This is a genomic window from Pseudomonas sp. LBUM1649 (assembly GCF_059716155.1).
Genome location: NZ_CP166807.1, coordinates 6472363 through 6665894, shown reverse-complemented (window position 1 = coordinate 6665894; position 193532 = coordinate 6472363). Strand labels below are relative to the sequence as shown.

At 58.0% G+C, this 193532-nt stretch carries 166 protein-coding genes and 7 pseudogenes (1 of these 173 running past the window's edge); 90 read left to right on the top strand and 83 right to left on the bottom strand.

Annotated features, from left to right (window positions below):
- Nucleotides 1–567 precede the first annotated feature (567 nt).
- The 21 genes from rpmH (at nt 568) to glmS (ending at nt 20839) form a co-directional block, all read left to right on the top strand.
- Complete coding sequence (gene rpmH / locus ACA058_RS30965; protein WP_003213577.1) at nt 568–702, top strand: 50S ribosomal protein L34; 135 nt, start codon at nt 568–570, stop codon at nt 700–702.
- 16 nt (nt 703–718) lie between these two features.
- Nucleotides 719–1120, top strand: a complete 402-nt coding sequence (gene rnpA / locus ACA058_RS30960; protein ID WP_497640030.1) for a ribonuclease P protein component — start codon at nt 719–721, stop codon at nt 1118–1120.
- Nucleotides 1113–1358 carry a membrane protein insertion efficiency factor YidD gene (yidD, locus tag ACA058_RS30955; RefSeq protein WP_010207715.1) on the top strand — a complete coding sequence of 82 codons (246 nt, stop codon included), beginning with the start codon at nt 1113–1115 and terminating at the stop codon, nt 1356–1358. The genes rnpA and yidD overlap by 8 nt, the downstream gene beginning before the upstream one ends.
- Nucleotides 1359–1360: 2 nt before the next feature.
- Complete coding sequence (yidC, locus tag ACA058_RS30950; RefSeq protein ID WP_497637281.1) at nt 1361–3040, top strand: membrane protein insertase YidC; 1680 nt, start codon at nt 1361–1363, stop codon at nt 3038–3040.
- Nucleotides 3041–3119: 79 nt separating this feature from the next.
- The gene (gene mnmE, locus ACA058_RS30945) at nt 3120–4490 is read left to right on the top strand and encodes a tRNA uridine-5-carboxymethylaminomethyl(34) synthesis GTPase MnmE (RefSeq protein ID WP_497637280.1); all 1371 of its coding nucleotides are present in this window, start codon (nt 3120–3122) and stop codon (nt 4488–4490) included.
- Between the two features lie 550 nt (nt 4491–5040).
- Nucleotides 5041–6939 (top strand): tRNA uridine-5-carboxymethylaminomethyl(34) synthesis enzyme MnmG, encoded by a 1899-nt coding sequence (mnmG, locus tag ACA058_RS30940; RefSeq protein ID WP_497637279.1) that lies wholly within the window; start codon nt 5041–5043, stop codon nt 6937–6939.
- Nucleotides 6936–7580 (top strand): 16S rRNA (guanine(527)-N(7))-methyltransferase RsmG, encoded by a 645-nt coding sequence (gene rsmG, locus ACA058_RS30935; RefSeq protein WP_497637278.1) that lies wholly within the window; start codon nt 6936–6938, stop codon nt 7578–7580. Before mnmG ends, rsmG begins: the two co-directional genes overlap by 4 nt.
- A gap of 18 nt (nt 7581–7598) precedes the next feature.
- The gene (locus ACA058_RS30930) at nt 7599–8396 is read left to right on the top strand and encodes a ParA family protein (RefSeq protein ID WP_008064610.1); all 798 of its coding nucleotides are present in this window, start codon (nt 7599–7601) and stop codon (nt 8394–8396) included.
- A gap of 9 nt (nt 8397–8405) precedes the next feature.
- Nucleotides 8406–9278 carry a ParB/RepB/Spo0J family partition protein gene (locus ACA058_RS30925; RefSeq protein WP_497637277.1) on the top strand — a complete coding sequence of 291 codons (873 nt, stop codon included), beginning with the start codon at nt 8406–8408 and terminating at the stop codon, nt 9276–9278.
- A gap of 148 nt (nt 9279–9426) precedes the next feature.
- Nucleotides 9427–9834 carry a F0F1 ATP synthase subunit I gene (locus tag ACA058_RS30920; RefSeq protein ID WP_497637276.1) on the top strand — a complete coding sequence of 136 codons (408 nt, stop codon included), beginning with the start codon at nt 9427–9429 and terminating at the stop codon, nt 9832–9834.
- 16 nt (nt 9835–9850) lie between these two features.
- A complete protein-coding gene (gene atpB, locus ACA058_RS30915) occupies nt 9851–10720 on the top strand; it encodes a F0F1 ATP synthase subunit A (RefSeq protein WP_034149396.1) in 870 nt (289 codons plus the stop codon).
- A 134-nt stretch (nt 10721–10854) separates the two neighbouring features.
- Entirely contained in the window at nt 10855–11112 is a 258-nt protein-coding gene (gene atpE, locus ACA058_RS30910) for a F0F1 ATP synthase subunit C (RefSeq protein ID WP_003097235.1), read from the top strand.
- A 58-nt stretch (nt 11113–11170) separates the two neighbouring features.
- The gene (locus ACA058_RS30905) at nt 11171–11641 is read left to right on the top strand and encodes a F0F1 ATP synthase subunit B (protein ID WP_008064601.1); all 471 of its coding nucleotides are present in this window, start codon (nt 11171–11173) and stop codon (nt 11639–11641) included.
- 12 nt (nt 11642–11653) lie between these two features.
- Nucleotides 11654–12190 (top strand): F0F1 ATP synthase subunit delta, encoded by a 537-nt coding sequence (locus tag ACA058_RS30900; RefSeq protein WP_497637275.1) that lies wholly within the window; start codon nt 11654–11656, stop codon nt 12188–12190.
- 21 nt (nt 12191–12211) lie between these two features.
- Entirely contained in the window at nt 12212–13756 is a 1545-nt protein-coding gene (atpA, locus tag ACA058_RS30895) for a F0F1 ATP synthase subunit alpha (RefSeq protein WP_497637274.1), read from the top strand.
- A gap of 50 nt (nt 13757–13806) precedes the next feature.
- Complete coding sequence (gene atpG / locus ACA058_RS30890) at nt 13807–14667, top strand: F0F1 ATP synthase subunit gamma (RefSeq protein ID WP_008064595.1); 861 nt, start codon at nt 13807–13809, stop codon at nt 14665–14667.
- 27 nt (nt 14668–14694) lie between these two features.
- Nucleotides 14695–16074 (top strand): F0F1 ATP synthase subunit beta, encoded by a 1380-nt coding sequence (gene atpD / locus ACA058_RS30885; RefSeq protein WP_075946956.1) that lies wholly within the window; start codon nt 14695–14697, stop codon nt 16072–16074.
- A 45-nt stretch (nt 16075–16119) separates the two neighbouring features.
- Nucleotides 16120–16545 (top strand): F0F1 ATP synthase subunit epsilon, encoded by a 426-nt coding sequence (locus tag ACA058_RS30880; RefSeq protein WP_007969909.1) that lies wholly within the window; start codon nt 16120–16122, stop codon nt 16543–16545.
- Between the two features lie 114 nt (nt 16546–16659).
- Nucleotides 16660–18027, top strand: coding sequence for a bifunctional UDP-N-acetylglucosamine diphosphorylase/glucosamine-1-phosphate N-acetyltransferase GlmU (gene glmU / locus ACA058_RS30875; protein ID WP_497637273.1), 1368 nt, complete (start codon nt 16660–16662; stop codon nt 18025–18027).
- A gap of 198 nt (nt 18028–18225) precedes the next feature.
- Entirely contained in the window at nt 18226–19005 is a 780-nt protein-coding gene (locus tag ACA058_RS30870) for a DeoR/GlpR family DNA-binding transcription regulator (protein ID WP_497640029.1), read from the top strand.
- 1 nt (nt 19006) lies between these two features.
- Nucleotides 19007–20839: a glutamine--fructose-6-phosphate transaminase (isomerizing) gene (gene glmS / locus ACA058_RS30865; protein ID WP_497637272.1), complete on the top strand. Its 1833-nt coding sequence runs from the start codon at nt 19007–19009 to the stop codon at nt 20837–20839.
- A gap of 54 nt (nt 20840–20893) precedes the next feature.
- Here glmS and ACA058_RS30860 read toward each other — a convergent pair whose 3' ends face one another.
- Nucleotides 20894–22114: a spermidine synthase gene (locus tag ACA058_RS30860; RefSeq protein ID WP_497637270.1), complete on the bottom strand. Its 1221-nt coding sequence runs from the start codon at nt 22112–22114 to the stop codon at nt 20894–20896.
- A 45-nt stretch (nt 22115–22159) separates the two neighbouring features.
- Nucleotides 22160–23464: an MFS transporter gene (locus ACA058_RS30855; protein ID WP_497637269.1), complete on the bottom strand. Its 1305-nt coding sequence runs from the start codon at nt 23462–23464 to the stop codon at nt 22160–22162.
- Nucleotides 23465–23782: 318 nt separating this feature from the next.
- On the opposite strand from ACA058_RS30855, the gene ACA058_RS30850 reads away from it, so the two are divergent.
- The 5 genes from ACA058_RS30850 to ACA058_RS30830 all read left to right on the top strand — a co-directional run bounded on the left by ACA058_RS30850 (nt 23783) and on the right by ACA058_RS30830 (nt 30962).
- Complete coding sequence (locus ACA058_RS30850; RefSeq protein ID WP_497637268.1) at nt 23783–24685, top strand: LysR family transcriptional regulator; 903 nt, start codon at nt 23783–23785, stop codon at nt 24683–24685.
- Between the two features lie 132 nt (nt 24686–24817).
- Nucleotides 24818–25444 (top strand): glutathione S-transferase family protein, encoded by a 627-nt coding sequence (locus ACA058_RS30845; RefSeq protein WP_497637267.1) that lies wholly within the window; start codon nt 24818–24820, stop codon nt 25442–25444.
- Between the two features lie 63 nt (nt 25445–25507).
- Nucleotides 25508–27538, top strand: a complete 2031-nt coding sequence (locus ACA058_RS30840; RefSeq protein WP_497637266.1) for a 2Fe-2S iron-sulfur cluster-binding protein — start codon at nt 25508–25510, stop codon at nt 27536–27538.
- A 111-nt stretch (nt 27539–27649) separates the two neighbouring features.
- The gene (locus ACA058_RS30835) at nt 27650–28846 is read left to right on the top strand and encodes a DUF3142 domain-containing protein (RefSeq protein ID WP_497637265.1); all 1197 of its coding nucleotides are present in this window, start codon (nt 27650–27652) and stop codon (nt 28844–28846) included.
- Nucleotides 28833–30962 (top strand): hypothetical protein, encoded by a 2130-nt coding sequence (locus ACA058_RS30830; RefSeq protein ID WP_497637264.1) that lies wholly within the window; start codon nt 28833–28835, stop codon nt 30960–30962. Before ACA058_RS30835 ends, ACA058_RS30830 begins: the two co-directional genes overlap by 14 nt.
- A 3-nt stretch (nt 30963–30965) precedes the next feature.
- On the opposite strand, the gene ACA058_RS30825 is transcribed toward ACA058_RS30830, so the two are convergent.
- The gene (locus ACA058_RS30825; protein WP_497637263.1) at nt 30966–31595 is read right to left on the bottom strand and encodes a LysE family translocator; all 630 of its coding nucleotides are present in this window, start codon (nt 31593–31595) and stop codon (nt 30966–30968) included.
- 146 nt (nt 31596–31741) lie between these two features.
- Here ACA058_RS30825 and ACA058_RS30820 point away from each other — a divergent pair, with 146 nt between their 5' ends.
- Nucleotides 31742–32215 carry an Lrp/AsnC family transcriptional regulator gene (locus ACA058_RS30820; RefSeq protein ID WP_497637262.1) on the top strand — a complete coding sequence of 158 codons (474 nt, stop codon included), beginning with the start codon at nt 31742–31744 and terminating at the stop codon, nt 32213–32215.
- Between the two features lie 109 nt (nt 32216–32324).
- Here ACA058_RS30820 and lpdA read toward each other — a convergent pair whose 3' ends face one another.
- Nucleotides 32325–33725, bottom strand: a complete 1401-nt coding sequence (gene lpdA / locus ACA058_RS30815; protein ID WP_497637261.1) for a dihydrolipoyl dehydrogenase — start codon at nt 33723–33725, stop codon at nt 32325–32327.
- Between the two features lie 220 nt (nt 33726–33945).
- Here lpdA and hflK (ACA058_RS30810) point away from each other — a divergent pair, with 220 nt between their 5' ends.
- The 5 genes from hflK (ACA058_RS30810) to cfaB all read left to right on the top strand — a co-directional run bounded on the left by hflK (ACA058_RS30810) (nt 33946) and on the right by cfaB (nt 41273).
- Nucleotides 33946–35910 (top strand): protease modulator HflK, encoded by a 1965-nt coding sequence (hflK, locus tag ACA058_RS30810; protein ID WP_497637260.1) that lies wholly within the window; start codon nt 33946–33948, stop codon nt 35908–35910.
- Entirely contained in the window at nt 35907–36947 is a 1041-nt protein-coding gene (gene hflC / locus ACA058_RS30805; RefSeq protein WP_497637259.1) for a protease modulator HflC, read from the top strand. The genes hflK (ACA058_RS30810) and hflC overlap by 4 nt, the downstream gene beginning before the upstream one ends.
- Nucleotides 36944–38002: a protease modulator HflK gene (hflK, locus tag ACA058_RS30800; RefSeq protein ID WP_497637258.1), complete on the top strand. Its 1059-nt coding sequence runs from the start codon at nt 36944–36946 to the stop codon at nt 38000–38002. The genes hflC and hflK (ACA058_RS30800) overlap by 4 nt, the downstream gene beginning before the upstream one ends.
- Nucleotides 37999–39909, top strand: a complete 1911-nt coding sequence (locus ACA058_RS30795; RefSeq protein WP_497637257.1) for a heavy metal translocating P-type ATPase — start codon at nt 37999–38001, stop codon at nt 39907–39909. Before hflK (ACA058_RS30800) ends, ACA058_RS30795 begins: the two co-directional genes overlap by 4 nt.
- A 179-nt stretch (nt 39910–40088) precedes the next feature.
- A complete protein-coding gene (gene cfaB / locus ACA058_RS30790; RefSeq protein WP_497637256.1) occupies nt 40089–41273 on the top strand; it encodes a C17 cyclopropane fatty acid synthase CfaB in 1185 nt (394 codons plus the stop codon).
- On the opposite strand, the gene cls is transcribed toward cfaB, so the two are convergent.
- Nucleotides 41270–42709 (bottom strand): cardiolipin synthase, encoded by a 1440-nt coding sequence (gene cls / locus ACA058_RS30785; RefSeq protein ID WP_497637255.1) that lies wholly within the window; start codon nt 42707–42709, stop codon nt 41270–41272. The two genes, cfaB and cls, sit on opposite strands and share 4 nt — an antisense overlap.
- 133 nt (nt 42710–42842) lie before the next feature.
- On the opposite strand from cls, the gene ACA058_RS30780 reads away from it, so the two are divergent.
- A complete protein-coding gene (locus ACA058_RS30780; RefSeq protein WP_497637254.1) occupies nt 42843–43364 on the top strand; it encodes a DUF3617 domain-containing protein in 522 nt (173 codons plus the stop codon).
- 46 nt (nt 43365–43410) lie between these two features.
- Here ACA058_RS30780 and ACA058_RS30775 read toward each other — a convergent pair whose 3' ends face one another.
- A complete protein-coding gene (locus ACA058_RS30775; RefSeq protein WP_497637253.1) occupies nt 43411–44307 on the bottom strand; it encodes a His/Gly/Thr/Pro-type tRNA ligase C-terminal domain-containing protein in 897 nt (298 codons plus the stop codon).
- Between the two features lie 194 nt (nt 44308–44501).
- Complete coding sequence (gene folE2, locus ACA058_RS30770; RefSeq protein WP_497637252.1) at nt 44502–45398, bottom strand: GTP cyclohydrolase FolE2; 897 nt, start codon at nt 45396–45398, stop codon at nt 44502–44504.
- A 94-nt stretch (nt 45399–45492) separates the two neighbouring features.
- On the opposite strand from folE2, the gene zigA reads away from it, so the two are divergent.
- Entirely contained in the window at nt 45493–46698 is a 1206-nt protein-coding gene (gene zigA, locus ACA058_RS30765) for a zinc metallochaperone GTPase ZigA (RefSeq protein WP_497637251.1), read from the top strand.
- A gap of 3 nt (nt 46699–46701) precedes the next feature.
- On the opposite strand, the gene ACA058_RS30760 is transcribed toward zigA, so the two are convergent.
- Entirely contained in the window at nt 46702–47058 is a 357-nt protein-coding gene (locus ACA058_RS30760; protein WP_497637250.1) for an NADH:ubiquinone oxidoreductase, read from the bottom strand.
- Between the two features lie 26 nt (nt 47059–47084).
- On the opposite strand from ACA058_RS30760, the gene ACA058_RS30755 reads away from it, so the two are divergent.
- The gene (locus tag ACA058_RS30755) at nt 47085–48050 is read left to right on the top strand and encodes a CobW family GTP-binding protein (RefSeq protein ID WP_497637249.1); all 966 of its coding nucleotides are present in this window, start codon (nt 47085–47087) and stop codon (nt 48048–48050) included.
- 41 nt (nt 48051–48091) lie between these two features.
- On the opposite strand, the gene ACA058_RS30750 is transcribed toward ACA058_RS30755, so the two are convergent.
- Nucleotides 48092–48505: a DUF3301 domain-containing protein gene (locus tag ACA058_RS30750; protein ID WP_497637248.1), complete on the bottom strand. Its 414-nt coding sequence runs from the start codon at nt 48503–48505 to the stop codon at nt 48092–48094.
- Between the two features lie 120 nt (nt 48506–48625).
- Here ACA058_RS30750 and pdxY point away from each other — a divergent pair, with 120 nt between their 5' ends.
- Nucleotides 48626–49498, top strand: coding sequence for a pyridoxal kinase PdxY (gene pdxY, locus ACA058_RS30745; protein ID WP_497637247.1), 873 nt, complete (start codon nt 48626–48628; stop codon nt 49496–49498).
- A 60-nt stretch (nt 49499–49558) separates the two neighbouring features.
- Here pdxY and ACA058_RS30740 read toward each other — a convergent pair whose 3' ends face one another.
- Entirely contained in the window at nt 49559–50041 is a 483-nt protein-coding gene (locus tag ACA058_RS30740; RefSeq protein ID WP_095194575.1) for an acyl-CoA thioesterase, read from the bottom strand.
- Nucleotides 50042–50328: 287 nt separating this feature from the next.
- On the opposite strand from ACA058_RS30740, the pseudogene ACA058_RS30735 reads away from it, so the two are divergent.
- Nucleotides 50329–52092 (top strand): annotated as a pseudogene (locus ACA058_RS30735) (cation:proton antiporter).
- 21 nt (nt 52093–52113) lie between these two features.
- On the opposite strand, the gene ACA058_RS30730 reads toward ACA058_RS30735, so the two are convergent.
- From ACA058_RS30730 to uvrD, 3 genes are all read right to left on the bottom strand, one after another.
- Nucleotides 52114–52521 (bottom strand): SMI1/KNR4 family protein, encoded by a 408-nt coding sequence (locus ACA058_RS30730; RefSeq protein ID WP_003187120.1) that lies wholly within the window; start codon nt 52519–52521, stop codon nt 52114–52116.
- A 138-nt stretch (nt 52522–52659) separates the two neighbouring features.
- A complete protein-coding gene (locus tag ACA058_RS30725) occupies nt 52660–53538 on the bottom strand; it encodes a Tim44 domain-containing protein (protein ID WP_497637246.1) in 879 nt (292 codons plus the stop codon).
- 336 nt (nt 53539–53874) lie between these two features.
- The gene (gene uvrD / locus ACA058_RS30720) at nt 53875–56058 is read right to left on the bottom strand and encodes a DNA helicase II (RefSeq protein WP_497637245.1); all 2184 of its coding nucleotides are present in this window, start codon (nt 56056–56058) and stop codon (nt 53875–53877) included.
- A 257-nt stretch (nt 56059–56315) separates the two neighbouring features.
- On the opposite strand from uvrD, the gene ACA058_RS30715 reads away from it, so the two are divergent.
- Nucleotides 56316–59186 carry an EAL domain-containing protein gene (locus ACA058_RS30715; RefSeq protein ID WP_497637244.1) on the top strand — a complete coding sequence of 957 codons (2871 nt, stop codon included), beginning with the start codon at nt 56316–56318 and terminating at the stop codon, nt 59184–59186.
- 63 nt (nt 59187–59249) lie between these two features.
- On the opposite strand, the gene ACA058_RS30710 is transcribed toward ACA058_RS30715, so the two are convergent.
- From ACA058_RS30710 to aspA, 4 genes are all read right to left on the bottom strand, one after another.
- Nucleotides 59250–59564, bottom strand: coding sequence for a hypothetical protein (locus ACA058_RS30710; RefSeq protein WP_497637243.1), 315 nt, complete (start codon nt 59562–59564; stop codon nt 59250–59252).
- A gap of 179 nt (nt 59565–59743) precedes the next feature.
- The gene (locus ACA058_RS30705; RefSeq protein WP_497637242.1) at nt 59744–60748 is read right to left on the bottom strand and encodes an asparaginase; all 1005 of its coding nucleotides are present in this window, start codon (nt 60746–60748) and stop codon (nt 59744–59746) included.
- 139 nt (nt 60749–60887) lie between these two features.
- Nucleotides 60888–62336 carry an alanine/glycine:cation symporter family protein gene (locus ACA058_RS30700; RefSeq protein WP_497637241.1) on the bottom strand — a complete coding sequence of 483 codons (1449 nt, stop codon included), beginning with the start codon at nt 62334–62336 and terminating at the stop codon, nt 60888–60890.
- Nucleotides 62337–62795: 459 nt separating this feature from the next.
- Complete coding sequence (aspA, locus tag ACA058_RS30695) at nt 62796–64220, bottom strand: aspartate ammonia-lyase (protein ID WP_497637240.1); 1425 nt, start codon at nt 64218–64220, stop codon at nt 62796–62798.
- A gap of 180 nt (nt 64221–64400) precedes the next feature.
- Between aspA and ACA058_RS30690 the strand changes: the two genes are divergently transcribed.
- The 5 genes from ACA058_RS30690 (at nt 64401) to ACA058_RS30670 (ending at nt 68182) form a co-directional block, all read left to right on the top strand.
- Entirely contained in the window at nt 64401–65315 is a 915-nt protein-coding gene (locus tag ACA058_RS30690; protein WP_497637239.1) for a LysR substrate-binding domain-containing protein, read from the top strand.
- A 308-nt stretch (nt 65316–65623) separates the two neighbouring features.
- Nucleotides 65624–66115, top strand: coding sequence for a 5-(carboxyamino)imidazole ribonucleotide mutase (gene purE, locus ACA058_RS30685; protein WP_007971731.1), 492 nt, complete (start codon nt 65624–65626; stop codon nt 66113–66115).
- An 11-nt stretch (nt 66116–66126) separates the two neighbouring features.
- Nucleotides 66127–67209, top strand: a complete 1083-nt coding sequence (locus ACA058_RS30680; RefSeq protein WP_497637238.1) for a 5-(carboxyamino)imidazole ribonucleotide synthase — start codon at nt 66127–66129, stop codon at nt 67207–67209.
- A gap of 106 nt (nt 67210–67315) precedes the next feature.
- On the top strand, nt 67316–67561 hold the full coding sequence (locus ACA058_RS30675) for a GlsB/YeaQ/YmgE family stress response membrane protein (RefSeq protein WP_497637237.1): 246 nt from the start codon (nt 67316–67318) through the stop codon (nt 67559–67561).
- An 84-nt stretch (nt 67562–67645) separates the two neighbouring features.
- Complete coding sequence (locus ACA058_RS30670) at nt 67646–68182, top strand: DUF3299 domain-containing protein (RefSeq protein WP_497637236.1); 537 nt, start codon at nt 67646–67648, stop codon at nt 68180–68182.
- A gap of 84 nt (nt 68183–68266) precedes the next feature.
- Here the strand turns inward: ACA058_RS30670 and ACA058_RS30665 are convergent, their stop codons facing one another.
- Together ACA058_RS30665 and ACA058_RS30660 are read right to left on the bottom strand one after the other, a co-directional pair.
- Nucleotides 68267–69166, bottom strand: a complete 900-nt coding sequence (locus ACA058_RS30665) for a D-hexose-6-phosphate mutarotase (protein ID WP_497637235.1) — start codon at nt 69164–69166, stop codon at nt 68267–68269.
- Between the two features lie 73 nt (nt 69167–69239).
- Nucleotides 69240–69644 (bottom strand): acyl-CoA thioesterase, encoded by a 405-nt coding sequence (locus tag ACA058_RS30660; RefSeq protein WP_007896491.1) that lies wholly within the window; start codon nt 69642–69644, stop codon nt 69240–69242.
- Nucleotides 69645–70004: 360 nt separating this feature from the next.
- Here ACA058_RS30660 and ACA058_RS30655 point away from each other — a divergent pair, with 360 nt between their 5' ends.
- The 8 genes from ACA058_RS30655 to ACA058_RS30620 all read left to right on the top strand — a co-directional run bounded on the left by ACA058_RS30655 (nt 70005) and on the right by ACA058_RS30620 (nt 80705).
- Nucleotides 70005–71303: an MFS transporter gene (locus ACA058_RS30655; protein ID WP_497637234.1), complete on the top strand. Its 1299-nt coding sequence runs from the start codon at nt 70005–70007 to the stop codon at nt 71301–71303.
- A 152-nt stretch (nt 71304–71455) separates the two neighbouring features.
- Nucleotides 71456–72457, top strand: coding sequence for a phosphate ABC transporter substrate-binding protein PstS family protein (locus ACA058_RS30650; RefSeq protein WP_497637233.1), 1002 nt, complete (start codon nt 71456–71458; stop codon nt 72455–72457).
- A 252-nt stretch (nt 72458–72709) separates the two neighbouring features.
- Nucleotides 72710–74992 carry an ABC transporter permease subunit gene (locus ACA058_RS30645; RefSeq protein WP_497637232.1) on the top strand — a complete coding sequence of 761 codons (2283 nt, stop codon included), beginning with the start codon at nt 72710–72712 and terminating at the stop codon, nt 74990–74992.
- Between the two features lie 15 nt (nt 74993–75007).
- On the top strand, nt 75008–76678 hold the full coding sequence (gene pstA, locus ACA058_RS30640) for a phosphate ABC transporter permease PstA (RefSeq protein ID WP_497637231.1): 1671 nt from the start codon (nt 75008–75010) through the stop codon (nt 76676–76678).
- A gap of 155 nt (nt 76679–76833) precedes the next feature.
- Nucleotides 76834–77667 carry a phosphate ABC transporter ATP-binding protein PstB gene (pstB, locus tag ACA058_RS30635; protein ID WP_497637230.1) on the top strand — a complete coding sequence of 278 codons (834 nt, stop codon included), beginning with the start codon at nt 76834–76836 and terminating at the stop codon, nt 77665–77667.
- Nucleotides 77668–77788: 121 nt separating this feature from the next.
- Nucleotides 77789–78550, top strand: coding sequence for a phosphate signaling complex protein PhoU (phoU, locus tag ACA058_RS30630; protein ID WP_497637229.1), 762 nt, complete (start codon nt 77789–77791; stop codon nt 78548–78550).
- Between the two features lie 169 nt (nt 78551–78719).
- Nucleotides 78720–79613, top strand: coding sequence for a response regulator (locus tag ACA058_RS30625; RefSeq protein ID WP_497637228.1), 894 nt, complete (start codon nt 78720–78722; stop codon nt 79611–79613).
- Between the two features lie 195 nt (nt 79614–79808).
- Complete coding sequence (locus tag ACA058_RS30620) at nt 79809–80705, top strand: peptidoglycan DD-metalloendopeptidase family protein (RefSeq protein WP_497637227.1); 897 nt, start codon at nt 79809–79811, stop codon at nt 80703–80705.
- Between the two features lie 42 nt (nt 80706–80747).
- Here ACA058_RS30620 and ACA058_RS30615 read toward each other — a convergent pair whose 3' ends face one another.
- The 3 genes from ACA058_RS30615 to phoB form a co-directional block, all read right to left on the bottom strand.
- Nucleotides 80748–82088 (bottom strand): hemolysin family protein, encoded by a 1341-nt coding sequence (locus tag ACA058_RS30615; RefSeq protein ID WP_274073736.1) that lies wholly within the window; start codon nt 82086–82088, stop codon nt 80748–80750.
- A gap of 123 nt (nt 82089–82211) precedes the next feature.
- The gene (phoR, locus tag ACA058_RS30610; RefSeq protein WP_497640028.1) at nt 82212–83498 is read right to left on the bottom strand and encodes a phosphate regulon sensor histidine kinase PhoR; all 1287 of its coding nucleotides are present in this window, start codon (nt 83496–83498) and stop codon (nt 82212–82214) included.
- An 81-nt stretch (nt 83499–83579) separates the two neighbouring features.
- Nucleotides 83580–84269, bottom strand: a complete 690-nt coding sequence (gene phoB, locus ACA058_RS30605) for a phosphate regulon transcriptional regulator PhoB (protein ID WP_008064504.1) — start codon at nt 84267–84269, stop codon at nt 83580–83582.
- A 152-nt stretch (nt 84270–84421) separates the two neighbouring features.
- Here phoB and ACA058_RS30600 point away from each other — a divergent pair, with 152 nt between their 5' ends.
- The gene (locus ACA058_RS30600) at nt 84422–84808 is read left to right on the top strand and encodes a COG4315 family predicted lipoprotein (protein ID WP_497637226.1); all 387 of its coding nucleotides are present in this window, start codon (nt 84422–84424) and stop codon (nt 84806–84808) included.
- 48 nt (nt 84809–84856) lie between these two features.
- Here the strand turns inward: ACA058_RS30600 and ubiA are convergent, their stop codons facing one another.
- Nucleotides 84857–85747 carry a 4-hydroxybenzoate octaprenyltransferase gene (gene ubiA, locus ACA058_RS30595; RefSeq protein ID WP_497637225.1) on the bottom strand — a complete coding sequence of 297 codons (891 nt, stop codon included), beginning with the start codon at nt 85745–85747 and terminating at the stop codon, nt 84857–84859.
- Nucleotides 85747–86298, bottom strand: coding sequence for a chorismate--pyruvate lyase family protein (locus ACA058_RS30590; protein WP_497637224.1), 552 nt, complete (start codon nt 86296–86298; stop codon nt 85747–85749). The genes ubiA and ACA058_RS30590 overlap by 1 nt, the downstream gene beginning before the upstream one ends.
- A 199-nt stretch (nt 86299–86497) precedes the next feature.
- Between ACA058_RS30590 and ACA058_RS30585 the strand changes: the two genes are divergently transcribed.
- The 5 genes from ACA058_RS30585 (at nt 86498) to ACA058_RS30565 (ending at nt 89654) form a co-directional block, all read left to right on the top strand.
- Nucleotides 86498–86668 (top strand): rubredoxin, encoded by a 171-nt coding sequence (locus tag ACA058_RS30585; protein WP_007995385.1) that lies wholly within the window; start codon nt 86498–86500, stop codon nt 86666–86668.
- 18 nt (nt 86669–86686) lie between these two features.
- Nucleotides 86687–87835, top strand: a complete 1149-nt coding sequence (locus ACA058_RS30580) for an NAD(P)/FAD-dependent oxidoreductase (RefSeq protein ID WP_497637223.1) — start codon at nt 86687–86689, stop codon at nt 87833–87835.
- A gap of 194 nt (nt 87836–88029) precedes the next feature.
- Nucleotides 88030–88305, top strand: coding sequence for an HU family DNA-binding protein (locus ACA058_RS30575; protein ID WP_003213368.1), 276 nt, complete (start codon nt 88030–88032; stop codon nt 88303–88305).
- Between the two features lie 448 nt (nt 88306–88753).
- Nucleotides 88754–89128 carry a DUF6124 family protein gene (locus tag ACA058_RS30570; protein ID WP_497637222.1) on the top strand — a complete coding sequence of 125 codons (375 nt, stop codon included), beginning with the start codon at nt 88754–88756 and terminating at the stop codon, nt 89126–89128.
- 148 nt (nt 89129–89276) lie between these two features.
- Nucleotides 89277–89654 carry a helicase gene (locus ACA058_RS30565; protein ID WP_497637221.1) on the top strand — a complete coding sequence of 126 codons (378 nt, stop codon included), beginning with the start codon at nt 89277–89279 and terminating at the stop codon, nt 89652–89654.
- 107 nt (nt 89655–89761) lie between these two features.
- On the opposite strand, the gene ACA058_RS30560 is transcribed toward ACA058_RS30565, so the two are convergent.
- From ACA058_RS30560 to exbB, 6 genes are all read right to left on the bottom strand, one after another.
- Nucleotides 89762–91162: an aminoacyl-tRNA deacylase and HDOD domain-containing protein gene (locus ACA058_RS30560; protein ID WP_497637220.1), complete on the bottom strand. Its 1401-nt coding sequence runs from the start codon at nt 91160–91162 to the stop codon at nt 89762–89764.
- Between the two features lie 78 nt (nt 91163–91240).
- Nucleotides 91241–93316: an ATP-dependent DNA helicase RecG gene (recG, locus tag ACA058_RS30555; RefSeq protein WP_497637219.1), complete on the bottom strand. Its 2076-nt coding sequence runs from the start codon at nt 93314–93316 to the stop codon at nt 91241–91243.
- A gap of 8 nt (nt 93317–93324) precedes the next feature.
- Nucleotides 93325–94254 carry a hydrogen peroxide-inducible genes activator gene (locus ACA058_RS30550; RefSeq protein WP_497637218.1) on the bottom strand — a complete coding sequence of 310 codons (930 nt, stop codon included), beginning with the start codon at nt 94252–94254 and terminating at the stop codon, nt 93325–93327.
- Between the two features lie 169 nt (nt 94255–94423).
- Nucleotides 94424–95173, bottom strand: coding sequence for an energy transducer TonB family protein (locus ACA058_RS30545; RefSeq protein WP_497637217.1), 750 nt, complete (start codon nt 95171–95173; stop codon nt 94424–94426).
- The gene (exbD, locus tag ACA058_RS30540; RefSeq protein ID WP_008064483.1) at nt 95170–95598 is read right to left on the bottom strand and encodes a TonB system transport protein ExbD; all 429 of its coding nucleotides are present in this window, start codon (nt 95596–95598) and stop codon (nt 95170–95172) included. Before exbD ends, ACA058_RS30545 begins: the two co-directional genes overlap by 4 nt.
- Nucleotides 95599–95604: 6 nt before the next feature.
- Entirely contained in the window at nt 95605–96579 is a 975-nt protein-coding gene (exbB, locus tag ACA058_RS30535) for a tonB-system energizer ExbB (RefSeq protein ID WP_497637216.1), read from the bottom strand.
- 189 nt (nt 96580–96768) lie between these two features.
- Between exbB and ACA058_RS30530 the strand changes: the two genes are divergently transcribed.
- Nucleotides 96769–97626, top strand: coding sequence for an SDR family oxidoreductase (locus ACA058_RS30530; RefSeq protein WP_497637215.1), 858 nt, complete (start codon nt 96769–96771; stop codon nt 97624–97626).
- 150 nt (nt 97627–97776) lie between these two features.
- Here the strand turns inward: ACA058_RS30530 and ACA058_RS30525 are convergent, their stop codons facing one another.
- The 6 genes from ACA058_RS30525 to ACA058_RS30500 form a co-directional block, all read right to left on the bottom strand.
- Nucleotides 97777–98517, bottom strand: coding sequence for a hypothetical protein (locus ACA058_RS30525; protein ID WP_497637214.1), 741 nt, complete (start codon nt 98515–98517; stop codon nt 97777–97779).
- A gap of 67 nt (nt 98518–98584) precedes the next feature.
- Nucleotides 98585–98965: a RidA family protein gene (locus tag ACA058_RS30520; protein WP_003229509.1), complete on the bottom strand. Its 381-nt coding sequence runs from the start codon at nt 98963–98965 to the stop codon at nt 98585–98587.
- 36 nt (nt 98966–99001) lie between these two features.
- The gene (spoT, locus tag ACA058_RS30515; protein ID WP_497637213.1) at nt 99002–101107 is read right to left on the bottom strand and encodes a bifunctional GTP diphosphokinase/guanosine-3',5'-bis pyrophosphate 3'-pyrophosphohydrolase; all 2106 of its coding nucleotides are present in this window, start codon (nt 101105–101107) and stop codon (nt 99002–99004) included.
- 57 nt (nt 101108–101164) lie between these two features.
- Nucleotides 101165–101428, bottom strand: a complete 264-nt coding sequence (gene rpoZ, locus ACA058_RS30510) for a DNA-directed RNA polymerase subunit omega (protein ID WP_007921129.1) — start codon at nt 101426–101428, stop codon at nt 101165–101167.
- A 167-nt stretch (nt 101429–101595) separates the two neighbouring features.
- Nucleotides 101596–102216, bottom strand: coding sequence for a guanylate kinase (gene gmk, locus ACA058_RS30505; protein ID WP_008062825.1), 621 nt, complete (start codon nt 102214–102216; stop codon nt 101596–101598).
- A 12-nt stretch (nt 102217–102228) separates the two neighbouring features.
- Nucleotides 102229–103092: a YicC/YloC family endoribonuclease gene (locus ACA058_RS30500; RefSeq protein WP_497637212.1), complete on the bottom strand. Its 864-nt coding sequence runs from the start codon at nt 103090–103092 to the stop codon at nt 102229–102231.
- A gap of 267 nt (nt 103093–103359) precedes the next feature.
- Here ACA058_RS30500 and rph point away from each other — a divergent pair, with 267 nt between their 5' ends.
- From rph to gltS, 3 genes are all read left to right on the top strand, one after another.
- Nucleotides 103360–104082, top strand: coding sequence for a ribonuclease PH (gene rph / locus ACA058_RS30495; protein ID WP_497637211.1), 723 nt, complete (start codon nt 103360–103362; stop codon nt 104080–104082).
- Nucleotides 104083–104110: 28 nt separating this feature from the next.
- Entirely contained in the window at nt 104111–104479 is a 369-nt protein-coding gene (locus ACA058_RS30490) for a DUF4870 domain-containing protein (protein WP_497637210.1), read from the top strand.
- A gap of 293 nt (nt 104480–104772) precedes the next feature.
- On the top strand, nt 104773–105978 hold the full coding sequence (gene gltS, locus ACA058_RS30485) for a sodium/glutamate symporter (protein ID WP_497637209.1): 1206 nt from the start codon (nt 104773–104775) through the stop codon (nt 105976–105978).
- 74 nt (nt 105979–106052) lie between these two features.
- On the opposite strand, the gene crc is transcribed toward gltS, so the two are convergent.
- Complete coding sequence (gene crc / locus ACA058_RS30480) at nt 106053–106832, bottom strand: catabolite repression control protein Crc (RefSeq protein WP_008062840.1); 780 nt, start codon at nt 106830–106832, stop codon at nt 106053–106055.
- Nucleotides 106833–106914: 82 nt separating this feature from the next.
- On the opposite strand from crc, the gene pyrE reads away from it, so the two are divergent.
- A complete protein-coding gene (gene pyrE, locus ACA058_RS30475; RefSeq protein ID WP_497637208.1) occupies nt 106915–107559 on the top strand; it encodes an orotate phosphoribosyltransferase in 645 nt (214 codons plus the stop codon).
- A gap of 167 nt (nt 107560–107726) precedes the next feature.
- Here the strand turns inward: pyrE and argB are convergent, their stop codons facing one another.
- From argB to coaBC, 4 genes and pseudogenes are all read right to left on the bottom strand, one after another.
- Nucleotides 107727–108632, bottom strand: coding sequence for an acetylglutamate kinase (gene argB, locus ACA058_RS30470; protein WP_008047078.1), 906 nt, complete (start codon nt 108630–108632; stop codon nt 107727–107729).
- A gap of 17 nt (nt 108633–108649) precedes the next feature.
- A pseudogene (locus ACA058_RS30465) lies at nt 108650–110053 on the bottom strand (phosphomannomutase/phosphoglucomutase); the annotation flags it as partial.
- A gap of 265 nt (nt 110054–110318) precedes the next feature.
- On the bottom strand, nt 110319–110774 hold the full coding sequence (gene dut / locus ACA058_RS30460; protein WP_497637207.1) for a dUTP diphosphatase: 456 nt from the start codon (nt 110772–110774) through the stop codon (nt 110319–110321).
- Between the two features lie 5 nt (nt 110775–110779).
- On the bottom strand, nt 110780–111988 hold the full coding sequence (gene coaBC / locus ACA058_RS30455) for a bifunctional phosphopantothenoylcysteine decarboxylase/phosphopantothenate--cysteine ligase CoaBC (protein ID WP_008054605.1): 1209 nt from the start codon (nt 111986–111988) through the stop codon (nt 110780–110782).
- 135 nt (nt 111989–112123) lie between these two features.
- Here coaBC and radC point away from each other — a divergent pair.
- Nucleotides 112124–112660: pseudogene (gene radC / locus ACA058_RS30450) on the top strand (RadC family protein); the annotation flags it as partial.
- Between the two features lie 470 nt (nt 112661–113130).
- On the opposite strand, the pseudogene ACA058_RS30445 reads toward radC, so the two are convergent.
- A pseudogene (locus ACA058_RS30445) lies at nt 113131–114077 on the bottom strand (IS1182 family transposase); the annotation flags it as partial.
- A 254-nt stretch (nt 114078–114331) separates the two neighbouring features.
- Between ACA058_RS30445 and ACA058_RS30440 the strand changes: the two are divergent.
- Nucleotides 114332–114928, top strand: a complete 597-nt coding sequence (locus ACA058_RS30440) for an RNA polymerase sigma factor (RefSeq protein WP_497637206.1) — start codon at nt 114332–114334, stop codon at nt 114926–114928.
- Nucleotides 114929–114943: 15 nt separating this feature from the next.
- Complete coding sequence (locus ACA058_RS30435) at nt 114944–116146, top strand: metallophosphoesterase family protein (RefSeq protein WP_497637205.1); 1203 nt, start codon at nt 114944–114946, stop codon at nt 116144–116146.
- Here the strand turns inward: ACA058_RS30435 and ACA058_RS30430 are convergent.
- Entirely contained in the window at nt 116143–116766 is a 624-nt protein-coding gene (locus ACA058_RS30430) for a hypothetical protein (RefSeq protein ID WP_497637204.1), read from the bottom strand. The genes ACA058_RS30435 and ACA058_RS30430 overlap by 4 nt on opposite strands.
- Before the next feature lie 336 nt (nt 116767–117102).
- Between ACA058_RS30430 and ACA058_RS30425 the strand changes: the two are divergent.
- A pseudogene (locus tag ACA058_RS30425) lies at nt 117103–118532 on the top strand (IS1182 family transposase).
- A gap of 498 nt (nt 118533–119030) precedes the next feature.
- Nucleotides 119031–119396, top strand: coding sequence for a histone-like nucleoid-structuring protein, MvaT/MvaU family (locus ACA058_RS30420; protein WP_497637203.1), 366 nt, complete (start codon nt 119031–119033; stop codon nt 119394–119396).
- A 101-nt stretch (nt 119397–119497) separates the two neighbouring features.
- On the opposite strand, the gene ACA058_RS30415 is transcribed toward ACA058_RS30420, so the two are convergent.
- The 6 genes and pseudogenes from ACA058_RS30415 to ACA058_RS30390 all read right to left on the bottom strand — a co-directional run bounded on the left by ACA058_RS30415 (nt 119498) and on the right by ACA058_RS30390 (nt 124368).
- On the bottom strand, nt 119498–119914 hold the full coding sequence (locus tag ACA058_RS30415; RefSeq protein ID WP_497637202.1) for a response regulator: 417 nt from the start codon (nt 119912–119914) through the stop codon (nt 119498–119500).
- 165 nt (nt 119915–120079) lie between these two features.
- Nucleotides 120080–120610: an inorganic diphosphatase gene (gene ppa, locus ACA058_RS30410; protein WP_497637201.1), complete on the bottom strand. Its 531-nt coding sequence runs from the start codon at nt 120608–120610 to the stop codon at nt 120080–120082.
- 26 nt (nt 120611–120636) lie between these two features.
- Nucleotides 120637–120942, bottom strand: a complete 306-nt coding sequence (locus tag ACA058_RS30405; RefSeq protein ID WP_497637200.1) for a DUF6388 family protein — start codon at nt 120940–120942, stop codon at nt 120637–120639.
- 57 nt (nt 120943–120999) lie between these two features.
- A pseudogene (locus ACA058_RS30400) lies at nt 121000–122198 on the bottom strand (D-alanyl-D-alanine carboxypeptidase family protein).
- 126 nt (nt 122199–122324) lie between these two features.
- Nucleotides 122325–123710, bottom strand: coding sequence for a sensor histidine kinase (locus tag ACA058_RS30395; protein WP_497637199.1), 1386 nt, complete (start codon nt 123708–123710; stop codon nt 122325–122327).
- Nucleotides 123688–124368: a response regulator transcription factor gene (locus tag ACA058_RS30390; protein WP_077185706.1), complete on the bottom strand. Its 681-nt coding sequence runs from the start codon at nt 124366–124368 to the stop codon at nt 123688–123690. The genes ACA058_RS30395 and ACA058_RS30390 overlap by 23 nt, the downstream gene beginning before the upstream one ends.
- A gap of 497 nt (nt 124369–124865) precedes the next feature.
- Here ACA058_RS30390 and ACA058_RS30385 point away from each other — a divergent pair, with 497 nt between their 5' ends.
- Entirely contained in the window at nt 124866–125069 is a 204-nt protein-coding gene (locus ACA058_RS30385; RefSeq protein ID WP_497637198.1) for a hypothetical protein, read from the top strand.
- A 94-nt stretch (nt 125070–125163) separates the two neighbouring features.
- Here the strand turns inward: ACA058_RS30385 and ACA058_RS30380 are convergent, their stop codons facing one another.
- The 3 genes from ACA058_RS30380 to ACA058_RS30370 all read right to left on the bottom strand — a co-directional run bounded on the left by ACA058_RS30380 (nt 125164) and on the right by ACA058_RS30370 (nt 128607).
- Nucleotides 125164–125550: a DUF1850 domain-containing protein gene (locus tag ACA058_RS30380; RefSeq protein WP_497637197.1), complete on the bottom strand. Its 387-nt coding sequence runs from the start codon at nt 125548–125550 to the stop codon at nt 125164–125166.
- Entirely contained in the window at nt 125547–127574 is a 2028-nt protein-coding gene (locus ACA058_RS30375; protein WP_497637196.1) for a TRAP transporter permease, read from the bottom strand. The genes ACA058_RS30380 and ACA058_RS30375 overlap by 4 nt, the downstream gene beginning before the upstream one ends.
- A 79-nt stretch (nt 127575–127653) precedes the next feature.
- A complete protein-coding gene (locus tag ACA058_RS30370; protein ID WP_497637195.1) occupies nt 127654–128607 on the bottom strand; it encodes a TAXI family TRAP transporter solute-binding subunit in 954 nt (317 codons plus the stop codon).
- Between the two features lie 224 nt (nt 128608–128831).
- On the opposite strand from ACA058_RS30370, the gene ACA058_RS30365 reads away from it, so the two are divergent.
- On the top strand, nt 128832–130151 hold the full coding sequence (locus ACA058_RS30365; RefSeq protein WP_497637194.1) for a chloride channel protein: 1320 nt from the start codon (nt 128832–128834) through the stop codon (nt 130149–130151).
- 1 nt (nt 130152) lies between these two features.
- On the opposite strand, the gene ACA058_RS30360 is transcribed toward ACA058_RS30365, so the two are convergent.
- A complete protein-coding gene (locus tag ACA058_RS30360; protein WP_497637193.1) occupies nt 130153–131430 on the bottom strand; it encodes a DUF2254 domain-containing protein in 1278 nt (425 codons plus the stop codon).
- A 239-nt stretch (nt 131431–131669) separates the two neighbouring features.
- On the opposite strand from ACA058_RS30360, the gene nhaA reads away from it, so the two are divergent.
- Nucleotides 131670–133007, top strand: a complete 1338-nt coding sequence (gene nhaA, locus ACA058_RS30355) for a Na+/H+ antiporter NhaA (protein WP_497637192.1) — start codon at nt 131670–131672, stop codon at nt 133005–133007.
- 130 nt (nt 133008–133137) lie between these two features.
- On the opposite strand, the gene ACA058_RS30350 is transcribed toward nhaA, so the two are convergent.
- Nucleotides 133138–136527, bottom strand: coding sequence for an Ig-like domain-containing protein (locus ACA058_RS30350; protein WP_497640027.1), 3390 nt, complete (start codon nt 136525–136527; stop codon nt 133138–133140).
- Between the two features lie 1067 nt (nt 136528–137594).
- Here ACA058_RS30350 and ACA058_RS30345 point away from each other — a divergent pair.
- Nucleotides 137595–139049, top strand: a complete 1455-nt coding sequence (locus ACA058_RS30345) for a TrkH family potassium uptake protein (protein ID WP_497637191.1) — start codon at nt 137595–137597, stop codon at nt 139047–139049.
- A 284-nt stretch (nt 139050–139333) separates the two neighbouring features.
- Here ACA058_RS30345 and dctM read toward each other — a convergent pair whose 3' ends face one another.
- From dctM to ACA058_RS30330, 3 genes are all read right to left on the bottom strand, one after another.
- Entirely contained in the window at nt 139334–140617 is a 1284-nt protein-coding gene (gene dctM, locus ACA058_RS30340; protein WP_497637190.1) for a C4-dicarboxylate TRAP transporter large permease protein DctM, read from the bottom strand.
- A complete protein-coding gene (locus ACA058_RS30335) occupies nt 140614–141246 on the bottom strand; it encodes a TRAP transporter small permease (protein WP_497637189.1) in 633 nt (210 codons plus the stop codon). The genes dctM and ACA058_RS30335 overlap by 4 nt, the downstream gene beginning before the upstream one ends.
- A 61-nt stretch (nt 141247–141307) precedes the next feature.
- Entirely contained in the window at nt 141308–142303 is a 996-nt protein-coding gene (locus tag ACA058_RS30330) for a TRAP transporter substrate-binding protein (RefSeq protein ID WP_497637188.1), read from the bottom strand.
- Nucleotides 142304–142926: 623 nt separating this feature from the next.
- Between ACA058_RS30330 and ACA058_RS30325 the strand changes: the two genes are divergently transcribed.
- The gene (locus tag ACA058_RS30325; protein WP_497637187.1) at nt 142927–143172 is read left to right on the top strand and encodes a hypothetical protein; all 246 of its coding nucleotides are present in this window, start codon (nt 142927–142929) and stop codon (nt 143170–143172) included.
- Between the two features lie 608 nt (nt 143173–143780).
- Here ACA058_RS30325 and ACA058_RS30320 read toward each other — a convergent pair.
- Both ACA058_RS30320 and ACA058_RS30315 read right to left on the bottom strand, forming a co-directional pair.
- A complete protein-coding gene (locus tag ACA058_RS30320) occupies nt 143781–145019 on the bottom strand; it encodes a thiolase family protein (RefSeq protein WP_497637186.1) in 1239 nt (412 codons plus the stop codon).
- 190 nt (nt 145020–145209) lie between these two features.
- Complete coding sequence (locus tag ACA058_RS30315; protein WP_497637185.1) at nt 145210–146343, bottom strand: saccharopine dehydrogenase family protein; 1134 nt, start codon at nt 146341–146343, stop codon at nt 145210–145212.
- Nucleotides 146344–146415: 72 nt separating this feature from the next.
- Here ACA058_RS30315 and ACA058_RS30310 point away from each other — a divergent pair, with 72 nt between their 5' ends.
- Entirely contained in the window at nt 146416–147468 is a 1053-nt protein-coding gene (locus ACA058_RS30310; RefSeq protein ID WP_497637184.1) for a helix-turn-helix domain-containing protein, read from the top strand.
- Between the two features lie 161 nt (nt 147469–147629).
- On the opposite strand, the gene ACA058_RS30305 is transcribed toward ACA058_RS30310, so the two are convergent.
- A complete protein-coding gene (locus tag ACA058_RS30305) occupies nt 147630–148250 on the bottom strand; it encodes a tyrosine-type recombinase/integrase (protein ID WP_497637183.1) in 621 nt (206 codons plus the stop codon).
- A 261-nt stretch (nt 148251–148511) separates the two neighbouring features.
- On the opposite strand from ACA058_RS30305, the gene ACA058_RS30300 reads away from it, so the two are divergent.
- Nucleotides 148512–149951 carry a DUF1254 domain-containing protein gene (locus ACA058_RS30300; protein ID WP_497637182.1) on the top strand — a complete coding sequence of 480 codons (1440 nt, stop codon included), beginning with the start codon at nt 148512–148514 and terminating at the stop codon, nt 149949–149951.
- Between the two features lie 470 nt (nt 149952–150421).
- Here ACA058_RS30300 and ACA058_RS30295 read toward each other — a convergent pair whose 3' ends face one another.
- Nucleotides 150422–150742, bottom strand: a complete 321-nt coding sequence (locus ACA058_RS30295; RefSeq protein WP_497637181.1) for a helix-turn-helix domain-containing protein — start codon at nt 150740–150742, stop codon at nt 150422–150424.
- An 86-nt stretch (nt 150743–150828) separates the two neighbouring features.
- On the opposite strand from ACA058_RS30295, the gene ACA058_RS30290 reads away from it, so the two are divergent.
- On the top strand, nt 150829–151254 hold the full coding sequence (locus ACA058_RS30290) for a hypothetical protein (RefSeq protein ID WP_497637180.1): 426 nt from the start codon (nt 150829–150831) through the stop codon (nt 151252–151254).
- Between the two features lie 97 nt (nt 151255–151351).
- On the opposite strand, the gene ACA058_RS30285 is transcribed toward ACA058_RS30290, so the two are convergent.
- From ACA058_RS30285 to ACA058_RS30270, 4 genes are read right to left on the bottom strand one after another with little or no spacing between them, the layout of a single operon-like run.
- Complete coding sequence (locus tag ACA058_RS30285) at nt 151352–151711, bottom strand: hypothetical protein (RefSeq protein WP_497637179.1); 360 nt, start codon at nt 151709–151711, stop codon at nt 151352–151354.
- A complete protein-coding gene (locus ACA058_RS30280) occupies nt 151708–154128 on the bottom strand; it encodes a hypothetical protein (RefSeq protein ID WP_497637178.1) in 2421 nt (806 codons plus the stop codon). The genes ACA058_RS30285 and ACA058_RS30280 overlap by 4 nt, the downstream gene beginning before the upstream one ends.
- Complete coding sequence (locus ACA058_RS30275; RefSeq protein ID WP_497637177.1) at nt 154125–155732, bottom strand: site-specific integrase; 1608 nt, start codon at nt 155730–155732, stop codon at nt 154125–154127. The genes ACA058_RS30280 and ACA058_RS30275 overlap by 4 nt, the downstream gene beginning before the upstream one ends.
- Entirely contained in the window at nt 155692–156924 is a 1233-nt protein-coding gene (locus ACA058_RS30270) for a tyrosine-type recombinase/integrase (protein WP_497637176.1), read from the bottom strand. The genes ACA058_RS30275 and ACA058_RS30270 overlap by 41 nt, the downstream gene beginning before the upstream one ends.
- A 47-nt stretch (nt 156925–156971) precedes the next feature.
- Between ACA058_RS30270 and ACA058_RS30265 the strand changes: the two are divergent.
- Nucleotides 156972–157130, top strand: a pseudogene (locus ACA058_RS30265) (JAB domain-containing protein); the annotation flags it as partial.
- A 101-nt stretch (nt 157131–157231) separates the two neighbouring features.
- Here ACA058_RS30265 and ACA058_RS30260 read toward each other — a convergent pair.
- On the bottom strand, nt 157232–158815 hold the full coding sequence (locus tag ACA058_RS30260) for an ABC transporter substrate-binding protein (RefSeq protein WP_497637175.1): 1584 nt from the start codon (nt 158813–158815) through the stop codon (nt 157232–157234).
- A 447-nt stretch (nt 158816–159262) separates the two neighbouring features.
- Between ACA058_RS30260 and rpmB the strand changes: the two genes are divergently transcribed.
- Together rpmB and rpmG are read left to right on the top strand one after the other, a co-directional pair.
- Nucleotides 159263–159496 (top strand): 50S ribosomal protein L28, encoded by a 234-nt coding sequence (gene rpmB / locus ACA058_RS30255; protein ID WP_003176907.1) that lies wholly within the window; start codon nt 159263–159265, stop codon nt 159494–159496.
- An 11-nt stretch (nt 159497–159507) separates the two neighbouring features.
- Nucleotides 159508–159663 carry a 50S ribosomal protein L33 gene (rpmG, locus tag ACA058_RS30250; RefSeq protein WP_007894709.1) on the top strand — a complete coding sequence of 52 codons (156 nt, stop codon included), beginning with the start codon at nt 159508–159510 and terminating at the stop codon, nt 159661–159663.
- A 97-nt stretch (nt 159664–159760) separates the two neighbouring features.
- On the opposite strand, the gene ACA058_RS30245 is transcribed toward rpmG, so the two are convergent.
- Nucleotides 159761–160123 (bottom strand): cupin domain-containing protein, encoded by a 363-nt coding sequence (locus ACA058_RS30245; protein WP_008054608.1) that lies wholly within the window; start codon nt 160121–160123, stop codon nt 159761–159763.
- Between the two features lie 234 nt (nt 160124–160357).
- Here ACA058_RS30245 and ACA058_RS30240 point away from each other — a divergent pair, with 234 nt between their 5' ends.
- Nucleotides 160358–161851 carry an aldehyde dehydrogenase gene (locus ACA058_RS30240; protein WP_497637174.1) on the top strand — a complete coding sequence of 498 codons (1494 nt, stop codon included), beginning with the start codon at nt 160358–160360 and terminating at the stop codon, nt 161849–161851.
- 280 nt (nt 161852–162131) lie between these two features.
- A complete protein-coding gene (locus ACA058_RS30235) occupies nt 162132–163274 on the top strand; it encodes an MFS transporter (RefSeq protein WP_497637173.1) in 1143 nt (380 codons plus the stop codon).
- A 6-nt stretch (nt 163275–163280) separates the two neighbouring features.
- On the opposite strand, the gene ACA058_RS30230 is transcribed toward ACA058_RS30235, so the two are convergent.
- Together ACA058_RS30230 and ACA058_RS30225 are read right to left on the bottom strand one after the other, a co-directional pair.
- The gene (locus ACA058_RS30230; protein WP_497637172.1) at nt 163281–164849 is read right to left on the bottom strand and encodes a phospholipase D family protein; all 1569 of its coding nucleotides are present in this window, start codon (nt 164847–164849) and stop codon (nt 163281–163283) included.
- 60 nt (nt 164850–164909) lie between these two features.
- Nucleotides 164910–166343, bottom strand: a complete 1434-nt coding sequence (locus ACA058_RS30225; RefSeq protein WP_497637171.1) for an aminotransferase-like domain-containing protein — start codon at nt 166341–166343, stop codon at nt 164910–164912.
- Between the two features lie 179 nt (nt 166344–166522).
- Between ACA058_RS30225 and ACA058_RS30220 the strand changes: the two genes are divergently transcribed.
- Entirely contained in the window at nt 166523–166768 is a 246-nt protein-coding gene (locus ACA058_RS30220) for a DUF1127 domain-containing protein (RefSeq protein ID WP_497637170.1), read from the top strand.
- A 47-nt stretch (nt 166769–166815) separates the two neighbouring features.
- Here ACA058_RS30220 and ACA058_RS30215 read toward each other — a convergent pair whose 3' ends face one another.
- Nucleotides 166816–168129 carry an NAD(P)/FAD-dependent oxidoreductase gene (locus ACA058_RS30215; protein ID WP_497637169.1) on the bottom strand — a complete coding sequence of 438 codons (1314 nt, stop codon included), beginning with the start codon at nt 168127–168129 and terminating at the stop codon, nt 166816–166818.
- A 146-nt stretch (nt 168130–168275) separates the two neighbouring features.
- Here ACA058_RS30215 and ACA058_RS30210 point away from each other — a divergent pair, with 146 nt between their 5' ends.
- Nucleotides 168276–168629: a YkgJ family cysteine cluster protein gene (locus ACA058_RS30210; RefSeq protein ID WP_497637168.1), complete on the top strand. Its 354-nt coding sequence runs from the start codon at nt 168276–168278 to the stop codon at nt 168627–168629.
- 7 nt (nt 168630–168636) lie between these two features.
- On the opposite strand, the gene ACA058_RS30205 is transcribed toward ACA058_RS30210, so the two are convergent.
- Nucleotides 168637–169125: an Lrp/AsnC ligand binding domain-containing protein gene (locus ACA058_RS30205; RefSeq protein WP_003177284.1), complete on the bottom strand. Its 489-nt coding sequence runs from the start codon at nt 169123–169125 to the stop codon at nt 168637–168639.
- Between the two features lie 157 nt (nt 169126–169282).
- On the opposite strand from ACA058_RS30205, the gene dadA reads away from it, so the two are divergent.
- The 6 genes from dadA to ACA058_RS30175 all read left to right on the top strand — a co-directional run bounded on the left by dadA (nt 169283) and on the right by ACA058_RS30175 (nt 175599).
- Entirely contained in the window at nt 169283–170587 is a 1305-nt protein-coding gene (gene dadA, locus ACA058_RS30200) for a D-amino acid dehydrogenase (protein WP_497637167.1), read from the top strand.
- Nucleotides 170559–170912: a RidA family protein gene (locus ACA058_RS30195; RefSeq protein WP_497637166.1), complete on the top strand. Its 354-nt coding sequence runs from the start codon at nt 170559–170561 to the stop codon at nt 170910–170912. The genes dadA and ACA058_RS30195 overlap by 29 nt, the downstream gene beginning before the upstream one ends.
- A gap of 119 nt (nt 170913–171031) precedes the next feature.
- Nucleotides 171032–172105: an alanine racemase gene (gene alr / locus ACA058_RS30190; RefSeq protein WP_497637165.1), complete on the top strand. Its 1074-nt coding sequence runs from the start codon at nt 171032–171034 to the stop codon at nt 172103–172105.
- A 128-nt stretch (nt 172106–172233) separates the two neighbouring features.
- Nucleotides 172234–172782 carry a cupin domain-containing protein gene (locus ACA058_RS30185; protein ID WP_008150195.1) on the top strand — a complete coding sequence of 183 codons (549 nt, stop codon included), beginning with the start codon at nt 172234–172236 and terminating at the stop codon, nt 172780–172782.
- A 182-nt stretch (nt 172783–172964) separates the two neighbouring features.
- The gene (locus ACA058_RS30180) at nt 172965–173378 is read left to right on the top strand and encodes a c-type cytochrome (RefSeq protein WP_095194409.1); all 414 of its coding nucleotides are present in this window, start codon (nt 172965–172967) and stop codon (nt 173376–173378) included.
- A gap of 298 nt (nt 173379–173676) precedes the next feature.
- Nucleotides 173677–175599, top strand: coding sequence for an acetyl-CoA hydrolase/transferase C-terminal domain-containing protein (locus ACA058_RS30175; RefSeq protein WP_497637164.1), 1923 nt, complete (start codon nt 173677–173679; stop codon nt 175597–175599).
- 127 nt (nt 175600–175726) lie between these two features.
- Here ACA058_RS30175 and ACA058_RS30170 read toward each other — a convergent pair whose 3' ends face one another.
- Both ACA058_RS30170 and rep read right to left on the bottom strand, forming a co-directional pair.
- Nucleotides 175727–176299 carry a xanthine phosphoribosyltransferase gene (locus tag ACA058_RS30170; protein WP_020799401.1) on the bottom strand — a complete coding sequence of 191 codons (573 nt, stop codon included), beginning with the start codon at nt 176297–176299 and terminating at the stop codon, nt 175727–175729.
- Between the two features lie 57 nt (nt 176300–176356).
- Nucleotides 176357–178366, bottom strand: coding sequence for a DNA helicase Rep (gene rep, locus ACA058_RS30165; protein ID WP_497637163.1), 2010 nt, complete (start codon nt 178364–178366; stop codon nt 176357–176359).
- A gap of 262 nt (nt 178367–178628) precedes the next feature.
- Between rep and ACA058_RS30160 the strand changes: the two genes are divergently transcribed.
- On the top strand, nt 178629–180302 hold the full coding sequence (locus ACA058_RS30160; protein WP_497637162.1) for a putative bifunctional diguanylate cyclase/phosphodiesterase: 1674 nt from the start codon (nt 178629–178631) through the stop codon (nt 180300–180302).
- Between the two features lie 111 nt (nt 180303–180413).
- On the opposite strand, the gene ACA058_RS30155 is transcribed toward ACA058_RS30160, so the two are convergent.
- Nucleotides 180414–181808, bottom strand: coding sequence for a NorM family multidrug efflux MATE transporter (locus ACA058_RS30155; RefSeq protein WP_497637161.1), 1395 nt, complete (start codon nt 181806–181808; stop codon nt 180414–180416).
- A gap of 157 nt (nt 181809–181965) precedes the next feature.
- On the opposite strand from ACA058_RS30155, the gene ACA058_RS30150 reads away from it, so the two are divergent.
- Nucleotides 181966–182886 (top strand): LysR substrate-binding domain-containing protein, encoded by a 921-nt coding sequence (locus tag ACA058_RS30150; RefSeq protein ID WP_497637160.1) that lies wholly within the window; start codon nt 181966–181968, stop codon nt 182884–182886.
- A 55-nt stretch (nt 182887–182941) separates the two neighbouring features.
- Here ACA058_RS30150 and ACA058_RS30145 read toward each other — a convergent pair whose 3' ends face one another.
- The 9 genes in view from ACA058_RS30145 to ACA058_RS30105 are tightly spaced (at most 57 nt apart) and all read right to left on the bottom strand, a layout consistent with a single transcriptional unit that may run on beyond the window.
- Complete coding sequence (locus ACA058_RS30145) at nt 182942–184426, bottom strand: vWA domain-containing protein (protein ID WP_497637159.1); 1485 nt, start codon at nt 184424–184426, stop codon at nt 182942–182944.
- Nucleotides 184427–184483: 57 nt separating this feature from the next.
- Entirely contained in the window at nt 184484–184990 is a 507-nt protein-coding gene (locus ACA058_RS30140) for a hypothetical protein (RefSeq protein ID WP_497637158.1), read from the bottom strand.
- Nucleotides 184991–184993: 3 nt separating this feature from the next.
- Nucleotides 184994–185725: a hypothetical protein gene (locus tag ACA058_RS30135; RefSeq protein ID WP_497637157.1), complete on the bottom strand. Its 732-nt coding sequence runs from the start codon at nt 185723–185725 to the stop codon at nt 184994–184996.
- A gap of 34 nt (nt 185726–185759) precedes the next feature.
- Nucleotides 185760–187304: an SUMF1/EgtB/PvdO family nonheme iron enzyme gene (locus ACA058_RS30130; RefSeq protein WP_497637156.1), complete on the bottom strand. Its 1545-nt coding sequence runs from the start codon at nt 187302–187304 to the stop codon at nt 185760–185762.
- Complete coding sequence (locus ACA058_RS30125) at nt 187294–188517, bottom strand: ABC transporter permease (protein ID WP_497637155.1); 1224 nt, start codon at nt 188515–188517, stop codon at nt 187294–187296. Before ACA058_RS30125 ends, ACA058_RS30130 begins: the two co-directional genes overlap by 11 nt.
- On the bottom strand, nt 188501–189202 hold the full coding sequence (locus tag ACA058_RS30120) for an ABC transporter ATP-binding protein (RefSeq protein WP_497637154.1): 702 nt from the start codon (nt 189200–189202) through the stop codon (nt 188501–188503). Before ACA058_RS30120 ends, ACA058_RS30125 begins: the two co-directional genes overlap by 17 nt.
- Nucleotides 189203–189212: 10 nt before the next feature.
- Nucleotides 189213–191192 (bottom strand): vWA domain-containing protein, encoded by a 1980-nt coding sequence (locus ACA058_RS30115; RefSeq protein WP_497637153.1) that lies wholly within the window; start codon nt 191190–191192, stop codon nt 189213–189215.
- An 11-nt stretch (nt 191193–191203) separates the two neighbouring features.
- Nucleotides 191204–192226 (bottom strand): hypothetical protein, encoded by a 1023-nt coding sequence (locus tag ACA058_RS30110; protein WP_497637152.1) that lies wholly within the window; start codon nt 192224–192226, stop codon nt 191204–191206.
- A gap of 3 nt (nt 192227–192229) precedes the next feature.
- A protein-coding gene (locus ACA058_RS30105) for a putative virulence factor (protein WP_497637151.1) crosses the window boundary here: on the bottom strand, nt 192230–193532 show its final stretch. It continues 1409 nt past the right edge of the window; 1303 of the gene's 2712 nt are visible here — the last part of the coding sequence; its start codon lies off the right edge, out of view; its stop codon occupies nt 192230–192232.

Here is a 193532-nt window from a genome sequence, read left to right as displayed (position 1 = left end):
GGATATCCCCTAAGTTGAAAGCCGGTGAGGCAAAAACAAGCGGCCATTGTAACGGCCAGACGCCGACTTATCCACACGTAGGTGGGTCATGCACCGAGAAGAAACAAGGATTTATACGACAAAAAGACGACCAATGGTCTGTGCATAAGCTCTGTGGATAACCACCTCTAAGCTCATTGTACAAGTGGGGGCGAAACTCAGTGGATAACCTGCCTGTGGATAACAGTGCTTTCCACACACAGGTTATCCGACAGCGCAGCACAGGCTGAACACGGTTTTCCACTGTAGTTGTCATTCGCTGTACATCAGGTGAAACAAGGGCTAAAGACACTTATCCACAGATACCTGCTGCCTAAGCTTTTATAAGCTTTACAGAAAAGCTTTAAATACTTTCCTTCTTTATTTTTATATTTGGCTGAGGATCCTGGTCAGGCAAAACCTCTGGAGATCTATTTATAGGGAAACGTTGGTTGGAAATTGACCTAGAGGCTTGCTTTCTCTAGAATCCCCGGTCTCTTAAAACGGGGGCCATTCCGGCCCGTTGTGGACGAACCAGGTAACACGACAATGAAACGTACTTTCCAACCAAGCACTATCAAACGCGCTCGTACCCACGGTTTCCGTGCTCGCATGGCTACCAAGAACGGCCGTGCCGTTCTGTCGCGTCGTCGCGCCAAAGGTCGTGCGCGTCTGGCAGTTTGATAAGCCGGCACTGGAGGTGAGTCAGGACTTCAGTCGGGAAAAGCGTCTGCTTACCCCCCGGCATTTCAAGGCAGTCTTTGACTCCCCTACCGGCAAGGTTCCGGGGAAAAATCTCCTGCTCCTTGCGCGCAACAACGATCTTGATCACCCCCGTCTCGGGCTGGTTATCGGGAAAAAGAGCGTAAAGCTCTCCGTCGAGCGCAATCGCCTCAAACGTCTGATGCGCGAATCGTTTCGCCTGAACCAGGATTCCCTGGCCGGCTGGGACATTGTTATCGTCGCGCGCAAAGGTTTGGGTGATGTAGGAAACCCCGAATTGATTCAGCATTTCGGCAAACTCTGGAAGCGTCTGGCACGCAGCACGCCGGTACCAGCAGTCAAAACCGAAACTGTAGGGGTAGACAGTCCAGATGCGTAAACTGGCACTCGTTCCGATCCAGTTTTATCGCTACGCCATTAGTCCCCTGATGGCCAGTCACTGTCGTTTCTATCCCAGTTGTTCCTGCTACGCGTTAGAAGCCATCGAAAATCATGGTCTTCTGCGCGGTGGCTGGCTGACCTTTCGTCGTTTAGGTCGCTGTCATCCGTGGAATCCCGGTGGTTATGACCCGGTTCCACCTATCCCTACCTCCCGTTCTTCTTCGATGGCCGAGTAATCATGGATATCAAACGCACGATCCTGATCGTCGCCCTGGCAATCGTGTCCTACGTTATGGTTCTTAAATGGAACCAGGACTATGGCCAGGCTGCCCTGCCGACTCAGAATGTTGCTTCCAGTACGACCGCACCGGGCCTCCCGGATACGGCCACTGGCAATAAAGCGTCCGTCAGTGACGACATTCCACACGCCGCAAACGATACCAGCGCACCTGCCGAAACTCCGGTTGCTGCAAGCACCGACCTCATCCAGATCAAAACGGATGTGCTCGATCTGGCCATCGATCCCCAAGGTGGTGATGTTGCCCAACTGAGATTGCCGCTGTATCCACGTCGTCAGGACCATCCGGAAATTCCATTCCAGCTGTTCGACAACGGCAACGAGCGGACTTATCTGGCTCAAAGTGGCCTGATTGGCAGCAACGGCCCGGATGCAAGTCCTGCCGGTCGTCCGATTTATTCGGCGGAGAAGAAGGTTTATCAACTGGCTGACGGTCAGGACCAATTGGTCGTGGACCTGAAGTTCAGCAAGGACGGCGTCAACTACATCAAGCGTTTCACCCTGAAACGCGGCCTGTATGACGTAACCGTTTCCTACCTGATCGACAACCAGAGCGCACAGCCCTGGTCCGGTGCAATGTTCGCGCAGTTGAAGCGTGACGCCAGCTCCGATCCGTCTTCCAGCACTGCCACCGGTACCGCGACTTACCTGGGCGCCGCCCTGTGGACAAGTAACGAGCCGTACAAGAAAGTGTCGATGAGCGACATGGATAAGGCTCAGCTGAAAGAAACCGTCACCGGTGGTTGGGTTGCCTGGTTGCAGCACTACTTCGTGACCGCGTGGATCCCGGTCAAGGGCGAAAACAATATCGTCCAGACCCGTAAAGACAGCAAAGGCAACTACATCATCGGCTACACCGCCCCGGCAATGACTGTTGCGCCAGGTGCGAAAGCCGAAACCAGCGCAGTTCTCTACGCGGGTCCGAAAAGTCAGGCTGTCTTGAAAGAGTTGTCCCCAGGTCTGGAACTGACCGTCGACTACGGCATTCTGTGGTTCATTGCCCAGCCAATCTTCTGGTTGCTGCAACATATCCACGCACTGGTCGGTAACTGGGGCTGGTCGATCATCTTCCTGACCATGCTGATCAAGGGGATCTTCTTCCCGCTGTCGGCTGCCAGCTACAAATCCATGGCGCGCATGCGTGCAGTGGCGCCGAAACTGGCTGCGCTGAAAGAGCAACATGGCGATGACCGGCAGAAAATGTCGCAGGCCATGATGGAGCTGTACAAGAAAGAGAAGATCAATCCGCTGGGTGGTTGCTTGCCAATCCTCGTGCAGATGCCGGTATTCCTTTCGCTGTATTGGGTTCTGCTGGAAAGCGTGGAAATGCGCCAAGCGCCGTTCATGCTGTGGATTACTGACCTGTCGATCAAGGATCCGTTCTTCATTCTGCCGATCATCATGGGCGCCACCATGTTCATCCAGCAGCAGTTGAACCCGACCCCTCCGGACCCGATGCAGGCGAAGGTCATGAAAATGATGCCAATCATCTTCACCTTCTTCTTCCTGTGGTTCCCGGCGGGTCTGGTCCTGTACTGGGTTGTGAACAACGTGCTGTCCATTGCACAACAGTGGTACATCACTCGTAAGATCGAAGCAGCTGCCAAAGCGACTGCCTGACTTACACTGTGGGTAACCACTCAAAACGCCCCCTAGTGGGGCGTTTTGCTATCTGTCACTTTTGTCTGGATACCGGTTTATGAGCGCTCCTCGTGAAACCATTGCCGCCGTCGCCACCGCTCAAGGTCGGGGCGGTGTCGGCATCGTTCGTATTTCCGGGCCGTTGGCCAGCGTTGCAGCCGAGGCCTTCAGCGGTCGCGAACTCAAGCCGCGGTTCGCTCACTATGGTCCGTTCCTCGGTGAAAACGACGAGGTGCTTGATCAAGGCATCGCACTGTATTTTCCCGGACCGAACTCATTCACTGGCGAAGATGTATTGGAATTACAGGGGCACGGTGGCCCGGTCGTTCTGGATATGCTGCTTCAGCGCTGCCTTGAATTGGGTTGCCGTCTGGCCCGGCCGGGGGAATTCAGTGAACGTGCATTCCTGAATGACAAGCTCGACCTGGCTCAGGCCGAAGCCATCGCCGACCTGATCGAAGCCAGTTCTGCACAGGCGGCTCGCAACGCATTGCGCTCCCTGCAAGGCGCCTTTTCGGCTCGTGTGCATAACCTCACGGAACAACTGATCGGCCTGCGGATTTATGTCGAAGCGGCGATCGATTTTCCGGAAGAGGAAATCGACTTCCTGGCCGATGGCCACGTTTTGAGCATGCTGGACAAAGTGCGCGATGAGTTATCCACCGTCATGCGAGAAGCCGGACAAGGCGCCTTGCTGCGCGACGGCATGACCGTGGTCATCGCCGGTCGTCCGAATGCTGGAAAATCCAGTCTACTCAATGCGCTTGCCGGCCGTGAAGCCGCCATCGTTACCGAGATTGCCGGCACCACGCGGGACGTCCTTCGCGAACATATCCACATCGATGGCATGCCGCTTCACGTGGTGGATACCGCCGGGCTGCGCGATACCGATGACCATGTGGAAAAAATTGGTGTGGAGCGGGCATTGAAAGCCATCGGCGAGGCCGATCGAGTACTGCTGGTCGTCGATGCAACCGCGCCAGAAGCGCTCGATCCTTTCGCGCTATGGCCCGAGTTCCTCGAAACCCGCCCCGATCCAGCGAAAGTCACGTTGATCCGTAACAAAGCCGACCTCACAGGCGAAGCCATGGCCCTGGAAGTCAGCGATGACGGGCATGTCACCATCAGCCTCAGCGCAAAGTCTGCAGGTGTTGGCCTGGAGTTGCTGCGCGACCACTTGAAAGCTTGCATGGGCTACGAACAGACCTCGGAGAGCAGCTTCAGTGCTCGCAGGCGCCACCTGGAAGCATTGCGTCATGCCAGCGCATCCCTTGAGCACGGCCGCGCGCAACTGACACTGGCGGGTGCCGGCGAATTACTGGCCGAAGATTTGCGCCAGGCTCAGCAGTCGCTGGGAGAAATCACCGGTGCATTCAGCTCCGATGACCTTTTGGGGCGAATCTTTTCCAGCTTCTGCATCGGAAAATAGTCCTTCTGCTATCCACAGACAGGCCGTTCGGGCCTGTCTGCTCCCTCCTTTTTTAAAACAATCCTCGAGTGCCGAGCAGATTTTTTCCGCTTGGGCGGTTTTTCCCTGCCCGAATTTCCTTCGATCGACGGTTTTCTGTGGATTAAGCCCTGTTAATAACCTTGGCTAAGGGCAGTTGATAACAGGGCCTAAAAACTGAAGATAACCGCCCCTGTGGATAAGCACCTCATTCATCCACAAGCTTAAACCGGTTATCCAAGGGCCTCATTGGCACATGACCACAGGGTTTTGAATCGCTGTACACATCGAATTTAAAGGCCTGTATGAATCTATCCACAGAAAGGTGGGTCAGTAGAAATAAACATAAAAACAAAGATTTAATAAATTTCTCTCTTTTTAATTTCTATAACCGCCACTTTTCCACAGCTGGTTAAATTTTGTGCAAAGGGTTCTTTAGGAAGGGCGAAGTCCCTATACTTGTCGACCAGGTCCGAAAACCTGAGCTCAAACTAATCCTGAATTACCTACTTAAGCAGGCACGAGGTGCGTGGTGGATTTCCCTTCCCGTTTTGAAGTGATCGTCATCGGCGGCGGTCATGCCGGTACCGAGGCAGCACTGGCCTCAGCACGAATGGGGGTCAAGACCCTGTTGCTGACGCATAACGTGGAAACCCTTGGTGCCATGAGTTGCAACCCTGCCATTGGCGGGATCGGCAAAAGCCATCTGGTCAAGGAAATCGACGCCCTCGGCGGTGCGATGGCCATTGCTACCGATAAAGGCGGTATCCAGTTTCGCGTCTTGAATAGCCGCAAAGGCCCGGCCGTGCGCGCAACCCGCGCTCAGGCGGATCGGGTTCTGTACAAGGCGGCCGTGCGCGAAATCCTGGAAAACCAGCCGAACCTGTGGATATTTCAACAGGCTGCAGACGACCTGATCGTCGAGCAGGAACAAGTGCGCGGTGTCGTCACCCAGATGGGTCTGCGTTTCCTCGCCGATTCCGTGGTGTTGACCACCGGTACGTTCCTCGGTGGACTTATCCACATCGGTTTGCAGAATTTTTCCGGCGGGCGCGCCGGTGATCCGCCATCGATCGCGCTGGCTCAACGCCTGCGTGAGTTGCCGCTGCGTGTAGGTCGCCTGAAAACCGGAACTCCGCCGCGTATCGACGCCCGGTCTGTGGATTTCTCGGTGATGACCGAGCAGGCAGGCGATACGCCGATTCCAGTGATGTCGTTCATGGGCTCCAAAGAGCAGCACCCACAACAGGTCAGCTGCTGGATTACCCACACAAATGCGCGCACCCACGAAATCATTGCCGCGAACCTCGACCGTTCGCCGATGTATTCCGCTGCTGGGGAAATCGAAGGTATCGGCCCGCGTTACTGCCCGTCGATCGAAGACAAGATCCATCGTTTTGCCGACAAGCAAAGCCATCAGGTCTTCATCGAACCGGAAGGCTTGACCACAAACGAGCTGTACCCGAACGGAATCTCCACCTCCCTGCCCTTCGATGTGCAATTGCAGATCGTGCAATCGATCCGCGGCATGGAGAACGCACACATCGTGCGTCCGGGCTACGCCATCGAATACGACTACTTCGACCCGCGTGACCTGAAGTACAGCCTGGAAACCAAAGTCATCGGCGGTCTGTTCTTTGCCGGGCAAATTAACGGCACCACCGGTTACGAAGAAGCCGGGGCCCAGGGTTTGCTGGCCGGGACCAACGCCGCACTGCGTGCCCAAGGAAAAGATGCCTGGTGCCCGCGCCGCGACGAAGCCTACATTGGTGTATTGGTCGATGACCTGATTACCCTGGGGACCCAAGAGCCGTACCGGATGTTCACATCCCGTGCCGAATACCGGCTGATCCTGCGCGAAGACAACGCTGACCTGCGCTTGACCGAAAAAGGCCGCGAATTGGGTCTTGTCGATGACGTGCGCTGGGCAGCGTTCTGCAAAAAACGCGAAAGCATCGAGCTTGAAGAGCAGCGTCTGAAAAGCACCTGGGTACGGCCGGGCACCGAACAGGGCGATGCGATTGCCGAAAAATTCGGCACGCCTCTGACTCACGAATACAACTTGCTCAATCTGCTGAGCCGTCCGGAAATCGACTACTCTGGTTTGATCGCCGTCACTGGTGGGGGCGCAGAAGATCCACAGGTTGCCGAGCAGGTCGAAATCAAGACCAAGTACGCTGGCTACATCGATCGCCAGCAGGATGAAATCGCGCGTCTACGGGCCAGCGAAGACACCAGACTGCCTGTGGATATCGATTACACGAACATTTCCGGTCTCTCCAAAGAGATCCAGAGCAAGCTCGGCGCGACCCGTCCAGAGACTTTGGGTCAGGCGACACGTATCCCGGGCGTGACGCCGGCAGCCATTTCCCTGTTGATGATTCATTTGAAAAAACGCGGCGCGGGCCGTCAGTTGGAGCAAAGCGCTTGAGTTCGTTGGTCACCCAGCAACACGCAGAAGAGTTATCCACAGGTGCTCGCCAGCTCGGTGTCGCTCTGACCGAAACCCAGCATGCACAACTGCTGGGTTATCTGGCCCTGTTGATAAAATGGAACAAGGCCTACAACCTCACGGCCGTCCGCGATCCCGATGAAATGGTGTCCCGTCATTTGCTCGATAGTCTGAGCGTGATGTCGTTCGTCGAAAACGGTCGCTGGCTCGATGTTGGTAGCGGCGGCGGCATGCCGGGCATTCCCTTGGCCATCCTGTTTCCTGAGTCGCAAGTGACCTGTTTGGACAGCAACGGCAAGAAAACCCGCTTCCTGACCCAGGTCAAACTCGAGCTGAAACTGGATAACCTGCAAGTTATCCACAGTCGCGTCGAAGCCTTCCAGCCTGCACAGGCCTTCAACGGGATCATCTCCCGGGCCTTCAGCAGCATGGAAAACTTCAGCAACTGGACGCGCCACCTCGGTGACACCGATACACGTTGGCTGGCAATGAAGGGCGTTCATCCCGCCGATGAGCTGGTAGCATTGCCGTCAGACTTCCACCTCGATAGCGAACACGCCCTGGCCGTTCCTGGTTGCCAAGGCCAACGCCATCTGCTGATACTGCGCCGCACGGCATGATTGGGAACACAAGCAAGAATGGCTAAGGTATTCGCGATAGCGAACCAAAAGGGTGGTGTGGGCAAGACCACCACCTGTATCAACCTCGCAGCATCCCTGGTCGCGACCAAGCGTCGGGTGTTGCTGATCGATCTCGATCCACAGGGTAACGCCACCATGGGTAGCGGTGTGGATAAACACGGCCTGGAAAACTCGGTCTATGACCTGCTGATCGGGGAATGTGATCTGGCCCAGGCCATGCATTTCTCCGAACACGGCGGTTACCAGCTGTTGCCGGCTAACCGGGACCTGACCGCGGCCGAAGTGGTTCTGCTGGAAATGCAGATGAAGGAAAGCCGCCTGCGCAGTGCGTTGGCGCCGATCCGTGAAAACTACGATTACATTTTGATCGACTGCCCGCCGTCACTGTCGATGCTGACCTTGAACGCACTGGTTGCCGCCGACGGGGTGATTATCCCCATGCAGTGCGAGTATTTCGCACTCGAAGGCTTGAGCGACCTTGTGGATAACATCAAGCGCATCGCCGAGCTGCTCAATCCGAACCTCAAGGTCGAAGGCCTGTTGCGTACGATGTACGACCCGCGCCTGAGCCTGATGAACGATGTATCGGCCCAGCTCAAGGAACACTTCGGCGATCAGCTGTACGACACGGTCATTCCGCGCAACATTCGCCTGGCCGAAGCGCCGAGCTACGGCATGCCGGCGCTGGCGTACGACAAATCATCGCGCGGTGCCGTGGCCTATCTGGCCCTGGCGGGCGAAATGGTCCGTCGCCAACGCAAAAACTCACGCATCGCCGCTGCTCAGGCAACTTAAGGAATCCCCATGGCCGTCAAGAAACGAGGTCTCGGACGTGGACTGGATGCACTGCTGAGTGGTCCGAGTGTCAGCGCGCTGGAAGAACAGGCAGTGCAAGCCGATCAGCGTGAGCTGCAGCACCTGCCGCTGGATCTGCTGCAGCGCGGCAAGTACCAGCCGCGTCGCGACATGGATCCCCAGGCGCTCGAAGAGCTGGCGCAATCGATCAAGGCACAGGGCGTGATGCAGCCGATCGTTGTGCGGCCAATCGGTAGCGGTCGCTACGAAATCATCGCCGGCGAACGCCGCTGGCGCGCCAGCCAGCAAGCTGGCCAGGAAACCATCCCGGCGATGGTGCGCGATGTACCGGATGAAACCGCGATCGCCATTGCGCTGATCGAGAACATCCAGCGCGAAGACCTCAATCCGATCGAAGAAGCGGTGGCCTTGCAGCGTCTGCAGACGGAATTCCAGCTGACCCAGCAACAAGTCGCCGAAGCCGTGGGCAAGTCCCGGGTGACCGTCGCCAACCTGCTGCGCCTGATTTCGCTGCCGGAAGTCATCAAAACCATGCTTTCCCACGGCGACCTGGAAATGGGTCATGCCCGTGCATTGCTCGGTTTGCCGGAAAATCAACAGGTTGAAGGGGCGCGACATGTTGTCGCACGCGGACTGACCGTACGCCAGACTGAAGCACTGGTTCGCCAGTGGTTGAGTGGTAAACCGGAGCCTGTGGAACCCTCGAAACCGGACCCGGATATTGCCCGCCTGGAACAGCGCCTGGCCGAGCGCCTAGGCTCTGCGGTGCAGATCCGCCACGGGAAGAAGGGTAAAGGGCAACTGGTCATTGGTTACAACTCCCTGGATGAACTTCAGGGCGTGCTCGCACACATTCGCTGAAACAATTCCTTATGTAGCGCGCAGTCGGAAATCACTACCTGACAGTTGAATAGGGGCAGAACCGCCCCTATACTCTGCGCGCATTTTGTCGGCACAAATTATGCCAAGTTATTGAATTCTGGCAGCCGACCATTGGAGAGCAATAGTGATGGAAACCCGCACGCCAAACCGCTTGCCCTTCCATCGCCTGGCAGTTTTTCCGGTGTTAATGGCTCAATTTGTCGTTTTGTTGGTTGCTGCTTTGGCGCTCTGGCAATGGCATGGAGTCGTTGCCGGGTACTCGGGACTTTGCGGAGGCCTGATAGCCTTGCTGCCCAATGTTTATTTTGCTCACAGGGCATTTCGGTTTTCCGGCGCCCGAGCAGCCCAGTCCATCGTCCGGTCTTTTTATGCCGGCGAGGCAGGCAAACTGATTTTGACGGCAGTGCTGTTTGCACTGGTGTTTGCAGGTGTGAAGCCATTGGCGCCGATTGCAGTATTCGGTGTCTTCGTGCTGACTCAGTCGGTCAGCTGGTTCGCTCCCCTGCTGATGAGAACAAGACTTTCGAGACCTTAGGGCGTTTGAGGCAACCATGGCAGAGACAACCGCTTCGGGCTATATCCAGCACCACTTGCAGAACCTGACCTTCGGTCAGCACCCTACCGGCGGCTGGGGCTTTGCCCACACCGCAGCAGAAGCCAAGGAAATGGGCTTCTGGGCTTTCCACGTCGATACCCTCGGCTGGTCAGTCGCGTTGGGTCTGATCTTCGTTCTTCTTTTCCGCATGGCGGCAAAGAAGGCGACTTCCGGTCAACCAGGTGCTTTGCAGAACTTCGTTGAAGTATTGGTCGAATTCGTCGATGGCAGCGTGAAAGACAGCTTCCATGGCCGTAGCCCGGTGATTGCACCGCTGGCACTGACCATCTTCGTCTGGGTGTTCCTGATGAACGCCGTCGACCTGATTCCGGTTGACTGGATTCCTCAACTGGCCATCCTGATCTCCGGCGATGCACACATCCCGTTCCGCGCCGTGTCGACTACCGACCCGAACGCGACCCTGGGCATGGCGCTCTCGGTTTTCGCACTGATCATTTTCTATAGCATCAAGGTCAAGGGTATCGGCGGCTTCATCGGCGAACTGACCCTGCACCCGTTCGGCAGCAAGAACATCTTCGTTCAGGCCCTGCTGATCCCGGTGAACTTCCTGCTGGAATTCGTGACCCTGATCGCCAAGCCGATCTCCCTGGCTCTGCGTCTGTTCGGCAACATGTATGCCGGCGAGCTGGTGTTCATTCTGATCGCTGTGATGTTCGGCAGCGGTCTGCTCTGGCTTAGTGGCCTGGGCGTTGTACTGCAGTGGGCGTGGGCTGTGTTCCACATCCTTATCATTACCCTGCAGGCGTTCATCTTCATGATGCTGACCATCGTCTACCTGTCGATGGCGCACGAAGAAAACCATTAAGACCAGTCTCGACTAGTCTGATGTCCCTCCCGGTCAAACGGGAGGGTGCTCCTCACGGGGCATCTGAAACGATTTGTTTTACCGCTTTAAATTAAAAAAACCTAAACCATACGACGTAAAAGTCGGGAGGAAAGATGGAAACTGTAGTTGGTCTAACCGCTATCGCTGTTGCACTGTTGATCGGCCTGGGCGCACTGGGTACTGCAATTGGTTTCGGCCTGTTGGGCGGCAAGTTCCTGGAAGGCGCAGCGCGTCAGCCAGAAATGGTTCCAATGCTGCAAGTCAAAATGTTCATCGTTGCCGGTCTGCTCGACGCCGTAACCATGATCGGTGTTGGTATCGCTCTGTTCTTCACCTTTGCGAACCCGTTCGTTGGTCAAATCGCTGGCTGATTACTCGGATTTTCCGGGTAATTTGGTGTGATGGACAACGTAACTGCGAGGTGTTGGCGTGAACATTAATGCGACCCTGATTGGCCAGTCCGTTGCGTTCCTGATTTTTGTACTGTTCTGCATGAAGTTCGTATGGCCTCCGGTCATCGCGGCTCTGCACGAACGTCAAAAGAAGATCGCTGATGGTCTGGACGCTGCCAGCCGTGCAGCTCGCGACCTGGAGTTGGCCCAAGAGAAAGCGGGTCAGCAACTGCGCGAAGCGAAAGCTCAGGCAGCTGAAATCATCGAGCAAGCCAAGAAACGCGGTAATCAGATTGTTGAAGAGGCTGTTGAAAAAGCCCGTATCGACGCTGACCGTGTGAAGGTTCAGGCTCAGGCCGAGATCGAACAGGAACTGAACAGTGTCAAAGACGCGCTGCGTGCCCAAGTGGGCTTGCTGGCAGTCGGCGGCGCCGAGAAGATCCTGGGTGCCACAATCGATCAAAACGCGCACGCAGAGCTGGTTAACCAACTGGCTGCTGAAATCTAAGCGAGGGCGATCATGGCAGAACTGACCACGTTGGCCCGACCTTACGCTAAGGCGGCCTTCGAGCACGCTCAGGCCCACCAGCAACTGGCCAATTGGTCAGCCATGCTCGGCCTGGCAGCAGCGGTGTCGCAAGACGACACCCTGCAGCGCGTGCTCAAGGCCCCGCGACTGACGAGCGCAGAAAAGGCCGCCACGTTCATTGACGTGTGCGGCGACAAGTTCGATGCCAAGGCACAGAATTTCATCAACGTCGTTGCCGAAAACGACCGTCTCCCGCTTTTGCCGGAGATCGCCGCTCTGTTCGACCTGTACAAGGCCGAGCAAGAGAAGTCGGTAGACGTTGAAGTGACCAGTGCATTTGCATTGAACCAAGAACAGCAAGACAAACTCGCCAAGGTTCTCAGTGCACGACTCAACCGGGAAGTGCGCCTGCAAGTTGCGGAGGATGCCGCCCTCATAGGTGGTGTCGTAATCCGCGCCGGCGACCTGGTTATCGATGGCTCGATTCGCGGCAAAATCGCGAAACTTGCCGAAGCATTGAAATCTTGAGTTTGAAGGGGCAGCAGAGCAATGCAGCAACTCAATCCTTCCGAAATAAGTGAAATTATCAAGGGCCGCATCGACAAGCTCGATGTGACCTCCCAAGCCCGTAACGAAGGCACTGTCGTCAGCGTATCTGACGGTATCGTGCGGATTCACGGTCTGGCCGACGTAATGTACGGCGAGATGATCGAGTTTCCGGGCGGCGTCTACGGTATGGCCCTCAACCTGGAGCAAGACTCCGTAGGTGCCGTTGTTTTGGGCGCATACCAGTCTCTGGCTGAAGGCATGAGCGCCAAGTGCACAGGCCGCATCCTCGAAGTTCCGGTTGGTAAGGAACTGCTGGGTCGCGTAGTCGACGCACTGGGTAACCCTGTTGACGGCAAAGGTCCACTGGGCAACACCGAGACCGACGCGGTCGAGAAAGTTGCTCCAGGCGTGATCTGGCGTAAGTCGGTAGACCAGCCTGTACAGACTGGCTACAAGGCTGTCGATGCCATGATCCCTGTCGGCCGTGGCCAGCGTGAGCTGATCATCGGTGACCGTCAGATCGGTAAAACCGCTCTGGCGATCGACGCGATCATCAACCAGAAGAACAGCGGCATCTACTGCGTCTACGTAGCGATCGGTCAGAAACAATCGACCATCGCCAACGTGGTTCGCAAGCTGGAAGAAAACGGCGCCCTGGCCAACACGATCATCGTGGCTGCCAGTGCTTCGGAATCTCCTGCGCTGCAATTCCTGGCACCGTACTCCGGTTGCACCATGGGTGAATTCTTCCGCGACCGCGGTGAAGACGCGCTGATCGTTTATGACGATCTGTCCAAGCAAGCAGTGGCTTACCGCCAGATTTCCCTGCTGCTGCGCCGTCCACCAGGCCGTGAAGCTTACCCAGGCGACGTGTTCTATCTCCACTCCCGTCTGCTGGAGCGCGCATCCCGCGTTTCGGAAGAGTACGTAGAGAAGTTCACCAACGGCGCAGTGACCGGCAAAACCGGTTCCCTGACCGCACTGCCGATCATCGAAACCCAGGCTGGCGACGTTTCCGCGTTCGTTCCGACCAACGTGATTTCCATCACCGACGGTCAGATCTTCCTGGAATCGGCCATGTTCAACTCGGGCATCCGTCCTGCAGTGAACGCCGGTGTTTCGGTATCCCGTGTGGGTGGTGCCGCTCAGACCAAGATCATCAAGAAGCTGTCCGGTGGTATCCGTACCGCTCTGGCTCAGTACCGTGAACTGGCGGCATTCGCCCAGTTCGCTTCTGACCTGGACGAGGCGACCCGTAAGCAACTTGAGCATGGTCAGCGCGTTACCGAGCTGATGAAGCAGAAGCAATACGCCCCAATGTCGATCGCTGACATGGCGTTGTCGCTGTATGCCGCTGAGCGTGGGTTCCTGACTGACGTCGAAATCACCAAGGTCGGCAGCTTTGAACAAGCGCTGATTGCTTACTTCAACCGCGATCACGCCGAATTGATGGCGAAGATCAACGTGAAGGGTGACTTCAATGACGATATCGACGCTGGCATGAAAGCCGGTATCGAGAAGTTCAAGGCCACCCAAACCTGGTAAGCCGCAGCGGGAGCCGCAAGGCTCCCGCTTGCTAACCTGATAGGTGTTACATGGCAGGCGCAAAAGAGATTCGCAGTAAGATTGCGAGCATCAAAAGCACGCAAAAAATTACCAGCGCCATGGAAAAAGTGGCGGTCAGCAAAATGCGCAAGGCACAAATGCGCATGGCTGCTAGCCGTCCTTATGCGGAGCGCATCCGCCAGGTTATTGGGCATCTGGCCAACGCCAACCCGGAATACCGCCACCCGTTCATGATCGACCGCGAAATCAAGCGTGTTGGTTATGTCGTAGTGAGCAGTGACCGTGGTCTGTGTGGTGGCTTGAACACCAACCTGTTCAAGGCCCTGGTCAAGGACATGGCGGTAAACCGCGAGAAAGGCGTCGAGATTGATCTGTGTGTAGTGGGTAGCAAGGGTGCGGCCTTTTTCCGCAACTTCGGCGGCAACGTCGTAGCAGCTATCAGCCACCTGGGTGAAGAGCCGTCGATCAACGACTTGATCGGTAGCGTCAAAGTGATGCTGGATGCCTACCTGGACGGCCGTATTGACCGCCTATCCGTGGTATCCAACAAGTTCATCAACACCATGACGCAACAGCCTACCGTGGAGCAATTGATTCCACTGGTGGCAACCCCGGATCAGGACCTCAAGCACCACTGGGACTATCTCTACGAACCGGATGCCAAAGAGCTGCTTGACGGCTTGATGGTCCGCTACGTTGAGTCGCAAGTCTACCAGGCGGTGGTCGAGAACAACGCGGCTGAACAAGCTGCGCGGATGATCGCGATGAAGAACGCTACCGACAACGCCGGTGATTTGATCAGCGATTTGCAGCTGGTCTACAACAAGGCGCGTCAGGCTGCGATCACCCAAGAGATCTCGGAAATCGTCGGCGGCGCTGCCGCGGTTTAACGGTTCAAATATTCAGAGGATCCAGCTATGAGTAGCGGACGTATCGTTCAAATCATCGGCGCCGTTATCGACGTGGAATTTCCACGCGACAGCGTACCGAGCATCTACAACGCGCTGAAAGTAGTGAGCGCGGCCGAAACCACCCTGGAAGTTCAGCAGCAGCTGGGCGACGGCGTGGTTCGTACCATTGCGATGGGTTCCACCGAGGGCTTGAAGCGCGGTCTGGAAGTTACCGACTCTGGCGCAGCCATTTCCGTACCGGTCGGTAAAGCGACCCTGGGCCGGATCATGGACGTACTGGGCAACCCGATCGACGAAGCTGGCCCAATCGCCACTGAAGAGCGTTGGGGCATTCACCGTCCAGCGCCTTCGTTCGCTGAACAAGCAGGCGGCAACGACCTGCTGGAAACCGGCATCAAGGTTATCGACCTGGTTTGCCCGTTTGCCAAAGGCGGTAAAGTCGGTCTGTTCGGTGGTGCCGGTGTAGGCAAAACCGTAAACATGATGGAACTGATCCGTAACATCGCCATCGAGCACAGCGGTTATTCCGTGTTCGCCGGTGTGGGTGAGCGTACTCGTGAGGGTAACGACTTCTACCACGAGATGAAGGACTCCAACGTTCTGGACAAAGTGGCACTGGTTTACGGTCAGATGAACGAGCCGCCGGGTAACCGTCTGCGCGTAGCACTGACTGGCCTGACCATGGCCGAGAAGTTCCGTGACGAAGGTAACGACGTTCTGCTGTTCGTCGACAACATCTATCGTTACACCCTGGCCGGTACTGAAGTATCCGCACTGCTGGGCCGTATGCCTTCGGCAGTAGGTTACCAGCCGACCCTGGCTGAAGAGATGGGCGTTCTGCAAGAACGTATCACTTCGACCAAGGAAGGTTCGATCACTTCGATCCAAGCGGTATACGTACCTGCGGATGACTTGACCGACCCGTCGCCAGCGACCACCTTCGCCCACTTGGACGCCACCGTCGTTCTGTCCCGTGACATCGCTTCCCTGGGTATCTACCCAGCGGTAGACCCACTGGACTCGACTTCGCGCCAGCTGGACCCGAACGTCATCGGCCAGGACCACTACGACACCGCTCGCGGCGTTCAGTACGTTCTGCAGCGTTACAAAGAACTGAAGGACATCATTGCGATCCTGGGTATGGACGAGCTGTCGGAAGCCGACAAGCAGTTGGTAAACCGTGCTCGTAAGATCCAGCGTTTCTTGTCGCAGCCGTTCTTCGTGGCTGAAGTCTTCACCGGTGCATCGGGTAAGTACGTTTCCCTGAAAGACACCATTGCTGGCTTCAAAGGCATCCTCAACGGTGACTACGACCACCTGCCAGAACAAGCGTTCTACATGGTTGGCGGCATCGAAGAAGCGATCGAGAAAGCCAAGAAACTGTAATCCCGGCGCCCGGTAACGGGCGCTAATTTAGGTTGAGGCAATCAGATGGCTATGACAGTCCATTGCGATATCGTCAGCGCGGAAGGGGAAATCTTTTCCGGTCTGGTCGAGATGGTGATTGCGCACGGTGCACTGGGTGATCTTGGTATCGCCCTGGGTCACGCGCCGCTGATCACTAATCTGAAGCCAGGTCCGATCCGCCTGGTCAAGCAGGGCGGGGAAGAGGAGGTGTATTACATCTCCGGTGGTTTCCTCGAGGTTCAGCCGAACATGGTCAAGGTTCTTGCCGACACCGTGCAACGTGCTGCCGACCTGGACGAAGCTTCCGCTCAGGAAGCCGTCAAGGCTGCCGAGAAGGCCTTGCATGAGCGGGGCGCGGAATTCGATTACGGTTCCGCTGCCGCACGTCTGGCCGAGGCCGCAGCCCAGCTGCGTACCGTCCAGCAGATCCGCAAGAAGTTCGGCCACTAAGGCAGCGCTTGTTGTGTGATTGATTAAAAAGGGTAGCCTCGGCTACCCTTTTTTCTTTTCCGATATTCATCACGTTGGTCGCAGCCGCTGACCACCCAGGATTGGTAGCCAGTCATGTCTCTTGAAATCGTTATCCTCGCAGCTGGCCAGGGCACCCGCATGCGTTCGGCCCTGCCGAAAGTCTTGCACCCGATTGCCGGCAATTCGATGCTCGGCCATGTTATCCACAGCGCCCGACAACTTGATCCACAGCGCATTCACGTGGTGATCGGCCATGGTGCCGATGTGGTGCGCGAGCGCCTGGCCGCTGACGATCTGAATTTTGTTCTCCAGGACAAACAACTGGGCACCGGTCATGCCGTGGCCCAGGCTGTTCCCTTCATCAAGTCCGACACCGTGCTGGTGCTTTACGGTGATGTGCCGTTGATTGAAGTTGAAACCCTGCAGCGTTTGCTCAAGCTTGTCGTGCCTGGGCAGATGGGTCTGCTCACCGTCGAGCTGGATGACGCAACCGGATACGGCCGCATCGTTCGCGGCACTGACGGCAAGGTCTCTGCCATCGTCGAGCACAAGGACGCCAACGAAGCCCAGCGCGCCATCAAAGAAGGCAACACCGGTATCCTCGCTGTGCCGGCCGATCGCTTGGCCGACTGGACAGGTCGCCTGTCGAACAACAACGCGCAGGGCGAGTACTACCTGACCGACGTGATCGAAATGGCAGTCAGTGACGGTCTTGTGGTGGCCACCGAACAACCTCACGACGCCATGGAAGTGCAGGGTGCCAACGACCGCAAGCAGCTTTCCGATCTTGAGCGTCATTATCAGTTGCGCGCCGGCCGCCGCTTGATGGCCCAAGGCGTGACCCTGCGCGACCCGGCCCGTTTCGATGTCCGGGGTGAGGTCAGTGTGGGTCGCGACGTGCTGATCGATATCAACGTGATCCTCGAAGGCAACGTCGTCATCGAAGATGACGTGGTCATCGGCCCGAACTGCGTGATCAAGGACAGCACCTTGCGTAAAGGCGTGGTGATCAAGGCCAACAGCCATATCGAAGGCGCGATTCTCGGTGAAGGCAGCGATGCCGGTCCGTTCGCACGTTTGCGTCCAGGTACTGTGCTCGAAGCGCGGGCGCATGTGGGTAACTTTGTCGAGTTGAAAAACGCTCACTTGGGCGAAGGTGCCAAGGCAGGACACCTGACTTATCTGGGCGATGCCGAAGTTGGGGCACGTACCAACATCGGTGCCGGCACCATCACCTGCAACTACGATGGCGCCAACAAGTGGAAAACCGTGCTGGGCGAGGATGTGTTCATCGGTTCCAACAACTCGTTGGTGGCACCTGTGGATATCTTGGACGGCGCAACTACTGCTGCTGGTTCGACAATTACCGCCACTGTGGATAAAACGCAGCTGGCAGTAGGCCGTGCTCGCCAAAAGAACATCGACGGTTGGAAACGACCGGAGAAGCTCAAGAAGAGCTAAATTATCCACACTTCAATGTCTGGCAGAAGTTATTCACAGGCTGCAGGCTGTTAACAATATTAACCGGCAAGCATCGCTCCCTTCAGCAGGCTTGCCGTTAATTTTTTGTCCACAGGGCTTTTGATCACTCCGCGCTTGACGAAATTGCACCGATAGGTTTTGATTGCTTCCGTTATCTTTCGAATCGAAACTTATCAAATCATGTCGAAACGCAACACACCGCAACGACGCCACAACATCCTGGCCTTGCTCAACGAGCAGGGCGAAGTCAGTGTGGATGAGTTGGCCAAGCGTTTCGAAACCTCTGAAGTTACGATTCGCAAGGACCTGGCGGCCCTTGAAAGCAATGGTCTGCTGCTGCGTCGTTATGGCGGCGCGATTACCCTGCCTCAGGAACTGGTGGCCGACCTGAGTCAACCAGTCTCCAGGTACAAGCAAGCCATCGCCCGTGCAGCCGTCACGCGGATTCGTGAACATGCACGCATCATCATCGACAGCGGCAGCACGACTGCATCGATGATTCCGGAACTGGCCCAGCAACCGGGCCTGGTGGTAATGACCAACTCCCTGCACGTCGCCAATGCTTTGAGCGAACTTGAGCATGAGCCGGTGCTGTTGATGACCGGTGGCACCTGGGACCCGCATTCCGAGTCCTTTCAGGGGCAGGTGGCCGAGCAGGTACTACGCTCCTACGATTTCGATCAATTGTTCATCGGCGCCGATGGTATTGATCTGGTCCGCGGTACAACCACCTTCAACGAATTGCTGGGACTTAGCCGGGTCATGGCCGAAGTCGCCCGTGAAGTGGTCGTGATGGTGGAGGCCGACAAGATCGGTCGCAAGATTCCCAACCTGGAACTGCCCTGGAGCAGCGTCCATACCCTCATTACCGATGATCGCCTGTCGCTCGAAGCGCGGGATCAGATTCAAGCCCGCGGTATCACTTTGATCTGCGCGGCTGTCAGTCAGGAGAAATAACATGTGTGGAATTGTCGGCGCAGTCGCAGAACGTAACATCACCGCCATCCTGGTCGAGGGTCTCAAACGCCTTGAATACCGTGGGTATGACAGCGCGGGCGTGGCGGTGTACACCAACGATCAGAAGCTCGAGCGCGTGCGTCGCCCGGGCAAGGTCAGCGAACTTGAGCAGGCCTTGGCCGAAGAAGCGCTGGTCGGCCGACTGGGCATTGCCCACACTCGCTGGGCTACTCACGGTGCCCCGTGCGAGCGCAACGCACATCCGCACTTCTCTGGCGATCTGGCAGTGGTGCACAACGGCATCATCGAAAACCATGAAGCCCTGCGTGAACAACTCAAGGCCTTGGGTTACGTTTTCACCTCGGACACTGACACTGAAGTCATCGCCCACCTGCTGAACCACAAACTCAAGGATCTTCCTGATCTGGCCGAGGCCCTCAAGGCAACGGTGAAGGAACTGCACGGTGCCTACGGTCTGGCAGTGATCAGCGCGCAGCAACCTGATCGCCTGGTGGCAGCCCGCAGTGGCAGCCCGCTGGTAATCGGCCTGGGCCTGGGCGAGAACTTCCTGGCGTCCGACCAATTGGCGCTGCGTCAGGTGACTGACCGTTTCATGTACCTGGAAGAGGGCGATATCGCCGAAATTCGCCGCGACAGCGTGCAGATCTGGGATGTCAGTGGCAAGGCTGTCGAGCGTGAGACCGTGCAGTATCGCGATGGCGCCGAAGCCGCTGAGAAAGGCGAGTTTCGCCATTTCATGCTCAAGGAAATCCACGAGCAACCGTCCGTAGTGCAGCGCACCCTGGAAGGTCGTTTGAGCCCGAACGGTGTGCTGGTACAGGCTTTCGGCCCACAGGCCGCCGAGCTGTTCGCCAAAGTGCGCAATGTGCAGATCGTAGCCTGCGGCACCAGCTATCACGCCGGCATGGTTGCCCGTTACTGGCTCGAAGAACTGGCCGGCATCCCGTGCCAGGTCGAAGTCGCCAGCGAGTTCCGCTACCGCAAAGTAGTGGTGCAGCCCGACACTCTGTTCGTGACCATCTCCCAGTCCGGCGAAACCGCCGACACCCTGGCTGCGCTGCGCAATGCCAAGGAACTGGGTTACCTCGCCAGCCTGGCAATCTGCAACGTCGGCATCAGCTCGCTGGTGCGTGAATCCGACCTGACCCTGCTGACCCAGGCCGGTCGCGAAATCGGCGTGGCGTCTACCAAAGCTTTCACCACGCAATTGGTTGGTTTGCTGTTACTGACCCTGTCCTTGGGCCAGGTACATGGCTCGTTGGCTAAAGGCGTTGAAGCAACGCTGGTAGAAGAGCTGCGTCGTTTGCCAACCCGTCTGGGTGAAGCGCTGGCGATGGACAGCACCGTGGAGAAAATCGCCGAACTGTTCGCCGAGAAGAATCACACCCTGTTCCTGGGGCGCGGCGCACAATTCCCGGTCGCGATGGAAGGGGCCCTCAAGCTCAAGGAAATTTCCTACATCCACGCCGAAGCCTACCCGGCTGGCGAGCTGAAGCACGGCCCGCTGGCGCTTGTGGATAACGACATGCCAGTTGTTACTGTGGCGCCGAACAACGAACTGCTGGAGAAGCTGAAGTCCAACCTTCAGGAAGTCCGCGCCCGGGGTGGCCAGCTGGTCGTTTTCGCTGACGAGAAAGCCGGCATGACCAATGGTGAAGGCACGCACGTTGTGCACATGCCGCACATCCACGACATCCTGTCGCCGATCCTCTACACCATCCCGCTGCAGTTGCTGTCGTACTACGTTGCCGTGCTGAAAGGCACCGACGTCGACCAACCGCGCAACCTGGCGAAATCGGTGACTGTGGAATAAGTTATCCACAAGCTGATCGAGTTGATGCTTTGGAAAATTTGTCCGGAGCAGTGACTACACGAGTGGGGGGTGGCGGTTTGGCGTCGCCCCCGACAAGTCGATATTTTCATGAAATTTTGTCGCTGTGGGTGTGAAGGTAGCACTAGGTGACAATCGTGCTAGCGCCCTTCGAAATCCTTCCACTTTAGATACGTCTACTTGAGCTCTGTGCGTAATGACGCCAAAGGCGTAGGGGAGTAAACCCTCCAGCCACTCTCGTGGGTGGATCTCTACACTGTTCTCAATTGTCGCTACGACCCAGTCTGGTAGCCACGATACATCTCGGTCCGAGAAGTTGACTTCGCCTGCGATCAGCAAGGCCAGGGTGGTGCGCAACGGTGACTTCTCCTTAAATAATCGCTCTTGAAGTGCTTGGCATGCATCCGGGTCATCCAGTAACTCGCGAAGATCGCTGGGCGCGCTCAGCTTTAGTGAGGCTGGAAGCAATGCAGATAAGGCCGGTAACGATTCCATCCAGCGTTTTCGCACTTCCAGATCGATTCCGACGAAGTCCAGTGCCGGGGGTACAAGCGACGCGTGACGGATAACCGCGGGTGTCAGATAGCGCAAGCGAAGGCTCATGATGTCCATAAAGAGCCGGTCACTGGGGCATAAAAACTCCGCTGAAGGAGTGGTATCCAGTTTAGTTGCTGGCGGTGGGCCGATAATGAAAGTCGCATTGCGGCGGTGAGGAAGGTAATGAATGTCGCCCCAACTGTCATTCAAACAGTGAGCGAGCCAAGCTTGGGGCGTTGGTCCATTGAGCGGGTCCAAATTCATAGGGACGCCAAAACCGTTGAACACCACATGACCGAGGGGTTGGAGTCGGCTTTTCAAAAGTTGGTGGAACCCGTGATCAAACACGATCGAGGCATAACCGCTCTGGGTATAGAGGTCGACAATAATGACGTCGTACCGGTCGGAGGTGACGACTAGCAAGTTCGCGGCATCCGCCACCACACTTTCAAAGTTGATATGCGCTGCAAGTCGGTTCCGGTTGTCCAGGCTGCGCACCAGTGCGGTCTCGTCTATATCAACGGCCAACAGACTGGCCACTCTGGTACTGGCGCTGATTGGCGCCAGCGCCACACCGTCCGAAAGTCCCAGCATCAGAACCGAGATACGATCCTTGGATGGATCCCCCAGGAAACCCGTGCAGCCCAAGTCGTCATAGTATTGGCCGCAGAAGATCTGTTTGTGTCGGACAGATTCAGGTCGATCCTTTAGGTCGGGCATCTGGAAGTCACTCCGTTTGTGAGATGCGAAGGGCGGCGAAGCGCTTCAGTGCGCAAACGCTTTAGGGTATCTATCGAGGTAGGCATCGTTGAGCTGCGTATCCTGGGAACGCATGAAAGTTTTGAAATCGGGTACCAGAAAGACGAGCAGAGACAACAACAGCACCATGACGCCCAGAAGCGTGATTGTCATTGCGACTCCCAAACAGGCAACTAGGGTATTCATCGCGAAACTGCCCAAGGGGCTGGCCGCTGCAGACAGAAATGACACGGTGGCAAAAATCCGGTTGCGGTGGAGCTTTGGCGTCGCCAGTAACCTCACAGCTGAAGTTGGGATGTTGATCAACATCAAGCCGACACCGCCGCAGAAGAAGGCGGCAGGTACGATTAATGACGATGAAACGGTGCCAACCACCACCAGATTGCATCCCAATAATGCAAAACCGGCAGACACACACATGTCTCGTGGGACGCGGTCGGATAGCCAGCCGATTATTTTGTAGCTGCCCGCTAAAATGCCCAGCCCGAAGCAAGAATCCAGAAGGCCGATATAAGTGACCGGGAACTGGATGACATCCTTTACGTATAGTGGGATCAGGATGGTGAAGAACGGAAACAGGGCAAAGTTGATCACCATTGCAATGATCGCCAGATAAAATTCGACTTTCACTCCGTAGATAACTTTGAATCCGGAATAGATCATTCTGACTCCACTGGCACCCGAGGCTTTTTCGCCTTGATCAGTGGCTCCCATTTGATTCGGGATGGTCGCGATTAGTGCTCCGGCGACAAGAATCGCAATAAAATCGGCGGCGAAGGCGAAGGTTGTACCGAATCCGTAAATCAACCCGCTGGCCAATACCGGGCCGAGCAGAATTGAAAATGACGACATCACGCTTTTGGTCCGAAAGGCGAGGGAAACTTTATCGTCATCTGCAAACAAAGGAATGATCGACGCTTGGAGAGGGTCGCGCACGCCGACAATTGCGCTGCTGATCATCATTAGCGCGCCCACCGTCCAGGGGTTGAACGACCCCATTGCTGACAGCATCACCATCAACAGCGCTGTCAGCAAGCTGATCGATGAGGCCAGCTTGATGATCAGGATTTTGCTGTATTTATCTCCCAGCCATCCCAGCAAGGGTTTGGCTAAGACCTCCGTCGCGATAGAACAAGCGACCATATTGGCAAAATAGAGCGCAGAGCCTGTTTCTTGCAAGGCCCACCAGGCCACGGCCAATTGATTGCAACGTCCCCCCAGAACCATCAGCAAAAAGCTGAATTGCACTTTTAACAGGCGCCGGTCGGTGCCGGTGAAGCCCCACGCATTACCTGAAAAATGTGCAGACATTGATATTCCTTTTGTACGGATAGGGCGACTGCGTAATCAGGGGCGTTCAATATACGACTGGTGATGCTCGTCAGGGTAAATCGCTAGATAGCGCTATATTTCACCCTCAAGACTATAGAGTTCTACTTACTAACTATTTAAGTGGAGCAGGGTTGAGTTTTATTTTTTAAGGATGTGACTTACATCGATTTTAGAATATTCTTACAGTAACTGGACTAGATAGCCGTGACTGTGGAATAAGTTATCCACAGCTGATCGAACATTAAAAAATCGCAGCCATTGGTTGCGATTTTTTTTATCTGAATCGAGGACACGCCCATGGACCGCTTCCAGGAAATGCAGGTCTTCGCTGCCGTCGCCCAGGACCAGGGCTTTTCCGCGGCGGCACGGCGTTTGGGCCTGTCCGCCGCCAGCGTTACCCGGGCGGTGGCGGCGTTGGAGAGGCGCATTGGCACGCAGTTGCTCACGCGCACTACGCGCAGTGTGTATTTAAGCGAGGCGGGTCTGCGTTATCTGGAGGACTGTCGGAGAATTCTGGCCGAGGTGCAGGAAGCCGAAGATTCGGCGGCAGGCAGTCACGCCCAGCCCCGTGGGCAATTGACGATCACGGCACCGGTTTTGTTCGGTGAGTTGTTCGTCACTCCGCTAATGGTGAGTTTTCTCACGCAATTTCCCGACGTGACGATCAATGCACTGTTGGTAGACCGGGTGGTGAGTGTTGTTGAGGAAGGTGTCGATGTGGCCATACGCATCGGTGAGCTTCCGGACAGCAACCAACATGCGATTCGGGTGGGCGAAGTGCGGCGGGTGATCTGTGCATCGCCGCAGTTTCTGGCCGCCCATGGGCGGCCAAAACATCCGCAAGAGCTGTCTCAGGCGCCGATTATTGCGACTTCCGCCATTGGACAGTTAAAACACTGGCCCTTCCTCGAGCGTGGCGAGCCATTGAGTGTCCGGGCGGAACCGCGTCTGACAGTGACGGCGAATCAGGCAGCGATCACCGCCGCCGCGCTTGGGCTGGGCTTCACCCGGGTTCTGTCCTATCAGTCGGCAAGCAAAGTGGCGGCGGGGGAGCTGGAAATCGTCCTGGCGGATTTCGAAATGCCGCCATTGCCCATCCATGTGCTCTATCAAGGCGGGCACAAGGCTGCGGCGCGAGTTCGCAGTTTTGTCGACTTTACGGTGAAGGCACTCCGCGAGCATCCGGCGCTGCAGGACTGATGGTTTTGTTTCACTGGGCGAAATAATGGATTGCATTTGCTGGTTATTCTGTTGTTTTGGTGACTGGTAGAAGATGGCTGCCATCGGTGCTGATCTCCCCCCCGACAGCGCCACTGACCTGCGGAGTCGACCATGCAAGCCATCAAACTCTACAACTTCCCACGCTCCGGCCACGCTCATCGTGTGGAGCTGATGCTCTCGCTGCTGCAACTGCCGACCGAGCTGATCTTCATCGACCTGGCCAAGGGCGAGCATAAAAAACCGGAGTACCTGGCCCTCAACGCTTTTGGCCAGGTGCCGGTGCTGGACGATCAAGGTGTAGTGCTGGCGGATTCCAATGCAATCCTGGTTTATCTGGCGCAAAAATACGGTAAAGGTCGCTGGCTGCCGGCCGATCCGGTCGGTGCCGCCAGAGTGCAGCGCTGGTTGTCGGTCGCTGCCGGGCCAATCGCCTTTGGCCCCGCCCGGGCAAGGCTGATCACGGTGTTTGGCGCGCCGTACAATCCTGATGAAGTGATTCCTTACGCCCATAGCGTGCTCAAGGTAATCGATAAGGAACTGGCCAACACGCCTTACCTGACTGGCAGCGAACCGACCATTGCCGACGTTGCTGCCTACAGTTACATCGCCCATGCACCGGAAGGCAATGTGTCGCTGGACGACTACGCCAACATCCGCGCCTGGCTGGCAAGGGTCGAAGCCTTACCCGGTTTTATCGGTATGCCGCGCACTGTCGCCGGCCTGCAAAAAACTGCCTGATGTTTTTCGCCCGACGTTGTCGGGCCCTTCACGCTGTGCCGATGGCGCAGGGGAGAAGCCGCAATGGACCATTCACCGTGGCATGCTGGCGAAAAAGAGTTGCAGGCTCATATTGGTGTCAGTGAGCGAATGGATGTACTCGGGCGTAGGGTGATTCGCGACCAGATGCCGGATCAACACCGCACCTTCTATCAGCAGCTTCCGTTCATGGTGTACGGCGCGGTCGATGCTGACGGGCGTCCCTGGGCCAGCGTGCTTGAAGGTGAACCGGGATTCGCCCATTCACCCGAACCAGGATTGTTGCAACTGAGCAGCTTGCCGGCGGCCGATGATCCTGCGCAGTTGAGCGCGGGTGCGGCGATCGGTCTGCTGGGCATTGAATTGCATACCCGGCGCCGCAATCGCATCAATGGCCATATCGGCGCAATGACTGCGGGCGGACTTGCAGTGACGGTGGATCAGTCCTTTGGCAATTGTCCGCAGTACATCCAATTGCGGCAGTTCCGTTCGGTGCCCCTGGCGGATGCGGCAACACGTCCCGCGCAGCGTTTCAATGAACTGGATGATGCGGCCAAAGCCACGGTCGCCGAGGCGGACACCTTCTTCGTCGCCAGTTATGTCGACGTCGATGGCGTGCGCTCGGTGGATGTTTCCCACCGTGGCGGCCAGTCGGGTTTCGTCCAGGTGGAAGGGAATCGCCTGACCATCCCGGACTTTGCCGGCAACCTGTTTTTTAATACCTTGGGCAATCTGCTGATCAATCCTCAGGCCGGTTTGCTGTTCATCGATTTCAATTCCGGTGACCTGCTGCATCTTAGCGGGCGCACCGAAATCATTCTTGAAGGTCCGCAGGTTGAGGCATTCCAAGGCGTCGAACGCTTGTGGATGTTCCACGTGGAACACGTTGTGCGTCGTCCCGCCGCCCTTGCTTTGTGTTGGCGCTTTGACGGTGTTTCACCCACCAGCTTGCTGACGGGGACATGGGAGCAGGCCAAGGCACGCCTGCAAGCCAAGACTTTGGGCGATCAATGGCGGCCGCTGCGGGTGGTGCGGATCGAAGCGGAAAGCCAGCACATTCGCTCGATCTATATGGAGCCGGCCGACGGCGCCGGGTTGCCGTTATTTCAGGCGGGGCAGCATTTACCGCTGCGCTTCAACATTGATGGCGAAGTGCATATCCGCACCTACAGCCTGTCGAGCGCACCGTCGGATGACTTTTTCCGTATCAGTGTGAAGCGTGACGGGCGGGTGTCTTCGCACCTGCATGAACAGGTTCGTGTCGGTGACCTGTTGGAGGCACGCGCACCCCAGGGGCATTTCACCGTGGCGCCCCATGAACGTCGGCCGCTGGTGCTGTTGGCTGCTGGCGTAGGTATTACGCCGTTGCTATCGATGCTGCGTGAGGTGGTCTATCAAGGCTTGCGCACTCGCCACATACGGCCGACCTGGTTCTTCCAGAGTTCGCGCACGTTGGCCGATCAGCCGTTTCGTCCCGAGGTGGATCACTTGCTCGAGCGTGCAGGCGAAGCGGTGAGGGTGATCCGCCTGCTCAGTCAACCGGAGCCGGAGGCACGGGAGGGCGAAGACTTCGATTTGACTGGGCGGATCGATGTCGCACGGCTCTCGGAACTGCTTGAGGTCGAGGACTACGATCAGCTGGATTTCGTCCTCTGCGGCCCCGGCAGTTTTACCCAGGCGTTGTACGACGCCCTGCGCGAACTGGATATTCGCGACGCGCGGATTCACGCCGAAACCTTCGGTCCCTCGACGTTGCGTCGTCGGCCCGACCCTGACGCCATCGTCATCGAACAACCGCCAGCGGCCACTACCTCAATGCCGGTGGTGTTCCAGCGCTCAGCCAAGGAGGCACGCTGGCAACCCGACGGCGGCAGTTTGCTGGAGCTGGCGGAAAGCCGCGGATTGCACCCGGAGTTCAGTTGCCGTGGCGGCTCTTGCGGGACCTGCAAGACTCGGCTGATCAGTGGCCAGGTCAATTATCCACAGCCGCCAGCAGAGGTTCCGGATGAAGGTCAGGTACTGATTTGTTGCGCAGTGCCGGCTCAGGGCACGCAGCCATTGGTCCTGGATCTCTGAGGGATTGTCGCAGGGCCATTGCCCGACGGTCGATGGCTGAGTAGGGTAGGGGGCAGAACGAAAAAGGGCCGAGAAAGGCCCTTTGTGCATTTCAGGGATAGGCGTTTGCTCATGTTTTTCCTCACTCGCGTGATCGTCTCGCTGATGACGCTGGTGCTGCTCAATGGTTGCGAACAGCACGACGCCCCGCCACTCGATCAGCAAATCTATGTCTGGCAACGACAATGGACCCCGGCGCATGACGCCGCTTTGCGGGATAGTCGCGCCGATTTTTCCACCTTGCGGGTGCTTGCATTGCAAGCCTTCCCTCAGGCGGGCTGGAGTCGCGCGCGGATTGATCCGGCGCTGCTCAAGCGGGATGGCCGGCCGGTGATTGCGGTGATTCGCCTTGATGGCCAGCTCAAGTCGCTGAATCAGGACGAGGTCACGGAGCAAATCCAGCAACTGATCAGCGATTGGCAGGGGCAGGGGCTGAAACCCGCCGGGGTGGAAATCGACCACGATGCGGGCAACGCTCGGCTACCCGCCTATCGTGAATTTCTCCAGCGCTTGCGTTCTGTGCTGCCGGCGTCCATGGCCTTGAGCATCACTGCATTGCCGGCGTGGCTCGACAGTCCAGAGTTGTCGGCGTTGTTATCCACTGTTGATAGCAGCGTGTTACAGGTACATGCCGTGAGTGATCCCCGACGCGGCTTGTTCGATCCCGACCTCGCTCGCCAATGGGCAATGGCCTGGAGCCGCATCACGTCGAAACCATTTTTCCTGGCCCTGCCGGCCTATGGAGTTGCGTTGTTGCCGAGTGTCAGTGGCGCACCCATCGTGGAAAGCGAAGTAGCCATTGAAAGTAACGGCAAGCGCCGAGAGTTATTGGCTGATCCACTGCAATTGAGCCGTCTTGCTGCCCGGTTGCGCGCGGATCCGCCGGTTCATCTGGCGGGTCTGATCTGGTTTCGCCTGCCTTTGGCCAACGACCGCCGATCCTGGAGCCTGTCGACCTTGCGCGCGGTGTCGCGTGGTGAGGTCCTTAGCAGTCGTCTCGCACTACAGCTCTCGGCGCACGAAGGCCTCTTTGCCATCGGTATCACCAATGAGGGCAATCTCGACAACACTTGGCCCGAGCGCGTGACGCTGGCGGTACAGGGCTGCGAGGGGGCCGATGCGCTGGCCGGTTATACGTTGCAACAAGACCCGAATCTGCTTACCTTCACCCGCCTGCGCGACGGTCGGATAGCGGCTGGCGGACAGCGCGCCATCGGTTGGGCACGCTGCGCAACAATTGATCAAGGAGCTTCAAATGTTCACCCGTAACTGGCCCCGTCACCTGCTCTGTCTGAGCCTTGGCCTGCCATTGGCGGCCATGGCGTGCGGGCCGGACTTCCCCATGCGGCTGCTGGACAATCGGGGTCAATCCCTGGCGGAGTTGCCGGAAGGAAATTTCAGTTTCGAGGTGAGCCGCCTCGGTCATGCGATTGCCGGTCTCAAGCCTGTCACGGCAGCCACCCTTGACCCTGGCGCAGCCTATGGTGAAACCTCCACTCATGCCCAGCAGCGGGATCAGGCCGAGCAGGCTGGTTTGACCAATGAGCAGCAGGCGCAGGTGAACCAGTTGCGTGGGCTCGCCGATGCCCGCCAGGTTGAAGCACAGGGCGCGGACCTGCCCGCCGAGCTCAAGTTGTATCTGGCGGGCGCGGTGGCTTTCAATGCCGGCGACCAAACGCTGGCCGCCGAGTACTTCAGTAAGGTGCTGGCGCTGCCCGCAGATCAACGGGCATTGCGCAGTACCTGGGCTGCCTACTCGCTGGGTCGGGCGTTGTTCGCCAGGAGTTCGCAGACTAATGAGGCTCCCGAGCTGCTGGAACAATCGCGCAAAGCCTTCGAGCAAACGCGCCAGCTGAGCATCGACGGCTTCAGCGACCCGCTGGAACTGGGCGTCGCCAGTCTCGGTGAAGAAGCCCGCGTGGCCCGGACGGCGGGTGACTGGAACCGCGCAATCGAACTCTATGCCACGCAAAACCTCCAGGGTTCGGCAGTGGGTTACACCTCGTTGAAGCTGTTGATGGCTGATCTGGCTTCGATGCCCGAGGATCAACTGGCCGGGTTGCTCAGGGGTAAACCTGTGCAGCAACTGGTGACCGCCTCCTTGATCAGTCGGCTGGGCTGGTCATTCGGTGATCAACCACCGAACGAGCTGAAATTGATCAAACTGTTGCAGAACAGCACCCGCGGCAGCCTCGACAATGCGGACCGTCTGGCCGCGATGAATTATCAACAGGGCGATTTCAGCAGCGCCAAAGCCTTTCTCGAACACGCCGGCGAGGGTGGTCTGGCTTGGTGGCTGCGGGCCAAACTGGCGGTGCGCGATGGCGATAAAACGGCGGCAGCTACTGCGTATGCAAAGGCAGCCAAGGCCTTCCCGCAGAATGAATCGTGGGGCGATCGGAGAACGCCGGACTTCGATTTCGAAACGCTGCAACCCAAATGCCGGGTCGAAGGCGAAAGCGCGATCCTGGCCCTGCAGCGCGGGGATTATCTGCAGGCGTTCGACCAGTTGTACCGCAGCCAAGGCATCTATTGGTTCGACGCCGCCACTGTTGCCGAGCGTGTACTGACACTGGACGAGCTCAAGCACTACGTCGACACCCAAGTAACGGCACCGCCACCACTCAGTCAGCAGGACCGGGACAACTACGTGCCCCTGCCGGCGGCGGCGAGCCTGCGCAATCTGCTTGGGCGGCGTTTGTTGCGCGAAGGGCACTACGAGCAAGCGCCGGCTTATTTCGATAACGATGGCTTGCGCCACAAAGCCAGGTTGTACGGCCAGCAACGTATGGCGGCCGATTCGGCGTGGTGGCCGACGCGACGTGCCGCGGCATTGTTCAACGCCGCCTGGACCGCACGCGAGTGGGGGATGGATATCCTCGGCTATGAAATGGCTCCGGACTACGCCACGTTCGGTGGCAACTTCAGCCTTGAGAATACTGAACTCAAGGTCGGGCCGCTGGTAGCTGAGGACGAATTGAAGCGTCAGCAAGCCAGCGCCGCCCGCCCCGATCAGCGCTATCACTATCGTTTCGTGGCGACCGCACTGGCCAGCCGTGCTGCCGACAATCTGCCCCACACCAGCCAGGCGTTTGCCGCTGTGCTGTGTGAAGCGGCTGGCTGGAACAGCAGCCTTGAAGAACAAAGTGCGCTCTACCAGCGATATGTCAAAGAGGGGCCATTCGTGGAGTGGGCGGCGGATTTTGGGCATCAATGCCCGTATCCCGACTTTGAGAACGCCGACAAACGCTACGTCACCCAGGTCACAGACGCTGCTCGCTCGGTCCTGCGGCCGTACAAGACCGCTCTACAGTTGGGTGGCTTGCTGGTGGTCATGGCGGTGGCGCTGGTGCAGGTCAAGCGCCGCCGCCGTAAGGTGCAATAAGGTTCAAGCCTGTTGAACAAAGGTCAGCCGCACGGCGAAACCGATCAACAGGCTACCGAACAGCCATTGTTGCAGACGCTGGGCGCCGGGGCTGCGTTGCAGCCAACGACCCAGCGCGGCGCCGGTCAAGGCGTAGGCGCTATCGAACAGTAAACCTACGCCGACCAACATCAGGCCCAGGACCGTAAACTGTGCGAGTACCGGTCCGTTGAGTGGATCGATGAACTGCGGCAGCAACACCGAGCAGAACAGCAGTGCCTTGGGGTTGAGCAGATTGGTCAGTAGACCGCGGCGAATCGCTTCGCCCCAGCGTGGTCTTTCGTCTGTCGCACCTGGGCCGTTCAGGTTTGGCAACATCGTCGTTCGCAGACATTGAATGCCGATCCACAGCAGATAAGCAGCACCGACCAGGCGCACTACGTCAAAGGTCCAGGGAGCCGCCTTGAACAATGCCGCCAACCCCAACGCCGCCAACACTACATGACAACCGCGGGCGATACCCAGGCCGACCGCCGTGGCCAATGCCGCGCCTTTGCCCTGACGGGCACCTGTTTGCAGCAGCAGGATCATGTCCGGGCCGGGTAACAGATAGACCACTGCCAGCGCCATGAAAAACAGCCCGAGACCCGCCATGTTGCACCCCTGTTCGTTGTCGATTCAGTAGGGCCAGTCTAGGGCCAGAGGTCAGGGCAAGTGCTTGCGTAGTTCGCTTCTAAAGCAGTCTGGTTTGGCATAACCTGCCAACAAATCACACTTCATCCAGCAGGATCTGCCAAACAATGAAACTGGACGCCTACGACCGCAAGATCCTCGCCGCTCTGCAACGGGATGGTCGCCTGAGTAATGTGCAATTGGCTGAAGAAATCGGGCTGTCTGCCTCGCCCTGCTTGCGTCGGGTACGGATGCTCGAAGACGCCGGTGTGATTCGTGGTTATCAGGCCAATCTGGATCGCGATGAAGTCGGGCTTGGATTGACCGTGTTTGTCGGGGTCAAGGTAGAGCGCCACAACGACGAGCAGGCAGAGTCTTTTCGTTTGGCCGTGACGGCGTTGCCCGAGGTGATTTCGGCGTTTCTGGTGTCAGGGGAATCGGATTTTCTGTTGCAAGTGGTGGTACCGGATTTGCGCGCCTACGACCGGTTTCTCACTGGGTGTTTGCTCAAGTTGCCGGGGGTGAGCGATATCCGCAGTAACTTCGCGATTCATACAGTGAAGACGCCGGGGGCTTTGCCATTGGGGCATTTACCGCTTTAGACCGAGGCGACTTCTTCGCGAGCAGGCTCGCTCCCACATTGGAATGCATTCCATGTGGGAGCGAGCCTGCTCGCGAAAGCGAAGGATCAGCCACAAAAAATCTGAAGGCTTACATCTGCGTCGCCATCCCCTCCACATTCATTGCCGCCTGGCGCAAGGCTTCGGAGCGGGTCGGGTGTGGATGACAGGTCAGGGCAATGTCTTCGGCGGACGCGCTGAACTCCATGGCCACGCAATATTCGCCAATCATTTCACTGACGCTTGGCCCCACGAGATGCACACCGAGGATTTCGTCGGTACGCTCATCGGCCAGTACTTTGGCGAAACCTTCGGTTTCGTGATTGATCTTCGCCCGGCTGTTGGCGGTAAACGGAAACTTGCCAACCTTGAAGGCACGGCCTTCGGCCTTCAGTTGTTCTTCGGTCTTGCCAACACTGGCCAGCTCCGGCCTGGTGTAGATCACGTTGGGGATCAGCTCGTAATTGACCTCGCCAGCTTTGCCAACGATCTGTTCGATGCAGGCCATGGCTTCGTCTTCAGCCTTGTGTGCGAGCATCGGGCCGGAGGTGACGTCGCCAATCACCCAGACGCCCGCGGCTTCGGTGCGGTGCCCCTTGTTGGCGAGCATGCCGCGTTTATCTGTGGCGAGGCCGACGTTCTCCAGCCCCAGACCTTGGGTATAAGGCCGGCGTCCGATCGCCACCAGTACGTAATCGGCCTCCAGCGACTCTGCGGTGCCCCCCGCAGCGGGCTCGACGCTGAGCTGCACACCGGTTGCGGACGCTGTGGCGCTGGTCACTTTTGAACTCAATTTGAAACTGATGCCCTGCTTGCTCAATGAGCGTTGCAGGGTTTTGCCTGCTTCGCCGTCCACACCCGGGCAGATCCGATCGAGGAATTCGACCACGGTCACTTGCGCCCCCAAACGCCGCCAGACGGAACCCAGCTCCAGCCCGATCACCCCGGCGCCGATCACCACCAGGTGTTTCGGCACTTCTGTCAATGACAGTGCGCCGGTGGAATCGAGGATGCGTTGGTTATCGATGTCCACGCCGGGCAGGGGAGTGGGTTCGGAACCGGTGGCGATGATGATGTCTTTGCCGCTCAGTTCGGTCTTGCTGCCGGCGTTATCCGTCACGGTGACTTTGCCCGGCCCGTCGATGTGCCCCCAACCCTTGATCCAGTCGACCTTGTTTTTGCGAAAAAGAAACTCGATGCCCTTGGTCAGCCCGGTCACGCTTTCATCTTTCTGTTTCATCATCTGGGCAAGGTTGAGCGTGGGTTTGACCTCGATCCCAAGGTTGGCGAATTCCGTTCCCATGGCTGCATCGTAAAGTTCGGAGGCGTGCAGCAGTGCCTTGGACGGCATGCAACCGACGTTCAGGCAGGTGCCGCCGAGCGTGGCGCGTCCTTCTACGCACGCCGCTTTCAAACCCAGTTGGCCGGCACGGATCGCTGCGTTGTAGCCACCGGGGCCACCGCCAAGTATCACGACGTCATAGGTGCTCATGGATGTACTCCTGGATTGAAAGCGGATCGGGAGGGGTAAAAGTAGTCTTTGAATAAAATTACGAACGTAATATGTGCGTTCCGATGCATTTCGGTCAAGGCTTCAGCTAAGCGACAGGTTGAGCGTCTTTTTAGATACGGCGATTAAGTACGGAAATTTCACCAATATCGTTATATCGTAACGAAATGCCGCGTGGGCAATGATAGACACTGGGGTGGTAATGCAAGTCGATCTCGAAGAGGGTGATGATGGAGCGCAGGTAGCCAGGCTGCCGCGCTTTCAGCAGGCAGTTATTCAAGGGCGACGATTGCGCCAGTTCGCCATCGGCCTCGGCGCGCTCGCGGCAATGGGCCTGGTGCTGGGTTTTTTTGTCGGGCTGTTTACGCCGCAATCCCTTTGGCCTGCTCTGTTGTTCAATCAGAGTGCCGCATTGTTGGTGTTGGTCGCTGGCTTGCAATCCGCCGGGTGGGTGGCGCAATGGCGTGCGCGGGCGATGAATCCCTTGGCGCCGGTGGTCGCCACTGAAGAAGTTGAAGTCCCGGTGGGCTGGTACGAACGGCTGCTAGAGTGCATCAGTCAGCGCTGGCTGAAGCTACTCAGGCAAATCGGTGCCCCGACGCTGTGGCTGGGTGGTTGGGCGCTGCTGGCGTTGTTGTGCGTTGAACAAGCATGGAACCTTGCTTTGCCGCCCGCCGCGCTGGGCATGTCGGCCACAATCGGCGCGGCCCTGGCGTTATTGCTGGCCTTTGGTTTGCTGGTTCTGGAGCGTCAGCTTGCTCAGGAAAACAGCGTTCAATGGCCTGAAGCAGGAGCCTTGGCGCAGCTGACGCGCGTGGCAATCATCAGCCTGATAATCGCAGCGGTATGCCTGTTGTTCGGCAATGAAACTTCGGTCTGGCCGGTGCGTCTGGCAGTACTGATCGGCCTGCTGCCGGGGTTCGTCGCATTCGAATTACTCCTGCGTGCCGCGCTGTCATTGTTCAGCCCGCGTCGCGAACAACTTGAGCCTGCATTGCTGGCGCGCAGTTTTGTCGCCGATATGCTGCGCTGGCCGCCGCAGCCATTGCAGGCGTTGCAGCACGAATTGCACAACCGCTTCGGCATCGACCTGCGGCAGATTTGGGCCTTCACTTACATGCGCCGGGCATTTTTACCTGTGCTGGGCGTTGTAGCCATCGTCGGTTGGTCACTGACCGGTATTCACGAAATACCGCTGCAAGGGCGGGGCGTCTACGAGCGCTTCGGTAAACCGGTGACGGTGTTTGGTCCCGGTCTGCATGCAGGTTTACCCTGGCCGTTGGGCCGGGTGCTAAGTGTCGAAAATGGAGTGGTTCACGAATTGGCCACCAGTGGCGGCGAAACGTCGGCACTCGTGCAGGCAGACCCCGCCGAAGGCCCGGCGCCGATGACCGCTAATCGGTTGTGGGACGCCAGCCATGTGAATGACAAATCCCAGGTGATTGCCAGCAGCCGTGCCGATAAGCAGAGCTTTCAGATCGTCAACATGGACGTGCGTTTTGTATATCGCATCGGTTTGAGCGATCAGGCAGCGTTGGCGGCGATCTATAACACCGCGGATGTGCCGACATTGATCCGCAGCACTGCCAGCCGCATTCTGGTCCACGACTTCGCGTCACGAACCCTTGACGGTTTGCTTGGTGAGGATCGGACAGGGCTCGCCGAGGAAATCGGCCGGGCCGTGCAGGCCGACCTGCAGAAACTCGACAGCGGCGTGGAAATTCTCGCCACGGTGGTCGAAGCGATTCATCCCCCGGCAGGGGCCGCCAATGCTTATCACGGTGTGCAAGCAGCACAGATCGGCGCGCAGGCTTTGATCGCCCGTGAACGTGGAGCTGCCGCCGAAGCCACCAATCAGGCGCAGTTGCAGGCGAGCATTGCCCGAGATCAGGCAATGGCGACTGCCCATGAAATCAACGTGACGGCCAAGGCCGCCGACCTCAAATTTACCGCCGAACAAAAGGCTTATGTGCGTGCCGGCCAAGCCTTCGTACTGGAGCAATACCTCAGTCAACTTTCCCAGGGCCTGGCCAATGCCAGGTTGCTGGTCCTCGATCATCGTCTGGGCGGCAGCAGCAATGCGCCGACCATCGATCTCCGTACGTTCACGTTGCCGGCTGACCCTGCGCCGTCGCGTAAAACTGCTCAGCCAGGAGCCGTCAATTGAGCCAGTTACATACCCACGATCACGCTGACCACAGTGGCCACGATCATGGCCATGGTGGACATCACCACGGCCATCACCATCACCACCACGGCGATCCGCAAGAAGCCGGCCCATTCCCTTGGCGACGCATGGGCTGGGCGGCGTTGTTGGTGGCGTTTGCCGTGGCGGCCGCGAGCCTGGTGCAAGTGCGTTCGGGCGAAGCCACGGTCATCACGCGTTTTGGCAACCCATCGCGAGTGTTGTTGGAACCGGGTCTTGGCTGGCGCTGGCCGGCACCGTTCGAAGCGGCGATCCCGGTGGATCTGCGACTGCGCACCACCTCCAGCGGTTTGCAGGATGTGGGAACACGCGATGGTTTGCGAATCATCATTCAGGCTTACGTGGCCTGGCAGGTGCAGGGTGATCCAGACAATGTGCAGCGCTTTATGCGTGCTGTACAAAATCAGCCGGACGAAGCGGCACGGCAGATCCGCACCTTTGTCGGCTCGGCCCTGGAAACCACCGCCAGTAGTTTCGATCTGGCCAACCTGGTGAACACCGACGCCAATCAGGTACATATCGCCGATTTCGAAGCGCAGTTGCGTAAGCAAATTGATCAGCAGTTGCTAACCACGTATGGCGTGCGAGTGCTGCAAGTCGGCATCGAGCGCCTGACCTTGCCGTCGGTCACGCTCACCGCAACGGTCGATCGCATGCGCGCCGAGCGTGAAACCATCGCTACCGAACGCACCGCCATCGGTAAGCGCGAAGCGGCGCAAATTCGCTCCGCGGCGGAACGTGATGCACGAATACTCCAGGCTGACGCCACGGTGAAAGCGGCTGACATTGAGGCGCAATCCCGGGTCGAAGCCGCGCAGATTTATGCTCGTGCCTACGCGAGCTCACCGCAGCTTTACAACCTGCTGCGCTCGCTCGACACCTTGGGCACGGTGATCACCCCGGGCACGAAACTGATTCTGCGTACCGATGCCGCGCCTTTCCGGGTGCTAGTTGACGGTCCGCCGACGCTCGATAATAAATCCGGATCGCAGCCATGAATTTGGTTCCACGTGGAACAAATGAGTTGAGCAGCCCGTGGATTCAGGCCGGGCGCTTGGCGTTTCTCGCCCTGTATGCAGTGACGGTGTTGGCCGCTTTGGTGTGGGCGTTCTCCAATGTGCGACAGATTGATCCACAAAATCGCGCGGTGGTTTTGCACTTCGGCGCGCTGGATCGTATCCAGAATGCCGGTTTGCTATTGGCTTGGCCGCGACCGTTTGAACAGGTGATTTTGCTGCCGGCGGCGGATCGGGTAATCGAGCGTCGGGTGGAAAACCTGCTGCGCACTGACGCCGCATTGCAGGCTGATCGCGTGGCTAGTTTTGCAACACCGATCAGTGACGCACTGGCAGGTTCCGGTTATTTGCTGACGGGTGATGCCGGTGTGGTGCAACTGGATGTGCGGGTTTTCTACAAGGTAACTGAGCCGTATGCCTTCGTGCTTCAAGGCGAGCATGTGCTGCCGGCACTGGATCGTCTGGTGACCCGCAGCGCCGTAGCACTCACTGCTGCACGAGATCTGGACACTATTCTGGTAGCACGACCGGAGTTAATCGGCGCTGATAAACAGGCAGCAGAAAGGCGTGAGCGTCTGCGAGGTGATTTGGTGCAAGGCATCAATCTACGCCTGGCGGAACTGGCCGCGACGGGGCAGGGGCTAGGGATCGAAGTGGCGCGGGTCGATGTGCAATCCAGTCTTCCGGGTCCTGCAGTCAACGCCTTCAACGCTGTACTGACCGCCAGCCAACAAGCGGACAAAGCCGTGGCCAACGCGCGCACTGAAGCCGAAAAGCTGACCCAGACCGCCAATGAACAAGCCGACCGCACGCTCCAAGTCGCCCACGCTCAGGCGAGTGAACGGCTGGCGAAAGCGTCGGCTGATACCGCCACGGTGATAAGTCTGGCCAACGCGCAACAACAGGCCGCGGACCCGCAAATGTTGCTGCGAATCTATCGCGAGCGGATGCCGAAAATTCTTGGTCAGGCCGGCTCAGTCACCGCGGTTGATCCGAAAGACGATTCCCGCCTGATCATTCAGGGAGCTGCACAATGACCGCTCAAACCGCCGCTGCACCGAGCATGTTGTCCTCGGCCGAACAACGCAGCGCCGCCCGTCAACTGACCTTGGCCATGCTCGCACTCGGCTTGCTCGCGCTGGGCCTCGTATGGCGCTGGTTGTCGCCGGAACAGACCGGAGTCAGCCAATTGCTTCTGGGTTTTGCATCTGTGCTGGTGGCCGTGCCAGTGATGCGTTCGGCCTGGTACAGCCTGCGGTATCCGAGCCTGCACGGCATCACCGATCAACTGATCGCCCTGGCCATGCTCGGTGCGTGGGCGACAGGTGATTTGCTGACTGCAGCATTGCTGCCGATCATCATGATCTTCGGCCACGTGCTGGAAGAGCGCAGCGTGATCGGTTCGCAGGAAGCCATTCACGCCCTCGGCAAACTGACCCGCAGCCACGCGCGCAAGGTTCAGGCTGACGGCTCCATCGTCGAGGTCGACAACGGTACGCTCAGGGCTGGCGATCTGGTGGAAGTCCGTGCCGGTGATCGGGTACCGGCGGATGGCCGGGTGTTGTCCGGCCAGGCGAGTCTGGACACCGCATCCATAACCGGCGAGTCCGTGCCAATGGAAGCGGGCGTCGGCATGGCGGTATTCGGTGGGGCGATTAATCTCGATGGCCTGCTGCGCATTGAAGTGACTCGAACCGGCGACGAATCGACCCTCGGCAAAGTGATCGCGCTGATGCAAAACGCCGAGCGTTCCAAGCCGCCGATCACCCGGTTGCTGGAGCGTTACGCCGGTAGCTACCTGGTGCTGGTGTTACTGCTCGCCGCAGTCACCTGGTTCATCACCAACGATGCCCAAGCGATGCTCGCGGTGTTGGTGGCTGCCTGTCCTTGTGCGTTGGTGTTGTCGGCCCCCGCAACGGCGATTGCCGGGGTTGCGGTAGCCGCTCGGCACGGCATTCTGATTCGCAGCTCGGCGTTTCTTGAGGAGCTGGCAGACCTGACATCGCTGGTGGTCGACAAGACTGGAACCCTGACCTTCGGCACCTTGCGCCTGCAATCCATTGAGAGCCCGTTGAAGGATCGCAACTACGTCTTGAAGCTCGCTGCCAGCCTCGGTTCCGCCAGCAGTCACCCGGTCAGTCGGGCGCTGGCCGGGCTGGTCACACAAGAGCATTTTCTGTTGTTGTCGGACATTCACGAGCGTCAGGGTTTGGGCGTGGTGGCCATGACGGAGCAGGGCGAGGCCGCGCTTGGGCGGCCGGAGTTGTTCGCCCAATTGGGTATAGCTACCACAGCTGTTCCCGACCACGACGGCCCCATTGCCGGGCTGGCGCTGAAGGGTGAGTTTCTCGCTTGGCTGTTATTGGCCGACAGCGTTAAACCGGAAGCGAAGTTTGCCTTGAGCGAGCTGAAGGACCTTGGATTGGGCCGGCAGCTTCTACTCACCGGCGACCGGTACAGCGTCGCTCACACACTCGCTCGGGATGTCGGCATCAGTGAGGTCGAAGCGCAGGCCTTGCCCGAGGACAAATTGAATCGCGTGCTGAAAGAAATCGGTAACGGTTTTCGTCCTATGGTGGTGGGCGACGGCATCAACGATTCCCTGGCGCTCAAGGCTGGAGTTGTTGGAGTGGCGATGGGCGCAGGCGGGGCAGACATCGCGCTGGCTTCAGCGGATATCGTGCTGATTGGTAGCGACCTGCGTCGCCTCGGCACCTGCGTGCGCTTGAGTCGACAATGCCGACAGACCTTGCAAGTCAACGTGATTATCGGTCTGGGCTGGACGTTGGCGATCGTTGCTTTCGCGGCGTTTGGCTGGCTCGGGGCAGCAGGCGCGATGATCGCGGCGTTGCTGCATAACCTCAGTACGTTGTTGGTGTTGGGTAATGCCGGGCGTTTACTGCGCTTTCAGGAGCCGCTGCTCAAGCTCAAGGGCGAGTTTTGAGCAGGCTTTGAAAATACAGAACTGTGGGCCTGATTTGCAGTCATCTAGGTGAGAGCGGTCATTTCTGTGAATTCGGAACATTCTTCGAATCATAGAGAACCGCGATCAAATCGATAGCCAGCTAATTTTCAAGGATGGTCTAACCTCACAGCAGACGTCTGAAACAAGGGGGATTGTCCATGCTCGCGCAACTTCCACCGGCCTTACAGAATCTGCAGTTACCGCTACGCCTGCGACTCTGGGACGGCCATGAATTCAATCTGGGGCCGACGCCCAGTGTCACAATTGTGGTCAAGGACCCACAAATGGTTTCCCAGTTTACCCATCCTACCTTGGACACGCTCGGGGCGGCGTTTGTCGAGGGCAAACTGGAACTGGAAGGTTCCATCAGCGATGTCATCCGCATCTGTGATGAGTGGAGTCAGGCATTGCTCGGTGATCTCGACAGTCAACCTGTGCGCACCGCCCACGACAAGGAAACAGACGCCAAAGCGATTTCCTACCACTACGACCTGTCCAATGCGTTTTATCAGCTGTGGCTCGACAGCGACATGGCCTATTCCTGCGCCTATTTCGAGACCGGGAGCGAAACCCTTGAGCAAGCCCAGCAAGCAAAATTCCGCCACCTGTGTCGCAAGTTGCGCCTGCAACCCGGCGAATATCTGCTGGATGTCGGCTGCGGTTGGGGCGGTCTGGCGCGTTATGCGGCCCGTGAGTTTGGCGCGAAGGTGTTCGGTATTACCCTCAGCAAGGAACAACTGGACCTGGCCCGGGAACGCGTAAAAGCGGAAGGGCTGGATGATTTGATCGAGCTGCAGTTACTCGACTACCGTGACCTGCCTCAAGACGGGCGCTTCGACAAAGTGGTCAGCGTCGGGATGTTCGAACACGTCGGGCACGAAAACCTCGCCGAGTACTGCAAAACCTTGTTCGGCGCGGTGAAAGAGGGCGGGCTGGTGATGAACCACGGGATTACAGCCAAACACACGGATGGCCGCCCGGTGGGACGCGGTGTCGGGGAGTTCATCAAGAAATATGTGTTCCCCAACGGCGAACTGCCGCACCTGTCGATGATCTCTGCCGAGATCAGTGAAGCCGGGTTGGAGATCGTCGATGTCGAGAGCCTGCGTCTTCATTATGCACGGACCTTGGATCACTGGAGCGAACATCTGGAAGACAACCTTGAGGCCGCCTCTAAGCTGGTGCCGGATCAAGTTCTGCGTATCTGGCGCCTGTACCTGGCCGGTTGTGCCTACGCGTTCGCCCGTGGCTGGATCAACCTGCACCAGATTCTTGCGGTGAAGGCCCACGCCGATGGCAGCCATGAGCTGCCGTGGACGCGAGACGATATCTACAATCCCTAGAGGATGGGTGAAATCAGCCGGGCGACCCGCATGCCGACCTGCTGCAAGCGATGAGTCTCCCGGCCTTCTTCCTTGGCGATTTCGTGAGCCTGGTCGAAGTCGTCGTTGAGCATCTGCTCCACCTGGGCAGCAAACGCCCTGTCGACCGTCAGTAACATCACTTCGAAATTCAACCGAAACGAACGGTTGTCCATGTTGGCGCTGCCAATGGCGCTGATTTCGTTGTCGATCAACACCACTTTCTGATGCAGGAACCCGGGTTCGTAGCGGAACACCCGCACACCGGCGCGCACGGCTTCAAAGGCATAGAGGCTGGAAGCGGCATAGACGATTCGGTGGTCGGGCCGCGACGGCAGCAGTATCCGCACATCCACCCCGCGCAAGACTGCCAGGCGCAACGCAGCGAGTACTGCTTCGTCGGGGATGAAATAAGGACTGGTGATCCACACCCGTTCGGTCGACGCGTGAATCGCTTCGACGAAGAACAGAGAACAGGTTTCGTAGGCGTCCGCCGGGCCACTGGCGAGCAGCTGGCAAAGCACCCCGTCGTCCGGATAAACCTCCGGCAGAATCAGCGGCGGTAATGCGCGGGCCGCCCAGAACCAGTCTTCGGCGAAGGACTCTTGCATGCAGGCCACCACCGGTCCACTTACTTGCACATGGGTATCGCGCCACGGTGCCAGAGGTGGTATCTCGCCCATGTATTCGTCGCCAACGTTGTGGCCACCGACGAAGCCAAGGATACCGTCGACGACCACGATCTTGCGGTGGTTGCGAAAGTTGACCTGGAAGCGATTGAGCCAACCGCTGCGGGAGGCGAAGGCTTGGACCGCGACGCCGCCATCGCGCAGCGACTGGACGTAACTGTGGGGCAGGGAGTGGCTGCCGATTCGGTCGTAGAGCAGGTAAATCGCCACGCCTTCGCTGGCTTTTTGCAGCAGCAGGTCTCGCAGGCGTCGGCCCAGGCGGTCATCGTGGATGATGAAGAACTGGACCAGTACGGCTTCCCTGGCCTGACTGATGGCGTGGAAAATCGCGTCGAAGGTCGCCTGTCCATTAACCAGCAAGTGCACTTCATTGTTTGCCAGACAGGGCATGCGCCCCAGTTTCGGCATCGCCCTTAACGACGCGTAGGCGCTCGAAGCGCGCGCGGTGAGGGCTTCCTCCACCCATGGCCGCCAGTTGAGCTCGGAGATAGCCTTGCGCATCTCCTCGTTGGCTTGGCGCCGTGCCTGGATGTAACCGTCGAAGGAGCTGCGGCCGAATACCAGATAGGGGATGAGTGTCAGGTAAGGCATGAACAACAATGACAAGGCCCAGGCAATCGAGCCTTGTGCGGTGCGGACGGTCAACACGGCATGGATGGCCGCGATCATGCCCAAAGAGTGCAGCAGCGCGATGACATAGCCAAAAACATGCGGTCCAAAATAATCCATGGAGGGTAGCCTTGCTCCTGAAGATTCAATGCTTAACAGACCATGTTCCGTGCAGAATGTCGCTATTTAATTGGCCCATGAACCGAAGCCCGCCGGCGACGTCTAACGGCCACTACTGATCAGGAGTTACTCGATGAACGTTCGTCTGCTGGGTTTGGCCATGGCATTTGGTTTGGTACTTCCTATGGCTGCTCAGGCGCAGATGCTTCAGCCAGGTTTATGGGAATTGACCTCGAGCAACATGAAAGTCGATGACCAGAACCTGCCGGATCTGCAACTGATCCTTGGTCAAATTCAAAGTCAGATGACCCCTGAACAGCGCGCGCAGCTGGAAAAACAGGGCATCACCATGGGTGGCAAAGGGATTCGGGCGTGCTTGACGCCAGAGCAGGTCAAGAGCGACAACATTCCGCTGACCGACCCACAATCGGGATGCAAACAGGAAATCACCGAGCGAACCGGTAACCAGTGGAAATTCCGCTTCAGCTGCCCGAAAGCGCAGGGCGCGGGTGTTGCCACGTTCCTCAGCGATCGCGAGTTCACCACCAAGGTCAATGGTACGTTCAACGCCACCGGCATTCAGCAGAAGGGTAGCCTCGATACCCGCGCGGTCTGGTTGGGGCAGGATTGCGGGACTGTGAAGCCAAGAGCGTAAAAGTTTCGCGGGCAAGCCTCGCTCTGCCGGAGCGAGGCTTGTCGGTTCAGGCACCTGAAATTCCCGGCTGACCCAACCACTCACACACCGCCTCAACCTTCATCCTGCCAAAATCCTCCCCGTTGCGATTGCGCACGCTGACATACCCGCCGGCCTTTTCCTGTTCGCCGACCACCACCAGGTACGGCACCGTCTGACTGTGATGTCGAATCTTGTGGCGAACTTTTTCGTTACGCAGATCTGCCAGTGCGCGCACGCCACTGCGGCGAAGGCGTTCGGTAATCGCGTGGGCATAACTGGCCTGGCGGTCGTCCATGCTGACGACCACCACATGGGCCGGCAGGCGCCAATGCTGCAGCTCCTGGAGGCTGGACCAACACGTGCCATAGATACGTTGCTGCAAGGTCCCGTTGATGTGATCGAGGGCAAAGGCCTGCAAGACCCTGGTGGTGGGGACGTGCGGGCCGCTGGTCAAATACTCGGCGTCTCCGAGGCGGTACAACGACAGATCGTTGGAAGACGGGGAGTTCCGACTGCGGCGGATCGAATGGTTGGTCGCGGCCAATGATTGCATGCGCGCTTCGATCAGCGGCAGTTCAGCGGTCAGCATTGGGCGCTCGATAGTGAACTCGCAAAAGAACCCGTCACCCAGCGCCGAGCCGGTTCGCAATCGAGCATGGGAATGCAATTGCTTGACCGCCATTGCCAGCATCAGCGAACAGGAGCGCCGTAGAATCTCCAGGCCGTCGGGTTCCTGCGGCGTAACGATGCTGACCCTGGCATTGGCCCGGATCACGAACTCACAGTCCACCAACAGGCCGTCCACCCGACCCGCTACCGCAGCGTTGGCCAGCCCGGGGCCAATACTCGCGGCAACCTCATGCACGGACAGCGGTTTATCGTATTCACGCAATGAACCATCGGGCAGAGTGATCTGGATCATGATTGTTGTTCTCGAATGCTTCGATCACAGGCGTCAGCGGATTAACCTTAGATCCAAACCCCGGCCGCTGTCATGTAGACGTTGGTCGTGCCCACTCAAAACGCATTCTGCGGGGACTTGTAGCGCGCACCAGATCGATGTTGGTGCACGCCACGTCCTTGGGTAAATATCCCAGCGAAAAGCCTGAAAACGGCTCATGCGGCCTCCCAGTTCCAGCGACTCTCGGCAACGGCATCGTGGGCATGCAGGCTTTCAGCGTGGATAACGCGTACCTGAAAGCCGCTGATGCCGGGTGAGCGTTTCAGGGCCAGGTTCAAGCGTCGAGCGGCGTCTTCGCAGAACATCAGGTTCTGTCCATTGGCCAAGGCGAACGCCTGTTCATCAGCGCGCTTGACGGCGGTTTGTACGGCGGTGCCGAGCGCTGCTTCGGCGTCGTTGATGACTGCGATCAGTGGCAGCTCTTCCAGACACTCGTGCAAACGCAGACTCAATTGCGCCGTGCTGCGTTGACTGTGGGGTGTCGCGACGATGCCAGCAGAAGAGCCGAGCCAAGCCAGTACCTCGGCGTGATGCAATGCCCGATTGGCAAAATCATCGACGAATTGCTGTTGAATCAGTTGTCGGGAAAGCGCGGCTGAACAAGGACAGGTTGAGGAATAAGGCATCGCGATTTTAAGTTCCACGTGGAACATCGCGTTTTTCAAACGTGCTTCGATGCTGAACGGATAGCTTTTCCAGCCCGCCAATGGACTGATCAGCGCCGCTCTTTTCAACAGCAGATCGGTGTGAATGTTCAGGTAAGCGCCGTTTGATAGCCCTTCGTGACTGTCCAGGAAACTGTGCAAAACCCGGCGCAGTAGACCGGGCGAGAGCCTTTCTTGCTCAAGCGTTTCCAGCGCCAGGTACAGGCGCGACATATGAATACCGCGCGCCTCGCCGTTATCGAGGCTCACACCGGCATCGGCCGTTGCAGACAATATTTTACCGTCGAGCAAAACAGGAAGAGCAATGCCACACATGCCCACCCACTCCAGTGGCAGGGCTTGGCATGAGGCCTGCGTGGCGATATCCGGCAGAGTCAGCGCGCTCATGAGCAGATCCATCATGGGAGTTGGATTGCAATGTTATATGATAACATCAAAGCAAGCCCGACAATTTTACCGGGCACCCTGTGAGGAACATCTGATGCCCAATCGTCTTCCCGTGACAGTCCTGTCGGGCTTTCTTGGAGCCGGAAAAAGTACACTTCTTAATTACATACTACGTAATAGAAATGGTCTGCGAGTCGCCGTTATCGTCAACGACATGAGTGAAATCAACATCGACGGCAGCGAAGTGCAGCGCGATGTCAGTCTCAATCGTGCTGAAGAAAAACTCGTGGAAATGAGCAACGGCTGCATCTGCTGCACGTTGCGTGAAGACTTGTTGGAGGAAGTCGGCTCGCTCGCCCGGGAGGGTCGTTTTGATTACCTGTTGATCGAATCAACCGGCATTTCAGAACCGCTGCCAGTGGCGGAGACATTTACCTTTCGCGATGAAAACGGCCAGAGCCTCACCGACATCGCCCGGCTCGACACCATGGTCACCGTGGTCGATGGCATGAATTTCCTGCTCGACTTCCAGGCTGCCGAAAGCCTGGCTTCCCGTGGCGAAACGTTGGGCGAGGGGGATGAGCGCGCGATAACCGATCTGTTGATCGAGCAGATCGAATTCGCCGACGTCATCCTGATCAGCAAGATCGACTTGATCAGCAGTCGCGAACGCGAGGAGCTGATGGCAATCCTCGAACGACTCAACGCTCAGGCGGAAATCATCCCGATGGTCATGGGCGAAGTGCCGCTGCAGAAGATCCTCGATACCGGTCGCTTCAACTTCGAGAAAGCGGCGCAGGCGCCGGGCTGGTTGCAGGATCTGCGCGGCGAACACGTGCCGGAAACCGATGAATATGGCATCGCGTCCTACGCCTATCGTGCGCGTCGCCCCTTCCATCCGCAGCGCTTCTTCAATTTCATCGACCGCCCATGGCTGAATGGCAAGCTGCTGCGCTCCAAGGGCTTCTTCTGGTTGGCGAGCAAACACGCGGACGCTGGCAGCTGGTCCCAGGCAGGTGGGATGATGCGTCATGGTTTTGCCGGACGCTGGTGGCGTTTCGTGCCGAGGGATCAGTGGCCGCAGGACCAGGAAAGCACCGCCGCCATTCTGCAGAACTGGGATGCTGCAAGCGGGGATTGCCGGCAGGAACTGGTGTTCATCGGCCAGAACATCGATTTCGCGCGACTCGCCGCCGAGCTTGACGATAGCCTGTTGAGCGACGAGGAAATGGCGCTGGGGGTAGAGGGCTGGTGCTTGATGCCTGATCCGTTCGGCCCTTGGTATGAGGACGCCGCTTGACCCTCAAGGCTTGAGCCAGGTCCCCTGGCTCTGGGCTTCGCAAAACGGCTTCAAATACGCCGCATCCGTGGCAACGCCGTAATAGTGAATATCCTGCCGGTAAGGCATATTGGCGACTTGGGCGTTGCCGCACACGCCGAACGCGCCATCAGGGCATTGGTCGACGTACTGCACCTCGACTTTCTGCCCCGCAAGGTTTGGCTGGCAGAAGCCGTCGGCGAAGAGTTTTCGCGGAATGTTGCGGTTCTGCTGGCAGACTTTCACGTCAAGCCGTTCCGCCAGACTGTGGACCACGCAAGCCTGGGCCAGCGCCTCGCCGCCATTGAACGCCAGCAACAACGGCAATCCTATCCACCGCATCCTTACCTCCTCAGACACCTTCGATCATGTTGCAGAACATACCCACCCATGTCATCGCCGGTCCATTGGGGGCCGGCAAGACCAGCCTGATCAGGCACCTGCTGGCACAACGTCCCGCTGGCGAGCGCTGGGCGGTATTGATCAACGAATTCGGTCAGATCGGTATCGATGCCGCGTTGCTGACCCGTGATGCCGATGGTATCGCACTGGGTGAAGTAGCCGGGGGTTGTTTGTGTTGCGTCAACGGTGCGCCGTTTCAGATCGGCCTCGGCCGTTTGCTGCGTAAGGCGCGACCGGATCGACTGTTCATCGAGCCGTCCGGGATGGGGCATCCTGCGCAGTTGCTCAGGCAGTTGCGTGAAGCGCCGTGGCAAGGTGTTCTGAGTGTCCAACCCTGCGTCCTGGTACTGGACGCCCAGGCGCTTGCCGCTGGCAAGCCGCTCCCGCCGGCGCAACAGGAGGCGCTGGAGAGTTCTGGTCTGTTACTGATGAACAAGTCGGAACACCTCGATGAAATCGCTCGTCAGCGCCTCGTCGCGCAGTTGCCGGTGCGCCCGCTGTACTGGGCGCACCATGCGGCGATGCCATTGAGCCAATTGCCTGGCCTGAACGCTCAGGCTGTGGCGGGTGTGGATAACTTCGTGGCGCCCAAGGGGTTGGCGCAGTTGCCGGCGATCTGGACTGATCCGACGCTGCCGATTTGCTTGAGTCAGGAGCAGGAGGACGGCTGGAGCATTGGTTGGCGCTGGCATCCGAGCCAGACCTTTGACACTGACAGGATCGCTCGGTGGCTCGCAGGCGTTGTATGGCGGCGGGCCAAGTTGGTTATTCACAGCGTCGAGGGTTGGGTGTCAGCCAATGCGCTGGATAACGCGGAGCTGGAATGGAGAAGTAGCGAATGGCGGCAAGATTCGCGGCTTGAACTTATTTTTAGTGAGTCGCAGGATGTTGAGGTATTGAGAAAAGGCTTGGATGGCTGTCGGTTGGGGTGAAGATCAAAAGATCGCAGCCTGCGGCAGCTCCAGGGATTGGTTCAAGGCCGCCACTTGGTATGTTCCTGTCGCCACTGGCTCAACTCGATGACCTCGGCACGCGGCTTGACCACGTCGACCACCGTGGGGGTGTCGTCGAATGGCACGGGATAAGGCGCCAGTTCGATCTGTGCGCTGTGCGGGCCGAATTGTGTGATGGTACCGTTGTGGCGGGTTTCGCCGGTCACGGTGAATTCGAAGTTATACACACGGGCCAATCGTCGCCGACCATTGGCATCCTTGATGAAGGCGATTTTTTTCAATGCCACGTTGCCATCCAGCAGCTCGATCCCGAACTTGGCGCAATGCTGCTTGACCCGCTCGAGTGCGTGTTCGCGCAAGCCGTGGTTGTGCCATAGCCAAGCACCCGCGGTAGCGAAAAGCATCAGCACTAGAATATTTTCAAGGGTCAGCATCAACAGGGCGCTCCAACAAGATAGTGTCAGCTTAACTGTGTCGCCGGTCTGTCGTACAGGCTGCGTTTAGTCGCATACTGCGCGGCTCGAATTTCAATCGTTTTACGGATAACTCACCGCATGAAACGTACGCCCCATCTGCTCGCTATCCAGTCCCACGTGGTGTTCGGTCACGCAGGCAACAGTGCCGCGGTATTCCCGATGCAGCGGGTCGGGGTGAATGTCTGGCCGCTCAATACCGTGCAGTTCTCCAATCACACCCAGTACGGCCAGTGGGCGGGTGACGTACTGGCACCGCACCAGATTCCCGATCTGGTCGAAGGTATCGCGGCCATTGGCGAGCTGGGCAATTGCGATGCGGTACTGTCCGGTTACCTCGGCAGTGCAGCCCAGGGCAGGGCGATACTGACGGGGATGGCGAGAATCAAATCGATCAATCCCAAGGCGTTGTACCTGTGTGACCCGGTGATGGGCCATCCGGAGAAGGGTTGCAGCGTGCCGGCGGAAGTCAGCGATTTCCTGCTGGAGGAGGCCGCCACCGTGGCCGACTTCATGTGCCCCAATCAACTGGAGCTTGACAGTTTCTCGGGACGCAAGCCGCAGTCACTGTTCGATTGTCTGGCGATGGCGCGTGCGCTGCTGGCACGTGGGCCTAAGGCGGTGTTGGTCAAGCACCTGGATTATCCCGGCAAAAAAACGGATGTCTTTGAGATGTTGCTGGTGACGGCCGGAGGCAGCTGGCATTTGCAGCGTCCGCTGCTGGCGTTTCCGCGTCAGCCGGTGGGTGTCGGCGACCTGACGTCCGGGTTGTTTCTGGCCCGCGTTCTGCTGGGCGACAGCCTGGTGGCGGCTTTCGAATTCGCCGCGTCGGCGGTGCATGAGGTGTTGCTGGAAACCCAGGCCTGCGCCAGTTACGAGTTGGAACTGGTAAGGGCGCAGGACCGGATTGCCCATCCGCGAGTGCGGTTTGAGGCTACCCCGATCAGTTTGTAACCAGTTTGCGGCAAAAAGATCGCAGCCTGCGGCAGCTCCTACAGGCTGCGATCTTTTGCTTTAAGCGTCGCCCTTGATTTCCTGATAACGCTTTTCCAGCTCCTGACGAATCTGACGGCGTTGTTGGGCCTGGATATAACGGCGCTTGTCTTCACTGTTTTCAGGTTGCAGCGGCGGCACCGGCGCAGGTTTGCGCTGGTCATCCACTGCGACCATGGTGAAGAAGCAGCTGTTGGTATGGCGTACCGAGCGCTCACGGATATTCTCGGTCACGACCTTGATGCCCACCTCCATGGAGGTGTTGCCGGTGTAATTGACCGACGCAAGGAAGGTCACCAGTTCACCGACATGGATCGGCTCTCGGAAAATCACCTGGTCCACCGACAGGGTCACCACGTAGCGGCCGGCATAGCGGCTGGCGCAGGCGTAGGCCACTTCGTCGAGGTACTTGAGCAGGGTGCCGCCATGAACATTGCCAGAGAAATTGGCCATGTCGGGGGTCATCAATACTGTCATCGACAGCTGGGCGTTTCCGGGTTCCATAGCGTTCTCACGGGTCTAGGCAAGGTTTGAGGGACGCACCTCTGCGGGCGCTTCAGCGGTTTTTTTCAAACCAACAGATATCGGGACGCCGCACGTGCAGCCGCCGTCACGCCCAATCGATCTGTTTCCATATATTGCACCGCCTTTGCGCCGGAAGTCGCGGTGTTACCCTGCAAAAGCCCAGACCCAGAGAAAAAATCCTACACGAGAAGCAGATTTTTACACTGCTCGATCGGACGCTTCCCGCGTCCGGTGGTTCAGCCATTGCACCCAAGGAGCCCCACGCCATGCACGCCATCAGTTTTATTCAGGATCTGGCAGTGATCATGTTGGTCGCAGGCGTGGTGACCGTACTTTTTCATCGTCTGAAGCAACCGGTGGTGCTGGGCTACATTGTGGCCGGTTTCATTATTGGCCCGCACACTCCGCCGTTCGGCCTGATCCACGACGAAGAAACCATCAAGACCCTGGCTGAGCTGGGGGTGATTTTCCTGATGTTCTGCCTGGGCCTGGAGTTCAGTCTGCGCAAGCTGTTCAAGGTCGGTGCCACGGCGTTTATCGCGGCGTTCCTGGAAATCGTACTGATGATCTGGATCGGCTACGAAATCGGTCGCTGGTTCGATTGGAACACCATGGACTCGCTATTCCTCGGGGCGATTCTGGCCATTTCCTCGACCACGATCATTGTCAAGGCGCTCAATGACCTGAAGATGAAAAACCAGCGCTTTGCGCAGTTGATATTCGGCGTACTGATCGTCGAAGACATCCTGGGTATCGGCATCATCGCCTTGCTGTCGAGTATCGCGGTCAGCGGCACAGTCAGTTCAGGTGAAGTGTTCTCCACCGTCGGCAAGCTTTCGCTGTTCATGATCGTCGCGCTGGTCATTGGTATCTTGCTGGTGCCGCGCTTGCTGGCCTACGTGGCCAAATTCGAAAGCAACGAAATGCTGCTGATCACCGTGCTGGGCCTGTGTTTTGGCTTCTGCCTGCTAGTGGTCAAGTTGGAGTACAGCATGGTGCTCGGTGCGTTCCTGATTGGCGCGATCATGGCTGAGTCCCGGCAGTTGCTGAAAATCGAGCGCCTGATCGAACCGGTCCGCGACCTGTTCAGTGCGATTTTCTTCGTCGCCATCGGCCTGATGCTCGATCCGATGATTTTGCTGCAATACGCCTGGCCAATTGCGGTGATCACCGTGGCGGTGGTGCTCGGCAAGATGCTGTCCTGCGGCCTTGGCGCCTTTATCGCCGGCAACGACGGACGAACCTCACTGCGCGTTGGAATGGGGCTGTCGCAGATTGGCGAATTCTCTTTCATCATTGCATCGCTGGGCATGACCCTGTAGGTCACCAGTAACTTTCTTTACCCGGTAGCCGTGGCGGTTTCAGTGATCACCACGTTGCTCACACCCTATCTGATCCGGGCAGCAGACCCGCTGTCGATCAAACTGGCCGCCGTGATGCCGCAACGACTGGGTCGAGTGTTGGGGATGTATGGCGAATGGCTGCGGAGCATCCAGCCGCAAGGCGAGGGCGCATTGCTGGCATCAATGATTCGCCGGATCTTGCTGCAGGTGGGGGTCAATCTGGCGTTGGTGATCGCGATCTTCTTTTCCGGGGCTTACTTCGCCGAAGGCATGTCCACTTACCTGCAAGGCTGGATCAGTGACCCGAGCTGGCAGAAAGCGTTGATCTGGGGCGGCGCGCTGCTGCTGTCGCTGCCATTCCTGATTGCCGCGTATCGCAAGCTCAAGGCATTGTCGATGTTGCTGGCGGAAATGGGCGTCAAACCGGAGATGGCGGGCCGTCACACGCAGCGAGTGCGCCGGGTGATCTCCGAAGTGATCCCGATCCTCTCGCTGCTGGTGATTTTCCTGCTGTTGGCGGCCTTGTCGGCCAGTATTCTGCCGACCAACAAGTTGCTGGTCCTGATCGCCGTGGTCGCGGCGGCGGTAGCGGCGCTGCTCTGGCGCTGGTTCATCCGTGTGCACACACGGATGCAGGTGGCCTTGCTCGATACCCTGGAAAACCACAAGGATTCGCCGGGGCATTGATCATGTGAGGCGTCGGCAGGCTCAGCTTTCCAGCCAGACGTCCCGCGCCCAGTGCCATACCGATTCCCAGGTTTCTTCGGCGATCAGCTCTTCTTCGGCCTGCCAAAGCACCACGGTACCGTCTTCTTCGACGCAGTAGTAGTCGTCGCCGTCCTGGCAGATCGGGATCAGGCTGCGATCGACGCCTGCATCCCAGGCGTTGGCGGCAACGTCCGGCAGGTAGGTGTGGGATTGCGGGTCAGTGACGGTAACGGGCTCCAGGCTGCCATAGACCACGTCGCTGACGGTCAGCAGGAATTCTCTGAAGACGAACGGAATGTCGATGAACAGTTGTTCTTCGATTTCGACCAGCAGATCTTCGTCGGGCAACTCCAAGGGGACCGGTACCGGCTCGTTGGCTTCACGCAGTTGTTCGATGATTTCTTCCACGTCCGGGATCCTCTTGCTTGTATGGCGCGGTTTATATGGGGCGGTTTATACAGTAGCTCGCTATAGATGCAACCGCGAAATAGAAAACCCCAGCCGAGGCTGGGGTTTTTATTACATCAAGTGAAGCGCGGAGGGGAATCAGCCGTTCTGGCGGATACCGGCCACCAGCCAAGGCTGGTTTTCGCCCTGTGCACGTTCCATGTTCCAGCTTTCGCTGAACACTTCACCCTGGTCGAAACGCGAGGATTTCGACACGCCGCTGAAGGTCAGGGTGGCGATGGTCTTGTCGGCACGGTCATCAACACCGTCCAGTTGCACATTGAGGTTATCAATGTAGGTGGACTGGAAGTCGTCACCCAGGTCAGCACGTTCGCGTTTGAGGAATTCCAGCATTTGCGGGGTCACGAACTCGGCGATCTTGTCCATTTCGTTCGCGTCCCAGTGCTGCTGCAGGGACTGGAAGTGATTGCGCGCGGCTTCGATGAAGCTATTTTCGTTGAACCAGGCCGGAGCATTGATGACCGGACGAGCGGCAACAGGTGCAGCCGAACCGCCGAAGATCGAACCGCCAGCAGGCTTGGGTTCGAAGGCTTCGCGTTGCATCGGCGCGTGGCCGGCCGGAGCATACTGCGCTTGCTGCTTGCGGCGACGAGCGGCGATGAAGCGGAAGACCAGGAACGCGATGACCGCCATGATCAGGATGTCGAAGATCTGCATGCCCTGGAAACCGTCGCCCATGAACATGGACGCCAGCAGGCCACCGGCGGCGATGCCGGCCAGAGGGCCGAGCCAGCGCGAAGCGCCACCGGCCTTGGCTGCGGCGCCAGCGGCACCGGCTGCACCAGCGGTCGCCGCAGCGCCGCCCATGCCCGGAGAAGAAGGAGCCATCTGGCTGGTCTGGTGTGTCGGCGCAGCGCCTGCGCTTTTGCCACCACCAAAGCGCTTGGCGGCATTGGCGTCGAGGCTCATCGTCAGGCCGATGCACAACGCCATGGCGATGCTAAGAAAACGTTTCATAAAGGGAATTCCCATTTGTGGAAGGCACGCGCGCCATGTTGCACAGCTGAAGTGTTACTGGCTAGCGGCAGAGTGTTTCGGGCTTTTGCCTGACAGGTTGCATTCAGCTTCAGTCAGCGCAATAGGGCCTGTTACCTTTGGTCTGTAGGGTAAGTGGAAAAGTTCTGTAGGAATGATATCTAGCGTCGCAGCGCGAGCATGAATACCTCATCCGATGATCGCTCCCACGCTCTGCGTGGTAGCGCCGCCATGGACGCTCTGCGTCCACTGTGACGCAGGGTGTCACGGGATGCATTCCTTTCTGCGCATGGGAACGATCAAGCGTCCGGGTAGATGTTAGAGCGCTTCCAGCTTGGCATACCCCAGCATCAACCACTTGCTGCCTTCGCTGAAGTTGACCTGTACCCGAGCCGCCGCCCCGGCGCCTTCGAAGTTTAGGATCACGCCGTCACCGAAGATCGAGTGGCGCACAGTCTGGCCCAGGCTGAAGCCGGTCTGCGGAATCTCGCTGCCGCTGAACAGGTTGCTGCCACTCATCGACTGGTTGCCGCCAAATGGACGGCTGACGCTGTTGGAAAGCCGTACTTCCTGAATCAGGCCCTTGGGCACTTCGCGTACGAATCGCGATACCTTGTTGTAGGTCTCGCTGCCGTACAGACGTCGGGTTTCAGCATAGGTCATCACCAGGTTCTGCATGGCCCGAGTGATGCCGACATAGGCCAAGCGACGCTCTTCCTCAAGACGGCCGGGTTCTTCCAGGCTCATCTTGTGCGGGAACAGGCCTTCTTCCATGCCCACCAGGAACACATAGGGGAATTCCAGGCCCTTGGCGCTGTGCAAGGTCATCAATTGAATGCTGTCTTCGTGTTCGTCGGCCTGGGTATCGCCGGCTTCCAGCGATGCGTGACCGAGGAAGGCCGCCAGTGGCGTCAGGTCCTCGTCCTCTTCGCTGTTTTCGAAGTTGCGTGCCGCGCTGACCAGTTCCTCAAGGTTTTCTACCCGGGCCTGTCCCTTCTCGCCTTTTTCCGCTTGGTGATAGGCGATCAGCCCCGACTGTTCGATGACGGTCTGGGTCATCAGGTGCAACGGCATTTCCATGCACTTGGCGGCGAGGTTCTCTATCAACTCGACAAATGCGCCCAGCGCGCTGGCTGCCCGGCCGGTAACGCCTTTATTGGCCACCAGTTGACGCATCGCTTCCCACATCGACACATCGCTGTGGCGGGCATGGTCGCGGATCGCTTCGACGGTTTTCTCGCCGATGCCCCGGGCCGGCACGTTGATCACCCGTTCCAGCGCGGCATCGTTACCACGGCCTTCGAGTAATCGCAGGTAGGCCATGGCGTTCTTGATTTCAGCGCGTTCGAAGAAGCGCTGGCCGCCATAGATGCGGTACGGAATGCGCTCGCGCAGCAAGGCTTCTTCCAAAACGCGCGATTGGGCGTTGGAGCGGTACAGAATCGCGATATCGCTGCGAGCCAAGCCGGTTTTCAGCGCACTTTCGATGGTTTCGACAACATAGCGTGCTTCATCGTGTTCGTTGAACGCGGCATACAGGTTGATGGCTTCGCCGTCGCCGCCATCGGTCCACAACTCCTTGCCCAAACGTCCGGTGTTGTTGGCGATCAAGGCATTGGCGGCCTTGAGGATGCCCGCGGTGGAGCGATAATTCTGCTCCAGGCGAATGGTTTCGGCGTCCGGGAAGTCTTCGGAATACTGGTAGATGTTCTCGATTTTCGCGCCACGCCAGCCATAGATCGACTGGTCATCGTCGCCGACCACCATCAGGCTGTCGCCACCTTTGGCCAGCAGGCGCAACCAGGCGTACTGCACGGCGTTGGTGTCCTGGAACTCGTCCACCAGAATGTGCCGGAAGCGTTTCTGATAATGCGCCAGCAGGCCAGGGTGATCGCGCCACAGGTCGAGCGCGCGCAGCAGCAATTCGGAGAAGTCGATCACGCCGGCGCGCAGGCAGGCGGCCTCGTAGGCTTCATAGATGCCGCGCATGGTCGCCAGGAACAGATCGCCGCTGGCTTGAATGTGTTGCGGGCGCAGGCCTTCGTCTTTCTGCCCGTTGATGAACCATTGGGCCTGACGGGCGGGCCAGCGCTGTTCGTCCAGGCCGAGCTCGCGGATCACCCGCTTGACCAGGCGTTGCTGGTCGTCGCTGTCGAGAATCTGGAAGGTCTGGCTCAGCCCGGCTTCCTGCCAGTGCGCCCGCAACAAGCGGTGAGCCAGGCCGTGGAAGGTGCCGACCCACATACCGGCCGGGTTGATACCCATCAACTGCTCGATGCGATGGCGCATCTCGGCAGCAGCCTTGTTGGTGAAGGTCACCGACAGGATGGAGTGGGGCGAGGCGTTTTCGACCTGGATCAACCAGGCGATACGGTGCACCAGCACTCGGGTTTTACCGGAACCAGCACCGGCCAGGACCAACTGACGACCCACGGAGGCAGCTACGGCCTGGCGTTGGGCATCGTTGAGGGAGTTCAGCAGAAGGGAGAGATCATCGCGCATCGGGGCATTCTAGGGGGCCGCGTCACCCCGGGCAAACCCCGCTTTGTTTTAGCCGATGAAAGTTACGCACGGGACGACCGGTCAGTCATCGACTGCAATCGTTTGCCGGGCCCGTTTGATGGCATTCTGCCATGCCTGGCGGCTGATACTTTTGTCTGTTTTTTGATCGGGAGCAGTTTGGTACGGGCATTGGCTTGTGTATGCTCCGTCGACGTTTCGGGCTCATGCTCATCATTATAAGAACAAGAACTTTGCCTATGACCCTCAGCTTCGACCTGTCGGGCCCTACTGTGGAGCCCCGGGTTATTCGTAAACAATTCGCCATGGAAATGGCGGTCGAACGCACGCGTCTGTTGTATCAAGGCTCCTTGCTGCCCACGCTGTTCATGTTGGTCAATGGCCTGGTGTGCGCCGGATTGCTCTGGAGCCCGCAGCGTTACTTCCTGGTCAGCGTCTGGCTGGTGTGGTTGCTGTCGCTGGTCGCATTGCGGGTGATCCAGGTGGCGGCCTTCGATTCGGCGATTCCCAACCGCCAGGCGCATCCGATCTGGCGGCGCATGTTTTTACTGGGCTCTGGTCTCACTGGCCTGACCCTGGCCGGTGCCGGTATTGCGCTGGTTCCCGCCGATAACTTCATTCAACAAGCGTGGGTCTTCGGCTTGATCGGTGCCGCGGCGCTGTCGGCCAGCGTGGCCTACGCGGTGAGTTTGCCGGCGTTCCTGTCCTTCACCTTGCCCTGCCTGTTGCCGGCCATTGCCTATATGTTCTGGGGTGGAGACGAGCAGCAACACGGTTGGGGCTGGTTCGGCCTGATTTTGCTGGGTGCGTTGAGTGTGGTCGCCTGGCAAGTGAATCGGCTGATCGATCGCGGCCTGTTGCGACGTTTTCAGAATCAGGCGCTGATCGAGCATCTGCAGCAGGCGCAGAACTGCAGCGACCAGCTCAATCATAAGCTGGGCAGGGAAATCGATCAGCGTCGGCGAGCCGAAGACGAATTGCGCGAAATCCAGGTCGACCTGGAAAGCCGTGTCGCCCAGCGCAGTCTGGAGCTGGACGCGGCCAACCAAGCGCTGAGCAAGAGTGAGGCGCGCCTGGCGCTGGCATTGAACGCCAGCGAACTGGGGCTGTGGGACTGGAATCTGCAAACCGACGAAGTCCATCACACACACATCCAGGAATTGTTCGGCCTGAAGCCGGAACAGGTAACGGCGATCCTGCGCCACCTCAAGCCCCGTCTGCACCCCGACGATCTTCCTGCACTGAAAAGGGCGTTGGTCGAGCATTTGAAGGGCCGCACCGATGATTACCAGATCGAGTACCGCGTGCGGCATGGCGATGGCCACTGGGTGTGGATCGAGGACCGCGGACGGGCGGTGGAACGCGCCGACAATGGCCGGGTGATTCGCATGGTGGGAACGCGGCGCGATATCAGTGTCAGCAAGGCCCAGGAGGAGCAATTGCAGTTGGCTGCGACGGTGTTCGAGGCAGCCAGCGAAGGTATTGTGATTTTCGATCCGAGTTATGCCCTGATCGCAGTCAATCAAGCCTTCAGCCGGGTCACCGGCTATGAAATCGAGGAAATTCTCGGGCGCAACGTGGTCGAGTTGCCCTGCAGTCGCGATGCGCGCCGGCATTTCGGTGCGATCCATCAAGCGCTGGAGCAGCACGGCAGTTGGCAGGGTGAGCTGGTGGAAACCCGCAAGAATGGCGAGATGTATCCGCAATGGCTGCAATTGACCGCAGTACGCGATACCCGAGGACATGTCAGTCATATTGTCGGCTTTTTCGCGGATCTCTCGGCGCGGCGAGAATCCGAAGAGCGCATGCGCTATCTGACCCATTACGACGAACTCACGGGCCTGGCCAATCGCTCGATGTTCCGCGAACGGCTTAGCGAGGCGCATCAGCGGGTGCGTCAGGGCGGTTATCGCAGCCTGGCGTTGTTGCACATCAATCTGGATCGCTTCAAGCAGCTCAACGACAGCCTGGGTCACGAAGTGGCCGATCAGCTGTTGCAGAAAATAGCCCGGCGCCTGGTCAACGCATTACCTGAGGCAGACACCATCGCACGCTTGTCCGGCGATGAATTTGCCGTGCTGTTCAATGCCTACGGCAACCTCTCCAGTCTGGCGCGGGTGGCGACTCGCTTGTCGGCCAAATTGCGTTTGCCGGTGACCGTCGAGGGTCATGAGCTGGTGGTCAGTGCATCCATGGGCATCAGCCTGTTGCCGGACAACGCCCGGGAAATATCCGCATTGGTCAGTCAGTCGAACATGGCCATGCAGCACGCCAAGCATTTGGGCGGCAACAATTTCCAGTTCTACACCGATAGCTTGCAAGCCAGCACTCTTGAACGCTTGCAGCTGGAAAACCATCTGCGTAAAGCGGTCGAAGAAAAGCAGTTAAAGGTGTTTTACCAACCGAAACTGTGCCTCGCCACGGGCAAGCTCAATGCCGCCGAGGCCTTGGTGCGCTGGGACCACCCGACCATGGGGCGTGTGCCGCCGGGGGATTTCATCGGTCTGGCGGAGGAGACCGGGTTGATCGGCCCGATCGGTGAGTTCGTCTTGCGCCAAGCCTGCTGGCAAGCATGCGAGTGGCAGCGCCTGGGGCTCGAGGCGATTCGGGTGTCGGTCAATCTGTCGGTGCATCAATTGCGCCAAGGCAAGCTGGTCAGCCTGGTACGTCAGGTTTTGGAAGAAACCGGACTGGCGCCGCATTACCTGGAGCTGGAGCTGACCGAAAGCCAGTTACTCGACAGCGTCGAGCACATTATCGCGACGTTCCAGCAACTACGTGATTTGGGGGTGAAGCTGGCGATCGACGATTTCGGCACGGGGTATTCGTCCCTGAGCTACCTCAAGCGCATCCCGGTGGATTACGTGAAGATCGATCAGGCATTTATCCGGGGACTGGGAGAGGGCACAGAAGACGCGGCGATCACCCGGGCGATCATTGCCATGGCACACGGCTTGAAATTGAAGGTGGTGGCTGAAGGCGTGGAACGGCTGGAACAGCTTGAGTTTTTGCAAGCCGAACGCTGCGATGAAGTGCAGGGCTATCTGATCAGCCGGCCGGTTGAGGCCGAGGCTTTGGCGGGTTTGCTACAAGCGCAAGGCGTAACGTGAACGACGAGGTTTCCCGCCTGGCACCTGCGTGTCTGGCGGGAAGTTCTAAAGCGCGGGAGATACTTAATCGGTAATCAGTACTTTATCGATATGGTGCAGCAATTTGCCATCGTAGAAGATACTGACGCCGGTGACATTTGAGTTGCCCATTTTTTTGTATTCGACAAACTCGTCTGTTTCTACCTGCAGCGAAATGTCGTTGGACTTTTCAAGTTGCAATTCCAGGCGCAGATCAAAGGATTTGTCTTGCAGTGCACTCATGACCAGCTTCGGCGTAATGCCCGTATGGGCAACCGTTACGGTGCCAAAGATGCGGAATGAAGCTGCGCCAGGCATCCGGTTGATTTGTGCGGTCCAGTCTTTGGTTTTAATGCTCATTGCATGTAACTCCTGTAATAAAGTTAAGTTGCGTCCTGCTCGAGCAAGGTAACTAACTGGACTTTATTGTGGGAGTTATAATTGCACTGTATTTGTAAGGTTGTATGTTTTAAGGCGCGGCTCAAGTTTTCGAAAACCGAGGAGAAACTTGAGCGCGCCAATTGCGCAAGTTAGATTTACTAAGCCAGCTCGCCACACAGGTCCAGTTCGACAAGCCGCCGAACCTCAGCGGGTTCTAAGCCTGCACCCAGCAAGCCATGCAATTTGCCGAACGCCGCTTCACGGGTCATGCCCCCACCTGAAAGCACACCGGCAATCCGCAAACGACTGCCGGCTTCATAGACATCCAGCTCTACGCCTCCTTCGTGGCACTGCGTGACTGCCACCACCACGACATCCGTGTCCCGCGCCCTTTCCAGGCTGGCGAGAAACCCCGGATTGTCGCTCGGCCCGGTTCCGCTGCCGTAGCACTCCAGCACCAGGCCCTGAATACCGCTGTCGATCAGGCCATTCAGTATTTCGACGCCGATGCCGGGAAACAACGGCAGCACCGCGACGTTCGCCAGTTGTCTGGGTTGGTTGTAATTCAGTTGCGTGGGAATCGAGGGCGCTTTCATGCCGCCGCCCTGACGTTCCAGTCGTTTGAAGGGATGACGGCCGAAACTGCGCACTTTGGCGCAACGGGTCGGGTCCAGTAGTTCGCCGTGGAAGTACAAGTGCACACCCGGCGCCAGGCCTTGGCCCAATGCAACCAGCGCGCCGCTGAGGTTTTCCCAGGCATCGCTGTCGGTCACGCCAGCCGGCAGCATTGAACCGGTGAAGCACACACGGGCGTGCAGACCGAGCAGTTGAAAACTCATGGCGGCGGCGCTGTAGGCGAGGGTGTCGGTGCCGTGCAGGATCAGCACGCTGTCGCAACCTTGCACGTCCACGGCGTCGACCACCGCTTCACGCAATTGCTGCCAATACGCCGGGGTCATGTTGGCGCTGTCGATCAGCGGCGACATCTCGCGAAAGCGCCATTGCGGGACCGCCAGGTCAGGCTGGCTGTGCAGGTGCTCGCGCATCCGCGCTTCGAAACCGGACGCGGGGGCCAGGCCGTGGGCGCTGGCTTGCATGCCGATGGTGCCGCCGGTATAGAGCACCATGACGTGCTGGGCGGCAGGATAGGTCGAGGAATTCATGGGGGTGCTCCGAGAACGATGACGTCCTGTGGGAGCGAGCTTGCTCGCGAAGAGGGAGTGTCAGGCGACATTAATGTTGCCTGATACACCGCTTTCGCGAGCAAGCCCGCTCCCACAAGGGATTCCGCACTTTAACCGATCAGCGTTGCGCTGCGGTCACGCCTTGCGGCTCGCTCTGAGCCGGAGCAGCGGCTGGCGGACTGGCTGGCCACGCTTGGCGATCCAGATCCAGGTCCGGGAACTTGCTCGAGTCGAACACCGGCGTCTTGATCCCGGCCGCGCGTTGGTCATCGTAGTCACGCAGGATGCGCATGCCGACCTTGAACAGCAGGAACAGCGCGATCAGGTTGACGAACGCCAGCATCGTCATGGTGATGTCGGCAAAGGCGAACACGGTCCCGAGGTTTTCGATGGCGCCCCAGAAAATCAGCACCAGAACCAGCGCACGGTAGCCCATCAGCGCCTTGCGGTTCTCACCGATCAGGTAGCGCAGGTTGCTCTCGCCCAGATAGTAGTTGTAGAGGATCGAGGTGAACACGAACAACGCCAGCGCCACGGAGATGAACATCCGGCCCCAGTCACCGACCACGGCAGCCAGGGAGTTCTGGGTCAGGGCAATGCCGTCGCCTTCGAAACCCGGGGTGTAGAAGCCCGAGAGCAGGATCAGCAAGGCCGTGCAGGTGCAGATCACGAAGGTGTCGAGGAACACGCTGAACGCCTGGACCACGCCTTGTGCGACAGGGTGCTCGACCGAGGCAACCGCGGCCACGTTTGGCGCGCTGCCAAGGCCGGCCTCGTTGGCGAACACGCCACGCTTGACCCCCATGATGATGGCGCTGCCGATCAGGCCGCCAAACGCCTGGTCCAGACCGAAGGCGCTCTTGACGATGGTCATCAGCATGCCCGGTACCTGATCGAACTGCAGCACGATCACGTAGATGGTCACGCCGATGTACACCAGGGTTTTCACCGGCACCAGCAGGTCAGCGACCTTGGCGATGCGCTTGATCCCGCCGATGAACACCAGGCCCAGCAGCACGGCCAGACCAAGGCCGGTCCAGGTGGTGTCGAGGCCGAAAGCGTTGTTCAGCGAGTGGGTCACGGCATGGGATTGCAGGCCGTTGAAGGCGAAGCCGAAGGTGATCAGCAGCAGGAACGCCATGATCATCCCCAGCCAGCGCTTTTGCAGGCCGTGCTGGATGTAATAGGAGGGGCCGCCACGGAATTGGCCTTCGGAATCGCAGCGCTTGTAGAGCTGGCCGAGGGAGCATTCGAAGAAGCTGCTCGACATGCCGACCAGTGCGGTCACCCACATCCAGAACACGGCACCGGGGCCGCCAAGAGTCACGGCAATACCGACGCCGGCGATGTTGCCTGCGCCGACACGGCCGGCAAGGCTGAGCATCAAGGCCTGGAACGAACTGAGTTGACCGGCACTGCTTTTGAGGCTGTCACGAAATACCGTGAACATGTGGAAGAAGTGGCGCAATTGAACGAAACGCGAGCGGATCGTGAAGTAGCTACCGAGCCCGACAATGAGCACGATCAGTACTTTGCCTGAGAGGAAGTCGTTGATGACTTCGAGCATGGATTATTCCTCGCTGTTTTTTGTGTGGGCAACAATGTTGGCCGGACAGACACATCGAGTTACACCCGTTTGCGCACGGCACAACAGGCGGGTCGATGTTCGTCCCGGTTTCATATCGCGGGTTTGTTATTAGTTCGGGTTTCGCATGGGTTGTGGCCTCGCTACCGACGACCGCTCACGCGAAGAGGGGCGGCACTATACCGAGGGCAGTACCGTCCGTCTGCACGGTTGTGGTGCATGCGGTCAAACGAGGGTGTTGCTTTTGTAGGAGCATGGCTTGCCCGCGATGGCGATAGTGAGGGCGCCATCGCGGGCAAGCCATGCTCCTACGGGCGTTGCGGTGCAGCAAAAAGTTAAAAAAAAGGGCCTGGAGAATAATCTCCAGGCCCTCAAAAGGTGAGAGGTGTCTAGTCCCTCGACCTGGTGAGCGATGGCTCTTCGTTAAAGAGCTGGCGTTGGTCAGGCTTTAAGCGGAACCAGACGCGGAGCAATCATGTTTTCCGGGCGCAGGATGTCGGCGAGCATTTCGTCGTCGAGCAAGCCTTCTTCGCGCACCAGTTCCAGCACGCCGCGGCCGCTTTCGAGGGCGATGCGGGCGATGCGGGTGGCGTTTTCGTAGCCGATGTACGGGTTCAGCGCAGTGACCAGGCCGATCGAATGCTCGACCAGTTCACGGCAGCGTTCTTCGTTGGCGGTGATGCCGGTGATGCAATGTTCGCGCAGCATGTCCATGGCGCGTTGCAGCAGGCGGATCGAGTCGAAGATCTTGAAGGCGATCAGCGGCTCCATCACGTTCAGTTGCAGCTGACCGCCTTCGGCCGCGATGGTCAGGGCCAGGTCGTTGCCGATGATCTGGAACGCTACCTGGTTCACGGCTTCCGGGATTACCGGGTTGACCTTGCCTGGCATGATCGAGCTGCCTGGCTGACGCGCCGGCAGGTTGATTTCGTTGATGCCGGTGCGTGGACCGCTGGACAGTAGTCGCAGGTCGTTGCAGATCTTCGACAGCTTGACCGCGGTGCGCTTGAGCATGCCGGAGAACAGCACGAAGGCGCCCATGTCGGAGGTGGCTTCGATCAGGTCGGCCGCCGGTACCAGCGGGTGACCGCTGATAGTGGCCAGGCGCTGAACGGCCAGGTGCTGGTAACGCGGGTCGGCGTTGATGCCGGTGCCGATCGCGGTACCGCCCAGGTTCACTTCGGTCAGCAGCTCAGGTGCCAACGTTTTCAAGCGCGCCAGGTCTTCGCCCAAGGTAGTGGCGAAGGCGCGGAATTCCTGGCCGAGGGTCATCGGCACGGCGTCTTGCAGCTGGGTACGGCCCATCTTCAGGACGTGGCTGAATTCTTCACCTTTGGCGGCGAACGACTGGATCAGGCTGTCGAGGCTGGCCAGCAGCGCGTCGTGACCCAACAGCAGGCCCAGGCGGATCGCCGTCGGGTAGGCGTCGTTGGTCGACTGCGCCATGTTCACGTCGTTGTTCGGGTGCAGGTACTGGTATTCGCCCTTCTGGTGACCCATTGCCTCCAGCGCGATGTTGGCGATGACTTCGTTGGCATTCATGTTGGTCGAAGTGCCAGCGCCGCCTTGAATCATGTCCACCACGAATTCTTCGTGGAAATCCCCGCGGATCAGTCGTGCACAGGCTTCGCTGATGGCAGCGTGCTTGGCTTCACTGAGGTGACCCAGCTCGCGGTTGGCGTCAGCGGCGGCTTGTTTGACCATCGCCAGGCCGACAACCAGCTTCGGGTAATGCGAAATCGGAACGCCGGAGAGACGGAAGTTGTTCACCGCTCGCAGGGTCTGGATGCCGTAATACGCTTGAGCCGGTACTTCGAGTACGCCAAGCAGGTCTTTTTCTGTGCGGAAAGATGCAGCGGAGGACATGATAGAAATCATCTCGATATGGACCCGGGCTGTGCCGGAACACTGCAAATGCTAGGCTTGTGGAGAATTTTCGGCCAATGCTGTTAAACACTGGCCTATGCACATTCGGCATAATGCCCATGTGACGCCGTGTTGACGGCGAGCGTGTGACCTAAATTGGTGCGTGTCCGGGAGGACGTGATGAATCTGGAAAGTAAATGGCTGGAGGACTTCAGTGCCCTGGCCGCCACCCGCAGCTTCTCCCAGGCAGCGGAACGCCGTTTTGTGACTCAACCGGCCTTTAGCCGCCGAATCCGCAGCCTCGAAGCCGCGCTGGGATTGACCCTGGTCAACCGCTCGCGCACACCGGTCGAGCTGACGGCGGCGGGCCAGTTGTTTCTGGTTACCGCGCGCACCGTGGTCGAGCAGCTCGGTGAAGTGCTGCGACACCTGCATCATCTGGAAGGCGGGCAGGGCGAAGTGATGCAAGTCGCGGCGGCGCACTCACTGGCGCTGGGGTTTTTCCCGCGCTGGATCGCGCAACTGCGCAATGAAGGCTTGAACATCGCTACACGGTTGGTGGCGACCAACGTCGGCGACGCTGTGCATGCGTTGCGCGAGGGCGGTTGTGACTTGATGCTGGCGTTCTATGACCCGGATGCGGCCATGCAGATGGACCCGGAAATCTTTCCTTCCTTGCACCTTGGGCACACCGAAATGCTCCCGGTGTGCGCGGCAGATGAGCACGGCAACCCCCTGTTCGATCTGGAGGACGAGGCCAGTGTGCCGTTGCTGGCGTACAGTGCAGGAGCGTTTCTCGGGCGTTCGGTCAATGGATTGCTGCGCCAGCGCGCGCTGCGCTTTACCACGGTGTATGAAACCGCCATGGCCGATAGCCTCAAAAGCATGGCGCTGGAAGGATTGGGGATTGCCTGGGTACCGCAACTGAGTGTGCGCGCCGAATTGGCGCGCGGTGAACTGGTGGTGTGTGGTGGCCCGCAATGGCATGTGCCGCTGGAGATTCGTCTGTATCGCTGTGCGCTGGTTCGTAAGGCCAATGTGCGGTTGTTGTGGCGCAAGCTCGAAGGCGGGGCCGCGCAAGGCACGACCGGTTAACGATGCCTTTGTAGGAGCACAGCTTGCTGGCGATGGCGTCTTCGAAATCGCCATCGCCAGCAAGCTGTGCTCCTACAGGGGGCGGGGCGATACCAAGTATTTCTACTGACTTGAAAGTCAATAAAACCGGGACTTTGCGCCGCATGACAGATGGTCGTTTCGGGGGCTGTTTATTGGCTTCATTGAGGTATACTGCGCGGCCTTCGGCCGGTTCGCCTGGCCATAATTCGTACAATCAAGCCACGCATTCTGCGTGGCTTGTTGTTTTTTGATGCGCCTGCGGGCGCCCAGAGAGAAGAGGCACGACGATGAGTGCATTGGTTGGCGTGATCATGGGCTCCAAGTCCGATTGGTCCACCCTTAGCCACACCGCCGATATGCTGGAAAAGCTCGGCATCCCTTACGAGGTGAAAGTGGTCTCTGCCCACCGCACCCCGGACCTGCTGTTCCAGTACGCTGAAGAAGCCGAGGCGCGTGGCATCGAGGTGATCATCGCCGGTGCCGGTGGCGCAGCCCACTTGCCTGGCATGTGTGCGGCCAAGACCCACCTGCCGGTGCTGGGCGTGCCGGTGCAGTCGGCGATGCTCTCGGGTGTCGATTCGCTGCTCTCGATCGTACAGATGCCAGCTGGCATTCCGGTCGCCACCCTGGCCATCGGCAAGGCCGGTGCGATCAACGCAGCCTTGCTGTCGGCGAGTATCCTGGGCGCCAAGCACCCGCAGTTCCACGCGGTGCTGAAAACCTTCCGTGCTGAGCAGACAGACAGCGTCCTGGAAAATCCAGACCCACGCATCGCCTGAGGTTGTTGACGATGAAGATCGGTGTAATCGGTGGCGGCCAGTTGGGTCGCATGTTGGCGCTGGCGGGCACTCCGCTGGGTATGAACTTCGCTTTCCTCGACCCGGCGCCGGACGCGTGTGCCGCCGCGTTGGGCGAACACCTGCGGGCCGATTACGGCGACCAGGACCACCTGCGTCAGCTGGCCGATGAAGTCGATCTGGTGACCTTCGAGTTCGAGAGCGTCCCGGCGGAAACCGTGGCGTTCCTGTCGCAGTTCGTGCCGGTTTACCCGAGCGCCGAAGCCCTGCGCATCGCTCGTGATCGCTGGTTCGAAAAGAGCATGTTCAAGGCCCTGGAGATTCCAACCCCGGCGTTCGCCGACATTCAGTCGCAAGCCGATCTGGACGCTGCCGTGGCTTCCATCGGTCTGCCCGCTGTGCTGAAAACCCGCACCCTGGGTTACGACGGCAAGGGCCAGAAAGTCCTGCGCACACCTGAAGATGTCGTTGGCACTTTCGCCGAGCTGGGCAGTGTGGCTTGCCTGCTGGAAGGCTTCGTACCCTTCACCGGCGAAGTCTCGCTGATCGCCGTGCGTGCTCGCGATGGCGAAACGAAGTTCTATCCGCTGGTACACAACACCCACGACAGCGGCATCCTCAAGCTGTCCGTGGCCAGCACCGATCACCCGTTGCAAGCCTTGGCCGAAGATTACTCCAGCCGGGTGCTCAAGCAGCTGAATTATGTTGGCGTAATGGCGTTCGAGTTCTTTGAAGTCGACGGGGGCCTGAAAGCCAACGAAATCGCCCCGCGCGTGCACAATTCCGGGCACTGGACCACCGAAGGCGCCGAGTGCAGCCAGTTCGAAAACCACCTGCGGGCGGTTGCCGGTCTGCCCCTGGGTTCGACCGCCAAGGTCGGCGAAAGCGCGATGCTGAACTTCATCGGTAAAGTGCCGGAGACCGACAAAGTCCTGGCCATCGCCGATTGCCATTTGCACCACTATGGCAAGGCGTTCAAGGTCGGTCGCAAGGTCGGTCACGCCAACCTGCGTTGTGCAGACCGCGAAACGCTGGCCGCGCAGATCCTCAAGGTCGAAGCGCTCATCGCCGAATAGTTTCATCTGGCAGCGGCGGAACCATTCAGGGACCGCCGTTCTCTCATGGCAGGATACGAAAGTCTGACTAGGCTTTCGCATAACTGTCCATTCAGAGGGAAATGCCATGGGAATTATCGGAACCATCTTTATCGGCTTGATCGTCGGCCTGCTGGCGCGCTTCTTGAAACCGGGCGATGACACCATGGGTTGGATCATGACCATCCTGCTCGGTATCGGCGGTTCGCTGGCGGCCACTTATGGCGGCCAGGCCCTGGGCTTCTACCAGGCGGGCGAAGGCGCAGGCTTCATCGGGGCGCTGGTGGGCGCCGTCATACTGCTGGTGATCTACGGCTTGATCAGAAAGAACTGATTCAAGCGACAAAGTCCTCTCGGCTGCGCAGCCCGGGAGGACTAGAATGCCCGGCGATTTTCCTTATCCTTACCGAGCATTTTCATGCGCCGTCTTCTGCTGACTCTTGTTTTACTGAGTACGGGCCTTGCCCATGCCGGCGAGCTGCCGGAAACCGACTGGCTCGAACTGATGCCCAAGTCAGACCAGAAAGCCCTTGAGGCCATGCCCGAAATCGATCACGACTCCCCGGAAGCCAATGGCACCTTCACAGAAAAAGGTGGCATGAAGCAGAGCAAGGGTTTGCCCGCGGTGATGTATTCGACCAAGACTGTAGTGTCGATGAACGACAAAGACATCCGTCTCGGTGGCTATCCGGTACCGCTGGAGTCCGACGCCAAGGGCCGCAGCACGTTGTTTTTCCTGGTGCCATACCCGGGGGCCTGCATCCACGTACCGCCGCCGCCACCCAATCAACTGGTGCTGGTGCGTTATCCCAAGGGATTGAAGCTGGATGACATCTACACGCCGCTGTGGGTGACCGGCACGCTGAAGATCGAGAAGGTCAGCAATGACCTGGCGGATGCAGCGTATGCGCTGGATGCGGCGAAAGTGAGGGTGGTGCAGGAGTCGGATTTGTAATCGAGTGAAGCAAAAAGATCGCAGCCTGCGGCAGCTCCTACACCGATCTCTGTAGGAGCTGCCGCAGGCTGCGATCTTTTGATCTTAAAGCGTTTTGCTGCCGATGCTGACGCCGAGGGTATGACTGGCACCCGGCGCCAACGTCACCACATCACCCATCACATTCGCCGTTTCAATGCACAGCATGCGCTGCCAGCCATCGTCGGCCATGTCGGTGAACGCCGCGGCGCGTTCGGTCCACGGGTTCCAGATCACTGCCGAACGTGAACCGCTACTGGTCAGCTCGATGCGCCGCTCCCAGGCCGGGTCGACAATGCTCAGCCGGCTCGGCGTATCCAGGTAGATGCGATCGGTTTCGCCGGTAAAGCGCAAGTCACCGGACTGGGGCACGGTTTTCCAGTCGTCCAGCGTCTCGATATAGCTCAGGCCGTCCAGCCCTTCGACATGCACATTGCGCACATCGCTGACCGCGAAATAGCTGTGCAGCGCCTGGCTGATTGTTACGGTGTCGATGCCTTGGTTGTGACTGGTCAGGCTGATATGCAGCTGCTCGTCAAGGCGAATGCTCAACTTCAGGTCGACCTTGTGCGGCCAGCCTGGCAAGCCGCCTACGGGGCAGGGCAGGAGGAACTCGATCTTCAAGCTTTCGCCCTCGGCCTCGATGCCGCCCAATTCCCAGTCGATCGCCCGCACCAACCCATGAGCGGCAGCGGGTTCGTTGCTGATGCGCATCGCCTGAACGCTCTGCGGGTTGCGTGCCAGGTTGCCGAACCATGGCCAGCACACCGGCACACCGGCGCGGATGCTTTTGCCCGCCTTGAAGACGGCCTCGTCGTTGAGCCAGATTAGCGGTGGCTGGCCAGCCAATTGATAGCTGAGGATGTGCGCACCTTGCTGGGCCACCAGCAATTCGGCCTGACCATGGCGGATGCGCCAGCAGTTCAGTTCATCCAGTTTGACGGCTTCAACGTTGGGCGTGCTCATGGGACAGCTCTCGATCAGTAACAATGACTGCAATGGACCGCAAAACGCTTATCGGGTTTAACGCCGCCCGCTTTTAACGTGCTCTGGGCGGAACCGAACGAGTACGGCCGCTGCCATCGATGGCGACGAACACAAACACTGCTTCAGTGACTTTGCGCCATTCGCTGGACAGTGGATCGTCGCTCCAGACCTCGACCATCATCTGGATCGAGCTGCGGCCGATTTCCAGTGCCTGGGTATAGAAGGAGAGCTGTGCGCCCACTGCGACCGGAACCAGGAATGCCATGCGGTCGATCGCGACAGTGGCCACGCGACCGCCAGCCACCTTGCTGGCCATCGCGGTACCGGCCAAATCCATCTGCGCCACCAGCCAGCCGCCGAAAATATCGCCAAAGCCGTTGGTTTCGCGAGGAAGCGCGGTGATTTGCAGGGCCAGATCGCCTTGCGGGATCGGATCTTCTTGTTCGAGCTCTATCATGCCGGGGGTGCCTCTGACCCGTGACTCTTCGTTTGTGTAGCGGGTGAATAGCCGTCTTGGAAAAACGATTCATCCCCGAACATACTGCGTTCGTCACGTTTTTCGTAAGGCGCCTAAAGGGAAACTCTGCGAAATCGCCTATGGACCTGAGGCGTTTTCGCACAGCAACCCTTGCAAGCTATCGCACAGTTGCGAGTATATCGGTCGGTAGACTCCGATACGACCGTCCGGTTCTCATTTTGACCATCAAATACGCGCCTCTATGTGCTTTTTAGAACAATTTGCTATCGTGCCGGTCCTGCCCGAGCCCTTGCCAGCGTTGTTGGGGCGGCAGACCTGACTATAAGAGAAGCCCTTGCCATGACCACAGCGCCCTCGAGTATCGCGCAGCCTTCCCAATCCGCACGTCCGTTGACCCGCAACGATTACAAGACGCTATCGCTGTCGGCCCTGGGCGGCGCGCTGGAATTCTACGATTTCATCATCTTCGTGTTCTTCGCGACCGTGGTGGGCAAGCTGTTCTTCCCGGCGGACATGCCCGAGTGGCTGCGCTTGATGCAGACCTTCGGCATCTTCGCCGCCGGCTACCTGGCGCGGCCACTGGGCGGCATCGTGATGGCGCACTTCGGCGACCTGCTGGGGCGCAAGAAGATGTTCACCCTGAGCATCTTCATGATGGCGGTGCCGACCCTGATCATGGGCCTGTTGCCGACCTATGCGCAGATCGGCATGTGGGCGCCGATCCTGTTGCTGCTGATGCGGGTGATCCAGGGCGCGGCGATTGGCGGTGAGGTGCCGGGTGCCTGGGTCTTCGTTTCTGAACACGTACCGCAGCGGCATGTTGGCTATGCCTGCGGCACCCTGACCAGCGGTCTGACGGCGGGGATCTTGCTGGGTTCTCTGGTCGCCACGGCGATCAACAGCCTTTACACGCCGGTGGAAGTGGCGGATTACGCCTGGCGGATCCCGTTCCTGTTGGGCGGCGTGTTTGGTCTGTTCTCGGTGTACCTGCGCCGCTGGCTGCACGAAACCCCGGTGTTCGCCGAACTGCAACAGCGCAAGGCCCTGGCCGAAGAAGTGCCGTTGCGTGCGGTGCTGCGTGACCATCGTGGCGCGATTGCCATTTCGATGCTGCTGACCTGGCTTTTGTCCGCTGCCATCGTGGTGTTGATCCTGATGACCCCGACCGTGCTGCAGACGGTCTACCACTTCGCGCCAACCACTGCGCTGCAGTCCAACAGTGTGGCAATCGTGTTCCTGAGCATTGGTTGCATCATTGCCGGTGCCTTGGCGGATCGCTTTGGTGCGGGGCGCGTGTTCGTTGTCGGTTGCACGGCATTGCTGGCCAGTTCCTGGACCTTCTATCACAGCCTGGCCGACCATCCCGACTGGTTGTTCCCGCTGTACGCACTGACCGGTCTGCTGGTGGGCACCATCGGTGCGGTACCGTACGTGATGGTCAAGGCGTTCCCGCCGGTGGTGCGTTTCAGCGGTCTGTCGTTCTCGTACAACGTGGCCTACGCGATTTTCGGTGGCCTGACGCCGCTGATTGTCAGCCTGTTGCTCAAGGAAAGTCCGATGGGGCCTGCCTATTATGTGGCGGTGCTTTGCGGGGTCGGGATTGTTGTGGGTGCGTATCTCTGGAAGAAGGGTCGCTAAGTCACCGCCGATCGTTCCCGCGCTCTGCGTGGGAACGATCTGTCGCCAAATACTGGCCTTTCATCTAATTGTCATATTTCAGCCATAGAGTGTTCACACGGCCTGCTGATACTTGGCCCCGAATAACACACCCTATCTGCTAGGAGTAAGGCATGAAACTGAAGCGTTTGATGGCGGCAATGACTTTTGTCGCTGCTGGCGTTGCGACTGCCAACGCGGTTGCCGCTGTTGACCCTGCTATCCCGAGCTACACCAAGATCACTGGTGTGTCGGGCAACCTGTCCAGCGTCGGCTCCGATACCCTGGCCAACCTCATGACCCTGTGGGCTGAGAACTACAAAAAAGAATACCCGAACGTCAACATCCAGATTCAGGCTGCCGGTTCTTCTACCGCGCCACCTGCGCTCACTGAAGGCACCGCTAACCTGGGCCCGATGAGCCGCAAGATGAAGGACACCGAACTGCAAGCCTTCGAAACCAAGTATGGCTACAAGCCAACCGCTATCCCGGTTGCCGTGGACGCCCTGGCTGTCTTCGTACATAAAGACAACCCGATCCAGCACCTGACCATGGAACAAGTCGACGCGATCTTCTCGTCCACTCGTCTATGCGGCGCTAAAACCGACGTGAAAACCTGGGGCGACCTGGGTGTGACCGGCGACCTGGCCAACAAGCCGGTACAACTGTTCGGTCGTAACTCGGTATCCGGCACCTACGGCTACTTCAAGGAAGAAGCCCTGTGCAAAGGCGATTACAAGCCAAACGTCAACGAACAACCAGGTTCGGCTTCGGTCGTGCAGTCGATCAGCTCCTCGCTGAACGGCGTCGGTTACTCGGGCATCGGCTACAAGACCGCTAGCGTGAAGACTGTGGCACTGGCCAAGAAAGGCAGCAGTGAATTCATCGAAGACACCGAAGAAAACGCCCTGAACGGCAAGTACCCGCTGTCGCGCTTCCTGTACGTATACGTCAACAAAGCCCCGAACAAGCCTCTGGCCCCGCTGGAAGCCGAGTTCGTGAAGCTGATTCTGTCGAAACAGGGCCAGGAAGTCGTGGTGAAAGACGGCTACATCCCACTTCCAGCCAAGGTTGCTGCCAAAGCACTGGCTGACCTGGGTCTGCAAGAAGGCGGTACCGAAGTCGTAAAAAAGTAAAACCCTAGGTCCGGGGCGCGCCCCGGATCTGTAGGAGCAAGGCTTGCCCGCGATGGCGTCGGCACATTCAGCAATGACGTGACTGAAAGACCGCTATCGCGAGCAAGCTTTGCTCCTACATGGCTCAGGGTTGCCATTTCCGGCAATCCGGCCCCCAAAATTCTCTATCCACTGCCAGTTCCCGCTGGCGGCGGATTTGTTGCGTCACTGCACTGTCATCTTTCTGTCATACAGAATCGCTAGGGTGTGCGAATGAATGATCTGGCCAATTCCACAATGACTACAAATCCCCCCAAGCGAATTGATTTCAATACGCCTGAGCTACAACGCAAGCGCCGCATCCGCGCGCTCAAGGATCGCCTGACCCGCTGGTATGTCCTCGTGGGCGGCCTCGCCGTTCTCGGTGCGATCACGCTGATCTTTTTCTTCCTCGCCTACGTCGTAGCACCCCTGTTCCAGGGTGCCAGCCTGACGTCCCAGGACGCCATCACGCCGGCCTGGATGCAAGACGCCGGCAAGCCGTTGATGATCTCCCTGGAAGAGCAGAACCAGGTCGCCATGCGGGTTTCCGACAAGGGCCAGGCGCTGTTCTTCGATATCGACAGTGGCGCCGAACTCAAGCGCGTCGATCTGCCGGTCCCTGCCGGTACTACCGTGACTTCCATCGGTGAAGACCAGCCAGGTCAACCGCTGGTGGCGGTGGGCTTGTCCAACGGTCAGGCACTGGTATTCCGTCACACCTACAAAGTCAGCTACCCGGACGGCAAGAAAACCATTACGCCGGCTATCGAGTATCCGTACGGCGAAACGCCAATCGCGCTGAATGAAGCCGGCGGTGTCCTGGAACACGTCAGCCTCAACGCCAACGATTCGACCCTGATGCTGGTCGGTGCCACCGGTTCGCAACTGAATGTTTTGTCGCTGACCAGCGAAGAAAACATGATGACCGGCGAAATCACCAACGAACAGAAGCGTATCGACCTGCCGCAAATGAACGAGCCGGTGAAGAACATTTTCGTCGACCCGCGCCAGCAGTGGTTGTACGTGATTAACGGTCGTGCCCAGGCCGACGTGTTCAGCCTGCGCGACAAGAGCCTCAACGGTCGCTACAAACTGCTTGAAGATGGCGAAGCGCAAATCACCGCCAGTACGCAGTTGGTGGGTGGCATCTCGCTGATCCTTGGTGACTCCAAAGGTGGCCTGGCCCAGTGGTTCATGGCCCGCGACCCGGATGGCGAGCAGCGCCTGAAGCAGATCCGCACCTTCCAGATGGGCAACACGCCGATCGTTGAAGTCACTGCCGAAGAGCGCCGCAAGGGCTTCGTCGCCCTCGACGCCTCCGGCAAGCTTGGCGTGTTCCACAGCACCGCACACCGTACCTTGTTGGTCGACCAGGTGGTCGAGGGCCAGGGCCTGTTCGGTCTGTCGCCACGGGCCAACCGCGTGATCGTCGAAGCCGGCGGCAAGCTGCAACCGTTGCTGCTGGATAACCCGCACCCGGAAGTGTCGTGGAGCGCGTTGTGGAGCAAGGTCTGGTACGAAAACTACGACGAGCCTAAATACGTCTGGCAATCGACCGCCGCCAACACCGACTTCGAACCGAAATTGAGCCTGTCGCCGCTGACCTTCGGTACCCTGAAAGCCGCGTTCTACGCCATGCTGCTGGCCGCTCCCCTGGCCGTCGCCGCTGCGATCTACACCGCGTACTTCATGGCCCCGGGCATGCGCCGCAAGGTCAAGCCGGTGATCGAGCTGATGGAAGCGATGCCGACGGTGATCCTCGGTTTCTTCGCCGGCCTGTTCCTCGCACCTTATGTCGAAGGGCATTTGCCGGGCATCTTCAGCCTGCTGATGCTGCTGCCGATCGGCATTCTGGTCGCCGGTTTCACCTTCAGCCGCCTGCCGGAATCGATCCGCCTGAAAGTCCCTGACGGCTGGGAAAGTGCCCTGCTGATTCCAGTGATCCTGTTCATTGGCTGGCTGTCGCTGTACATGAGCCCGTTCATGGAGAACTGGTTCTTCGGCGGTGACATGCGCATGTGGATCTCCCACGACCTGGGCATCACCTACGACCAGCGCAACGCACTGGTAGTCGGCCTGGCCATGGGCTTCGCGGTCATCCCGAACATCTATTCCATCGCCGAAGACGCCGTGTTCAGCGTGCCGCGTGGCCTGACCCTGGGTTCCCTGGCCCTCGGTGCCACGCCGTGGCAGACCATGACCCGCGTGGTGATCCTCACCGCCAGCCCGGGCATCTTCTCGGCGCTGATGATCGGCATGGGCCGTGCGGTCGGCGAAACCATGATCGTGTTGATGGCCACCGGTAACACCCCGGTCATGGAAATGAACCTGTTCGAAGGCCTGCGCACCCTGGCCGCCAACGTCGCGGTGGAAATGCCCGAGTCGGAAGTCGGCGGCAGCCACTACCGCGTGCTGTTCCTCTCGGCGCTGGTGCTGCTGTTGTTCACCTTCGTCATGAACACCCTCGCGGAACTGATTCGTCAGCGTCTGCGCAAGAAATACTCGTCGCTTTAAGAAAGGTAGAAGTCTGTGAAACAGAACTCCCTGAAAGGATGGTTCAAGAGCGGCGCCCCCGGCGTCTGGATCAGCGGTGGCGCGGTGTCCATCGCGGTCATCATGACCATTGGCCTGCTGGCAGTGATTGCCGTGCGCGGTCTGGGTCACTTCTGGCCGGCGGACCTGGTGCACGCCAGCTACGACGTGCCGGGCCAGGCCAATCACCTGGTCATCGGCGAAGTGGTGCAGAAGGAAGAAGTGCCACGTGCGCGTTTGAAGAGCGCCGGCTTGCCGGTGCCGGACGAAGGTCCGGAATTCATGACCCGCGAGCTGATCAAGGTTGGCAACCGTGACCTGAACGGCAACGACTTCACCTGGATCGTCGGCGAGTGGCTGACTAACCAGAAAACGCCACCAGAGCTGATGGCTATCGAGCGTCGCGAGTGGGGCAACTTCTACGGTTACCTGGTCAACGTCAAACAGGACGGCAAGGTCATCGCCGAAGGCGAAGCTGCATGGCCCGAGCTGCAAGCGCGGATCAACCGCGTGAATCAGCTGGCTGCCCAGCTCAAGACCCTGGAAAAAGTCGACATCGGCGCGATCAACGCCGGTCTCGAACGTATCCGCCTGCACGGCCGCAAACTGGAACTGGAAGGCAAGCTCGACGCGGCCGCGCAAGCGGACCTGGAATCCGAGCGCGCCGAGCTCAATGCCCGTTATCAGGACATCGAAGCGCGTCTGGGCGATCTGCACGCGCAGTTCAACCGCGACAGCCTCACCGCCCGCGATGCCAACGGCAAGGAAATCGAAATTGGTCTCGGTAAAGTGGTTCACGCCTATCAGCCGAACGCCATGGGCACGATGACCAAGATCGGTTTCTATTTCAGCAAGATCTGGGAATTCCTGTCCGACGACCCGCGTGAAGCGAACACCGAAGGCGGGATCTTCCCGGCGATCTTCGGCACCGTGATGATGACCCTGATCATGGCGATGATCGTCACCCCTTTCGGCGTGCTCGCGGCGGTGTACCTGCGTGAATATGCCAAGCAGAACACCCTGACCCGGATCATCCGGATCGCGGTGAACAACTTGGCCGGCGTTCCGGCGATCGTTTACGGCGTGTTCGGCCTGGGCTTCTTTGTCTACGTACTGGGCGGTTCGGTCGACCGCTTGTTCTTCCCGGAAGCGCTGCCGGCCCCGACCTTCGGTACACCGGGTCTGCTTTGGGCTTCGCTGACGCTGGCGCTGCTCGCGGTGCCGGTGGTGATCGTGGCGACCGAGGAAGGTCTGGCGCGTATCCCGCGCACCGTGCGTGAAGGCTCGCTGGCCCTTGGTGCAACCAAGGCCGAGACTCTCTGGAAGATCGTTATTCCAATGGCCAGCCCGGCCATGATGACCGGCATGATCCTCGCCGTGGCCCGCGCCGCCGGTGAAGTGGCGCCGCTGATGCTGGTGGGTGTGGTGAAACTGGCGCCGTCGCTGCCGGTGGATGGTAACTACCCGTACCTGCACCTCGACCAGAAGATCATGCACCTGGGCTTCCACATTTATGACGTCGGCTTCCAGAGCCCGAACGTCGAAGCCGCGCGGCCGCTGGTGTACGCCACGGCGCTGCTGCTGGTGCTGGTGATCGCCACGTTGAACCTGTCGGCCGTTTATATCCGTAACCACCTGCGCGAAAAGTACAAAGCGCTGGATAGCTGATCTCGCCGCCGCTCCCTGTAGGAGCACAGCTTGCTGGCGATGGCGATTTCAAGGACGCCATCGCGGGCAAGCCTTGCTCCTACAAGAGCGGCGCTACCGCCGGCCTTGATGCCAGCGGCCAATCGAACCGAATTTGTTAGCACAGGGAGCCTCCCATGCAGCACGAAGCACATACCCACGGCATCAACATGTCGGCCCTGGGTCGCGACAAACAGAGCCTGAACCTCGAGCAGGAAACCGTGGCCATCGAAGTGCCGGGCCTGAACCTGTTCTACGGCGATAAACAAGCGCTGTACGACGTCAGCATGAACATTCCGAAACAGCGCGTGACCGCCTTCATCGGCCCGTCCGGCTGCGGCAAGTCCACGCTGCTGCGTACTTTCAATCGCATGAACGACCTGGTGGACGGTTGCCGCGTCGAAGGCGAGATCAACCTGTACGGCAACAACATCTACCGCAAGGGCGAAGACGTGGCCGAGCTGCGTCGTCGCGTCGGCATGGTGTTCCAGAAGCCGAACCCGTTCCCGAAAACCATCTACGAAAACGTGGTTTACGGCCTGCGCATCCAGGGCATCAACAAGAAGCGCGTACTGGACGAAGCCGTTGAGTGGGCATTGAAAGGCGCGGCACTTTGGGATGAAGTCAAGGACCGTCTGCACGAGTCGGCACTGGGCCTGTCCGGTGGTCAGCAACAGCGTCTGGTCATCGCCCGCACCATCGCCGTGGAACCGGAAGTGCTGCTGCTCGACGAACCGTGCTCGGCACTCGATCCGATCTCGACGCTGAAAGTCGAAGAGCTGATCTACGAACTGAAATCGAAGTTCACCATCGTCATCGTGACCCACAACATGCAACAGGCCGCTCGGGTTTCCGACTACACGGCGTTCATGTACATGGGCAAGCTGGTGGAATTCGGCGACACCGATACCCTGTTCACCAATCCGGCGAAGAAGCAGACCGAAGACTACATCACCGGTCGTTATGGCTAGTTGAGGCAGCCGCAAGCTACAAGCTGCAAGCGGCAAGATAGAAGCGGTGCGATTTCAGGACTTATACATAACTGCTTGAAGCTTGCAGCTTGAAGCTTGCAACTTTCGCGGAGCGAAAAAGATGATTAGTAAAGAAGGCCTTACCCACCACATTTCCGCGCAATTCAACGCTGAGCTCGAGGAAGTGCGCAGCCACCTCCTGGCCATGGGCGGGCTGGTGGAAAAGCAGGTCAATGACGCGGTCACCGCGCTGATCGAGGCCGATTCCGGCCTGGCCCAGCAGGTTCGTGAGATCGACGACCAGATCAATCAGATGGAACGCAACATCGACGAAGAATGCCTGCGCATTCTCGCCCGTCGTCAGCCGGCGGCGTCCGATTTGCGCCTGATCATCAGCATTTCCAAATCGGTGATCGACCTGGAGCGCATCGGGGACGAAGCGACCAAGATCGCCCGTCGCGCCATCCAGTTGTGCGAAGAAGGCGAAGCGCCGCGCGGTTACGTCGAGGTCCGCCACATCGGCGACCAGGTGCGCAACATGGTTCGTGATGCACTGGATGCCTTTGCCCGTTTCGACGCCGACCTGGCGTTGTCGGTGGCGCAGTACGACAAGATCATCGACCGCGAGTACAAGACGGCCTTGCGTGAGCTGGCGACCTACATGATGGAAGACCCGCGCTCTATCTCGCGGGTCTTGAGCATTATCTGGGTGCTGCGTTCGCTGGAGCGTATCGGCGACCACGCGCGCAATATCGCGGAGCTGGTGATTTACCTGGTGCGCGGTACCGACGTACGTCACCTCGGTCTCAAGCGCATGAAAGAAGAAGTTGAAGGAACAGGCGGTGAAACCGCTAATGTTCCGGGCCAAGCTGACGATAAGTAAGATTGCCCAAGTAAAGCGCCCGGCCTATTGGCCGGGCGTTTTCGTTTGTGGTTCACGAATTCGAAACGCAGCACCCCGCGAACGAAAAGTCCCGGCGTGACTGAAGGTTTTTGGCAATGTGCCATCAGCAAGACGGTATGCTTGCCGGGATTTTTTAAAGGGGTTATGGATGAGTAAGGTCAGTGTGTTGGTCGTGGACGATGCCTCGTTCATTCGTGACCTGGTGAAGAAATGCCTGCGCAACTATTTCCCGGGCATGCGCATCGAAGACGCGGTCAATGGCCGCAAGGCTCAGTCGTTGCTGGCAAGGGAGGCATTCGACCTGGTGCTGTGCGATTGGGAAATGCCGGAAATGTCCGGCCTCGAACTGCTGACCTGGTGCCGCGAGCAAGACAGCCTCAAAGGCCTGCCATTCGTGATGGTGACCAGCCGCGGCGACAAGGAGAACGTCGTCCAGGCGATCCAGGCCGGGGTTTCCGGGTACGTCAGCAAACCGTTCACCAACGAGCAACTGATAACCAAGGTCAAGCAAGCGCTGCACAAGGTCGGCAAACTCGACAGCCTGATGAGCGTAGCGGCGACCAAAACGATCTCGGCATTCGGCAACGACACCCTGAACGCATTGACCGGCGCCAAGGCTGCCGTGAGCGCTCCAGCGGTCGCTGCACCGTCCCCAGGCCTGCTCAGCAACCCGCCGGTCAAGGCCCCGGTGGCTGCTGCCGGCGGCGGGCGTGGCCAGGGTCAACTGCGGTTGCCCAATGGCATCCAGCAGTGCGTGATCAAGGCGCTGAGCCTCAAGGAAGCGCTGCTGGTGGTCAAACGTACCGACAGCCTGCCGCAGGTTCTCGACAGCGCCGTACTGGATCTGGAACAGGGCGACAGTGCAGAAGTGGCCCGCCTCAATGGCTACCTGCACGCCGTGGTGGCCCACGAGCCCAGGCCCGATAGCGACTGGCTGCAGCTCACCTTCCGCTTCGTCGATCAGGACGCGCAGAAACTGGACTACATCTCCCGCCTGATTGCCCGTGGTACGGCGCAGAAGCATTTCATTCCTGGCGCGTAAATCCGGCGTCGCCTGCCGGTCCGCCTTCGCGAGCAGGCTCGCTCCCACATTGGAATGCATTTCAAATGTGGGAGCGAGCCTGCTCGCGAAGAGGCCTTCGGAATCACCACACGTCCATCTGAACATCTGCCGACTACCCGGGTCCATTGCAGCTGCTAGGCTCAATCCCAAGCCAAACTCGACAGAATCCCGCCCATGCTCGCGCGCCTGCTGTTTTTCTGTGGTCTGTTCATAGCCTCGACTTCGGCCATGGCCATGACCATCTACAAGTCCACCGACGCCAATGGCGTGGTCTCCTACAGTGACCGCCCCACGACAGGCTCCAAGGTGTTCACTTTCCAGGATCGCATGGACGAGCGCCTTGAGCGGCAGGTGTACCTCGTCATCATGAAGAAGGACGGGGTGGACAGCGTGTACGTGCGCAATGACCTGTATGCGCCGGTAGAGATCGAGTTGAGTTTCGTCGGGTTGAAGAACGTCAGTGGTGCGCCGAGTCGACCGATTCGCCGGGTGATGCCGTTGCGCAGCAGCATTCGTCTGGCGCAGCTCACGGCGACCCGGGCCGGAAGTCCGATTGCCTATATCCCCAAGTTCGAATATTCCCTGGGCGACCCCGCAGGCGCCTCCATGGCCTATCGCTACCCGTTGCCCTGGCGTGGCGGGCCGTTTCGGGTCAGTCAGGGCGCCAATGGCGAATATAGCCATTTCGGACCGAAGAACCGTTACGCCATAGACATCGCCATGCCCGAAGGCACACCGATCATTGCCGCGCGAGGCGGTGTTGTGATTAAAACTGAAAACAGTCAGAGCGGGCGTGGCACCGACGCGTCGGGCAATTTTGTGCGGGTGCTGCACGATGACGGGACAATGGGCGTGTACCTGCACCTGAAACAAGGCTCGGTCAGCGTTCGCGAAGGGCAAAGGGTGGCGGTGGGCAGCGCCCTGGCGCTATCAGGCAATACGGGCAACAGCAGCGGGCCACACCTGCACTTCGTGGTGCAGCGCAATACCGGAATGGGGCTGGTGTCGATTCCGTACCAGTTCAATCAGCCGGTAAATGCGTTGCCCAACTTTGCGTTGGGCAAACAGTGAAGGTAAGGAACCCCCTCACCACAACAGCCCTCCGGCTCCTGATCAATCGAGCATCAACACCTTGGCCAGCACAATCTTCGGCCCTTTCATCTTCTTGATGATGATGCGCAGGCCTTCCACTTCCAGCACTTCTTCCTCTTCAGGAACGCGCTTGAGGCTTTCGTAGACCAAACCTGCGAGGGTTTCGGCTTCAACGTGGTCCAGGTCGATACCCAGCAGCCGCTCGACCTTGAACAGTGGCGTATCGCCCCGTACGAGCAGCTTGCCTGGCTGATAGGCGAGGATGCCGCGCTCGGCCTTGCGGTGTTCGTCCTGGATATCGCCCACCAACACTTCCAGCACGTCTTCCATGGTCAGGTAGCCGATGATGTTGCCGTCGGCCTCCTCGACCACGGCGAAGTGCGAGCCGCCCTTGCGGAACTGCTCCAGCAACTGCGACAGCGGCATGTGCCGCGACACGCGCTCCAGCGGGCGGGTCAGTTCGGCCAGGTTGAACGACTCGGGAATGTGGTCCAGGGCCGCCAGTTCCAGCAACAGGTCCTTGATGTGGAGCAGGCCGACGAACTCCTGGCGCTCGCTGTCGTACACCGGATAGCGGCTGAACTTGTGGCGACGGAACATCGCCAGGATTTCCTTGAGTGGCGCGTTGAACTCCAGGGTCACCAGGTCTTCGCGGGAGTTGGCCCAGTCGACCACTTCCAGTTCGCCCATTTCCACGGCCGAGGCCAGTACGCGCATGCCCTGGTCGCTCGGGTCCTGGCCACGGCTGGAGTGCAGGATCAGTTTCAGTTCTTCGCGGCTGTAATGGTGCTCGTGATGCGGACCGGGTTCGCCTTGCCCGGCGATGCGCAGGATCTGGTTGGCGCTGGCGTTGAGCAGGTAAATGGCCGGGTACATGGCCCAGTAGAACAGGTACAGCGGCACGGCGGTCCACAGCGACAGCAGTTCGGGTTTGCGGATGGCCCACGATTTCGGGGCGAGCTCGCCGACCACGATGTGCAGGTACGAAATGATGAAGAACGCGGTGAAGAACGACACACCCTTGACCACTTCCGGCGACTGTACGCCGACCGTCTCCAGCACCGGCTCGAGAATATGCGCGAACGCCGGCTCACCGACCCAGCCCAAGCCGAGGGAGGCGAGGGTGATACCCAACTGGCACGCCGACAGGTAAGCATCGAGCTGACTGTGCACGGTGCGCAGGATGTGCCCGCGCCAGCCGTGTTGTTCAGCGATGGCTTCGACCCGGGTCGAGCGCAATTTGACCATGGCAAATTCCGCCGCAACGAAAAAACCGTTGAGCAAAACCAGGATCAGAGCGAAAAGAATCATGCCGAAGTCGGCGAATATCGTTGCGAGGGTCAAGCCAGGGGAAGGGTCCATGATGGAGTTTTGCGGGTTCCGTGTATTCGAAAGGAAAGAAAAAAGTGCGCCTGAAAAGCAGGCGCAAGTCAGCCAATGTAGCGGCTGACTTGGCAATTGCCTAGTGGCACGTGCTGGCCGGTATCAATCCGTGGTGCTGATAACCCGGGATTTGCTAACTTGGGCCGGGGCGAAATGGCAGGTAAAGGTGCTGCCGTGACCCGGCACGCTGCTGATTTCCATCCGCGCGCGATGGCGCAACAGCACGTGTTTGACGATCGCCAGGCCCAGCCCGGTGCCGCCGGTGTTGGAATTGCGGCTGGAGTCGACGCGGTAGAAACGTTCGGTCAGGCGCGGCAGGTGTTTGCTGTCGATGCCGATTCCGGAGTCCTGTACGCTCAGGTGCGCACCTTGCTCATCGCCCCACCAGCGAATGCGAATGTTGCCTTCGGCCTGGGTATATTTCACCGCGTTGAACACCAGGTTGGAAAACGCGCTGCGCAGTTCAGCTTCACTGCCCTTGAGCAGAATCGCCGGATCGGCTTCCAGGGTGATGCGCTGATTCTTCTGGCCGGACAGCTGTTGAGCGTCACCCTTGATCGATTGCAGCAAGCCATCGATGGCCACCGGTTGGTTGTCCGACGGGTAATCGGTGGCTTCCAGCTTGGCCAGCAACAGCAGGTCGTTGAGCAGGGTTTGCATGCGCCCGCCTTGTTGCTGCATTTGCTGCAGGGCACGGGTCCAGCGCGGGTTCACTTCCTCGACGTTATCGAGCAGGGTTTCCAGATAGCCACAGATCACCGTCAGCGGCGTGCGCAGCTCGTGGGAGACGTTGGCGATGAAGTCTTTGCGCATCTGCTCCAGCTGATGGATACGCGTCACGTCGCGCACCAGCATCAGGTGCTCATTGTTGCCGTAACGGGTGATGTACAGCTGGATGCGCATCCGATCGTTGGTCGGCGAAGGGATTTCCAGCGGTTCGGCGTAGCTGTCCTGCTCGAAGTATTCCTTGAAGCGCGGATGGCGTACCAGGTTGGTCACCGGCTGGCCACTGTCCTGCGGCGTCTTGAGGCCCAGCAGGGTTTCGGCGGCGCGGTTCCACCATTCCAGGTTGCCGTCGCTGTCGAGCATGACCACCGCGTCTTTCAATGCGGCGGTGGACTCCTGGACCCGGTCGATGACCGCTTGCAGGCGCCCGCGAACGCGTTGGTCGCGACGTTGCAGATGGTAGATATTATCGAACACTTCGCCCCACAGGCCGTAGCCATCGGGTGGCGCCTCATCGGGTTTGTGCAGGCGCAGCCATTCGTGCAGGCGCAGCAGTTGCTTGAGGGTCCAGGCCAGGTAAACGCCAAGTCCCGCGGCGAGGCTCCAGCCGTAGTAGCCGGTGATCAGGCCGATCACCAGGCAGGCGGTGACCAGCAGCAGCATGTGGCGAATCAGGGTGCCATGCCAGTTTTGGTTCACTTGAAAGCGCGTCCTTGTCAGCTTGTCGGGCGGTAAAGGTCCGGATCAGGCTTTGGTGGAAAAACGATAACCGGTGCCGCGCACGGTTTGTACCAGGTTTTCGTAGGCATCGCCGAGGGCTTTGCGCAGGCGGCGGATGTGCACGTCCACGGTACGCTCCTCGACATACACATTGCCTCCCCAGACCTGATCCAGCAACTGGCCACGGGTGTAGGCGCGTTCCTGGTGGGTCATGAAGAACTGCAGCAGACGGTATTCGGTCGGCCCCATTTCTGCCGGTTTGCCGTCGATGGTCACGCGGTGGCCAATCGGGTCCAGCAGTAGACCGCCGACTTCGATCGGCGCTTCGCCATCGGAAGGGCCGGCACGGCGTAGAACGGCTTTGAGGCGTGCGACCAGCTCACGCGGGGAAAAGGGCTTGGTGATGTAGTCATCGGCGCCAACTTCCAGGCCCTGGATCTTGTTGTCCTCTTCGCCCTTGGCGGTGAGCATGATGATCGGGATATCCCCGGTCAGCTCGTCGCGCTTGAGGCGGCGCGCCAGCTCGATGCCGGACGTGCCGGGCAGCATCCAGTCGAGCAGGATCAGGTCCGGTTTGCGATCGACGATAATGGCGTGGGCCTGCTGGGAGTTCTCCGCCTCCAGGCAGTCATAGCCGGCCATTTCCAACGCAACGGCGATCATTTCGCGAATGGGCGCTTCGTCGTCGACGATCAGAATGCTCCTGCCAACCATGCCTTAATCCTCTTGTCATTTAACTGTCTTGCGCCGCATTAGATAACGGAATTATTGCAGTCGTGTGACAGTATTTTAGTCGACCGGCGATTGTCATGAACCTGGACTAAGCTCTAAGTCCGAATCCTGACAACCACAAACGGAAGGTTTCCATGAAACACATTGCTCAATCCTGGAAGGCTTTACTGGTTACTGCTGCGCTAACGCTGCCGACCATGGCCTTCGCCGCCGAACCGGCGATGATGAAAGACGGCATGATGGTCGACCATAAAGGCATGACCGTGTACACGTTCGACAAGGACTCGGGCGGCAAGTCGATGTGTAATGACGAGTGCGCCAAGAACTGGCCGCCGATGATGGCACCGGCGGGTGCCGCGGCTACAGGCAAGTGGAGCGTCATCAAGCGCGATGACGGCACGAGTCAATATGCTTACGACGGCAAGCCACTGTATATGTTCGTGAAGGATGAAAAGCCTGGCGACATGAAGGGCGACAAAATGAAGGACGTCTGGCACGTCATGCGCGAATCGCAGAAGTAAAGTTTCACGCATTCGCACATCTGCCCCGGTTTCCGGGGCAGATTTCGATCAGCGCAACCCGTAATCCAGCACAATCCCGACAAAAATCGCCAACCCGGCCCAGTGGTTGTGCAAAAACGCTTTGAAACAGCGCATACGGTCCTTGCCACGGGTGTACCAGAACTCCCAGGCAAAACAGCCCGCCGCCACCGCCAGACCGAGATGGAACCAGCCACCCAGCTCGAATTTCGAGCCGGCCAGCAACAGGCAACCCAACGCCAACCCCTGCAAGGTCAGGATGATCACCCGATCGGCCTCGCCAAACAGGATCGCCGTGGATTTCACGCCGATCTTCAAATCATCGTCGCGGTCAGTCATCGCGTAATAAGTGTCGTAGCCCACCGTCCACATCAGGTTGGCGATGTACAGTAGCCAGGCCGCTGCCGGCAGTTCACCGGTTTCGGCGGTGAACGCCATCGGCATCCCCCAGGAAAACGCTGCGCCCAGCACCACCTGTGGGTAATAGGTGTAGCGCTTCATGAAGGGGTAGCTGAAGGCCAGCGCCAGGCCGCCGAGTGACAACCAGATGGTGGTGGCATTGGTGCACAGCACCAACAGGAAACTCACGCCCATCAGCAGCGCAAAGAACACCAGGGCTTCCCTGGAACTGATCTTGCCGCTCACCAGCGGTCGCTGTTCGGTGCGTTTCACGTGGCCGTCGACTTTGCGGTCCGCCCAATCATTGATCACGCAGCCGCCCGCGCGGGTCAGCACCACGCCAAGGACGAAAATCACGATATTGGCCAGCGATGGCGAACCCTTGCCGGCAATCCACAGCGCCCACAGCGTTGGCCATAGCAGCAGATAAATGCCGATCGGCTTGTCCATGCGCGTCAACTGAATGAAATCCCAGGCCCGGGGATTCAAGCGGTTCAAGGACTTGAGCAGGCTCTGGTACATCAGCAATTCTCCGGATCGGCGCGGGCGGCACTCCACAGGGTCGGCAGGAAGATCTCGGCCACCAGCACACTCAAGGCGCCACGGTCGAAACGCGAGCGACGGCCCCACAGCTCAGGCGTGCGTACTTCGCTTGGCAACCACGCCTGCGGGTAGTGGCAAACCTCAATGGCCCGGCGCTGAAAGGCTTGATCGCAAAACAGCAGCTCACCCAGGGAGCGGCTGCCCAACTCGTCCATGTGCAAGCCGTCACCCTGCAGCGCACTGCGTGCCGCGACGCTGCGGGCAAACACCCAGGCCTCGCCATGACCGCGCAGATACACTTCGCGCACCCAACCCTCACTGCCTTCGGCCAGGTCCAGGGCGGCGCATTCGTCAGCGCGCAGGGTCTGCCAGCCTTCGAACAGCGGCGTGACGCTGAAGCCGTCATTCGACAAACGGGTCAGGCGGCGGGTCAGCGATCCTTCGTCGAACAACCAGCCGAGGGTAGACGTGTCGGGGAGGGGAGCGAGTTGGCTTCTGGTCACCCAGAATGGGGATTTTGAGTGCGGCACAGTGAGTCATTATTGGCAGCAAATGAGGCGGCGAGCTTACCATGTCAGCTAATAAGTTTGAGTGATCTGGCCACCCATGCGCTGAACACGCTTGCATCTGTAGAGCTCGATCAGTAAAAAACGCTTTGAGCGCGATGGCAGTGCAGTAACCATCGACCGTCCGCGCCGGCAATAGCCTGAATCCTGAGGAAATACCTGAATGAAAAAGTGGCAATGTATCGTCTGCGGCCTGATCTATAACGAAGCCGACGGTTGGCCCGATGACGGCATTGCGCCGGGCACCCGTTGGGAAGATGTCCCGGCAGACTGGCTGTGCCCGGACTGCGGTGTGGGCAAAATGGATTTTGAAATGATCGAAATCGCCGCCTGAATAACTGAGGAGTCATGCATGAACGCACCTGTCGTAATCGTTGGTACCGGGCTGGCTGGCTACAATGTCGCCCGCGAGTTTCGCAAACTCGACAGCGAAACTCCGCTCCTGCTGATTACAGCCGATGATGGGCGTTCCTACTCCAAACCGATGCTCTCCACCGGTTTCGGCAAAAACAAGGATGCCGACGGCCTGAGCATGGCCGAACCGGGCGCCATGGCCGAGCAGTTGAAGGCCGAAGTGCGTACCCATACCCGCATCAGCGGCATTGACCCTGGCCACAAGCGTCTGTGGATCGGCGAAGAATCGGTCATTTACCGTGACTTGATCCTGGCATGGGGTGCGGAAACCGTGCGCGTGCCCATCGAAGGTGACGCGGCGGATTGCGTGTTCCCGATCAACGACCTGGAAGACTACGCGCGCTTTCGCGCGGCAGCGGCCGGCAAGCGTCGGGTGTTGCTGCTGGGCGCCGGCCTGATCGGCTGCGAATTCGCCAACGACCTGACCCTGGGTGGCTACGAGGTGCAATTGGTTGCACCGTGCGAGCAGGTCATGCCGACCCTGTTGCACCCGGCGGCGGCCGCAGCGGTCCAGGCCGGGCTGGAAAGCCTGGGTGCACGCTTCCACCTCGGGCCGGTGCTCAATCGCCTGCAACGCGTCGAAGACGGTCTGGAAGCGCATCTGTCCGATGGTCAGGTCATCCCGTGCGACGTGGTGGTCTCGGCCATTGGCCTGCGTCCGCGCATCGACCTGGCCGCCGCTGCCGGCCTGCAAGTCAATCGCGGCGTAGTGGTCGACCGTCACCTGCAAACTTCCCATGCCAACATCTACGCCCTGGGCGACTGTGCCGAGGTCGATGGGCTGAATCTGTTGTACGTGATGCCCCTGATGAGCTGTGCGAGAGCGCTGGCCCAGACCCTCGCCGGCAACCCGACGGTGGTCAACTATGGCCCGATGCCGATCACCGTCAAAACCCCGGTGTGCCCATTGGTGGTATCCCCGCCACCACGGGGTACAGAGGGCGTCTGGACAGTCGAAGGGCAGGGTGCCGACATCAAGGTTTTATGCCGCGATACCCACGGCAAACTGCTCGGTTATGCCCTGACAGGCGCGGCCGTGATGGAAAAACTGACCCTCAACAAAGAGCTTCCGGCACTGCTGGCGTAAATACCGGTCGTTCTGTCGGAATCACCCCCCTTTTGCCCATACATTGGCCGCGCCGACACTGGCGCGGCTCCTCGCTGCGTGCCATCCTCACTCCCGTCTGCCGCAGAGTAGAGCACCTGCGGCGCTTTGGGCGCTGCTCCACAGAGAGCGGCACGGACATAACAACAAAAAACCGTCGAAGGGGCTTCACTAATATGCGTAAACCAGAACTCGCCGCAGCCATTGCTGAAAAAGCCGATCTCACCAAAGAGCAGGCCAACCGCGTCCTCAACGCCGTTCTCGAAGAAATCACCGGCGCCCTGCACCGCAAAGACAGCGTGACGCTGGTAGGTTTCGGCACCTTCCTGCAACGCCACCGCGGCGCCCGCACCGGCAAAAACCCGCAAACCGGTGAGCCGGTTAAAATCAAGGCCAGCAACACTGTTGCGTTCAAGCCGGGTAAGTCGTTGAAGGATAGTGTTAATCCGTAATCCGCATCCCTTAAGCGGGGTCGTGAAAAAATGGGCACGCCAACGGGGTTGGGTGCCCATTTTTTTTGGCGTTGACTGTAACGCCAAGGAGTTCATCCATAACCCAGCGTCATGAGGGAAATGTCCGATAGTTTTGTGGGATGGAGGAGTGAAAGATCGTCCGAACGCGGCCCGAACCTTCGGCAGCTCCAAGAATGTGTTTCTTGAGGTGTAGGATCGGCGTGGGGGGGGCCAGCCCAGAGAGAAGGCACGATTGGTTCTACGTTGTCATTCTACTTATGGCCTAGGCGATTTTGCCTCTAAGCAGCTAGTTTAATATCGTTAAACACGGCTCGAAAATGATGAAATTCCTTACAAAATTGAGGAAGCATCCGACGCTTTTTTAAGGTTGGCCGTCGGAAGCGAGACGGTTAGCGTGGTCACTCCCAATATTCCTCGGAGATGCACCATGCCCAAGGTCAACGAATTGCCTGCCGGATCTACAGCCGAAAGCACTACGCCGTACATGTCCGCGACTTCGAGAAGGTTGCACCATGCTGCCAATCGCGCCTTGGACCATTACCTGAAACCCAATGCCCTGGTCATGACCGGGGCTCATACGCCAAGCACGATCTTTGTCGTGGCGCCGGACATCGACAACGAAACGCTATTGGCCCACGCCTGTGAGTCGTTGGCGTCGGCGAGTGTGATGGCGAGTGAAATCGCCGCGGTGCTGGAAGGGGCGCACCGTAGCACGCTGCTGGCGCTTCAGCAGGTGATCATGCTCGGTGAGCTGGCGGTGAATCGGGTACTAGATAACGTCGCCCCGTCGCACCCTGCTTGAGTCCCAAGACGAGAGCTTTCGTCAGTGACTTGGTAGTCATCGGCGTCAAAAAACGTAGCATCTCCGCCTAACGTAACTCGAAGGTGGCATTCTGGCTTTTAATCGATACACTGCGCCGGCCGTTCATTTTTCTTTTGAGGCTGTGCGCATGAAATTTCGTTTTCTGCTGTGGATGCTGGGTGTATTGATGGGCAGGGCCAGTCGTTCCAATCCTGCGTTCCAGCAGCAGTTGGGTGACAAGGCGTTGGTGTTTCAGCTGCAGACCCTTGACGGGAAAGTAGCGCGGCACTTCCGAGTGAAGGATCAGCGCATAACCAGCAAGGCGGGCGTTTATGCCGAGCCGGCGTTTGCGATTGCCTTCAAGGACGCCGCCTACGGCTTTGCCACGATGCAGGCCAAGAACAAGCAATTGGCATTCATGACCGGGATTCAAGACAAGTCGATTCAGATCAAGGGCAACCCGGCGCTGGTGATCTGGTTCCAGGGGCTGACCAAGTATTTGAAGCCGCGCAAAGCCAAAGCTTGAGGTGGTCAGCTAGACCGAGTTGGATTCATCGCGAGCAAGCTCGCTCCCACAGGGATCATGCATCCTGTGGGAGCGAGCTTGCTCCGCGGCGGCGTTCCGACGATGTTTTAGCCCTGGCTGAATTGCGAGGCCAGTTCACGCAGCAACACTTCAGCTTCCAGCACTTTGCTAACCACGTCTTCGGCTTTGGCACGGCTCAGGCCGAGACGCTCCAGCAGGGCGTCCGGAATGTCTTCGTCCGGTCCGGAGCCAATGCCTCGGCTGCGCAGCAGGCGTACGGCCAGGCAAACCAGGTTCGGGTACTCGGCGTAGGTGCCGTCGTAGGCTGGGTCGTGCTGGAAGCGCAGCGCGGTGGTGAGTTCTTCCGGCATGTCCCAGTAGCGCATCAGCCATGAGCCGATCTGTTCACGGCTGATGCCCAGCAGGTGTTGCTCGATGTAGCTGTGGCACAGGTGTGGGTTGACCTCCATGTGACGGCAGATCAGCGAGAAGTGCGGCGGGAACACGTGGGCCAGCAACAGGTAGCCGAAGTTGTGCAACAGGCCCGCCAGGTAGGTCAGGCCCGCTTCCGGGCGCTGGAGGCGGGGCATGGCTCGAGTCAGGCCTTCGATGACTGCGGCCGTGTAGATCGATTGCTGCCAGTACGGGGTGCTGTGTTGCGGGCGGTCCTTGGGCAGGCTCAAGGTTTTGCCCAGGGCCAGGCCCAGCGCCAGGTTGATCACCAGGTCGAAACCCAGTACGCGAACGATCGCGTCTTCTACCGAACGAATCTTGCCCGGTGAGGCGTAGTACGGGGATGCAGCCCAGCTCACCACCTGTGCGGCCAGCGCCGGGTCGGTTTCGACCACGCCGGTAATGTCGTCGATGGTGGCGTTGGGGTCGACGCGCAGTTTGATGATCTTCTGTGCCGTTTCGGCCAGCGGTGGAATCTCGATGGTCGCTTCCAGTCGTTGCTGGATACGTCGCGCAGTGAACGCCTGGACGGCCTGGGAGATTTCCTCGCGGTCATCGTCAGGGCGATCGAGGTTGGGGCGGATGCTGCTCAGGTTCTCGCCGAAGTTGGCGGCGCTGGCCTTGGTCAGCATGGACCTGAAGGCTTCACTGGTGATCTCCAGCAGCACGCCCGGCTCACCCGAATTGACCAGCACCATGGGCTCGCGCAACAGACTTTCTTCATACAGGCAGGGCGAGCTGGTCAGCGAGGGCAGGCCCGGTAGCAGGCTCAGGTTGTGTTTGCCGAGCATTTTCTCCAGACGCTCGGTCGACACGGCCGTGAGGCGGCGGCCCGTGAGTTCGGTCAGGCGATTGAGGTCCAGCAATTGACTCTGCGGGAACAGCACCATCAGCGCACCGACACTGTCATCAAGCAGCACGGCCTGGACTTTGCGCGCGGCGTTCAGGACGTGATGATCGAGCACTTCTTCGAAGGCAATGCCCATTTTGCCCAGCAGCAGCCGAATGACCGACGGAGCGTGCGGGGTAGCGGGTGCGAGGGCAACTTCGGTCATGGTCTGTATCCGTTTTAAAACAATTTCAGGAGTATAACCAGCTTGCTCAAAGCCATGGTCTGGAAACTGAGACGGTGCTCACACTTGGCCGTATTGCTGCCCATGGCGCAACCAGCGGTCAAGTAACGGGCTGACATGCTCAGGCCAGCGTTCCAGCAGGGCTTGGGCGGCGTCGCGTACGGCAGGCAGCAGGTCGGCGTCGCGCATCAGGTCGGCGACCTTGAATTGAAGCAGGCCGGTTTGCCGTGTGCCGAGCATTTCGCCGGGACCGCGCAATTCGAGGTCTTTTTCGGCGATCACGAAGCCGTCGTTGGTTTCGCGCATGATACCCAGTCGCTGGCGTCCGATCTGTGACAACGGCGGATGATAAAGCAGCACGCAATGACTGACCGCGCTACCCCGTCCGACGCGGCCGCGCAGCTGGTGCAGTTGCGCCAGGCCCAGGCGTTCGGGGTTTTCGATGATCATCAGGCTGGCGTTGGGCACGTCCACGCCGACTTCAATCACGGTGGTGGCGACCAGCAGCTGCAGGTTGCCAGCCTTGAATTGAGCCATCACTTCGGCTTTTTCGGCAGGTTTCATGCGGCCGTGAATCAGGCCCACTTTCAACTCGCCGAGGGCCGCGGTGAGGTCTTCGTAAGTGGTTTGCGCGGCCTGGCAGGTCAACTCTTCCGACTCTTCGATCAGCGTACATACCCAGTAGGCCTGACGCCCTTCGGCGCAGGCGCCGCGCACCCGCTCGATGACTTCTACGCGCCGGGTGTCGGTGATCAGTACGGTATTCACCGGGGTTCGGCCAGGCGGCAATTCATCGAGGATCGAGGTGTCGAGATCGGCGTAGGCGCTCATGGCCAAGGTACGAGGGATCGGCGTGGCGGTCATGATCAGCTGATGCGGGCACATGCGCCCGCCGACACCTTTCTGCCGCAACGCCAGGCGTTGTTGCACGCCGAAACGGTGCTGTTCATCGATGATCACCAGCGCCAGGTTCTGGAACTGCACTTCGTCCTGGAACAGCGCGTGGGTGCCGACCACCATGGGTGTGCCGCTGGCGATCTGCTCCAGTGCAGCCACGCGGTTCTTTCCCTTGAGCTTGCCGGCCAGCCAGGCGACTTCGATGCCCAGCGGTTCGAGCCAGCGCTTGAAGGTGATGTAGTGCTGTTCGGCGAGAATCTCGGTCGGCGCCATCAGCGCGACCTGATAACCCGCTTCCAGGGCCTGCAATGCGGCAAGGGCGGCGACCACTGTTTTGCCGGCGCCGACGTCACCTTGAATCAGCCGCAGCATCGGCTCGTGCTGACTGAGGTCGTAGGCGATTTCGTTGCCGACCCGCTGCTGTGCGCCCGTAGGACTGAAGCCGAGGTTGGCCAGGTACCTGGCCGGCAGCCGGGTGGCCTTGGGCATCGCCGGTGCGCGCAACGAGCGCATGCTCTCGCGCAGGCGTTGCTGGGACAGTTGATGGGTCAGCAGTTCTTCGAAGGCCAGGCGATGCTGGGCCCAGTGATGACCCAGGGCGAGTTCGTCGACGTCGGCATCGGCAGGCGGGTTATGCAGGTAGCGGATCGCATCGGCCAGCGGCGCCAGTTGGTAATCCCGGGCCAGTTCCTTTGGCAGCCAGTCGGGCAGGCTGCTGGGACCGAGCAGGGTCAGGGTTTGCATGCACAGTTGGCGCAGGCGTTGTTGCGTCAGACCCTCGGTGAGCGGGTACACCGGGGTCAGGGTTTCATCCACGGGCGGCGGTTCGTCGCCGGTAATGGCGCGGTATTCCGGGTGGTAGATTTCCAGTCCTGACGCACCGGGCCGCGCTTCGCCGTAGCAGCGAATCCGCGTACCGCGCTTAAGGCCTTCTTTCTGTGCATTGCTGAAGTGATAGAAGCGCAGGCTGAGCCCGCCGGTACCGTCCTGCAGGCGCACCACCAGGCTGCGGCGTCGGCCCATGACCACATCGGCACCGCTGACGGTGCCTTCGATCACGGCATCTTGCCCTGGGCGAAGCGCGCCGATCGGCACTACGCGAGTGCGATCCTGGTAACGCAGCGGCAGATGAAACAGAACGTCCTGGAGATTTTCCAGGCCGACCTTGGCCAGTTTTTCGGCCATGGCTTCGCCAACACCCTTGAGTGCTGTCACCGACACTTGCGACAACTCGGTCATGGCTTTGCTTAACCGGCCGTTACCGGTGCCGCGGGTTTGGCCACCGAGCACAGGCGAATGGAGTCAGCGAGGATTTCAATGGCCTTGGGCCGCGGGAAGCTCGCACGCCAGGCAATGGCTACGGTGCGGAATGGCACCGGCGCCGACAGCGGTCGAACCTCGATCACGCCGGGGGCGTAGTGATGGCTGTCGACCGCCGACAGCGGCAGGATCGAAATGCCGAGGCCGGAAGCAACCATGTGGCGGATGGTTTCCAGCGAGCTGGACTCCACCGTGGTGTGCTTGGCGCCGTCGTTGCCCTTGGTCAGGGTCGGGCAGGCTTCGAGTACCTGGTCCCGGAAGCAATGGCCTTCGCCGAGCAGCAGCAAGCTCTTGTCATTGAGCAGGCTGGCGTCGATGGATTCTTTCTGCGTCCATGGGTGCTGAGCCGGCATCAGGACATAGAACGGCTCGTCATAGAGCTGCAAGGTCAGCACGTCGGCTTCGTTGAACGGCAGGGCGATGATGATCGCGTCGAGTTCGCCGTTACGCAGTTTGTCGCGCAGCACGTGGGTGAAGTTTTCCTCGATGTACAACGGCATCTGCGGGGCAACCCGGTGCAGTTGCGGAATCAGGTGCGGGAACAGGTACGGGCCGACGGTATAGATCGCGCCGACCTTGAGCGGCGCGGTCAGCTGGTTCTTGCCAGCCTGGGCAAGTTCGCGGATGCCTTGGGCCTGTTCGAGCACTTTTTGCGCCTGGGCGACGATGCCTTCGCCGACCGGGGTCAAGCGCACGGCGCTTTTGCTGCGCTCGAAAATCAGCACACCGAGTTCGTCTTCAAGCTTTTTCACGCCCACCGACAGGGTCGGCTGGCTGACGTGACAACGCTCGGCGGCATGGCCGAAGTGTTGTTCTTGGGCGAGCGTAACGATGTAGCGTAATTCTGTGAGGGTCATAGCAAGCGTCCATGAAGTTGCGGGCCAAGCATACCGGCTGCAATCGATAGACGCACGTTATCAGACTGTGTGTGTGTAGGAGCGAGCTTGCTCGCGAAAAACCTGAGACCGCCTCGGGGTGTCAGGCTTCAAGCGTTATCGTTGACGACCATCGCGAGCAAGCTTGCTCCTACCGCCGGCGTTTTTCCAGCGAATAAACAAAGGGTGCAACAATTTCGATTGAGCCGTTAGTCAGCATATCTGCCGGCGGCTTGGGTAGCGGTTGGGCCCGGCGGATCATTTCCAGGGTCGCCCGGTCCAGATCCGCAGTACCGGAAGCACCCACCAGTTCGAACGACAGCACGTTGCCTTCGGCATCCACCACAAAGCGCAGCCGGTTCATGCCTTCCTTGCCCCGTGCCTGTGCACTGGCCGGGTACTTTTTGTACTTGGCCAGGTGGGCGAGCAGGGTGCCTTGCCAGCTGGCCTTGGCGGCCAATTGAGCAGGGGACGGACCAGGAGCAGGCTGGGCGGATTTCTCCGTCGGGGCCTGAGTCGGTTGTGCCTCGCTCGGTTTGGCTTCCGACGGTTTTTCCTTCGGCGGCTCGGGCTTTTTCTCTACCGGTTTGGGCGGTTGCGGCTTCGGCTTGGGTTTTACCGGCTTGGGCACGGCAATCTCGGCCTTCGGCGCTTCGGCAAGCTTGGGTATCGGCAGTTCTTCGACCGGAGTTGGCGGCTGCGGTGGCGTGACGACCTTCGGCGGTGCAGGCGGTGGCGGGGCGGGAACCGGTGCCAGTTCGACCATCATTGCCTGGGGCGGCAATTCGATGGGCGGGTGGGCAGTCCAGTTCACGGCCAGCGCGATCGCCAGGGCGTGAACGCCCAGCACGATGGCCAGGCTACCGCTGTAACGCGTCAGCTTATGGCGCGTAGTGATCATTTCTTGGCTGCCGTCTCGAGTCCGACCAGGCCCACCTTCAGGTAACCGGCGGCACGCAGGTTGTCCATCACGCTCATCAGGTCGCCGTAATCCACGCCTTTATCGGCCTGGAAGAAGATCGTCGTGTCTTTCTTGCCCTGGGTCCTGGCGTCGAGCGTGGCGCCGAGTGCTTCGGCCTTCACTTCGTCTTCGCCCAGGAACAGGCGCTGGTCAGCCTTGACGCTGAGGAACACCGGTTTCTCCGGCCGTGGCGCCGGTTTGGCGGTGGACGCGGGCAGGTCGACCTTGATGTCCACGGTGGCCAGCGGAGCCGCCACCATGAAGATGATCAGCAGCACCAGCATCACGTCGATGAACGGCGTGACGTTGATTTCGTGGTTTTCGGACAGATCGTCGTCTGCCCCTTCTTTCAAATGCAGGCCCATGGCCGATTACCCCACTTTCACCATGTGCGGTTTCGAGCTGCGCTCAGGCTGGTGGTCGAGGTCGCGGCTGACCAGCAGCAGGACTTCTGCCGACGCATCGGAGACCTGCGCTTTGTAACCGGCGATGGAGCGGGCGAACACGTTGTAGATCACCACCGCAGGGATCGCTGCAACCAGACCCAAAGCGGTCGCCAGCAGGGCTTCGGCGATGCCGGGGGCGACGACGGCGAGGTTGGTGGTCTGGGTCTTGGCGATGCCGATGAAGCTGTTCATGATGCCCCATACGGTACCGAACAGGCCGACGAACGGCGCGGTGGAGCCGATGGTGGCGAGGACGCCGGTGCCGCTGCTCATGTTGCGACCGCAAGCCGCTACCAGGCGCTCAAGGCGGAAGCTGACGCGTTCCTTGATGCCTTCTATCTCGCGGCTGCTGGCCGACAAACGCATTTCTTCCAGGGCGTCATGAACCAGCAGGTTGGCCAGCGTGCCTGGTTTGGTCGCCGATGCGCTGGCCTCCTTGAGCGTGGTGGCTTTTTTCAGGTGCACGATTTCATTGCGCAGACGACGCTTGGCGCCCATCAGCTCGAAGCCTTTGGCGATCCAGATGGTCCAGGTGATGATCGAAGCGATGGCCAGGCCGATCATCACGATTTTCACGATGATGTCGGCGTTCTGGTACATGCCCCACGGCGACAGGTCATGGGCCATGCCCAGGGTGTTGTCGGCTTCGAGGACTTCGGAAGCGTCTTCACCGATAGTGTCTGCCGGTACTGCCTGGGCAGGATCGGTTGCGACCGGCGTCACTGCCGGGGTGGCGTGGTCGGTCGGGGCAGGTGCGGCGGCGGCAGCCGGGGCGGCAGGGGCTTGTGCATCAGCAAAGGCGGCGGTCGGCGCCAGCATCAGGCTGAGTAGCAGGGCGGCCGCCGCGCTCCAGGCGCGAGGTCGTTTGGTTGGCGAAGCGGAGAGTTGATTACGTGTCATGCTGGGCCGGACCTGAGGGAAAAAGACGGTTAATGTTCTTCCAGGCCTCGTAAGGCCGAGAACAAAGTGGTCCGTATTATTGCAAGTAATTCTTGTTAACAGAAGTAATAGAGTATCTTTTTTTCCTTCATTCCTAGCCGCTCGTCCACTGCCAGCGCTGGTTTGTCCATTTTCGAGGAGAGTTTTCTGATGTCCGCGCCCTCTGTTTTGATCGCCGGTTGCGGTGATGTCGGCAGTCGTCTGGCCACGCAATTGCTGGCTGGCGGGTGGGAAGTCCATGGCCTGCGCCGTGACGTTTCACGCCTGCCCGACGGGGTTGTCGGGGTGGCCGGCGACTTGTTCAACAAAGACTGCCCAGCCACCTGGCCGGTCGGTGCGGTGGATTACCTGGTGTACTGCGCGGCCGCCACCGATCACGATGAAGCCGGTTACCGGGCCGCTTATGTCCAGGGCTTGCAGCATGTGCTGGAGTGGCTGGACGACTATGGGCAGGTGCCCAATCGCTTGCTGTTCGTTTCCAGCAGCAGTGTCTACGGCCAGCAGCAGGGCGAGTGGATTGACGAGGCTTCGCCAGCCGTGGCGACGGGTTATTCAGGGCGTGTGATGCTCGAGGCCGAGCAGGTTGCCCTTAATAGCGGCATTCCGGCCAGCATTGTGCGTTTGACCGGCATTTACGGTCCGGGCCGTGAGAAGTTTCTGACCCAGGTGCGCCAGGGTTATCGCGTGGCGGTCGATCCGCCGTTGTATGCCAATCGGATTCATGCAGACGACGCTGCCGGATTGATGGCGTTCCTGCTTGAGGCCGATCGACGTGGTGTGGCGATGGATGATGTCTACATCGGCGTCGATGACGCGCCAGCCGCGTTGGCGGATGTGGTGGGCTGGTTGCGCGAGTATCTGGGTGTGACCGAGTGGGCAGACGACGCCAGCGTGCGCCGCACCGGGAGCAAGCGTTGCAGCAATGCGCGGGCGAAGGCGTTGGGTTGGATGCCCAAGTATCCGAGTTTTCGCGAGGGTTATGCCGCGATCATTGAAGGGCGTTGCTGACCTGAAAACGCTACAAGCCCTTGTAGGAGCGAGCATGCTCGCGATGGGCGTTAACGATAACGCTGGAAACCTGACGCCCCGCGGCGCTCTCAGGTTCATCGTCGGAACGCCGCCCGGAGCATGCTCGCTCCTACAGTGACTCTGTGTTGCTTACTGCTTTTCCAGCAACCACTTGCGATTGCCCGGTGTGTACTGGGGCATTTCGTCTGCCTGGGCAGTATTCACAGCCTGGAAAATTTCCAGTTCCTTGCCTTTGCGCGCAAAGATCCAGGGGTTTCCCTGTCCGTTGAGTTGCAACCACATGTTGTCGTTGCCACCGCTCATCGACGCACAGTCACCTGCCAGGCACAGGGCATAGCGATCGGCTTCCGGCAGTCCGATGACCTGGCCGTCGGCCTGGAACTGCACGCTATTGCCTTCGCCGGGGCCGCTGACGACCTTCCAGCTACCGCCCATATACGCCGAGTACAGCGCGCGTTCGAAACTGGCACCCATCGGTGCGCCATCCGGAACCTGAATCAGCGCCCGGTCGAAGACCTGCTCGGGTTCGTTGTCGCTGGCGGCCTGGCTCAGTTGCTTGCCGTCACGCTTGAGCTCGCTGGCAGAGCTGCCATAAAAGTCGACTTTCCAGGCGCCGGACTGTTCGCCCAGCAACGTGCCTTCGACATTTTCAAAACCATTGGTGTAGCGGGCCTGACTGGCCTTGGTGTTGACGTCCCACTCCAGGTTCGGGCCGTAGGCCTGGAGGGCTTCACGCAGGGGGCTGCCTTTGGCTGCAGCATCGATCGCCGCCTGGTTGATCCAGGTGCCGCTGATGTCACGGTCGGCAGGGTCGCTGGCACATCCGCTCAAAAGCAGGGCGAGCAGCGAGAGAACAAGCGCTTTGCGCATGGTGGAATCCTTTCAGACTTTCTTTACTGCAGAGCAGTCGGCGCAGCCATGGGCTGCGCCAGACGCGTTACTCGATGACCAGGATGGCATCCATTTCAACCTGCGAACCCTTTGGCAGGGCCGCTACGCCGATGGCGGCGCGGGCTGGGTAAGGCTGGTCGAAGTACTTGCCCATGATCTCGTTGACCTTGGCGAAATGGCTCAGGTCGGTGAGGAAGATGTTCAGCTTGACGATGTCCTTGAACGAACCACCGGCGGCTTCAGCCACGGCCTTGAGGTTCTCGAACACCTGGACGGTCTGGGCTTCGAAGCCTTCGACCAGTTCCATGGTTTTTGGGTCCAGGGGAATCTGGCCCGACATGTAGACGGTGTTGCCAGCCTTGATCGCCTGGGAGTAAGTACCGATGGCGGCCGGGGCCTTGTCGCTGGTGATAACAGTCTTGGTCATTGATGACTCCTTGTAAGAGGTGGCTACGTTGGCGAGCTACGCGCGCATGCGGGTGATGCGAATCACGCCGGTCAGGGCGCGCAGTTTCTTGATCACGCGGGCCAGGTGCACACGGTCGTGTACGCTGACCACCAGTTGGACCACGCTGATGCGACCATCGCGTTCATCCATGCTGATTTTTTCGATATTGCCGTCGGCCGCGTTGACGCTGCTGGCCAGCAGGGCGATCAGGCCGCGCTGGTGTTCCAGCTCGACGCGCAGTTCGACGTTGAATTCGCCGGTGACATCCTTGGCCCACGAGAGCTGGATGCATTTTTCCGGGTTGTGGCGGATTTCGCTGATGTTGCGGCAGTTGTCCAGGTGCACGACCATGCCCTTGCCCGCGGACAGGTGGCCGACAATCGGGTCGCCCGGGATCGGCGTGCAGCACTTGGCATAGCTGAGAACCAGGCCTTCGGTGCCGCGAATCGCCAGCGGACCTTCCGGACTTGGCAACTGCTCACCTTCGCCCAGCAGGCGGCGAGCCACCACATAGGCCATGCGATTGCCCAGGCCGATGTCTTCAAGCAAGTCTTCGATCACTTCGAGGCGGTACTCGGCGAGCATCGCTTTCACGCGCTCTGCCGGGATTTTTTCCAGCGAACTGTCGAAACCGTTGAGCACCTTGTTCAGCAGGCGTTCGCCCAGGCTGATGGACTCGGAACGGCGCTGCAGTTTCAGCGCATGGCGAATGTGGGTGCGCGCCTTGCCGGTGACCACGAAGTTGAGCCACGCCGGGTTCGGCCGTGCGCCCGGAGCGCTGACGATCTCGACCGTGGAGCCGCTTTGCAGCGGTTCGGACAGCGGCGCGAGGCGACGGTTGATCCGGCAGGCAATGCAGCTGTTGCCGACGTCGGTGTGCACCGCGTAGGCGAAGTCGACCGCCGTGGAACCCTTGGGCAGCTCCATGATCCGGCCTTTGGGCGTGAACACGTAGACCTCGTCCGGGAACAGGTCGATCTTCACGCTTTCGATGAATTCCAGCGAGTTGCCGGCCCGTTGCTGCATTTCCAGCACGCCTTTGACCCACTGGCGGGCGCGGGCGTGCGTGCCTTTTGGCTGCTCGTCGCCGCTGGATTTGTACAGCCAATGGGCGGCGATGCCGTTGTTGGCCATCTCTTCCATTTCCCGGGTACGGATCTGGATCTCGATCGGAACACCGTGCATGCCGAACAGCGTGGTGTGCAGCGACTGATAGCCGTTTGCCTTGGGGATCGCGATGTAATCCTTGAAGCGCCCCGGCAACGGTTTGTACAAATTATGTACAGCGCCTAGAACGCGGTAGCAGGTATCGACCTTGTCGACGATGATCCGGAACGCGTAGACGTCCATGATCTCGTTGAAGGCTCGACGCTTGCCGCGCATCTTCTTGTAGATGCCGTAGAGGTGTTTCTGGCGACCGCTGACCTCGCCCTGGATTTCATCAATCGCCAGGCAATGGCTGAGGGATTCTTCAATCTTGTTGACGATTTCCTTGCGGTTGCCCCGGGCGCGCTTGACCGCCTGGTATATCCGCGCGGAACGCATCGGGTGCATGGCCTTGAAGCCAAGGTCTTCGAATTCTATGCGGATGGCGTGCATGCCCAGCCGGTTGGCGATGGGTGCATAGATTTCCAGGGTTTCCTTGGCGATGCGCCGGCGTTTTTCGCCGGACAGCACTTCCAGTGTCCGCATGTTGTGCAGGCGGTCGGCCAGCTTGACCAGGATCACGCGAATGTCGCGGGCCATGGCCATGGCCATTTTCTGGAAGTTTTCAGCCTGGGCTTCGGCCTTGGTCTCGAAGTTCATCTGGGTCAGTTTGCTGACCCCGTCGACCAGTTCGGCCACGGTTTCGCCAAATTGCGCTTGCAACGCTTCCTTGGCAATGCCGGTGTCTTCGATCACGTCATGCAGCATGGCCGCCATCAGGCTCTGATGGTCCATGTGCATGTCGGCAAGAATATTCGCCACCGCGAGTGGGTGCGTGACGTACGCCTCGCCGCTGCGGCGGCGTTGGCCGTCGTGGGCTTGTTCGGCGTAGAAATACGCTCGGCGGACCAGGTTGACCTGGTCTTTGCCGAGGTAGGTCGATAAGCGATCGGCGAGGGCGTCTATGCTCGGCATGATGACTCCTGCCGAAAGCTGTGTTCCCGCGCCGTGCTACGTCGACCAGGCATAGGCTTAGACGGCCTCGTTGGACTCGTCCTCGAATGCAGCGAAAAGCGGTTCATCTTCAACGATTTCGGCTTCGGCGATAGCTGCGTAGTCGATCAGGCCTTCAGCGATTTCACGCAGGGCGACGACGGTAGGCTTGTCGTTTTCCCATGCTACTTTCGGCTCTTTGCCGCCGGTGGCCAGTTGACGGGCACGCTTGGTAGAGAGCATGACCAGCTCAAAGCGGTTATCCACGTGTTCTAGGCAGTCTTCAACGGTTACGCGGGCCATGGTCTTCCTCGTAGCAAATGCAATATGCGCGCTGCCCGGATGGGCGAGCGGACTCAACAGTTTAAAAAATCACCAGCGATTAGGGAAGCGCTGATTTTTTGACCAAGCCCTTCAACGCGCTACAAGTGCCAATGTAAAGCCCTTGCAGCTGTTTTGGGAAGAGCTCTTTAGCCGAGCAGTTCAGCCAGCAATTTGCCAAAACGTTGCTGCTGGCGTTTCTGTTGCAGCTGATTAGCGCGGAAAATCGCCTTCAGGTCGTCCAGCGCGTGGGCGAAATCGTCGTTGATAATCAGGTAGTCGTAGTCGACGTAGTGGCTCATTTCGCTGACGGCTTCGCGCATGCGGCCTTCGATGATCTCGTTGCTATCCTGGCCGCGGTTATCCAGGCGCTGGCGCAGGGCCTCCTGGCTCGGCGGCAGGATGAAGATCGAGCGCGCCTGGGGCATCAGTTTGCGCACCTGCTCGGCGCCCTGCCAGTCGATTTCCAGGATCAGGTCGTGGCCTTCGTCCAGGGTCTGCTGCAAGTGGCTCTGCGAGGTGCCGTAGAGATTGCCGAACACCTCGGCGCGCTCAAGGAAATCGCCGTGCTCGATCATCTTCACGAACTCTTCGCGCGAGACGAAGTTGTAGTTCACGCCGTCCACTTCGCCCGGACGCATGGCGCGGGTAGTGTGGGAAACGGAAACCTGGATCTGCGGCTGGGCGTCGATCAAGGCCTTGACCAGGCTGGTCTTGCCGGCGCCCGAAGGCGCGGAAATGATGTAGAGAGTGCCGGTGCTGTGGGTCATGTGGGGTTTGCCTTACTCAATATTCTGCACTTGTTCGCGCATCTGCTCGATCAACACCTTGAGGTTGACCGCAGCCTGGGTGCTGCGCGGGTCGAAGGCTTTGGAGCCCAGTGTGTTGGCTTCGCGGTTGAGCTCCTGCATCAGGAAGTCCAGGCGCCGCCCGGCGGCACCGCCGGACTTGAGCACCCGGCGAACTTCGATGATGTGAGTGCTCAGGCGATCCAGTTCTTCGGCGACGTCGCTTTTTTGCGCGAGCATGACCATTTCCTGCTCCAGGCGCTGCGGGTCCATCTCGGCCTTCATGTCGGCGAAGCGGTCGAGCACTTTCTGGCGCTGGGTGGCGAGCATCTGCGGAACGAGCTCGCGCAGGGTCACCACGTCTTCTTCGATGGACGTCAGGCGATCGTTGATCAGCCGCGCCAACTCCGCGCCTTCGCGCTCGCGGCCGGCCTTGAGCTCTTTGAGGCCCTGGTTGAACAGCGCCAGCGCCTCGGCGTTCAGCGCTTGCGGGTCGGTCGCATCGCCCACCAGTACGCCTGGCCACGCCAGGACTTCGAGCGGGTTCAGTGCCGCCGGATTCTTGATCAGGCTGGCGATCGTCTCGGCGGCTGCGACCAGTTGCGCCGCGCGTTCCTGGTCCACTTGCAGCGGTTTGCCGGTGTTTTCTTCGGTGAAGCGCAGGGTGCATTCGAGCTTGCCCCGCGATACGCCCTGGCGCAGGGCTTCACGCACAGCGCCTTCAAGGTCGCGAAAGGACTCCGGCAGGCGCAGGTGGGGCTCGAGGTAGCGGCTGTTGACCGAGCGCAGTTCCCAGCTCAGGGTGCCCTGGACCCCGGCTTTCTCGACGCGGGCGAAGGCGGTCATGCTGTGCACCATGGAGGTACCTCGCAATGCAGATCGGCGCGCAACTGACGTTCCGGCCATCCGATATCAATGAATTTAAGCCGACTGGCAACAAAGGCGCAGGATTGTAGCGCAGTGGCGTGGATGCGCCCAAACACACGGTGTGACAAAGGCCTGCAGGTCGTCGGCAGCGGGCTGTGCAGAGCCTTCGCTCGTCCGAGGATTTTTTTAGAAGTGCCCAGTCGTGGCTGGCGGCTCTATAATGCTCCGCAGTTTTCCGTCCCCGTACAGGTATCCCTTATGAAACGTCCAAGTGGTCGCGCTGCCGATCAGCTCCGCTCGATCCGCATTACCCGCAACTACACCAAACACGCCGAGGGATCCGTACTGGTCGAGTTCGGTGACACCAAGGTCATCTGCACCGTCAGCGTCGAAAACGGCGTGCCGCGGTTCCTCAAGGGCCAGGGCCAGGGCTGGTTGACGGCCGAGTACGGCATGCTGCCGCGCGCTACCGGCGAGCGTAACCAGCGTGAAGCCAGCCGCGGCAAACAAGGCGGCCGTACCCTGGAAATCCAGCGCCTGATTGGCCGTTCCCTGCGCGCTGCGCTGGACATGACCAAGCTGGGCGACGTCACCCTTTACGTTGACTGCGACGTGATCCAGGCTGACGGTGGTACGCGCACCGCATCCATCACCGGCGCCATGGTTGCCCTGGTCGATGCCTTGAAAGTGATCAAGAAGCGCGGCGGCCTGAAAGGCGGCGACCCGCTCAAGCAAATGATCGGTGCGGTGTCGGTGGGCATGTATCAAGGCGAGCCTGTGCTCGACCTCGACTACCTGGAAGACTCGGCTGCCGAGACCGACCTGAACGTGGTGATGACCAGCACTGGCGGCTTCATCGAAGTCCAGGGTACTGCCGAAGGCGCGCCGTTCCAGCCTGAAGAGCTAAACGCCATGCTGGAACTGGCGAAACAAGGCATGAACGAAATTTTCGATCTGCAGAAGGCTGCACTGGCTGACTGATCGGAATGCCACAGACAAGGAGGACGTCATGAGTGACGAGCAGCAGTTGCTTCCCGTGCCGAGCAAAGAGGTTCGGCAGTGGGCAATGTTTTGTCACTTGTCCGCCTTGCTTGGGATCTGGATTCCGTTCGGCTCGCTGATCGGCCCGCTGGTTCTGTGGCAAATGAAGCGCGAGATGGACCCCTTCATCGACGCGCAGGGCAAGGAGGCGCTGAACTTTCAGATCACCGTCGCCATTGCTTCTGCCATTTGCTTGCTGCTGATGCTGGTGATTATCGGGTTTTTCCTGTTTGGCCTGGTGGCGATCGGGGCGTTGGTGTTGACGATCATTGGTGGTGTGAAAGCCAATGAAGGGGTGCCTTATCGGTATCCTTTCACGTGGCGATTGATCAAGTAAGCCAGGCAAAGAAGGCTCGCTTTAAAGTAAATGCCCCGACATGCCGGGGTATTTTTTTGAATTCACTTTAGTCACAAACTGCAATGGTTCCGTTCGGGCTATATGCTTGGCAATGAGACTTGGCGATTGATAAAGTTGCGCCACGTAATATTTACTAAGAAATATTTCGATACATTCAGACCATTGAGGGTCCCTGAATCTAAAACCAATCAGTGTTGAGAGCAATCAACCTGTTCTTGAGGCGTGTCCAGGTAAAAAGTTCGCCCATGAATGTTTACCCAAGAATACCCTGAATGATTCAGCTCGATTTTTATGGAACACTTGTCGCCGCCTCTTTAGTACTGTTACTGGGGCGAGGTCTTGTTGCGCGTGTCGGTTTTTTACGCACTTATAATATTCCGGAACCTGTAGCGGGTGGTCTGGTTGTTGCCCTGGTTCTTTTGGCCTTGCGAAGCCTTGATATTCAAGTTCGATTTGATACCTCACTGCAAACTCCGTTGATGTTGGCGTTTTTTGCCACCATTGGTTTAAGCGCAGACTTTGCCAGTCTGAAGAAAGGCGGGCGGGTAGTGGGGATTTTCCTGCTGGCGGTCACCGGACTCCTGGTGGTCCAGAATGCCATGGGCATCGGACTCGCGACGACGTTGGGGCTCGATCCTTTGATGGGCTTGCTGACGGGCTCGATTACCCTGGCGGGCGGTCACGGTACAGGCGCTGCGTGGGGAGCGACGTTCAGTGAGAAGTTCGGACTGGCGTCTGCCTCTGAACTTGCAATGGCCTCTGCGACGTTTGGCTTGGTGCTGGGCGGTTTGATTGGTGGCCCTGTCGCTCGCCTGCTAATCAACAGGGTTCAGGTACCTGGCTGTGATCAAGAAAAGCCACGGCTGCCAAAGGGCTTCGAGCAACCGAACAAGGAGCGTTCGATCACGCCATTTTCGTTTATCGAGACACTCGCGCTGATTTCGGTCAGCTTGCTGGCAGGCTCCCTGCTCAATAGTTTGCTTCACGAAACCGCGTTTGAATTGCCGACGTTCGTTTGCGTGTTGTTCGTGGGCGTACTTTTACGCAACGGGCTTTCAGCGCTTGGCTTGTATCAGGTATTTGAGCGTGAAGTCTCGGTGTTGGGGAATGTCAGCTTGTCGCTGTTTCTGGCGATCGCACTGATGTCGCTCAAACTGTGGGACCTGGCTGCACTGGCTTTGCCGTTCTTCATTATCCTGGCTGTGCAAACGTTAGTCATGGCACTGTTTGCGATATTCGTGACGTTCAGGGTCATGGGCAGTAACTACGATGCGGCAGTACTGGCGGCAGGGCACTGCGGTTTTGGACTGGGTGCCACGCCAACTGCCATCGCTAACATGCAGGCGGTGACACAGCGCTACGGACCGTCTCAGATAGCGTTCCTGGTGGTGCCGATGGTGGGGGCTTTCTTCATCGACATCATTAATGTGATTGTAATTAAGATGTACCTTGCGTTGCCGTTGTTCGCCGCTGTTTGAAGTTCAGGCTACGTAATGCCATAAGAAAAATGCCCGTATCTTGCGATACGGGCATTTTCTTTAATCAGCAAGGCTTAGATCGTGAGCGTCCAGTCGTAGTCCACGATCAGCGGCGCGTGTTGCGAGAAACGTGGCTGACGTGGCAGGCGCGCACTGCGTACGAAGCGGCGCAGGCCCGGGGTCAGGATCTGGTAATCGAAGCGCCAGCCGAGGTTGAGCATTTCGGCCTGTTCGTTATCCGGCCACCAGCTGTACTGGTCGCCTTCACGGCTGACTTCGCGCAGGGCATCGACGTAACCCATGTTGCCGACAATCTCGTCCATCCAGGCGCGTTCAGGCGCCAGGAAGCCCGGGGATTGCTGGCTGTCACGCCAGTTCTTGATGTCCAGCTTCTGTTGCGCGACGTACAGCGAGCCACAATAAATGTACTCGCGGCGTTTGCGCCGCTGCTTGTCCAGGTACTTGGCGAAGTCGTCCATGAGCTTGAACTTCTGGTTCAAGTCCTCATCGCCGTTCATTCCGGAAGGAAGCAGCAAAGTTGCAATACTGACTTTGTCGAAATCTGCTTGCAGGTAGCGCCCGTAGCGGTCGGCCGTCTCGAAACCGAGACCGCTGATGACAGCCTTCGGTTGCAACCGCGAGTACAAAGCCACGCCGCCTTGGGCGGGAACTTCGGCGTCGCAGGCATAAAGGAAGTATCCATCCAGTTGGAAGGCTGGATCGTCCAGTTCAAAGGCGGAGGCACGGGTGTCCTGCAGGCAGATGACGTCGGCATTCTGTGCCTGCAGCCAACTGAGCAAACCTCGCTCGACTGCAGCCTGAATACCATTGACGTTCACACTGATGATCCGCATAAATGGCCCCAAAAATCGCGTGCGTGTATGATACACGGCGTCAACCTAATTAGCTAAATCCGTGGTATTTGGGGTTTTTTTCATGCAAGCGTATCAGCGCGATTTCATTCGTTTTGCCATCGATCGCGGCGTTTTGCGCTTCGGTGAGTTCACGCTGAAGTCCGGGCGCACCAGTCCTTACTTCTTCAATGCGGGCCTGTTCAATTCGGGTTCGGCCCTGGCGCAGCTGGGTCGTTTTTACGCCGCAGCCATTGCCGAAAGCGGTATTGCCTTCGATGTTCTGTTCGGCCCGGCCTACAAGGGCATCCCTTTGGCAGCGACCACTGCAGTGGCATTGGCCGAACATCACGGTCGTGACCTGCCATGGTGCTTCAATCGCAAGGAAGCCAAGGCTCACGGTGAAGGCGGTAGCCTGGTCGGCGCACCGCTGACCGGCAATGTGCTGATCATCGACGACGTGATTACTGCTGGCACCGCGATCCGTGAAGTGATGCAGATCATCGCCTCCCAGGACGGCGCCAAGGCAGCCGGCGTGCTGATCGCCCTGAACCGTCAGGAGCGTGGCAACGGTGAGTTGTCAGCGATCCAGGAAGTGGAGCGTGATTTCGGTATTCCGGTGATCAGTATCGTTTCGCTGAACCAGGTGCTGGAATTCCTCGCCGACGATCCGCAACTCAAGCAGCATTTGCCGGCCGTAGAGGCCTACCGCGCCCAATTCGGCGTTTAGTGCGCGGACCTGTAGGAGCAAGGCTTGCCCGCGATGAACGATAACGCGGTGCATCAGATACACCGCGGTGCCTCAATCGCGGGCAAGCCTTGCTCCTACAGGGATCGAGGGCAAAAAAAGACCCCGTTCAGTCAGACCGAACGGGGTCTTTTTGTGTGCGCTATCGCTTAAGGACGCTTGCGATTGCTGATCAAGGTGCCCACACCGGTGTCGGTGAAGATCTCCAGCAGAATCGCATTCGGTACCCGGCCATCAATGATCAGCGAACTGCCCACGCCGCCCTGGACCGCTTCCAGTGCGCAACGGATCTTTGGCAGCATGCCGCCGTAGATGGTGCCGTCGGCGATCAGGTCATCGACCTGCTGGGTGGTCAAGCCGGTCAGGACCGTGCCCGACTTGTCCATCAGGCCCGCAATGTTGGTCAGCAACATCAGCTTCTCGGCTTTCAGCGCCTCGGCCACCTTGCCGGCCACCAGGTCGGCGTTGATGTTGTACGACTCGCCATTGGCGCCAACGCCGATTGGCGCGATCACAGGGATGAAATCACCTTTGACCAGCAGGTTCAGCAGATCGGTGTTGATGCCGACGACTTCGCCGACATGGCCGATATCGATGATTTCCGGGGTGGTCATCTCCGGCGTCTGGCGGGTGACGGTGAGTTTCTTCGCACGAATCAGCTCGGCGTCTTTGCCGGTCAGGCCGATGGCGCTACCGCCGTGACGGTTGATCAGGTTGACGATGTCCTTGTTGACCTGGCCACCGAGGACCATCTCCACCACGTCCATGGTCGCGGCATCGGTAACGCGCATGCCGTCGACGAAGTGGCTCTCGATCGACAGGCGCTTGAGCAGATCACCGATTTGCGGGCCGCCGCCGTGAACCACGACCGGGTTGATACCCACGGCCTTCATCAGCACGATGTCGCGGGCGAAGCCGGTTTTCAGCTCCTCGCTTTCCATCGCGTTGCCGCCGTATTTGATCACCAGTGTCTTGCCGACATAGCGGCGAATGTAAGGCAGCGCTTCGGACAGGACCTTGGCGGTGTTGGCGGCGGCTTCGCGTTCGAGGGTCATTCAGGGCTCCGGGTGAATCAGAACGGTAGTTGGAGATCAGGTGCAACACGCTTCAACTGGACGTGGAAAACGTCTTTGATGCGCTGCAATTCAGCCTCGTCATCGGCCTCGAAACGCAGGACCAGCACCGGTGTGGTGTTGGAGGCGCGAACCAGGCCCCAGCCTTTGGCATAGTCGACTCGCACGCCGTCAATGGGGGTCAGGTCGGCGCCTTCACCCCACTTCGCGTCGTGCAATGCATCAATGATGCTGAATTTGCTCTCTTCGGTCACATGGATATTGATTTCCGGCGTAGAAATATCGTTCGGGAAGGTCGCGAACAACTCTTCGGCGGTGGATTTTTCTTTGCTGAGGATTTCCAGCAACCGCGCGGCGCTGTAAATGCCGTCGTCGAAACCGAACCAGCGCTCCTTGAAGAAGATGTGCCCGCTCATTTCGCCGGCCAACAGGGCGCCGGATTGTTTCATTTTCTTCTTGATCAACGAATGACCGGTTTTCCACATGAGCGGACGACCACCGTATTCCTTGATCAGGGGGATCAAGCGTCGGGTGCATTTGACGTCGAAGATGATTTCCGCATTCGGGTTGCGCGCCACCACGTCGCGGGCGAACAGCATCAGCAGGCGGTCCGGAAAGACGATGCTGCCGGTGTTGGTCACCACACCGACGCGGTCGCCGTCGCCGTCGAAAGCCAGGCCGATATCGGCGTTGGTTTCCTTGACCTTGGCGATCAGGTCGACGAGGTTTTCAGGCTTGCCCGGGTCCGGGTGATGGTTGGGGAAGTTGCCATCGACTTCACAGAACAGCGGGATGACTTCGCAGTTCAACGCTTCGATCAATTGCGGGGCGATCACGCCGGCCGCGCCGTTGCCGCAGTCCACCACGACTTTCAGGCGACGGGCCAGTTTGATGTCCTGGACGATTTCGGAAGTGTAGCGGTCGAGGATCTCGACCCGGGTGATGCTGCCCTTGCCGCTGCTCAGGTCGTTGGTCTTGAGGCGGTCATGGAGGGCCTGGATCTGTTCATTGGCCAGGGTGTCGCCGGCAATGACAATCTTGAAACCGTTGTAATTCGATGGGTTGTGGCTGCCGGTGAGCATTACGCCGGACTTGCCGGCCAGTATGTTGGCGGCGTAGTACAGCGCCGGGGTTGGCACCAGGCCGACGTCGCTGACGTGGCAACCGCTGTCGGCCAGGCCTTGAATCAGCTGTTCAACCAGCTCCGGACCGGACAGGCGACCGTCACGACCAACGGAAACGTTAGGTTCATCCTGGGCCAGACTCTGGGCACCGATGGCGCGACCGAGCCAGTAAGCCGTTTCGGCGTTGAGAAATTCCGGGACGGTGCCGCGTATGTCATAGGCGCGGAAAATACTGTCGGGGAACTTGGGGGCAACGCGGACTGGGGTGCTCATCTGGGGAAATGCTCCATCTTGAAAGTGGCTGGACTGGCCGGCGAATGACTCGTCGGCAGGTTCAAACTGAAAGGTATGACGGCGTTTTTCGCGCAGAGTTCGTGGTGCGAAAAGGCCATGCCAGCAACGCGAGCGGCTTTTGGGCCGGTCAATCCCTTGATTTCAGGCGTTTCCCCCGTAGGAGCTGCCGCAGGCTGCGATCTTTTGATTTTGATCTTTAAAGTCAAAAGATCGCAGCCTGCGGCAGCTCCTACAGGAGGTAGATCAGGTATCAGTGGCTGCCGGAATGACCGAAGCCGCCGGTACCACGCTGGGTTTCGACGAACTCTTCAACCATCTCGAAATGCGCCTGCACCACTGGTACCAGCACCAGTTGCGCCAGGCGTTCGCCGACGGCCATGGTGAAGTCGGTCTGGCCACGGTTCCAGCACGAGACCATCAGCGGTCCCTGGTAGTCGGAGTCGATCAGCCCGACCAGGTTACCCAGGACGATGCCGTGCTTATGGCCCAGGCCGGAGCGCGGCAGGATCAGCGCCGCCAGGTTCGGGTCGCCGATGTAGATCGACAGGCCGGTGGGGATCAGTATCGTTTCACCCGGCTTGATCACGATGTCCTGCTCCAGCATGGCGCGCAGGTCGAGGCCGGCGGAGCCTGGCGTGGCGTACTGCGGCAGCGGGAATTCGGTACCGATGCGGGGGTCGAGGATCTTGGCTTGCAAAGCGTGCATGTAAATTAAACCTGGTTCAGACGTTCGGCGATAAAAGTGATCAGCTGGCGAGCAATCTTGCTCTTGCTGGTCTGGGCGAAGAGTGTGGCGTGAAGTTCACGGTCGATCACGCTGCAGGCGTTTTCTTCGCTATTGAAGCCAATGCTCGGGTTGGCGACGTCGTTGGCGACGATCAAATCGAGGTTCTTGTCTTTCAGCTTGCGGGCAGCGTAGTCGAGCAGGTGTTCGGTTTCGGCGGCGAAACCGACACTGAACGGACGGTCGGGGCGTGTGGCGATGCTGGCCAGGATGTCCGGGTTGCGCACCATTTGTAGCAACAAGCCGTCGCCGTTCGTAGGATCTTTCTTGAGTTTCTGAGGTGCGACGACTTCCGGGCGGTAGTCCGCGACCGCTGCTGAGGCGATAAACAGGTCGCAAGGAATCGCGGCTTCGCACGCGGCGAGCATGTCGCGGGCGCTGACTACGTCAATGCGCGTGACACGGTCCGGGGTCGGCAGATGCACTGGGCCCGTGATCAGGGTTACGCGGGCGCCGGCTTCAACCGCCGCTTCGGCCAGGGCAAAGCCCATTTTTCCGGAGCTGTGGTTGGTGATGTAGCGCACCGGGTCGATGTTTTCCTGAGTCGGGCCGGCGGTGATCAGCACGTGCTTGCCGGTCAGTGCCTGACGCTGGAAGCAGTCTGCCGCGCATTGAGCCAGCTCCGTGGCTTCGAGCATGCGCCCCAGGCCGACGTCGCCGCAGGCCTGGCTGCCCGAGGCCGGACCGAAGGCCTTGATGTCACGGCTTTCGAGGGTTTGCAGGTTGGCCTGGGTGGCCGGGTCGCGCCACATGGCCTGGTTCATCGCCGGAGCGACGGCAACCACGGCGTCGGTGGCCAGCACCAACGTGGTCAGCAGGTCATCGGCAATGCCCTGGGCCAGGCGCGCGATCAAATCGGCGGTGGCGGGGGCGATCAGCACCAGATCGGCCCATTTGGCCAGTTCGATGTGGCCCATCGCGGCTTCGGCCGCCGGGTCCAGCAGGTCCAGGTGGACCGGATGCCCGGACAGGGCCTGCATGGTCAGCGGAGTGATGAACTCAGCGCCGCCACGGGTCATGACCACGCGCACTTCGGCGCCCTGATCGATCAGGCGGCGAACCAGGTCGGCGCTCTTGTAGGCAGCGATACCGCCGCCGACGCCCAGAACAATGCGTTTCCGATACAGCCGCTGCATAGGCCTGCCTTTCATTTCGTTGATGACTGCGTTGCGATACCCCCTCCCCAGGAGTGAAATCGCCCGCAAAAAAGATGGGCTACGATATCACAGCGACCGCTACGGAACAGCGGCGCCCACAGACAGGGAGGTGCTATGAGTATTCGCGATTGGCCGGCGGCGGAACGGCCGCGGGAGAGGCTGCTAGAACAGGGCTCGGGAAGTCTTTCGGACGCCGAGTTGCTGGCGATATTTTTACGCACCGGCGTGGTGGGCAAAAGTGCCGTAGATCTGGCACGACACCTGCTGAATCAGTTTGGCAGCCTGCGTTTGCTGCTGGAGGCCGATCAGGAAACGTTCAGTAAGCAATTGGGGCTCGGGCCGGCAAAATTCGCGCAGTTGCAGGCTGCTCAAGAAATGAGCAGGCGCCATTTGGCCGAGCGTGCGCGCGCAAAGTCGGCGCTGGAAAATCCGCAGGCGGTGCGTGAATACCTCAAATCGATGCTGCGCCATGAACCTCACGAGGTATTCGGCTGCCTTTTTCTCGACTCCAGGCATCAGGTGCTGGCGTTTGAGGTGCTGTTTCGCGGCTCGATCGACAACACCAGCGTCCATCCGCGGCAAGTGGTCAAGCGTGCGCTGGCTCAAAATGCTGCGGCATTGATCCTTCGCGGTTATGTCGTCAACGGAAATGTTGTAACTGGCCAAAACCCCTGCGCTAGAGGCTTTTGGTCTTTGCTGCCAAAAGCCCTGATGTAACAGTAAAAGTGTTGCATTTCATCAATTGCCGGCCACGCCAAAGGGACGGCCGCTGGCGAGTCGAATGTTCTATAACTCTGCCGCAAGTCATCTTCGACTGGTCGTGTAAACCTATTTTTAGCACTGTAAACCATAGTAGTTAACAAGTCATAAAAGCGGTTTACACGCTCCAGAAATCTGTTATAGCGAGCTCGCATCAGTCATCTCATCCGTCGCAATCGAGAGCTGGCTGGGCAGCTATCGCGTGACGCGTATAGATAAGGGATTGGCGGTCAGAGGCAGGCACACATTTGATTAGCGCTTTGGGGCGTCAAGTGGGTATACCTCCGCCAAAAAAAACTTACATAAATAAGTCGTTCGTTTAAATCAGTAACGCTTGGCAGGATTCGATCCAATCATAAGGTAGTGATGCCGGCTTGCTCGCAAGCAAGGATTTCCAGACCTTTGTAATAGCCTCGGTCGGCCACCACCGTCAGCAACTCAGCGCCGGTCTCTTCACGCGCCTGGTTCGCCATATTGCTCAGTTGCCCACGGTCATTACCAACGTTAGTCACCTCATGGGCAATGATCAGATGGTGTTTGTCGTCGATAGCTGTTTGTACGTTGTAGCCAACCGTTCCGGTGCCTCGGCCGCTCGTGGCCATTGAGCGTACAACTGGGTCTGTGAGGGAGATCTGCTGGTCTGGACTGTCGTGGAGCTGCACCTCGATGTCCTTGAGTTTCTGCATCTGCTTTTCAGTGTTTCTATCTTTTCTTTAAGTCGCTCTGCTTTGGCCTCGGCCACTTCGGGCGTTACCCGATCCGCCGAATCCATCGCCGCCACATATCGATCAATGCTCTGCTCGATCTGCTGCATGCGTGCCTTCACCTTGCCCTGAGTGAAGTTGCGGTCGCGATTATTGACGGCTTTGAATTTTCTGCCGTCGATGGCGATGATCGACTGGGAGAAGAGATCGAGGTTACGGCAAAGAACTACGAACTCGCGGCATACGCTGCGAATGGCTTTGCCGTTGTCTTTGCGAAAGTCGGCAATGGTTTTGAAGTACGGAGCCAAACGCCCCGTTAGCCACATCAACTCGATGTTGCGCTCGGCCTCACGCTCCAGCCGCCGGCTGGACTGAATCCGATTGAGATAGCCGTAGATATAGATCTTCAGCAACACCGCTGGGTGATAGGCCGGACGACCCGTTGCAGCAGGATCGACACCCTCAAAACCAAGTGCGCCCAGGTCGAGTTCATCGACGAAAACATCGACCACGGGCACTGGATTTTCTTCGGCTACGTAATCGTCCAGACACTCCGGCAGCAAGGTGACTTGCGTCCGAGCCTCACCTTCAATAAATCGCTTCATGATCGCCCCCGCTACGATCTCGACGATCAGAAGATTAGACAATTACGGGAGTTTTCACACAGCCTGGACCCGAAGCTGACGGTGGTGGTTGGCAGTTATCGGCTCCGGGAGTGCGCTAGGCTTATCCTAGCTTTCCGCATTCCCGGCCTGATCTGCCGCAAAAAACCAAGCCTCATAGCATAGTCTATGCTGAATTTGCATGTCGTCGCCGGCGGCCGCAGTGTGGACCTTTCGCAGACGGGTAATACTTCGGAATGCGTACTGAGGATCTGTTTGCCAACGTTGATTTTGTCGAGAATGTCCAGCACCTGCTGTATTGGCAGGCGAGGCGTTTTCCGGCGTTGCAGGCACACTTTGACGATCTGGTCAGTATTTCACTGCAAGACCTGTGGCAGTTTGCGATACGCCGACCGGACGTATTCGCCGGATTGGAACCGGTGGGCGGATGGGCGCCTTCGGGGGAGGTCTGGGATGGTGTTGCGCGCATCGCGCGAACGATTCTGTCGCGAAGAGCGATTGATTTCTACCGACAACATGCGGCCATGTGGGCCGACGAGGTCCACGTAACCGAGAACGTTGTGAATGAGGTTCGAAGCAATGAGCCGACGCCTGCGCGACAGCATTTGCTGCGGCAGATGATTCAGATCTGCATGGCCGAACTCGCTCGATCGCCCGCTGCGGAGCGCGAAGCGCTATTTAGCGTGCTTGATCAAACCCGCGATAGCACGCCACTCGGAGACGCCGAACGCCAGCGGATCTCGCGATTGCGCAAGCGCTTGGCTAACGCAATCCTAGTGCGACTAGGTGAAAGTGCGCGGTCGTTATTAGCATCGGATCTTTGGGACGATTGATGGAGGTAACGCTTTGTGACCACAGCTCCGGCCAATCCTATTCTACAGATCGTGCACATAACAGATCTGCATTTTCATGTCGGGTCGGCACCGCAGAACGATCAGTTAGTGCTGAATTTGATTAAAATATTGCCCGTTAGTTACCGTAAAAAAAAATTTCTCCTGGACTACTGGGAGGACGGACGTGCGGGGCACGCCTTGGACGCTCTCTTAGAGTTCGAGTCCTTTCTGACGGGTAAACCGACGCGCAACGCCCCCACAACACCAAAGTCGTACCAGGATGGCGTTAGTGTGCTGCAATGCGCAACGATACCGACGTGGCTCGTAGACACAGGTGACATGTCGTCAATTGGTGATGACGCTTCAGTTAGAAGAGAAAAGGCATGGGTGGACCAGATCGCCAATCTGATGGGAGCAACGAAGACGATCAGGCTCTACGGAAACCACGATGCGTGGCCTCAGAAGTTCCCCCTCATTGCTAGTTCAAGGGAAATCTCTGATCATCGGTCGCAATTCCGGAACACCCATTTCCCGCAATCATTGCCTCTGAACCCCGAGTCTATTGCGCTGGGTTCTACCGGCAATTGCATTGATCTGTATAGCCTGAACAGCGTGATACATGATCGTAAGCTGAATGTAAGAGCGCGTGGCCATATCGGACTCGATCGGCACTGGGGCGGAAACGGTGCGAAGGATCAACTGTCCGAATTACTAAGACTGGTCGCCGCGCGTGGAAAAGCCTTTCGGATTCTGTTATCGCATCACCCGATTCACTACCCGCCTCCGGTCCCCCTGTTGAACATGTCGCTGTGCGATGCGCAAAATGTCGGGACGAAGCTTATCAACCAGGGCACCGTGCCACTGGCGCATCTCGTGCTAAGCGGACACACTCACGGCCTCTTTCCCAAGCACGGCGCGTTGCCGCCCAATGCGGGAACACCCCATCACCCTCCGCTTGGCCGGCATCAGTTGCAACTGATTGTTGGCTCACTGTCGAAGGCGGTCCGCGGCGCGCCACCGCCCGTATATGACGTGAACACCGAACCTCATCAATGCCAAGTGCTGCGTTTTTTTGAAGTGCCTAATCATCCGGACAGTATCGAGTTGCGGCGCGCCCTTATAGGCCGAAACAACGGGACTGGGCCATTTAGATTCATGGAATTGCCCTCAAAAAGCCCCCAAATTGAGTTTTGGGAGTCGACGCTCCTGAATTTCTAACGCTCGCGAGTTTGTACATGGCTGAGTTGGGCTTCGTCCTCTTGAGGGCTGGGCGTAGACAGCAGAGACTCGACATTGACAAGGAACAAGAGGGTCGAGGGGCGCGAAAGTGCGAAGCGCCTGTATAGGTCGCCGAGCAGCGACCAAGATTCCTCTCTGTATTCGTCGATTACCGAGGTGATTAGTAAGGAAAGTCCGGAGGCTTTGTCCATGCCGCTGCGTTCGAATTCAATCAAAGCCGTTGCCACCGTACGGGCTAGATCGCGTGAACGCATCTCCAACCAGTATGGGAGGGGGTCGTTGAGGGAGGAGTCGATCTCCCGCGAGAGCGCCTGTTCCAGCGAGTGGCGCCAAGCAATATTCTCCTCGGTCTCCTCCGAATCTACCCCAGCCTCGCTCGCGCTATCGAGCAACGACTGCAGTGCGAGTCTGGCTTCCGCCTCTAGTGCAATCGCACTGTTTATTGCGGTCTCGCGGATCGCGGCTCGCTGTAGTACTGCGAGTGATTCGGGCAGCAGCAGTTGGATCAACTGATTGAGCTCAACGGCTGTAGCGTTGAGCACGTCGGGCTGATGCACCAAGTCCTCGGGGACGTCATCATATTGTGCTCGTCTTTTCAAGAGAGCCTCCTTAGGCTAGATCCCAAAATCGGGTGCCCACACCTTATATATCGAATGGAAGGATGATTCGTGACAGAGGCGACCTAAACCAAAGCTCAGAATTCAGAAGTTTGGGTTTGAAAAAGCAATGGATGTGCAGCATCTTGTGGTTACTTGATTCTGCGCTGGCGTAGCCTCGTTCCTTAGAGGTTTTGATGCTAAGTATCCGCCTTGGCGCTGTAAATTTCCGCTGATTCCGTTCACACAAATGACTGGCTGCTATTGGCCCAGAGTGTGTAAAAACGCCTACGCGAACCCTTGCTATGATTTCTGAGGATTTCATCGCAGGGATCGCCCATGAAGCGCTTTATCCAAGGTGAGCATCGAGGCCAAGGCACCTTACTTCCCGAGAGCCTCGACGACTACGTCAGTGATACCAATCCGGTGCGCGTGGTCGACGTCTTTGTCGACGAACTTAACCTGGTCAATCTAGGTTTTGAAGGGGCCATTCTCGCCGATACTGGCCGGCCTGCTTACCACCCCGCGATCTTGCTGAAGATCTACATCTACGGCTATCTCAACCGCATCCAGTCGACCCGACGTTTGGAGCGAGAAGCCCAACGCAACGTCGAGCTGATGTGGTTGACCGGGCGGTTGATGCCTGACTTCAAGACCATCGCCAACTTCCGAAAAGACAACAGCAAGGCCATCCGAGGCGTCTGTCGCCAGTTCGTTGTGCTGTGTCAGCAGTTGGGACTGTTTGGAGAAAATCTGGTCGCCATTGATGGCAGTAAATTCAAAGCAGTCAACAACCGCGATCGCAATTTCACCAGCGCCAAACTGAAGCGGCGCATGGAAGTAATTGAATCGAATATCAACCGTTTCCTGGCGGCACTCGATGCTGCCGATCGGCAAGAACCCAAAGCTTCCGAGCCCAATGCCGGGCGGCTGGAAGAGAAAATCGCCAAGCTCAAAACTCAAATGAAGGAGCTTCAGGCGATCGAAATCCAGCTCAATTAATCGCCGGATAAACAGGTCTCACTGACCGATCCAGACGCCCGTACCATGATGACGCGCGGCACAGGAATCGTCGGCTACAACGTGCAGACAGCGGTCGATACTCAGCACCATTTGATCGTTGCACATGAGGTGACCAACGTCGGTTCCGACCGCGATCAACTCAGTTCAATGGCCAAGCAGGCCCGCGAGGCGATAGCGTTAGAAACGTTGTCGGTGGTGGCGGACCGAGGTTACTTCAAAAGCGAACAAATCCTGGCTTGTCACGATGCCGGCATCACCGCCTATGTGCCCAAACCGATGACCTCTGGAGCCAAGGCTGACGGGCGTTTCAATAATGATGAATTCGTCTATGACGCAGCAAAAAACGAATACATTTGCCCCGCTGGAGAGGCTTTGATATGGCACTATTCCTACGTTGAAAAAGGGCTGAAGTTGCACCGTTACTGGAGTTCGAAATGCCAGGGCTGCGCGTTGAAAGCGCAGTGCACGCCGAGCACGGAACGACGAATTCGGCGCTGGGAACATGAAGCCGTATTGGAGGAAATGCAGCTTCGCTTGGGCAAGGCACCGGAGATGATGCGCGTCCGAAAACGGACTGTTGAGCATCCCTTCGGGACGCTCAAACAATGGATGGGTGCAACGCACTTCCTAACGCGAAGCTGGCCGGGGTGAGTGCGGAAATGAGCTTGAATGTTCTCGCCTACAACTTGAAACGGGTTATGAAAATCGTCGGTGCTAGCGCTTTGATGAAGGCGCTGTCGGCATAAAAGATGCTGATTTTGGCCCATCCCAGAGGCTCTTAAAACCGCGATAACGTGTTCCAGGTCGCGACCGATGCGACTCGAGGCATTGACCGTGCGATCGCTCAGCCAACGAACGTCGATGATCCAAGACTATGATGTCAGAGCATTTTTACACACTCTGGGCCGATAGCTGCATATTGCAAAGAAATGACTGTTTTATCACTGGCGTTTGACTTGGGAGGAGTTGGAGCGTTTGTCAACGATCCGGATCAGGTGGGCGCCTTTGACTATGAGCGAGAGCCTCATGCCACGGGTCAATCAGCTTGGGACGGTGTACTGCAAGTGATACGACCTACTCAAGCGAGAAAGACATTCGAGGAAACGGCAAACCGTGGATTATTCCACATTATGGATGCGCCTTAGTTTTTGGCATCGCCGTTCCAGCCTCAGTGTCGCAAGCAGAGCTATTGCGATGACAGATTTGCAATATACTGATAGGTAACTACAGAAAAGAGATCTCTCATGTCCAAACTCGTTGAATTCCGCCAACTCGAAAAACACCTCGCCGAACAGCTTCAAGCCCTCGAAACCCTGAAAGGCGATGTTGGCCTCAAAAAAGAAATCGAATTTGAGACTAAGTTACGTGCTTTGCTGGGCGAGTACAGCTATGGCCTGAAAGATGTGATTAATCTGCTTGACCCGCAGTCTGTCCGTTATGCTCCAGCTAGTGAGTCCAAAGCCGGTACTCGCAAGCCTCGCCAAGTAAAGGTCTATAAAAATCCTCACACCGGTGAAATCGTCGAAACCAAAGGTGGTAACCACAAAATTCTGAAGGAATGGAAAGCTGAGCATGGTTCCGCGACCGTCGAATCTTGGCTTGCTAAGTGATTTGGTTTGAGTACAAATAAGGGCCCGTCGAGGGCCCTTTTTCGATTTGACGGATCTCCATTATCTTAAAGAATTGCATGTCACTCAGTAACTAAGAGTCTTCAAATTTCGGAAATGATCAAGTCGATGTTGAATGGTTTAGCCACGACAGCGTCAAATAAATCCGATTTTTGTATACCGATGTGTGCTTGAGCGCCACTCATCAGAATGATCGGTAAATGATTAGTTGAAGGAGGGGCACGGACGGCTTCGGCGAATTCCAAACCGTCCATGACCGGCATCATGAAGTCGGTAATAATCAAGGCCGGTCGTTCTCTGTCCAGCACCTCGAGTCCCTTTTGACCATTACTGGCCGTCACCACCATGAACCCCTCATCCTCCAGCGCGAAGCTCAGAATGTCGGCGATCAAATAGGCGCCTCGATTCAGCGGATTTTGATCGTTCGACTGCTTATGAGGATGGCAGTCGGAGTAAGATGGTAAGGGTGCAGCCACGATCAATATCTTCGGAGCGCGCATTCACCAAGCTGCCGTGGGCTTCGATTAGTTACCGCACCAGCGACAGACCGATGGCCAGGCGCTCGCGCTGTCGGGTGGTATGCTAATTTACGCTTGGCTGATAGGTTGAAGACCTCACTTCCAATAACGCCATGTACCAGGGTGGCTCAGCCCCAATCCGAACTACTATATCTGGACATATGCCACGACCGATTTTCGAATTACCTCCCTCGCTTCATCTGCGCACCCCCAACGGCCTATCTTCACCCACTTGCCCGGCTCCAAAGCCTTGTAATATTCGAAATAATGTTGGATCTGGGCGAGCAACAGTATAGGAAGGTCTTCCCACTCCTTTACGTTGCCGTACATAGGGCTAAGCTTCTCGTGAGGTACCGCGATTACTTTGGCTCCCGGGCCAGTCTCATCGTTTGTGTGCATCACACCAACGGGACGGCTGCGAACTACAACGCCAGACGGTACTGGATAAGGGCAAATTAAAAGTACGTCAAGAGGGGCGCCATCTTTACATAGGGTATTTGGAATAAATCCGTAGTAGGCCGGATAGAGAGTTGATGCACAGAGAAATCGGTCAACGAAAATCTGCCCACTTAGTTTATCCACCTCGTAATTAACTGGCGAATGGTTGGCAGGGGACTCGATAACTGTAAAAAAATCGTCGGGGATCTCGTTGCCTGCTGTAATGCCCTCAAAATTCATGTTCGTACCTCAATGTTTTAAAAAGATTACTCGCTAATCTTGTTCAGTTTGCAATACTCCTCCCAGTCCATTTCTACCATTTCTACCATTTCTGCCACTTCTCGATGAAACTCCAGCGTCAGGTATTTCAAGTCTTTGGAAGACTCTGAAATCATTATGAGTGTAAGCTCCCATACCTCGATTCCTAGTCGCGTCGCCTCTTGTTCAAAAGCAGACTCAATGCATAGTTTTTTTTCGACTAGATTTAGCCCGTTGACGTCGTCATTGAGTGATGAGTTGCCGTTCAAAAACTTCGAGAGTGCTAATTCTCTTCGTAAGTCATCCGAGTTCATCAGCTTCTCCAGTACGGGGATCCGTCTCGGCATTTTTTGCTCGGAAATTGTCCATGGCTAGGCAATCTTTGTGTCAGTAAACCAACTACGAATCGTTTTGAGAAAAAAGAAATGCATTGTGTCCCACCAACGTTTCCACCTAGCGCCGGAGTCTCCATCTTCAAGGGTAATTAATGGTCTACTCCCCAACTTTTTGCCATCATCGTACAGTTCTAGCCTACCAACGATGGTGCCGGCGGCGGAGGAGCCTCCAGCGGTCCAAAAACTTCATAACGCCTCTCTATTTTTCGATTTATATTTTTGGGCAGGGTGAGAATCAGATCATCCAGCAATCCCAGCGCGATCGACCGCTGCTTGCCTTTCCAGAGCTCCGACTCAATGAGCTTCTCCCCGCCTTTTTCATAGGTTTTGGTGTCGTAGAAGCGAAACCCGTAGCCCATCAGCTTTTCCGTTTCTGCTGTGCGCCTATATGCACTGCTTGCGCCAAGGATAACGCTAATCAAGCGTCGCCCGGCTCGGTGCGACGAAGCCACCATGCAATACCGGGCTGCTTCGGTATAGCCGGTTTTCAATCCATCGAAACTGGGGTCGCGCCATAAAAGGAGGTTTCGATTAGCCTGTCGAATTCCGTTCCAAGTGAAGTGTTTCTTGGCGTAAAGCAAATAGGAGCCAGTTCCTTTGCCAATGATTTCCGCCGCCAATGTGGCCATGTCGCGAGCGGATGAATAATGCTCTGGCTCAGGCAGCCCGGTAGCATTCATAAAGTGTGTATTGCTCATTCCTAACGTAGTAGCGGTCGCATTCATCATCCCGACGAAGGTGCCTTCGCTTCCAGCTACATGTTCAGCCAGTGCAACGCTTGCATCATTACCGGAGACGATGACTACACCGTTCAGCAAATCATGAACCGAGACTATGCTGCCAGGGTCAAGAAACATTCGCGAGCCACCCGTACGCCAAGCGTTTTCGCTGACCGTAGCTGTGTCATTTTCTTTCATGCGTCTGGCCTTGATTTCACGTGTAGTGATAAACGCGGTCATCATTTTTGTCAGGCTTGCTGGAGGTAGACGTAGGTCGCTGTTGTGACCGGTGATCACGCTACCCGTCGCCGCGTCAATTAGTATCCAGGCTTTGGCCCCGAGCTTTGGTGCCGCGGGGATCATCGCCCCTTGCGTGCTCGTTTCAGCCCGAGCATGGTTAACACAGGCAAGAGGCGCGGCTACGCAAAACACGGTCAATACAAGCCAGAACAACAGATATTTCACAAGCAGGAAGCCTTGGGTTTAGCAAGAAGTACTGAAAACCTAGTCCACAGCACTGCGGTGCTCAAATTAAATTCAATTAACTTAAATTTAATGTTCGGCCAGTGAGGAATACCACGATCAGTCGGAAACCATCGGGCATTGGATCAATACACGGGTACCGCTGTTCGTAGCCGCAGGTTGGATATCCAGCGAGTAGCCGTGCAATTTTACGATGGCTGCGACCAACGATAATCCGAGCCCATGCCCGGGCTGCATTCTGCTTGCATCTCCTCGATAGAGTCGACGAATGACGTGTGTACGATCCGTCTCGGGAATGCCGGCACCATCGTCGGCGACTTCAATGAGAACCGTTGAATCCTTGATACTTCCCTGCAGTTTGATATGCCCACCCTCTGGCGTAAATTTGATCGCGTTATCGAGCAAGTTGACCAAGGCCTCAAACAGCAACGAAGCGTCGCCATACAGTTGTGGTAGGTCAGTGGTGATTTCCAGAGAAAGCGTCTGAGAGCGATCGAGTGCCAAGGGTTCGTAAAATTCATGCGCTTGTTGTAACAACGCCATGATGTGGAAAGGTGCAAATGCTGAGCGGCGGCGAATGTCCTCGAGCTCGGCAACCCGAAGCAATCCCTGGAAACGCACCATGATCGATTCGCTTTCCTCAAGAGCCTGATTTAATGTTTGCTCGTGTTCACTATCCAAAGGCAGTTGCTGGAGCTGATAAAGCCGTGCACGCAACCGTGTCAGCGGCGTACGCAGATCATGCGCGACACCATCGCAGACGCTTTTAACCTCATGCATCAGTTGCTCGATATGGTCGAGCATCGTATTGACGGCGTTCGCCAGCATATCCAACTCGTCGCGGCGGGCTGATAGAGGTAAGCGCTCCGACAAATTGCCTGAAACGATACTCTCCGTACAAAGCTGCAACCGTTTGACTCGGCGTAACGGTAGGCGCCGTAGTAAATACCAGCCAATCAATCCGGGGATAAGTGTTAATGAGAATCCCCACATCAATGCCTGCTCAATAATTCCCCCAACCGCTGAAATCGAGCCACCGTCCCGCGCCAAAATAAGAATGTGTCCATCGCGGCGCCGAGTTAATAGGGCATAGCTGCTTCTGGTTTCTTCATCGGGTAACGCAATACTCAATCCGCGCTCAAGGTAATGGACCTTCCCATCATCGGGCAAACTGGAACGCAGTTTGAGCAGGTCTCCTGCGATGTGCTGGCCATCGGCTGTGAACAATCCGTACGCGTCGATTCCGGGCGTCGAATAGGCTTCACTGGCAGCCAGTTCTTTTACCAATTTATTATCATCGACTTTTTGATAGTAGTGCGCACGCTGCAATAATGTTCGCTCTGCAACGGCTCCCAGGACTTGGGAGATTTGCCAGTACAATACCCCGGTGAAGAGTGCTCCCCAAACCACAAAAAATATGGCGTAGAACCCGATCAATCGACTACCGGAAGAGCGCCATTCCTCAGTCTTTGGTAGCAAGGACATAGCCAGCACCACGTATCGTATGGATGACGGGAGAGTCTTTATCGCCTTCGAGCTTTTTCCGCAGTCTGCCAATGTGAACATCTATGATATTCGTTCCCGGATCGAAGTGATAACCCCAGACCTCTTCGAATAGCATGGTGCGTGTGACAAGTTGGCCTGCACTGCGCATTAGGTAATTGAGCAGTTTGAACTCGGTCGGAAGCAGCAGGATGTGCTCGTCGTTTCGAGTCAATTTGTGCTCAACCAGATCCAGTCGCAGATTTCCACAACTGAGATGTGGATGGCTAGAATCGGCACCGGTGCGCCGAAGCAGCGCGTCCAGACGCGCAAGCATCTCGATGGGCGAAAATGGTTTGGTCAAATAGTCATCGCCACCCGCCCGAAGCCCCTTAACACGTTCATCTACGTCTGAAAGTGCACTGATCATCAGGACCGGTGTCTGGATGCCAAGGCCCCTTAAAGTACTGACAATCGTTAGCCCATCAAAATCGGGGAGCATTCGATCCAGAGTAATAGCGTCATAGCCTCCAGCAATCGCCAAGGCCAGTCCGTCTCGTCCGGTTTTGGCCCATTTGGAGCTGAAACCGTTGCGTTGGAGCGCGGCAATGATGACTTCTGCCGTCACCTCGTCATCCTCTATAACCAACGCGTAACTCATAACGTCCTCCTGATGAATCTTATTTCATTCTCCCTACGTATTGCCTAATGCCGATACGGCTTACCCTAAAGACCAACGCTGCGGCCGAAAATTAAATATTTCTTAATCCACCTTAACCTTGATGCCCTCCAAGGCACGGATATATTTGCCATAGCGGATGCTCAACCGTACCAAGAGGTGGAAAAATGTGACCCCTTATTTGGCTTTCTTTTTGCTAGTGTTCGGCATGGTGTGTACGTACGCGAACTGATGGCTGAGACAAGCAAACCGGCATAGCTCTACCGGCTCGTACGTGCTGATGCTACGAGCGAAGCGCAGAGCGCAGACTTGTGCCGTTTCCCTGGTTGAGCGAAACATAATCGCTAGTGTCTGGATGCGCCCCTGGTATTTAGGATTGAGAGGTCGCCAGTCGACGCAGGCTGCCACCTGTCACTCCAGCAAGGCATCCCTTCGTGGGCGATCGGGATCATCGTGCGGTTTTGCTCTTGGAGAATCCTATGACTCGGCAAGAACAATTTTTAGCAAAAGCGCTGGAAGTACACCATGAGTACCAACAGGCTACAGCTATCATCCACGCCATGATGAGTAAAAACATTACCGTGGGTCCTGAGTGGGATGCTGCTGTCGCGAGGCAGCTCGCAGCGCTTGACTCCTGGATGGAATTGCCTCAAGGGTACGGCGACCTTCGAGCTAACAACTGATTCAATGGTTTGCAGTAATAGCGCGTTTTAGAAATTTTTGTTGGATCGGAAGTCTCTTCTTTTCTCCACTCCTCCTTGGAAGTGACGATCACTTTCAGTCTGCCTCGCATGCCCACATCTGCATAGAAGGTTGACTATGAGACGGTGCTCCAATCCACTTGCTCATGGAATGACATTGGTCGTCAAAACACAGCTGATAATCGCCAGCCTCGGGCGTTCGTCCCAGACTCAGTGGTTGCATAGCTGGCAATGATCGCCGGTAGTGCCAACTGCCTTTTTCCAGTCGAGCATCTTGTGGAATCTCCATCCCCGCGCCATTGCCACGCACACGAGCTTCTTCCAATACCAGGCCCTGCTCGGTGATGCTGTAGTCCTCCTCCCAGCGAATCTTTTCAATGGTGTGATTCCACGCCAGCGTGAAGTGCGAAATCGACAGTTGAGCCCACACGGCGCCGGTGAGGCCCAGGCATAATCCGATCATGCGTTGGCGATCCCTGCCTGACGGGACCGCCAAACGTGTTGAAGTATCATCAATGTCCCAAGGGCGAAGCCCAGCTCATCAGTCAGTGGCAACGCCACAACCAGCAAGGCGCCTGCGGCCACGCACAACAAACGCTCCCAGATAGGCATCTTGCACTGAAGGTAGCCGGTGGACGCCATCCCCCAGAGCCCGACCGCCAACGTCGTCTTGATCAACATGTAGGCGGTTATCCACAGATTGTTGCCTTGCAGCATCAGTGCCGGGTTGTAGACCGCCATGAACGGAATGACGAAACCCGCCAATGCGATTCGAACCGCCCACAGGCTGATCTTGAATCCACTCTCCTTGGCGATCGGTGCGGCCGCAAAGCAGGCGAGAGCGACCGGAGGAGTGAGATCGGCGAGGATGCCGAAATAGAATACGAACATGTGCGACACGATCAGAGGCACACCCAACTCCAGCAGGGCAGGGGCTGCGATCGAGCTGGTAATGATGTAATTGGGAATGGTCGGGATGCCCATGCCCAGCACCAGGCAGGTGATCATCGTCAAGATCAGCGAAAGCAGCAGGTTGTCCCGGCCAATAGCCAAAATGTAACCCGCAAAGGTGGAGGCCACGCCGGTCAGTGACACCACACCGATAATGATGCCCACCAGTGCGCAGGCAATCCCTACCGGTACCGCATGGCGCGCGCCTTCGACCAGGGCATGCAGGCAGATAGTCAGTGTTTCGTGACCACCCTTGATGAACCAGCAGGTGACCACCAGTACGGCGATGACCGCAAAGATCACACCGATGCCGAGCTGGAAAAAACCGGTACACAAGACGCCAAGCGCTATCCAAAAGGTGCAGCGTAAGCCGAAACTTTGCACTCTGAGAATAATCGCCGAGCCGAGAATTACGATGGCCGTCAGTGCCAGACCGACCATGCCGGAGAACAGGGGTGTGCGCCCGGAAAACAGTAAGTAGACCAATACCAGCAGTGGAATCAGTAGATACCAGTTCTCCTTGACCGCACCCAATGCACTGGGGCATTGGTCCTTGGGAAGGCCTTTGAGATTCGAGCGCTTGGCCTCCAGATGAACCATCCAGAACACCGAGCCGAAATACAGGATGGCGGGAATCAACGCCGCTTTGGCGATCTCTACGAAGGGAACGTTGATGGTTTCAGCCATGATGAAAGCGACGGCCCCCATCACCGGCGGCATCAATTGGCTGCCCATGCTGGAGGTGGCTTCCACCCCACCGGCAAACGCAGCTCGGTAGCCAAAGCGTTTCATGAGTGGGATGGTGAATTGCCCCGTGGTAACGACGTTGGCAATCCCGGAGCCGGTGATGGTACCCATCAACGCCGATGAGGCGACTGCAACTTTGGCTGGCCCGCCCAACTTGTGGCCGAACAGGCCCATGGCAAAATCGGTGAACAGCTTGATCATGCCGGCTTGTTCAAGAAATGCACCGAATAGAATGAAAAGAAAAATGTAGGTAGCCGATACATAGGTGGGTGTGCCGTACAGCCCTTCGGTACCAAATGACAATTGGTTGATGATTTGATCGAAGCCATAACCGCGGTGGGCCAGGTCGCCGGGTAGATATTCGCCAAACAAGCCATAAGCCAGAAATAGACCGCAAATGATGGGCAGAGCAATGCCCATCACTCGCCGTGCAGCTTCGAACACCAGTGCAATTAGCAAAAGACCCAGCACAGTGTCTGCCAATGTCAGATCGCCAGACCGCTGGATTAGATCAGCCTCGAATACCCATTGGTACATGGCTGTGGCGATGGCCGCTAAACTGAGCACCCAGGCCAGAGGTTGCCAAGGACGCTTTCTGCCGTAAGCCGGGTAGCTCAGAAATACTACCCATAGTAAAAAGCCCACGTGTACGGCACGCAGAACCTGGCTTGAGATCGGCGAAAACGCAGCGGTGAAGATCTGAAAAATCGAGAACAACAATGCCACACAAAATAGGGCTTTTGGCCAGTCTCGCGGATTTGCGGAGATGCCGTGATGATCTTCACTCATGTGCTGCCTGCCTCATGACTGCATGGAAGGTGGGCGAACAGTCGACGCAGTGATAATCCTGGCCGACACGCCTGGCGCCTTACAGCGCACCTTTTTCCTTGTAATAACGTTCCGCGCCCGGATGGAGCGCAATTGGCAGGTTCTTGGCAGCGGTTTCCAATTTGATGTCCTTGGCTGCCGAATGAGAGTTACCCAGGCGTGTCAGGTTTTCGAACAACAACTTGGTCATTTGGTAAGCCACTTCATCCGTCACGTCTGCACGGGTGACCAGGATATTTGTGATCGCCACCGTCGGTACCGCATCAGGTTGCCCGTCATAGGTATTGGCGGGAATCATTGCGCCCTGATAGGCCGGGTTGCCGATTTTTGCGACCACCTCAGTTGGGATTGAGACATAGTTCAGCGGCAGGACAGAGGACAGGTCACGAATGGCCGCCATGCCCAATCCGGAAGACTGCAGCGTGGCGTCCAGTTGTCGATTCTTGATCAGCTCGACCGATTCGGCGAATGGCAGGTATTGCACTTTAGCCATATCTTCGTAAGTCAAACCCGCGGCTTTGAAAATCGCACGTGCGTTGAGCTCAGTGCCCGATTTCGGTGCCCCAACCGAGACGGTCTTGCCTTTGAGGTCGGCCAGCGACTTGATTCCCGATTCCTTGCTGGCCACGATTTGAATGTAGTTGGGATAAGCACCGGCAATCGCACGCAACTTGGTCAGTGGCGCGTTGAAGCCTGCATCAGCAACACCGTTTTTTGCGTCGGCCACTGAGTCCCCCAGCGCCAACGCCAGCTCACCTCGACCGGCCTGCAGCAGGTTCAAGTTCTCCACCGAGGCTTTGGTGGCTTGCACCGACGTTTTCACCCCTGGTATTCCGTCGCTGTAAATCTGCGACAGACCGACACCAATCGGGTAGTAAACCCCGCTGGTTCCCCCAGTCAATATATTGATGAACACTGGCGCGGCCTGTGTAGTGGTGGTGATAGCCAAGGTTGTGGCAGCGACCAGGAGGGCAAAGCGGCTTTTTACTCGCATCGGAAACTCTCCGTCTTGTTATGGCTTTATGCAGAGTGTTCCAACTGTAGTCGATAGTTACGCAGCGAGTGGGCAGTCCATCACTGGCCGGGAAATCGGCGACCGATTTAGGGGGCGCTTGAATTGTTTTGTAATCATTTGCCCGGCTCCGGTAGGAGCGCAAAACTAATCCGGTTAGTCTTGGCTCACTTCGGTGACGAAATCTTCAACTGGAATCCGCTCGAGTGATCAAACCACTACTTTTGATACGCCGGCGCTTTGCCTCGATCCGGTGGCGTACACGGGTGACGCTTTGGGCAGCAGCTACGCTCGCGGGTCTGTTGGTGGTGATGTTCGCCCGCCTGGCCGATCTGGCTCTCACGCAATTTGCCCAACAGGCAGCCGAGCGGCCGTGGCTGCCCTTCGTCTACACACCGCTAATAGGCATGCTGGTGGTGTGGATGACCACCCGTTTTTTTGTGGGCTCCCAAGGCAGCGGGATCCCTCAAGTGATCGCCGCTACCCGCCTGGCTCACCAAGGGAAGCCAGTCGATAAACTGGTGTCGCTGCGGATCGCCTTCGCCAAGATTGGCCTTGGCACTCTGGCGCTGACCGGAGGCTTTTCGGCCGGGCGCGAAGGCCCTTCGGTGCAAGTCGCGGCCTCGATCATGCATTTCTTTCACCGCTATTTGCCCAATGCCCGAATCATCCGCAGCGAAGATCTCATTCTCGCCGGCGGCGCTGCGGGCATTGCTGCCGCGTTCAACACACCGCTGGCCGGCGTTGCCTTTGCGGTCGAAGAATTGGGCCGCAAGTTGGAAACACGCACCAGTGGTGTCTTGCTCAGTACGATCATTCTGTCGGGGATGGTCGCGATAGCCTTGCAAGGTAACTATCACTATTTTGGTCATTTTGGCGTTCAAGACATTCACCTCGACATTATTGCCCCTGTGCTGGTCACCGGTATTGGCTGCGGTCTTCTGGGAGGGTTGTTCAGCCGGATGTTGCTGTGGCCCCAGCGCCATCATCGATTTGTTGTCTGGCAATGGCGAAGTACGCACCCCGTCTGGTTCGCTGGCGCTTGCGGATTGATCGTGGCCATTCTCGGTTGGCTTAGCGCAGGGATGTCATTTGGCAGCGGTTATGGCATCACCTCCCAGGTCATCGTGTCCGATATCAGCCTGCCATGGCATGCGCCGATCACGCGTTTTCTGGCGACCGTGGTGACTTACTTTTCCGGGATCCCCGGTGGCATTTTTGCCCCGTCTTTGGCAGTAGGCGCTGCTGTTGGGGCAAATGCCGCCGAATTTTTCGGCCTGGCTGCTCAACCGGTCATTGCCTTGTGCATGGCCGGGTTTCTTGCCGCGGTCACGCAGTCGCCCATCACGTCCGCAATCATCGTGATGGAGATGATCGACAGCCACGGGATGGTGATCAGTCTCATGGCTGTCGCGCTCATTGCCAAAGCGGTCAGTGCAAGGATGGGGCCGGAGTTGTATCAGCAGTTGGCCCGCTGGTTTCTGCAGGCCCAGGACAGTGATGCAACTTCGCGGAAGTCAGGTTGATCTAGCGCACCAGTTGTCGAGCCGTTGCACCGAGCGTCTGTTTGTCCTCCTCCAATGTCAGTGCAAGGTTCGCGCGCTTGACAAGTAGATCTGCATGCCGGGTACAGGCACCGCCAAACAAATCAGGGTGTATGTGCGCGAGACTGACAAGGGCCTTCATCAAACGAAGGTCCACTTCGAGCAAGCCCGCGCCGTCCCGAGCTATGGGCGCGAAAAAGTCATCGAACAGGTCTTCGACCCTCAGGCTGCGCAAGTAAACCTGCTCGCAATCTTTATCGATTTTTGCCGTAGGATCTTGGGGTACGCTCCAACAGGTTAGGCTTCTGACCCCGCGCCCAATGACGTCGATTGCTGTTCCAGGGTCGTTAACTGCTGGCGATAGTGCGCGTGAGGCAATCTCGGAAAGCACCGACAGCCCAAACCGTGGATCATGCTCAAACGTTCGACGCACGCCAATGGTGAGTGCTGCGAGGATTTTTTCGCTGTTCGAGGGGAAAGCGTCTGCGTGCTCCCTGTTCAAACTCTCAATTCGAGCGATGGGCATGTCCAGATGTACAAAGCTTCCCGGAAGGACGTCCAGGAAGATCTTTATTTCGCAGGTTTTGGCAATGGCGCCTAACGCGTGTACATCAATGTGCTGGACATACCCGGTTTGATGACTTGAGATTTTTTGCGCCGTGGGTGGAATCATCCACTCGGATGGGTAAGCAGCACCGCCCAAATGAGGCCATTGGACTCTGTTTTTTATGGCGTCGATGGTTGCCTGTTCGACACGATCAATGGTTTCGCCCACCCGGCCGAGCTTGGACAGGTGATCGATCCAGCGCAATAGGGTGTAAACAATCAAAATTACGACGGCAATGGTCACCGCAAATAGCAGGACCCTTCCTTGCGTGCCGTACGCCCCGGTACTCAAAGCAATAATACCCACCAGGCTGAACAGAAATGATCCGATGAAGGTAGCGAGTGCATTTTGTGTCGTGGTGTCCTCCATCACCAGCGTGGTAGCACGAGGCGTTACGCCACTGCTGGCCGCACCATAGGCAGTCACCATTGTACTTAGAGAAAAAGTGGTCACTGCAAGCATGCTTGAAGCGATAATGCCCAAGATTTTGTCGACGGCGTCGGCGCCGATTCGGGTGGGCAATGATTCAGGAATGTAGTCCTTGAAGGCAACGGCGAGTAACGCAGTTGCTATTCCCAGCAAAGAAAACAGACTCGCTCTGAACCACAGCCGTTTGGTCAGTTGGTGTAACACCCAGCGCCAACGAGCGATCATTTTAATATCCTTGATAGTGACGTGATCGGTCAGTCGTTACGGTTTTGCGTCAGCAAAGGAGGAAGAGATGATGACCCTTGGTTGAGTATTCCTGGCAGCCGAAGGTTCATTCAGTAGTTTGGTTTGGCCATTTACTTCGTGCTTGTTAGCTCCTTATCATCCGGCTGGGTGCGTTGCTGCATGCGGCACAGCGCAGGTTAAAGCTCAAACGTTGGTCGGGCCGCCAGCGGAGAGTCAATGTGTCTGATAGAAATTCGGCGTCCTCAACTATTCCCCGTCCTCAGGTTTTGACCACTCGTGCATTGGCCGCAATAGAACGGTTTTCACATATCGAAGCGGTTAGCGGAATCGTTTTGCTACTCGCTGCGATGGTTGCACTCATCTGGGCCAACAGCCCGCTTGCTGATTCTTATGAGCACTTCTGGAACACCCCACTCACCTTGGGTCTAGGTGAGTTCACGGTCTCGTGTTCGCTGCATTTTTTGGTCAATGATGGGCTGATGGCTATCTTCTTTCTCGTGGTTGGAGCCGAGATACGCCAGGAAATCAATGACGGTGCGCTTGCGAATCTCAAGTTGGCAACGCTACCCCTGGGTGCTGCGTTAGGGGGCGTCATGATGCCGGCGATTATTTACATGGCGTTCAACCAGGGTACCGAAGCCAGTACAGGGTGGGCAGTACCCACCGCCACCGACATCGCGTTTGCTGTCGGGGTACTCGCACTGTTAGGGAAGTCGATTCCGGGTGGTATTCGCGTGTTGTTGCTGGCACTGGCCATCATCGATGACATCGTCGCCATCTTGATCATTGCCGTTTTTTATACCGCGAGCCTGGATTATCTGGGGTTAGTGGTTGCGTTAAGCGGATTGGCTCTGGTGCTGCTTTTTCAGAAAATGGGCATTGGCAAGGCCTATTTGTACATACTGCCTGGCGCAATTGTATGGTTTGGTCTCCTAAAAACCGGAGTTCATCCCACACTGGCGGGCGTCATTCTCGGTCTGATGACACCGGTAAACTCCAAGCCCGCAACGGAACAACCACTGGATACAATCGGGCGGACTTTCCATGAGCTGATGGATCGTTTCTCCCATTCCTCCAACAGTCCGCAGGAGGTCACCAAGCCGCTGAAGCAACTTCAGCAAGCACAGAGGGAAATATTGCCTCCGGTGCAACGCGTCCAGGTGGGATTGCACCCATGGGTAGCGTTTGGTGTCATGCCGCTCTTCGCTTTGGCCAATGCGGGTGTAGGTCTTGAAGGCATCAATCTGGACGATGATGTCTCTCGGAATATCTTCATGGGTGTCATATCAGCGCTTGTGCTCGGCAAGCCGCTCGGCATCGTTCTTGCGAGCGTCGCCCTCGTCAAGCTCAACATCTGCAAGCTGCCTGAGGGTGTGACATGGAGTGGCATCGGACTGGTGGGGTTGCTGGCCGGCATCGGATTTACGATGTCCATCTTTATCTCATCGTTGGCGTTTTCTGATCCTGCGTTACTTTCTTCGGCAAAACTCAGTGTTCTAGCGGCTTCAGCAGCGGCCGCAACTACCGGATTGATCTGGGGGAAAATAAAGTTCTGACGGTATGCTCTCGGATCAACATCCGATTGGGTGAACATCAACGGCGCACAGGCTGAATGGCCCGTGCGCCGTGTTGATTTACAGTTCGTTCAACTTCCTACTCATTCTCCAGTAGCTCAAGAAAAAAGTTTTACCGACTGCTAATCGGGACCGTGATGCTCCTCCCGAACGCCGAACTGATGGTCACAGTGGGATTGGATGATGGGCCACTGCCGGTGGTAGTCACCGATATCCGCCAACGCGCCCCAGTGCCGATCGGCGTGAGAATCGCGTTGCCGAGGTTGAGCGGGCCGGCGGTGGTGGTCGCGGTTGCCGTGAGGGTGTTGCCGGTGCCGCGTGATGTGGTCCCTGCGAGCTCCCAGGTGTAACGACTGTTGCTGCGAGACGTGACGGAGGCGCTGGTGACCACCAAGTCTTCGTTGACCGCTGCCGGGGTGACCGCCACCGATACCGTTGCCGGTTCCGAGACCGCGTTTTTGGCATCGCTGGCCTGGTAGGTGAAGGCCGCGGTGAAGGGCGCGGTGACGCTGGCCGGTGGCGTGTAGATGACGCGTACGCCGTCAGTACTGGCCGTGCCTTGGCCGGAGTCCGGTTGGGCCAGGCCCACCACTTTGAGTGGTACGTTACCGTCGGGGTCGGTGTCATTAGCCAAGACGTTGATGCTCACCGGTTGCCCGTTGCTGCTGGCCGCACTATCGGCGTTGGCAATCGGTTTTTGGTTCTGGCCTTCGTTGTCGTCATCGTCGTCATCATTACCGTTGCCATCGCCATTGCGAAAGGTCGGTAGCGCGGCGGAGTTGACATAGGTGACGCCATCCCAACCAGGCAGCGGCGTCGGCATCAACTGGAACTGCCCCGGATGCTCGATATCCCAGCGCAGCAGCATGGAGGTGTCCTCGTGCTGGGTGTTGTGGCAGTGCTCCATGTAGGTCCCGGCGAACTCGCGGAAGTGGATTGCCATTTCCACGTCCACCGAACTGTCGATACCTTCACCGATGCGATACACGTCCTTGCGCGCCCATTTTTCCCATTCCGGTGGCGCCTTACCGTCGCGGCTGAGAACGATGCCTTCCTCGAAATGCACGTGCACCGGGTGGTTCCAGCCGTTGCCACCATTCTTGATTTTCCACACCTCCAGCGTTCCGTCGCCAGTGTATCCCCCATCGGTCGGGCCGCTGGACAATTGCGCCGCCGCGTTGATCCGGCGAGGGTCCATGCTGTAGCCGAAGCCGCCATCGGTCTTGATGGTCCACGGCGCTTCGTCGGTGCCGTCGGAGCGGCCGAAAATGAACTCGCGATGCCGGGCCGCCTTGAGTTTGGTTTGGACGGTAGGATCGTCGCGGTCGAGGGTCAGCGGGATCATCACCTTACCGGCGGCTTTGCCGGGTTTGGCCGGTTCATAATCCGCCGGGTCCATGCTCACGTCCGTGCCGGTGTAAGGCTGCACGATCATTTGCATGAACTTGCCCACCACCGGGTCGCCCTTGTCCCATTCTGGCCCTTTACTGCCCTGCTTGATCACCGCTTTGTACTTCTCAGACAGCACGTCGGCCAGGCTCAAGGCGTTCTTCTCCGGCCCCTTGCCGGTCTTGTGTTCCATCAGGTTGACGAAGTACAGCTTGTCGCCGGTCTTGATCCCGTTTTTCCCGAAGTTGACAATGATATCGAAGCGCTCGGCGATGCCTTGGGTCGGCAGGATGGCGTTGTGGTTCTGTTTGTCGCCATCGCCGTCCAAGTCCATGCTGCCGTCGAACGGCACGGCATGCTCCATGAGATTGCCGTCGTTGCCGATCAGGTGGAACGGCACCCGGCTGTAGGACACACCGGAGCCCGACGGCCCGGGAAACTCGCCACCGTCGCCGGCGATTTCACGCACCAGGGCAATCCTGAAGTAGCGCGACACCGAGCCGTTGAGAATGCGGAAACGGTACCTGCGCGCGCGAACTTTTAGACGTGGCTGGAACTGCCAGTTGACCAGGATCTGGTCACCGAGAAAACCGTCGGTGTTGAACGGGTTGAACCACAATTGGCCGTTGGCGTCCCACGCCTTGTCGGCGACCACCAGGTTGACGTCGTAGTCGCGGTTGCCCCACGGCAACGCCGAGCCGCTGGGCAGGCGCAGGTTGACGCCGTCTTCGATCGCTTCGTTACCGCGATCCAGGGCGCTGTAGTAGTTCATCATTACCGCGTTGCCCTTGTAGACGTTCTGCGCGGTGAAATCGAGCATGTGGTCGTGGAACCAGTGGGTGCTCATGGTTTCGCGCCAGTCGCCACGGATCTTGATCGTGCCGTTGTTGCAAGTCTTCAGGCCGGGGCTGGCGTCGTTGACGAACAGCTTCTCACCCGGTGCGCACGGGAACGCCGCGCGCGGGTCCTGCGCCGTGGTGTTGATGGTGTCGTAACCGGCCAGCTGCAGCGGCCAGCGATAGTCGTAGTACTGCCCTGGAAAGAAAAACGCATTGGTGTAGCCGTCGCTTTCGGCCGGGGAGTGACCGTTGTGTTCGTGGGTGCTGATGGTGTGCAGGCCGAAACCCATGTTGGCCGACGGATCGATCGGCAAGGCGTTGTAGTGCCGCATCAATACCGGCTGGCCATAGCGGACCATCAGCAGTTTTGGTGGAAAGGTGCCGTCGAAGGTCCACAGTGCATTGTGATTCTGAACTGGCATGCTGGGGTGGAACTTGGTGTCGATGCCTTTGGTAGTGCCCGTTGTGGTCGGAATGTCCGAGGTCTGGTAGTAGAGCCCGCCTGGCCCGAACTCACCAACGGCATAGTTGTGCAATTGCCGGCGGTCACGCATGCCGCCATTGAGCTTGGCTCCCGCTTGCACGGTTTTGAAGGCGACCTGCGGGTAGAACTCGTTCCAACGTTGATGCGACCAGCCTTTTCCCGGTGGTCGGCCCTCGGCCGGAGAACCCACCGGATGGCGGTTGAGGAAGCTTTCGATTTGCGCCTTCCACGGGTTGCGGTCCAGCACGTTGGAGAACTGCGATGGAAACGGATACAGCCCGGGCTGGCGCATGAAGGCTTCCAATGCCGAACTCGAAGGGCCGCTGCGGGCGACACTGTCCGGGTCTTGCTGCGGCAATGGGCCGACGGTGGGTACCGGGAAGGTCAGTGGTGGTGCAGGCAGGGTTGGGTCGAGTTTTTCCGTACCGAACTCTTCGAACAGCAGCAATTGCTGGGTGTAAGGCTGGGCGCCGAACAACGGGCTGGGCTTGCCGTTGGTAGGGAAATTGAACGAGGTCTGAACACTCGGCGGCAACACGTTTTCGGCGCGCGGTGTGTTTCGGTCGCCGTACACGCCGTTGGGATAGGCGATAGCGCCCTGGTTGGCTTCGGACAGGCTTTTCAAGGCTTCCAACGCGGCTGCGGCTGCCACCGGATCGGCGGGCAGAGGGTAATACGCCGAGGGGTCTGTCGGTGGCGGCTCACTGACATCGTCGAGCGGTGTGGCGTTGGCCGTTGCCAGGGTCACGAGCATCGCGGAAGTCAGGCCTACCCTGCGTAAACAGCTCATTGAGTGGATCTGTGGTGTTGCACGTTTCATTTGATTCCCCTCGCGTCATGCCTAATCGGCGAAACCCGCCATCCCGTTTGGGAACGACAGCTGCTGCGGTAGTGGGGAAAGTGCAACTGTTAGGCCATCATCTGGCAGAGAAGAAAAAGTGCTAATGAATTAGTAAGTTGTTTCAGAGTGTTTCTGCGCGTTTACAGAAAATGATGGGGCATATTCCACTGAATTGGTGGGGCTTCTTCAACCATTTGGGGGTAGTGCCCCATTTTTGGAAAAAATGATCGGCCTACACAGCGATCGGAGGAACTCTCCTTGAAATTGTCCCGACGCTAGGACTACAAGCTCAATTGGAGCTGTGATTTATTGGCGAAATGAATTCGCGATTTTTTAGTCCGGCTCATTGCAGCGCTGAAGGTGACAGCCAGGTGTAACAGCTTTTTTCATGGATGGATTGATTTGCAAAACGTGCTTTGGCAATATCGGCGACCTGTGTTCCTCAGTCAGTTCTCCATCCCTCTCATTTGGGAACTGTGCAGTAGGGAATACAGGTAAGCCCGGCCCTGTGCCGGGTTTTTTATTCGTAGGAACCCTACTCGCTCAGCTAAGAGCCGCTCCTCCTATGGGGCAGTGAGGTACCAAGCCATAGACTTTGTCTGTTAAGAGGACAATGGTAATGCTTAGAGCAACAGGCGAGTAACCGACTCTGGTGGTGGCCCTCTCCCTCCCTAGGCCGACCTGATGTTTGGGTCAACACGTGATGAAGTCAGTAGTGGTACCGGAAAGTCCCCAAAGAACCACCTGCGAACGCTAGCCACGAGATTTAGCCGATCTGTTGCATCGACCGATTGAGTTCGCACTCATGACACGACAATGCCAAGTGCCACTTGTACAGGCTTGCTCCGAATTGATAATTCAAAGTCGCGACTCAAGCTGCGCCAATGGGGACCGATTTCGAAATGACAGGACGTATTCAATACTGCTATCTGCCCGTAGAAATTTTACGAAAAATTTGCGGGTTGTTGAGATTGAGCCTTCGATAATGCGCGGTGCAAATTTGGCAGGTTAATTTTATGTCCTTCGCAGCAATGAGGCTCATTGGCTTCATCTTAGGCGTTTTTCTGATTACGCTTGCCGTAAGCATGGTCATCCCCATGATCACACTGGTGGCCTATGAGCGCAGCGACGACCTATCGGCCTTTCTTTGGTCGAGTTTGATTACCTTCATCTGCGGTCTCTTGTTGATCGTGCGAGGGCGCCCAGAAACTGCTCAGCTTCGTCCGAGGGACATGTACCTTCTGACTACCGCTAGCTGGGTGGTGGTGTGTATTTTTGCAGCGTTGCCAATGGTGCTTATCAGCCACATCAGTTACACCGACGCCTTCTTTGAAACAATGTCCGGTATAACGACCACTGGCTCAACCGTCCTGAGCGGCTTGGATACTGCTTCACCAGGGTTGTTGATGTGGCGATCAATGCTTCACTGGCTAGGCGGTATCGGCTTCATCGGTATGGCTGTGGCGATCCTTCCCCTGCTTCGAGTAGGTGGCATGCGTCTCTTCCAAACAGAGTCCTCGGACTGGTCGGAGAAGGTGACACCGCGCTCCCATATTGCAGCCAAGTACATCCTTTTGCTTTATCTGGGACTCACTGGAGCCGGGACTCTCGCCCTCTGGATCGCCGGCATGACGCCATTTGAAGCAATCAATCATGCAATGTCCTTGATCTCCACTGGGGGATTCTCGACTTCGGACGCCTCACTTGGGCATTGGACGCAACCCGCGATTCACTGGGTGGCGGTAATTATCATGATTCTGGGTAGCCTACCCTTTACGTTATATGTCGCAACATTGCGCGGCCACCGCCGTGCGCTACTCAAGGATCACCAGGTACGAGGATTTGTTTGCTTCCTGATCGTTACTTGGTTGGCAGTGGGTACGTGGTTGTGTTTTCACAGCGATTACAAATGGTGGGATGCATTTCGTATCGTGGCGATCAATGTGACCTCGGTCGTTACGACCACGGGAGTGGCGGTGGGTGATTACACTCTGTGGGGCAGCTTTGCCGTTTTGCTCTTTTTCTACCTGACCTTCGTCGGTGGGTGCTCAGGCTCTACGGCGGGTGGTCTTAAAATCTTCCGCTTTCAGGTGGCTGCCGCGTTGCTCGTGAGTAGCTTGAAGCAACTGATTCATCCCCGAGCAGTCATTCAAAAAAAGTACAACGGACACCCCATTGATGAGGAGATTTTGCGCTCGCTTTTGACCTTCTCATTTTTCTTCACCATCACCATCGCAATTCTGGCCTTGGGGCTGGCAATGATCGGTCTTGACTGGACGACGGCGCTGAGTGGGGCCGCTACAGCAGTGTGCAATGTTGGCCCTGGACTGGGAACGATCATTGGACCGGCAGGCAATTTTGCTTCGCTACCGGATGTGGCGAAGTGGTTGCTGACCGTTGGTATGCTCCTCGGAAGGCTGGAAATACTGACGGTGCTGGTGATCGTGACGCCAGTCTTTTGGAGGTACTGATCGATTTTTTTGAGCCAGCGGGACATTTATCAAGCCGTCGGTGCCCGGCTGGAAATGTACCGTTTGCTTTAAGGAAACATACTGCTTTGCCCCAATACTCGGATTCTGCAATCGTCCAGATGGTTGGCCTTGATTCACTGATTGATGCTAGGCAAACTGGACAAAGACCAAAGGAATTGGTTCCCCTTTGACAAAAAGCCCGCCAAGTGTGGGCTTTTTGCCGTCTGAACATCTGTTAAGCCCGTTGCAGTTACCTTCATGAACTGGGAAGCTAAAGTGGAAAGTTAACTCATGTCCAACCAGTTTGGCAGCACAAGGGAAATCCAGGGTACGTAGGTAATCAGAATCAGAAACAGCAGCAGGATCATCAACCAGGGCATGGCGGCCCTTACGGTGGCAGGCAGTGTCATACCGGTCACCGCTGAGGTGACGAACAGGTTCAAGCCCACCGGCGGTGTGATCAGGCCAATCTCAAGATTGACCACCATAATGATGCCCAGATGAATTGGATCGATACCCAGTTTGATGGCTATGGGAAAGAGGATCGGCGCCAGAATAAGAATGATGGCCGACGGTTCCATAAAGGCGCCCGCAATTAGTAGCACGATGTTCACCACCAGCAGAAACATGACGGGCGTCAGGCCAGCCTCGATCACCCAGGCGGTAATCTGTTGGGGTAGCTGTTCAGTGGTCAGCACATGGGCGAAGAGCATGGCGTTGGCGATGATGAACATCAGCATGATGCTCAACTTGGCAGAGTCCAGCAGGACTTTCGGGGTTTCACGAAACGTCAGGTCCTTGTAAACGAACAAGGCAATAAAGGCTGAGTAAACCGCCGCCACCGCCGCCGCTTCGGTCGGCGTAAACATCCCTGAGTAGATGCCGCCCAGGATGATCAGCATAAGCAGCAGACCCCAAATCGCCTTGCGTGCGGTGCCGAGCAATTCACGCAATGTCGCGCGGGGCAGCGCGGGCAGGTTTTTCTTAACGGCGACAATATAGATTGCCACCATCAGCGCAGTACCCAACAACAACCCTGGCACCACACCAGCCATGAACAGCTTACCGACGGAGGTCTCGGTCGCGGCGGCATAGACCACCATCACGATCGAGGGCGGAATCAGGATGCCTAGGGTCCCGGCGTTGCAGATGATCCCCGCACCAAAGGCCTGCGGATATCCGGAGCGGACCATGCCGGCGATGGCAATCGAACCCACGGCCGCCACCGTCGCAGGACTCGAGCCGGAAAGAGCGGCAAACAGCATGCAGGCCAATACGGCGGCAATCGCCAGTCCGCCGCGAATATGCCCGACACAGGCGTTGGCAAAATCGATCAACCGGCGTGCCACGCCACCGGTGGTCATGAAGGCACCAGCGAGCAGGAAAAACGGAATGGCCAACAGCGTGTAATGCTCCGAGGTCTCGAACAGCTTGATCGCCAGCGAGCGCACTGAGTCGGGGCTAAAGAAAATGATGGTCAAGGAGCCGGCGAGACCGAGGGAAATGGCGATGGGAACGCCGATGAACATCAGGACGAAGAGGGCCAGGAACAAGAAAGCAATAGTCATGACTTGTCATCCTCGTGCTCGGCGAGTTTCAACGCATCAGCGGCTTCGTCGGCCAAGCCCAGGCCGGTTTGGCGGTTCTGAAGGATGCGCACGAGAATTTCAGCGAAACGGATGAAAACCAGGGCGAAACCCAAAGGAACGATCAACCCGATATGCCATTGCATGATACCGAAATGGCCCAGATCCTCGGCGCCGATGCCTGCAATCATCAACGTTTGAATCCATTCGAAGCTGGCGACGCTGAGCAGCCCTGCATAGAACAGGCAGCACAGGCAGGCCACGATACCTATGTACTTTTGCACCGATCGGCTGGTCAGCCTGACGAGTGCGTCAACACCGATATGCCCGGCCGTGCGCACGCCATAGGCCAGACCGAAAAAGATCAGCCAGCCAAACAGGGCCTTGGTCAGTGCTGTGCTCCAGGTCATCGCCTGAGCCATTCCCATGATTTCGTCGCCAATGGCGAACAGCGGGGCGCTTGCACCTGGCCAGCGATCGGCAAGCCAGTAAAAAAGGCTGTAGAAATTATTAAGGATCACATAAACGAAAGTGACCAGAGTCATGGCGGCCAGAAGGAAGACGATAAAGCCCTCCTCGAAGTGTTCCCAGATTCGCCGAAGCGCTTTCATGGTGGCATCCCACGTCGAGTGACGACTGGCAGGCGCCGCCACGGCGGCACCTGCCTTGCGATTACTGAGCGTTATTGGCGGTTTCGGCTGCGGAGATCAATTCAGGGCCGATATCGCCTTCGAACTTCTTCCATACCGGCTTCATCGCTACACGCCATTGCTCGCGCTCTTCGGGTGTCAGAGTAATGATTTCAGTGGTTTTGGCCGCGAGTATGCGTTGCTTGTCGCCTTCGTTTAGTTGCTCCGCTTCCGTGTTAACCTGCGCTGTGACTTCCACAACGATCTTGTCCAGTTCGCTGCGAACGTCTGGCGGCAAGCCGTTCCAGAATTTGGTGTTGGTAATCAGCATGTAGTCCAGTACGCCGTGGTTGGATTCAGTGATGTACTTCTGCACTTCATACATTTTCTGGCTGTAGATATTCGAGTAGGGGTTCTCAGCGCCGTTGACAACACCAGTCTGCAGGCCCTGATAAACCTCGGCAAAACTCATCTTGCGCGGATTGGCGCGGACAGCTTTGAACTGTTCTTCGAGTACGGCAGACGCCTGCACCCGGAACTTCAGGCCACGGGCATCGGCGGGGACACGCAGTGGCTTATTGGCCGACAGTTGCTTCATACCGTTGTGCCAGTAGGCCAGGCCGGTGATGTTCTTGCTCTCCATGGACTTGAGCAGCCCTTGGCCCTGCGGGCTCAACTGGAAGCGGTTGACGGCGGCGATGTCATTAAAGAGGAAGGGCAGATCGAATAGTTGGAGAGTCTTTGTGTACTGTTCGAACTTGGCTAGAGAAGGCGCAATCATCTGCACATCCCCCAGTAACAACGCTTCCATCTCCTTGCCGTCACCAAATAGTGAAGAGTTTGGATAGACCTCGACCTTGACCTTGCCGGGCAGGCGTTCCTCTACCAGTTTCTTGAAAAGCAAGGCGCCTTGGCCCTTGGGCGTCTGTTCAGCGACCACATGCGATAATTTGATAATTACCGGATCTGCCGCCATGGCCGCATTCGTTGTGCTTAACGCAAGAGCGCAGGCGAGTGCTGTACATAGAGATTTGAACATCGGGGGGATTCCTCTTGTTTTTATTTTTCGAATGACTCGATGCCTTGAGCACATTCGTGTGTCGGGACAGGAGGAAGTCTAGGCAGAAAACCATCAGTTGGAGGGTATTAACCGGGAAGGCAGAAAACTGCTGGTAGATGGCGAGATTTTCAAACTTGACTTTATGGATTTTTGGCTGCTGATTGGATGCCTGAATGGATGACTGCTTTTGGCCGATTCCGTTGAAAAAGTCGGCGATGGTTTCCACGGCAGAAAAGTAAGCGCTTGAGATTGAAATCTTTTCTATGAGCAGTGGATTCCGGGCTCAGATTTCGAGTAGCTTCGCGCAAGAAAGGCGTTTTCAGCAACCAGTATGCGGGCAGTCTGGTATGACCGACTTTTTCAACACAATCGGCCGTTTTGGGTCTGTCGCAACCGACTGAAAACGGCCAAATTGCAGTCACCTGTCTTTGCACGAACGCCCTGATTAGAGTCGAGGGCGGCGGTCCCCTGATCCGGTAACTGTCCTAAGACGAAGCCGATTGTCATGCGAAAGAACGCCATAATGAAACTGCTGTCACACTGAACCGATATGAACAATGGCTTGTAGTTCCGAGTCACGTCGATGATGGGGTACGACTCCGATGAGCAACCTAGACGATTTTCGTTTCCAGTCCCATGAGCTTTTGCTCCAGCTTGACGCAGCAACCACTCATTTAATGATGCTCGTTTCGGCACGGCAGGTTGAGGGCTCTTCGTGGATTGAAGCTACCAATCGCCAGAAGCTGGCGTATGAGGCGTGGGCTACGTTTCTTAACGCACCAAAAATTGACCCGATGCCTATTCTGGATGGGCGAGCGGCAGGTAGCTACGTACCATCGGCAGACTGAGAATCCTCTGTTGGTTAACAGCGGAATAGCTGCTCCGAGTTTTTCGCTTCGCACTCAGCCTCAGCTTCCATTCGTGTTGGAAATGACGCGGGCAGTCGGCATTTCTCTTTAGTGTCGTAGATGCTAAAGCCACTAGGCGCCATGCTGGAATAGAAGCGGGACCCTTCACGTACCGACCCCGTTTCCTTTGGAATCCCTGGAACGACAACAAATCTCGATGCCATTTCTTCACCAGTATTGTTGACCCTCGCACTATGTTTAGCGGCTTTTGGCCAGTACATCAAACTCTGCCTAACTAGAATCGACGGACGGAAAGTTTGACTTGCTGAATGGGGGTGACGGTAGGCCGGGGGCTTGGAAGCTACGCCCTGTGGATCTAATGCCACCATATCAAGTGAAGTACTTCTCCAGACGCTTGATAACATTATCGGTGGGTCACTGACTGCTTTTGGCCGATTGCTGCCTATCTTGTCAGGCAGAAAACGGCCAAAAGCTGCCCCTCAGTCATAACTATGACAACCTCATTTCCTTTTACATCGACGTCTCCTCCTGCGAAGAGCCACAAGAGCAGGAGGCCCCAATTCATGATCACCAACTCGCGCGAAATATCACTTGCTCAGAATATGTATCGCAACCACAGCTTCCTCGATGCCCTGCAAGCCGCCACCGTTTTCCTGGATCGCATGTCGTGCACCCTCGACCTGGCGATTGCCAGCTTCGCCGCGCAATTGCGTCACTAGCTCATAGAGTTGACCGATACCGGTGGCACCCAAAGGATGACCTTTAGATTCAAGTCCGCCTGATGTGTTGACCGGAATTCGTCCGCCCAAGGTGAACTCACCGCGTTCGGCCGCAGGGCCTCCTTGACCGAGGGGAACAAAACCGAGGTTTTCGACCTGGATGATTTCACCCATCGCCGAGGCATCGTGGACCTCAGCTACGTGCATGTCCTGCGGTCCCAGGCCAGCTTGCTCATAGGCCAGCTCCGCAGCCAGCCGGGCAACATTTAGTTCCGGTTGATCGAGTCGGCGGTGGCTGAAGGTGCGGATCACACTGGCAGCGACTTTGATGCAGCGACGTTTGTCGACGCCGATGCGCTTCAATCCCTCCTCGGTGCACACAATGACAGCGGCAGCGCCGTCCGACAGGGGAGCGCACATTGGCAGTGTCAGCGGGTATGTGATGGGTGGCGCGGCAAGGATTTCTTCGATAGTGAAGGGCTTGCGAAATTGCGAGTAGGGGTTATGCACCGAGTGGGTATGGTTTTTGGCCGACACCGCCGCGATCTGCCGCTGCGTCGTGCCATGGGTCTTCATGTGGTGGCGACATAGCGCGGCATAAATGGCCATAAACTTGCTGTAGGGCTTGTCCGATTCCGAGCCTGGAGGTACTTCGACACCTTCACCCATATTAACCAGGGTCTGGTAGTTTTCTTCGGCGCGTGAAACGTCCCACCCGGCATCGAACAGCGACAATGCTTTCATTTTATCTGGGATATTCATTTTTTCCGCGCCGAGCGCCAGCGCCACGTCCGTCGTTCCAGCCTTGAGGCTTTGCACGGCCAAGTTGAAGGCGGAACTGCCGGAGGCACAGGCATTCTCGATGTTGTAGACAGGTATGCCTTCAATGCCGATCTTGCTGAACACGACTTGACCGGGGATCGAGAGCTGGCCTTGCAACGGGCCATTGGTCATTCCGGCGTAAAAGGCGACGCCGATGTCGCTGGTCTTGCAGCCAGCATCTTTCAATGCTCCGTTAAGCGCTTCGCGGGCGAGGTCGTCGATACTGCGTTCAAGATGGCGACCGAAGACAGTCATGGAAATACCAGCGATATAGATGTTGCTCATGAATCTCTCCAGGGATGAGGCGCCAGCGGCGCCTTCTGTTTGATGTGTCAGTGTGATGCAGCTCATTCAGATCTTGCGTTGCGTACCATCCCACTACGACTGACGCAGGTCCTTCTCGATCACGGCTCAGTCGCTGCGCAGCAGGATGGACTCCAGATCACCTGCTTCACTTGACACGCTCGTTCGATAATCAGAGCTGGGTGACAGTGGCTCGCGCCAGACCCCGTTGTTCGAGGAAGCCCAGCAGGTAGCGGTGGCCAAAGGCTTTGGAACCGGAGGCGAAGCCAACCTTGTTGGTTTCACCGTCGATCAGTTTGATAGCAGCGGCAACCTGCAACGCGCCGGTAGAAATGTAGGGCGTGATGCCATGGACGGTGGCGCGAACGGCAGCCAATTGGCCGCGGCCGATTGCGGTGTCGACCGTGCGATGGATGGTGGTGCGCTCGCGTGGCGGCATACTTGGAGTTGTGGAATCGACGATTTGCTTGAGCACGGCGTCCTGCTGTTCAACCGACAAATGCTTGTATTCCTCATCCCACTTCTGGCCAAGGGCATTCACCATTTTCATGACGTCGTTGTCGTAGAAGCCGACGGCTGAAACGCAGCTGCGTACGCGTGGATCGTGCTCGAAATACACCGGCAGCGAGGTGCCGCCCCAAGGCAGAGCGAACACCGGCTGTATGAAATCCGGAGAGGTGATGTTGAAGGAGGTGCCCAAGGGGTGCTGGACCAGCTTTTTTTCCCACAAGTAGCATTGCTCCGCGCGATACAGCTCGAAGATGGAGGCGGTGGAACCGACGGTTACGCCAGCGCCGACGTTGCGCAGGTTACGGCACAGGGTCGACGTTTCCAGCGCGTCGATGCCAGGGGTTTCAAGGGCCAATTCGGCGGCGATTTCGGCGAAGGTAAACATGTAGGACAGCGACGGCGAAACGAGAAGGCCGGCTTGGGCATACAACTCGCCGAACTGCTCGCTGACCTGGCGCATGTAGCCCTGTTCACCGGTGGTGTCGAGGTGATGACAACCGGCTTTGAGTGCAGCTTCTACGGCAGTCAGGCCGAATTTCACGAAAGGTCCTACGGTGTTGCAAACGACTTTCGCCCCTTTGAACGCGTGGGTGAGCGCTTCAACAGTGTGTTCTGCTTCAATGATCTCGTAGGTGGCCGACTCCAGACGGACGACGCGTTGCGCCATCATTTCCTGCGTGCGCGCGGCATTGCGGGCCACGGCGGTGAACGGGATATTTTGATCGATCAGCCAATCCATGGTCAGCATGCCGGTATAGCCACTGGCGCCATAGACAACTACAGGGTATTTAGCCATTTTCTTGTTTTCTCATGTTTTTTGAGGTTGTTAGACGAATTGCCAGCGTCTGCTGTGCGACCAGCTATTGGCATGAAGCTGCTGGTAAAACAGTCCCTGCCATCGCTGACTTCATGCGTCTTTTTTTTACAGGAGTACTTGAGTTCAGGATGTATTTTGCTAACAAGCGAACTATTCGCCTTGGAGGGAACGAGCGTATATTTATTGAAATCTGCTCATGAGACCTGCACGCGGGGTATCGCCATGGAATATTGGCAACAAGTACGCAAAGATATGAAGGTGTCGCCCATCGTCGAAGGCATGATCGATGGTTATTCACCCCTGTTTGCCGAACGCTATCTGTTCCACAGCGTTGAAAAATCGGTGTCTGGCGTGCGCGGAATCACCCTGATGACACAATTTGGAGGTTCGCGTGTTCAACAGGGTGAGCGTGAACATTTGCGCTCCGACTTTTTGCCAACCCAGTCCTTGCTGGTTCCCGCGAACTACGCAACCCATTGGTACTATTCCGGCACAGTCGATTTCGCTATTTTTTATTTTCCAGATCACCTGCAAGGAATTCAGGCGAGCCTCAAGGCGCTGGTGGAAGCCCAGTCGGAGCCCATGTCGTTTGGCGACACGCTAGTGGGGGCGACTGCCTTGCGATTGATTAATGAATTGCACAAGGGCGCTAGCGCCGATCAACGCTTCATGGCCATGCTGGTCGAAGTAATGCTGGAACAAACCTATCGCGTGCTGACAACTCCGGACACGGGGTGTATCAACCCTCGCCACATTCATTTCTCGCGTCTACAGGCGGCACTTCAGTACATTAATGACCATCTGGCCGAGAGTTTATCCATCGACTTGCTGTCCGCTGAGGCGCAGGTCAGTCCAGCGCATTTCCGTCGTCTGTTCAACGAAGCAATGGGTGCGCCGCCACACCGTTACATTCTGGCGAGGCGCCTGGAACGGGCGCGTAACCTGTTGACTATGACGACCATGCCCATTGCGCGTATTGCCCTGAACTGCGGATTCAGCGATCAAAGCCACCTGACCGCCAGCTTTCGCACCGCCCACGCAACGACACCCGCCGAATATCGCGCCCATATTAGTCGCCCGCCCAGTCAACCTCAGCAGGGATGACTGGATTTGACTGAGGACTTCGGTTTCAGGGGGGCGTAATTAACCGCCTGTTTAACAGATGGGCAAGGTTGGAGCTGCTCGTAGACAGACAGGTTTATTTCCCCGAGAGTCCGCTATGGGTCGGAAAGCGACGGGCGGGCCCAGACCGTCGCAGTGGATGATTAGACTTCTGTCTGCTCTGCCATTTCTAGAGCATCGTCTACCTCGATGCCCAAGTACCTGACAGTGCTTTCGAGCTTCGTATGACCAAGCAACAGTTGAACTGCTCTCAAATTCTTGGTCCTGCGATAGATCAAAGATGCTTTGGTTCGCCGTAGCGTGTGGGTACCGTACATCGTCGGATCAAGTCCAATGGCTGTTACCCATGCTTTGACTATTCGAGCGTATTGCCTGGTGGAGAGATGATCTGAGCCATGCAATCGCGTCGGGAACAGGAAGTCTTCACTGCGAAGATGCGCCTGACGCATCCATGCCTCCAGAACTGTTCGTGTCTGCTCCGTAATTTCAAACTGCACTGGATGCTGAGTTTTCTGCTGCATCACGATGGCCCGTGACGAAACATGCTCCCCATGCGCAATGTCTCGTACTCGCAGCTTGGTTAAGTCACAGGCACGCAGTTTGCTGTCGATGGCCAAGTTGAAGAGAGCCAGATCCCGTGTCTTCTCCGCAAGCTGAAGCCTGACCCGAATGGCCCAGATATCTCTGACTCGAAGGGGGGCTTTCTGCCCTACAAGCTTTCCCTTGTTCCAAGGCTGATGGCGACGTAAAGCAATAGTGTTCATGGCTTGTCCTCCAGGTTGAGGGAAGACAAGGGTGGATCAGTCGCAATGCGTAGTGGTCGCTAATCGACCCTAAGCGGTCTGTCCGGATAGGTAGTCGTCGACCCGAGGTTGACGTTTGCATACCCACACGCAACGTGGATAGCGACATATAGGGTGCGCGAAAAAAGTATCGTGATAGCTGAGGCGGTCTAAAGTTCGGTATGCACTCAGGATTACTCGCGGCTGTTTATGACTACGACGATTTCAAAAGGAAACGGAACTATGACTAGTAAACACTCATTTTTACTTTCCGCCATAACTTTGAGTCTGGCTGCTTGTGGCAGCCATTCACCCGAACACAACCAAGCCGCAAGTACTCAAATAAAGACCGAGGAAGCCCGACAGATTGCTGAAGACGCCTATGTCTATGGCTATTCGCTGCTTACCACGGAAATCACCCGGGTGCAGATGAGCAATGTCGCCAAGACTGAAGGCTTGCACGCGCCAATGGGGCAATTTCTCAATATCAAGCGCTATCCACCAGCGGAGCAACGGGCCGTGTCTGCGCCAAACGCGGACACCCTGTACTCCATCAACTGGCTCGATCTCAGCGAGCCACAGGTGTTCAGTCACCCCGACATGGGGAAACGCCTCTACCTGTTCCCCTTCACCGACTTGTGGATGACCGACTTCCATACCCCTGGCGCCCGCACTACCGGTGGAAAGGCCGCCAACTACCTAGTCACCGGACCCGGGTGGCGGGGAACAGTGCCCCCAGGCATGAGCCAAATAAAGGCCGATACCCGTTATGTAGTCATTTTGGGGCGGACCTATGCAAACGGTAGCGAGAAGGACTACAAGGCGGTCAACGCCTTGCAAGACCAATACAAAGTCACTCCGCTCTCAGCATGGGGTAAGCCCTACACTTACCAGGCACCGCCAGTGAATCCCAACCCGGGTTTCAGCATGACCGACGCGCCACAAAAGGTCATTCTTGATATGGGCACCGAGGGCTATTTCAACAAGCTGGCCGCGTTGATGTGCAAGGATGCGCCACCAGCCGCGATAGATGCGCCGCTCCTGGCGCGCATGGCGACCATCGGTCTGGAGCCGTGCAAGTCCTTCGAACTGAGTAAGCTAGACCCGGCCGTACAAAGCGCGATCAAAAACCTACCGCAAGACGCACTGACCCTGATCGGCAACAATAAACAGACAATGGGTCGGATGGCTAACGGTTGGATCGTTACCAAAGGCCTTGGCGTCTACGGTACCGACTACATGAAACGCGCGGTAGTAGCGGCTTTCGGCTGGCCCGCCAACCTGCAAGAGGACGCGGTGTACCCGAACACGGAGGTCGACAGCGACGGGCAGAAGCTGAACGGCGCACACAAGTACACCTTGACCTTTGCCAAAGGTCAGACCCCGCCGGTGATAGGCTTCTGGTCGATCACCATGTACGAAGTCGATAAGGGCTGGTGGTTTACTCCGAATGCCCTGAACAAGTTCACCGTAAGCCCGCGTGACAACCTCAAATACAACGCTGACGGCTCACTAACCTTGTACTTCCAGCACGATTCACCAGGTAACGCCAAGCAAGCTAATTGGTTGCCGGCGCCCAAGGGAGACTTCGTGCCCATGTTGCGCATGTATTGGCCGGACCCAGCGACACCTTCGGTGTTGAACGACACTTGGATACCGCCGAAGATCGTCAAAGTTGAGTAAGCAAGCAGGAGCGCAACCTCCAATGCTTGGCATTGGAGGTTTTTTTTGCAGTTTCGATAGGTATCCAGTCTGCATAACGAAACTACACCAAGCGGATTAAATCGGGGCGCTTTGGACGGAATACTACATGTCACGATAGGCAGCTTTTGGCCGTTCTGTGCCGATCATGGTTACAACACGTGCTGGTCAAATCCGATGCAATCGCTGGTCAGAGCGAATGCAAACGGGTGGTCAAGTGGAGCGCAATTTCGCACTCATGCGAAAACTAAGCGGGAAGTCTTTTTGTAACTGGTCTCATTTCCCGCCGCCTGCTACGCAGAGCAATTTCAATGTGTTCACCGCTGCCATGGAGAGCTCGTGGGGTGTGCTGGCCACAATCATGGAAGCGGTCTGTTTCGTCGCGAGGGAATCTGAGCGGATCACCGCCCCAAAAGGTGTTGTGAAAGCCGATTTGGGAGGTCGTGTGCTTTCTAGGGTTCCTGTTTCTGCTTACGCAGACTCGCTATGCCTTCAGCGAGCTCCAGACGTTCAATTTCTTCGATAACGTCCTCGAGTACTTTCGCAACCGTGCGATTGTTTTTCAGCGCGAAACTCACAATCATCAGCGTGATCGGATGTATACCGAGTACCGTGGCAATGTCGTCTAGCTTCTCGATGGTTGGCGCGTAAAGGCCCCGCTCGAGTGTGCTGATGTAGGTTCGACTGCTGAGGGTGCCAAAATCTTCTTGAGTTCGGCGTTGTTTCACACGCAGCCACCGGAGAACCGTCCCAAAGGCGTTTTTCAGTTCCATTTTGCTTGATCCGCAAAAGGAATGATAAGGCACTTTCTGAACAGTATATGACTACAGCGTATACTGTTCATTTTTGGGGGTTGGCTATGTTCGTCACCAATCGTCAGGCAGAAATCAGCAGTACTCTAGCGATGCTTGAGCCAGGTCACCAAGGCTGGCATTTCATTCAAAAGCATCTGATGTCGCCATGGTTCCACGTGACGCTTGTTCGGAACGAAGAAGGTGTTGAATGTCACGACGTCGTGTTCGTAGACAGCGCGGGGACGCTGAAGCTCATCTTGGACCGGAGTGTGGAGAGCTTTTACGTAAAATCCGTGCAGCTGGTTTCTCCAGGATGGCTTAATGGGGTTGGAGATTGGCGAATGGAGGTGCTGATGGAGGTAGCTCAAAGCAAAGATGGCACGTCGGTGCGATATACCCTCCTCGACGGTCGGCATTACTTTTTTCCGGAGCCGCAGCCCAAGACGTCCGTAACCTACTGCCAAACAATTTATCAAAAGCTGGTCGATTGAGTCGCTAAGGAATACGCGGCTGATTGTCACGTTTTATTCTATCTTGTTCGGATAGGGTAGAGGTTCTTTATCCTGAGGAAAGGGACGTGAGGTTCAGTCATTTTGCGGCGTCGCTAAGATAGAGGCGTGGGTCTATACCGCTGTCCCGTAATGATCTGGCAGCGTCCATAATAACTTGGATTAGAGCGTCGTTTTCAGTCTTGAGCTTTTCTAGCTGATTCTCGAGTAGCCGCATCCTCATCTCACAGTCTCTCCGAGAAATCTTGCTCTTTGAGTTAAAACGTTCAGTGGCGGAGATGAAACGATTCCTGATTTTTTCGTCGCGCCATAATGTTTGCCTACTTACACCTAACAGTTCGGCAAATTTTACTTGGGTTAGCTTTTCTTTATGCAGCCCCAGCTCATACTCGTCTAGAATAGAAAGGGCTTTTTGTTGCCATTTTTTTTGCCGGTTCATAGTGCTTGCTTCTCGGGATTATTACTATATTGCTTAAGAGCTTCATTGCAGCCGCGAACTAGGTCTGACATAAATAGAATGTGCTGATCTAATGGTTCGTGGTGATCGAGTTCTTGATTAATTTCTACAGTAAGTGGCTCGTAATTATCCAGTACAGTTTCAAGAACTTTTTTGTACTTGTCTCTTAGGGATTCAATGGCGGATCTCGCTTCTAAATCATGGACGTTGATGTGGAACGACTCACATGCAGCCGAAGTACCAAAACCTCGCAAGCACATAAGTCCCTTGTTACATGGGTTTACGTATAATTCCCGAGAGCAGCCGCCCCAAGGGGTATAATTTAGTACTTTTAGCTTGTCGATGACGATTCGTTCGATCTTTTCATCGGAAAGGCCTTCCTCTCGCCACCGAACAACTTTTTTCCCTAAAAAATCCGCCGGTGGATTTTCCGTCATGTACATTGATCTGATGTGCTCGGCTCGTTCCTTTGCCGTTCGGTAGTCATAGTGCCTCGTTTGGTGAGGCGTCCGCCCCATCCACAAATCAATAGCCGTCTCTGAGGGGCCGGCACGTAGAACGGCGGTAGTCACCCAGCGGCGTATGTGATGGGGGGTGAAAGAAAATATTTCTCCGTTTTCCCCTCTAAGTTTAAGTCGCTGAAATATTGTTTGTTTGACCGCATTAGCACTAAGATAGTGGTAAAAGTCAGATCGAAGGATGGGCCTTGGAATTATTCCTCGATTTGCTCGAGAGTTGAATTGGTTTTCCCAAATGACAATCATGTGATCGCTTAGTTTATTTGCATGCCCAGGCGGCGAATCCTTCGTCACAAAAGAAGACACATCTTCAGAATCCTCGGCGTCCGGTCTAGGGAACTGCTCTTTAAAGTGCATGCTCAAATAATATCTAAATTTTGATTCCAGTTTATCCTTGAAACTTTGGATATCGACTACTGTGCATGGCCCACCAGCGGCACCTCCTCGATGGGATAAAATCTGTGATCGTAAATCTGACCATCGTTCGCTCCAATCCAAGATGTCTTTTTGATCAATGACGGTTTCGGGGTTGAAAGCCCTTTGCTGCCGCATGCGCTCCATGAAAGCCCGTAAGTCGTCGATAAACCATTCAGATCGAATCATCGCTGCTTTTGAAGATCCGCAATGCTTACCTATATCTAGTACCGATATGCTGTGCAAGTTGACCTTGTACTTGTTTGTATATAATGACCAGTCCCACAGTCTAAATCTTTCATCCAGCCAGCTAGCTACTCTTGCCCCAACAATTCTAGGGAGTTCGCGAGTGCATTCATGGAAACGTCCGCCGGAGGAAAGTTCTTTGGGTGAAATGTCCAGGCAAGAAGTAATTTCATCGATAAAAAAGTGTGTGTTTTGGCGGAGGTTTGTTAGTTTAAGTTGTTGCAGTTTGCACTCACTAAGTGGATGTGTTTTTCTGTGGTCGTTAAGTGCTCTGTCTATAAAACTAAATCCAGATTTCTCGATTTCTGCCGCTCGTTCTCTCGCTGCGGCACATGTATTAGTTAGATAATCAAATGCCTGCTTCAAGGGCTCATACCAAATTTCAGCTACGGCCGTAGCTGAACAAAGAGCACCTTTTAAAGTTGGCACGCGCACAAAAGGTAATCCCGTATCGCCGTCTTTATCTAGGCAGTTTTTGGGAAGACCACAAATTTCTCCAATCCTCAACCCAAGCGCCATTCCGAAACTGGTGGCTTCAAGCCTTATCAGATCGTAACCAGGGTGTGGCTCCAGCGATGGATTAGCTTTTACCAATGATCTAGCTCGAGCTAAACCAGTATGGAGGTCTGGAGTATAAAGCTCTTGTTCACGACCCGAAAACTCAGGTGAAGTTAACTCAAGCGATGATCGGATTGGATTAGGGACGCCATGGTTCCATTTTATGAACCGATCTAAATATCTATACTCCACCCCATCAATAATTGCGCTCAGCTGGTTGAGGTAGTCCACAAATGCGCTCAGGCTTGTCGCCCAGTGATAAGTGGTTGCGGCTGACCGCCCATCTCTAATTGAATCAATAGTTTTATCAAGGATGTTGCGGTTCAAGGCTGGCCAATTCGCGTGTTCTCTTTTCACGATCCAGGCAAGATGTCGGATCGACACCAACCGTCCAACCACCAACTCTCCAGATTGTTTGCGCGCTATTTCTTTAATGGCGAAGCAGCGAGCAAGTCGACCGGGAATATCCGGTAGAGGTGTGTGATTAGCTGCAAGCTTGGTCCTTTCCGGAGAAACCTCTGTGAACAAAATGTTCTTGCCTTTGTATCGCCAGGTTTGTCCTTGAAAATCGCCCTCAACAGTGCCATTTTTTTTGCACTTCTCGAATAGGCTATTCGCTACCGAAAGACTAAGATCCAATACTTTTCTTGATATAACACTCATGGCAACTCCTTAATCGCAATTAGAATTGCTTTGGCACCATATAGAGCGGCTTCTACCTGTTGAGCAATAGGGCCTGTAGATCCACTGGCAAGCATAGATTGGAAATCTTGGATTCCACGTAGTGCGGCTTGGTGATCTGCAAATCGACTCGGCCTAAAACTGGAGCATGCGTAGCAGGTGACCGTCGGATGATATGGGCATGGCGTGGATCTGCTGCATTTTCCAAGGTTGCTGATGGGGCGATAAGTGAAGTCGTCTTCATCGTTCTGTGGAAGGAATCGACCACTCCACATCTCAACTGCTGTCCGTATTTCTGGGCTCGCCATGTGCACGCGATTAATGAAGTCGTGAAGGTCCAAGTTGTATCTAAAGTAATGGCTTATCGAATGAATGCTTTGATGATCAAGGGCTTCAGCTACTTCCTCGGGAGTAGCCCCAGATAACACCATAGATGTGCCTTTGGTTCGGCGAAGTCTATAGGCAGAAATCTCCATGTATTCAGAGACTTCGGTTGCCCTCGAATGAGGATTTTTTATGCCTAGTAGCCAGGTTAATGATCTCATATTGTGAGATATATGATTACTGTCCATGTGGAGAGCATACTGGGCGAGTTTGGGATTTTGTAAAAGCCTAACTAGTCGCTCAGGCATTCGATCTGGGCTTGGGAATAGCGGTGTGTGTAGCTTTCGGATTTTTAGGTCGTGTACGCGGCAGATTTCCATTATTCTTGGGGTTGCTTCTGTAACTAATCGTTCTGCTTCTTTGCACTGCGCCCTTACGGCTTCAGCAGTATCATCCGCTATGTAGCGTTTAACCATGTTGCTGGGATGTCTGCGCAGCTTTGATCTCCGTATCCCTTTTACACTTGGAACCATCACAAACGGACCCCCCTCATCTTCATCGAAGTCGGGAGTTTGAAGTAATGCCATTTGAATTGGGCGCAGTCCCCAATCTCTCCCAAGTAAGAACATCGCGCGTTGAGTTAGAAGGTTGTTTTTCTTTGTCTCTAAGTTATTTTCTGCAAGTGAGAGTTGGGCTCTAGTGAATGGACCATGATTTACATCTCTCATCGTCACAAAATAGCGATTATCCTGGTTGGTGGTTTTTATTTGCTCGAGTTCGAAATAGTTGTGCTCATTGAACCCCGGTAGATCCTCTTCAAGGCACCACCGGTACATTGCTCGAAGGGCGATGATTTGCTCTTTCTTGGAAAGCAGAGCTGCTTCGATTGCTTCCGCCTGTATATAATCAAATATGAGTGATTCAAGTTTTACTGGGTCTGTTTCGAACGTGTGTAAAAGCGAAAAATAGTACTTGGCAACTTTAATTGGGCCGAGGTCGATGTGGGTTCTTATACGATCAATTGTCCAGCTTCTAAGAATCCAGTCTAAGTATGGATTGGAGTGATGCTGCTTCATCCATGGTATTGCAATGACACCGTATCCAATATGTTCAATCTGCAAGCTCCAGGTCCATTCGTCACTTTCGATAATTTTTATCGTTTGACCGAACACCGAGAGTATGGTGGTTGGAAATGCCTCTAACTCTTCGTTCAGTAACTGTTCAATCGCGCGGGTCAGAGCTGTCGGAGGAAGGCTTTCCATTACTTTCACCTCTTTTCGCAGAATCACTCTGCGGTTGTCTAAGAAGTTTTCCAAGTCGGTCAGATATTGAAAGCTTTGTATAGTGCTGGACCATCGAGCTCCCAGGGGCCCATCCTCCAAGATAGGCGAGCGAGTCGGCTATGTCGATATTCGTGGCCGGACTATTCTCTAGGAGTTTCCTAGCAGTGTTGGCTGCAGTTGTTCGAATACCATGAGGGTGGACTCGAGTCGTCATGCTCTTTAAATTTGGAACAATACTTAGTGTTCGTAATATCGAGTTTACTGTGCGAGCGGAGAGCCTTTTTCCATCTCTTGAACTAACAAATAGCGCGGTGCATGGCCGTTTCGGTACTAGCAAATCGTCTCTATATGAAGATATATAGTGTTCAAGTGCTTCGGCTAGATCTGTGCTTATTGGGACTGTTCGGCCTCTTGTTTTCAAGCAGGCGCCGTCTTTTCGTTTCTGCTGGTTGTTTTTTGTTGGCCACTTGATAGTTATTGTTGGGCAATGGCCAAGCTCTAAGTCGGTTAGCTCGATAAGCACGACTTCGCCTCGACGAGCCAGCGTTTCTAGCATGACTCGGATAAGGCAGTAATTTCTAAAACGAATTTCAGCTGTCAAAAATGGATTGTCTGGCGATTCAGGCGCTACAGCTTGAATTATTCGTTGGAGCTCGAATTCAGTTAAAGCTGTGGATGGTTGGGAGGGTGCTGATTGATTGGCGTTATGTATTATTTTCTTACGAAGTCTGTTGATTATTTTTGTTTTATTTTTCTCTGCTTGGGTCTGTTCTGAAAGAGAGAGTCGGTGTAGTTCGATATAGTGATCAAATGAATAATCTATAAACGACTTCATCGCTTCTAGGCGACGCATGCAGGTTGACTGGCCAGCGCTTTGGTCTTGCGCGGTTTGACAAAGGCGATCAGCAAGAGAACGGATTTCGTTAGGACTGAAGACTGCGAAACGTTCAATTTTGGACTCAAGCGGAGAACCGCGTTCCAGCGACCACTCGTAAGCTATGGCGACATCTCTAAGATAGCTTTCGACCGTATTCTGGCTGAACGAATGCAGCAGGTCTTCAGCCCAGAGGTTTGCAAGGATGACAGGCGTTCCGCCGATCAGGAGAAAAGGGCGAAGACCTTGGCGTTCAGTCCGGATTAACCTGACTTGGCAGAGGCGATGAAATGGCATCTGGACGCTCCCAATCTGCAACGTCAGGAAGCATATACCATAACTGCCACAACCATCCTTCAGGCAACACTGACCCCAGCCAGGCCGACCGGCTACTGACCAAGCGCCTGCAAAAGGCGCTGGACCTGATCGATGTGCGGGTACTCGACCATTTCATCATCGGGGACGGCGATCCGCTGTCGATGGCGGAGTATGGGTGGATGTGAACCCCCTGTAGGAGCGAGCCTGCTCGCGATGGTGGTAGGGGCACCGCGTTCTTTCAGGCGGCCCTTGTCATCGTTGACGCCCATCGCGAGCAGGCTCGCTCCTACAATTTGACCTTCGAGTAGTCCTGACGGCCGAACGGGCTGACTGCATACCCCTCGACATCCTTGTGGGTCAGGGCGAAGGCGGTTGGATGCGCCAGGGGCAGCCACAATGCCTGTTGCTGGATCTGCGTCTGGGCCTGTTCGTAGAGTTTGGTGCGCACACCTTGCTCGCCGGTGGTCTTGCCGGCGCTGATCAACTTGTCCAGGTCCTGGTTGCAATAGCGGGCAAAGTTGGTGCCGGACTTGACCGCCGCGCAGGAAAACTGCGGCGTGAGGAAGTTGTCCGGGTCGCCGTTGTCACCGGCCCAGCCCATGAACAGCAGGTCGTGTTCGCCGGCCTTGGCGCGGCGAATCAGCTCGCCCCATTCGATCACGCGAATTTCGGCTTGAATGCCGATTTCCGCCAAATCGGACTGAAGCAGTTGGGCGCCTAGACTCGGGTTAGGGTTCAGCAGGCTGCCAGAAGGGCGGGTCCAGATCGTGGTCTGGAAACCATCCTTGAGCCCGGCCTTGGCCATCAACGCCTTGGCCTTCTCGATGTCATGCGGGTAACCCGGCAACGTTTTCGCATAGCTCCAGGTGTTGGGTGGGTAGGGGCCGTTGGCAGGTTCGGCGGTGTCTTCGAACACGGCTTTGACGTAGTTGGCCTTGTCGAAGGCGAGGTTGATCGCCTGGCGCACTTCAGGTTTGTCCAAGGGGGGGTGCTGACTGTTGATGGCAACGAAGGCGGTCATGAAGGCGTCAGTCTTTTCGACTTTCAGCGTCGGCTCTTTCAGCGCGGCCTGGACATCCAGAGGCTTGGGCGACAGGGCGATCTGGCATTCATTGCGGCGCAATTTCTGCAAGCGCACGTTGGCGTCAGGGGTGATGGCAAAGATCAGCGGGTCGACCGAAGGCTTGCCGCCGAAGTATTCGGCATTGGCTTTGTAGCGAACCGTGGCGTCCTTCTGGAAGCGCGTGAAAACGAATGGGCCAGTGCCGATCGGCTGGCTGTTGAGCTTCTCCGGCGTGCCGGCTTTCATCAGCTTGTCGGCGTACTCTGCCGAGTAGATCGAGGCGAAGCCCATGCTCAGGGTGGCGAGGAAGGTGGAATCCGGGTGATCAAGGGTAAAGCGTATGGTGAGCGGGTCCAGCGCGTCGATCTTCTTGATCAGTGCGGGCAATTGCATCGATTGAGCATGGGGAAAGCCGCTCTGGGCGACTTTGTGCCATGGGTTGGCCGGGTCGAGCATCCGGTCGAAGCTGAACTTCACGTCCTCGGCAGTCAGTTCGCGCGTCGGGCTGAAGTAGTCGGTGCGATGAAATTTCACCTGCGGGTGCAATTTGAAGATGTAGGTCAGGCCATCCGGCGTGACCTCCCAGCTGTCAGCGAGGCTGGCGACCACTTTGCCACTGGCGTTGTCGAAGTCCACCAGGCGGTTCATCAGCACGTCGGCCGAGGCGTTGGTGGTGGTCAGCGAGTTGTATTGCACCACATCGAACCCTTCGGGGCTGGCCTCGGTGCAGACGCTCAGGGCGGCGGCGTAGGCCTGTGGGCCCAGCAGAAGCGGGGCAAGCAACAGCGGTAGGGCAGCGAGGCGCATGGTCGGGTTCCTTTACAGATCGAAGGCCCATCTGCAGGTGCAGTCTGGAAAAGGCTTACCCTAGTGGGCTGGATTGCAAATGACTATCCCCTTTTTCGTTTTCAGGGGACTATAGCCGATCGATTCTGGTGAGCGTTGGTTGGAAAAAGCTGGATTGGCCTGTCGGGAAGATTTCTCTGCGACGAGCGGTCGCAATCCACGATAGCCTTGATCCAGGGCGCCTGGCGCCTGAAAAGTGGGGTTTTTATCAACTCAACGCACACCGAATGTTGTTGCTCTCGAGTCTTTCTGGTATAAAGCAGCGCTCTTTTCTAGGGGCCCGGTTCCTTCGTTTGTAGGTGTAGCCGGTAAGACCCTTAAAGAAACGCGGCGCCTGGCGCCAAATGACTGAGAGATTAAGCGGCCAACCCATGCCGGGTTGGGCATGTGGTTTTAGAGGGCTGAGGCATGTCGAGAGTCTGTCAAGTTACCGGTAAGGGTCCGGTGACTGGGAATAACATTTCCCACGCAAATAACAAAACCCGTCGTCGTTTCCTGCCGAACCTGCAGCATCACCGCTTCTGGGTTGAAGAAGAGAAACGTTTCGTGCGTCTGCGCGTATCTGCCAAAGGCATGCGCATCATCGACAAGCGTGGCATCACTGTCGTGCTGGCCGAAATCCGCGCCGCTGGCAAGATCTAAGGGAGCTAATCATGCGTGAATTGATTCGTTTGATTTCGAGCGCCGGTACTGGTCACTTCTACACTACCGACAAGAACAAGCGCACTACCCCGGACAAAATCGAGATCAAGAAATTTGATCCGGTTGTTCGCAAGCACGTGATCTACAAGGAAGGCAAAATCAAGTAATTGATTTTTCCCGACTTACGAAAAAGGCCCGTATCGCGAGATATGGGCCTTTTTTGTTGCTTTAATTTTGTGGTGCCTGTCAGGACAGCACAAATATTCAGGCCTTCTGTTCAAACGCCACATAGATCTTGCGGCACGGCTCCAGCACTTCCCATGTGCCACGGAACCCGGCCGGGATCACGAAGCGATCGCCCGCGCGCACGGTTTTGCTGTTGCCATCGTTGTCGCGCAGCACGGATACGCCTTGAACGATTTCGCAGTATTCATGCTCGGTGAAATTCACCAGCCACTGGCCGACGGCGCCTTCCCACACGCCGGCATTCAACTGGCCGCAAGGGCTGTTGTAGTGGTTGTACACCGCTTGCTCGGGATCGCCCTTGAGGACTTTCGCCGGGTCTGGGCGATAGCGTTCGACGGCAGTGGTGGCCTGGCTGAAGTCGACGATGTTCTGGATGCTCATTGTTGTATTCCCCCGTCATTGCGGTGCGAGTGGTTGGTGATGCCAAAGTCTATGTTTATTAAAATGAACATCGCAAGGCCGTTTGCTGGCGTTATGTCAAATATATTGAAACTTCACCTGCCGCTGGTTTAGGGTGGTGGTTGCCTTGGGCCGTAAGCAGGCTGGCCGGGCAGAATTCCTGACAGCGCCCGCGAAGAACGCGGGTGTCGTATTCAATAAGAGGAGGACACTCGCATGACCACCCTGACTCGTGCCGACTGGGAACAACGCGCTCGCGATCTGAAGATCGAAGGCCGCGCCTACATCAATGGCGAATACACCGATGCTGTATCCGCCGAGACCTTCGAGTGCATCAGCCCGGTCGATGGTCGTCTGCTGGGCAAGATTGCCAGCTGTGACGCCGCCGATGCCCAACGCGCTGTTGAAAACGCCCGCGCCACCTTCAATTCCGGTGTCTGGTCGCGCCTGGCGCCGACCAAGCGCAAAGCCACCATGATCCGTTTCGCCGGCTTGCTCAATCAACACGCCGAAGAGCTGGCCCTGCTTGAAACCCTGGACATGGGCAAGCCGATCAGCGACTCCCTGTACATCGACGTTCCCGGCGCGGCGCGAGCCCTGAGCTGGAGCGGCGAAGCCATCGACAAGATCTACGACGAAGTGGCGGCTACTCCGCACGATCAGCTGGGTCTGGTCACTCGCGAGCCAGTCGGCGTTGTCGGCGCTATCGTGCCGTGGAACTTCCCGTTGATGATGGCCTGCTGGAAACTTGGCCCGGCGCTGTCCACTGGTAACTCGGTGATCCTCAAGCCGTCCGAAAAATCGCCGCTGACTGCTATCCGCATCGCTGCCCTGGCCGTCGAAGCCGGTATTCCGAAAGGCGTGCTAAACGTGCTGCCAGGTTACGGTCACACCGTCGGCAAGGCCCTGGCCCTGCACAACGATGTCGACACCCTGGTGTTCACCGGTTCGACCAAGATTGCCAAGCAACTGCTGATCTACTCCGGCGAGTCGAACATGAAGCGCGTCTGGTGTGAAGCTGGCGGCAAGAGTCCGAACATCGTGTTTGCCGATGCGCCAGACCTGCAGGCCGCCGCTGAAGCCGCGGCCGGCGCCATTGCGTTCAACCAGGGCGAAGTCTGCACCGCCGGTTCGCGCCTGCTGGTCGAGCGTTCGATCAAGGACCAATTCCTCCCGCTGGTGATCGAAGCGCTGAAAACCTGGGCCCCGGGCAACCCGCTGGACCCTGCGACCAACGCCGGCGCGCTGGTCGATACCCAGCAGATGAACACCGTGCTGTCGTATATCGAGTCCGGTCACAGCGACGGCGCCAAACTTGTCGCGGGTGGCAAGCGCACGCTTCAGGAAACCGGAGGCACCTACGTTGAGCCAACGATTTTCGATGGCGTGAGCAACGCGATGAAAATCGCCCAGGAAGAAATCTTCGGGCCGGTGCTGTCGGTCATCGCCTTCGATACCGCCGAAGAAGCCATCGCGATCGCCAACGACACGCCATACGGCCTCGCCGCAGCAGTGTGGACCAAGGACATCTCCAAGGCCCACCTGACCGCCCGCGCACTGCGTGCCGGTAGCGTATGGGTCAACCAGTACGATGGCGGCGACATGACGGCGCCGTTCGGTGGCTTCAAGCAGTCGGGCAACGGCCGCGACAAGTCGCTGCATGCGTTCGACAAGTACACCGAGCTGAAGGCGACCTGGATCAAGTTGTAATGTGACACGAGCCCTGGCTATGCCGGGGCTCAAAGCAAATCCCCTGTGGGAGCGAGCCTTTGTGGTGAGGGGATTTAGCGAAACGTCGCACCGCCCCGTTCGGCTGCGAAGCAGTCGCAAAGCCAGTGCAAGCGGTGTATTGATACTCCGCTGTTGCAGGTTTTGGGGCCGCTGCGCGACCCAACGGGGCGGTGCGACGTTCGCTAAATCCCCTCACCACAAAGGCTCGCTCCCACAGTGTTTTGTGCTGATCAAAAAAATATCCACAGGAGCGTGGAACATGCGTTGGGCGACGTATTTCGCCGTGTTGGCGTCTGTCTTGAGTGTCGGCCTGGCCCTGGGTGTCAGCATGCCGTTGGTGTCGTTTCGCCTGGAAAGATGGGGCTACGGCTCGTTTGCCATCGGTGTGATGGCGGCGATGCCGGCCATTGGCGTGCTGCTGGGCGCGAAGATTTCCAGTCATCTGGCGGCCCGTCTGGGCACGGCCAATTTGATGCGCCTGTGCCTGTGGGCCGGGGCGGTGTCCATCGGTTTGCTGGCGCTGTTGCCGAGCTATCCGGTCTGGCTGGTGCTGCGCTTGATGATCGGCGTGATTCTGACCCTGGTCTTCATCCTCGGTGAAAGCTGGATCAACCAACTGGTGGTCGAAGAGTGGCGCGGACGGTTGGTGGCGCTGTATGGCAGCAGTTACGCGTTGAGCCAGTTGGCCGGGCCGATACTGCTGGGCGTGCTGGGTACCGAGCACGATTACGGTTTCTGGGTTGGCGTCGGTCTGCTGGTGGCGGCGCCGTTCCTGTTACTGGGGCGCGACGGTGCGCCCGGCAGCGAGGCCTGCAGCGTGACGTTCGGTGATTTGTTGACCTTCTGCCGTGGCCTGCCGGCAATTGCCTGGGCGGTGTCGTTGTTCGCGGCGTTCGAAGCGATGATCCTGACGCTGCTGCCGATTTACTGTCTGCGCCAGGGCTTCACCACGGAAATCGCCCTGGCGATGGTCAGCACGGTGGTGGTCGGCGATGCCTTGCTGCAATTGCCGATTGGTGCGCTGGCTGATCGGGTGTCGCGGCGTGCGTTGTTTACCGGTTGCGCGGTGGTCTTGCTGGTGTCTAGCCTGGCGATCCCGATGCTGATCGATACCCTGCTGATCTGGCCGCTGTGGGTGCTGTTCGGTGCCAGTGCTGGTGGGCTGTTTACCTTGTCGCTGATCCTGATCGGCGAGCGTTATCGCGACGATGCGCTGGTTCGGGCCAATGCGCACATCGCGCAGCTGTGGGGGATCGGTTGTCTGCTCGGGCCGTTGATCGCCGGTGCCGGCAGCCAGTGGATCAGCGGGCATGCGTTGCCATTGCTGATGGCGGCGGGGGCGTTTGGCCTGGTGATTCTGCTGTCGCGGCAAGGGGCGTTTGGCGCAGTACAGCCAGCGTAAGATCCTTTAAAGCATCCGCTCCAGCCCGACGATGTCGCTGAGCCATGCATTGAAGCGCCGCCACCAACTGCCAGGTTCGCTGGTCAGGGTGTGCATTTTGCCGTCGTCTTCGGTGGTCCATACGACCTGCTCATTCTCCAGCTGCACGTGGTAGCTCAGGGGCGGCGCCATGCCCTGCAATGCCAGGTCACGAACGTGGCCTGCCAGTTCCGGGCTGTCCACCAGCACCCCGACTTCGGTGTTCCACAGCACCGAGCGCGGATCGAAGTTGAATGAGCCGATGAAGGACTTTTGCTGGTCGAAGATGATCGCCTTGCTGTGCAGGCTGGAATCGGAATCCCCATAAGACTTGCTGGAAAACAGGCGAGGTCCGCTGCCGCTGTCGTCGCCGGGCTGACGGCGCAGCTCAAAGAGCTGCACGCCGTGCTCCAGCAGCGCCTTGCGATACGGTGCATAACCGCCGTGCACCGCCGGGACGTCCGTGGCTTCCAGTGAGTTGGTCAGCAAGCGTACTGACACTCCGGCGTCAGCGCGTCCGGTGAGGTATACCAGCCCCGGTGGGCCGGGTATGAAATAGGCCGAGATCATCACCAGCTCTTTGCTGACGCCATCGAGTGCGGGCGCCAACTGAGTCGTCAGCAGCAACTGTGGGTCAGGCTCGCCGTCGGCCAGCACCTTGCTCGGTGCATCCCACAGCGCCTGACTCCACGCCCAGATCAGCTCTTTGCGCCAGATGTCCAGGCGCGGCTGCGTTTTGAAAGTCATCAACTGTTGATAGAGCGCGTGGTTCTGTTTGCGCGATTCCTCCAGGGATTGTTCCAGCCGGGTCCGGGTGTTTTGCAGATCCTCGGCAGTCGGTTTGCTGGAGACAAATTCATCGATCGGCTTGCTCAGGGCGCTATTCCAGTACTGGTCGAAACTGTGCCCCAATTGCTCGGCGACCGGGCCGACGCCGAGCATGTCGATGTCGCGAAAATTCAGGTTGGGCTTGGCATCAAAATACTCGTCCCCCAGATTGCGCCCACCGACAATGGCCATGCTGTTGTCGGCCAGCCACAGCTTGTTGTGCATGCGCCGATGTTGCAGCGACAGATTGAGCAATCGGCCAATGGTGCGCGTCACGCCGGTGCTGCGACCCAGATGCAAGGGGTTGAACACGCGAATCTGGATTTGTGAATGCGCCGCCAGGGTGGCGATGGTCTTGTCCAGGCCATCGCTGGTGGTGTCATCGAGCAGAATGCGTACGCGTACGCCGCGGTCCGCAGCCTTGAGCAGTTCAGCCACCAGCATCCGGGTGCTGATGCCGTCATGGACGATGTAGTACTGCAAGTCGAGGCTGCTTTGCGCGTTGCGAATCAGCTCGGCGCGGGCGGTGAAGGCCTCGATGCTGTCGGAAAGCAGACGAAAACCGGATTGCCCTTGGTGCGGTGCAGCCTGGGCTAGCACCGAGCGGCCGAACGCCGAGTCACTCGCCGGCAATGCCTGGCTCGATCCGCGCTGCAAGTCGAAATTGGCGCAGCCACTCAGGAACGAGGCAAGTAACACAAGAGCAAGCAGGGGATGTCTGACTCTCACGTGGGATCGTTCCGATTGGTGGCAGGTGATGGCATATGGACGCTGGTATACAGAGAAAGGTCAGTCGGTGAGTTGGTCGTTTTCAGCCAGCAGTCTGATGGCCTCGGCACCGACCTTGCGTACAGCTTCTTCGATCTGTGCTGTTGGTTTGGCAGCGTAGTTCATGCGCAGGCAATTGCGATATTTGCCCGAGGGGGAAAAGATACTGCCGACGGCAATCTGTACGCCTTGGTCGTGCAAGGCACGATTCAGTTTCAGGGTGTCGAAGCTCTCCGGTAGCTCAACCCATAGCATGAAGCTGCCTTGCGGGCGGCTGGCACGGGTTCCCGGCGGAAAGTAGCGGGTGACCCAGTCGATCATCATGTCGCGATTGCGCTGGTATTGAGTGCGCATCCGCCGCAAATGCGGTTCGAAGTGGCCAGCCTTAAGGAATTCCGCGATAGCAATCTGCGGTTGTGGTGCGGTGGAGCCGGTGCTGATGTATTTCATGTGCAGCACGCGTTCCAGATAGCGACCGGGGGCGACCCAGCCGATGCGCAGGCCGGGGGCCAGCGTCTTGGAAAATGAACTGCACAGCAGGACGCGGCCATCTTCGTCGAAGGATTTGATCGTGCGCGGACGCGGATAGCTGTAGGACAGTTCGCCATACACATCGTCCTCGATTATCGCCACGTCGAAGCGCTGTGCGAGCGTCAACAACGCGCGTTTGCGCGACTCCGGCATGATATAGCCAAGCGGGTTATTGCAGTTGGGAGTCAACTGTATGGCCTTGATCGGCCACTGTTCCAAGGCCAGCTCCAGCGCATCCAGGCTGATCCCGGTGAGCGGGTCGGTGGGAATCTCCAAGGCTTTCATGCCCAGCCCCTTGAGCGTCTGCATGGCGCCGTGGAAGCTTGGCGAATCCACCGCGACGATGTCCCCCGGCTCGCAGATCGAGCGGATGCTGGTGGACAGCGCTTCGTGGCAGCCAGTCGTTACCACCAGATCGCCGGGGCTCAGTTGGCAGCCGGAATCGAGCATCAAGCGGGCGATCTGTTCGCGCAGTTCGAGGTTGCCGTGGATGTTGTCGTAATACAGGCCAGGCATGTCTTGCCGTCGGCTGAGTTGCGCCAAACCCCGCAGCAGCGGTTTGAGGGTCGGGGCGGTGATGTCCGGCATGCCGCGGCCCAGTTGCACCACATCTTCACGCGGCACTGCGCGAATCAACTCCAGCACCAGCTCCCATTGCGAAATATCCACCGGTCGCTGGGCCGGGCGGCTGATGGCCGGCAACTCGGGCAGCTCGCGAGTGACCGGCACGAAATAACCGGACTTGGGTTTTGGCGTGGCCAGCCCGTTGTCTTCGAGTACGCGATAGGCCTGCTGCACAGTGCTCAGGCTGACCCCGTGTTCGATGCTGAGTGCCCTTACCGAAGGCAGCCGATCACCCGGGCGATAGAAGCCCTGTTCGATACGTGTGCCGAGTAATTCGGCGAGATTGACGTATAGAGTCATGGCGCAGTCTCGATAGGGGTGATTCGGTTGACCAGTACAGATGGGGCGAAAATTCAGGATTCAGACGTTTCGATGGTCAATCTGTATGTAAATAATACAGTCTGTTTGAATCTGTAATGGTTTTCGCCGTCCACGCATCATGAAAGCTCTGGCTACCCAAGTAAACAGGAGCAATCAAAATGAACGGCTTGAGCGATGTGCGGCTGACATTACACAGTCAGGAACTGGCGGCAGGGCAAGATAACGGCGCACGCGAGGCGGACATGCGCAATGCGCCGTCCGGCCTGAAGCGCTGGAATCAGTTCTGGCGTCGTCTGCACACGCGCAAGGCGTTGCTGGCGCTGACACCCGAACAGCTCAAGGATATCGGGCTGACGCGTGAGCAGGCGCGGGAGGAGGGGCTGAAGTCTTTCTGGCGCTTATGAGGTGAACGCGGTTTCTTGTAGGAGCTGCCGCAGGGTTTTGGTGTCGATCAGACCAACTCTTTAAGCCGATGCCACAACATCCCCAACGCCAACAACGGCGAGCGCAAATGCTTGCCGCCGGGGAAGGTGATGTGCGGCACCTGGGCGAACAGATCGAAGCCACCACTGTGCTGTCCGCTGATAGCCTCTGCCAGCAGCTTGCCCGCCAGGTGTGTGGCATTCACACCATGACCGGAATAGGCCTGGGCGTAATACACATTCGGCTGGTCCTTGAGCCGGCCGATCTGCGGCAAACGGTTGGCGCCAATGCCGATCATCCCGCCCCACTGATAATCGATCCGCACTCCGGCCAATTGCGGGAAGACGTCCAGCATCTTTGGCCGCATATAGGCCGCGATGTCTTTCGGATCTCGCCCCGAGTAATGGCAGGCGCCGCCGAACAGCAGGCGGCGATCCGCCGATAGTCGGTAGTAATCCAGCGCCACCCGCTGATCGCAGACCGCCATGTTTTGCGGTAGTAGCGCGTGGGCCAATTCTTCGCTCAAGGGTTCGGTGGCAATGATATAGCTGCCGGCGGGCAACACTTTGCCGCTGAGTTCGGGATTGAGTTCATTGAGGTAGGCGTTGCAGCCCAGTACCAGCGTCTTTGCCCGGACCGAGCCTTGGGCCGTATGCACCTTGACCTCGGAGCCGTAATCGATGCGCGTGACTATCGACTGTTCGAACAGCTTCACGCCCAGTTGCTGAGCGGCGGCGGCTTCGCCCAACGCCAGGTTCAGCGGGTGCAGATGCCCGGAGCCCATGTCGATCAAGCCGCCGACGTAGCGGTCGGAGCCGACCACGGTGTGCATTTCATGGGGTTGCAGCAGACGGGTTTCGTAGCGGTAGCCGAGTCTGCGCAGTTCTTCGGCGTCTTCGGCGAAGCCTTCGAGATCACGGGGCTTGTTGGCAAGGTCGCAGTAACCCCAGGTCAGGTCGCAGGGGATCTGAAAACGCTCGACTCGTTGTCGGACGATTTCCACCGCTTCCAGGCCCATGAGCTTCATTTGACGTACGCCGTCGGTACCGATCACGTTGGCGAATTGATCGAGGCCATGGCCAACCCCCCGAATCAACTGCCCGCCATTGCGGCCGCTGGCGCCCCAGCCGATTTTATGGGCTTCAAGCAGCACCACATCCAGGCCGCGTTCAGCCAGTTCAAGCGCCGTGTTCAACCCGGAGAATCCGCCACCGACCACGCAAACGTCAGCCACCAGTTCGCCGGTCAGCACCGGATGGTCGGGCTGAGGCAGGCTGCTGGCGGCGTAATAAGAGGCGGTGTGCTGGTGATTCGGGACAGGCTGCTGAGCACGGCCATTCATGTGCGTGATCCTGATTCATGTGTCTAGAAAATTTGACGGAGCATAAGCCGGACCTCGAAGGCGGGCAACACTGGTCGGCCGGTGCTGTCTGGATCGGGGCTTTTACGTCAGAATCCGGCTCTGTTCCGAGATCGGTAGTGGTTTAGATGAGCTGCAACAGTCAGAAAATACGCACGCTGCGCCAGCAGATTCCCTCGTTCGAGTGCGTGCCCGGTTGCCATGACTGCTGCGGCCCGGTCACGACCTCGCCGGAGGAAATGTCCCGTCTGCCGCGCAAGAGCCGCGCCGAGCAGGATGCGGCGATGGATGAACTCAACTGCGTCCATCTGGGGCCGAACGGCTGCACGGTATATGACGAACGGCCGCTGATCTGCCGGTTGTTTGGCACCACCAAGACCTTGCCGTGCCCCAATGGGCGCGGACCGGTGGAGTTGATTCATCCAAGTGCCGAGAAGCAAGTCTTTGAGTACATGGCCTCGAACCGACAGATCCTCGTTTAAAAGATCTTCAGTCCGGAATCGGCAAACTCAAGCTCTCCTTCACTTCTTCCATCACGATATAGCTCTTGGATTCGCGCACATGCGGCAGCTTGAGCAGGATGTCGCCCAGCAATTTGCGGTACGAGGCCATCTCGGATATCCGCGCCTTCACCAGGTAGTCGAAATCTCCTGACACCAAGTGGCACTCCAGAACGTGGGGCAGCTTCAGCACCGCGCGTCGGAACTCTTCGAAAGTATCACCGGACTTGTAATCGAGGCTGATCTCGACGAACACCAGGAGACTTCCCTTGAGGTGCTGCGGATTGAGCCGGGCGTTGTAGCCCATGATGATCCCTTCGCGCTCCAGGCGTCGCACCCGCTCGGTACAGGGCGTGGTCGAGAGTCCGACCTTCTCCCCAAGCTCGGTAAAGGATATGCGCCCGTCCGCTTGCAGGATCCGCAGGATGTTGCGGTCGATCTTGTCCAGCTCACGTTTGGTCTGGGTGTTGGTACGCATAGGGGATGCGCCTCCGTGAAAAGGGTTTTTGCCGAGAATTGTCGCCAAATATAGGCGCTTATATAGTGAAAAGCACTGGCAATTCTTTTTTACACTGCGCACATCTGAAGCTCTGAACAACAAACGTCAGCGGTTAGCCGCGATGAGGGAAATGAAAATGCGCGTTATGGTCTTGGGTAGCGGCGTCATCGGTACCACCAGTGCTTATTATCTGGCGCGTGCCGGGTTTGAAGTGGTGGTGGTGGACCGGCAGCCGGCTGCCGCCATGGAGACCAGTTTCGCCAACGCCGGGCAGGTCTCGCCGGGTTACGCCTCGCCGTGGGCCGCGCCGGGTGTGCCGCTCAAGGCCATCAAATGGCTGCTGCAGCGCCATGCGCCCTTGGCGATCAAGGCCACTGCCGACATCGATCAGTACCTGTGGATGGCACAAATGCTGCGCAACTGCACCGCCAGCCGTTACGCGGTGAACAAGGAGCGCATGGTCCGCCTGTCCGAGTACAGCCGTGACTGCCTCGACGAACTGCGCGCCGAAACCGGTATTACCTATGAAGGCCGAAGCCTCGGTACTACTCAATTGTTCCGCACCCAGGCTCAGCTCGATGGCGCTGCAAAAGACATCGCCGTGCTGAAAGAGTCCGGCGTGCCGTTCGAACTGCTCGACCGCGAAGGCATTGCCCGCGTCGAGCCGGCCCTGGCCAGCGTGACCGACATCCTCGCCGGTGCCCTGCGCCTGCCGAACGACCAGACTGGCGACTGCCAGATGTTCACCGTTCGCCTGGCCGAAATGGCCGCCAAGCTCGGTGTGCAATTCCGCTTCGGCCAGGATATTCAGCGCCTCGACTTCGCTGGTGACCGTATCAACGGCGTGTGGATCGACGGCAAGCTGGAAACTGCGGACCGCTACGTGCTGGCGCTCGGCAGCTACTCGCCGCAGTTGCTCAAGCCGCTGGGCATCAAGGCGCCGGTGTATCCGCTCAAGGGTTACTCCCTGACCGTGCCGATCACCAACCCGGCGATGGCCCCGACCTCGACCATTCTCGACGAGACCTACAAGGTCGCGATCACCCGTTTCGACAACCGCATCCGCGTTGGCGGCATGGCGGAGATCGCCGGTTTTGACCTGTCGCTGAACCCGCGTCGGCGCGAAACCCTGGAGATGATCGTCAACGACCTTTATCCTCAGGGCGGCGACCTGGCCGAGGCCAGCTTCTGGACCGGCCTGCGTCCGACCACCCCCGACGGCACGCCGATTGTCGGCGCTACCCCGTTCAAGAACCTGTTCCTGAACACCGGTCACGGCACCCTCGGCTGGACCATGGCCTGCGGCTCTGGCCGCTTGCTAGCTGACCTGATAGCCAAGAAAAAGCCGCAGATCAGCGCCGAAGGCCTCGATATTTCCCGTTATGGCAACAAAACCCAGGAGTCTGCAAAACATGTCAGTCCAGCGCCAGCTCACCAATGAGCGCATGAGTCAGATCGTCACCCATAACGGTACGGTTTACCTGGCCGGGCAGGTCGGCGACGACATGAACGCCGGGATTGAACAGCAGACCCGTGAAACCCTCGCCAATATCGAGCGTTTGCTCGATCTGGCAGGCACCGACAAGCATCAATTGCTGTCGGTGACGATTTACCTGAAAGACATCGATTCACATTTCGAAGGCATGAACGCAGTGTGGGACCAGTGGTTGCCCAAAGGCGTTGCACCGGCCCGTGCCACGGTTGAAGCGAAGTTGTGCGAACCGGAAATCCTGGTGGAACTGTCGGTTGTAGCCGCTCTGCCATAACTGCTCTGAAATGACTGCTCTGAAGTAAGTAACTAGAAAGATCCCTCTTCCGGTGCAACTGGCGGTTCACGCCGTCAGCAGCGCCGGTTTTTTTTAACGACGACCAGAAGTCTGCCGCCATGCGTCCTGCCCGTGCCCTGATCGACCTCCAAGCCCTGCGTCACAATTACCAAATCGCCCGTGAAGTCACGGGGGCCAAGGCCCTCGCGGTGATCAAGGCTGATGCCTATGGCCATGGCGCAGTGCGTTGCGCCCAGGCGCTGGAAGCCGAGGCGGACGGGTTTGCAGTGGCCTGCATCGAAGAGGCCCTGGAATTGCGAGCCGCGGGCATTCGCGCGCCGGTGTTGCTGCTGGAAGGTTTTTTCGAAGCCGATGAGCTGTCGCTGATCGTCGAGCATGATTTCTGGTGCGTGGTGCATTCGCTGTGGCAACTCGAAGCGATCGAGAAGGCCGCATTGAGCAAGCCGATCACGGTCTGGCTCAAGCTCGACTCGGGCATGCACCGGGTCGGCCTGCATCCGAAGGATTATCAAGCGGGCTATCAACGGCTGCTGGCCAGCGGCAAGGTCGCGAAGATCGTGTTGATGAGCCACTTTGCTCGCGCCGATGAGTTAAATAGTCAAGCCAGTGCCGAGCAGGTGGCAGTATTCGAAGCGGCGCGCCAAGGCTTGTCGGCCGAGGTCAGCCTGCGCAACTCGCCAGCGGTGCTCGGTTGGCCGCAGGTGCCGAGCGATTGGGTACGTCCGGGCATCATGCTCTACGGCGCCACGCCTTTCGAAGAAGCCAACGCCGTGGCCTCGCGCCTGCAACCGGTGATGACCCTCGAATCGAAAGTGATCAGCGTGCGTGAATTGCCGGCCGGCGAGCCGATCGGCTACGGCGCCAGGTTCATCACCCCGAAGCCGATGCGCGTTGGCGTGGTGGCCATGGGTTACGCCGATGGCTACCCACGTCTGGCACCCACCGGCACGCCGGTGTTGGTGGCCGGGCAACGTAGCCAACTGATCGGCCGGGTGTCGATGGACATGCTCTGCATCGACCTGACCGATGTGGCGCAAGCCGGCCTCGGTTCGACCGTCGAGCTGTGGGGCAAAAACATCCTCGCCAGTGACGTGGCCATCGCGGCCGGCACGATTCCTTACCAGATATTCTGCAACCTGCGCCGGGTGCCAATGCTCTATTCCGGGAGCTAGGGCCAAACCGCCCGGACCGGAAGTCGCCTCGCCGAACAGGATTCAGGTCAAAGTGTTGTAAATACTGAACGCTGTCGCCATGATAACGCTCAATATTCCAACAACCTGAATCCCTGGAGGCTCCTGCATTGGACGTCGGTGAACGACTGCAATCAATCCGCAAGCTCAAAGGTCTTTCCCAGCGTGAACTCGCCAAACGCGCGGGCGTCACCAACAGCACGATTTCGATGATCGAGAAGAACAGCGTCAGCCCCTCGATCAGTTCGCTGAGGAAAGTGTTGGGCGGGATTCCCATGTCCATGGTCGAGTTCTTTTCCGAAGAAATCCTGCAGGAAAAACCGACTCAGATCGTCTACAAAGCCAACGAGCTGATCGATATTTCCGATGGTGCAGTGACCATGAAACTGGTCGGCCGGGCTCACCCGAGCCGCGCTATCGCATTCCTCAATGAAATCTACCCGCCAGGCGCCGATACCGGTGACGAGATGCTCACCCATGAGGGCGAGGAAACCGGCATTTTGCTGGAAGGGCGGCTGGAACTGGTGGTGGGGCTTGAAACATTTGTGCTCGAAGCTGGCGATAGCTACTACTTTGAAAGTACCAAGCCGCATCGTTTCCGTAATCCGTTCGATGCACCGGCGCGACTAATCAGCGCAGCGACACCCGCGAATTTCTAAGGAAAGAGGCGCCCTGCCGGCATGGCCGAGGCACCCGAGCCGTTTGACCGTTGCGCAACAAGACCCCTTCGACTTTGGGGTTGTTTCAGTGTCGCGGGCTTACCGCTATACTTGCGCCCGCCTGCGAACCGTGGCCGTAGGCGTGACTAGCCACCATTGAGGGTGAACGCGTGAATCTAATTATGAAAATGCTGGCCGCACCAGCAACCGTATTGGCCCTCTGGGCTGTCAGCGCTCAAGCTGCGACGAACGACGAAATTGCTAAACGCCTTGAGCCAGTCGGCCAGGTCTGTGTCCAGGGCAAAGAGTGCAAGGGCATGGAAGTCGCCGCTGCTGCTGGTGGCGGAGGTGGTGCCAAGGCACCTAAGGATGTCATTGCCAAGCATTGCAATGCTTGCCACGGCACCGGCCTGCTGGGCGCACCGAAAATCGGTGACAAGGCCGCGTGGAAAGAACGCGCCGACCACCAGGGCGGCCTCGACGGCATCCTGGCCAAGGCCATTACCGGTGTCAACGCGATGCCACCAAAAGGCACCTGCGCCGACTGCTCTGACGACGAGCTCAAGGGCGCCATCAAAGAGATGTCCGGCCTGTAACCGGTCCGCCTCTTTCGCGAAAAAGCCGCTTGCGAGCGGCTTTTTTGTGCCTGCGATCTCGTTAAACGCCGCTGCCCCCCTGTAGGAGCGAGCATGCTCGCGAAAAACCTGAAAACGCCGCGGGGCATCAGGCTTCCAGCGTCATCGTTGACGACCTTCGTCGGAACGCCGCCCGGAGCATGCTCGCTCCTACAAGTTTTTTTTGAGCCGGTCGATTGGTTCTAATGGGCTGTTCAATGCAGCAAAGACCCGGCAAGCTCGGTCCAACCCCACTTCATGGAATGTACGGGAGGATCGGATGGTACAGCTGTGTTCTATCGAGCAAGCGGTCGATGAGGTGTTGGTCCGGTTGCCAGCGCATATTCACATGGGCCTGCCCTTGGGCCTGGGCAAGCCCAATCATTTCGTCAACGCGCTGTATCAACGTGTCGCGCAATTGCCGCAGCGGCAACTGACGATCTACACCGCCCTGTGCCTTGGCCGTCCTGCGTTGGGCGACGGCTTGCAAAAGCGCTTTCTCGAACCCTTTATCGAACGGGTCTTTGGCGATTATCCGGAACTGGATTTCCTCGCCGGCCTGCAGCGCGACAACCTTCCAGCCAACATTCACATCCAGCAGTTTTTCATGCAGCCGGGCAGCCTGCTCAACAGCGCGTCGGCCCAGCAGGATTACGTCAGCAGCAACTACAGTCACGCCGCCCGGGACATCAACGCCGCCGGGTTGAACCTGGTCGCGCAACTGGTGGCCAACCATGGTGAGCATCCCGATCGCTTGAGCCTGAGCTGCAACCCGGACATCACCCTCGACCTGCTGCCGATGATCGCCAGGCGCCGGGCTGCCGGGGAGACGATCTTGATGGTCGGACAGGTGCATGACGATTTGCCCTACATGCCCGGCGATGCGGAAGTCGGTATCGATACCTTCGACTTGTTGATCGACGAGAAGGACAGCACCACGCTGTTCTCCACGCCGAACATGCCGGTGGGTTTCCAGGATCATTTCATTGGCCTGCACGCCAGTACGTTGGTGCGCGATGGCGGCACTTTGCAGATCGGCATCGGCGCCATGGGCGATGCGCTGACCGCTGCGTTGTTGGCGCGACAGGCCGACAACAACGCTTACAAGGCTTTGCTAAGCGACATGAATCTTAGCCAGTGGGCGCAACTGATCGAGGGTGAAGGCGGCATCGAACCGTTCGCCAAAGGCTTGTACGGTTGCAGCGAAATGTTCGTCAACGGCCTGCTGGTGCTGGCCGACGCCGGGATCGTGCGGCGCAAGGTTTACCCGGATGTGCCGACCCAGCAGCAGGCCAATGCCGGCACCCTCGACGAAGCGGCGCAAACCGACGGTATTTCAGTGCATGGCGGCTTCTTCCTCGGGCCGCGCAGTTTCTATGAGCGCCTGCGCGAATTGCCGCAGAGCAAGCGGCTCGAATTCAACATGACCCGCATCAGCTACATCAACGAGCTCTACGGGCAGGAAGAGTTGAAGCGCTTACAGCGGCTCGATGCACGATTCATCAACACTGCGTTCACCATGACGTTGCTCGGTGCGGGCGTGGCCGATCAGCTGGAAGACGGACGCGTGCTCAGCGGTGTAGGCGGGCAGTACAACTTCGTTGCCCAGGGCCATGCACTGGAAGGTGCGCGGTCGGTGTTGTTGCTGCGTAGCTGGCGTGAGTCGGGCGGTGACGTCGGTTCGAACATTGTCTGGGCTTACGGCCATTGCACCATTCCCCGGCATCTGCGGGACATCGTGGTCACCGAGTACGGCATTGCCGATCTTCGCGGAAAAACCGATGCGGCGGTGATCGAGGCGTTGCTCAATATCAGTGATTCACGCTTCCAATCGGGGCTGATCGAACAGGCACAGAAGGTCGGCAAATTACCCAGGGATTTCCAGCTCGATCCACGTTTCAGCGATAACCGTCCTGAGCGGTTGCAGGCGATTCAGGCGCGGAATTCGCAGTTGTTTGCGGAATATCCGTTGGGCTGTGATTTCACCGAGATCGAACAAGATCTGTTGCGGGCGCTGAACTGGCTCAAGAGCAAATTCAAACTGAGCGAAGTGCTGGAGCTGGGCAAGGCTGCGCTGGATGCTCCGCAGCCTTCGTCATTTCCCGAACATCTGGAGCGTATGCAGCTGACCAGCCCGGATGGCTTGAAAGAAGACCTGTTTCAGCGGTTGCTGCTAACCGGCCTGAAGGCCACCGCACACTAAGAGTCAACAAAAAACCTGTAGGAGCCGAGCTTGCTCGCGATGAGGTCATCACATTCAACATCAATGTTGACTGGGCGGCCGTCATCGCGAGCAAGCTCAGCTCCTACAGGTTTTGTGGTGTTGCGGCTTATTCGATGAAGGTCACGACACCGCCAGCCAGCGACTGCACGCGAGCCAGGGACTCTACACGATAACCCTGGGCATCCAGCTCCGCACGACCGCCCTGGAACGATTTTTCGATCACGATCCCCAAGCCGGCCACGGTGGCACCGGCCTGTTTGATGATCGAGATCAGCGCCTGGGACGCCTTACCGTTAGCCAGGAAGTCATCGATGATCAGCACTCGGTCGCTGCTGGTCAGGTGGCGCGGAGAAATCGCCACAGTGCTTTCGGTCTGCTTGGTGAACGAGTAAACGGTCGCCGACAGCAGGTTTTCAGTCAGGGTCAAGGACTGGTGCTTGCGAGCGAAGATCACCGGCACGCCGAGGTTCAGACCGGTCATGATTGCAGGCGCAATGCCCGAAGCTTCAATGGTGACAATCTTGGTGATGCCCGAATCCTTGAACAGCGTGGCGAATTCATCGCCGATCAGCTTCATCAGGGCCGGGTCGATCTGGTGGTTCAGAAAGGCGTCGACTTTCAGGACCTGGTCGGAAAGCACGATGCCTTCTTCGCGAATTTTCTTGTGCAGTGCTTCCATGAAGCTGTCCTCGTTTGGCGTCTTTTGCGCCGAAGGTCTAAATAAAAGTGGCCAATTCTAGCGCTTTAACATCGCGCGTATATCCGCCAATGCGCTATTGCCACGCACGGCTTTGACTTCGGTCGGCGTGTCGTCGTTGCCTTCCCAGGCCAGGTCGTCCGGCGGCAGTTCATCGAGGAAGCGGCTCGGTGCGCAATCGATGATCTCGCCGTATTGCTTGCGCTTGGCGGCGAAGGTGAAGGCCAGGGTCTGGCGCGCGCGGGTAATGCCCACGTAGGCCAGGCGCCGTTCCTCTTCGATGGTGTCGGCTTCGATACTGGAGCGGTGTGGAAGGATTTCCTCTTCCATGCCCATGATGAACACGTAGGGGAATTCCAGACCCTTGGAGGCGTGCAAGGTCATCATCTGCACGCCTTCGGCGCCGTCTTCCTCTTCCTGCTGGCGCTCGAGCATATCGCGCAGGACGAGTTTGCCAATGGCGTCTTCGACGGTCATCTCGCCTTCTTCGTCTTTCTCGAGCGTATTTTTAAGTGCCTCGATCAGGAACCACACGTTGCCCATGCGGTAATCGGCGGCCTTGTCGCTGGAGCTGTTGGTGCGCAGCCAGTTCTCGTAGTCGATGTCCATGACCATGCTGCGCAGGGCCGAGATCGGGTCTTCGCCGGCGCATTGCTCGCGGACCTTGTCCATGAAGCGCTTGAAGCGCGACAGGCGATCGGTGAAGCGGCTGTCCAGATGCTCGCCCAGGCCGATTTCGTCGGTGGCGGCATACATCGAGATTTTTCGCTCGGTGGCGTAGTTGCCCAGCTTCTCCAACGTAGTCGAACCGATCTCGCGGCGTGGGACGTTGATCACACGCAAGAAGGCGTTGTCGTCGTCCGGGTTCACGATCAGGCGGAAGTAGGCCATCAGGTCTTTCACTTCCTGGCGGCCGAAGAAGCTGTTGCCGCCGGACAAGCGATACGGAACCTGGTGATGCTGCAACTTCAGTTCGATCAACTTGGCCTGATAGTTACCCCGGTACAGGATCGCGAAATCGCTGTAAGGCCGGTCGGTGCGCAAGTGCAGGCTGAGGATTTCCACGGCGACGCGCTCGGCTTCGGCGTCTTCGTTGCGGCAGCGGATCACCCGGATCTCGTCGCCGTGACCCATTTCACTCCACAGCTGCTTTTCGAATTCGTGGGGGTTGTTCGAGATCAGAACGTTGGCGCAGCGCAGGATGCGGCTGGTGGAGCGGTAGTTCTGCTCCAGCATCACCACTTTCAGGGACGGATAGTCTTCCTTGAGCAACATCAGGTTTTCCGGCCGGGCGCCGCGCCAGGCGTAGATCGACTGGTCGTCATCGCCTACCACGGTGAACTGGTTACGCTTGCCGATCAGCATCTTCACCAGCAGATACTGGCTGGCGTTGGTGTCCTGGTATTCGTCCACCAGCAGGTAACGCACCTTGTTTTGCCACTTTTCCAGAATGTCGGCGTGCTCTTCGAACAGCTTCACCGGCAACAGGATCAGGTCGTCGAAGTCCACCGCGTTGAACGCCTTGAGCGTGCGCTGGTAGTGGGTGTAGACAATGGCGGCGGTCTGTTCCTTGGGGTTGCGCGCGTTTTCCAGGGCCTGGGCCGGCAGGATCAGTTCGTTTTTCCAGGCGCCGATCATGTTCTTGATCTCGTCGACGCCGTCGTCGCCCGAGTATTCCTTTTGCATGATGTCGGTCATCAGGGCCTTGACGTCGGTCTCGTCGAAAATCGAGAAACCGGGTTTGTAGCCCAGCCGCACGTGTTCCTTGCGGATGATGTTCAGGCCCAGGTTGTGGAAGGTGCAGACCGTCAGGCCGCGGCCTTCACCGGCGCGCAGCAGGGTGCCGACCCGCTCCTTCATCTCGCGCGCGGCCTTGTTGGTGAAGGTCATGGCGACGATGTACTGGGCGCGGATGCCGCAGTTCTGGATCAAGTGCGCGATTTTGCGCGTGATCACGCTGGTCTTGCCGGAGCCTGCACCGGCGAGCACCAAAAGAGGGCCGCCGACGTAGCTCACGGCTTCTTGCTGCCGGGGATTGAGTCGGGACATAGGTAAATTCAGGAGTCAGTCACGAAATGGGCCGGCATTTTAACAGGCTCAGCGAATTGTGCTGCTCTGTCCGACTTGTGACGTACAACGCGATCTGTATTTGCCGGTTTTGTTACTTTCACGCAGGATGCGCAACGAATTCGCGTCTAATGTTCGTAATTCCGGATACAAAGGCCTCGTTTGGGCGGATGTCCATTGGTCATTGGGGATCGGCGCGGCATAATGCCGTCGCCTACATCTTTGCAGAGTCTAGGGAGCTAGCTTGTCTACGCCTGTCGAACCCTTGCGTTTGCTGCTACTGGCCCAAGAGCCAGCGTGGGCAGCGTTGTTGCGCGAGTGTCTGGCTCCGATGGGGAGCTCGGCCGTGCTCATCAGTGCGCCGAGCTGGGAGTCGGTCAGCAGTCTGTTCGATGACAGCCGCAGTGCGGTGTTGTTGACGATCCCGGCTCTCCAGCCGGCGCCGGGCCGTTGCTGTCTGCCGACGGTGTTGCTGCTCGAGCATGAGCCCCTGATCCCGCCCGACGGTGTAAGCGACTGGCTGGTACGCGACCATCTCGACCCGGGCATGCTGCGCCGTTGCCTGCGCCATGTGCGTGAGCGCGGCGTACTGGAAAACACCCTGCAGCGCCTGGCCGAGCAAGATCCGCTGACCGGCATCGCCAACCGCCAGGGTTTCCAGACCTTGCTGACGGCGCGGCTGGCGGAAAACGATGGTCGTGGCCTGGCCCTCGGTCATCTCGACCTCGACAATTTCCGTTACGCCAACGATGCCCTCGGCCACCAGGCCGGTGACCGCCTGATCCTGCAGGTGGTGGCGCGGCTCAAAGGCCAGCTTGAAGCCGGCGATCAACTGGCGCGACTGGGCAGCGATGAGTTTGCCTTGCTGATCGACACCCGCCGCGCCCCTCAGCGCGCCGAATGGATGGCCGAGCGCATCACCGAAGCGTTGGCCGAACCTTATTGGGTCGACGGCGAAAGCCTGCTGATCGGCTCCAGCCTGGGCATTGCCCATGCACGGGCACAGGCGGGCGCCGACCCGTTGATGTGGCACGCGCATATCGCCATGCAGCAGGCCAAGAGCACCCAGGGCTGTACTTTTCATATTTTCAACGAGCGCATCAACCGCAATGCCCGCAGCATCGCCGACCTCGAAACCGAGCTACGCCGGGCCTTGCGCCGCGATGAGCTGGAACTGCATTACCAGCCACGACTGAACCTTGAAGACGGGCAAATCGTCGGCCTCGAAGCCTTGGTGCGCTGGCGTCATGCCGAGCGCGGCTTGCTGCCACCGAGCGAGTTCGTGCCACTGGCCGAGCAGAGCGGGTTGATCGTGCCGTTGGGTTACTGGGTCATTTCCCGGGCATTGCGCGATATGCAGGCGTTGCTTGAACTCGGTTTGCCGCCGTTGCACATGGCGATCAACCTGTCGTTCCGGCAGTTTCAGGACAGCCAGTTGCTCTCGACCCTGAGCCGGTTGATCAGCGAGCGCGGTGTCGAGGCGCAATGGCTGGAGTTCGAGCTGACCGAAACCGCGGTCATGCGCCGCAGCGACCTGGTCAAGCAGACCATGGACGCCCTTGGGCGCCTGGGCGTGCGCTTCTCCCTCGATGACTTCGGTACCGGCTTTTCATCGTTCGTGCACCTCAACAGCCTGCCGATCACGCTGCTGAAGATCGACAAGAGCTTTGTCGGTGGCATGGAGCAGCGCGAAGAAAACCGCCAGCTGGTGCACGCAATGATCAACCTGGCGCACAACCTCAATCTGGAAGTCGTCGCCGAGGGCGTGGAAACGCCGGAGCAATTGGATCTGTTGCGTGGGTTCGATTGCGATCAGGTGCAGGGGTATCTGATCAGCAAGCCGTTGCCGTTGGCGGATTTGGTGGAGTACCTGACGTTTGACAGCAGCCAGCAGCCTGCCCTGGAAGTGGTGGTCTAATCACCCCCAGATCCCTTGTGGGAGCTGGCTTGCCAGCGATGAGGGCCTGACGGCCAACAATGATGTGTCTGTCTGGCCGCTATCGCTGGCAAGCCAGCTCCCACAGGTTGTTCATTCGGCCTGGATGGCATCGAAATGCCGCGGCGCCGGCGCCCGCCGAATCATCCGCTTCATCTTCCATTCAAACGCCCATGTCAGGCTCACCGCCGCGCAGGCCAATCCCAGCGCCAACCCCCACCAGACGCCCGTTGGCCCCCAGTCCAAGTGGAACGCCATCCACCAGGCTGCCGGGGCGCCAATCAGCCAGTAACAGCCCAGGCCCACCAGGAAGGTAGTCTTGGCATCCTTAAGCCCGCGAATGCAGCCCATGGCGATGGTTTGCGTGCCGTCGAACAGCTCGAACCACGCCGCCACTGCCAGCAGGCTCACGGCCAGGTTGATGACGTCGCGAAACGCCGGGTCGTTGTGATCGAGAAACAGTCCGACCAACTGATTCGGCAACAGCCAGAAGACCATCGCAAAACCCAGCATCGTCGCTGCGCCGAAAGCGAGACCAACCCTTCCGGCCAGCCGCGCGTCCAGTAGCTGCCCGGCACCGTAATGCTGACCGATACGCATGGTGATCGCGTAGGAAATCCCCGCGGGCACCATGAATGCCACCGAGACGATTTGCAGGGCGATCTGGTGCGCCCCCAGTTGTGTGCTGCCCATGGTGCCCATGCACAACGCGGCGAAGGCAAACAGCCCGACCTCCACGGCGTAGGTGCCGCCAATCGGCAGGCCCAGGCGCCATAGTTCCTTCAGGTACTTGCGGTTAAGCCGCGACAAGCCCTGGCGCAGTGGGTAGGCATCGTAAGCCGGGTGCCGGCGAATGTGCCACGCCAGCGCCAGGGCCATCAGGTTGGCGACAATCGCCGTGACCAGGCCAATGCCCATCAGCCCCAATTTCGGCAAGCCGAACATCCCGGTGATCAACGCGTAGTTCAGCAGGAAGTTGGCGACTGTACCGCCCAGGCTGATGACCATTACCGGCGTTGCCCGGCCGATGGCGCTGGTGAAGCCACGCAGGGCCATGAAGCTCAGGTAGCCGGGCAGGGCGAACGGCAGGAAGATCAGAAACTGACCGGCCGACTGGACGTTGCTTTCGGTCTGGCCGAACAGCAGCAAAACCGGTTTGAGGTTCCACAACAGCAAACCGGCGCCTAGCGCCATCAACCATGCCAGCCACAGCCCGGCCTGGGTCAATCGGGTTGCGCCGACGATATCGCCGGCACCCTGACGAATTGCCACCAGCGTGCCGACTGCCGCGATCACGCCGATGCAGAAAATCGACACGAACGAATAGGTCGCCGCGCCAAGTCCACCACCGGCCAGTGCCTCTGGACTCAGTCGCGCCATCATCAAAGTGTCGGTGAGGACCATGAGCATGTGCGCCAACTGCGAGGCGACCAACGGCCCCGCCAGCCGCAGGATGGCCCAGAGTTCAATACGCGCTGGATGCTGCATGGTCATCACGCTCGTTTATCAAAGAGAACAGGAAAGCGTCGATTCTCGGCGCTCTGCGACGTTTGCACAAAGGGATAAAAAGGATGGGTAGCATGATTCAAACTCATGCTGGAGAGTTTCTGCTAGGGTACTCAAAACCGCTGTAGGAGCTTTCCTGATGTCGCGTCGTCTTCCTCCTTTATATGCCTTGCGCGCATTCGAAGCGGCGGCGCGGCACACGTCGTTTACCCGGGCCGCGGAAGAGCTGTCGATTACCCAAAGTGCAGTCAGCCGGCATATTCGTACGCTCGAAGAGCATTTTGCTTGCCGCCTGTTTCACCGCAGTGGTCGTAATTTGCAGCTGACCGAATCGGCGCGGTTGATCCTGCCGGGCATTCGTGACGGTTTCACCGCCCTGGAGCGCGCTTGCAATACCTTGCGCGCCGAAGACGACATCCTGCGCATGAAAGCCCCGTCGACCTTGACCATGCGCTGGTTGCTGGCTCGGCTCAGCCGTTTTCGGCACCTTCAACCGGGCAATGAAGTACAGCTGACCAGCGCCTGGATGGACATCGACTCGGTGGACTTCAATCAGGAACCGTTCGATTGCGCCGTGATCCTCAGCAACGGGCGTTTCCCGCCGGACTGGGAGGCTACGTTGTTATTTCCAGAGGAACTGATTCCGGTGGGCGCGCCTAATCTTCTGAACGATCAGCCTTGGGACGTCGCACGCCTGGCCAGCACCGAACTGCTACATCCAACGCCCGACCGTCGCGACTGGCGCAGTTGGCTGGAGCGCATGGGCCTGACCGATCAAGTTTCACTCAAGGGCGGCCAGGTATTCGACACGCTGGAGCTGGGGATGATCGCCGCTGCCCGAGGCTATGGCGTGTCCATGGGCGATTTGCTGATGGTGGCTGAGGATGTTGCGCAGGGACGTCTGAGTTTGCCGTGGCCGACGGCGGTCGCCAGCGGTGAGAATTATTACCTGGTCTGGCCGAAAACCCGCCCCGGAGGTGAGCGTTTGCGCCGCCTCAGCGTTTTTCTCTTGGGTGAGGTTCGGGCCATGGAGTTACCGGCGGTCGAGCACCTGCGCTGAATCATCGCGGACTTACCCGCGATGGGCTCATCTCAGTTTTGGATCAGTCCCCAAGCTAATCGCACTTGGCATTGCTGGATACTTCCTTGCTCGCCTGTTTCAACAGGCTACCCAACTCAGCCGCATTGGTGCTGTTGTAAACCCGGCCACCGGTGTTTTCAGCGATGCAGCGTGACGGGCCGCCGGCACCGATTTTAACCACGTTGACCCGAAGGCGCGGTTGTTCCCTGGCGATTCGACGGGATACCGCGCAAACGTCCTGCCCGCAACCGTCTTCTCCGTCGACAAACATCACGATAACCGCATCGTTATTGCGCCCGTCGACGGTACTCGCCGCGTGGGCCAGGCTGTCGGCCAGCGGTGTGCCGTCGTCGGGAACCAGACCTCGAATCCCGTTGATCAGCCGCGGGCGGTCGCCGAACTTGAACACACCCCGGTCCGGTGTTCTTTCGCAGCCGGCGAAGGTGATCAGGCGTGTGTCGATCTTCGGGTCCAGCCCGTTGATCATGCCGGCCAGCGAGTCTTTGGCGACGTCCATGCGGCTGGGTTTGGCGGTGAGCCGCATGGTGCGGTTCGGGTCCAGGAGCTTGTTGAGGTCAGGACCGAAGAACCAGTCCTCGTCGGCTTTCACTGACTTGATGTTCAAGTTCATCGAACCCGAGGTGTCGAGCACCACCACGAATTGCGGAATCTCCGCGGCCGGTGCATTTTTACGGCATGCGAAGTTGTCCAGCGTCGGGGCCGGTGGCGGGGCCGCCACTACCGGTTTTGGTGGTGGAACCGGCTTGGGTTCCGGTACCGGTTTTGGTGGCGGGACCGGCTTGGGTTCCGGTGCCGGTTTGGGTGGCGGGACGGGCTTGGGCTCCGGTACCGGTTCTGGTACGGGCTCTGGTATCGGAGCAGGTTTCGGTTCCGGTTCCACGACAGGTTCTGGGACCGGCTCAACCGGTTTCTCAACGGGCGCCACCACCGGCGGCACTGGCGCTACAGGCGGAACCACGACAACCGGCTCACGGTGCAGGAACCACCAGAGCCAGAGCGCCAGAAGCAGCAACAGCAGCGCGAGCAAGGCCGCCGCGATCCACCAGCCACGACGCGATGGCGGCACGACCGGCACGACAGGCACCACCGGCGGCACGATCGGTTTGGGCGGACGCTGGTTCCACCGCACCACCAAAGGCTCACCGTTGAGGCTGTAGAGTTTGTCCAGCTCAGGCGTGCCGAGCAGGCTGCGCAGGTCATCCGCTTCCGTCGGTTGACCGCGTTTTTGCAGTTCGTCCGCCAGCTGTCCAAGGGACGTCTGTCGCACTTCATAGGTTTCCAGCAAACGTCGTTGCGCGTCCTCGTTGAGGTCGGCATAGGGCGTGGGTTGGCCACCCAGTTCGGTCCACCATTCCAGCACGTCACCGCTGCCCATCCGCGGGATGGCAAACAGACTGGCGACGGTCGGCGGAAAGTGTTTCTGGATGAGGGCGACTTTAGCTTGCAGCGCACTCATCCCCTCCGATGTGGCTTGCGCATCCCTGATGACCCGCTGCATGACGACGATTCCTGAAAAAGTGCAGGCATCCGTCGGGATGCCCTGCGGGGTGAAAAGTTACTCTTCGTAGCCGAGGCTGAATTGCAGCTGATTGACCTTCTTCTGCAACGTTTTCAGCTCTTGCTGCTTGGCCGCCAGCGACGCTGGCGTTGATTTGGTCGCTGGCGCCGCTTGCGAGGCCTTGAGCTGCTTCTCGAGGTCGGCAATCTGCTTCTGCACCTGGGCTTCATTGCCACGCCGGGCCTTGAGCGAGGTCAGCAGTTGCGACAGCGACTGATTCAGCGCCGCCTGGGATTTCTGCTGGCTGGCCAGATCGGTCTTGGTGCTGAGTTGCCGGGCCTGAATGTTCTCGTACACCTGACGGAACATTGCGTTTTGTCGTCGGGACTCGCTCAGGGCCAGTTCCTTCTGCTTGACCTGATCGCTGTAACCACCGGAGTAGTCGCAGTTCATCTTGGTCAGCATGCTGCTGTCGCGATTGGTCGCATCGCACTCGCCCGGGGTGGTCGCGCAACCGCTCAGGGCCAGGACGGCAGTGAAGACCATCAGTTGTCGTAGCGTCATGTGTTAGCCCAGTGTGATTGCGGAGCGTTGGCTGTACAGAGCGTCGACTTCCTTCTGCAGGCTGACGACTTTCTGGTTCATTCTCTGAATGTTCATGTCCACCTGCCTGATCTCGGCGCTGGTGCCTTGTGAGCGCTCGGCGTCTGCCACTTTGCGGTACTCGGTGACTTTGGTACGCATGTTGGCAAGGTCTTTACGCAGGCGCGCGATGTCCGAATCGATCCCGGCGATTTGCGCCTGGGCCCTGCTCCTGTCGACTTTCTTGTTGGCGATGTCCTTTTTGATCTGGGCAATTTGCGCACGGTCATCATTGATCACTTGCTGAGCGGTCGCAGTCCGGGCGATCACGTTCTGCGTGTCTTGTTCGACGTCGCTGTTCATCTTCGCCAAACGGGTGGTGGTGTCGGCGTATTCGGCGCGACGTTGATCAAGGTAATAGTTAGCGCCCATGGCCACGCCACACGCGGTAATACCGGCGGCGATGACGCACACGGTTTTGTTGCTGCTGTTGGACAGCGCGCAAGCGAGGATGCCGACACCGGCGCCGACGGCGCAGGCCTGGTATCCGGACTTGCTGAAGAACTCTGCGTCATTGCCCTGGGTCAGGCGCGGGTCGGCACCGTCGCCTTCTCCAAGCATGGAGCTGCCGGTGTTGGCGCAACCGGTCATTAGCAGGCTGCCGGCGACTACGAAAGCGATCTGTAGCTTGAAGCGAGTCCAAAGGCTGCGCGACATGGTGAAACTCCTACGTAACGGTGTTGACGCGTTGTTATTGAGTGACGGTTTTGCAGCTGGTCAGCCAGGCTACAGTGTCGATTTTCTGCTTTTGCAGGAACGTTTTCTGATTGGCCCAGTGAGTGCGCAAGTAAGGTTTCAGGTCTTGCAGCTGCTTGTTGCGGGTGATGATTTCTTCCATCACCGGGACTTGCGTTTCAAGCAGTGGCTGGCCGTACAAGGTAGCCGATTCCACAAGGCTGCTGGCGTAGTAACGGCTGAGTTTGTGCAGGCGATCCTTTTGCTCCTCGAGCTTGCCTTTACGCATGTCGCAACTGGCGTCTTTGTCCGCGCCTTCGCAATTGAGCTTGTAGTTCTTTTGCAGGAAGTCCACGTATTGACCGTCGTCGAGCATTTTGGTGCACAGGAACGCACCCAGGTTGAGGCTGGCGCGGATCGCCTGGTCGCGGGTTTCTTCCTGCTGCTGGTTGCTGGCGCGCAGCTGGTTCTCCAGGGCCTGGAGCTTTTCCTTGAGCGCTTTGTCTTCGACGCCCGAGGCGAGGCTGTTCAGCGATTGCACGGTGCCTTTGTCGGCGGATTCGGTTTCCTGGCTGCCGGTGCCGAGTTTCTTCCAGCTGTTCTCGATGCTGGCGACCCGTTCGCGAGAGGTGAGGGTCGGGGAGACCAGCACAAGTCGCAGGCCGGTGGTCTTGTTTTTCACCTGGCCTTCGGCATTGTAATACGGTTCTTCCTTACGTAATGCAGTCCGCAGGTCGGCCTGCGCGGTCAGGTAGTTACCGCCGCGCACGACATAGCCACCGGCTTGACCGTGCTGGCGGTCGAGTTTGTTCAGGCGAAACGGCTCGAACATCATTTCGTCGACGTTACCGAGCATGTCATGCAGGCCCAGCGGGTTGGGCTTTTGCAGACCGGACAATTGCACTTTGCCGTTGGACGATTGCGCCCCGGCGAACCACTCGTAGGCGTTGATGCCTTCCGCCATCGGATAGTGCGTGTCGCGGAATTCAGCGGCACTGACTTCAAGCCCGCCGCGAGCGGCGAACTCCCATTCGACTTCGGTCGGCAGGCGCAGGAAGCCTTGTGCGCCGTCTTCCTTGGGCAGCTTGCCAGCGGCGTTTTTGCGCAGCCACAGGTTGTACTTGTCGGCGGCGTCGATGGCTTGCACCCAGCTTACCGCCGTTTGCGGCAAGCGCATCTTGGTGGCGGCGGTGGGGCAGGTCGCTTCGGTCAGAGCGGCATATTGCAACTGACTCATCTCGTACTTGGCCATCAGGTAGTAGCGGGATTTGTCGTTCTTGGCCCCGGTAAAACTGCCGGCGATAAAGGTCGGACGAGTCTGTTCGACGTAGCCGTATTCTGCGCCGTCCTGACCGATGTTGATCGGGTAGTCATCCAGTGGACCGGCGACCGGAATGAATATCTTGCGAAACACCATCGAGCCTTCGCAGGGCATTGGCAGCACGACGTCGCCAGCCTCGGGCATCGGGTTGTAATACTTCTCTTCCCAGCCCGCCGCCGAGGCGTCGAGCACGTAGCCGAGGGTCAGGGGTAACAGCAAGCCAAAACGTTTATAGCTCACGCAGACTCTCCGCAGGTTGGATGTTGATGGCTCGCAGGGCACCGATCACGGCCACCAGTGCAGCGACCGAAAAAGTCAGGAGCAGGGCGGCCAGGCCATGCCAAACAGTGATGTGGCAAACGAAGGTGCCGGTGGCCTGGCTGCTGCCGAGCAGGTAGTCGAACAAATGACTGCCCGCGGCATAAAACCCCAGCCCGCCAACGTAGCCGGCCAGACTCAGCAATAGCGCTTGCAGGACCACGAAACCACCGACGGCCCTGCGTTTGAAACCCAGCAGACGCAGGACCGCCAGGCTTTTGCGTTTACGGTCGATGTTGGCCAGGAACGCACCGACCATCGAGGCCACGCAGCCGATCAGCGCCGCCATGGCGATCACACCGAAGATCAGCCCCAACACATGGTTGATGGCTTTGACGTTGTCGATGTCGGCCAGTCGGCTCGAGGTTTCGATGTGTTGTTCGTTGAGCCAGTGTTCCAGCGGCGCGACCTGATCGATGTCGCGCGCATAGACGCGGGCGCGGGCATACAGCGGTTGCAGATTATCCTGAGGCTTGCCGGTGGCAACGCCGAACCCACTGACCTGATAACCGTCGCGAAAACGCTCCAGATCCAGCAGCAGCGGCGGGGCGACAAACCCGGCCGCGCGACCGAAACGGGCACCGTCGAGCACGGCCAGCACCGTCAGCGTCATTTCACCGCGTTCATTGACACCTTCCAGGCGGCGCAAGGCCCGCAGCTGCACGCTGTCGCCGACCTTGGCCTGCAAGCGTTGCGCGGCGCTGGCGCTGAGGATCACTTGATTGCCGACGGGGGTGAGTGACGCCAGGTTCAGTTGTGGGTCGCCCGGCTCGGTGGCGATGATTTCCGCACCTTCGACAAACCGTTGCATGCCGATCAGCAGGTCAGCCTGGGTATTGAGCGAACGGGTCTGGCCGAGGGCAAAGCCGGTCTCGGGGCGCTGGCGCAAACGCTCGATCCAGGCCGTGTCGTAGTTGCCGTTGCTGAGCATCTTCACTTCAAGGTTGCGCGGGTCGCGCAGCAGTTCGTCCTGCAACTGGCTGACCACCCCGTGCTTGAGCCCGAACAGCAGCAACAACGGCGCAATCACCGCCACCAGCGAGGCGGCGATGCACAGCGAGACCTTGCGGTCGTGCCAGAGGTCTTGCAGCGCCAGTGAACCCAGCAGGTGCAAGCGATCAGTCCATCGGTTCAAACAGAGTCTCTCCCTGATGGCTGATAGCGCCGAGTCGCGGTAAGCCGAAATCCTTCAGCAAGGCCCAGTCATGGGACACAACGAGGGCACTCAAACCCATGCTCGACACCAGACTCAGGAGCAATTCAAACAAACGCCGGGCGCTGTGAGGGTCGAGCGCGGCGGTAGGCTCGTCGGCCAACAGCAGCAGTGGTTCATGGGCAATTGCCCGAACGCAGGCAACGCGCTGGCGTTCGCCGATCGACAACGCTTGAGGTTGTTTATCCAGCAATCCTTGCAGGCGCAACACGTCAACGGCGTGGTCGATGTGCTCGCTCTTCGCCGACATCCCGAGCAAACGGCGCGGCAGGCTGATGTTGTCCCGCACGCTCAGGAACGGCAGCAAGCCGCCGCTCTGCAAAATGAATCCCAGATGCCGTGAACGCACCGCTGCAAGAGCAGGCTGGTCGTCAGTGGCCAGCAGTTGGGCGATATCCTGAGCGTGCGTCGGGCCCAGCCGAAAGCGCTCGAGTTCCACCGGCGCAAGCAACAGGCCGATGGCTTCGAGCAACGTGCTTTTGCCGCTGCCGCTCTCGCCGGTGATGGCGAGGATTTCTCCGGCGCCGACCTGCAGGTGCGGCAATCGCACGTGATGAGCCTGTGCGCCTTCACCACGGCGCACCAGCAGGTTCTTGATATCAAGCATCGGCGTCTCGTTAAGGCATCATTTCCAGTGGCACGGGGTATACGTTGTCCCGAGCATCGCTGTCTTTGGCTAAAGCTACCCAACGGTCGACATCGGCGTTGTAACGCTGGTAATGCCGCAGTTTGGTGTTCAGCGTGCGGATGAATTTCTCTTGCGCCAGACCATCCCAGCTCTTCCAGGTCTCTTCATCCAGGTTCAGCACTTCACTGTGATAAGGCAGGTCTTCGAGGTATTCGCCGAGGACGCCCATGTCCGCCAGTTTGGCGTTGCCGTTCTGCTTCAGCTGATTGGGATCGGCGCCCATGGTCGCTGCCACGGAACGCAGGCGATCAAACATTTCCGTCGGCGAAATCAGGCCTTCGTTGGCGGCATCGAGAATCTGCTTCATCACGTCGCTCAAGTCGCTGAGCTGTGACTTGGTCAGCAGCACCCGCACATCGGTGGTCGGGATGTTCTGCTTGATCAGGTCGCGGTCGGTGATCCATGCCTTGAACACTGGCGGGGCCTTGCTGTTGGTTTTCTCGCCGAGATAGGCGAGTTGCATGGCGTGGCCGATCAGCGCCGCGTCTTCGAGCATTTTCTTCTCGGCGGGGTCCTGCTTGGCGTTCGCCGCGCTGCCGATGGCGTCTTCGCCCATGTAGGCGGCTTTCACTTGTGTCGTGATCGCCCCGGCCAGGGCGTCCACCTTGCGCCCGAATTCTTGCACATCGCCAGCGTTCACCGGGTAATACAACGAGGTATTGGTGCCCGGGTATGTCGACAGGTTCTGGTACTGCGCCTCGGCCTTGGCGTGGTCCTTGGCCCCGGCCGGGGTTTTCAAGTGCAGGGTATAAATCGCCACGCCCGGGTTGGCGGCTTCCATACGCACCTGTGCGGCGCTCAAACCGGTCTTCGACAGCTTGTCGTCGCCTTCGATGGCGCCCGCGTCGGTGATCAGCACCACGTAGCGTGCGCCGAACTGGCTCCAGTCAACCTTGTCGATGCTCTCCATGACGCCGGCAAACGAGTCTTCATCGAAGCTGCTGCTCGACACGGTGGCCTGTTTGAGGTCTTTGATCCTGGCGAAAAAGTCGGCGCTGTCTTTCACCTGCGTCGGGTCGGCGTACATCTTGGTGGTGTATTCCAGCCCCGGCACCGCCTGGGTGTTGGAACGGAAAGCCACCAGGCCGAACTTGACCTGCTTGCCGAGATTCTGCGCTTCGATCTTCTGGTAAACCTTGCGGATCGCCTCGCGGGTGCGGTCGATGTAGGGGTCCATCGAGATCGTCGAGTCGATGACAAATACTACGGCCGCACTGAATTCCTTCAGCTGGTTGGCCTTTTTGTCTTCGGCTTCCTTGCTACCGGCAGGGCTGTTTGCAGCACCGCCCTTGGCGTTCTTGTCATCCGGCTTGCTGACGGAGGCGACATTGAGCAGACGCGTGCGGAAACCGCTTTCGGTCATGACTTCTTCGCCACTGAGCACCGGCAGCAGGTAAAACTGCTTTTGGAGGTCGACGAAGTATTCCGGTTCTTCAGCCAGTACGCCCGGTGCTTGCTGGCCCTTTTTCAGCGTGGCCCGCAGCGGCGCGACTTTGCTGACCGGGTCCGGTGCATCAAGAATGCCTTCGACGGTGGCGCGGTCCTTGAAGAACAGCAGCCGGTCGCGGTTGGCTGGGTTGGTGAAGGCCAGCGTCAGCTGCATCTTCCAGTCGGTGGTGCAGCTGGCAGGCAGCCAGCCAATGGTTTTGCCGTAGCTGTCGGGGCCGACTTTCAGCCATTCGACGTTCTTCGCTTGCGCACGTTCGTACACATAGAAGCGGCTGAAGACCGGTTGTGCGTCACCTTCAGCACCGCCCGCCGTCGGGCTTATTTTGCAGCCCGGCGTGGTCAGCACGCGTTGGAACAGGGTCTTTTTACCGGCCTGGATCAGCGGTTTGTCATCGGCCTGGGACAGCGGGCTGATGCACAGCGCCAGTAATGCGGCACCGCTCAGCAGGAATCGACTCATGGGCGAACGCATCACTTCTGCAACTCCTCGAAACGCTGTTTGGCTTCGGCGTTGTTCGGATCCTGGGTGAGGATGGTTTCATACCAGTAGGCGGCGGTGGCGTTGTCTGCGGCCGGGAAGCACTCGCTGGCCTTCAGGTATTTAGGGTCGTATTCGCGGGCATAGGCGTTGGCGATCAGTGCGTCACCGGCCTGGGCACGGTTGGCGTACAGTCGCTGGGCGACCCCGCAGTGCTTGCCGGCCTTGGCCTGGTTGATGATCTCCAGCAATTTGGCACTGTCGGGTGCCGCCTTGATGCAGGTCTGGACGAAGGTCAACTCGGGCAGGCTGTTCATGCTTTCGAGGGTGCAGGCTTGTGCGTCGGCACCAGCGGGTGCGGCGGCAGTGGCTGCAACCGCAGGGGCCGGGGGACGTTGGTAGAACCAGAATCCTGCGCCCGCTGCCAGCAACAACACGACAATCAACAGACCGATCAGGCCTTTGTTGCTTTTCTTCACCGGTGCGGGAGGCGGCGTATAGGCAGGCTCGGTGAGCACCGACTCTAACTCCAATTCTGGTTCGGCGGTGGACAGGGTCAGTTCAGGTAGATCCGGGATCTCCGGGATTTCTGGCGTCGGTACGCTCGGCGCCGTCAGTTCAGCGCCGCCGTAGGTCGAGCGCGTCTGGCCGCCGGCCGTGGACGGCAGCACGCCAACGCCTGGCCGAACCACGCCTTTATCGGCGTGGCCTTGGCTCTGTTCGCGCAGTTCGATCTGGAACTGCGAGTTTGTGCCGCCTTCCAGCAGCGGGTCGACCACGTCCGGGCCGACCTGAGCTTCCAGGCCTTCGCCGCTGGCCGTAACGTTGAAACGCGAGACCTTGAACCAGAATGGATTGTTGCTCCAGGCTTTGTGGTCCTGGAGGTAAAAACCGTCCTGGTTACGCTGAATGGAAAACTCCAGCTGTTGCTCACTACCCTGCCATTTCTTCACAGTGAGGCGGGCCTGGCCAGGCACATTGGGCTCTAACGCGAGCAGGTCGACACGAATGGGCATTGCTTATCTCGCTGCGAAGGCTGTGAGCACTTGGCCCAGCCGTTCGTTCTGTTCAGGGGTGATTTCACGTCCGGCACCATGGCCGGCATTGTCCTGCGTGATGTAGGCCAGGCCCGAGAGCCAGTCGCCGAGATACCGCTGTGCCTGATTGGCCGGTTGCGCCGGCAGCACGGGGACTTGTCCCGGGCCAATGTCGGTGTAGAACGAAAACAACGGCTCCTTGGCCCCGGCGCGACTGTTTGGCCGCTCGCTAACCGGCTTCTGTAGGTAGCCGAACCAGGACACGAAATCGCTCAGCACACGTTGCACTTCCAATACCTGGCGTTCGACCAGTTGATCGCGCCGCGCGCCACTTTGTGCACGCTTGAGGACGGCGCGGCTCAGTTGCCCCGGCAAGTCCTGGCGATAGCCAGCGGTGATTAGCTCATCGACCACCGCTTCCAGCAATGCCTTTTCCAGCCCCAGCAGGTTGAGCAGGCTTTGCCGGGTGGTCAGTTCACGCAGGTGCGCGATCCAGGCCTTGAATGCCGCTTTGGCAAAACGGTGCTCGTTGCTTTGCAACTCGGGCGCCGGGGTGCCGGTTTTGCTGCTGAGTGGCGCGTCGTGGCTCAGGTCGTCAGCGAAATCGAAATCGAAACCGGCGTCGTTGCCATACAGGCTCTGGCTCGGTGTCGGGGCAGCCGGTTCGTCGTTCACGGCGGGCTCGTCATCAGTTTCGTACACACCGCTGAGATACAGGTCACGGACCTCTTCGCTCGGTATGTCGAGTTGATCGATCAACTCACCGAGCACCGCCGGACGACGGCCCAGGCCCGTCAGAATCATTTGCGCCTTGGCTTTCTTGGCGGCTGCGGCACCGTCGCCGTCGGCGTGGTACCAGGGGCTCAGGCCGTGAGTGGTCAGGCCTTCGAGACACTCGCTCAATTGCTCGCGGATGCGCTGCAATTTGAATTCGATATTGGCCACGCCTTTGAAACTGCCGCTGAAGTGGCTAATGCCACCGTCATCGTTGCGCAGCATTTCTGCCCAGGCGTTGGCCGGGTTCTTGATGTGTTTGCACACCAGAGCGTTGCTGGCGAAGCTGGTGCCCAGCGCGCTGACACGTTCCTGATAGATGGCATTGAGGCCGGTTTCCGCACCGGTCGCGTCTTGCCCGATGAACGCCGCGTCCATACGCGGTTTGCGCACAAGGTAGGTGTTCTGGAACGGTGTGCCGGCCCAGTCGCTCATCCAGCTCAGGCTGCCGAAGCGCTCCAGCATGGTCAGCTTGACCATGCCGTTCCAGCTCTCGTCGTACTGATCGGGG

Bases quoted from the DNA above. Each gene is read 5' to 3' on its own strand.
- ACA058_RS30725 (WP_497637246.1), bottom strand. From the start codon at position 53,538: ATGAAACGTTTTCTTAGCATCGCCATGGCGTTGTGCATCGGCCTGACG.
- ACA058_RS30300 (WP_497637182.1), top strand. From the start codon at position 148,512: ATGACTAGTAAACACTCATTTTTACTTTCCGCCATAACTTTGAGTCTG.
- ACA058_RS30320 (WP_497637186.1), bottom strand. From the start codon at position 145,019: ATGAGCAACATCTATATCGCTGGTATTTCCATGACTGTCTTCGGTCGC.
- ACA058_RS30850 (WP_497637268.1), top strand. From the start codon at position 23,783: ATGGACCGCTTCCAGGAAATGCAGGTCTTCGCTGCCGTCGCCCAGGAC.
- gltS (WP_497637209.1), top strand. From the start codon at position 104,773: ATGATTCAGCTCGATTTTTATGGAACACTTGTCGCCGCCTCTTTAGTA.
- ACA058_RS30310 (WP_497637184.1), top strand. From the start codon at position 146,416: ATGAAGCTGCTGGTAAAACAGTCCCTGCCATCGCTGACTTCATGCGTC.
- ACA058_RS30530 (WP_497637215.1), top strand. From the start codon at position 96,769: ATGTCCGCGCCCTCTGTTTTGATCGCCGGTTGCGGTGATGTCGGCAGT.
- ACA058_RS30490 (WP_497637210.1), top strand. From the start codon at position 104,111: ATGAGTGACGAGCAGCAGTTGCTTCCCGTGCCGAGCAAAGAGGTTCGG.
- ACA058_RS30680 (WP_497637238.1), top strand. From the start codon at position 66,127: ATGAAGATCGGTGTAATCGGTGGCGGCCAGTTGGGTCGCATGTTGGCG.
- ACA058_RS30260 (WP_497637175.1), bottom strand. From the start codon at position 158,815: ATGCGCCTCGCTGCCCTACCGCTGTTGCTTGCCCCGCTTCTGCTGGGC.
- ACA058_RS30545 (WP_497637217.1), bottom strand. From the start codon at position 95,173: ATGATCACTACGCGCCATAAGCTGACGCGTTACAGCGGTAGCCTGGCC.
- ACA058_RS30225 (WP_497637171.1), bottom strand. From the start codon at position 166,343: ATGACTCTATACGTCAATCTCGCCGAATTACTCGGCACACGTATCGAA.
- ACA058_RS30385 (WP_497637198.1), top strand. From the start codon at position 124,866: ATGACTCGGCAAGAACAATTTTTAGCAAAAGCGCTGGAAGTACACCAT.
- ACA058_RS30420 (WP_497637203.1), top strand. From the start codon at position 119,031: ATGTCCAAACTCGTTGAATTCCGCCAACTCGAAAAACACCTCGCCGAA.
- recG (WP_497637219.1), bottom strand. From the start codon at position 93,316: ATGACCGAGTTGTCGCAAGTGTCGGTGACAGCACTCAAGGGTGTTGGC.
- rpmG (WP_007894709.1), top strand. From the start codon at position 159,508: ATGCGTGAATTGATTCGTTTGATTTCGAGCGCCGGTACTGGTCACTTC.
- ACA058_RS30560 (WP_497637220.1), bottom strand. From the start codon at position 91,162: ATGACCGAAGTTGCCCTCGCACCCGCTACCCCGCACGCTCCGTCGGTC.
- atpA (WP_497637274.1), top strand. From the start codon at position 12,212: ATGCAGCAACTCAATCCTTCCGAAATAAGTGAAATTATCAAGGGCCGC.
- ACA058_RS30360 (WP_497637193.1), bottom strand. From the start codon at position 131,430: ATGATCGCTCGTTGGCGCTGGGTGTTACACCAACTGACCAAACGGCTG.
- glmS (WP_497637272.1), top strand. From the start codon at position 19,007: ATGTGTGGAATTGTCGGCGCAGTCGCAGAACGTAACATCACCGCCATC.
- ACA058_RS30665 (WP_497637235.1), bottom strand. From the start codon at position 69,166: ATGAGCACGCCCAACGTTGAAGCCGTCAAACTGGATGAACTGAACTGC.
- ACA058_RS30205 (WP_003177284.1), bottom strand. From the start codon at position 169,125: ATGCGTACCAACACCCAGACCAAACGTGAGCTGGACAAGATCGACCGC.
- ACA058_RS30390 (WP_077185706.1), bottom strand. From the start codon at position 124,368: ATGAGTTACGCGTTGGTTATAGAGGATGACGAGGTGACGGCAGAAGTC.
- ubiA (WP_497637225.1), bottom strand. From the start codon at position 85,747: ATGTACCAGAGCCTGCTCAAGTCCTTGAACCGCTTGAATCCCCGGGCC.
- ACA058_RS30240 (WP_497637174.1), top strand. From the start codon at position 160,358: ATGACCACCCTGACTCGTGCCGACTGGGAACAACGCGCTCGCGATCTG.
- ACA058_RS30645 (WP_497637232.1), top strand. From the start codon at position 72,710: ATGAATGATCTGGCCAATTCCACAATGACTACAAATCCCCCCAAGCGA.
- ACA058_RS30345 (WP_497637191.1), top strand. From the start codon at position 137,595: ATGTCCTTCGCAGCAATGAGGCTCATTGGCTTCATCTTAGGCGTTTTT.
- ACA058_RS30145 (WP_497637159.1), bottom strand. From the start codon at position 184,426: ATGCAGCGGGTCATCAGGGATGCGCAAGCCACATCGGAGGGGATGAGT.
- ACA058_RS30500 (WP_497637212.1), bottom strand. From the start codon at position 103,092: ATGGTGCACAGCATGACCGCCTTCGCCCGCGTCGAGAAAGCCGGGGTC.
- ACA058_RS30625 (WP_497637228.1), top strand. From the start codon at position 78,720: ATGAGTAAGGTCAGTGTGTTGGTCGTGGACGATGCCTCGTTCATTCGT.
- ACA058_RS30675 (WP_497637237.1), top strand. From the start codon at position 67,316: ATGGGAATTATCGGAACCATCTTTATCGGCTTGATCGTCGGCCTGCTG.
- ACA058_RS30925 (WP_497637277.1), top strand. From the start codon at position 8,406: ATGGCCGTCAAGAAACGAGGTCTCGGACGTGGACTGGATGCACTGCTG.
- atpD (WP_075946956.1), top strand. From the start codon at position 14,695: ATGAGTAGCGGACGTATCGTTCAAATCATCGGCGCCGTTATCGACGTG.
- ACA058_RS30620 (WP_497637227.1), top strand. From the start codon at position 79,809: ATGCTCGCGCGCCTGCTGTTTTTCTGTGGTCTGTTCATAGCCTCGACT.
- ACA058_RS30845 (WP_497637267.1), top strand. From the start codon at position 24,818: ATGCAAGCCATCAAACTCTACAACTTCCCACGCTCCGGCCACGCTCAT.
- ACA058_RS30235 (WP_497637173.1), top strand. From the start codon at position 162,132: ATGCGTTGGGCGACGTATTTCGCCGTGTTGGCGTCTGTCTTGAGTGTC.
- gmk (WP_008062825.1), bottom strand. From the start codon at position 102,216: ATGACCCACAGCACCGGCACTCTCTACATCATTTCCGCGCCTTCGGGC.
- purE (WP_007971731.1), top strand. From the start codon at position 65,624: ATGAGTGCATTGGTTGGCGTGATCATGGGCTCCAAGTCCGATTGGTCC.
- ACA058_RS30600 (WP_497637226.1), top strand. From the start codon at position 84,422: ATGAAACACATTGCTCAATCCTGGAAGGCTTTACTGGTTACTGCTGCG.
- ACA058_RS30350 (WP_497640027.1), bottom strand. From the start codon at position 136,527: ATGAGCTGTTTACGCAGGGTAGGCCTGACTTCCGCGATGCTCGTGACC.
- ACA058_RS30395 (WP_497637199.1), bottom strand. From the start codon at position 123,710: ATGTCCTTGCTACCAAAGACTGAGGAATGGCGCTCTTCCGGTAGTCGA.
- ACA058_RS30760 (WP_497637250.1), bottom strand. From the start codon at position 47,058: ATGCGGTGGATAGGATTGCCGTTGTTGCTGGCGTTCAATGGCGGCGAG.
- ACA058_RS30825 (WP_497637263.1), bottom strand. From the start codon at position 31,595: ATGGCGGGTCTCGGGCTGTTTTTCATGGCGCTGGCAGTGGTCTATCTG.
- ACA058_RS30565 (WP_497637221.1), top strand. From the start codon at position 89,277: ATGAAATTTCGTTTTCTGCTGTGGATGCTGGGTGTATTGATGGGCAGG.
- ACA058_RS30580 (WP_497637223.1), top strand. From the start codon at position 86,687: ATGAACGCACCTGTCGTAATCGTTGGTACCGGGCTGGCTGGCTACAAT.
- ACA058_RS30110 (WP_497637152.1), bottom strand. From the start codon at position 192,226: ATGCCCATTCGTGTCGACCTGCTCGCGTTAGAGCCCAATGTGCCTGGC.
- ACA058_RS30215 (WP_497637169.1), bottom strand. From the start codon at position 168,129: ATGAATGGCCGTGCTCAGCAGCCTGTCCCGAATCACCAGCACACCGCC.
- cfaB (WP_497637256.1), top strand. From the start codon at position 40,089: ATGCTCGCGCAACTTCCACCGGCCTTACAGAATCTGCAGTTACCGCTA.
- ACA058_RS30550 (WP_497637218.1), bottom strand. From the start codon at position 94,254: ATGACCCTCACAGAATTACGCTACATCGTTACGCTCGCCCAAGAACAA.
- atpE (WP_003097235.1), top strand. From the start codon at position 10,855: ATGGAAACTGTAGTTGGTCTAACCGCTATCGCTGTTGCACTGTTGATC.
- pstB (WP_497637230.1), top strand. From the start codon at position 76,834: ATGCAGCACGAAGCACATACCCACGGCATCAACATGTCGGCCCTGGGT.
- ACA058_RS30305 (WP_497637183.1), bottom strand. From the start codon at position 148,250: ATGAACACTATTGCTTTACGTCGCCATCAGCCTTGGAACAAGGGAAAG.
- ACA058_RS30575 (WP_003213368.1), top strand. From the start codon at position 88,030: ATGCGTAAACCAGAACTCGCCGCAGCCATTGCTGAAAAAGCCGATCTC.
- ACA058_RS30135 (WP_497637157.1), bottom strand. From the start codon at position 185,725: ATGTCGCGCAGCCTTTGGACTCGCTTCAAGCTACAGATCGCTTTCGTA.
- ACA058_RS30930 (WP_008064610.1), top strand. From the start codon at position 7,599: ATGGCTAAGGTATTCGCGATAGCGAACCAAAAGGGTGGTGTGGGCAAG.
- dctM (WP_497637190.1), bottom strand. From the start codon at position 140,617: ATGACTATTGCTTTCTTGTTCCTGGCCCTCTTCGTCCTGATGTTCATC.
- glmU (WP_497637273.1), top strand. From the start codon at position 16,660: ATGTCTCTTGAAATCGTTATCCTCGCAGCTGGCCAGGGCACCCGCATG.
- ACA058_RS30700 (WP_497637241.1), bottom strand. From the start codon at position 62,336: ATGCTCGAAGTCATCAACGACTTCCTCTCAGGCAAAGTACTGATCGTG.
- rph (WP_497637211.1), top strand. From the start codon at position 103,360: ATGAAACGTCCAAGTGGTCGCGCTGCCGATCAGCTCCGCTCGATCCGC.
- exbD (WP_008064483.1), bottom strand. From the start codon at position 95,598: ATGGGCCTGCATTTGAAAGAAGGGGCAGACGACGATCTGTCCGAAAAC.
- ACA058_RS30920 (WP_497637276.1), top strand. From the start codon at position 9,427: ATGGAAACCCGCACGCCAAACCGCTTGCCCTTCCATCGCCTGGCAGTT.
- pdxY (WP_497637247.1), top strand. From the start codon at position 48,626: ATGAAACGTACGCCCCATCTGCTCGCTATCCAGTCCCACGTGGTGTTC.
- spoT (WP_497637213.1), bottom strand. From the start codon at position 101,107: ATGCCGAGCATAGACGCCCTCGCCGATCGCTTATCGACCTACCTCGGC.
- phoU (WP_497637229.1), top strand. From the start codon at position 77,789: ATGATTAGTAAAGAAGGCCTTACCCACCACATTTCCGCGCAATTCAAC.
- rpoZ (WP_007921129.1), bottom strand. From the start codon at position 101,428: ATGGCCCGCGTAACCGTTGAAGACTGCCTAGAACACGTGGATAACCGC.
- hflK (WP_497637260.1), top strand. From the start codon at position 33,946: ATGCAAGTCGATCTCGAAGAGGGTGATGATGGAGCGCAGGTAGCCAGG.
- argB (WP_008047078.1), bottom strand. From the start codon at position 108,632: ATGACCCTCGAACGCGAAGCCGCCGCCAACACCGCCAAGGTCCTGTCC.
- rpmB (WP_003176907.1), top strand. From the start codon at position 159,263: ATGTCGAGAGTCTGTCAAGTTACCGGTAAGGGTCCGGTGACTGGGAAT.
- ACA058_RS30820 (WP_497637262.1), top strand. From the start codon at position 31,742: ATGAAACTGGACGCCTACGACCGCAAGATCCTCGCCGCTCTGCAACGG.
- ACA058_RS30710 (WP_497637243.1), bottom strand. From the start codon at position 59,564: ATGAGCATTAAAACCAAAGACTGGACCGCACAAATCAACCGGATGCCT.
- hflK (WP_497637258.1), top strand. From the start codon at position 36,944: ATGAATTTGGTTCCACGTGGAACAAATGAGTTGAGCAGCCCGTGGATT.
- ACA058_RS30150 (WP_497637160.1), top strand. From the start codon at position 181,966: ATGTCGCGTCGTCTTCCTCCTTTATATGCCTTGCGCGCATTCGAAGCG.
- ACA058_RS30780 (WP_497637254.1), top strand. From the start codon at position 42,843: ATGAACGTTCGTCTGCTGGGTTTGGCCATGGCATTTGGTTTGGTACTT.
- ACA058_RS30270 (WP_497637176.1), bottom strand. From the start codon at position 156,924: ATGCCATTTCATCGCCTCTGCCAAGTCAGGTTAATCCGGACTGAACGC.
- ACA058_RS30880 (WP_007969909.1), top strand. From the start codon at position 16,120: ATGGCTATGACAGTCCATTGCGATATCGTCAGCGCGGAAGGGGAAATC.
- ACA058_RS30740 (WP_095194575.1), bottom strand. From the start codon at position 50,041: ATGGAACCCGGAAACGCCCAGCTGTCGATGACAGTATTGATGACCCCC.
- ACA058_RS30140 (WP_497637158.1), bottom strand. From the start codon at position 184,990: ATGACGCTACGACAACTGATGGTCTTCACTGCCGTCCTGGCCCTGAGC.
- ACA058_RS30775 (WP_497637253.1), bottom strand. From the start codon at position 44,307: ATGATCCAGATCACTCTGCCCGATGGTTCATTGCGTGAATACGATAAA.
- ACA058_RS30715 (WP_497637244.1), top strand. From the start codon at position 56,316: ATGACCCTCAGCTTCGACCTGTCGGGCCCTACTGTGGAGCCCCGGGTT.
- dut (WP_497637207.1), bottom strand. From the start codon at position 110,774: ATGCACGCTTTGCAAGCCAAGATCCTCGACCCCCGCATCGGTACCGAA.
- ACA058_RS30335 (WP_497637189.1), bottom strand. From the start codon at position 141,246: ATGAAAGCGCTTCGGCGAATCTGGGAACACTTCGAGGAGGGCTTTATC.
- ACA058_RS30840 (WP_497637266.1), top strand. From the start codon at position 25,508: ATGGACCATTCACCGTGGCATGCTGGCGAAAAAGAGTTGCAGGCTCAT.
- ACA058_RS30210 (WP_497637168.1), top strand. From the start codon at position 168,276: ATGAGCTGCAACAGTCAGAAAATACGCACGCTGCGCCAGCAGATTCCC.
- uvrD (WP_497637245.1), bottom strand. From the start codon at position 56,058: ATGCGCGATGATCTCTCCCTTCTGCTGAACTCCCTCAACGATGCCCAA.
- crc (WP_008062840.1), bottom strand. From the start codon at position 106,832: ATGCGGATCATCAGTGTGAACGTCAATGGTATTCAGGCTGCAGTCGAG.
- ACA058_RS30705 (WP_497637242.1), bottom strand. From the start codon at position 60,748: ATGAATTCCTCGACCTATCCTGCCGCCCAGCACGTCATGGTGCTCTAT.
- atpB (WP_034149396.1), top strand. From the start codon at position 9,851: ATGGCAGAGACAACCGCTTCGGGCTATATCCAGCACCACTTGCAGAAC.
- zigA (WP_497637251.1), top strand. From the start codon at position 45,493: ATGCCCAATCGTCTTCCCGTGACAGTCCTGTCGGGCTTTCTTGGAGCC.
- ACA058_RS30195 (WP_497637166.1), top strand. From the start codon at position 170,559: ATGTCAGTCCAGCGCCAGCTCACCAATGAGCGCATGAGTCAGATCGTC.
- cls (WP_497637255.1), bottom strand. From the start codon at position 42,709: ATGGATTATTTTGGACCGCATGTTTTTGGCTATGTCATCGCGCTGCTG.
- ACA058_RS30750 (WP_497637248.1), bottom strand. From the start codon at position 48,505: ATGCTGACCCTTGAAAATATTCTAGTGCTGATGCTTTTCGCTACCGCG.
- ppa (WP_497637201.1), bottom strand. From the start codon at position 120,610: ATGAATTTTGAGGGCATTACAGCAGGCAACGAGATCCCCGACGATTTT.
- ACA058_RS30855 (WP_497637269.1), bottom strand. From the start codon at position 23,464: ATGTCTGCACATTTTTCAGGTAATGCGTGGGGCTTCACCGGCACCGAC.
- lpdA (WP_497637261.1), bottom strand. From the start codon at position 33,725: ATGAGCACCTATGACGTCGTGATACTTGGCGGTGGCCCCGGTGGCTAC.
- ACA058_RS30415 (WP_497637202.1), bottom strand. From the start codon at position 119,914: ATGCGCGCTCCGAAGATATTGATCGTGGCTGCACCCTTACCATCTTAC.
- aspA (WP_497637240.1), bottom strand. From the start codon at position 64,220: ATGTCCTCCGCTGCATCTTTCCGCACAGAAAAAGACCTGCTTGGCGTA.
- rpmH (WP_003213577.1), top strand. From the start codon at position 568: ATGAAACGTACTTTCCAACCAAGCACTATCAAACGCGCTCGTACCCAC.
- coaBC (WP_008054605.1), bottom strand. From the start codon at position 111,988: ATGCAGCGGCTGTATCGGAAACGCATTGTTCTGGGCGTCGGCGGCGGT.
- ACA058_RS30690 (WP_497637239.1), top strand. From the start codon at position 64,401: ATGAATCTGGAAAGTAAATGGCTGGAGGACTTCAGTGCCCTGGCCGCC.
- ACA058_RS30615 (WP_274073736.1), bottom strand. From the start codon at position 82,088: ATGGACCCTTCCCCTGGCTTGACCCTCGCAACGATATTCGCCGACTTC.
- exbB (WP_497637216.1), bottom strand. From the start codon at position 96,579: ATGACACGTAATCAACTCTCCGCTTCGCCAACCAAACGACCTCGCGCC.
- ACA058_RS30175 (WP_497637164.1), top strand. From the start codon at position 173,677: ATGGTACAGCTGTGTTCTATCGAGCAAGCGGTCGATGAGGTGTTGGTC.
- ACA058_RS30835 (WP_497637265.1), top strand. From the start codon at position 27,650: ATGTTTTTCCTCACTCGCGTGATCGTCTCGCTGATGACGCTGGTGCTG.
- ACA058_RS30275 (WP_497637177.1), bottom strand. From the start codon at position 155,732: ATGGAAAGCCTTCCTCCGACAGCTCTGACCCGCGCGATTGAACAGTTA.
- alr (WP_497637165.1), top strand. From the start codon at position 171,032: ATGCGTCCTGCCCGTGCCCTGATCGACCTCCAAGCCCTGCGTCACAAT.
- ACA058_RS30220 (WP_497637170.1), top strand. From the start codon at position 166,523: ATGAACGGCTTGAGCGATGTGCGGCTGACATTACACAGTCAGGAACTG.
- ACA058_RS30860 (WP_497637270.1), bottom strand. From the start codon at position 22,114: ATGCCCGACCTAAAGGATCGACCTGAATCTGTCCGACACAAACAGATC.
- ACA058_RS30330 (WP_497637188.1), bottom strand. From the start codon at position 142,303: ATGTTCAAATCTCTATGTACAGCACTCGCCTGCGCTCTTGCGTTAAGC.
- ACA058_RS30440 (WP_497637206.1), top strand. From the start codon at position 114,332: ATGCGTACTGAGGATCTGTTTGCCAACGTTGATTTTGTCGAGAATGTC.
- folE2 (WP_497637252.1), bottom strand. From the start codon at position 45,398: ATGAGCGCGCTGACTCTGCCGGATATCGCCACGCAGGCCTCATGCCAA.
- ACA058_RS30570 (WP_497637222.1), top strand. From the start codon at position 88,754: ATGCCCAAGGTCAACGAATTGCCTGCCGGATCTACAGCCGAAAGCACT.
- ACA058_RS30585 (WP_007995385.1), top strand. From the start codon at position 86,498: ATGAAAAAGTGGCAATGTATCGTCTGCGGCCTGATCTATAACGAAGCC.
- ACA058_RS30155 (WP_497637161.1), bottom strand. From the start codon at position 181,808: ATGCAGCATCCAGCGCGTATTGAACTCTGGGCCATCCTGCGGCTGGCG.
- ACA058_RS30245 (WP_008054608.1), bottom strand. From the start codon at position 160,123: ATGAGCATCCAGAACATCGTCGACTTCAGCCAGGCCACCACTGCCGTC.
- ACA058_RS30655 (WP_497637234.1), top strand. From the start codon at position 70,005: ATGACCACAGCGCCCTCGAGTATCGCGCAGCCTTCCCAATCCGCACGT.
- ACA058_RS30295 (WP_497637181.1), bottom strand. From the start codon at position 150,742: ATGGAACTGAAAAACGCCTTTGGGACGGTTCTCCGGTGGCTGCGTGTG.
- ACA058_RS30285 (WP_497637179.1), bottom strand. From the start codon at position 151,711: ATGAACCGGCAAAAAAAATGGCAACAAAAAGCCCTTTCTATTCTAGAC.
- ACA058_RS30755 (WP_497637249.1), top strand. From the start codon at position 47,085: ATGTTGCAGAACATACCCACCCATGTCATCGCCGGTCCATTGGGGGCC.
- ACA058_RS30120 (WP_497637154.1), bottom strand. From the start codon at position 189,202: ATGCTTGATATCAAGAACCTGCTGGTGCGCCGTGGTGAAGGCGCACAG.
- ACA058_RS30660 (WP_007896491.1), bottom strand. From the start codon at position 69,644: ATGATAGAGCTCGAACAAGAAGATCCGATCCCGCAAGGCGATCTGGCC.
- yidC (WP_497637281.1), top strand. From the start codon at position 1,361: ATGGATATCAAACGCACGATCCTGATCGTCGCCCTGGCAATCGTGTCC.
- ACA058_RS30405 (WP_497637200.1), bottom strand. From the start codon at position 120,942: ATGAACTCGGATGACTTACGAAGAGAATTAGCACTCTCGAAGTTTTTG.
- mnmE (WP_497637280.1), top strand. From the start codon at position 3,120: ATGAGCGCTCCTCGTGAAACCATTGCCGCCGTCGCCACCGCTCAAGGT.
- ACA058_RS30375 (WP_497637196.1), bottom strand. From the start codon at position 127,574: ATGAGTGAAGATCATCACGGCATCTCCGCAAATCCGCGAGACTGGCCA.
- ACA058_RS30325 (WP_497637187.1), top strand. From the start codon at position 142,927: ATGAGCAACCTAGACGATTTTCGTTTCCAGTCCCATGAGCTTTTGCTC.
- ACA058_RS30290 (WP_497637180.1), top strand. From the start codon at position 150,829: ATGTTCGTCACCAATCGTCAGGCAGAAATCAGCAGTACTCTAGCGATG.
- dadA (WP_497637167.1), top strand. From the start codon at position 169,283: ATGCGCGTTATGGTCTTGGGTAGCGGCGTCATCGGTACCACCAGTGCT.
- yidD (WP_010207715.1), top strand. From the start codon at position 1,113: ATGCGTAAACTGGCACTCGTTCCGATCCAGTTTTATCGCTACGCCATT.
- ACA058_RS30115 (WP_497637153.1), bottom strand. From the start codon at position 191,192: ATGAGTCGATTCCTGCTGAGCGGTGCCGCATTACTGGCGCTGTGCATC.
- ACA058_RS30280 (WP_497637178.1), bottom strand. From the start codon at position 154,128: ATGAGTGTTATATCAAGAAAAGTATTGGATCTTAGTCTTTCGGTAGCG.
- ACA058_RS30795 (WP_497637257.1), top strand. From the start codon at position 37,999: ATGACCGCTCAAACCGCCGCTGCACCGAGCATGTTGTCCTCGGCCGAA.
- ACA058_RS30830 (WP_497637264.1), top strand. From the start codon at position 28,833: ATGTTCACCCGTAACTGGCCCCGTCACCTGCTCTGTCTGAGCCTTGGC.
- ACA058_RS30650 (WP_497637233.1), top strand. From the start codon at position 71,456: ATGAAACTGAAGCGTTTGATGGCGGCAATGACTTTTGTCGCTGCTGGC.
- rep (WP_497637163.1), bottom strand. From the start codon at position 178,366: ATGTCCCGACTCAATCCCCGGCAGCAAGAAGCCGTGAGCTACGTCGGC.
- phoR (WP_497640028.1), bottom strand. From the start codon at position 83,498: ATGCTGCTGCTGGTCACCGCCTGCCTGGTGATCGGCCTGATCACCGGC.
- ACA058_RS30380 (WP_497637197.1), bottom strand. From the start codon at position 125,550: ATGATCGGATTATGCCTGGGCCTCACCGGCGCCGTGTGGGCTCAACTG.
- ACA058_RS30180 (WP_095194409.1), top strand. From the start codon at position 172,965: ATGAAAATGCTGGCCGCACCAGCAACCGTATTGGCCCTCTGGGCTGTC.
- ACA058_RS30670 (WP_497637236.1), top strand. From the start codon at position 67,646: ATGCGCCGTCTTCTGCTGACTCTTGTTTTACTGAGTACGGGCCTTGCC.
- pyrE (WP_497637208.1), top strand. From the start codon at position 106,915: ATGCAAGCGTATCAGCGCGATTTCATTCGTTTTGCCATCGATCGCGGC.
- ACA058_RS30900 (WP_497637275.1), top strand. From the start codon at position 11,654: ATGGCAGAACTGACCACGTTGGCCCGACCTTACGCTAAGGCGGCCTTC.
- ACA058_RS30315 (WP_497637185.1), bottom strand. From the start codon at position 146,343: ATGGCTAAATACCCTGTAGTTGTCTATGGCGCCAGTGGCTATACCGGC.
- ACA058_RS30520 (WP_003229509.1), bottom strand. From the start codon at position 98,965: ATGACCAAGACTGTTATCACCAGCGACAAGGCCCCGGCCGCCATCGGT.
- ACA058_RS30525 (WP_497637214.1), bottom strand. From the start codon at position 98,517: ATGCGCAAAGCGCTTGTTCTCTCGCTGCTCGCCCTGCTTTTGAGCGGA.
- atpG (WP_008064595.1), top strand. From the start codon at position 13,807: ATGGCAGGCGCAAAAGAGATTCGCAGTAAGATTGCGAGCATCAAAAGC.
- phoB (WP_008064504.1), bottom strand. From the start codon at position 84,269: ATGGTTGGCAGGAGCATTCTGATCGTCGACGACGAAGCGCCCATTCGC.
- ACA058_RS30370 (WP_497637195.1), bottom strand. From the start codon at position 128,607: ATGCGAGTAAAAAGCCGCTTTGCCCTCCTGGTCGCTGCCACAACCTTG.
- ACA058_RS30170 (WP_020799401.1), bottom strand. From the start codon at position 176,299: ATGGAAGCACTGCACAAGAAAATTCGCGAAGAAGGCATCGTGCTTTCC.